The 230,686-nt window shown below is 43.0% G+C and carries 185 protein-coding genes and 3 tRNA genes; 107 read left to right on the forward strand and 81 right to left on the reverse strand.

The window, feature by feature from the left end; translation table 11 throughout:
- Nucleotides 1-447: 447 nt before the first annotated feature.
- The gene (locus tag AC1DXF_RS00635) at nt 448-1,038 is read right to left on the reverse strand and encodes a class I SAM-dependent methyltransferase (protein ID WP_477445057.1); all 591 of its coding nucleotides are present in this window, start codon (nt 1,036-1,038) and stop codon (nt 448-450) included.
- A 249-nt stretch (nt 1,039-1,287) separates the two neighbouring features.
- Here AC1DXF_RS00635 and AC1DXF_RS00640 point away from each other — a divergent pair, with 249 nt between their 5' ends.
- Complete coding sequence (locus AC1DXF_RS00640; protein WP_477445059.1) at nt 1,288-2,712, forward strand: MATE family efflux transporter; 1,425 nt, start codon at nt 1,288-1,290, stop codon at nt 2,710-2,712.
- 129 nt (nt 2,713-2,841) lie between these two features.
- Here AC1DXF_RS00640 and AC1DXF_RS00645 read toward each other — a convergent pair whose 3' ends face one another.
- On the reverse strand, nt 2,842-3,231 hold the full coding sequence (locus AC1DXF_RS00645) for a VOC family protein (protein WP_477445061.1): 390 nt from the start codon (nt 3,229-3,231) through the stop codon (nt 2,842-2,844).
- A gap of 162 nt (nt 3,232-3,393) precedes the next feature.
- Nucleotides 3,394-3,984, reverse strand: a complete 591-nt coding sequence (locus AC1DXF_RS00650) for a DUF4202 domain-containing protein (RefSeq protein WP_477445063.1) — start codon at nt 3,982-3,984, stop codon at nt 3,394-3,396.
- A 167-nt stretch (nt 3,985-4,151) separates the two neighbouring features.
- Between AC1DXF_RS00650 and AC1DXF_RS00655 the strand changes: the two genes are divergently transcribed.
- A complete protein-coding gene (locus tag AC1DXF_RS00655; RefSeq protein WP_477445065.1) occupies nt 4,152-5,033 on the forward strand; it encodes an isocitrate lyase/PEP mutase family protein in 882 nt (293 codons plus the stop codon).
- 48 nt (nt 5,034-5,081) lie between these two features.
- Here AC1DXF_RS00655 and AC1DXF_RS00660 read toward each other — a convergent pair whose 3' ends face one another.
- Both AC1DXF_RS00660 and AC1DXF_RS00665 read right to left on the reverse strand, forming a co-directional pair.
- A complete protein-coding gene (locus tag AC1DXF_RS00660; protein ID WP_477445067.1) occupies nt 5,082-6,308 on the reverse strand; it encodes a pyridoxal phosphate-dependent aminotransferase in 1,227 nt (408 codons plus the stop codon).
- A gap of 170 nt (nt 6,309-6,478) precedes the next feature.
- Entirely contained in the window at nt 6,479-6,877 is a 399-nt protein-coding gene (locus AC1DXF_RS00665; RefSeq protein WP_477445069.1) for a DUF1573 domain-containing protein, read from the reverse strand.
- A gap of 136 nt (nt 6,878-7,013) precedes the next feature.
- On the opposite strand from AC1DXF_RS00665, the gene AC1DXF_RS00670 reads away from it, so the two are divergent.
- The 3 genes from AC1DXF_RS00670 (at nt 7,014) to AC1DXF_RS00680 (ending at nt 11,183) form a co-directional block, all read left to right on the forward strand.
- Nucleotides 7,014-9,446: an alpha-ketoacid dehydrogenase subunit alpha/beta gene (locus tag AC1DXF_RS00670; RefSeq protein ID WP_477445071.1), complete on the forward strand. Its 2,433-nt coding sequence runs from the start codon at nt 7,014-7,016 to the stop codon at nt 9,444-9,446.
- Nucleotides 9,447-9,599: 153 nt separating this feature from the next.
- Complete coding sequence (locus AC1DXF_RS00675) at nt 9,600-10,181, forward strand: nitroreductase family protein (protein WP_477445073.1); 582 nt, start codon at nt 9,600-9,602, stop codon at nt 10,179-10,181.
- A 216-nt stretch (nt 10,182-10,397) separates the two neighbouring features.
- Nucleotides 10,398-11,183 (forward strand): murein L,D-transpeptidase catalytic domain family protein, encoded by a 786-nt coding sequence (locus AC1DXF_RS00680; RefSeq protein WP_477445075.1) that lies wholly within the window; start codon nt 10,398-10,400, stop codon nt 11,181-11,183.
- Between the two features lie 58 nt (nt 11,184-11,241).
- Here AC1DXF_RS00680 and AC1DXF_RS00685 read toward each other — a convergent pair whose 3' ends face one another.
- Complete coding sequence (locus AC1DXF_RS00685; protein WP_477445077.1) at nt 11,242-12,783, reverse strand: L,D-transpeptidase family protein; 1,542 nt, start codon at nt 12,781-12,783, stop codon at nt 11,242-11,244.
- A gap of 132 nt (nt 12,784-12,915) precedes the next feature.
- Between AC1DXF_RS00685 and AC1DXF_RS00690 the strand changes: the two genes are divergently transcribed.
- The gene (locus AC1DXF_RS00690; protein ID WP_477445079.1) at nt 12,916-13,926 is read left to right on the forward strand and encodes a glycosyl hydrolase; all 1,011 of its coding nucleotides are present in this window, start codon (nt 12,916-12,918) and stop codon (nt 13,924-13,926) included.
- Complete coding sequence (locus tag AC1DXF_RS00695; protein ID WP_477445081.1) at nt 13,926-14,441, forward strand: DinB family protein; 516 nt, start codon at nt 13,926-13,928, stop codon at nt 14,439-14,441. Before AC1DXF_RS00690 ends, AC1DXF_RS00695 begins: the two co-directional genes overlap by 1 nt.
- A 19-nt stretch (nt 14,442-14,460) precedes the next feature.
- On the opposite strand, the gene AC1DXF_RS00700 is transcribed toward AC1DXF_RS00695, so the two are convergent.
- From AC1DXF_RS00700 to AC1DXF_RS00745, 10 genes are all read right to left on the reverse strand, one after another.
- Nucleotides 14,461-15,087 carry an HAD family hydrolase gene (locus AC1DXF_RS00700; RefSeq protein ID WP_477445083.1) on the reverse strand — a complete coding sequence of 209 codons (627 nt, stop codon included), beginning with the start codon at nt 15,085-15,087 and terminating at the stop codon, nt 14,461-14,463.
- On the reverse strand, nt 15,084-16,322 hold the full coding sequence (locus AC1DXF_RS00705; protein ID WP_477445085.1) for an MFS transporter: 1,239 nt from the start codon (nt 16,320-16,322) through the stop codon (nt 15,084-15,086). Before AC1DXF_RS00705 ends, AC1DXF_RS00700 begins: the two co-directional genes overlap by 4 nt.
- 101 nt (nt 16,323-16,423) lie before the next feature.
- Complete coding sequence (gene aroC / locus AC1DXF_RS00710; protein WP_477445087.1) at nt 16,424-17,518, reverse strand: chorismate synthase; 1,095 nt, start codon at nt 17,516-17,518, stop codon at nt 16,424-16,426.
- Nucleotides 17,519-17,718: 200 nt separating this feature from the next.
- On the reverse strand, nt 17,719-19,035 hold the full coding sequence (gene aroA, locus AC1DXF_RS00715) for a 3-phosphoshikimate 1-carboxyvinyltransferase (protein WP_477445089.1): 1,317 nt from the start codon (nt 19,033-19,035) through the stop codon (nt 17,719-17,721).
- Nucleotides 19,036-19,145: 110 nt separating this feature from the next.
- Nucleotides 19,146-20,273 (reverse strand): chorismate mutase, encoded by a 1,128-nt coding sequence (locus AC1DXF_RS00720; RefSeq protein ID WP_090650066.1) that lies wholly within the window; start codon nt 20,271-20,273, stop codon nt 19,146-19,148.
- A gap of 110 nt (nt 20,274-20,383) precedes the next feature.
- The gene (locus tag AC1DXF_RS00725; protein ID WP_477445091.1) at nt 20,384-21,289 is read right to left on the reverse strand and encodes a prephenate dehydratase; all 906 of its coding nucleotides are present in this window, start codon (nt 21,287-21,289) and stop codon (nt 20,384-20,386) included.
- A gap of 270 nt (nt 21,290-21,559) precedes the next feature.
- Nucleotides 21,560-22,411, reverse strand: coding sequence for a PH domain-containing protein (locus AC1DXF_RS00730; protein ID WP_477445093.1), 852 nt, complete (start codon nt 22,409-22,411; stop codon nt 21,560-21,562).
- Nucleotides 22,412-22,894: 483 nt separating this feature from the next.
- The gene (locus tag AC1DXF_RS00735) at nt 22,895-23,788 is read right to left on the reverse strand and encodes a sterol desaturase family protein (RefSeq protein WP_477445095.1); all 894 of its coding nucleotides are present in this window, start codon (nt 23,786-23,788) and stop codon (nt 22,895-22,897) included.
- Nucleotides 23,789-24,847: a 3-dehydroquinate synthase gene (gene aroB / locus AC1DXF_RS00740; protein ID WP_477445097.1), complete on the reverse strand. Its 1,059-nt coding sequence runs from the start codon at nt 24,845-24,847 to the stop codon at nt 23,789-23,791. It abuts the gene before it with no gap.
- Nucleotides 24,848-24,850: 3 nt separating this feature from the next.
- A complete protein-coding gene (locus AC1DXF_RS00745; RefSeq protein WP_477445453.1) occupies nt 24,851-25,057 on the reverse strand; it encodes an RNA-binding S4 domain-containing protein in 207 nt (68 codons plus the stop codon).
- A gap of 58 nt (nt 25,058-25,115) precedes the next feature.
- On the opposite strand from AC1DXF_RS00745, the gene AC1DXF_RS00750 reads away from it, so the two are divergent.
- The 12 genes from AC1DXF_RS00750 to mobC all read left to right on the forward strand — a co-directional run bounded on the left by AC1DXF_RS00750 (nt 25,116) and on the right by mobC (nt 35,638).
- Nucleotides 25,116-26,321, forward strand: a complete 1,206-nt coding sequence (locus tag AC1DXF_RS00750; protein WP_477445099.1) for a proline dehydrogenase family protein — start codon at nt 25,116-25,118, stop codon at nt 26,319-26,321.
- Between the two features lie 188 nt (nt 26,322-26,509).
- Nucleotides 26,510-26,917: a DUF4199 domain-containing protein gene (locus tag AC1DXF_RS00755; protein ID WP_477445101.1), complete on the forward strand. Its 408-nt coding sequence runs from the start codon at nt 26,510-26,512 to the stop codon at nt 26,915-26,917.
- 189 nt (nt 26,918-27,106) lie between these two features.
- Nucleotides 27,107-27,180: transfer RNA gene (locus AC1DXF_RS00760), tRNA-Pro, on the forward strand.
- Nucleotides 27,181-27,481: 301 nt separating this feature from the next.
- A complete protein-coding gene (locus AC1DXF_RS00765) occupies nt 27,482-28,765 on the forward strand; it encodes a site-specific integrase (protein WP_477445104.1) in 1,284 nt (427 codons plus the stop codon).
- The gene (locus AC1DXF_RS00770) at nt 28,765-29,781 is read left to right on the forward strand and encodes a PDDEXK nuclease domain-containing protein (protein WP_477445106.1); all 1,017 of its coding nucleotides are present in this window, start codon (nt 28,765-28,767) and stop codon (nt 29,779-29,781) included. The genes AC1DXF_RS00765 and AC1DXF_RS00770 overlap by 1 nt, the downstream gene beginning before the upstream one ends.
- Nucleotides 29,782-30,216: 435 nt before the next feature.
- A complete protein-coding gene (locus AC1DXF_RS00775) occupies nt 30,217-30,537 on the forward strand; it encodes a helix-turn-helix domain-containing protein (protein ID WP_477445108.1) in 321 nt (106 codons plus the stop codon).
- A 20-nt stretch (nt 30,538-30,557) separates the two neighbouring features.
- Nucleotides 30,558-30,878 carry a hypothetical protein gene (locus AC1DXF_RS00780; RefSeq protein WP_477445110.1) on the forward strand — a complete coding sequence of 107 codons (321 nt, stop codon included), beginning with the start codon at nt 30,558-30,560 and terminating at the stop codon, nt 30,876-30,878.
- 51 nt (nt 30,879-30,929) lie between these two features.
- Entirely contained in the window at nt 30,930-31,547 is a 618-nt protein-coding gene (locus tag AC1DXF_RS00785) for an AAA family ATPase (RefSeq protein WP_477445112.1), read from the forward strand.
- A gap of 149 nt (nt 31,548-31,696) precedes the next feature.
- The gene (locus AC1DXF_RS00790) at nt 31,697-31,975 is read left to right on the forward strand and encodes a hypothetical protein (RefSeq protein ID WP_477445113.1); all 279 of its coding nucleotides are present in this window, start codon (nt 31,697-31,699) and stop codon (nt 31,973-31,975) included.
- Between the two features lie 146 nt (nt 31,976-32,121).
- Complete coding sequence (locus AC1DXF_RS00795) at nt 32,122-32,532, forward strand: plasmid mobilization protein (protein WP_477445115.1); 411 nt, start codon at nt 32,122-32,124, stop codon at nt 32,530-32,532.
- Nucleotides 32,499-33,713: a relaxase/mobilization nuclease domain-containing protein gene (locus AC1DXF_RS00800; RefSeq protein WP_477445455.1), complete on the forward strand. Its 1,215-nt coding sequence runs from the start codon at nt 32,499-32,501 to the stop codon at nt 33,711-33,713. The genes AC1DXF_RS00795 and AC1DXF_RS00800 overlap by 34 nt, the downstream gene beginning before the upstream one ends.
- A gap of 2 nt (nt 33,714-33,715) precedes the next feature.
- Complete coding sequence (gene mobC / locus AC1DXF_RS00805; protein ID WP_477445117.1) at nt 33,716-35,638, forward strand: conjugal transfer protein MobC; 1,923 nt, start codon at nt 33,716-33,718, stop codon at nt 35,636-35,638.
- Nucleotides 35,639-35,672: 34 nt separating this feature from the next.
- Here mobC and AC1DXF_RS00810 read toward each other — a convergent pair whose 3' ends face one another.
- Together AC1DXF_RS00810 and AC1DXF_RS00815 are read right to left on the reverse strand one after the other, a co-directional pair.
- Entirely contained in the window at nt 35,673-36,446 is a 774-nt protein-coding gene (locus tag AC1DXF_RS00810; RefSeq protein ID WP_477445119.1) for a DNA-formamidopyrimidine glycosylase family protein, read from the reverse strand.
- Nucleotides 36,447-36,460: 14 nt separating this feature from the next.
- A complete protein-coding gene (locus AC1DXF_RS00815; RefSeq protein WP_477445121.1) occupies nt 36,461-36,691 on the reverse strand; it encodes a hypothetical protein in 231 nt (76 codons plus the stop codon).
- Between the two features lie 47 nt (nt 36,692-36,738).
- On the opposite strand from AC1DXF_RS00815, the gene AC1DXF_RS00820 reads away from it, so the two are divergent.
- Nucleotides 36,739-37,644, forward strand: coding sequence for a DUF72 domain-containing protein (locus tag AC1DXF_RS00820; protein ID WP_477445123.1), 906 nt, complete (start codon nt 36,739-36,741; stop codon nt 37,642-37,644).
- Here AC1DXF_RS00820 and AC1DXF_RS00825 read toward each other — a convergent pair.
- Both AC1DXF_RS00825 and AC1DXF_RS00830 read right to left on the reverse strand, forming a co-directional pair.
- Entirely contained in the window at nt 37,641-38,444 is an 804-nt protein-coding gene (locus AC1DXF_RS00825; RefSeq protein ID WP_477445125.1) for an SOS response-associated peptidase, read from the reverse strand. The genes AC1DXF_RS00820 and AC1DXF_RS00825 overlap by 4 nt on opposite strands.
- A gap of 3 nt (nt 38,445-38,447) precedes the next feature.
- Entirely contained in the window at nt 38,448-38,936 is a 489-nt protein-coding gene (locus AC1DXF_RS00830; RefSeq protein ID WP_477445127.1) for a hypothetical protein, read from the reverse strand.
- A 143-nt stretch (nt 38,937-39,079) separates the two neighbouring features.
- On the opposite strand from AC1DXF_RS00830, the gene dinB reads away from it, so the two are divergent.
- The 5 genes from dinB to AC1DXF_RS00855 all read left to right on the forward strand — a co-directional run bounded on the left by dinB (nt 39,080) and on the right by AC1DXF_RS00855 (nt 44,919).
- Nucleotides 39,080-40,237 carry a DNA polymerase IV gene (gene dinB, locus AC1DXF_RS00835; protein ID WP_477445129.1) on the forward strand — a complete coding sequence of 386 codons (1,158 nt, stop codon included), beginning with the start codon at nt 39,080-39,082 and terminating at the stop codon, nt 40,235-40,237.
- 6 nt (nt 40,238-40,243) lie between these two features.
- Nucleotides 40,244-43,186 carry a DNA polymerase III subunit alpha gene (gene dnaE, locus AC1DXF_RS00840; RefSeq protein ID WP_477445131.1) on the forward strand — a complete coding sequence of 981 codons (2,943 nt, stop codon included), beginning with the start codon at nt 40,244-40,246 and terminating at the stop codon, nt 43,184-43,186.
- 12 nt (nt 43,187-43,198) lie between these two features.
- Nucleotides 43,199-43,432 carry a hypothetical protein gene (locus AC1DXF_RS00845; protein ID WP_477445133.1) on the forward strand — a complete coding sequence of 78 codons (234 nt, stop codon included), beginning with the start codon at nt 43,199-43,201 and terminating at the stop codon, nt 43,430-43,432.
- Nucleotides 43,433-43,500: 68 nt separating this feature from the next.
- Nucleotides 43,501-43,725, forward strand: a complete 225-nt coding sequence (locus tag AC1DXF_RS00850) for a hypothetical protein (protein WP_477445135.1) — start codon at nt 43,501-43,503, stop codon at nt 43,723-43,725.
- Nucleotides 43,726-43,836: 111 nt separating this feature from the next.
- Complete coding sequence (locus AC1DXF_RS00855; RefSeq protein WP_477445137.1) at nt 43,837-44,919, forward strand: ComEC/Rec2 family competence protein; 1,083 nt, start codon at nt 43,837-43,839, stop codon at nt 44,917-44,919.
- A 55-nt stretch (nt 44,920-44,974) separates the two neighbouring features.
- Here AC1DXF_RS00855 and AC1DXF_RS00860 read toward each other — a convergent pair whose 3' ends face one another.
- The 15 genes from AC1DXF_RS00860 to AC1DXF_RS00930 form a co-directional block, all read right to left on the reverse strand.
- Nucleotides 44,975-46,213 carry a hypothetical protein gene (locus AC1DXF_RS00860; protein WP_477445138.1) on the reverse strand — a complete coding sequence of 413 codons (1,239 nt, stop codon included), beginning with the start codon at nt 46,211-46,213 and terminating at the stop codon, nt 44,975-44,977.
- Nucleotides 46,214-46,219: 6 nt separating this feature from the next.
- The gene (gene traM, locus AC1DXF_RS00865) at nt 46,220-47,245 is read right to left on the reverse strand and encodes a conjugative transposon protein TraM (protein ID WP_477445140.1); all 1,026 of its coding nucleotides are present in this window, start codon (nt 47,243-47,245) and stop codon (nt 46,220-46,222) included.
- 1 nt (nt 47,246) lies between these two features.
- Nucleotides 47,247-47,474, reverse strand: coding sequence for a hypothetical protein (locus AC1DXF_RS00870; protein ID WP_477445142.1), 228 nt, complete (start codon nt 47,472-47,474; stop codon nt 47,247-47,249).
- Complete coding sequence (traK, locus tag AC1DXF_RS00875; protein WP_477445144.1) at nt 47,471-48,088, reverse strand: conjugative transposon protein TraK; 618 nt, start codon at nt 48,086-48,088, stop codon at nt 47,471-47,473. Before traK ends, AC1DXF_RS00870 begins: the two co-directional genes overlap by 4 nt.
- 5 nt (nt 48,089-48,093) lie before the next feature.
- A complete protein-coding gene (traJ, locus tag AC1DXF_RS00880; RefSeq protein ID WP_477445146.1) occupies nt 48,094-49,296 on the reverse strand; it encodes a conjugative transposon protein TraJ in 1,203 nt (400 codons plus the stop codon).
- Nucleotides 49,297-49,355: 59 nt separating this feature from the next.
- On the reverse strand, nt 49,356-49,955 hold the full coding sequence (locus tag AC1DXF_RS00885; RefSeq protein WP_477445457.1) for a TerB family tellurite resistance protein: 600 nt from the start codon (nt 49,953-49,955) through the stop codon (nt 49,356-49,358).
- Nucleotides 49,956-49,989: 34 nt separating this feature from the next.
- Nucleotides 49,990-50,673, reverse strand: coding sequence for a hypothetical protein (locus tag AC1DXF_RS00890; protein ID WP_477445148.1), 684 nt, complete (start codon nt 50,671-50,673; stop codon nt 49,990-49,992).
- Complete coding sequence (locus AC1DXF_RS00895; protein ID WP_477445150.1) at nt 50,660-51,328, reverse strand: conjugal transfer protein TraI; 669 nt, start codon at nt 51,326-51,328, stop codon at nt 50,660-50,662. Before AC1DXF_RS00895 ends, AC1DXF_RS00890 begins: the two co-directional genes overlap by 14 nt.
- Nucleotides 51,325-51,627: a hypothetical protein gene (locus AC1DXF_RS00900; RefSeq protein WP_477445152.1), complete on the reverse strand. Its 303-nt coding sequence runs from the start codon at nt 51,625-51,627 to the stop codon at nt 51,325-51,327. Before AC1DXF_RS00900 ends, AC1DXF_RS00895 begins: the two co-directional genes overlap by 4 nt.
- Nucleotides 51,624-54,083 (reverse strand): TraG family conjugative transposon ATPase, encoded by a 2,460-nt coding sequence (locus AC1DXF_RS00905; protein WP_477445154.1) that lies wholly within the window; start codon nt 54,081-54,083, stop codon nt 51,624-51,626. The genes AC1DXF_RS00900 and AC1DXF_RS00905 overlap by 4 nt, the downstream gene beginning before the upstream one ends.
- Nucleotides 54,070-54,378, reverse strand: coding sequence for a DUF4133 domain-containing protein (locus AC1DXF_RS00910; protein ID WP_477445156.1), 309 nt, complete (start codon nt 54,376-54,378; stop codon nt 54,070-54,072). Before AC1DXF_RS00910 ends, AC1DXF_RS00905 begins: the two co-directional genes overlap by 14 nt.
- Complete coding sequence (locus AC1DXF_RS00915) at nt 54,375-54,671, reverse strand: DUF4134 domain-containing protein (protein WP_477445158.1); 297 nt, start codon at nt 54,669-54,671, stop codon at nt 54,375-54,377. Before AC1DXF_RS00915 ends, AC1DXF_RS00910 begins: the two co-directional genes overlap by 4 nt.
- Nucleotides 54,668-55,183, reverse strand: a complete 516-nt coding sequence (locus tag AC1DXF_RS00920) for a hypothetical protein (protein WP_477445160.1) — start codon at nt 55,181-55,183, stop codon at nt 54,668-54,670. The genes AC1DXF_RS00915 and AC1DXF_RS00920 overlap by 4 nt, the downstream gene beginning before the upstream one ends.
- Nucleotides 55,184-55,416: 233 nt before the next feature.
- The gene (locus AC1DXF_RS00925) at nt 55,417-56,262 is read right to left on the reverse strand and encodes an RteC domain-containing protein (RefSeq protein ID WP_477445162.1); all 846 of its coding nucleotides are present in this window, start codon (nt 56,260-56,262) and stop codon (nt 55,417-55,419) included.
- Complete coding sequence (locus AC1DXF_RS00930) at nt 56,259-57,518, reverse strand: aminotransferase class I/II-fold pyridoxal phosphate-dependent enzyme (protein ID WP_477445164.1); 1,260 nt, start codon at nt 57,516-57,518, stop codon at nt 56,259-56,261. The genes AC1DXF_RS00925 and AC1DXF_RS00930 overlap by 4 nt, the downstream gene beginning before the upstream one ends.
- Before the next feature lie 180 nt (nt 57,519-57,698).
- On the opposite strand from AC1DXF_RS00930, the gene AC1DXF_RS00935 reads away from it, so the two are divergent.
- From AC1DXF_RS00935 to AC1DXF_RS00945, 3 genes are all read left to right on the forward strand, one after another.
- Nucleotides 57,699-58,307: a Crp/Fnr family transcriptional regulator gene (locus AC1DXF_RS00935; protein ID WP_477445166.1), complete on the forward strand. Its 609-nt coding sequence runs from the start codon at nt 57,699-57,701 to the stop codon at nt 58,305-58,307.
- Between the two features lie 70 nt (nt 58,308-58,377).
- Nucleotides 58,378-58,863, forward strand: a complete 486-nt coding sequence (locus AC1DXF_RS00940) for a MauE/DoxX family redox-associated membrane protein (RefSeq protein WP_477445168.1) — start codon at nt 58,378-58,380, stop codon at nt 58,861-58,863.
- 138 nt (nt 58,864-59,001) lie between these two features.
- Nucleotides 59,002-59,325 carry a hypothetical protein gene (locus AC1DXF_RS00945; RefSeq protein ID WP_477445170.1) on the forward strand — a complete coding sequence of 108 codons (324 nt, stop codon included), beginning with the start codon at nt 59,002-59,004 and terminating at the stop codon, nt 59,323-59,325.
- 200 nt (nt 59,326-59,525) lie between these two features.
- On the opposite strand, the gene AC1DXF_RS00950 is transcribed toward AC1DXF_RS00945, so the two are convergent.
- The 7 genes from AC1DXF_RS00950 to AC1DXF_RS00980 all read right to left on the reverse strand — a co-directional run bounded on the left by AC1DXF_RS00950 (nt 59,526) and on the right by AC1DXF_RS00980 (nt 68,762).
- Entirely contained in the window at nt 59,526-60,464 is a 939-nt protein-coding gene (locus tag AC1DXF_RS00950; RefSeq protein WP_477445172.1) for a hypothetical protein, read from the reverse strand.
- A 9-nt stretch (nt 60,465-60,473) separates the two neighbouring features.
- Entirely contained in the window at nt 60,474-61,388 is a 915-nt protein-coding gene (locus AC1DXF_RS00955; RefSeq protein ID WP_477445174.1) for a glycosyltransferase family 2 protein, read from the reverse strand.
- Between the two features lie 23 nt (nt 61,389-61,411).
- On the reverse strand, nt 61,412-62,764 hold the full coding sequence (locus AC1DXF_RS00960) for a hypothetical protein (protein ID WP_477445176.1): 1,353 nt from the start codon (nt 62,762-62,764) through the stop codon (nt 61,412-61,414).
- A gap of 404 nt (nt 62,765-63,168) precedes the next feature.
- Nucleotides 63,169-64,545: a RagB/SusD family nutrient uptake outer membrane protein gene (locus AC1DXF_RS00965; RefSeq protein ID WP_477445178.1), complete on the reverse strand. Its 1,377-nt coding sequence runs from the start codon at nt 64,543-64,545 to the stop codon at nt 63,169-63,171.
- A 17-nt stretch (nt 64,546-64,562) separates the two neighbouring features.
- The gene (locus AC1DXF_RS00970) at nt 64,563-67,757 is read right to left on the reverse strand and encodes a SusC/RagA family TonB-linked outer membrane protein (protein WP_477445180.1); all 3,195 of its coding nucleotides are present in this window, start codon (nt 67,755-67,757) and stop codon (nt 64,563-64,565) included.
- Nucleotides 67,758-67,788: 31 nt separating this feature from the next.
- A complete protein-coding gene (locus AC1DXF_RS00975; RefSeq protein WP_477445182.1) occupies nt 67,789-68,346 on the reverse strand; it encodes a TlpA family protein disulfide reductase in 558 nt (185 codons plus the stop codon).
- A gap of 140 nt (nt 68,347-68,486) precedes the next feature.
- Entirely contained in the window at nt 68,487-68,762 is a 276-nt protein-coding gene (locus AC1DXF_RS00980; protein WP_477445184.1) for a hypothetical protein, read from the reverse strand.
- Between the two features lie 378 nt (nt 68,763-69,140).
- Between AC1DXF_RS00980 and AC1DXF_RS00985 the strand changes: the two genes are divergently transcribed.
- A complete protein-coding gene (locus AC1DXF_RS00985; RefSeq protein ID WP_477445186.1) occupies nt 69,141-69,422 on the forward strand; it encodes a helix-turn-helix domain-containing protein in 282 nt (93 codons plus the stop codon).
- Here the strand turns inward: AC1DXF_RS00985 and AC1DXF_RS00990 are convergent, their stop codons facing one another.
- From AC1DXF_RS00990 to AC1DXF_RS01000, 3 genes are all read right to left on the reverse strand, one after another.
- Nucleotides 69,423-70,046, reverse strand: a complete 624-nt coding sequence (locus AC1DXF_RS00990) for a TetR/AcrR family transcriptional regulator (RefSeq protein WP_477445188.1) — start codon at nt 70,044-70,046, stop codon at nt 69,423-69,425.
- A gap of 182 nt (nt 70,047-70,228) precedes the next feature.
- Nucleotides 70,229-71,842 carry a hypothetical protein gene (locus AC1DXF_RS00995; RefSeq protein ID WP_477445190.1) on the reverse strand — a complete coding sequence of 538 codons (1,614 nt, stop codon included), beginning with the start codon at nt 71,840-71,842 and terminating at the stop codon, nt 70,229-70,231.
- Nucleotides 71,839-73,293 carry an ImmA/IrrE family metallo-endopeptidase gene (locus AC1DXF_RS01000; protein WP_477445192.1) on the reverse strand — a complete coding sequence of 485 codons (1,455 nt, stop codon included), beginning with the start codon at nt 73,291-73,293 and terminating at the stop codon, nt 71,839-71,841. The genes AC1DXF_RS00995 and AC1DXF_RS01000 overlap by 4 nt, the downstream gene beginning before the upstream one ends.
- Before the next feature lie 432 nt (nt 73,294-73,725).
- On the opposite strand from AC1DXF_RS01000, the gene AC1DXF_RS01005 reads away from it, so the two are divergent.
- The 9 genes from AC1DXF_RS01005 to AC1DXF_RS01045 all read left to right on the forward strand — a co-directional run bounded on the left by AC1DXF_RS01005 (nt 73,726) and on the right by AC1DXF_RS01045 (nt 87,972).
- Nucleotides 73,726-74,325: a hypothetical protein gene (locus AC1DXF_RS01005; RefSeq protein ID WP_477445194.1), complete on the forward strand. Its 600-nt coding sequence runs from the start codon at nt 73,726-73,728 to the stop codon at nt 74,323-74,325.
- A gap of 65 nt (nt 74,326-74,390) precedes the next feature.
- Nucleotides 74,391-74,519, forward strand: coding sequence for a hypothetical protein (locus tag AC1DXF_RS01010; protein WP_477445196.1), 129 nt, complete (start codon nt 74,391-74,393; stop codon nt 74,517-74,519).
- A gap of 4 nt (nt 74,520-74,523) precedes the next feature.
- A complete protein-coding gene (locus AC1DXF_RS01015) occupies nt 74,524-74,700 on the forward strand; it encodes a hypothetical protein (protein WP_477445198.1) in 177 nt (58 codons plus the stop codon).
- A gap of 5 nt (nt 74,701-74,705) precedes the next feature.
- Nucleotides 74,706-75,767 (forward strand): DUF932 domain-containing protein, encoded by a 1,062-nt coding sequence (locus AC1DXF_RS01020; protein ID WP_477445200.1) that lies wholly within the window; start codon nt 74,706-74,708, stop codon nt 75,765-75,767.
- A gap of 544 nt (nt 75,768-76,311) precedes the next feature.
- Complete coding sequence (locus tag AC1DXF_RS01025; RefSeq protein ID WP_477445202.1) at nt 76,312-79,221, forward strand: hypothetical protein; 2,910 nt, start codon at nt 76,312-76,314, stop codon at nt 79,219-79,221.
- A complete protein-coding gene (locus tag AC1DXF_RS01030; protein ID WP_477445204.1) occupies nt 79,221-85,340 on the forward strand; it encodes a DEAD/DEAH box helicase in 6,120 nt (2,039 codons plus the stop codon). Before AC1DXF_RS01025 ends, AC1DXF_RS01030 begins: the two co-directional genes overlap by 1 nt.
- Nucleotides 85,337-86,419, forward strand: a complete 1,083-nt coding sequence (locus AC1DXF_RS01035; protein ID WP_477445206.1) for a PD-(D/E)XK nuclease family protein — start codon at nt 85,337-85,339, stop codon at nt 86,417-86,419. The genes AC1DXF_RS01030 and AC1DXF_RS01035 overlap by 4 nt, the downstream gene beginning before the upstream one ends.
- A complete protein-coding gene (locus AC1DXF_RS01040; RefSeq protein ID WP_477445208.1) occupies nt 86,412-87,542 on the forward strand; it encodes a DNA cytosine methyltransferase in 1,131 nt (376 codons plus the stop codon). Before AC1DXF_RS01035 ends, AC1DXF_RS01040 begins: the two co-directional genes overlap by 8 nt.
- A 4-nt stretch (nt 87,543-87,546) precedes the next feature.
- Nucleotides 87,547-87,972, forward strand: a complete 426-nt coding sequence (locus AC1DXF_RS01045) for a very short patch repair endonuclease (protein WP_477445210.1) — start codon at nt 87,547-87,549, stop codon at nt 87,970-87,972.
- On the opposite strand, the gene AC1DXF_RS01050 is transcribed toward AC1DXF_RS01045, so the two are convergent.
- The gene (locus AC1DXF_RS01050) at nt 87,950-88,714 is read right to left on the reverse strand and encodes a DUF6602 domain-containing protein (protein WP_477445212.1); all 765 of its coding nucleotides are present in this window, start codon (nt 88,712-88,714) and stop codon (nt 87,950-87,952) included. The genes AC1DXF_RS01045 and AC1DXF_RS01050 overlap by 23 nt on opposite strands.
- Nucleotides 88,715-88,807: 93 nt before the next feature.
- Here AC1DXF_RS01050 and AC1DXF_RS01055 point away from each other — a divergent pair, with 93 nt between their 5' ends.
- Nucleotides 88,808-89,647: a protein NO VEIN domain-containing protein gene (locus AC1DXF_RS01055; protein ID WP_477445214.1), complete on the forward strand. Its 840-nt coding sequence runs from the start codon at nt 88,808-88,810 to the stop codon at nt 89,645-89,647.
- A 335-nt stretch (nt 89,648-89,982) separates the two neighbouring features.
- Here AC1DXF_RS01055 and AC1DXF_RS01060 read toward each other — a convergent pair whose 3' ends face one another.
- A complete protein-coding gene (locus AC1DXF_RS01060; protein WP_477445216.1) occupies nt 89,983-91,401 on the reverse strand; it encodes a hypothetical protein in 1,419 nt (472 codons plus the stop codon).
- Nucleotides 91,402-91,473: 72 nt separating this feature from the next.
- Entirely contained in the window at nt 91,474-92,760 is a 1,287-nt protein-coding gene (locus tag AC1DXF_RS01065) for an AAA family ATPase (RefSeq protein WP_477445218.1), read from the reverse strand.
- 147 nt (nt 92,761-92,907) lie between these two features.
- Here AC1DXF_RS01065 and AC1DXF_RS01070 point away from each other — a divergent pair, with 147 nt between their 5' ends.
- Genes AC1DXF_RS01070 through AC1DXF_RS01090 form a run of 5 tightly spaced genes read left to right on the forward strand, consistent with a single transcriptional unit; the run spans nt 92,908 to nt 97,433 of the window.
- Nucleotides 92,908-93,864 carry a nucleotidyltransferase family protein gene (locus tag AC1DXF_RS01070; RefSeq protein WP_477445220.1) on the forward strand — a complete coding sequence of 319 codons (957 nt, stop codon included), beginning with the start codon at nt 92,908-92,910 and terminating at the stop codon, nt 93,862-93,864.
- A complete protein-coding gene (locus tag AC1DXF_RS01075) occupies nt 93,864-95,504 on the forward strand; it encodes a ThiF family adenylyltransferase (RefSeq protein WP_477445222.1) in 1,641 nt (546 codons plus the stop codon). Before AC1DXF_RS01070 ends, AC1DXF_RS01075 begins: the two co-directional genes overlap by 1 nt.
- The gene (locus tag AC1DXF_RS01080) at nt 95,501-95,983 is read left to right on the forward strand and encodes a Mov34/MPN/PAD-1 family protein (RefSeq protein WP_477445224.1); all 483 of its coding nucleotides are present in this window, start codon (nt 95,501-95,503) and stop codon (nt 95,981-95,983) included. The genes AC1DXF_RS01075 and AC1DXF_RS01080 overlap by 4 nt, the downstream gene beginning before the upstream one ends.
- On the forward strand, nt 95,958-96,731 hold the full coding sequence (locus AC1DXF_RS01085) for a DUF6602 domain-containing protein (RefSeq protein WP_477445226.1): 774 nt from the start codon (nt 95,958-95,960) through the stop codon (nt 96,729-96,731). The genes AC1DXF_RS01080 and AC1DXF_RS01085 overlap by 26 nt, the downstream gene beginning before the upstream one ends.
- A gap of 9 nt (nt 96,732-96,740) precedes the next feature.
- Nucleotides 96,741-97,433 (forward strand): hypothetical protein, encoded by a 693-nt coding sequence (locus tag AC1DXF_RS01090; RefSeq protein WP_477445228.1) that lies wholly within the window; start codon nt 96,741-96,743, stop codon nt 97,431-97,433.
- 558 nt (nt 97,434-97,991) lie between these two features.
- On the opposite strand, the gene AC1DXF_RS01095 is transcribed toward AC1DXF_RS01090, so the two are convergent.
- Nucleotides 97,992-98,525 (reverse strand): hypothetical protein, encoded by a 534-nt coding sequence (locus AC1DXF_RS01095; protein ID WP_477445230.1) that lies wholly within the window; start codon nt 98,523-98,525, stop codon nt 97,992-97,994.
- Nucleotides 98,526-98,988: 463 nt separating this feature from the next.
- On the opposite strand from AC1DXF_RS01095, the gene AC1DXF_RS01100 reads away from it, so the two are divergent.
- Nucleotides 98,989-99,062 (forward strand) — tRNA-Pro (locus tag AC1DXF_RS01100).
- 109 nt (nt 99,063-99,171) lie between these two features.
- On the opposite strand, the gene AC1DXF_RS01105 is transcribed toward AC1DXF_RS01100, so the two are convergent.
- Nucleotides 99,172-99,576, reverse strand: coding sequence for a winged helix-turn-helix transcriptional regulator (locus tag AC1DXF_RS01105; RefSeq protein WP_477445232.1), 405 nt, complete (start codon nt 99,574-99,576; stop codon nt 99,172-99,174).
- Nucleotides 99,577-99,771: 195 nt separating this feature from the next.
- Between AC1DXF_RS01105 and AC1DXF_RS01110 the strand changes: the two genes are divergently transcribed.
- The gene (locus tag AC1DXF_RS01110; protein ID WP_477445234.1) at nt 99,772-100,212 is read left to right on the forward strand and encodes a nuclear transport factor 2 family protein; all 441 of its coding nucleotides are present in this window, start codon (nt 99,772-99,774) and stop codon (nt 100,210-100,212) included.
- 164 nt (nt 100,213-100,376) lie between these two features.
- Entirely contained in the window at nt 100,377-100,949 is a 573-nt protein-coding gene (locus tag AC1DXF_RS01115) for a DapH/DapD/GlmU-related protein (RefSeq protein WP_477445236.1), read from the forward strand.
- A gap of 1,466 nt (nt 100,950-102,415) precedes the next feature.
- Here AC1DXF_RS01115 and AC1DXF_RS01120 read toward each other — a convergent pair.
- Together AC1DXF_RS01120 and AC1DXF_RS01125 are read right to left on the reverse strand one after the other, a co-directional pair.
- Nucleotides 102,416-102,643, reverse strand: a complete 228-nt coding sequence (locus tag AC1DXF_RS01120) for an SDR family NAD(P)-dependent oxidoreductase (RefSeq protein WP_477445238.1) — start codon at nt 102,641-102,643, stop codon at nt 102,416-102,418.
- A 44-nt stretch (nt 102,644-102,687) separates the two neighbouring features.
- Nucleotides 102,688-103,458, reverse strand: coding sequence for an NUDIX hydrolase (locus tag AC1DXF_RS01125; RefSeq protein WP_477445240.1), 771 nt, complete (start codon nt 103,456-103,458; stop codon nt 102,688-102,690).
- Nucleotides 103,459-103,751: 293 nt separating this feature from the next.
- Here AC1DXF_RS01125 and AC1DXF_RS01130 point away from each other — a divergent pair, with 293 nt between their 5' ends.
- Together AC1DXF_RS01130 and AC1DXF_RS01135 are read left to right on the forward strand one after the other, a co-directional pair.
- Nucleotides 103,752-105,968, forward strand: a complete 2,217-nt coding sequence (locus tag AC1DXF_RS01130; RefSeq protein WP_477445242.1) for a hypothetical protein — start codon at nt 103,752-103,754, stop codon at nt 105,966-105,968.
- 263 nt (nt 105,969-106,231) lie between these two features.
- Entirely contained in the window at nt 106,232-107,752 is a 1,521-nt protein-coding gene (locus AC1DXF_RS01135) for a family 43 glycosylhydrolase (protein ID WP_477445244.1), read from the forward strand.
- A 543-nt stretch (nt 107,753-108,295) separates the two neighbouring features.
- On the opposite strand, the gene AC1DXF_RS01140 is transcribed toward AC1DXF_RS01135, so the two are convergent.
- Complete coding sequence (locus AC1DXF_RS01140; RefSeq protein WP_477445246.1) at nt 108,296-109,189, reverse strand: helix-turn-helix domain-containing protein; 894 nt, start codon at nt 109,187-109,189, stop codon at nt 108,296-108,298.
- A gap of 57 nt (nt 109,190-109,246) precedes the next feature.
- Entirely contained in the window at nt 109,247-110,065 is an 819-nt protein-coding gene (locus tag AC1DXF_RS01145) for an SDR family NAD(P)-dependent oxidoreductase (RefSeq protein WP_477445248.1), read from the reverse strand.
- A gap of 718 nt (nt 110,066-110,783) precedes the next feature.
- Here AC1DXF_RS01145 and AC1DXF_RS01150 point away from each other — a divergent pair.
- The 14 genes from AC1DXF_RS01150 to AC1DXF_RS01215 all read left to right on the forward strand — a co-directional run bounded on the left by AC1DXF_RS01150 (nt 110,784) and on the right by AC1DXF_RS01215 (nt 130,788).
- Nucleotides 110,784-111,374 carry an RNA polymerase sigma factor gene (locus AC1DXF_RS01150; protein WP_477445250.1) on the forward strand — a complete coding sequence of 197 codons (591 nt, stop codon included), beginning with the start codon at nt 110,784-110,786 and terminating at the stop codon, nt 111,372-111,374.
- A gap of 84 nt (nt 111,375-111,458) precedes the next feature.
- Entirely contained in the window at nt 111,459-112,670 is a 1,212-nt protein-coding gene (locus AC1DXF_RS01155; protein ID WP_477445252.1) for a FecR family protein, read from the forward strand.
- 205 nt (nt 112,671-112,875) lie between these two features.
- Nucleotides 112,876-116,397, forward strand: coding sequence for a SusC/RagA family TonB-linked outer membrane protein (locus tag AC1DXF_RS01160; protein WP_477445254.1), 3,522 nt, complete (start codon nt 112,876-112,878; stop codon nt 116,395-116,397).
- Nucleotides 116,398-116,415: 18 nt separating this feature from the next.
- Nucleotides 116,416-117,786 (forward strand): RagB/SusD family nutrient uptake outer membrane protein, encoded by a 1,371-nt coding sequence (locus tag AC1DXF_RS01165; RefSeq protein WP_477445256.1) that lies wholly within the window; start codon nt 116,416-116,418, stop codon nt 117,784-117,786.
- Between the two features lie 82 nt (nt 117,787-117,868).
- On the forward strand, nt 117,869-118,807 hold the full coding sequence (locus AC1DXF_RS01170; RefSeq protein ID WP_477445258.1) for an ABC transporter ATP-binding protein: 939 nt from the start codon (nt 117,869-117,871) through the stop codon (nt 118,805-118,807).
- The gene (locus tag AC1DXF_RS01175) at nt 118,807-121,107 is read left to right on the forward strand and encodes a Gldg family protein (protein ID WP_477445260.1); all 2,301 of its coding nucleotides are present in this window, start codon (nt 118,807-118,809) and stop codon (nt 121,105-121,107) included. Before AC1DXF_RS01170 ends, AC1DXF_RS01175 begins: the two co-directional genes overlap by 1 nt.
- A gap of 1 nt (nt 121,108) precedes the next feature.
- A complete protein-coding gene (locus AC1DXF_RS01180; RefSeq protein WP_477445262.1) occupies nt 121,109-122,461 on the forward strand; it encodes a MutS-related protein in 1,353 nt (450 codons plus the stop codon).
- Entirely contained in the window at nt 122,458-123,783 is a 1,326-nt protein-coding gene (locus AC1DXF_RS01185; RefSeq protein ID WP_477445264.1) for a MutS-related protein, read from the forward strand. The genes AC1DXF_RS01180 and AC1DXF_RS01185 overlap by 4 nt, the downstream gene beginning before the upstream one ends.
- 1 nt (nt 123,784) lies before the next feature.
- Nucleotides 123,785-125,014, forward strand: a complete 1,230-nt coding sequence (locus AC1DXF_RS01190; RefSeq protein WP_477445266.1) for a hypothetical protein — start codon at nt 123,785-123,787, stop codon at nt 125,012-125,014.
- A 49-nt stretch (nt 125,015-125,063) separates the two neighbouring features.
- The gene (locus AC1DXF_RS01195) at nt 125,064-126,008 is read left to right on the forward strand and encodes a hypothetical protein (RefSeq protein WP_477445268.1); all 945 of its coding nucleotides are present in this window, start codon (nt 125,064-125,066) and stop codon (nt 126,006-126,008) included.
- 3 nt (nt 126,009-126,011) lie between these two features.
- Nucleotides 126,012-126,527, forward strand: a complete 516-nt coding sequence (locus AC1DXF_RS01200; RefSeq protein WP_477445270.1) for a hypothetical protein — start codon at nt 126,012-126,014, stop codon at nt 126,525-126,527.
- Between the two features lie 132 nt (nt 126,528-126,659).
- A complete protein-coding gene (locus tag AC1DXF_RS01205) occupies nt 126,660-129,518 on the forward strand; it encodes a M16 family metallopeptidase (protein ID WP_477445272.1) in 2,859 nt (952 codons plus the stop codon).
- A gap of 141 nt (nt 129,519-129,659) precedes the next feature.
- A complete protein-coding gene (locus AC1DXF_RS01210) occupies nt 129,660-130,169 on the forward strand; it encodes a DUF3347 domain-containing protein (protein ID WP_477445274.1) in 510 nt (169 codons plus the stop codon).
- A gap of 451 nt (nt 130,170-130,620) precedes the next feature.
- Nucleotides 130,621-130,788 carry a hypothetical protein gene (locus AC1DXF_RS01215; protein WP_477445277.1) on the forward strand — a complete coding sequence of 56 codons (168 nt, stop codon included), beginning with the start codon at nt 130,621-130,623 and terminating at the stop codon, nt 130,786-130,788.
- Nucleotides 130,789-131,115: 327 nt separating this feature from the next.
- Here AC1DXF_RS01215 and AC1DXF_RS01220 read toward each other — a convergent pair.
- Both AC1DXF_RS01220 and hscB read right to left on the reverse strand, forming a co-directional pair.
- Nucleotides 131,116-131,195: transfer RNA gene (locus AC1DXF_RS01220), tRNA-Leu, on the reverse strand.
- A gap of 29 nt (nt 131,196-131,224) precedes the next feature.
- A complete protein-coding gene (hscB, locus tag AC1DXF_RS01225; RefSeq protein WP_477445279.1) occupies nt 131,225-131,785 on the reverse strand; it encodes a Fe-S protein assembly co-chaperone HscB in 561 nt (186 codons plus the stop codon).
- Between the two features lie 165 nt (nt 131,786-131,950).
- Between hscB and kdsA the strand changes: the two genes are divergently transcribed.
- The 5 genes from kdsA to AC1DXF_RS01250 all read left to right on the forward strand — a co-directional run bounded on the left by kdsA (nt 131,951) and on the right by AC1DXF_RS01250 (nt 137,529).
- A complete protein-coding gene (gene kdsA / locus AC1DXF_RS01230; RefSeq protein WP_477445459.1) occupies nt 131,951-132,709 on the forward strand; it encodes a 3-deoxy-8-phosphooctulonate synthase in 759 nt (252 codons plus the stop codon).
- 86 nt (nt 132,710-132,795) lie between these two features.
- Entirely contained in the window at nt 132,796-133,731 is a 936-nt protein-coding gene (locus AC1DXF_RS01235; protein ID WP_477445281.1) for a KpsF/GutQ family sugar-phosphate isomerase, read from the forward strand.
- Between the two features lie 58 nt (nt 133,732-133,789).
- Nucleotides 133,790-135,121, forward strand: a complete 1,332-nt coding sequence (locus AC1DXF_RS01240; protein WP_477445283.1) for a nucleotide sugar dehydrogenase — start codon at nt 133,790-133,792, stop codon at nt 135,119-135,121.
- Between the two features lie 208 nt (nt 135,122-135,329).
- The gene (locus tag AC1DXF_RS01245; protein WP_477445285.1) at nt 135,330-136,733 is read left to right on the forward strand and encodes an undecaprenyl-phosphate glucose phosphotransferase; all 1,404 of its coding nucleotides are present in this window, start codon (nt 135,330-135,332) and stop codon (nt 136,731-136,733) included.
- A gap of 1 nt (nt 136,734) precedes the next feature.
- Nucleotides 136,735-137,529: a helical backbone metal receptor gene (locus tag AC1DXF_RS01250; protein ID WP_477445287.1), complete on the forward strand. Its 795-nt coding sequence runs from the start codon at nt 136,735-136,737 to the stop codon at nt 137,527-137,529.
- A 142-nt stretch (nt 137,530-137,671) separates the two neighbouring features.
- Here AC1DXF_RS01250 and AC1DXF_RS01255 read toward each other — a convergent pair whose 3' ends face one another.
- From AC1DXF_RS01255 to AC1DXF_RS01270, 4 genes are all read right to left on the reverse strand, one after another.
- Nucleotides 137,672-138,190: a DinB family protein gene (locus tag AC1DXF_RS01255; RefSeq protein WP_477445289.1), complete on the reverse strand. Its 519-nt coding sequence runs from the start codon at nt 138,188-138,190 to the stop codon at nt 137,672-137,674.
- Nucleotides 138,191-138,290: 100 nt separating this feature from the next.
- Nucleotides 138,291-140,186 carry an AAA domain-containing protein gene (locus AC1DXF_RS01260; RefSeq protein WP_477445291.1) on the reverse strand — a complete coding sequence of 632 codons (1,896 nt, stop codon included), beginning with the start codon at nt 140,184-140,186 and terminating at the stop codon, nt 138,291-138,293.
- Nucleotides 140,187-140,727: 541 nt separating this feature from the next.
- Nucleotides 140,728-141,315, reverse strand: coding sequence for a TetR/AcrR family transcriptional regulator (locus AC1DXF_RS01265; RefSeq protein ID WP_477445293.1), 588 nt, complete (start codon nt 141,313-141,315; stop codon nt 140,728-140,730).
- 79 nt (nt 141,316-141,394) lie between these two features.
- Nucleotides 141,395-142,150 (reverse strand): glucose 1-dehydrogenase, encoded by a 756-nt coding sequence (locus AC1DXF_RS01270; protein ID WP_477445295.1) that lies wholly within the window; start codon nt 142,148-142,150, stop codon nt 141,395-141,397.
- Between the two features lie 965 nt (nt 142,151-143,115).
- On the opposite strand from AC1DXF_RS01270, the gene AC1DXF_RS01275 reads away from it, so the two are divergent.
- Together AC1DXF_RS01275 and nagA are read left to right on the forward strand one after the other, a co-directional pair.
- Nucleotides 143,116-144,852, forward strand: a complete 1,737-nt coding sequence (locus tag AC1DXF_RS01275) for a phospho-sugar mutase (protein ID WP_477445297.1) — start codon at nt 143,116-143,118, stop codon at nt 144,850-144,852.
- Between the two features lie 241 nt (nt 144,853-145,093).
- On the forward strand, nt 145,094-146,275 hold the full coding sequence (nagA, locus tag AC1DXF_RS01280; protein WP_477445299.1) for an N-acetylglucosamine-6-phosphate deacetylase: 1,182 nt from the start codon (nt 145,094-145,096) through the stop codon (nt 146,273-146,275).
- A gap of 376 nt (nt 146,276-146,651) precedes the next feature.
- Here the strand turns inward: nagA and AC1DXF_RS01285 are convergent, their stop codons facing one another.
- Together AC1DXF_RS01285 and AC1DXF_RS01290 are read right to left on the reverse strand one after the other, a co-directional pair.
- Nucleotides 146,652-147,692, reverse strand: coding sequence for a LacI family DNA-binding transcriptional regulator (locus AC1DXF_RS01285; protein ID WP_477445301.1), 1,041 nt, complete (start codon nt 147,690-147,692; stop codon nt 146,652-146,654).
- A 90-nt stretch (nt 147,693-147,782) separates the two neighbouring features.
- A complete protein-coding gene (locus AC1DXF_RS01290; protein ID WP_477368607.1) occupies nt 147,783-148,001 on the reverse strand; it encodes a GDCCVxC domain-containing (seleno)protein in 219 nt (72 codons plus the stop codon).
- Between the two features lie 377 nt (nt 148,002-148,378).
- Between AC1DXF_RS01290 and AC1DXF_RS01295 the strand changes: the two genes are divergently transcribed.
- On the forward strand, nt 148,379-150,070 hold the full coding sequence (locus AC1DXF_RS01295) for a sodium:solute symporter family transporter (RefSeq protein WP_477445303.1): 1,692 nt from the start codon (nt 148,379-148,381) through the stop codon (nt 150,068-150,070).
- Nucleotides 150,071-150,178: 108 nt separating this feature from the next.
- Here AC1DXF_RS01295 and AC1DXF_RS01300 read toward each other — a convergent pair whose 3' ends face one another.
- The 6 genes from AC1DXF_RS01300 to AC1DXF_RS01325 form a co-directional block, all read right to left on the reverse strand.
- Nucleotides 150,179-150,382 (reverse strand): hypothetical protein, encoded by a 204-nt coding sequence (locus tag AC1DXF_RS01300; protein WP_477445305.1) that lies wholly within the window; start codon nt 150,380-150,382, stop codon nt 150,179-150,181.
- A gap of 101 nt (nt 150,383-150,483) precedes the next feature.
- Nucleotides 150,484-151,416: an Rpn family recombination-promoting nuclease/putative transposase gene (locus AC1DXF_RS01305; RefSeq protein WP_477445307.1), complete on the reverse strand. Its 933-nt coding sequence runs from the start codon at nt 151,414-151,416 to the stop codon at nt 150,484-150,486.
- A gap of 195 nt (nt 151,417-151,611) precedes the next feature.
- Nucleotides 151,612-152,949, reverse strand: coding sequence for a TldD/PmbA family protein (locus tag AC1DXF_RS01310; RefSeq protein WP_477445309.1), 1,338 nt, complete (start codon nt 152,947-152,949; stop codon nt 151,612-151,614).
- 3 nt (nt 152,950-152,952) lie between these two features.
- Nucleotides 152,953-154,587 (reverse strand): TldD/PmbA family protein, encoded by a 1,635-nt coding sequence (locus AC1DXF_RS01315; protein ID WP_477445311.1) that lies wholly within the window; start codon nt 154,585-154,587, stop codon nt 152,953-152,955.
- Nucleotides 154,588-154,677: 90 nt separating this feature from the next.
- Entirely contained in the window at nt 154,678-155,298 is a 621-nt protein-coding gene (locus AC1DXF_RS01320) for an RDD family protein (RefSeq protein ID WP_477445313.1), read from the reverse strand.
- Nucleotides 155,299-155,361: 63 nt separating this feature from the next.
- Nucleotides 155,362-155,988, reverse strand: coding sequence for a DUF4159 domain-containing protein (locus tag AC1DXF_RS01325; protein WP_477445315.1), 627 nt, complete (start codon nt 155,986-155,988; stop codon nt 155,362-155,364).
- A gap of 161 nt (nt 155,989-156,149) precedes the next feature.
- On the opposite strand from AC1DXF_RS01325, the gene AC1DXF_RS01330 reads away from it, so the two are divergent.
- From AC1DXF_RS01330 to AC1DXF_RS01370, 9 genes are all read left to right on the forward strand, one after another.
- Nucleotides 156,150-157,145 carry an AAA family ATPase gene (locus AC1DXF_RS01330; RefSeq protein ID WP_477445317.1) on the forward strand — a complete coding sequence of 332 codons (996 nt, stop codon included), beginning with the start codon at nt 156,150-156,152 and terminating at the stop codon, nt 157,143-157,145.
- Between the two features lie 144 nt (nt 157,146-157,289).
- Nucleotides 157,290-158,168 (forward strand): DUF58 domain-containing protein, encoded by an 879-nt coding sequence (locus AC1DXF_RS01335; protein ID WP_477445319.1) that lies wholly within the window; start codon nt 157,290-157,292, stop codon nt 158,166-158,168.
- Nucleotides 158,169-158,241: 73 nt separating this feature from the next.
- Nucleotides 158,242-159,756 carry a BatA domain-containing protein gene (locus tag AC1DXF_RS01340; protein ID WP_477445321.1) on the forward strand — a complete coding sequence of 505 codons (1,515 nt, stop codon included), beginning with the start codon at nt 158,242-158,244 and terminating at the stop codon, nt 159,754-159,756.
- A complete protein-coding gene (locus AC1DXF_RS01345) occupies nt 159,753-161,879 on the forward strand; it encodes a hypothetical protein (protein ID WP_477445323.1) in 2,127 nt (708 codons plus the stop codon). The genes AC1DXF_RS01340 and AC1DXF_RS01345 overlap by 4 nt, the downstream gene beginning before the upstream one ends.
- A gap of 6 nt (nt 161,880-161,885) precedes the next feature.
- A complete protein-coding gene (locus AC1DXF_RS01350) occupies nt 161,886-163,670 on the forward strand; it encodes a hypothetical protein (protein WP_477445325.1) in 1,785 nt (594 codons plus the stop codon).
- Nucleotides 163,671-163,701: 31 nt separating this feature from the next.
- On the forward strand, nt 163,702-165,339 hold the full coding sequence (locus AC1DXF_RS01355; RefSeq protein WP_477445327.1) for a TldD/PmbA family protein: 1,638 nt from the start codon (nt 163,702-163,704) through the stop codon (nt 165,337-165,339).
- 7 nt (nt 165,340-165,346) lie between these two features.
- Nucleotides 165,347-166,678: a TldD/PmbA family protein gene (locus AC1DXF_RS01360; RefSeq protein ID WP_477445329.1), complete on the forward strand. Its 1,332-nt coding sequence runs from the start codon at nt 165,347-165,349 to the stop codon at nt 166,676-166,678.
- A 298-nt stretch (nt 166,679-166,976) separates the two neighbouring features.
- Entirely contained in the window at nt 166,977-167,870 is an 894-nt protein-coding gene (locus tag AC1DXF_RS01365) for a glycoside hydrolase family 16 protein (RefSeq protein ID WP_477445331.1), read from the forward strand.
- Nucleotides 167,871-168,153: 283 nt separating this feature from the next.
- Entirely contained in the window at nt 168,154-173,463 is a 5,310-nt protein-coding gene (locus AC1DXF_RS01370) for an Ig-like domain-containing protein (protein ID WP_477445333.1), read from the forward strand.
- Between the two features lie 244 nt (nt 173,464-173,707).
- Here the strand turns inward: AC1DXF_RS01370 and AC1DXF_RS01375 are convergent, their stop codons facing one another.
- The gene (locus AC1DXF_RS01375) at nt 173,708-177,097 is read right to left on the reverse strand and encodes a DEAD/DEAH box helicase (RefSeq protein WP_477445335.1); all 3,390 of its coding nucleotides are present in this window, start codon (nt 177,095-177,097) and stop codon (nt 173,708-173,710) included.
- Nucleotides 177,098-177,282: 185 nt separating this feature from the next.
- Between AC1DXF_RS01375 and AC1DXF_RS01380 the strand changes: the two genes are divergently transcribed.
- Both AC1DXF_RS01380 and AC1DXF_RS01385 read left to right on the forward strand, forming a co-directional pair.
- A complete protein-coding gene (locus AC1DXF_RS01380; protein ID WP_477445337.1) occupies nt 177,283-177,897 on the forward strand; it encodes a fibrobacter succinogenes major paralogous domain-containing protein in 615 nt (204 codons plus the stop codon).
- A gap of 154 nt (nt 177,898-178,051) precedes the next feature.
- Nucleotides 178,052-178,693, forward strand: a complete 642-nt coding sequence (locus AC1DXF_RS01385; protein ID WP_477445339.1) for a hypothetical protein — start codon at nt 178,052-178,054, stop codon at nt 178,691-178,693.
- A 174-nt stretch (nt 178,694-178,867) separates the two neighbouring features.
- Here the strand turns inward: AC1DXF_RS01385 and AC1DXF_RS01390 are convergent, their stop codons facing one another.
- Together AC1DXF_RS01390 and AC1DXF_RS01395 are read right to left on the reverse strand one after the other, a co-directional pair.
- The gene (locus AC1DXF_RS01390) at nt 178,868-180,631 is read right to left on the reverse strand and encodes an SMP-30/gluconolactonase/LRE family protein (protein WP_477445341.1); all 1,764 of its coding nucleotides are present in this window, start codon (nt 180,629-180,631) and stop codon (nt 178,868-178,870) included.
- 397 nt (nt 180,632-181,028) lie between these two features.
- The gene (locus AC1DXF_RS01395; protein ID WP_477445343.1) at nt 181,029-181,151 is read right to left on the reverse strand and encodes a hypothetical protein; all 123 of its coding nucleotides are present in this window, start codon (nt 181,149-181,151) and stop codon (nt 181,029-181,031) included.
- Between the two features lie 58 nt (nt 181,152-181,209).
- On the opposite strand from AC1DXF_RS01395, the gene AC1DXF_RS01400 reads away from it, so the two are divergent.
- The 4 genes from AC1DXF_RS01400 (at nt 181,210) to AC1DXF_RS01415 (ending at nt 187,108) form a co-directional block, all read left to right on the forward strand.
- A complete protein-coding gene (locus AC1DXF_RS01400; protein ID WP_477445345.1) occupies nt 181,210-183,114 on the forward strand; it encodes an arylsulfatase in 1,905 nt (634 codons plus the stop codon).
- A 172-nt stretch (nt 183,115-183,286) separates the two neighbouring features.
- Nucleotides 183,287-184,450, forward strand: a complete 1,164-nt coding sequence (locus AC1DXF_RS01405; RefSeq protein ID WP_477445347.1) for a formylglycine-generating enzyme family protein — start codon at nt 183,287-183,289, stop codon at nt 184,448-184,450.
- A gap of 210 nt (nt 184,451-184,660) precedes the next feature.
- On the forward strand, nt 184,661-185,647 hold the full coding sequence (locus tag AC1DXF_RS01410; protein ID WP_477445349.1) for a 3-keto-disaccharide hydrolase: 987 nt from the start codon (nt 184,661-184,663) through the stop codon (nt 185,645-185,647).
- A 384-nt stretch (nt 185,648-186,031) separates the two neighbouring features.
- Entirely contained in the window at nt 186,032-187,108 is a 1,077-nt protein-coding gene (locus AC1DXF_RS01415) for a Vgb family protein (RefSeq protein ID WP_477445350.1), read from the forward strand.
- 60 nt (nt 187,109-187,168) lie between these two features.
- Here AC1DXF_RS01415 and AC1DXF_RS01420 read toward each other — a convergent pair whose 3' ends face one another.
- Entirely contained in the window at nt 187,169-187,519 is a 351-nt protein-coding gene (locus AC1DXF_RS01420; protein WP_477445352.1) for a winged helix-turn-helix transcriptional regulator, read from the reverse strand.
- A gap of 113 nt (nt 187,520-187,632) precedes the next feature.
- On the opposite strand from AC1DXF_RS01420, the gene AC1DXF_RS01425 reads away from it, so the two are divergent.
- Nucleotides 187,633-188,229 (forward strand): short chain dehydrogenase, encoded by a 597-nt coding sequence (locus AC1DXF_RS01425; protein WP_477445354.1) that lies wholly within the window; start codon nt 187,633-187,635, stop codon nt 188,227-188,229.
- Between the two features lie 226 nt (nt 188,230-188,455).
- Here the strand turns inward: AC1DXF_RS01425 and AC1DXF_RS01430 are convergent, their stop codons facing one another.
- The 6 genes from AC1DXF_RS01430 to AC1DXF_RS01455 form a co-directional block, all read right to left on the reverse strand.
- Nucleotides 188,456-189,457 carry an NADP-dependent oxidoreductase gene (locus AC1DXF_RS01430; protein WP_477445356.1) on the reverse strand — a complete coding sequence of 334 codons (1,002 nt, stop codon included), beginning with the start codon at nt 189,455-189,457 and terminating at the stop codon, nt 188,456-188,458.
- A gap of 51 nt (nt 189,458-189,508) precedes the next feature.
- Complete coding sequence (locus tag AC1DXF_RS01435; RefSeq protein WP_477445358.1) at nt 189,509-190,456, reverse strand: NADP-dependent oxidoreductase; 948 nt, start codon at nt 190,454-190,456, stop codon at nt 189,509-189,511.
- Between the two features lie 25 nt (nt 190,457-190,481).
- A complete protein-coding gene (locus AC1DXF_RS01440; protein ID WP_477445360.1) occupies nt 190,482-191,249 on the reverse strand; it encodes an SDR family oxidoreductase in 768 nt (255 codons plus the stop codon).
- Between the two features lie 22 nt (nt 191,250-191,271).
- The gene (locus tag AC1DXF_RS01445; RefSeq protein WP_477445362.1) at nt 191,272-192,084 is read right to left on the reverse strand and encodes an SDR family NAD(P)-dependent oxidoreductase; all 813 of its coding nucleotides are present in this window, start codon (nt 192,082-192,084) and stop codon (nt 191,272-191,274) included.
- 142 nt (nt 192,085-192,226) lie between these two features.
- The gene (locus tag AC1DXF_RS01450) at nt 192,227-192,817 is read right to left on the reverse strand and encodes a TetR/AcrR family transcriptional regulator (RefSeq protein WP_477445364.1); all 591 of its coding nucleotides are present in this window, start codon (nt 192,815-192,817) and stop codon (nt 192,227-192,229) included.
- A gap of 183 nt (nt 192,818-193,000) precedes the next feature.
- On the reverse strand, nt 193,001-193,894 hold the full coding sequence (locus tag AC1DXF_RS01455) for an AraC family transcriptional regulator (protein WP_477445366.1): 894 nt from the start codon (nt 193,892-193,894) through the stop codon (nt 193,001-193,003).
- A gap of 236 nt (nt 193,895-194,130) precedes the next feature.
- Here AC1DXF_RS01455 and AC1DXF_RS01460 point away from each other — a divergent pair, with 236 nt between their 5' ends.
- Both AC1DXF_RS01460 and AC1DXF_RS01465 read left to right on the forward strand, forming a co-directional pair.
- Nucleotides 194,131-194,376, forward strand: coding sequence for a hypothetical protein (locus tag AC1DXF_RS01460; RefSeq protein WP_477445368.1), 246 nt, complete (start codon nt 194,131-194,133; stop codon nt 194,374-194,376).
- 8 nt (nt 194,377-194,384) lie between these two features.
- Entirely contained in the window at nt 194,385-197,117 is a 2,733-nt protein-coding gene (locus tag AC1DXF_RS01465; RefSeq protein ID WP_477445370.1) for a sugar-binding domain-containing protein, read from the forward strand.
- A 169-nt stretch (nt 197,118-197,286) separates the two neighbouring features.
- Here AC1DXF_RS01465 and AC1DXF_RS01470 read toward each other — a convergent pair whose 3' ends face one another.
- On the reverse strand, nt 197,287-198,060 hold the full coding sequence (locus tag AC1DXF_RS01470; protein ID WP_477445372.1) for a C1 family peptidase: 774 nt from the start codon (nt 198,058-198,060) through the stop codon (nt 197,287-197,289).
- 434 nt (nt 198,061-198,494) lie between these two features.
- Between AC1DXF_RS01470 and AC1DXF_RS01475 the strand changes: the two genes are divergently transcribed.
- A complete protein-coding gene (locus tag AC1DXF_RS01475) occupies nt 198,495-200,123 on the forward strand; it encodes an acyl-CoA carboxylase subunit beta (RefSeq protein WP_477445374.1) in 1,629 nt (542 codons plus the stop codon).
- A gap of 309 nt (nt 200,124-200,432) precedes the next feature.
- On the opposite strand, the gene AC1DXF_RS01480 is transcribed toward AC1DXF_RS01475, so the two are convergent.
- Entirely contained in the window at nt 200,433-200,999 is a 567-nt protein-coding gene (locus AC1DXF_RS01480) for an OmpH/Skp family outer membrane protein (RefSeq protein ID WP_477445376.1), read from the reverse strand.
- A 435-nt stretch (nt 201,000-201,434) separates the two neighbouring features.
- Here AC1DXF_RS01480 and AC1DXF_RS01485 point away from each other — a divergent pair, with 435 nt between their 5' ends.
- From AC1DXF_RS01485 to AC1DXF_RS01500, 4 genes are all read left to right on the forward strand, one after another.
- Complete coding sequence (locus tag AC1DXF_RS01485; protein WP_477445378.1) at nt 201,435-202,607, forward strand: dipeptidase; 1,173 nt, start codon at nt 201,435-201,437, stop codon at nt 202,605-202,607.
- Between the two features lie 72 nt (nt 202,608-202,679).
- Entirely contained in the window at nt 202,680-203,636 is a 957-nt protein-coding gene (gene trxB, locus AC1DXF_RS01490) for a thioredoxin-disulfide reductase (RefSeq protein ID WP_477445380.1), read from the forward strand.
- A gap of 605 nt (nt 203,637-204,241) precedes the next feature.
- Nucleotides 204,242-206,542 carry a family 20 glycosylhydrolase gene (locus AC1DXF_RS01495; protein WP_477445382.1) on the forward strand — a complete coding sequence of 767 codons (2,301 nt, stop codon included), beginning with the start codon at nt 204,242-204,244 and terminating at the stop codon, nt 206,540-206,542.
- Nucleotides 206,543-206,558: 16 nt separating this feature from the next.
- Entirely contained in the window at nt 206,559-207,320 is a 762-nt protein-coding gene (locus AC1DXF_RS01500) for a hypothetical protein (RefSeq protein WP_477445384.1), read from the forward strand.
- Nucleotides 207,321-207,475: 155 nt separating this feature from the next.
- Here AC1DXF_RS01500 and AC1DXF_RS01505 read toward each other — a convergent pair whose 3' ends face one another.
- Complete coding sequence (locus tag AC1DXF_RS01505; RefSeq protein WP_477445386.1) at nt 207,476-208,378, reverse strand: AraC family transcriptional regulator; 903 nt, start codon at nt 208,376-208,378, stop codon at nt 207,476-207,478.
- Nucleotides 208,379-208,807: 429 nt separating this feature from the next.
- Between AC1DXF_RS01505 and AC1DXF_RS01510 the strand changes: the two genes are divergently transcribed.
- The 13 genes from AC1DXF_RS01510 to AC1DXF_RS01570 all read left to right on the forward strand — a co-directional run bounded on the left by AC1DXF_RS01510 (nt 208,808) and on the right by AC1DXF_RS01570 (nt 230,509).
- Complete coding sequence (locus tag AC1DXF_RS01510) at nt 208,808-209,590, forward strand: SDR family NAD(P)-dependent oxidoreductase (protein WP_477445388.1); 783 nt, start codon at nt 208,808-208,810, stop codon at nt 209,588-209,590.
- Between the two features lie 28 nt (nt 209,591-209,618).
- The gene (locus AC1DXF_RS01515) at nt 209,619-210,848 is read left to right on the forward strand and encodes an enolase C-terminal domain-like protein (RefSeq protein ID WP_477445390.1); all 1,230 of its coding nucleotides are present in this window, start codon (nt 209,619-209,621) and stop codon (nt 210,846-210,848) included.
- Nucleotides 210,849-210,982: 134 nt separating this feature from the next.
- Nucleotides 210,983-212,638, forward strand: a complete 1,656-nt coding sequence (locus AC1DXF_RS01520; RefSeq protein WP_477445392.1) for a sodium:solute symporter — start codon at nt 210,983-210,985, stop codon at nt 212,636-212,638.
- Between the two features lie 7 nt (nt 212,639-212,645).
- Nucleotides 212,646-213,128, forward strand: a complete 483-nt coding sequence (locus tag AC1DXF_RS01525) for an L-rhamnose mutarotase (RefSeq protein WP_477445394.1) — start codon at nt 212,646-212,648, stop codon at nt 213,126-213,128.
- A gap of 484 nt (nt 213,129-213,612) precedes the next feature.
- Nucleotides 213,613-214,200, forward strand: a complete 588-nt coding sequence (locus tag AC1DXF_RS01530) for a sigma-70 family RNA polymerase sigma factor (protein ID WP_477445396.1) — start codon at nt 213,613-213,615, stop codon at nt 214,198-214,200.
- A 108-nt stretch (nt 214,201-214,308) separates the two neighbouring features.
- A complete protein-coding gene (locus AC1DXF_RS01535) occupies nt 214,309-215,457 on the forward strand; it encodes a FecR family protein (RefSeq protein ID WP_477445398.1) in 1,149 nt (382 codons plus the stop codon).
- Between the two features lie 194 nt (nt 215,458-215,651).
- Nucleotides 215,652-219,176 carry a TonB-dependent receptor gene (locus AC1DXF_RS01540; protein ID WP_477445400.1) on the forward strand — a complete coding sequence of 1,175 codons (3,525 nt, stop codon included), beginning with the start codon at nt 215,652-215,654 and terminating at the stop codon, nt 219,174-219,176.
- A gap of 39 nt (nt 219,177-219,215) precedes the next feature.
- Nucleotides 219,216-221,105, forward strand: coding sequence for a RagB/SusD family nutrient uptake outer membrane protein (locus AC1DXF_RS01545; protein ID WP_477445403.1), 1,890 nt, complete (start codon nt 219,216-219,218; stop codon nt 221,103-221,105).
- Between the two features lie 39 nt (nt 221,106-221,144).
- Nucleotides 221,145-222,374 carry a DUF5000 domain-containing lipoprotein gene (locus AC1DXF_RS01550; protein WP_477445405.1) on the forward strand — a complete coding sequence of 410 codons (1,230 nt, stop codon included), beginning with the start codon at nt 221,145-221,147 and terminating at the stop codon, nt 222,372-222,374.
- 23 nt (nt 222,375-222,397) lie between these two features.
- Complete coding sequence (locus tag AC1DXF_RS01555; RefSeq protein ID WP_477445407.1) at nt 222,398-223,609, forward strand: DUF4998 domain-containing protein; 1,212 nt, start codon at nt 222,398-222,400, stop codon at nt 223,607-223,609.
- A 182-nt stretch (nt 223,610-223,791) separates the two neighbouring features.
- The gene (locus AC1DXF_RS01560) at nt 223,792-226,074 is read left to right on the forward strand and encodes a glycoside hydrolase family 95 protein (protein WP_477445409.1); all 2,283 of its coding nucleotides are present in this window, start codon (nt 223,792-223,794) and stop codon (nt 226,072-226,074) included.
- Nucleotides 226,075-226,078: 4 nt separating this feature from the next.
- Entirely contained in the window at nt 226,079-227,932 is a 1,854-nt protein-coding gene (locus AC1DXF_RS01565; RefSeq protein WP_477445411.1) for a right-handed parallel beta-helix repeat-containing protein, read from the forward strand.
- Between the two features lie 150 nt (nt 227,933-228,082).
- Nucleotides 228,083-230,509 carry an ABC transporter permease gene (locus AC1DXF_RS01570; RefSeq protein ID WP_477445413.1) on the forward strand — a complete coding sequence of 809 codons (2,427 nt, stop codon included), beginning with the start codon at nt 228,083-228,085 and terminating at the stop codon, nt 230,507-230,509.
- The last annotated feature ends 177 nt before the right edge of the window (nt 230,510-230,686 follow it).

The raw sequence follows: 230,686 nt of genomic DNA on the forward strand, positions 1-230,686 counted from the left end.
TCGTTTTTGAGTTTGGCCGGGTAAAGATATTCTGTTTTTCAGATTTATCAATTAGAGGGTAACTGCCTAATAGCCAAAATATAATGGAAATTCCGATGTCCATAAAATCAAATCGTCCATTGGCAATATGAAAGAGCTGAAGTATTTCTAAAGTAAAACAGAATATAAGGGGAATAAACATGCCGTCAATCCGCCGGTTATTCCACGTAATATAATACGGTTTTGAAGTAAGCGTAATGCAAAATACCCATAGCCCTTCAGGTAACGAATAGATGATGATGTTATTCAACGGCAATACTTTTACCATGTGCGCCTTTAACATGCTGTAGGTCCCGAATGAAATTGTCCTGATGACGATTTCGTTCACAACTGTCCTGTCTGTCCGGTAAAATAAATAGATAAATAGGCTGATGAATAACGATAGGCAAATTAGAATATATTTCCTGCTCACTTTTTCTGATAAATTAAAAGTTTGAAATAGGATGCTAAGCCAAAATGAACCTCTTTTAAAAGATTAAACTTTTTGATCGTAGCTATTTCATGAATGTAAAAAACCGATCTGAAGCGAAGGATCTTTGAAATTATTTCAAATACATGATCGATATGCCTAAGCCAGTTATTGGGTGTAAAATGATTAAGAATGAACACTTGTCCTTGCGGTTTTAATACCCTTAACACTTCTTCCAATAATTGCTCCGGATTATCTACCACGGCTATTACATGCGAGAGGACAACGTAATCAAATTCTTCATTATCAAACAAGAGCGCTTTGCCATCCATCTTGAAAACCTTGATGTCTCCGCAGCTTTTTTTGCGGGCGATTTCAAGCATGGCTGCAGATGTATCGATACCAATTATTTTATGCTTTTTATAGAGCTGGAAATGAGCGCCGTTGCCAACACCAATCTCAAGTAAACTGCCCTCGGGCAACGTATTGATCTCGTTAAACAAAACTTTCTTTTGTGGTTTGAGGAACACATCTACCAGTGGATATAATAAGGAGAACTTATTGTAAAAGGAATCGGTTTGTTTATTCATCTAAATTATGTTTAGGTAATCATGAGTGCATGTTTATAACTCATCACTTAATAACGTGGCGGTTACATTCCAGCTTGTAACTGTCGTCAGCGTGATATGGATACAAAAATAGTTATTTGCTTTTTATTTCAAAGTACTTTTGTTTTTATGTGGTCCTGATCACCGCTTGCCTAACCAAAGGTTTCATTATATTTGTAATTCAGGGCCTAAATAAAACACCGTTCCCTAAAACAAATACAAGCTTATAATATGTCACAATCGGTTACTAAACAGGGTAGGGTATCTTCTTTTTTCTCGGTTTTAAAACAAGCGATAAAGGGTCAGGAAGTTGATTTGACCTCTATCAGCATAAAAAGGGCAATTGTTTTACTGGCTATCCCCATGATGCTGGAAATGGCCATGGAATCTGTTTTTGCACTGGTTGACCTTTATTTTGTAGGTCATTTAAAAAACAGCAGTCACGCAATTCAAACAGTGGGTTTAACCGAATCTGTATTAACCGTAATATATTCGCTGGCCATAGGTTTAAGTATGGCTGCAACGGCAGTTGTTGCCCGCCGCATTGGCGAAAAAAATCCTGAAGCCGCGTCAAAAGCCGGAATGCAAACCATTATCATAGCGGTGGCCATCAACCTGGGTATAAGTATTTTTGGATTTTTACATGCCCGGGGACTGCTTTTGATCATGGGCGCTTCGGCAGAAACAGCAGATCATGGAACTCCATTCGTTCGCATTATGATGGGCGGCAGTATCATTATTGTATTGTTGTTTTTAATAAATGGCATTTTCAGAGGGGCCGGTAATGCCGCCATTGCCATGCGTAGCTTATGGATTGCCAATATGGCAAACATTATTTTATGCCCTATTTTTATCAGGGGGCTTGGGCCAATTCCTGCTTTTGGATTAACGGGAGCGGCCATAGCCACCAGCATTGGCCGTGGGTTGGGAGTTACTTACCAGGTTTACAATTTATTTAATGGCAAAAATGCCTTAAAAATCCGCATAAGCTATTTTATACCCGACTGGCAGCAGATTAAGGCGATTATTAAAGTTGCTGCGCCGGGTATTTTGCAATTTGTAATAGCCAGTTGCAGCTGGATATTTTTGGCACAATTGGTTGCCACAACAGGGGGCGATCATGGTTCTGCAGGTTATCAAACATCCCTCCGGCTGATGATGTTTTTCCTGTTGCCGGCTTGGGGTTTGAGCAACGCAGCCGCAACGCTGGTTGGCCAGAATTTAGGGGCCGGGCAGTTGGATAGGGCAGAGCAATCGGTATTTCAAACTATAAAATATACTGTTGTATTTTTGGGTATCGTGAGCATCCTGTTTTTAACGTGCGGACATTTGTTTGCCTCGTTTTTTACAGACGATGAGGAGGTTAAAAAAGTGGCCACCCGGTCGTTACAAATTTTAAGCGGCGGCTTTATTATTTACGGCGTGGGTATGGTTTTAACCAGCGCGTTTAATGGAGCCGGCGATACCTGGACTCCAACTAAAATTAACGTTTTTACATTTTGGTTATTTCAAATTCCTTTCGCTTATCTATTGGCTAAGTATTTTGAGATGGGGCCAACGGGCGTTTTTGTAACCATCCCCATTTCCGAAATAGGATTGACCATAGCCGCTTACATATTATTTAAGCGTGGAAAATGGAAGAAAACCATGGTGTAGGGCACGATCCTTCTTAAAGATTACTTAATTTTTTTGGTGGACTTGATGGATTTGAATCATGTTTGTATTGCATGGTAAGCTTTTTTATGCCACCTGGGCGGGGATAGCTATTGGTAAAGCAAATGGTCGTTATCCTTTTGGCCGTCCAAAAAATAAAACATAGCCATCGGCATCTGTCACTTCAAAACCACGCAGCCCGTCGCTATTGTTGTGGATGGGTTTCCGGAAGGTTATACCGGCCCGACTAAATTCTTCAAATAAGGTGTCAGGTTCTTCAGCGGAAATGTAGGCATCCCAGGCTGCCCATTCGTGCCGGGTAGGGTTGGGGATGGGCTGTATGTCGTCTGTGATTGCCTTCAGCATAAGGGAAACGGGGCCGCGGCCTACCATAGCAAAAAACGGATCACCTTCGGGGCCCATGTACCGTACTTCAAACCCAAGTTTAGATATATAGAAAGCCACCGAATCGTGTATATTGGAAACAATAAAAAAAGGCGAAATGAAGTTAAGCTTTGTCATGTTTTACGTTTTCATAATGAGAAAAACAGCCTTGTAATTAATTTCAATATGATAGTTCAAGAAAAGGTGAAATGCACAACTAAAAATCTATTCCATGTATTTATAAAACCTCGTTGGGGTGGTTTATAAACGCGCCTGCTCCATAAAAAATGCCGTACAAAATTACAACCTGCTTAACGCCTCATTAATCAGCTCTAACCCATTTTCCGAATAAGGCAGTTTTAATGCAAACTGGTGCCCGTGCCCATCCATTTTTAATAGTGATTTCCGAAGGATGTTAATTATTTTCTCTGGTTCCTGTTCATACTTTTTCCTGAATTCTTCATACTGTAATTGCAGGAATACCAGGCAAAGCGCGTTCTCCATGGTCTGCACATCAGCATCAACCTTAATTCGTTTCTTCAGGATGATTTGTTTAACACGATCCGATGTTTCGTCGTCATAACCAGCATCTTTCATTAAACGGTCTGCAATGGCGGCATGGTGCAGGGCCAGGTCTTTGCGCCATTTCAAATAGGGCTCACGTCCTTCCGGGTAATCTTCACGCGGGATTTCCCATCTGCCGATGTGCTGACTTCTGGATGCCAATAATAATTCTTCGGAAGCATCAGGATCTAATTTTAAAACCCATTCATATAATTTAATGGCAAAAAAATATTCCTGTGGCGCCGTTGTACCTTCCCAGGTAAAACTACGGGGATCTTGCTTATTATAGGCGTCAAATAGCTCAAATGCCTTATCTAATCTATTCATAGGTTTAAAATAGGATAATTATTTATAAAGCTATCATAGTTTTTTCAAATCACCATAAATTCCCGGATCTTACTAATCCCAAAATGAAACTGCCGGGCTTAAATAGTGTTGCCCGGTGTCACAAATATCCAATAGATTTGTTGCTATCTACCTAAAGCATCAATTTTATGGATACACCTACAGTAAGTTTATTTGAAGCCAGGGCCAATGAGTTTAAAATGCTGCATCAAAGGGCAGGTATTTTTGTAGTTCCTAATCCATGGGATGCAGGGTCGGCAATGATTTTAGAAACGTTGGGTTTTAAGGCGCTTGCTACAACAAGCGCCGGGCTTGCTTTCTCATTGGGTAAGCCTGATGGACATGCGTCAATTACACGGGAGGAAACCCTGCAGAATGTGAAAAATATTATTGCCGCCACCAGTTTGCCTGTATCTGCCGACCTGGAAAATTGTTATAGTGATGACCCCATCATTTGCGCCGAAACAATTATCATGGCGGCAAATGCCGGTTTAGCAGGTGGTTCTATTGAAGATGCCACCGGAAATCCAGCTGATCCCATTTATCCCTTTGAACTGGCTGTTGAACGGGTGAAAGCCGCCGTAAAGGCGGCCGGTGACAGGCCGTATCCGTTTACATTAACCGCAAGGGCCGAAAATTTGATATACGGCAGGCCCGACTTAAAAGATACCATTAAACGGCTTGTGGCTTTTGCCGATGCCGGAGCCGATGTGTTATTTGCACCCGGACTTAAAACTCGCGAGGAAATTGAGGCGGTAGTTAAGGCCGTAGCGCCGCGACCGGTTAATGTAGTTATGGGCCTTTCTGGTGGTGATTTTTCATTAAATATGCTCGAAGATATTGGCGTGAAGCGCGTAAGTATCGGCTCATCGCTAATACGGGCAGCTTACGGGGCGATCTTTAGCGCAGCAGAAGAGATACTTCAAAACGGCACTTTTAACTATGCCGACCATGCACCACCATATGGCAATTTGAATAAGTTATTCGGGGACGTTAAAAATAACCTCGTAATGCAACAAACCCAGCGGTAAGCCGGGTTTTGTTGTAAAGTATCATAAAATAAATGCGTGCTGAAAACACTAATTTTTAGCAACAAGCTGCTCTGGCGCTACTACCTTTCCGGGATACACCTTCAAAGCCTCCTCCAAGCAAATCATGGCGCTTTTTAAGTCATCATTATTAAGTACATAAGCCATGCGTACTTCATTTGTGCCGGCACCCGGTGTGCTGTAGAAACCTGTTGCGGGCGCCATCATTACAGTTTGATTGTTGTAACTGAAGGTCTCCAGCATCCATTGGCAAAACCTATCGGCATTGTCAATAGGGAGCTGTGCCACTACATAAAAAGCGCCGCCGGGGTTAGGGCAATAAACGCCATCTATGTTATTTAATGCGGTTACCAGGGTATTTCGCCTGCTGGTATATTCTTTATTTACGGCTTCAAAATATTCGTCGGGCGTATCAACGGCTGCCTCACCGGCAATTTGTTCAACCATGCCTGCGCTTAACCGGGCCTGGGCAAACTTTAATGCTGCTGTGCGTAATGCTGTATTTTTGGTAATCAGGCAACCCAAACGCGCGCCGCATGCGCTGTAACGTTTGCTTACGGTATCCATAACCACCACGTTATCATCCAGCCCGTCTAAATGCATCGGCGAAATAAATTTGCGGCCATCGTAACAAAATTCACGATAAGCTTCGTCCGAAAACAGGTAAAGGTCATATTTTAAACACAATGCCTTTAAAGCCTCCAATTCTTCTTGTGAATACAGGTAGCCTGTCGGGTTATTAGGGTTACATATGATGATAGCTTTGGTTTTATCGGTTATCAGCTTTTCAAATTCGCTGATAGGGGGCAGGGCAAATCCGTTATCGATGTAAGATAGAATAGGTTTTACCACAATATCGCTCTGGCTGGCAAAGCCGTTGTAATTGGCATAAAAAGGCTCGGGAATAATCACTTCATCGCCCGAATCTAAACAGGCCATCATGGCTATCGTGATAGCTTCAGATCCGCCGGTGGTAACAATGATGTTATCCGGGGTAATATTGTAACCCAGCTTGTTATAGTATTGAGTAAGTTTTTTACGGTAGCTTAAAGTGCCCTCGGATGGGGTATAGGCCCAAACTTTAAAATCAATGTTTTTGATGGCACTTAGCATACCTTCGGGTGTTTCAATATCCGGCTGGCCAATATTTAAATGGTACACTTTTTTGCCGTCCAGCTTAGCCTGATCAGCATAAGGCGTTAATTTACGAATGGGGGATGCGGGCATTCGCTGCCCTTTCTGAGATATTTTTGGCATGTGCAAAATTACTAAAAAAAAATCCGGCGCTGAAACCTGTCGCCTGCGCTAAAACCCGGATTCATTTTGATTATTTGTCAATTGAAATTCAAAATGCAAAAAAAAACACCGCATCGCGGTGTTCTATATCTTATACCGCCTTCGGTATAAAGAAGGTTTTACTGAGCGTTTTACTTGCTTGACGCTGGTTTGGCAACAACTTCGCCTATAATGTTTAAATACTTTTCGGGTGTAACCGCATTTGATTTAACCACAATAGTTTTGTTAAAAGGGGCAGCTACTGCAGCATTATAAGTGATTTTAATTAAACCTTTATCACCGCTTTTTACAGGCGTTTTGGTATAATCTGCAATAGTACAACCGCATGTCGGCCTTACTTCGGTAAGTATAAGTGGCTCTTTACCAATGTTTGTAAATTCAAAAACAGTAGTAACAGGTGTACCCTGGGGTACTTTGCCGAAGTCGTGCTTCTCTTCGTTGAATTTAAACTCGGCTTTTTGGTTATCTTGTGCCGATGCAGTGAAGGCAAAACCTAAAACAACTGCGCAGATCAGTAATATCTTTTTCATATGCTATATTTGATTAATACAAATATAAAAGGTTTAATGTAATAACAAAACTATTAGCAATACTTCATGTTTTAAGTGTTACTATACCAAATACAAAATAGAATTTTATAATTTTACCGTCTAAACGAAATTTTATATGCCTGGAACTGCAATTCGTGCCACCAGTAAATTTGATACCGCAGAGCTTAGTTTTGATGATTTTAAAAAGATCGTTATTGAAGATTATCGTATTGGTTATGAGAGCAGACAAGCCAGTATTATAGGCCGCAAAGAGGTATTAACGGGCAAGGCCAAGTTTGGTATTTTTGGCGATGGCAAAGAAGTTGCACAACTGGCTATGGCCAAAGCCTTCCGCGCCGGCGATTGGCGCGCGGGCTATTACCGCGACCAAACTTTTATGTTTGCAACAGGCATGAGCAACCTCAGGGAGTTTTTTGCGCAGCTTTATGCCCACCCCGATGTGGAGAAAGATCCCGCTTCGGCCGGCCGGCAAATGAACTGCCACTATGCAACCCGTTTTATTAATGCCGATGGTAGCTGGATAAACCAGGCCGAAACGATGAATTGCTCATCAGATATATCAACCACCGGCGGGCACATGCCGCGTTTGCTGGGTTTGGCTTACGCATCAAAACTATATCGTCAGAATACAGAATTAGAATACCTTAAACAGTTTTCGGTTAATGGTAACGAGGTTGCCTTTGGAACTATAGGCAATGGCGCCACATCCGAAGGCGTATTTTTTGAATGCTTTAACGCGGCAGGTGTGCTGCAGGTACCAATGGCAATTTCTATTTGGGACGATGCATACGCTATCTCGGTACCAGCTAAGCTGCAAACTACCAAAGAAGATATCTCCGAAATACTAAAAGGTTTTCAGCGCGAAAATGGCTCAAATGGCTTCGAGATTTTTAAAGTAAAGGGTTGGGATTATATAGCCCTTTGTGAAACCTATGCCCGTGCCATTACTTTATGCCGTGAAGAACATGTTCCGGTACTCATTCACGTTACCGAGATGACCCAGCCACAAGGCCATTCAACGTCGGGTTCACACGAGCGATATAAATCAAAAGACCGCCTGACCTGGGAGGATGAGCACGATTGCTTGCTGAAAATGCGCCAGTGGATGATTGCTTCGGCCATTTCAACCGAACAAGAGTTGGATGAGTTGGAAGCAGAGGCAAAAAAATATGTACGTGATTGCCAACGCGAAGCGGCAGGGGAGTTAGTCACTTTAATTAATGCTGAGCTTGAAGAAGCAGCAAAAATGATTGAACAATTTGCCGAAGGCGTTTCTGTTAAAGAAAAACTGACCGACATTGTTGACGAGCTGCGCAAGAGCTATGATGCAGGCCGTAAGGAAATTGTTTCGGCTGTAAGGAAAACCTTGAGGGCTACCGCTAAAGAGAACTCGACGGAAAGGCAAATACTTGTAAACTGGTTAAATGCAGAAAAGGTAAAAAATAACGAAAGATACAACACAAAATTATTTTCAAATACACCGCAATCGCCTCTTTATGTTCCTGTTGTGCCTGTGGCTTACAGCGATGATGCCCGTTCGGTAGATGGCCGCGAAGTTTTAAATGCCTGCTTTGATGCCAATTTTGCCAGGGATAAAACTATTGTGGCATTTGGTGAGGATGTTGGCGCTATTGGCGATGTAAACCAGGGATTTGCCGGCCTGCAAAGCAAATATGGCGATTTGCGGATAACTGATACCGGTATCCGTGAAACATCTATCATTGGCCAGGGCATGGGTTTGGCCATGCGTGGACTAAGGCCGATTGCCGAAATTCAATACCTTGATTACCTGATATATGCTATGACGGTTATCTGCGACGACATTGGTAGCCTGAGTTACCGCACTTTCGGCGGGCAAAAAGCACCGTTAATTATACGCACCAGGGGCCACCGCCTGGAAGGAATCTGGCATTCAGGATCGCCGCTGGGGATGATATTGGGTTCGATGCGTGGTTTTCACATTTGTGTGCCGCGTAACATGACCCAGGCTGCAGGTATGTACAACACTTTGCTGCGCGGCGATGAACCCGCGTTGGTTATAGAAAGCCTTAACGGCTACCGCCTGAAAGAAAAACTCCCGGCAAACGTTGGTGAGTTTACCGTTCCGTTGGGTAAGGCCGAGGTTATGAGGGAGGGTGCCGATGTTACCGTGGTATCATATGGCTCAACGTTGCGTATCGTTTTAGAGGCCGCCGAAGAATTGGAAAAGATGGGTATTAATATTGAAGTTATCGATCCGCAAACTTTATATCCGTTTGATAAAGAGAATCTTTGTGGTGCTTCATTAAAGAAAACAAATAAGCTGCTGGTTGTTGATGAGGATGTTCCGGGCGCGGCATCGGCCTATATTATTCAACAAATTGTTGAAGCCCAAAAAGGGTATTATTCGCTGGATAGCCAGCCGCGTACGCTCACCGCTAAAGAACACAGGCCACCATATGGTTCGGATGGTGATTACTTCAGCAAGCCATCCCTGGATGATATTATTGAAGCAGTTTACGCCATCGTAAGCGAAGCAAACCCGGCTAAATTTCCGCCGATCTTTTAAGAAGAATCAAGAGTTAAGAGTCAAGAATCAAGAAAAGCGCAAAAGTGGCTTACCTGTTTTTGACTCTTATTCAGATTTGCTTAATAAATAGAAATCAATTACTTTTTTATTCCAGTCTTAATTCTTGACTCTTAACTCTTGATTCTTTCGCCCATGGATTCAAATTCCTTTGCTACTGTTGCCAATATTATAAAAATCCGCCGTTCGGTTAAACCTAACATGATGAACGGGCACAAAGCTCCAAACGGCCATATCGCCGCCTTGCTTGAGCTTGCAGATTGGGCGCCAACCCACGGCTTTACCGAGCCATGGCGTTTTATCGTATATGAAAACCCTGCCGCGTTTTGCCAGCAGCATGCCGATGTTTACAAGCAAGGCATAAGCGCCGATGAATTTAACGAAACCGTTTATAGCAACCTGCAGCACCAGGGCGATAAAGCTTCTCATGTCATCATAGCCATTATGGAAAGGGGCAGCCTGCCCAAAATACTGCCGTTTGAAGAAGTAGCAGCCGTTTCAAGTGCAATTCAGAATATCCTGCTGGGTGCTACAGCATTAAATATGGCCTCATTCTGGAGTACCGGCGGAGCCATCTTAAAGCCAGGCTTTAAAGATTTTTTGCAGCTGCGGGAAGAAGATCAGGTTATGGGCGTATTATATCTTGGCTATACCGATCAAAACCCTGAAGGAAAACGAACAATTCCCCTCGATAACAAAGTGAAGTGGTTTAAATGATATAAACCCAACCTTTTCATTACTCACTTCGTATAACTCAGTAGTTTCGTTAATTGAAATAAAGTTTCATTTTAAATAAAAAAATATTGAAAATGCTTTTTTATTTGAAATGAAAACTATACATTTGTGATTGTCCGGTTCCTAATACCGGTCATTTATCAATTCTAAGCCTTTGTTAATTTAACTTATTGATTAAAAATTAAACTCAACACAAGTATGAGGAAATGTTTTTGGGGCTTTGTAGTGGCGATTTTTTTGTTTTCTGTAACTATTATAAGTTGGAGGTCGCCAGGTGCTAACAAATCAGACGGCGGTGTAAATTCAAAACTTGCCGCCAAAGAATTATTTAATCAGTACGTAAACAGCCTATATATGGCTGCCGATTTACAAGGATCGGGACTGGCTTTTGATGTATTTGAAAAGGCATTTACTGGTTATACCAATTTAAAACTATCGCACAGAATACCGGAAAACAGCGCGGTATTAACCATTGTCGATTTTAATAAATCGAGTCGCGAAAAGCGCATGTGGATCATTAACTTATTTAGTAAACAATTGTTGTTAAATACCTGGGTTGCCCACGGATCCGGAAGTGGTATGGAAATGGCCGAACATTTTTCGGATCGTAACGATTCGCACCAAAGCAGCTTAGGCTTTTATATTACTGATAATGTTTATATAGGTAAACATGGCCGGTCGTTGCATTTGGATGGGTTGGATTCGGGTTTTAATGCCAATGCGCGTTTTCGTGATATCGTTGTCCATGCGGCAAAATATGTAGGGCAAAGCGCCATTGACCAGCAGGGCCGGTTAGGCCGTAGCTTTGGGTGCCCCGCGGTTGCGCCTAATGTGGTGAATTTTGTAATAGATAACATCCAGGGCAAATCGGTGCTTTTTATCAATGGCAACGATGATACTTACACCTCAAAATACCTTGATGAAACAGCCCCTTTAAACCAGGTAGCGGCCGATTCTACGTCTTTTGATATAGCAAAACTGTAAAAATATAGCCTATCCAATTATAAATCTAAACGTCCGGCTGAACCAGTCGGACGTTTTTTTATTTGCTCAGAAATTTTTTCAGGTGTGCATATAGCACAATATCCAATCCATATACATCCTGCCGATGTTGTATTGCGCCGGTTTCATCGGTCCAGCAGGTAACGTATGTAATATATATAGGTGTTTTTTTAGGCAATGCGATGCTGGTAGGGTCGGGATTGTCAGTAGCCATATCCTCTACAATGGTATCAAAATCCTCGCCTTCTCCAAAAAGATTTTTAGCTAAGGCTTGTGGATCGCCAAGGCGTACGCAGCCATGGCTTACAGCACGCATAGATTGCCCAAAGGCCAATTTGGCGGGAGTATCGTGCAGGTAAACGCTGCTTTTGTTTTTAAACAGGAACTTGATCTTTCCTAAAGAGTTGTCTTCGCCGGGGCGTTGTTTAAAGTCATAGTCCAGGTTCTCTTTGGTAACAGTAGACCAATCAACATCTTCGGGGTTATCAATCAGTTTTCCATCTTTATATACATCAATGTTTTTGTTTGATAAGTAATACCTGTCTTTAGCGGCCTCTATAATAATTTCTTTGGTAGCTATGCTTCGTGGTATGTTCCATACGGGGTTTACATCAACACTGTGAATTAAACTACTTAACTGCGGCGTTTCACGCGCGAAAGGTTTATCAATTGCACAGGTATCATCATATTTTACCAGGCTGTTTTGCGCGTCCATGTTTCGGCCCTGGCCAACACAAACCTTCATGTTTAATACAGATTTGCCATTTTCAAAAACATCAAGCCTGTAATCCGGGATGTTTACATATACATATTTAGGCTCGTAAGGCTTATTTCGCCAGCGCAAGCGTTCCATATTAACCAACAGGTACCGTTGCGTTTCCTCTTTTGATAAGCCATCAAACGTATCGCCGTGCAGGTAAGCTTTTTGCAAGGCAATATACTGTGGGTCTTTAGGTTGAATGCTATCCAGGTATGCCTTTGTGTCTGTTGCCATCAGCGCGGCCTTCATCGATGTGCTGTCGGGCCGTTTCGTGGCAGTAAAATACCTCGAATAGATTTTTTTTGGATTAAGCAAGCCAAACTGCACGGCATTGGCATATTTTGTTAATGAGCTGGTTGCCAGTAACTCCAATTTTGCCAGTTCAGTATAAGCTTCATCTGTAGTTTTGATGCTGTTTGCATCATGAAACTTAGCAACCATCGCTTTTAGCTCCATGGTGCTAAATAGTTTAGGATCGATGCCATGGTCAGTCGCCTTATCGTAATAATCGGGTATGGCATCAAGGTCGCCGTTGGCCAGGTGGTCCATCACAAATACAGGCAGGTAATTATTTGCTTTGTAAAAAGCTTCGATCACCGGTTCGTTGGATAGTTTTAATTTTTCATTCTCCAGCTCTTTTTTAAACACAACAACATACGCATCGTCATCAAAATTTTTGAAGACTTTGTTTTTAGTTATTTTGAAAAGATTATTGGCTATTTTGTCATGCTTTTTTTTACAGCTTTCAAAAGTTAATAATAAAGCAAATAACGAAATAAGGATAGCGGAAATTGAAAGTTTGTTTTTCGTGACGGGGGGCATATCTATAAAAATCTGTTAAATATAGCTTATTAATAGCAATAGCCATACCACAAAGGCTGCAAGTTTTTAATTAAATTTGAAATCGGACAATTTATCAGGAATATTTGAATAATCGCCTCAACAGGCCATTTAATGAAAAGATACTTATTACTTATAGCAACAACTTTTCTGCCATTTCTGGCCTTTGCCCAGGGTTTTAAGCCGGTGAACAAAAATGCATCGCCCGAAGTGGTTAAATTACTATCCTTTTTATACCAAATAAAGGGCAGGCACATCCTATCGGGCCAGCAGAATTATAATAGTGACCTGAATACGTTTTCTGATAGCGCCTACGCCATTACCGGGAAATATCCTGCCTTATGGGGCTCTGATTTTATGTTGTGGGGCGATAAGGACCTGGGGCAAAAGCTTGTTTACGAAGCCCAAAAGAAATGGCACGATGGCTACCTGGTTACCATTATGTGGCACCAGGGCCGGCCAACCGACGATGCGCCGTACGATTGGAAAACAAGCATCCAGGGCAAGCTAACCGATGCGGAATGGACAGAATTAACTACGCCAAATACGCCCCTAAATAAAAGATGGCTGGCCGATATAGATAAAAAAGCGGTTTACTTAAAACAGTTGCGGGATTCGCATGTGCCCGTTTTGTGGCGGCCTTACCACGAAATGAATGGCGTGTGGTTTTGGTGGGGCGATAAAAAAGGAAAAAACGGGATCCAAAAGCTATGGAAAATGATGTACGACAGGTACACCAATTATCATCACCTGAATAACCTGATATGGGTATGGGGAGCAAACGGCTTGCGCGATATTCCTAAAGATGAAGCATATGATTATAAACTATATTATCCGGGTGCCCATTATGTTGATATCCTTGGATCGGATGTGTACCACTTTGATTACGAGCAAAAAGATTACGATGAGTTGTTAAAGCTGGCCAACGGCAAAATTACAGTGCTTGGCGAAACCGGCGAACTGCCCAGGCCGGAAGTATTGGCAGCCCAACCCGAGTGGGCCTGGTTTATGGTGTGGACAAGCTGGCTTTGGACCGATAACACCCATGAGCGGGTTAAGGAAATTTATAACCTGCCACAAACCCTTAACCACGATGAAGTTAAAGATATGCTACAAAAACAATAATGGCTGAAAGTAAACAACCTGAAGTTTGGCTGCGGGGCCCATTAAATGATATCCCGCCATTGCTGCAACCCGTTGCCCATGCTTTATTACAAGCCAGGGAGGAACTGAACGAGTTGATGACCGATTTTTCAGACTCATTACTTTGGGACAAGGTTGCGAGGATGGCATCGCCGGGGTTTCATTTACAGCATTTGACCGGCGTGCTCGACAGGCTTTTTACCTATGCAAAAGGAGAGGGGCTCTCCACGGAGCAATTGGCCTATTTAGCCGGGGAGGGTAAACCTCATGAAGACCTTTTTACTGCACTATTAGTTGAGCGATTTAATTTACAGGTTGACGCAGCTTTGAAGCAACTGGCCGAAACCGACCAGGTGATATTAACCGAGGTTAGGGGAGTGGGGCGCGCACAAGTTCCATCAACCGTTATTGGACTTTTTGTGCATGCTGCCGAACATACGATGCGCCATTTAGGGCAATTGCTGGTTACCGTTAAGGTTTTGAAACAATACTTATAGAAACTCGCAATTCCCCGATCTACATAAATGCGGCCACTGCATCCTTAAGGTTTTTTGATGAATGGGTTACCAATGCGCCTGCATGCCTGTCTTCCGGATCAAATAAAAATGTATCGATACCTAATGAACCGGCCGCTTTTATTTCAGACTCAGGGTCATCGCCAATGACCAGCAGCTCTTCGGGCTGATAGTTATTGTTGTTCATAATCATCGCGAAGATATCCTTTTTAGTTTCGGGCGATACTTGCGGATCAACAATATGAATCGCTTTAAAATCTCCCTCGATGCCTAATAACCTTATTTTGCTCCATTGCAGTTTGGTAAAACCTGTTGTAACCAGGTACTTATCTATCGGGGTTGCGCTGATGTATTTATACTCCTCGTAGGGTTGCATTGGCAGGGCATACTCCAGGTCTTTAAGCAAATCAAGGCCTTTGCTTTTTGCCGCTTGGCTAAAGTTGAATTTTTCGGCAACTTGCTGGTAAGGCCGGCGCTGCATTTCTGCCTTCACCTTCTCTATTTCTTCGGTACCAATTTCTTCCGCCAGGCTGTCTACAAATTCAAACACCACGCCAAAAAGATTTTCAGAAATTGAGCTAACCGGGTATATGGTGTTATCCAGGTCTAAAATAATGGCCTTTTTCATAATATATTTTCAACAGGGTTCAAGGTGATCGGTTTGTTTGTTGTGCTTTTTTTCATGATGTAATAACCTACAGATACAAACAGGCAAATGCCGGCAAATACCCACCATAAGCTATCAAAACCACCATAGGTAATAATTCGTGCGCCAACGGCTGGTGCGATGATCTGGGCGGTTGACCATGACATGCCATATATAGCCGCGTATGATCCGCGGTTGGTGTTGGTTGTGCGGCTTACCCAAAAGGAGTTCATGAATGGCATCGCAATGATTTCGCCAAAAGTTATCATCACTACAATTAAAACGGCTATCCAGGCGCTATGCGGGAGTATGTTCAAAAAAACAAATGTAATGCCCGTTAACAGCACCCCAGCGCTGATATAAGTTAAAGGGTGCCTTTTGCCATCGAGCTTATGAACAAGTACCATTTCGATAGCTACAATCAAAATCCCGTTCAGGGCCATTAAAAAGCCGATAAAACGCGGGCCGAGATGCCATTGTATAGTATAAAACACAGGCTGGGTTATAAAAAACTCAAAGAAACAGCAAGAGAACAGAGTGTTTAAAATGATGAATATTAAAAACACACTATCAGTATGGGCAGCTGCCGATTTTGCTTCTTTCAACACATCTTTTACTGATTTCCTGATTTGCGAGCGGGGCATTAGTTTCAGCAAAAGTATGGCAGCCAAAATATTGGTGCAGCCGTCAACCCAAAACAGCAGGTGGTAATTGATAGAAGCTAAAAATCCGCCTAAACCACCGCCAACCGCCCAGCCAAGGTTAACAGCCAGCCTGTTTAAGGAGTATGAGCGTGTTTTATTAGTTTCATCGGCATAATGCGCAATTGCCGCCGAGTTGGCCGGCCTGAACGACTCATTACATATGCTTAGCACAAACGTAAGGATGCTGATACTGATAAAAGAATGCTGATAGCCTAAAATAATAAACTGGATGCCGCCTAAAAACAAGGCCCCAACCTGTACATCGTAAAAACCTATTTTATCGGTTAGCTTACCGCCCAAAAAGGCTCCGAAAAATGCGCCAATGCCAAAAAACGCCATTACCCAACCCGACTGTATTACCGTAAAATGCAATTGCCTAATCATATAAACACTCATAAACGGAACTACCATAGTGCCGCTCCGGTTAATGAGCATTACCAGGCTCAGGTACCAGCTGTTTCTTGATAGTCCGTCGTAAGCGTTTTTGTAGGATTGTATAACAGGAGTTAGCATGGTTAAACAAAGATAGCTTTTAAGGCTAAAAGCAGAAAGCCTAAGGCCCAAAGCAATAAAAGCTTTCTGCCTTAGGCTTTCCGCTTTTAGCTTTTCTCCTTTTAGCTCAGTTTTGAATTACGGTTGCGTAACCAGTGATCGGCCAAAACGAGTGCGGCCATAGCCTCTACAATAGGTACAGCACGTGGCACTACACAAGGGTCATGACGACCTTTGCCTGATATTTCGGCGGCATTGCCTTCGCTATCGATAGTGGCCTGGTTTTTCATGATTGTGGCCACCGGTTTAAAGGCTACCTTAAATTCGATAGGCATACCATTGCTGATACCGCCTTGGATCCCGCCAGAATAGTTGGTAATAGTAGTTACATCGCCCAAATGCGATTTAACAAAAATATCGTTATGCTCAGAACCGCGCATTTCGCTGCCTGCAAAACCGGAACCAAATTCAAAGCCGTGTACCGCGTTGATGCTTAGCATAGCTTTACCTAAATCGGCGTGCAGTTTGTCAAATACCGGGTCGCCCAAGCCAACGGGACAATTTTTGATGTAGCAGCTTACTTTGCCGCCAACGGTATCGCCATCCTTACGCACGCCATCAATAAACGCTATCATTTCCTCGGCGGTTGCCGGGTCGGCGCACCTTACTATGTTTTTTTCGCGTTCGTCAATAAATTCCTGTACGTTCTTGATCTCCACATTTGGCGCGTCAATTTTGCCAACGCTGCTTACATGCGCTGCAATCTCAATTCCCTGGGTTTTGAGCAATAGTTTGGCCAGGGCGCCGGCAGCAACACGCGCCGCGGTTTCTCGGGCCGAGGAACGGCCACCACCGCGATGGTCGCGAATGCCGTATTTGGTTTGGTAAGTGTAATCTGCGTGCGAGGGACGGAACACGTCCACGTTGTGCGTATAATCCTTTGACCGCTGATCTTCGTTCGGGATCAGCATAGCAATAGGAGTGCCCGTGGTTTTGCCTTCAAACACACCGGATAAGATCCTTACCGTATCTGCCTCTTTACGCTGTGTGGTGATTTTTGACTGACCAGGCTTACGCTTATCCAGTTCGCCTTGTATATAATCGATATCAACCACCAACTGTGCCGGGCAGCCATCTATTATTACCCCAATGGCCTCGCCATGCGATTCGCCAAAAGTGGTTATCCTGAATACCTGCCCGAATGAATTGCCTGCCATTTTATTAGATGTGAGATGTTAGATATGAGATTTGAGACTTTAGAAAGGTCAAATTTCATGATTTATATTTAGTTATGTCATTGCGAGGTACGAAGCAATCGCAAGGATGCAATGCAACTGTGCACAGTTCGCGATTGCTTCGTACCTCGCAATGACATATTTGGGTGCATGGTTAACCTTTCACCCTTAACCTTTCGCCTTTAACCTTCCACTTCCTCCACTGTAAACCCTTGCTTCTCCAAATCATCCCAAAATGCCGGGTATGATTTTTCGACTACCGGGCCGTTTTCAAATTCCAGTTGAGGAACTATCAGCGCCAGTGGTGCAAAGGCCATGGCCATACGGTGATCGTGGTAGGTGTTGATGAACATACGCTCCGGGATAAACTTTTCGCTGCAATCCAGTTTATAAACCTGGCCTTTTTCGATGAGTTTAACGCCCATTTTGGCAAGCTCGGTTTGTAAAGCTAAAACCCTGTCGGTTTCTTTGATTTTCAAAGTTTCTAAACCGGTGAAAGTAGCCTCGTGACCTAATGCCGCGCACACTACAATTACGGTTTGTGCCAAATCGGGGCATTCCTTCATGTCGAAGATCTTGCGGCTCAGTGGTTTTGCTTCTTTTAGTAAATGTACGCCGCCATCTTTAAATTGCGATGTGATACCAAAGTTGGCCATTATCTCGGTTATCACGCTGTCGCCCTGCAGACTGTACGCGGTTAAGCCGGTCAGGAATATTTCTGCTTCATCGGCAAGGGCTGCTATCGCGTACCAGTACGATGCCGCGCTCCAGTCCGGTTCAATGTATAATGATGTTGTGGCAAAATCCTGGTGGGCTATGGCAATCACATTGTCGGTCCAGGTGTGCTGGATACCGGCTGTTTGTAACATAGCCAATGTCATTTCTACATAAGGGCGCGATGTTAGTTCGCCTTCAATATGTAATTCCAAACCAAGCGGTAAGCGGGCAGCTATTAGCAAAAGTGCAGTAATATACTGACTGCTGATGTTACCTTTTATACTGATTTGAGGTGTAAGCTGCTCAAAACCGCCTTTAAGTTTGATAGGAGGGTAGCCCTCTTTTTCTTCAAAACCTATATGGGCACCAAGTTCCGTCAACGCATCTACCAATACACCTATCGGCCTTTCCTTCATCCGTTGGCTACCGGTTAAAATCACCTCATCATCCTGTATGGCATAATAAGCAGTCAAAAAACGCATTGCCGTACCGGCCGGGCCGATATCTACAGTGGTGAGTGGTGAGTGGTGAGTAGTGAGTGGCGAATCGTGAGTAGTGAGTGCTTCCCCGCTGCTAACTGCCAACTGACCACTGCCAACTGACGACCTCAAGATGCCTGCCAACAACACCGAATCGGCCGAATCGGATACATTATCTACCTTAACCTTACCGTTGCTCAGCGCTTCGATAATGAGGGCACGGTTACATTCACTTTTTGAACCGGTGAGGTTTACCGTGCCTTTTATATACTTATTACTTTTACTCAGGATGATGTTTTGCATCACTTTATTTTGTTAGGTTGTACGTTTTACGTAATACGTTATACGTTAAAAAGGAATAACCCAGATCAAAATGTATAACGTATTACGTACCACGTATAACGTAAATTAAATTACGCGTGTGTTAGTTTTTCTGCTGCCTGGCCTGCTTCGCTGGCGTTCATGATAGCTGTTTGCCTGCTGATAGATTCGGCGTGTAAAAGCTCCAGTAATTTTTCGGTAAACTCGCTGCCTAATTTTAATGCTTTAGCGTAGTTAGTACGTTTTTGTAGAATTTCGTCCCAACGGCCAACCTGTAAAATGGTGATGCCGTTATCTTTTTTATGCTGACCGATTTTATCGGCAATAAGCATACGTTCAGCAATTTTCTGGATAACTAAATCGTCAATTTTATCAATCTGGTTGCGCAATTCGTGCAGTTTATCGTTAACCTCGGCATTGCGTACTTCTGGTTTACGTAAAGCCAAATGATCAATAATATCTGCAAGTGCAGCAGGGGTAACCTGTTGTTTAGCATCTGTCCAGGCTACGCTTGGGTCGATGTGCGATTCGATCATTAAACCTTGCATATCCAAATCCAAAGCTTTTTGTGAAATGTAACCAATAAGGTCGCGGTTACCAGATATGTGGCTTGGATCGTTAATGATAGGCAATTCAGGCGCTAAAGTTTTTAAGGCGATAGCGATATCCCACATTGGCTCGTTACGGAAAGCAGATTTTTCATAAGATGAAAAACCGCGGTGGATAGCTGCAAGTTTGGTAATACCGGCGTTGTTGATACGCTCCAAAGCGCCAATCCATAAAGAAAGATCGGGGTTTACCGGGTTTTTAACCATTACCGGTACATCAACACCGCGCAAAGCATCAGCAATTTCCTGTACAGTAAACGGGTTTACTGTTGAACGGGCACCAACCCAAAGGATATCGACACCGGCTTTTAAAGCTTCTTCAACGTGTTTACCTGTAGCAACTTCAATAGCGGTTGGCAAGCCGGTTTCGGCTTTAGCGCGCTTTAACCACTCCAAACCAATTGAGCCAATACCTTCAAACTCTCCCGGGCGGGTACGTGGTTTCCAGATACCTGCACGTAAGGCAGAAATTTTACCGGTTTGGGCTAATAAATGAGCGGTTGCTACCAGCTGATCTTCAGTTTCGGCACTGCAAGGGCCTGCAATTACCAATGGTTCTTTACCGGTTTTAATCCAGGTATGAAGCGGCTGTATGTTTAAATTTAGTTTCATTGTGTTTGTTATTTGTTCCGGCTGCTTGTTTTTTAAACCGGGGTTGTTTTATATTTTAATTTTTTGATTTCCTGTTCGGTTCGGTGATCTGCGAGATCGCCTTTATTTGTTTAAACGTTGCGGCGGATGTTAATATATCGCCTGCCGCGGTCAATTCTTTGGGGTTTGGGTGTTACTGATGGTTCGTCATCATGTCTTTCATATTCGCCAAGTATGTTAAAGTTTTGTGTGTATTTCAGTATCTGCCGTATGGCGCTATCGTAGTGTTTCTGCTCATCCCACTCCACATCTACATAAAAATTGTATTCGTTACGCTTACCAAGTATAGGCATTGATTGTATTTTGCTCATATTCAAGCCTTCTTCGGCAAAAATATTAAGCACTTTGGCCAAAGCCCCAACCTTATTACTCACCTGGAAACAAAGCGACGCTTTGTTGGCCGTTTTTTTATCCATGTTATCATGGTGGGTGAGAATTAAAAAGCGGGTAAAGTTCCTTTTGTTCGATTCGATGCGGCGCTCCAACACGTCCAGCCCATACAGTGTTGCGGCCAGCGAATTGGCAATAGCTACGGTATCAGTCAACTGCTCATCACGGATGCGTTTGGCGCAGGCGGCGGTATCGCTGCTTTCTACAATTTTAAGGTGTGGGTACTCGTCAAAAAAATCGACACACTGGCGCAGGGCAATGGGGTGCGAGGTTACGTATTTTACATCCTCAAACTTTACACCTGGCAAAGCCATCAGGTGTAATTGAATGGGCAGGTATATTTCGCCTACAACAGGGAAACCATAATCTAACAATAAAGTATAGTTAGGCAAAATGCTGCCGGCAATGCTGTTTTCAATAGCCATTACCACATAATCGGCTTCGCGGTTTTTTAAACTTTCAAAAGTTTGTTTAAAAGAGTTGCACTCGATCATTTGGGCGTTTTCGCCAAAATAACGCAGGCCGGCTTCTTCGTGGAAGGAGGCGCGGATCCCCTGTATGGCAACTCTTGGTTTTTCTATTTTCATGACCCCTGTTAATGCAAAAAGTCCCGGCATTTTGTGCCGGGACTTTTTAAATTTTTATGTGTGTTTAGTACATATTAGTCCCGGCTCTTACTGGTAAAGTAAAAGTAGTAACCATAAAAATATGCACTGTTAAATTTCATTTGTTTTTTATTACGTTGTAAATGTACGGTAAAAAATGATTCTGTCAATAGAAAATTTTATTTTTTGTTAAAAAAAGTAGTCGAACCAAATTTTATATTGTAAAAATTGATTTTACTTATCTTGTAATACTTAATCGTGTTCATAAACGACAGGAATATTTAATTTTTCGGGGAATTTACTCAAAAGGTCATATCTCGATATCAGCAGGTTTGAAAGTTTAAGGCATTGATTATTGTTAAACACAATCCCAGTATCTTCAACTAAACTCGATCGTTGCGAACTTCGGTCACGATAGATGGCTATCTTTTTAATGTCTTTTTTATAGTATACAACAATGCTATTTTTATCTCTCCCGAAAGAAAACCTATCATTACCACGCGAAATTTGAAGGTATTGTTTCCGCTTTTCGAAAACTTTATAAAACACCAATAAAATAATTACCCCAATTGCTAACATGGGCAGAACAGGACCCACGATATCTTTATTGCTTTGAGTGGCATCCAGCACAACTCCGGCAAACAATAGTAAATAAATAACCGGAATGCTCATAACCAAGGCAATCCGCCAGGGTTTCATCCCGTACTCAAAGTTATTGGTAATAAAATGTGGCTTGTTTCCGATATTAAAAAAGTGCTTCTCGAAAACACTTAGATCCAATTCTTTATTAAAAAAAACGGTGACAAGCTTTTCGGCGGCACTTATATCAGGCGTGTGGTATTCATATAAATGATTATGCTTATCCAGGTAATAAACACAAAATTTGCCACCGAAATATAACCCCAGCTTCAGGTAGTTTAACTCAGCGTCCTGTATAGTTACCGATGGGCCGGTTAGTTGAATATCGGTTAATGGGCGCTCTAAATCCCAGGGAAAATCTTTTATCAGTTGAATTGTTTCGTTCAGGTCCCTTGGCTGCTCGTCGGAGAATTCGCCTTTTTCGTAAGTGTTATGTTGTAGTTTGGATATTAATTGTGGCATCATATGAGGAATCGGTTAGGCCAAATATAGTATACTATTGGTACCCTTATATTGATAATTTAAGGAAATCGCATTGAAACATCTTTATCTCCTGTAATAACTTTTAATGCCGAGATGGGTAACCCCTACGGGGCATAAAAGGAATTTCGGATAGATTGCTACAAACGGGTAGCCTCTACGAGGCAAACGCCTTTATTTAYATGCCTTGTAGTAGTGTGGTATGATGCCTCGTAGAGGCTACCCGTTTGTAGAATAAATGTCAAATGTGTTTTATGCCCCGTAGGGGTTACCCTTCTTTCAACATCACTTCTTTCTATCGCAAATATTAAAACGCGATTTTMMTGCMGAGATRGGTAACCCCTACGGGGCATAAAATGAATTTAGATAATATTGCTACAAACGGGTAGCCTCTATGAGGCAAGCGCCTTAATTGTATGGCAAGGATGTTTACAAGAGACGACGAATCACCAAGCTCTTAAACAACTACTACGCTGCCTTCTCCTCATACTCCCGCTGCATCACCCTCGCAGTTTGCGTGCTGCCATCATGGCTCCAACCCGGTGGGTTAAATAAATAACCAAGCTTATTTTTAAAGCCCGGTGCATTTTTAACATCGTGTGCCAGCGCTTTCCACTCGTGAAATATAACATTTACCGGCCCCATATCATCGGGCTGCTTGGTTATACCGTATTTTACAGGTTCGGTTAAATCTTCGTCCTTGAAAGTGCCAAACATTCTGTCCCATAAAATTAATACCATGCCCATGTTTTTATCAAGATAGGGGATATTTGATGCATGGTGCACGCGGTGATGGGCAGGTGTTACAAAAATCCATCCATACCAATTAGGCAATGGTACTTTATATTGCGTGTGTACCAGGTTGCCGTAAAACTGGGTAACCAAATAGGCATACAAAATATCTAAGGCGCTAAACCCAAACAGCGCGAGCGGTAAGTAAAAAAATACCCTATACAATGGCTCAAACACGGTTGAACGGAAACCTGTGGTAAAATTGAAATGCTCTGAAGAGTGATGAGTTACGTGTATTGCCCAAAAAAAACGGCAGTAATGGCCAATGTAATGCAATAGCCAGTACAAAAAGTCCTGTGCTACAATCAGCACAAACCAATACAACCAAACATTATGGATTTGAAACAGCCTGTATTTATAAGTAAAACTCAGGATGATAAACGTACTGCCTTTTACTACCAGGTTGGCTACAACAGCAAGCGATGTAAGATAAATATTGGTAAATGTGTCGCGTGTTTCGTAATAATGCCTGTCCTCCCAATAGCTTAAACCCATTTCTACAAAGGTTAAAACAACTAACAGGCAAAGTATTACAATAGCGCTTATTTCCGCTTTATCTAAATGCTGCATTTACAAATTAATATAATACAATAAACTCTCACAAAGTTCGGCTTCTGTGCAGATATTATCAATATTACATTGACCAATGTTGGTCAGCAGGGTGCAATTTATATTCCCGCTCTGGTTCTTCTTATCCTTTTTCATGAACTCGAACAGCGTTTCGAAACTTGATTCGTTGATGGTATAACGCGGATACAGGTTATTCAGTGTATCGGTGATCTCCTTTAACTCTTCGGCAGGCAGGCCTGTTTTTTTATGGGCCAGGTACGATTCGCAAATCATCCCAATGGCAATGGCCTCGCCATGCGATAAATGATCTTTATCGTTGATCAATGAATAGGTTTCAACGGCGTGGCCAACGGTGTGCCCAAAGTTTAAAGCCTTGCGGATCCCTTTTTCATGGGGGTCCTCCACGGTGATCTTATTTTTTATGGCGACAGACCGGTGTACCAGTTCGGCAGATGGCTTGCTCAGGTCGCTGGTTTTTAACTGGTTCCAGTAAGCGGCATCCTGGATAAGCCCGTGTTTCAGCATTTCGGCCAGGCCCGATAGGATTTGTTTTGGAGGCAGGGTATCTAAAAAGCCCAATTCAATAAATACAGCTTTGGGTTGTGTAAAGGTACCTATGATGTTTTTAATGCTATCGATATCGATCCCGGTTTTACCGCCTACTGATGCATCTACCTGCGACAATAGGGTAGTAGGTACGTGTACAAAATCAATTCCCCGTTTAAAAGTAGATGCCGCAAAACCGCCTAAGTCACTGATAACGCCGCCGCCAAGGTTAATGAGCAGGCTTTTACGGTCGGCGCCAAAGTCAATCAGCATTTTCCAGATGCCGATGCAAAAATCAATATCCTTACTTTCTTCGCCGGCGTTTATTTCAATGATGTCAAAATTGTCCTGGTCTTCTATCTTGCTTTTTACAAGCGGCAGGCAATGCTCGGCGGTGTTTTCGTCGGTTAAAATAAAAAAACGTGAATAATGGCCTTGTTTTACAAAATTGGCCAGTTCATCAATACTATTTTCAAAAAAAATGGGGTAATTATCGCTCTGAATGGTGTCCATAATTTAAATAACCATGATTTTATTTCCTCTGAATTCAACCAGGTCGCCTTGTTTTACTTTAAGGCGTTTGCGGTAATCAACCTGTCCGTTATAGCTTACTTCGCCTTCTGTTACAGCTATTTGAGCTTCGCCGCCGGTTTGTACCAGGCCGGCTGCTTTTAGTAGTTGTATCATCGGGATAAAATCGCCGTTTAACTTAAATTCAATCATGGTGGGCAAAAATAAACTATTCATGGAATAAAGAGTTATCATTTTTATAATTTTGCGGATGCTTTCTAACGAAACTAATAATACTTCCAAACACGGTAAGCCCTCTTTTGAAAATACAGAAATCGCTTTTCGTCATTCATCTAATGCTGATCTTAGTCGGGCTTACTGGTTATTCAGGATCATTAATGTTAACTTTTTGGTAAAGATAGGGCCGCCGGTAACCAACTTTGCCATCAAAATAGGCCTGCCGATTAAGGGCATTATCAAGGCGACTATATTTAAACATTTTTGCGGCGGCGAAACCATTGCCGGGTGTGATAATACCATCAAAAACCTGTATAGCGGCGGCGTAGGTACTATTTTAGACTATTCGATAGAAGGTGAGGACGATGAAGCCGTTTTTGATAATACCAGGGACGAGATTATCCGCACCATAGTGCGGGCCTCAAAAGATAAAGCCATCCCTTTGACCGTATTTAAGATAACCGGAGTTGGCCGTTTTGCTTTGTTAGAGAAGCTGGACGCCCGCCTGCCACTTACGCCCGATGAGGAAAGTGAATGGCAAAGGGTGCAAAGCCGCGTATTAGCTATTTGCGATAAAGCCCATAAAAGCAATATACCGGTGATGATTGATGCCGAAGAAAGCTGGATACAGGAAACCATTGATCTGCTGGCATTAACCATGATGACGCAGTTTAACACTAAACAGCCCATTGTTTACAACACCTACCAAATGTACCGCCACGATAAACTGGCGTCGATATTAAACGACCACGAGATTGCAAAAGGCGAAGGTTTTATATTGGGAGCCAAAATTGTACGCGGCGCTTATATGGAAAAAGAGCGTAAGCGTGCTCTTGAAATGGGTTACGATTCGCCAATACAGCCCGACAAAAAATCAACCGACCTGGATTATGATTCGGCGTTGGATTACTGCACCAGCCACATCAACGAAATTGCCTTTATTGCCGGCACCCATAACGAAGAAAGCTGCCGCCTGCTGGCCGAGCTTTTGGATACCAAGGGTATCGATCATAAGCACCCGCACGTTTATTTCTCGCAGTTACTGGGCATGAGCGATAACCTGAGCTTTAACCTGGCCGATGCACAGTATAATGTGGCCAAATATGTGCCCTATGGGCCAATAAAAGCCGTGCTGCCATACTTGTTCCGTCGTGCACAGGAAAATACCGCTATTGCGGGCCAAATGAGCCGTGAATTGAGTTTGATAGTGAAAGAACGGGCGCGAAGAGGCAAGAATTAAGAGTCAGGAATCAAGACAGAAAAATATGGGCCGTAAAAATTTAGCGGCTTTTTTGTGGTTTAATTTTTTGTGGTGTTGTTCAATATGTTTTGGTTGTTGTTATCGCCAATAAAAAGACATGATGTGCTGATAAACAAGTGAAAATTTTGCATATTTATATCAGGCATTATCATATGCCACCCTAAATTATGAAGAATGCATTTGTAACAGGTTTAATCCTGGGTGTCCTTAGTGGTACCTGGTTGTTCATCATGCGGTCGTTTGGGTATAACAGCACCGGGAACCACGTAAGCCCGGTTGAATATCTGTCGCTACTGATACCTTTTTGCGGTGTTTATTTTGGGGTGAAACGCTACCGTGAGGATGATAAGCAAGGCGAGATTGGCTTTTTTGACGCCTTATTCCAAAGTTTCAGGATTTTGCTTATCGGTGGATTGTTTGCCTGTTTGGCAGGCATTGTTTACATTAACTATTTTGATATGGCAAGCAACCTTTTCGCCTTTTCGGGTAGGTTATTTGGCGGGTTGGTTATTGGTATTTTAATTTGCTTAGGGGTGTCTGCTGCATTGATGAATAAATCGAGCAAAGTAGACTAATGGGAGTGGGGTTGTAGCATGTCACTTATAGGCACAAACCATCATCGATAGCTGCGAATAGTATAAAGCAAAAGAATATTTAAGGTCAAATGTGCGCTAATGAAGGGGTTATAATTGAACTTGAAATTTAATTAAAAAAAAGTTTTGCAACTTGATTAAAAATCCTACTTTTGCCAACCCAATCGGGAACGGGATGTAGCGTAGCCCGGTATCGCGCCACATTTGGGATGTGGAGGCCGCAGGTTCGAATCCTGCCATCCCGACGAAATGCGATACCAACCAGTATCAAAACCCTGTAAATGTCTCATTTACAGGGTTTTTTGTTTTATTCAAATCCTTTTCAGTACATACTATTCCTTGCTTTATGCGAACAAAAAGGTGAACAAAATCCGTTTTTTAGATTTGTTCACCAGAAAGGGTCTAACGCATTGATGTACAGTTAATTACATCAATAAAATATAGACTAAAAAAGACGCATTCAGATCCCCTTTTTGCCTTTCCGGTTAACAGTTTTGGCCATAACAGTTCAAAACAATTTTTTATTAATCTAAAAATCTGGAAAAGATGAGGACAAGTAACACATTCGGAATTCACTTCGTGCTGAGGGAAAACCGTGGAAAGAATGGATTATCAGCTATTTACATGCGGATCGTAGTCAACAAAAGCCGCTCGGAAGTTGCCTTAAAGCGACAAGTAGCCGTAACCGACTGGAGCGAGGCCAAAGGTTTGGCCAAGCCGAAAAATGATGAATTGCGTAAATTAAATACGCACTTGGAACAGCTTCGCGGCATGATGGCTGGTCATTACCAGGAACTGCAATTGCAGAAAAAAGTGATCACCGCCGAGGTTTTGAAGAATCTTTTTGCCGGCGTCAAAGATTCCGAGCATACTTTGCATACTATTGTTGAGTATCACAACAACAACATGAAAGAGGTGCTGGCTCCTGGCACCATGAAAAATTATTATACCACCGCCGGGTATTTAAGGGAATTCGTACAGCAGCAATTCCGCCGTTCCGACATTTACCTTTCAGAACTTGATTACAGCTTCATCAGCAAACTGGAGCATTTTTTAAGAAAGCGCCAACCGGACGATCACCAAAAGAAGCTGGAAAACAATGGGCTGATGAAACACCTTGAACGTTTTCGTAAGATTATCCGCCTTGCAGTTAAAATGGCCTGGTTGGATAAAGATCCTTTCTCCATGTTCCAACTCAAGTTCAATAAAACAGAACGTGGTTTTCTTACCATCGCTGAGTTAAACAAGATCGAAAATAAAAAACTGACCATTGAGCGTATCGCTTATGTGCGCGACCTGTTCGTATTGAGTTGCTATACAGGCCTTGCCTATATAGATGTAATGGAATTAACCCGTGATAATTTAGTGCAGGGCATTGACGGCAATCAGTGGATCAAAACCACACGCGAGAAAACCAGGATTCCCGTAAATGTGCCCTTGCTCCCACAGGCGGCCAGGATAATTGAGCATTATAAAAAGCATCCAAAAGCTATTGCGGAAGGATCACTACTGCCGCATATCTCCAATCAAAAACTAAACAGCTATTTAAAGGAAGTTGCAGACCTGTGTGATATTAGCAAGACATTAACCTATCACGTAGCCCGCCACACATTCGCAACGGCTGTAACGCTCTCTAATGGCGTTCCTATTGAAACGGTAAGCAAGATGCTTGGCCATACCTCCATCAGGACAACACAGATCTATGCTAAAGTAGTTGAGCGCAAGGTGAGTGATGATATGAATGTACTTAGGGATAAACTTGCCCCCGCTCCTGTACGCCCGGCCAATCGTAAATCACATTCTAAAAACAACCTTAAAAAAGCAAGCTGATGAATTCTTTGCAAACCAATGACCTTTTTCTATCAGTCCAGGAACTGATAGAAAAAGCACAAAGTACTATCGTTAGGAACGTAAACTCCACAATGGTCTTGACCTACCTGCATATTGGAAGAATGATAGTGGAAGATGAGCAAAACGGGAAAACATTTGCTGCCTATGGTGCCGAAACAATTTCACAGTTGAGTCAGCACTTAACTAAACACTTTGGCCGTGGGTATTCTGTCGATAGCCTGGAGCGGATGCGATCTTTTTTTGTTGTCTATGGGAAATCCATGGATGTTTCAAATTCCGCAACAGCGTTGCGGAATTTGTCGGAACGGCTTATTCTAAGTTGGTCGCATTATCTTCAACTGCTGAAAATTAAAGACGCTGACGAACGTAGTTTTTATGAATTGGAAGCTACTACCAATAATTGGTCTGTCAGGGAGCTACAGCGGCAGGTTAACTCATCTTTATATGAACGTCTGGCATTAAGCAGGGATAAAGAAGCTATTCTGAAACTTGCACAGGAAGGACAGCTACTCGAAAAATCAACCGATGTGCTCAAAAGCCCGGTAATACTTGAGTTCCTTAATCTGAAGGAAGACCACCGGTATTCTGAAAATGATCTGGAAACTGCTATTATTAATAAACTGGAGCATTTTATGCTGGAATTAGGAAAAGGCTTTCTGTTCGAGGGGCGGCAACGCCGTATTACACTGGAAGGCGATCACTTTTGGGTGGATCTTGTTTTTTATAACCGGTTATTAAAATGCTTTGTCCTGATTGATCTGAAAATCGGTAAACTCACCCATCAGGATATCGGACAAATGCAGATGTACGTCAACTATTATGACCGCAAAATTAGGCAGGCTGATGAAAGGCCAACGTTAGGAATCGTTCTATGTAAGGAAGATAATAAGGCTGTAGTGGAATTTACCTTGCCGCTGAACAATGAACAGATATTCAGTCAAGAATATAAACTGTATCTTCCAAGTAAAGATGAACTGAAAAGACAATTGGAATAACGCGTTAATTCGTTTTCGCTTAAAATGTTAAGGGGGCACAAATTGTGGCCCCTTAACTCCGTCCCTGTTACAACAAATTAAAATTCCGCAACACTGTTGCGGAATTTGTACGCCTAAGATATTTCGTCCGGTCTGTATAAATCATATCATATTTGAATTCTGCAATCACCGTTTACACAATTTCAGGCAATCAAATGCAATCCCGGAACCAGCGATTCCGTTTTTCAAGACCTATTTTGGGGACGATAGATAAACTCTGCAAAAGTCAAGATTCAGCACCTGTTATCACCATAATAAGTGCAATAATATTAACGCGTAGCCAGTTCGATAAAGTTTTATTGGATGAAAAAATAAAAAATAACACAATGTGTACTTAAGTTGTCATTTCCTGATTTCTGCATTAGCCAATTTTGAAGCCCGATAAATCAGAATGTTATGGAAACAGCAACACATCAACGGGCAAAAATGTCCGGTATGGTACCCACCAGGGACCAGATCCTTACCCAAAGCGATCTTTTAGAGTTCAAGGAGGATATACTCCAGGAATTTAAACGCATTATCAAAGAATGTGTAAGCGGCCAACCCGGCAAAAAGTGGCTGAAATCTGCGGAGGTGAAAAAGCTTCTCGGTATCTCACATGGTTTTTTGCAGTCATTGAGAGATAGCGGCGTATTACCATTCACAAAAATAGGCGGTTCGATCTATTATGATTATGAAGATATCTCCTTTATGATGTCCTCTAACAAAAGTGCTTAATGAAATTTAATAGTACACCTATGCAATTCAAACGTAAAGCAAAACGATTCAAGGAAAAGATCAGGGCACATGCAGTTGCCCTGCTTCCTTCAAAAAAAGGGTTCGGATACGAAATGCCCCCTGAAAAAATGCTGGTGGAAATTTACTTTGATCAAAAAGGGTTTCCTGACCAGGCCCATTTATTTTTCAATTTCTACGAACAAGCGCACTGGAGCAGTCCTAAAGGAACTCCCTACCGGAATTGGAAACTGCTCGCCAGCGACTGGATATTCAATTATCAGCAAGAACTAAAACTGGAAAGACGATTACGAACCAATCATTTATTTCCCTGTGGCTTTTGATGTCGCAGGTATAGGAATCTATAACTATAAACATCTATAATTCTATAAATCATGGCAAAGATCATCACCATAGCCCACCAGAAAGGTGGCGTAGGCAAAAGCACTTTAGCGATCAACCTGGCTTTATGTTTCCAGGATCAATTATCAGTCGCCCTTGTAGACACCGATTTGCAGGGCAGTTTGTACCATATCCGTGAGGATTTTCCTGAACTGGCCGTTATAGGCGCTGATCAATTAGCGGATATCGAAAAACTGGCCTATGACCTTATCATCGTCGATACGCCGCCGTATCTGTCCGGCAAACTCCCGGAATTATTTCAGCATTCGGATTTTATCCTGATACCGACTAAAGCCGGGTTCTTTGATGTGATGGCCATTCGTTCCACGTTGGCGCTGATCAAGGAAGCGCAACGGAAAGTTCCGCACATTAAAGCAGGTATTGTATTGAATATGGTTAAACCAAGATCAGGGATTACCAAAGACGTGGCGGAGTTATTACAAAGCATGGATACGCCATTGTTAAAAACAAGGGTGCATGACCGGGTGAGTATTGCACGGTCGTCCATGACCGCAGGCATCTTAAAAGGCAATGACCCCAAAGCCAAAGAAGAACTCATGATGTTGGCAGAAGAAGTTGTCGAACAAATCAGCGCCGAAATAGCAATGTAGCATGATAGCTTTTTATTTCTATAGTAAGCTAGCATCATCGCAAAATACATTGATAGCAAGTTAGCAGGATAGCATCATAGCAAAGCTTGATAGCATTATAGTATGATAGCAATGCTGCATGGATTAATAGCAAACTATTTTGATAGCAAATGGAAAATTATAAAAACAAACTCGGCAACCTGGCAGATAAACTCAAACAGGAACGGCCTAACACACCCATCCAGGAAGTCATGCCGGTCAAAGCCGAACCCGTTCAGAATGAACCTGAAGTACAGTTCAATAACCGCATACCCAAAGGCCTTTTAAAGCGGCTCAAAACTTTTGGATTAGAGTATGATGAATCCCTTAAAGACATCAACATCCAGGCGCTTGAACTTTATCTCAGCCATAAGGCGAAGCCAGAACAAACAACAAAAAATGCCGAATAAAATACTGATAGCAGGATAAGACCGCCCGCTTCGCAGCAGTCAGCAAGATGTACAATTGTGTCACAATTGAATCTTGCCCCGGCCTCCGCTGTCGGCCACGGTCCAGGCAAAAATCCTCCGAAGTCGGATTTTTAAAGAATAACAATATGAGTGTACAGGAAGATAACAGATCAAGGTGGTATAATATCCGCCTCAAACCTGACGAGTACCGATTGCTGAACGGGAGGTTCCAAAAGACCCAGTTCAGGAAACTGAGCGAATACATGCGCAGCCTGCTTTTGGATAAGCCCATAACGGTCACCTATCGCGATAAAGCAATGGATGATGTGCTGGAAGAAATGATCCTGCTCAGGCAGGAACTCAACGCTATCGGCAACAATCTTAACCAGGCCATGCGCAGTATCAATAGCGCTCACGGGAATGCCGATACCAGGCTTTGGATGAATTTGCTGGGTGTCATCAATACCAAACTGGAGCCGTCCATCAACCAGATCAAAGAAAGAATGAACCAATACGCAGATATATGGTCGCAAAAATTAAGAGCGGCAAAAGCCTGATCGGCGCGCTCAACTATAATGAGAATAAAGTAAAGCAGGGAAAAGCTACATTGATAGCGGCAGTCAAATACTTGAAAGACAAAGAAGATCTGTCTTTTTATGATAAGCTTCTGAGATTGACCGATCTGGCAGCCATGAACCAGCGCGCTAAAACGAATACGGTACATATCTCCCTGAATTTCCCGAACGGTGAAAATTTGCCGGATGAAAAGTTAAGTGAAATTGTTAAAGACTACCTCCTTGGGGTCGGCTTTCAAACACAACCCTATTTGGTTTATCGCCATGAGGATGCCGGGCACCCGCATATCCATATCGTAACCACCAACATTAAACGTGACGGCGAACGGATAAGCCTGCACTACCTGGGCCAAAATGAATCGGAGAAAACGAGAAAAGCGATTGAGATCAAATATGGGTTAATGAAGGCTGAAGAACAGCAAAAGCAAAAGCCGGATCTAAAAGCCGGTGTTGAGGCTGCCGAATATGGCAAAACCGAAACCAAACGGGTGATCACCAATATTCTGGGTTATACGTTACGGGCTTACAAATTCACCAGCGTCCCCGAACTGAATGCGGTATTGCAGCAGTTTAATATCCAGGCCGACCGGGGTTCTAAGGATTCGCGCATGTATGCGCATGAGGGCCTCGTTTACTGGATATTGGATAAACAGAGTCATAAAACCGGGGTGCCTATAAAAGCCAGCACCCTGTACGGCAAGCCTACCTTAAAAACATTGGATGAAAAATTCCGGCTTAATGAGCAGTTGCGCAAGCCATTCAAAGCGGGCCTCATCAAAGCTATTGACGAAGTACTGGCCAAACCACAGACCAGACGAAGCTTTCAACAAGCACTCCGGGAAAAAGGCATACAAGTTATTCTTCGTCAAAATGAGGAAGGCCGCATTTATGGCGTGACTTTCATCGACCAGAAAAATAAAACGGTCTTTAATGGCAGCGATCTCGGCAAAGCCTATAGCGCCAATCAGCTGAGTGCGCAATTATTGCCAGATCCAATAAAAAAGGCTGCAAGCCAATACCAAAATACTTCAGACCCAAATACAACCGATCAGGGGTCAAATGCGGGCGATGAAATGCTTGATGTTTTATTCGCTGCTGAGCGTGAAGACCTGGTCGCCCTGAATAAATTCAAACGCAAAAAACGTAAAGGACTAAATCTATAATTATGCAAACCGGAGAAAACGAACAGGCATTGCGCAAAATCATTGATTTTACCAGGCTATTAAGTATCGCCATACTGATCATTCATTTTTATTTATCCTGCTATTCAGCATTTCAGGAACTGAAATTAACGCATAAGATCGTCGACCATATCCTTGTGCCGCTATCCGGTATGGCCGTATTCAAAACAGCTTTTATTGCCAAAGCCAGCGCGTTGTTATTGCTCATGGTATCACTCGTCGGTAGCAAGGGCAAACGTGATGAAAAGATCAGGCCGAAGACCATTGTCACTTATTGCTTTACTGGTTTACTATTGTATTTCATCAGCAGTTTATTTATAGCGCTACCCTATAGCGTGATAATCATAACGGTGCTTTATATAGCAACTACAGCCTTTGGTTATTTATTATTTATGACGGGCGGCGGTTTATTATTTAGAATGCTGAAACTCAAACTGGGCGCGGATATTTTCAATAAGGAAAATGAAACCTTTCCTCAGGAAGAACGACTTCTGGAAAATGAATACTCTATTAACTTGCCTGCTAAGTATCAACTAAAAGGTAAAGAGCGAAATAGCTGGATCAATATCATTAACCCGTTTCGTGGCACTTTAGTTGGTGGTAGTCCGGGTGCCGGTAAATCCTATTTCGTTATCCGGCATATTATTACGCAGCATATCCGTAAAGGATTTGCCATGTTGATCTATGATTTCAAATATGATGACCTCTCCAGGATCGCTTACAACGCTTTGCTGGAACACGGTGGCCGCTCATTTTACGTGATTAACTTTGAAAATATCATGCACCGTAGCAACCCGTTGGAACCGGATACGATGTTGGATATCACTGATGCGATGGAATCAGCTCGCACCATCATGATGGGTTTAAACCGGGAATGGATCAAAAAGCAGGGTGATTTCTTTGTCGAATCACCGATCAATTTTGTAACCGCGCTCATTTGGTTCCTTAAAAAACATGAATGCGGTAAGTACTGTACGCTACCCCATGTGATTGAATTGTCGCTGGTGGACTATAAAGATTTATTCGCGGTGCTTGGCAGCGAACCGGAAATAGAAGTATTGATCAATCCATTTATTTCGGCCTGGCGCAATGAAGCCTATGAGCAGTTGGAGGGACAGATAGCGAGCGCAAAGATCAGTTTAGCGCGTTTGAGTTCACAACAGCTTTATTATGTCTTGAGTGGCAATGACTTCTCTTTAGATATCAATAGCCCAAATGACCCGAAAATCGTGTGCCTGGCTAACAATCCGCAAAAATCACAGGTCTACGGGGCCGTACTTTCACTTTACGTTAACCGCATTAATAAACTGGTTAACCGGAAAAATCAGCAGAAATGCAGTTTGATCTTTGATGAGTTCCCGACTATTTATTTTAACGGTATTGATAATCTGATCGCTACCGCCCGTTCTAATAAAGTGGCGGTAACGTTGGCAGTACAAGACTACAGCCAATTGAAAAAGGACTATGGCCGGGAGCAGGCTGAAGTAATTATGAATATTGTCGGCAATATTATCTGCGGGCAGGTCACCGGGGACACCGCCAAACAGCTATCCGAGCGTTTTGGCAAGATCAACCAAGTCAAAGAAAGCGTTTCTATTAACGCGATGGATACTTCGGTCAGCAGGTCTACACAACTGGACTATGCTATACCCGCCTCGAAAATCGCCGGGTTATCCTCCGGTGAATTTGTCGGTATGGTTGCTGATGACCCCTCTAATAAAATAGAACTCAAAACTTTTCATTGCCAAATACAAAATGACCACGAGGCCATTTCGCTTGAAGAACGCAGTTACCTGGATATTCCACCTGTTCGCAAACTCAGTTCCGGCGAAATATTGATGAATTACCAACGTATCAAAGAAGACATTAAGGTGATGGTTGAACAGTTCGCCGAAGCCGGTGGTTAAGCCTGCTCGCTCAACATGGTCTACTTTCATAACCTTATTCAAATAACTCCTGACCTTCGGTGTAATACGTTTTTCGGGAGGCGATTTCTGTTACAAGGATCGCTTCGCCATTGGGGGTCAACTTCTGTTTGGGCAGGTGTACTTTTAAAAAGTCTCGTTCCTTTTCAGTAATCGTATCCGGAAAGTTTTTGAGAATCTGTGCTTCCGCCGCCGTTAACACTTGTTTGATAGCGTGGGTCAGGATACTGATTTTCTTTTCAGGAATTTTGGAGGCTATGGAGAAAGGTGACAGCTTCGATTCGTAGAGGATCTCGTCCACGTAGGCATTGCCGATACCCTGCACTACCTTTCCATCGGTTAAGACTGTTTTGATCGGGCGGCTAATTTTCTTCAGCGTTGTAATTAGGTAATTTTCAGGCAGCGCCATGGCGTCAGGTACCTTTGATATGTCCGGGTCGAGCGCCAGCATTACGGATTTCTGCCAGTCCGTAATGGCAAGGCCCGTACCATCCGAAAACAGCAATTCGGCGATAGTGAACTTGTTTTCGTTTTTACCCTCATACCAGTGCATCGACCCATATAGCATCAGATGAAGGCCCAAGACGTGCCGATCCCCGAAAGCGAAGTATAATTGCTTGCCGACCCGGTCGATCGCCGACAGTTGCTGTCCTTCCAGCGCTGCTTTAAAGGCAGCTTCCGGTTCTTTGAGTTTTCGAGGGACCAGTATGCTGATTGAGGTTAGCGTCTTGCCAACAAGCCGCTTGGCGAGGTTACTACTGAATATATTTAGATCGGGTATCTCAGGCATATGTTATTTGGTTGTTATTGATAATGACTTTCTATTCTTAAACCGATTTCGGCAATAGTCTCCTCGGGGAGGATTACTCCGGAGGCCTGCATCCAGTCCCAGTCATCGTTATGCGCGATAGACGCCACCCAATTACCGTCGAAGAGCACATCATATTCATTGTCCTTCATCACTGCTTCACAATAAATCAATTGGTTACCGTATGCTAATCCGAACCCGATCACCGGGTGTTCCATGTCATCCATCAGTACAAAATAAGGCAAATAAAACAAAATAAGCTTAATTTTACGAAATGGAATTTGGACATGTTGACGACACTATCGGGGATATAGACTTTTCACTACCGCCAGATTCGGCAGGGACAAAGCGCACATTGGCAGGAGTTGCTCCTGGTGGTGAACTGCAAGTCTTTGTAGGTGCCTCGAAGTGGGGTGAAAAAAGCTGGATCGGTAAAATCTATCCACCAAAAACGCCCGACAATGCTTTTCTTCCTTTCTATAGCAAGAATTTTAATGCGGTTGAATTCGGACCCACTTTTTACAATATCCCCAACTCTGATCAGATTACCAAATGGGTAAGTGATGTTGCTGATATGCCGGGTTTTAAGTTTTGCCCGAAGTTTCCGCAGAATATCACCCATATCCGGCGGCTGGCCAATGCGGACGAACAAACGGCCAGGTTTTATCAAAGCCTGGCAGGTTTCGGAAACCACCTGGGTCCGTTATTGCTTCAACTGGGAGAAAACTTCTCACCGAAGAGCTTTCCGCAGCTTAAAGCGTACCTGGGATCTTTACCTCCGTCCATTAAGGTTAATGTAGAGGTTCGTCATAAGGATTGGTTTGCCATTGAGTCAAACCGCGATGATTTTTTTCAATTACTTAATGAGTTAAATATAGGAACGGTCATTTCAGACACCGCAGGACGAAGGGATTGTGTACACATGGAAGTGACCACCAATGAAGTGATGATCCGTTTTGTCGGCAACAATCTTGCGCCAAGCGATTACATCAGGATGGACGAGTGGGTGGAAAGGCTGAAAATCTGGAAAGGTCTGGGCCTGAAAACGGTATGGTTCTTTATGCACCAGAACGACGAAAGATTTGTGCCTGAGGCCTGTGATTATTTGATCAAACAACTCAACGACAAGTTAGGAACAGCTATTGGCAGGCCAAGGTTCCTGAATGGAAATTTATTCTAAAAAAGACTGGCCTGCGGTGGCGGAAGTTCTTCCTGGCCGTAAACCGGCAGTTTTTTGCCCCAGTCATAATAAGCATCCGGTATGATACCTTCAGGCCGTGGTTTACGGCTGCGAATGGAATATACCGGGTAATGCACGATAGCGTCCGATGGCATCTCAAAATGAAAAAACTCATCCATGTCATCATCGCTAAGGTCATCCAGTACCCACGCATGTTCCATTTCCGGCGTCAGGAAGAGTGGCATACGATGCTTATTGTCGCCGGAATTATGTATCCATCTCATTTTATCATTGGCATGCCCGGTGATCATAGTAAATGAGGCAAAATTAAATATCTCGCCGGTGTCCTGGTCCACTTCCTGGCTGACCTGGTAGAGTGCCGGAACATAAAAACCCTTACGGCCCTCAAGGCTAATATGATACGGGATCTTATTCCTAAAGCCTTTTACTTCCCTGTGTTCATAGATACCGGTAGCAGGAATCAAGCAACGATTGTTGCGCAACCTATACCAATAAGATTTTTTATCACCGATGATCCTTTCCGAACGCGCGTTGACCATATTGGATCGCTGTAACTGCCGTTCTCGCGGGTCATCGATATAAGTAGGAACTACCCCCCAGCTCATATTGGCGAGTACTAATGCTTTCCTGTTAACGACAATCGGGTGTGTAGGCAATATCTCACAGGTTACATGCACCATGTCATTTGGATAATGCGCCAGATTCGGGGCAAGCTGAATACCCTTAAAGTCTTGGGTGACTATCTGTATTTCTGAATGAAAGCTGATATCTCTGCACATAAGCTATTTAATCATATCATAAAAAAGGGCGGTATGGCTTTTTTCACCCGAGGTGATTTCTGCTTTTAAACGCCCATGCTCCACAAATATACGTACGTCATAGTGATCTTCCTTTTTCATCCGGATATAGTGAATATAGGCAGAAACGCTTTTTACATAGGCTTTTTGAAGCCTTTTTTCGTGACGGGCATCTATTGTTCCATTAAAGAACATAGTTATACCGGATTCGTTTTTTAAGAGTTTAACAACCGCTTGGTACTGGTTCAGATCAAGCAGGTTCTGCGCTTTACCCTCGTTAGGCCGTAATTCCTGTTCATGGTGACGTGCTTCCTGTTCATCAGCATAAGCAGATAGTAAAAAGGTTTTTTGCAATGGTTGGCCCGGCCATTGAAACCGCTGGATAACCACAAAAGGCTTGCTTACCCCCATGAGTTTTTTCAGGGTATCTTCCTTAATGCGCAGAAATGGATTATAAAACAAACTATCAGTCATTTAGCCCAGCTCCAAAATTATTTTCAAATATAAACAAAATGCTAATATTTTTAGTATTAGTTTTGTTATCCGTTTTCTGAACGAATAAAATTAAAATTATGATATGATTTAAAATTATTCACAATTAACATAAAGTAGCCACCATGAGCGCAGACCGCCAGATCATCCACATGGACCAGGACGCATTTTTTGTATCCGTTGAGGTTCGTAAAAATCCACAACTAACAGGCAAACCGGTGATCATCGGCAGCCTGTCGGACCGTGGTGTGGTGGCCTCTTGCAGTTATGAAGCTCGTAAATTTGGCATACACTCTGCTATGCCCGCCCGGATGGCGCGTATGCTTTGCCCGCACGGTATCTGGATCAAAGGCAACATGGATGAATATTCCAAAGCTTCCCATGAGATTACCGATATTTTGAAGGAAAATGTGCCCCTCATCGAGAAAGCAAGCATCGATGAACATTATATCGATATGACCGGTATGGATAAACATTTCGGCTCATTAAAATACGCCAAGGAACTGCGTGCTAAGGTAATTAAAGAAACTGCTTTGCCCATCTCATTCGGGCTGTCGGTCAATAAAACCGTGTCCAAAATGGCGACCAATGAGTGTAAGCCGAATGGCGAACTAAATATCGAAAAGGCGGTTGTGCGGCCATTCCTGAACCCCTTATCTATCCGCAAAATACCGGGCTTAGGCGACAAAACTTTTATCAAGCTGAGCGATATGGGCATTAAGCGAATATATGAACTTTCTCAGGTGCATCCTGAGTATATGAGTGCCATTTTGGGAAAAAATGGCATCTGGCTTTTACAGAAAGCGAAGGGCATCGATGATTCGCCGATTATCCCTTACCAGGAGCAAAAGTCTATTGGCACGCAAACCACATTTAAAAATGATAGCATCGACTTGGTAGCCATTAATTACCTGCTGACCTCGATGGTGATGGAACTGGCATTTGAACTGCGCCAAAAAAAGAAACAAACGGCCTGTATTACCGTGACAGTCCGCTATTCCACGCGGGAAGACGTCACCAAACAAGCTACTATTCCCTATACAGCATTGGACGGGTTGCTGATCAAAAAGGTGAAGGAACTTTTCAAGGCAGCTTATCAAAAAAGATTACTGATTCGGTTGGTGGGCGTTCGCTTATCCAACTTGGTGAATGGTTTTGAGCAGATCGATCTTTATTCGGAATCCGAAGAGCAATACAGCCTTTGCCAGGCGATGGATAAGATCCGCCGCCGCTTTGGCCCTGATTCGATCAAACTGGCTTCTGGTATCAACCTTAATCTTTAGGCAACCATGTATTTGAACGTCCACTCTCAATACAGCCTCCGTTATGGCACCATGTCGATCCCGGCACTGGTGGAGGAAGCGATTGCGCGCGGTGTGACCCAAATGGTACTAACGGATATCAACAATTCGACCGGTATCATGGAATTTATGCGGGCGTGCGACGAGAAAGGCATCAAACCCATTGCCGGCCTGGAGTTCAGGAGAAACAAACGGTTACTTTATTTCGGTATCGCCCGCAATAAGGAGGGCATGAAGGAACTGAATGATTTCCTGACCGAGCATAATCTGGAGCAAAAGCCCTTGCCGGATATAGCGCCGCAACTGCAACAGGCCTATATCGTTTATCCTTATGGCCACCAGGAGCCGCTCAAAGCAAATGAATACCTCGGTGTCCGCTATGACCAGTTGAATAGTTTATTTAACAAAGATATCAGTCGCATCAAAGAAAAACTACTGGCTTTGCAGCCGGTTTTTATCGCTGATAAAATTGAATATCGCTTACATGAGTACCTGCGTGGCATCGACCTGAATGTGGTACTGACCGAAGTCACACCTGAAGATAAATGCAAGCCTACCGATATGTTTCTGGCACCCGGCCAGTTGGAAGCTAAATTCTCCCGGTATGCCTTTATCCTCGATAACACCCGCAACCTGATGAATAGCTGTGTCATGGACTATCCAAAAGGAAGGGTGAATCTGAATCGAAGGACTTTTACCGGCAATAAAAAAAATGACCGCGAGTTGCTCGAAAAACTGGCATTAAGCGGTATGGAATACCGTTATGGCAAATCCAATAAGGAAGCTTTAAAAAGAGTTAAACACGAACTGAAAGTTATTTACGAACTTGACTTTTGTGCTTATTTTCTGATCACCTGGGATATTATCCGATACTCCAGTTCGCAGGGCTATTATCACGTAGGCCGGGGTTCCGGTGCGAATAGTATTGTGGCCTATTGTTTAAAAATAACGGATGTTGACCCTATTGAACTGGACCTTTATTTTGAGCGGTTCCTGAATGCGCAGCGCACTTCGCCGCCTGACTTCGATATCGATTATTCCTGGGATGAGCGGGAAGATGTGCAGGATTATATATTTAAGCGCTATGGCAGCCAGCATACCGCCTTACTGGGTACGATGTCCACCTTTAAAGACCGAAGTATTATCCGCGAGATCGGTAAGGTCATGGGTCTACCAAAATCAGAGATCGATGGGTTCACCGATCTTACGCGCTTAGCCTTTAACCGCAATAATGAGGCCTTTAGAAAGATAACCGCCATTTACGAGCGAATGGCCAATATGCCCAACCAGCGTTCCATTCACGCCGGCGGGGTGCTGATCACCGAGGAGCCGATCACTTACTATACCGCGCTTGACCTGCCGCCCAAAGGCATGGCGACCGTACAATGGGATATGTATGAAGCGGAAAAGATCGGCTTCGATAAATATGATATCCTGAGCCAACGCGGTATCGGGCACATCAAGATGGCCGTAAAGCTCGTTGAAGAAAATCAGCAACGCAAGATCGATATCCACCAGGTCAAAAACTTCATGAAGGACCCCAAAGTGAACGCCAACCTACGGATCGGCAACACCAAAGGTTGCTTTTATATCGAATCTCCCGCAATGATCCAACTCAACCGGAAATTGGGTTGCGATAATTACCTCATCCTGGTCGCCGCCAGTTCCATCATCCGGCCGGGTGTGGCCAGTTCGGGGATGATGGGCACTTATATCAAATACCACCATGCCCCTGATACCGTGCAGTATCTGCACCCGGTCATGGAAGAGATCTTAAAAGAAACCTACGGGGTGATGGTTTACCAGGAAGATGTGATCAAGGTCTGTATCCATTTCGCAGGCATGGATGGTACCGATGCCGATATTTTAAGGCGGGGCATGAGTGGTAAATACCGCTCTAAAAAAGAATTTGACAGATTGGTGGAAAGGTTTCACCAGGAAGCAATGGCTTTAGGGCGCCCTGAGGATATCGTGAAGGAAGTTTGGCGGCAGGTGTCATCCTTTGCCGGTTACAGTTTCTCAAAAGCGCATTCTGCCAGCTTCGCCGTGGAAAGCTATCAAAGCCTTTACCTGAAAACCTATTTTCCACGTGAATTTATGGTGGCGGTGTTAAACAATTACGGGGGCTTTTATGACCGGGCCCTGTATGTGCAGGAATTGCAGCGCTCCGGCGGGATCGTTCACCTGCCCTGCGTAAATAATAGCGATAGCATTGTGAACATTATTGGTGTGGATGTTTACCTGGGTTTTGTAGGTATTCACGGTTTAAATGAGACGTTTATTGAGCTGATCCCGGAAGAACGCGGGCGAAACGGGTTGTACCAAAGCCTGGAGGACTTTATCAAAAGAACAGGTATCGGTTTGGAGCAGGCGATCACACTGATTCGCGTAGGCGCACTGCGGTTTACCGCAAAAAGCAAAAAAGAACTATTGTGGGCAATACATCTTCTATTGGGAGCCAAAGCAAAGCCCAATAATAACGCCGAGTTGTTCCAATTGGAAGCCAAGAACTATTCCCTGCCCGTACTGGTCAATACCTGCTTGGAGGATGCCTATCATGAATTGGAACTGCTCGGCTTTCCATTGAGCATGACCATGTTCGATATATTGCAAACCGATTACCGCGGCGAGATCGGGGCCAATGACCTGATCAACCATGTGGGGCAAGCCGTTAGGATGGTCGGCCAGTACGTATGTGAGAAAACGGTGCTTACCAAAAACAATCAAAAGATGTGGTTCGGCAATTTTCTCGATATTGAAGGGAACACCTTTGATACGGTACATTTTCCAAACCGAACACCCATGTATCCTTTTCGGGGAGCGGGCTGCTATTTGATCCTGGGCAAAGTTGTCGCTGAATTTGGTTTTGCCAGTCTGGAAGTACTCAAGTTTGCCAAGTTACCGATCTTACCTAATCCCGTCATCTCTTAAACCCGATAAAAAATGGATAGAATCAATATTAAATGCCTGATAGCGGGCCAGGAATCAGAATTACAGTTAGATAAAAAAGCAATGCCGGGAGAAGCCGGCCCTTGTTTTATGATCACCGCTGGCGGCTGCTTCAAAGGCTATATTTCCCGGCAAAAGAACGGGAACTACCAACAGATCGGCACCCCTTATTATACCGCACAGGACTTGCAGGTGATCGGCGAACATTTAAGGATGCAGGTTAGGTGAAAAGTTGCGCCCACAAGCATGAGCCGAGGATGATTGGTATTGTCCTTTCAACAATTTATCTTAGCCTCATGAACCTTTATGAATTCAACGCACTGGATATCGAGGAAAGAGTCGCAGTGGCGGCGCAGGGCAACTTTGTTGACGTCCGTTTTGAAGAAGGCCTGAGGGTCGCACTCTATAGCCATCCTGAATTCTATGCTGAGGTGTTTTACGATAGCGAAGCAAATCAGATCGTACGTAGCCGGGCATTTACTTCTGCCGTGCATCTTGCAGCTTATATTCATTTGGATTAGATACCTAATATTGCAACTCTCGTGGCTGGCTATTTTTTATAACTATTTGAATATTAAAGGATTTAATTAATTTTGATTAGCCTATAATCCTTCACTATTATGCACCTTACTTTGTACAAAATCCAAAAGTTGTTTTTTACGCTGACTATTGCCTTAAGCCCATTTAAAGGCTTTTGTCAGCAAGCAGGACCAGCACCAGCGGCCGGCCTCGATTCGGTTAGCGTCCGCATTATTGACGTGGATAATGGTTTATGCACCATCATTCGGCTACCAGGAAATAAATATGTGATCTATGATGCTGGCGGATTGAATACCGCCGACGGTAGCCAGACCTGGGCTGCTATGCAACAATTTTTACCTGCCGGTTCCAATGTGGAGTTGATGATATTAAGCCACATGGATGGTGACCATATCGTTGCTGCCTCTCAAGCTATTCGCGGTTATCTTATCAAAAAAGTGATCTGGGGAGGTTATGACCGAAAAATAGACGGCTCTGATCCCACGGAGACAGGTGCCTTTAGCAGACTAAAAATTGCGCTGCATGACAGGCAAGCTGTCACTGAAAGCATTAATCTGAATGAGCGGGACAGTGTGATCTATCCCGGTGGCGATATCGATATTTCAGGGGCTCATTTCAAATTACTATGTGGTTTCGGCAAACCTTTACCCGAATGGCATTTGACAGCTCCGGCGGAGCGGCTTAATGGTGTAAGCATCGTGATGAAAATGGAATACGCGGGTAATTCCGTTTTGTTCACTGGCGATGCCGTTGGGCGCCGCAAGGATGATCCGGAAACTACCTGCATAGCTACAGAAAAGTTCCTGGTGGACCATGTGGGGGACGGCTTACAGTCCACCGTCATGTTTGCACCGCATCATGGGGCCGAAAATGGCAGTTCAAAAAAGTTTCTTGATAAGGTAAAACCTCGATACATCGTCATCCCTGCGGGGCATGTTGCCAGATTCTTACATCCCAGGAAAATCACCTGCCTTCGCTATTTAAACTACTTAGCGGCAGACCATATTTTCCGTACGGATCGTGGCGATGACCAGGGCGATGATGAATGGGATTATCTCCGTATTCCGGGCTGTAAAGATAAAGCCGGCGATGATGATATTCAAGTTGACTTGCGTTCTGACCACAAGATTCATGTCTATTATCTTAATCCGCTTAATGTTTGCACAACCCCATAACGAGGTGTTTGAATTGAATATATAAGCCCTCCTTTAAAAGGGAGGGCTTACTGACTTAAACTTTCATTTTAGCGCCTTTACTTTTGCCTTGCTTTTTTGCCGGCGCATCCTCCTGGCCCTGCGCTTGCTTTTGATCCTTTTTCTGTTCATTTTTAAATTCCGGCTTTTTATAATGTTCCAGTTGCTGCGCTTCGCCTTTCCAGTTCGTCAGGTTAACGCGGTGTTCGGCGGGATTGGCCTCTATAAATAATTTGACCTCCTTGCCATCCTTGATCGCGGTAACCTGGTGGCGGTTGCCTTTTTCGAGCGACTTCATCAGTTTTTCACGGGCACCGTCCTCGTTGATACCAACAATATCCAGTTTATCGATGGCGCGTTCGGGTTTATAGTTCCAACCGTCTGTAAACGGCCTGAGCTTATAATTGCCGTTCTCGGTCTTGTTCTCCTTGTCAATGACGATCCAGGCATTGTATTTTTCTCCTTCCAGGTTTTCAAGCTGTTTGTGCACCGCCCGGCCCTCCATAAGGTTATAGGCTTCTTTGGCGGTAATGCCGCCGCTTTTATTGATATAAAAGGTTTGCTGCATTTCTTTATCTCGTAAGGCGGCATCGTATTTATTGAAAAAATACATTTCGTTCTGGTCGCCTGCTTTATAGTGCAGGGTATAATCAACGTTTTGCTTATTGTACGTTTGTTCACTGTTTAAGGTAAATTCCTTTTCGCCTGACTTGATGTTTTTTTCCAGTTCGTCATTGAGTTTCTCGCCAAACCCCAGGTTCAGCAGTTGCTTTTGCAGGTAACTTAAATTTTCTGTATTCATAACTTTTTGTGTTTTAAGTGATTTATCATTTGGAGCAGCGAGATAGGCCGCCATTGCCTTGCGTGTCATCGGTTGCTGTACCGCCCATATATCGTGTTCCTGGTTTTGATCTTTATAAAGGACCGCCAGCGCCTCTACGCGTTTTATATCTGGTTCAAAGAGCCGGTTGATATCCTGATTTTCAATGGACAAAAGGGTTTCGTAATGTTTTAATTGATAATCGCCCCCGGCGTTTTGTTCATATTCAAACCAGGTGCGCAGTTCATTGCCCTTTTCTTGCTCCCGGCAATTGGCCGTGAAAATTGGGCATTCAGCGGCCATAATGTTTTTGCGCAAAGTGTTGACCAACACCGGATCACTAAAGCCCAGGTCAGCAAGTTGCTTGGTGAGTTCAAAAAAATTCATTGCCCTGTCCATATCATAATCATCCATGTAATCCGTTTCACGCGGGTCCATATTTAATTCGTCTTCCATGTTCGTTTATTTATTGATCTTTAACAGTACAGGATATTCATCCTTCAATTTGACCTTGACCTTTTTAACTTTTTTGCTGAACAACCCTTTAGCCGCATTGACGCCGCCCGCTGCGGCTTGTGCGCCGATGCTTTGGTCCATCGTCAGAAACTGCATGCTTTGGAGCGCATTGTCGGCACCTGATCCCGCCGCGTCACCGAGTTCGGCTTCGGGCGCGGGTATGCCGGGCATACCGTCCAGGCTGAATACGGTGAGGTTGACCGGGATGATCTGCTTATCCAGCCGGATATTTTGAATGGTCAGGAGCAAACGCTGGTTGGTGACCTGGCAAACGCCGAAGATTTCCTGTCCCTTGGCTAAAAACTGGTTTTTCAGGGTTACGGTATCGGTCAGTTTCAGCTTGACAGCGCCGCCATCCATCACCTTTTGTTTGCCATCGATGATAGCAGGTATCGCCCGGAAGGGTTTGGCTGGTTCTGGTATTGCTGTCTTTTGTTTTACCGACGCTGGGTTTTGTATCGCCTGTATCTTATCCAGCATGCTGTTCAGTTGCTGCATTTCAGGATCAGGCGCATTGCCGCCGCTATTCATATGCCGCATCATTTTTTTGAGCTGCTTCATTTGCTGCGACTCCGGTTCTTCATCATTGCCGGCTTGCTGCCGTACTTGCTGCGGCTGGCTTAATTGCTTATTCAATTGTGCCAGTTTCGCCTGTATCTTTTGCGCCTGATCGTCCGGCGTGGCAGTGGAATCGGCCTTTGGTGGTGCACCTTTATCCAGGCCCATCGACTTTAAAAAGGCCGGGCTTACGCCGTCTTGTGTCGAATCATGCTGGGCAGCCTGGTATACCGCCATTTTATCGGTTTTGCCTTTATCCTTGAATTGTGCCTCAGGCAGGTCAGTGTCCAGGCCCTTATGGTTTGTTATGGGCTGGCTGCCGGCTTTGCCGCCGCCTAATGCCCAGAAGGCCATGGTCAGGAAAGGGATCACCAATAGCGGTAATACCAAAAGGAATTTTCGTTGCTTTTCCATATCAGTGTTTTTTAAAGGTTAATGAATCTTTGAATTGCGGCCCGGATGGCTGGCCGATATGCTGCGGCACCGGGATCGGCTTTATTTGCGCATCGAAATGACTGTAGCGGATACTCAGCGCCAGCAGACACAGAAACACCGCGCAAAACCCGAAATACAAGAGGGTTTGTGTCCATTCGCCGCGCGTGTTGAACCAGTCATTAAGCCGGTAGATGTAGCTGCGTATCATGGGGTATTGATGGTGGTGTCACGGTTAGCGATGGTTTCCCAATGCTCGATCAGGAATCCGTGCGGGTTATTATCCGAACGGCCGACATTGCGCAGGTAACCCTGCGTAACCAGTAGCTTATTGATGGTGGATGTGGCGCGGATCAGCTTTTCAGTAGCGAAGCATTTGAAAGCATACGGATAACTGTTCATGTTCAGTTGGATACTGTCGACCGTCAAGGTCTGGCTGATGTTCCCGGAAATGAGGTTATTGTAATAGCTCTTTTCTTTCAGGTCGTTATACTGGTTACGTGCGCTTTCATCAGCAAGGTATAGGGCCTTGCTGATATTGCTTTCAATCACTTTTTCATCGGGATCGAGCGTGAAAAAATAGTGATGGAACATCCTGATATGGTCGCGTGCTTCGACGGGGATATTGTCTTTTCTGTCGGCGGCGATGGCTTCCAGCGCCTTACCGTTTGCCAGTACATAGATATGTGCCGACGCTTTTTGGTAAGCGGCAAAGGCAAAATAAATAGCCGCAACGGAAATCAGGGCACTGGTCAATATCACCAGGGCGACAATGCGTTTATTCTGCTGGAAAGCGGTTTCGATATTTCTGAGGTGGGTGAACATGATGCTTATTTTTTAGGGTTGCCATTTAGTTTTTCTGCCTGCACATCATCGGAACCGGCCGAGCGGTAGCCGTCGGCGATATGCCCCGGCATATTGACGACGTTTTTAGCGCCTTCGGCCATTCTTGAACCGGCGGCCATCCCAGCGGCATAGGAAGTGGATTTTACTGAGCTCAAGCTGATCGATGTCAGGTTGGTGACTTTATTTAGTAAACCGTTACCGCCACCGGGATTGATGATATAGCCCGCAACGGCAGGTACCGTAAAATAGCCGACCGTACCGATCAAAAGAAAGATCAGGTAAGCCGTATCCGTGGAACTGAAGAAGGTATCGCCCGCGCTTTGAACTTGCTGGATATCCAGTTTGAGCATGTTTTCCTGTACTTTCCCGATGATACTGCCGAAAATATTGGCGATCGGTAACCATAGAAATACGTTCAGGTATTTCGCCAGCCAGGTCGTCAGCGTATGCTGGAAACCGTCAAAAACAGAAAGACCGAATACCATCGGGCCGAGAATGGCCAACACGACCAGGTAAAAGGTTCGGATCGTGTTGATACAAAGTGCAGCCGCTTCATAAACCACCTGCAAAATCTCAGACATCCATTGTTTTACACTGTTGCGGAATTTGTAACTTGCCTTATCCATGGCGAATTTCACATCATTGCCTAAGCCGGACAAGACACCTTCGTTTTCGCGGTTGGGGTCATCCGGATGTGTGTACTTATACCATTTGTCTTTATCGCCCTCGCCGTTGTCACCTACGTACATTTGCCAGGTATTCGTTTGTTCTATAGCCGCCTCTTTCTGCGCGAGCAATTTGGCGATAGCGGCATCTGAATTCTTGACCATACCGCCCGTAGCGGTGACAACCGGATTCATCACACCGTTGATCACCGCGATCACTGTTGGAAATAACAGAATGGCCATACCTAACGCGAATGGCCGCATCAAAGGATAAAAGTCAACAGGTTCGGCACTGGCCAAATGCCGCCACACACGGGCTGCGATATACCAGAGCGCGCCGAACCCGGCGATACCACGGGCTACACCGATCAATTGGCTGCACATGGGGAGCATTTCGGAATAGACATTATCCAATACGCCTTGCAGGCCATGAATATCATCCGCCAGCCCTTCCGCCCTGGAAAATAAGGGAATGAGCATCCCCGTCAGCACCAGTACGGCGCTTATTAATTGCTTTTTCATAAAATTGACTTTAGTTTTTTCGCACTGTTAATGTTTTTTCAAATGCGCTCAAGAGCGTTTCACTGAGTTATGCCATACAGCCGCTTGAGCGTTTGCGTATCATTGAGGTCCTTGCTTCGCTGCAAACTCAGCATCACCGCTTGCCGGTTAAAAAACCGCAGGAATTGTAATTGGTCAGAACTGCTGTTATAAATGCGGTCAATGGCCCGAAGACGGTCATCATCAGACATCCGTAACTGCCCGGCAGTCGTGACACTGGCCAGGTCATCAATATTGGCATCGCTTTGCCTTGCCAACTGGCTGAACACATTATTAATATAAATGAGTTCACTGTTGTTGAATGTTCCGCTTTGCCGGAACAGGCTGGTATAGCGCTTATACTCGCTGAGAATATCGTTTTGCTGGCTCATGATCTGGCCGACCCTGGGATTATTACGCACAGCGGGGTTAACCGCCATTAAGCCGGTCAGGTAAACATTATGCAGGTCAAAATTGCCTTTCGATAAATTAGAAATAGTACCGTAGCCTTGCTGGTATATCTGGTAACCCTTTTTCATATCGGACAGAATTGCTTTAAATTGGGTTAGCTTTTCGATGTTCAGCAACAATTGCTGCAATTCATCGCTTTGGGCATGGGCCTTGATGTTAAAAATCAGCATCAAAATCAATACAGCGCCACAGCGCTTGAGTTTGTTAATCCTTTTCATATAGACGATTTAAAGTGATTACTTCATTTTTACTCTGCTGCTTTTGCAGCACATAGACTTTAACCTGGCTGCCAAAGGCAGCTGCAAAGCGGTAATTATCCTGCATTGCAGCGTAAAGGCGGGCGATCTGCCGGATACGTTCCTCGTCGCTCATTTCGGTTTTTTGATCCATTAGTACCGTTTGCAGGTCGTTTAAGCGGGCATCACAGTCGTTTAATAAAGCGGCACAAACTTTACTGAGGTAGCTGCTTTCGGTAACTGTAAGGCCCTGCTGACTTTTGATGGCCGACGTTTGCTTTAAAATATCCTGTTGCCAGCGAAGGATGTCCTTGACCTGTGGGTTATTGCTGACCGGAACACTGACTGTTTTCAGGTGAGTATAATAACTGCTGTGTAAGCCATATTCATTACCGATATAGCCACCAATGGAACCCAGACCGCCTTTAGCGATACCGTAGCCTTTTTGCAGATAGCCGCTGTAAATCTGTAAGGCAGCGATCTGCTGCAATAAATATTTTTTTTGCGTTTTCTTTTGGCTGAACCACTCCGCAAAGGTTTGGGCCTGAGCGCAATGGCTCATTGCCGCCGTTACCAAAATAAAAGCGATTAATGTCTTCGCTTTTTGGCGAAGGCCGGTTGCTTGTTTCAAAAGCTGTTCAACGGATGCCATAATAGTTTTTAATGGTTTGCACTTCGTTTAAATCCTTGCTGCGGTGCAGGCTGAGGATCATATTCTGATTGTTATATTGTTTCAGGTCACTGTAGTTTTCATCCAGTCGGTCACCGGCCTGGTTAATGGCTTCAAGTCTCTGCTGGTCGGTCATCTGGGTTTTACCGGGATTGACGACCACCATGATCTGGTCGAGGTTCTTGGCGGAGGCATCCAAAATGCCCAGGTAAACCCGCTGCATTTCATTGATCTCTTCGATACGGAAATGTTTATCCGATTGAAAAAGCTTCCAGGCCCGTTGATATTCGCCGACCAGGGCCACTTGTTGTAAGGTAAGGGTCTTAATGCGCTGGTAATAGGCGATGGTGGATTTTACCTGCCATAATTCCTGGTAGTATTCATCGTACAGTGAACGCTGCTTTTCGGACCAATTGGAGATCTCGTTCAACCTGAACCTGGACAGTTCGTTCTCCAATGTTTTTTGTGCGTTTTGCAGCCAGATGGTCTGGTTCTGCATACGCTGTACCTTCAGGTCGATGGCTTTAATCACTTTTTTAACGACCAGTTTGACTGCTTCGACCACAGGTATTTGTGCCGAGCTTCGGGAACTATATGCCAAAAGCATTACTATTATGAAAATTCGAATTGTTTTCATGGCAGTGGTGTGTAAAGGGTAGTACCTAATTGTACTGTGTTATCCTTAAACTGAATTAGTGGTGCATCAGGGCTGTTCATGGTCCAAATGCGCGTTTTGAATTCTTTTGGCAACAATTTTCCACTAATTATTTTTTTATACCCGGTTTTTTTGGTGATCACAGTATCTCTAATAATAAGGGTATCATCGGCGATGGAAAATTTGCCTTCCGTATGGTTTACATAGATGCCGTCATGGGACTTTGTTTGGCAGGCTGCAAAGAGCAGAGTAGCCAATCCGAGTTTGATTGTTGTTTTCATGCTGCGTTATTTTTAGTTTGTTCTTCTTCCCGGACAATAACCGCGATGGCTTTGCGGATATCGCCGTATTTCTTTTTGTAAGCTTTGACTTTGGCTTTTTCCGCTGATTCCGTGGTATAGGTCCAGTATTCTTCGCGGCTTACCTCGGTACGGTAAACCCGTGATAACTGACCGTTCAGGCTGATGAATACTTCCTTGTACTTATATCGCTCATCATTGGCCCGGTTCATACTCATAATGAGCGCGGTTTCCTTATCGGTGATACCCAGGAGTTGCTGGATTTTCGGGAAATCGTTCTGGTACTTGCGCTGATCCAGTAATATCTTGCAATCGCTGTTATTAATAATGGCTTGTTTAACGACCGGTGAACTGATGATATCTTCAATGTCCTGGGTAACCACCAATGCTTCGCCGAAATACTTCCTTACCGTTTTGAATAAATACTTAATGTATTCGGCCATACCTTCACGGGCAATGGCTTTCCAGGCTTCCTCGATGAGGATCATTTTACGGGTTTCTTTGGATAGTTTTCGCATTTTAGACACGAAGGTTTCCATGATGATGAGTGTCACCACCGGGAACAGGATCGGGTGGTCTTTAATATTATCCAGCTCAAATACGATGAAGCGGCGATGCAGCAGATCGAGGTTTTCGGTCGCGTTGAGCAGGTAATCATATTCACCGCCTTGATAGTAGGGCCGCAACACAAACAACAAATTGTCGATATCGAAATGTTCATCTTTCACTTTACTCGCTTTCATGGTTTGGTAAAAAGGTCCTTGTAAAAACTCGTAGAAAGAATTGAAGCAGGCAAACTCCGGGTCAGACTGGTAGTAATGAAACAGCGCATCGGAGATCGCGATGTATTCGGAGCGCTGTACGCCTTCATCTTCTTTTTTCCAGAGCGCCAGGATCATGGCCTTGATGCTTTCCCTTTTTTCGGTATCCAGCAGGTCGCCTTCACCCACGTAAAATGGATTGAAACTGATCGGGCTGTCTTCACTATAGGTGAAATAATAGCCGTCCACAAATTCGCAAAGGCCTTCATAGCTATGGCCGACATCGACCAGCACGATATGCGCGTCCTGCTCATAATAGCTGCGCAGCAGATGATTGGTAAAAAACGATTTGCCGCTGCCGGACGGCCCTAAAATAAACTTGTTACGATTGGTCGTGATACCGTTTTTCATTGGTTCATCACTCAGGTCAACGTGCAATGGGTTGCCGCTCAACCGGTCGCCAAGCCGGATACCGCAGGGTGAAAGACTGCTTCGATAATTGGTTTCCAGGTTAAAAAAACAGGCCGCCTGTTCGGCGAAAGTGTCAAATGTGTCATTCATCGGGAAGTTGCCAGCGTTGCCGGGCAGGCCCGCCCACCAGATCTGCGGTGCGCCGTCCGTTTCCTGTTTGGGCTGCGCGTCCAGTTGGGACAGCGCCGAGCTGACTTTGTTTTTGACATTTTTTAGTTCTGCTTTATCGTCCGTCCAGGCCAGGATGTTGAAATGTGCCTTAACCGGAAGCCGTTGCTGGCTGATCGCTTCGTTCAAAAACTCCTGGGTGGCATCACGGCCGATTGCGTTTTCGCGGGAGTAGGCCGAGAGCGATTGCAGGCGCAGCTTTTTGGCTTCCAGTTTTTTGAGGGTCTTGGCACTGTCTTCAATAAATAGATACTGGTTGTAAATATGGTTGCAGTTCAGCAGTGCCCCAACCGGGGTGGCAAAACCGGTGCTGAACTTCGTTTTATCGGTACTGTACTGGTCGTAAGTAATGCGCGGCCCGCATAGGGCAGGCAGGTTTTCGGCTTCGGCCAATGTATAGAGCTGGCAGCGGTTATCGCCGATCCGGATCTCGTCGTGCAGGTGAATGTCTTTCAGTTCCGGTTCATCATCCTGGCTGAGCAGGAAACAATATTGCTCCAGAATACCTGGCGTGACCAGTGTACCGGCAAGATCGTTATCGCCCAACCGGCTTAAGGCCACCAGACCGCTGTCTTCCATCACCCGTTTGAACTGACCCGCGCTATCCAGGAAATCACGGAATAGTTCCGCGTCGGTACTCTGGGCCGGGGCGAGGCGTTTGCGCAGCAAACTGCTGGCCGCACTGCTCACTTGCTTGTAGTTGTCCGGCCTTTTGGTCAGGATGATATGGCAATGGTGCGCGAGGTAAGGACGTTCGTTAAAAAAGCGTTCGCTGGCATGGCTCAGAAAGGTTTTGTCTCCGAATGTGGCCTGATATGTGGTTTCCACGAACCAATCCTGTTTATGAAAAATACTGTTCTTTGGAAGTAGTTTAATCGCTTTTACCCAGGTCTGGTGAAAGGCCATATACTCATCATTGGACAGCGTAAACAGTTCGGGCAGGCGTACCTCGAAAGCGATGCTTAACTCACCCTGCACCGATAATAAGGTATCATGTTCGACCTTATAGATCGGGAACACTTGTTCAGCGTTTTTCATAAAACAGCCTCCTGGTTTTAAATTTTAAATAAGTGGGCAAATATTTTCGGGCATTTTTTTTCATCAGCCCGTACTCGCCATACTTGTGACTTAAATGAAATACCTGATGAAAGAGCAGACCACCCAAACCCACAATGACGGTCATACACAGGTAGACGGGCGTGCCGCCCAGGTACAGGAGCGCGAACAGGACCAGTAAAACGACCAGGCCGCCGCCTAAATAGCCGATGTATTGCCCCCGGAGTCCTTTAAATTCAATGGGACGGTTAATGCCTTTGTTAATCTGGTAGCTCATATGCCAAAGAATGATTTGATGACCGTGGCGACAACAACGAGGAAAATCATACTGCCAAACCAACTGGAGGCCACCTTACCGGTATCTCCCTCACCATCGTTCCATTTTTTATAGACTTTGATTGCTCCGACCAGCCCGACGATAGCCCCGATAGCATACATCAGATTGGTTCCGGTCGCGAAATAACTTTTTACCTGGCTCGTCGCTTCGTTAATGCCCGCGTTTCCGTCCTGGGCTGCTGCACTTCCTACTGCCAGCAGCAGGAAGCAAAGGATTTGAATTGATTTTTTCATGATGTAAATGTTAAGGGCCATTCACCGGCCTGGATATTAAATGGAAGTTTACCGGCCGCGAAAGTTTTGAGCGAGGTGATGACTGCAGGCAGGCTGATCTCGTCGGCAAAGACTTCGTATTTGTCCAGTAAGAGTTTAAAAAGGGAAAGGAACTCTGTTTTATTATCATTGTCTCCGTAGGCGTCAACGAGTACCATAGCTTCGGCCAGCAGGTCGTCAGCAGGCCCTTTGGGAAGCGTCTGATCACTGATATCGTCGGGTTCGGCGGCTACAAATAGCAGCTCTTCTGCCGGGTAAAGTCCGGTATCGGCTTCGGCTTTAGCCGTGCCCATAACAACATTCAGTTTATTGGCCACCGGCGGTACCGCGCTTTGAACCGCTGGCTTAATCTTTAACCAGGCAGCCAGTTCTGTGCGGTAATAGCGCAGGGCGATATAAGCATACCAGGCAATGCTCAGGAGGAGGATGGCAGTCAGATATTGCTGCCAGGAGATCGCGTTTAACATACTCATTTATTTAAACCCGGCGGCACCATGCCGAAGGGCAAAACAAAAGTGGGGATGTTACATTTTTTTATTTCACAACATCACCGCAGGTTGTATTATTTGGACGGAATGAAGGTTTAATGTAGACGCATATAGACTGAAATAAAGGTAAGAAGAATATTATCTTAGCCCGGTCCATCACATCTCCGGTACGCACAAAAACAAATCTTTTGATCAGGCTGAACGACCTTGTTCAGGGTTCAGGCGCTCAATTTATCATTGAGCATCCGAAGCAGGCCATCTGTTAACTTATTCAGAAATATCGGTATGGCTTTCTTTCGACGGCCTATGTCGATGATCTTGTGATAAGATTCCTTGATCTCCATCTGGAAAACGAATTCGAAAATGCTGACCAGTTCACTCACATCAATATTGCCGTTGTTCACCGAACCAGATGCTTTCAGCGAATAAATGAGTTCAATGGCATCGGTAGGGCTTGCCGTCCAGTTCGGATGCTGATAAGGGAATACCTTCTGGCCGTTTAAGGGCACCATACCCTCGTTACCGACCCTGGCCAGTTCCAGGTTCAGATAGTCCCTGAACTTTTCATGGGCCATGATCTTGGATAATTTATAGTCATGAGAAGTGCTGTACTGTTCGTCTTCTTCAAAATCTTCCAGTTCCATCAGCACATCGAAACCGCCTCGGGTGTAGTAGATGTGGTCCATATGCGCACTGCCGGAACGGTAATACTGGTAAAATGCCTTGTTGTTGTCAAAAAAGCGCTGGAGATCGGAAAGGTAAAAATTAATATAGGCACGTATAGCCTCTTCCCCGCCGGGAGGCAACTGCATTAAAAAATTGTAAATATTGATGAAATAGATGTACTTGCTGTAAAAGAGCGGTTTTATTTCTTTAAAGAAGTAAATCTCTTCCGCCGTATTTTCAAAAGAATAGCTGGATATATAGCGCTTCAGCTTGGTCATGGCTTTCTTACAGATCAGTACGGAAACCCGGTACTGCCCGGTCAATGTCGATTCATTTAAGGTAGCCTCGGCCAACTGGTTTTCCAGGGCGGCGTGATACCGTTCAGCTATTGTTTTCATAGTTTGCCTGATAAATGTAGATGGTGGTCAATATCACTAAAAGCGTTCAGCACTTTATCCAATTGTTCCCGCGTATGGGTGGCCATAACATTCATCCGGATACGGGCGTTCTTTTTGGAAACGGCGGGATACATAATGGGGTTGGCATAAACGCCTGCATTAAGCAGCAGCTTTCCGGCTTCTAACGTTTTGGGGATATCGCCGATCTTAACGGGGATAATGGCTGAACCTGTAGTGCCGACATCGAAACCCAGGCTGATTAATCCATTTTTCAAGTAGTTAATGTTTTCCCATAGCCGCTCACGCCAGATAGGTTCCTCATCGATCAGTTCGATGGCTTTGACGATCCCCAATAATGCCGGTGTTGCCGTCGTGGAAAATAAGTGCTGTTTCGACTGGAATTTGAGGTAATTGACCAGTTCGGGCCTAGCGATCACGTAGCCGCCGATATTGCCCAGCGCTTTGCTGAAGGTCCCGGTGATGATATCTACCTGTGCAAACAAATCAAACAGTTCGATCACGCCTCTGCCGCTATCGCCGACGACACCGATCCCGTGTGCGTCGTCTACAACCAGGTAAGCACCATAATGATGGGTCAGTTCCGCGATCCGGTCGAGGTAAGCGATATCGCCATCCTGACTGTACACGCCGTCGACCACCACGAATTTATTGCGGTAAGCATACTGCGCCTTGGAGAGGATCTGTTCCAGGTGCTCCAGGTTGTTATGCAGGAACTGCTTGGTATTGGTGGTGATGATGCCTTCATAAACACTGGCATGAACCGCCATGTCTACAATGGCAATATCTTCCTGGTGGAGAAGGCATTGCAGCGTCGCGCTGTTGGCCGTATAACCGGTCGTATATAAAATGGCATCCGTTTTTTTATAGAACCCTGCGATTTTCTGCTCCAGCAGTTCATGGTAAACAAAATGGCCCCCGATGGCCGGTGAAGCCCCTGAGCCGGTGCCGAAGCGGCTAATCCCATCGATGACGGCCGCTTTGATCACGGGATGCTGGCTGAACCCGAGGTAGTCGTTTGAAACCAGGCACACGGCTTTGCTTGGCGTGCTGTTTCCCGGCAACAGGAGTTCCATTTCCGGGCCGACCGGGCTCAGGGATTCGATCCGGTAATTCAGATGTCCGTTTTCTTTTAAAAAATCCAGGTATTCCTGGAATGCGGCGGCAGTTTGAAAAGCATCCAGCCCGGCGATGTTTTCAAAATCTTTAAAACTCGCCTTGTTAAAATCTATTTTCATACAGGTAAATGTTTGAGTACGTTGAAGATAAGTATCCGAATTGGAGCGTTCGGTTACATGGAAATAATTATTCATATTATATTAACAATTAGGAAACATTAGGCTTGATGTAACCACTTAGCCCAAATCGGACTGTTAATTTTGAATCGCCGGTCCGTTACAGGTTAATATAGCTTGTTCATGGACGAACCTTTTTTAAGATTTAATAGACCGCTTATGCTCACAGCGCAATTGCTTCAACATTTGTCCGGGTTAACCGACCTGTCCGGCCCTTTTAAAGAAGAGCTGTTATCTTCCATGCATCCGGAGTATTATAAGCCGCATCAGATCATTGTCGGCGAAGGGCAGATAGAAAACCGGCTTTGGTATATGGGCAGCGGATTTGCCAGGTGTTATTTCCATGACGGCGATGGAAATGAACAGACGATCAGGTTCTGGGCACCGGAAGATATTATCTTTTCATATCAGGGTTATTTGAAAGCACCGTCTGACGTTTATATAGAAATACTGGAAACTGCCGAACTGTTATCCCTGACCTATAAAAAACTTGACGCCTTGTTAAACAGCTACCCGGAAACAAAAGTGTGCATGCGGGCCTATCTCTTAAGGCAATTGCGAACCGATTTCCGGCGCACGGTCCTTAATGCCATGAACTCAGAAGACCGGTACCGCGCATTGCGAAAGGAAAACCCGATTGTATTCAAATATGCCCCTTTAAGAATGATCGCTTCTTACCTGGAAATGAGCAGGGAGAGCCTGAGTCGCCTCATTTCCAGGGATAACATTTAGTTGTTCGTCATGCCGTATGGTGAAAAACAAAGCGGTAAGCCGTGATTTATCAGGTATCAATTCGTGCCGTATGACCTTTACCTGGCCGGTTGGGGGATCTACTTTTGATGATCGATCCTATCTTATGAAAACCAGTGTCCTGCTTGATGTCATTATTTTTCTTCTGATCCTGCTCTTTGCCTACACGGCTTTCAGCAAGTTGATGGATTTTACGGAATTCAGCGGCCAGATGCAGCGCCAACAGCTGCCTTCATGGACCGCAACGATACTCATCTATACTTTACCTGGCATAGAATTGCTGACTGCGGCTTTACTCTTTCATCCCGCCTACCGAAGGGCGGGATTAGTTTTAGCCGGTATCCTGATGCTGCTGTTTACCCTTTATATCGGGGCCGCATTAGCCAATATTTTTCCCCAAAAGCCCTGTTCCTGCGGCGGCGTATTCACACACATGGGATGGAAAAGTCATTTTTTGTTCAATATCTTCTTTTTGCTGTTAACGCTTACCGGAATATATATCACGTACAGGGAAAGGAGGCTACGACAAAAGCATTAAGCCCTTATTGCTGATCCCAACGAACGACTGTCGTTGATCATGCACAGGATAAGCCGAAAACCTGGCACAGAGTAGGCGTTATTGTTTAACATCCATTTAAAGTTTTCGCACCTTTTGATGTAAAAGGTGTTTACAACCATGAAAAGACAATTTTTAGGCCTGGCGGCCATCGCGATCGCTGTAAGTGCAAGCGCATTTACCACCGCAAACAAATTCAGCACTTATTTTTACCGCTATACTTCCAGCTCTCATGCCCAGACTGATATTCAGAATATCAGCAATTACGTGCGTCAGGACCTGACATGCGGTGATGGTGCCAATGTATGCGGCGTATACCTCCAAACCAATAAACCTACCGGTCAGCAGCCGGTAACCAGCGAATTCAATGCGGAACAGTCCGCCTTGTGGTCTTCACAGCAAAACGGCAGCCCGAGTGATGGCAATATTGATATGAAGGAATAATTCAGTTATAAGCAGCGGGTTCGGTATAGCGAACCCGCTACCAAGAGGCTGTACCAAATCACGGTGCGGCCTCTTTTTAAGTAATCTTCGGTATGCCGAACTATTCCACTCCCGACGGTGGCTTATTTTCGAGCTATTTTATCGAAAAATTGCTAAAAATGGGAAATTTGGGTGATGATATTAAGATAATTTAACTATAATCATAAAAACGATTGATAATACTCGGTTAGTAATTTTACAATCTTGGATTTTGATGGCTCTTGCTCGATCCATTGAGGAAAGGCAGGGTGAGGATTAACCTCCCAAATAATAATTTCTCCGTTTTTATCGTATGAATAATCGATAGCTCCAAAATCTAAATCTAAAGCCATGATCGCTTTTGAAAAGAATTCCTTTTCTGTTGCACTATATATCCCTTGCATAAATTGCCGCTGTTCATTTTCCGTTTCCTGATTTCTGATGGCATTGTCTCCATGTAAGTACCAATCTCTTGAAATATGCAAATTGCCGGTCACTGCATCAGTTCTTGTACTGAAGGCTCTGTAGCGTCGATATAAACCATCTGAAAATTTTGTATCAATCCATTGTATAGCCACCTTACCACAAAAATGTTCTCTATCTACAAACCATTTATTTGAAAAAGCTCTTTTTAGAGCAATAAAATTGCCAAAAGGTCCCTGCATCGACTCTCCATAACTATCGTGTCCTGCATCATATCTGACAAATAATGGGTATATTGACTTATCAATACTTGTTAATTCATCTAAAGAAATAAAAGGAAAACATTCGGCAACATTGAAACCTTTGTTTTTTAATATTTTCAATTGAATTGATTTAACCGAATTTGAAAGCGCATCAGGTTTATTAATAAATGGAATGTTGTTTATAATGCAATATTCTTCTATATACTTAGCAGATAAGTATTCTCTCTGATATAATATTTTAAGTGGGTCTCTGTGAAAAAAAGCGACTGCACGATAATTTTTTAAAAATGAGATTTCAGTATCTAAATTACTTTGATAAAGGAAATCGATTTTTTTTTCAAAAGGGTGCTTCAGCTCTTTTAAAACAATTTTGAATTTATTGTAATATTGCCAAGGCGTATCGTTGGTAATTATTGCGCAAATCTTGTCTATCATATTTATTTGCTATGGTATTGTGCCTAATTTTCTATTGCTATCTAAAAAATAATCGCGCTCTGTAATCATTTTGATTGCTAAATCAATGTTATGTTGGGCAACATACAACAGGTCTAACATTTTACTTGGTTTACTTTGGTGAACAGTAATAGCAATACTCTCATCAGTGTAATTTGGATAATAAGTTCGAAATATTTCAGGGTATAATTTAACTGTATTATACACCATTTGCTTTTCATCAATTTCATGTTCTGAAATACGCAAGGTCGAATTATGTATGCGATACAAATGATATGGCCCCTCAAAAAATGAAATATCGTTTTTCTTATTTCTTAAAAATCGAGAATTAAGTAATCCAACGGCGAATGACCAATCTTGCCATTTCAAAATTGATTTATCATATCCTCCTGAAGCAATGGCATCCGATTTCCGAAAAATTATAGAGGTAGGACAATGATGCTTTTTTAGAATAAGTAATTCATTTACAGKGTAAGATGATATAGTTAGGCCATGAAATTCCCCAAACATTAATGACATAGAATGAACAAAAGCAACATGGTTATTAAGTTCCAATAAATCAATAGACCTATCCATATAGCTCCCCAATTTTAAGACAATCGGATCGATGTTTAGTTTATCGTCTGCATCCAATGGTAAAATATATCGAAATTTTGCCGCTTGCAACCCTGCATTTCGAGATTGTTGAACACCTTTATTATTGACGAAATTAATTATTGTTATTTCAGGTAATAAACTGAGCCTCTTTAAAATGTTATTGGTAATTGCATCCGTTGAAGCATCGTTTATTATTATTATTTCAAAAGAATATTTGAACGACTGAAATCTTATAGATTCGACAGCCTCTTCTAAAAAATAGCCAGAATTAAAGCAAGGTATTATTATACTTAGTCCTAATTTCGCCATGAACATTTGTTTTAAAATAGGATTTATAAGCTAAAACTTACGGGATAGCCTTGGTCTTTAATCGATTCAATTAGTGTTTGAATTATTTGCATTGGGCCTAAATGAGATTCCAGCCGGCTAAGATTTTCCTTTCCGTCAATCCATGCGTTAAATAGTTCCAAATTACTCTCTGTATTTGTAAAATTATCGAATATCTTTTTCGAATTATACATTTCTTCTTTTAATAATCCAGCATTACTCCTTGTTGCAACTTCTGCATAATTTGTTATTTTGTTTATCTGCCCGTCAACAACATTTGGAATTTTGAGTACTCTAATAAATGTGGAGAATATAGTAGAAAGTTGAATTTCTATCGTTGTCGCTGCAATTCTTCCATTTTTATTATAAAACTGTTTAGGCAGTTTTTTCCATGTTCGAATACTTGGAGTTGTTTGTTCAAAGCAAAGCGTTCCAACCGTTAGTACTTTACCTCTTGTTAGATTGTCAAGTCGAAAGGTTGTTGTTATATCTGTTTCACCATATTTATCTACTTGGTCACCAATATTACCAAAATCTTCCAATTGATAACTCATAGTTTTAGGTATTCTGGAATCCTGATCTATCGGAAAGGCAGCAAATGAACTTAATGTAACTAAAAACTCATCTTGGGGATACACAAGCCTATTCAATGACAAAAATTGATATATAAGGTCAATGTAATGGTAAGCGCCATGCATTAACATTCCATATCCATATTTATATGGATGGTCTTCTCTGCTTTTAAATTCTTCATTTAAGTTCCAGACGCCAGAATTTGTGCTTAAATGGAACGATGTGATTGGGGCCTGATATTTTAAAACCTTGTCTAAAACTAACTCATACAAGTATTTATTATAAACTTTATGATAACGGCTGAAACACATCACTGAATGATTGCCATTTCTTACCTTTATTGCATCGGCCAAATGTTTCATTCTGATGTTTATTTCAGATGGGCAGAATTTGCTATTTTTGAATGGTGCAATGATTGGCTTCTCTACAAGAGAATCTATATCGTCCCAAATACATTGTTTCAAGTAAAGTTCGTGAGCTTTTACCTCAGTAGCTATAAAAACTTTTATCCGGGTATATGAATGCTTTAAAACGCGAAAGACATTCTGAACTTCTTGTTGACTTCCCCAATTGTCATTGATCTCATTAATCCCCAAAAAATAACAGTTTTCAGGTTTGAAAATGGAGCGCTCAACGCGATCTAAAACTTCAGACCGAGCGGATTCCAAATCAACAATTGAATAAGAACTTATCTTTCCATTATTAATAGCCTGGCCTATAGTTGATAAATACTTTTGAAGTTGCACTTCTCCAAATCCAATTATTACCAAATGAAAACTTTCCATATTCTTTCATCAATTGGTTTTTGAATAAGATGCAGTTAAAAGTAGTTATATGAGAGATAAAAATAACAAAAAAACCCATTATTATTAGTAATGGGTTTCAAACTTTGTGGTAAATCTTCGGTAGTGCATAAATTTCTTTGCTCCTAAGGTTGGGCTCGAAACAGTTTCTATATTCAAATTAAAATGATCTTTTTTGACCCTTGTAACTTCTGTTGTAAACTCTTTCCTTCTTGCAGAACATTCATAGTTTATCTCGAGTACTGATACTGGATTTTGGAGATTGTAAAATCCAGTATCCTTTGCAGCTGTTCAAAGTTAGCGGTTCTCAAACTATTATAACGCAAGTTGCCGCAAGTTTTCTATAAAAGGGTTCTATATTTTTGCCTTAACCGCTGGTAAATTGATCAGGGGTTTTGTGTGAGCCCGCTGATATTAACGGCATTCCTGTCCAGCTGAAAGGTATAGCGTAAACCACCCGGTTGCAGCGCATACCGGGTTCCGCTTAGGTTACGGTAAAGCATTTGCGCTGTAACCGTCTCCTTATTCAGCCGCCGCAGATCGGTCCAGCGCAGCGTCCGGTATAAAAGTTCCTTCCGCCTTTCCTGTAAGATCAAAGTCAGCAGCTGACCGGTATTGGTCGTTGTGGCAGGTATAAAGGTTCCGGTTTTGTAACGGGAAACCAATAGCGTATTCAGATCATTGAGGGCAGGCTGTGCATTGCCGTTCCTCACCGCCGCTTCCGCCCGGACCAGCAAAACTTCATCGGTCGCGCAGCCTGTAAAAAGCGAAGCGTTACTCAAACCCGTGTAGTTCCCTTTAAATGCTTTGCTTCCATTCGAATTAGATTTAAAGAAGACCGTCTTTCGCAGGTCATTGGCAGCATAAGATTGGAAGAGCAGCGTATCGATGCGGGCCCTGGCTGCGGACAAAGCCGCGGGCGGCGATGTCCGGGCGTCATAGATCACTTCATCATTAAACTGTTTAAACGGGATCGATGAACCGGCGCTGACCGTATTATAATCGATGAGCGTATGATACAATTGCAAACAGGAATCCGCATAGCGGCCCGCCTGGTCATATTTCCGCATGGAAAGGTAAACACGGGCCAGCACCGCGTAAGCGGCGGGTTTGGACGGCCGGTATTTTAACAAAGGTGATGCGGGCAGTAGGGGAACGGCAGCTTTAAGGTCAGTGATGATGGCCGTATAGGTAGCCGCGATCGTTGAGCGTACCGGCAGATCGGCGATGTCGGATTTCAGGCGCAGCGGAATGCCCAAATCAGTACCAGCCGTTTGCTCATCATAGGACGCCGCGAATAACTGGGCCAGCGCATAATGATAAGACCCTCTTAAAAACAGGGCGCTTCCCCGTATTTCGTTCATTTTCGCCGGGTCGCTGCCCGGCAGCTTATCCAAAGTTTCCAGCATGATGTTCGCGTAGAAAATGCTGTTATAGGGTGCCGTATAGTCACCGCCGATGTCATCGTACTTTTGCCACAGATAGAAATTCCGCTGCCGTTCAACCAGGCTGGCATAATCCGCGTCCGTAAGGTAAAAATTATCGGCGCTCACCTCCGAAGCTGAAGGATAATGCGTGTTCAGCGCCGCATAGTTATCCAGCATGCCTTCGAGGTCATCGATGGTCGATGGCGTGGTTATTTTCTGGTCCGGCTTTGCTTCCAGGTATTTCTTACAAGACGGCATGGTCAATACCGTGACCATTAGCAGGGCTGACAGGTGACGGATGTTCTTCGATTTATAAATAAGGGTTAAGACTTTCATATCAAAAAATTTAGCGGTTAAAAATTAACTTTCAGGCCTACGGAATAAGTACACGGGGGCCTAATACCATACAGGATATCAGGGTCAATGCCGGATTTATTCGCTTTCCAGAGCAGCAGGTTCAACTGGCTGGCATAACCATAGATCTGTACAGACTTCAGGCCCATAAAGGGATGTGGCGGTACGAAATCATAACCCAGGTAAACATCATTCAGCTTGATATTGTCCGCGCGCTCCACGTTGATCGCGGCATAGTGATAGAAATTATCCCGCAAGGCGTTAGCCGGGTAGACCATCGATGGAACATTCGTTGACTTTTCGTCACCGGGCTTCATCCAGCGCTGGTCATATTCCGAATATCCGGTGCCGTAGGTAAATAAGGTCGTATAATTCAGCGTCGGCCGCCGGAAGTAATAACCCAACTTATAGGTGATATTGACCGCCAGAGAAAAATGATGCCAGTCAACGGTATTCCTGAACGTGCCGAACAGCGGCGGCAGGGCCGGTCCGCTGACCACCTGCTGCTGTACCGGGTTTTTGGCGATGGCCTGGTAATCCTTGCTGGGTTGGCCATTGACATAACCCATCGGGTCACCCGTCTGCGGATCGAGCCCGGCCCATTGATAGCTTACAATTTCGTAAGGATTATAGCCCACAACAGGGAAGATATAGTTCCCGTCGCTGACCAAACCGTCCGCCGAAGGCGGGTTGAGGTTTTTGGAAACTTTATAGGATACATAATTTAACAAAAGCGTCGTCCGCCATTTCACCTCGCGGTTCAGGTTTAGCGTATTCAGCACCACATCAAAGCCCTTGGAATCGATCGCTGCCGAATTTTGCAAAGCCCCGGTCATCCCGACCGTCGGGTCAAGGATCACATTGTTGATCAGGTCGGTGGAATTCTTCTGATACAGGTCTATCGAGCCGGTTATGCGGTTGTTTTTCGTGCCGAAATCAAGTCCGGCGTTCCAGGTCCTGACCTGTTCCCAGCGCAGGTAGGGATTCGGCGGCGACAGGATATCTACGGAAGGCAGATTGATAGGTGAACGCGAAGGATCATTGTACTGGATCTTCGTCAGCGCCGAAGCGGTCAGGGACAGGTTGCCGCTCACGCCGTAAGTTAAGCGCATGTTCAGTTGCGGTAACCAGCCGATCTTGTAGAACGCTTCCTGGTCGATCCGCCATAAAAACCCGGCAGACCACAACGGCACCCACTTCTGATTGGTATTCACACCGAAGATATTCGAGGCATCCCGCCGGGCACTTCCGGACAGCGTGTATTTCCTGTTGTAGGTATAAGCGGCATTGGCATAAACCGAAACAAAGCGGTTCGTTAACTGATCGACACTGCTGCCATAGGGAATATAGCTGTTACCGTAAATGCCGTCGAAAGTAGGATAAGAATTGGCATAATCCACACCGGCGGTTGTGGCAGTGTTGGCATCATAGCCATATAGCGTACCCGTAGTGATATGGCTTTGAGTTTCCCTGACCTCGGTACCGGCAATGGCGGAAAGTTCATGTTTGTCCCCCCAGGTATTGTTGACATTAAGTTGTCCCCGTATGGACTGCGCCTTGTTCACCAGGTCGCGCGTGTTCAGTATGCTGCCTTTGGGTACGATATAAGTTACCCCGGTCGGCGTTACTTGGCTGAACCGGTTGATCAGGTCACGCGTGGAAAAGATAGCCAGGCTATTATCATTGGTCGTATTGTTCCAGGATTGCTGATATTGGTATTTCAGGTCCGCACTGAGCCAGGGAAGCACTTTGTAAGAGGTTCCCGCATTTAATAACAGGTCATTCACGGTTGTCGTATTGTCATTGTTAGCTAACTCCTGTAAGGGTCGGTATTTCCAGTCCAGCAATTGACCATGGCCTGCCGTGTCGGTGTATTGCCCCCGGTAAAAGACATCAACGGCAGCCGGGGTACCGTCGGGGTTGACCAGCCGGGCATAAGGAGAAATATTGCCCGTAAAGCTATAACTGCCATACCCGCCCGGACTGTTGGTAGTCGCATCGGTATGCGTAAAAATGATATCCGTTTGCAGCTGCCACTTTTTGGTCAGATCAATGCTATTGTTGGAGCGCACCGTAATCCGCTGGTTGCCGTTCCCTTTAAGGTTACTCAGGTTTTTGTCATAGCCTGCCGACATAAGGTACCGGATATGGCTGCCAGAGCCGGTCAGGTTCAGCGCATATTGCTGAACGGTTGCCGGGCGATATAAATATTGTGTCATATCATTCCGCACATCCTGTCCGGCAAGTCGGTTGATCTGCGCATCGGCCTGGGCCTGGGTGAGCGTGCCATCCTTTTGTTGTTGGAGGATCTCCACCACCTGGGATATCGGCGGGTGCGTCGGATCATTGAATAAGTTAGCATAGTTGCCCTGCGCGAACAGGTATTTTTCCAATCCGATAAAACTGCCGACGGATAGCTGGTTGGCGGAAAACAGGTTGAGCTTGGGCGATAAGGTGATATTCGAATTGACCGTAACTTTAAGCGGCTGGTTAAGCCTGGCTTTTTTGGTGGTAATGACAATGACACCGTTACCGGCACGCGCTCCCCAAATCGACGAAGCAGCGGCATCTTTCAGCACGGTTATGCTCTCAATATCATTGGGGTTGATGTTGTTGATATCACCGGCATAAGGGAAATTATCCAGTACAATGAGCGGCGAAGCGGCATCGTAATTCAATGTGCTGAGGCCCCGGATCTGTAGAGTGCTTTGGTTCGGATTACGTTTATCGATCAGGAGGCTGCTGGTCAAGCCATCAAGCCGGCTGATGATATCGCCGCTGACGCGCTGATTCAGGACCTGGTTATCCAGCTTATAAAAGGAGCCGGTCGCTCTTTCTTTGGGAATATCCTGGTAGCCGGTACTGACGACCACTTCGTTCAGTTCGCTGATCAGCGGTTCCATTTGGATACGGAGCGGCAAAACCGTGGCCGCACTAACGGGTAATCGTATGCGTTGATAACCGATGTAAGTGATCACCAGGGTATCGGGCGAATGCCGGATGGCGATACTGAAACGGCCACCGGTGTCCGACGCGGACGAAGTTCGGCTGACCGCAAAGGTCAGCGTCACCCCGGTAAGTGGCAGGCCTGCCGCGGTGCTGACCTGTCCCTGGACCAGTTTAACCTGGGCAAAAGCGATCCGGGGCAAAAAGAATGGGATGAGCAATAGAAAAGGGTAATATTTAAATTTCATGGATGAATGATAATGGTTAAAAAAATCTGTGTTAACGTACCCTGTCTGTCTTTACAGGGAGATCGATCCGGCCGTATTTGATCAGGTGCTCCACGTTTTGCCCGGTCACCTCTTTTTTACCGGTAATGGCGACTATCATACCCTGTTGGTTGATCCAGACATAATGCGGCAGCGCCGTAAAACGGAAATAATTGCTGCACACGGTATCCTGTACGGCTACCGGCAGGTTTGGCCTGGTGCCGGTCCTTTTGAACAGGGCATTGATCTTATCCGGATCATCACCCGTCTTTTTACAGTTGATCAGAAAGACTTGCAATCTGCCGCCGAATTGCCTTTGCAGGGAAGCCATATGCGGCAACCCGTTAATGCAGTTACTGCACCAGATTGCCCAGAAATCCAGCAGGATGACTTTGCCTTTGAAGGCAGCCAGTTTGGCGGTGGCGGTCTTGTAGTAGAGCAAGTTGCTGAGCGTGATATCCGGTACCTGATCACCGATTTGAAGCGGGATTATGGGTTTGGGTTGCTGTGCAGCTACCCGGAAATTCAGGCATAGCAAAGCCAGTACGATGTAAATCGTTATTTTTTTCATGAGTGTTGAATTTGAATAATAGAACAGGAAGGGAACTCTATGTAATAGCAACCCGGTCAATATTAACTATTAACTGAAACCGGGTTGCCATTATCCCTGGTCATTCGGGAGGACAAATGACCAGCAGCCAGATACTTGATTTACTTGTCTTCATGATCGGTTTTAATTTGATTTTCAAACAAGGTTTGCAATACCTCTGCACGATGATAGATTGAACTGATTAAGTTGGGCATGCCGGGGAAACCATTTTGTTGCAGGGTATTCAAATCCATTCCTTTTTCCCGCAGGTTACCGGTGAACCAATCGTCTAATTCCCTTTGAAACTGCTCATAGGGTACATGATAAAACCGTTCCATTATCCCGGTTAGGGTACTGAAATCGGGTTGTTCACTAAGTGGCGTCAAATCTTCCATCATCAACGATTTTAGGTCATAGTCATGGAGTCTGCAGGAAGGGATTGGCTTTAAAATACTACAGGCATGGTCCCAACTTATTACATCGGAAGGGTTGACACGCCCGTGAACGTAAATAAGAAGGGATACCCATACCTGTAGCATGGGCATTCCAGCTTCTCACCTTGCGTTCATTTGAAAGTGTCAATTTTCCGATGCAAGACTCAAAGCGAATGCTTCAATTTTTTTCGTGAAGTATTCGCAAAATTAATATAAGCTTTTAAAAAGGCTTATTCATTTTACATTTATTAATTATTTATTAAATCAAATATAAGAAATAAAAATAAAATTAGGTAAAATTTTACCTAATTTTTAATCAGAATTCGATCTCTCTTTGACTACATGGGAAGTCAATATCGGGATCAAGAATTTATTAAGAAGGTTTGTCAAAAGATCATTGAAATCCGAAATAAAAAAGGAATCGTTCAAGAAGACTTAGTTGATCGAACAGGCTTTGGGATAAAGCAGATAGGTAACATAGAAAGAGGTGTAAGTAATACCTCTATAAGTAACATCGCTGCAATCGCAAGGGCATTGGAAGTTCATCCGAGAGAATTATTAGATTTTGATTTCGAAATCCCACAATATTCACCATTAAGAAAGACCCGAAAGAAAACTACATAGCTAAATTACTTTGGTTTCTTCATGATTAAAAGCCCAACCGACGGTCTGCTCAATAGCTTTTAATATTTCGTTTTGCCCGTAAGTAGAACTGACGTCAATATCGCAAAACATCCCGCCATTAAAACGGCTGTGTAGAATTGTATAATAAATGCCGCCAACCAACAAAGCTGCTACGGCCCTGAAATTTACTTTGTTATTTTGAAAATGAACATCTGTCATCTCCAGAATTTTCTGGCCGTTAGTTTCACGGGCATTATGGATACTCGTCATTAAAGGGCTTTCACCTGAAAGTTCCCAATGGATCAAGCGCTGCATGTCCGGCTCTGAAAGGAAGAATTTAAATTGGTTTTGAAGAATCTGGCTGATTAATAACTGTAGGCTCTCCGGCTGGCTTTCCTGGACTAACTGGTTGGTCTGTTTGAAAAACTCCAGCCAATAATCGTTTTCAACAACATAAGTTTCGACCAGGTAGTCTAACTTTCCGAAGTAACGGTAGATCAATCCTTTATTTACCCCTGATTTTCTGGCAATATTATTTACACCGAGTGCACTGTATCCCTCGTTTTTTAATATCTCGCCTACGGCATTGATTAAACGCTTTTTGGTTTCCTCCTTATTTTTCATAACGGTTATGATATATAATTAGGAGGAAAATTCACCACCAAAACTGTACCAATATTCTCAATAGGAGTATTAGCGAGTTATGAAAAATATTTCGGCACCATCCTCTGACTCTTATTTATGCAAGTCTGTTTATTTGTACAACAATATCAAACCTTGAACTTAAGATCATTAGTGATGTATTATCAGGAATAGGTGATGCTCGTGTCCGATTCTATGGAATAACATTCATAGCTGAGCTTTAAACCGATCTTTTCATTCAGGAAATTCAAATATCTGAGTTCGCGTTCATCCGGAGGTTGAGTACCGACCACAACCAAATGTTTTTCCAATAATGTTTTCTTACTGAAGGCGTAATCTGTCAATTGTCCTAAAGCTTCACGAATGCAGGCGAAAGCGGAATTGTACGGTTTGACCTCGTAAATAAAAAAAGTGACGTCGTTACGCCGCCAAATATCGATACGCTTTCTTTCGGTACCCACTTTATCATCCGGAAAAGTCTTTTTTAAATATTGGGCAAACCCGTTTTGGATTTGGTTATGAACCTGTCTTACAAGTTGGGCTGTGCCGAGATTTCGTGTAAAAGATGAGGTGTCTTTGGTTCGGATATCATCATCCATCGGTTCTTCATCCGTAATATCTTCTTCGGTCGGTTCTTCTAACGAAAACTCATCGCTGACACCGGTAATGGCATAACTGCCGAATATTTTCTCAAAATGGCCCTCTTTTTCGCCGGGTATAATTTTATGTATCGTCAGGGCATAATTGAGACCGGTATCAATACGCAAGCCCATTTCCAAAAAATTAACGTGAATCAGATGTCCGAGTTCGGGGTCACCGAACTGATAAACCGACCCGTTTACTTCCGTTACTTCAGCATAAGCGATGATAGTCAGGTTATTAAACCGGCCGTGCGATTTTACAGCTACCAGATCACCCTTTTTGAGGTTCAGTAAATATTTGAGAGTTCGGGAAGAAGTGTCAAATTTAGGTTCATCATGCGAAACGTTCTCGTTAATCCATTTGCCGATAGTGGCAAAATCCTGACCGACCAATCCGGAGAAATCGGTATTCCAGAAAAAACCGGTGGCAATTGCGCTTTTCTCCAGCATATCGGGAAAGACGTTGACAACATCATTGCCGTTATCATCTCCGTATTTGGAACCGATGATATAATAATTGCGTTCAGGAATGTCGGTCGCGATCTGATAATACTTACTCGCAAAATCAAAAAAGTCTTCGTCAGTTTCCTTTTTGGTCAGAATAACCTGATGTAAAACCGAAAGCGGCGCGGTTGCATAATCATCATATTCGAAATGTTTAGCTAATTTCCGGATAATCTCTTTTTTATATATTGGGAGCAGCCTGTAATTTGAATAAATGAAAGCGATTTTCCATTTAGTCATGCTATCGATATCAATGGCATCAATCGCAGAGAAATTGCCAGCCTCTGCGTTTCTAATAATGGCGACAATATTGGCTTTAACCCGTTGAAAAGCTGTTTCCGGTAGCTGCCCGTACTTTTTGAACCACTTGTATTCAGGAGTAAAAAGGTAGGCTGGCGACGAACCTTCTTTGTCCGAAGCCCGGTTCCAAATCCCGAATTTGGAAGACGTGCCGCCACCCAAAATACCGATGGCCTCCGAACCGTGTTCCAGCAAATAAGTAAAGGTATCGGGGTTCCCCACCTGGGTATAATCCGTAAGTGTCATGGCTTCAACTGCAGGCAAAGGCCAGCGCGTCAGAAATTCGTTTAGTTTGTCGTAAGAAACTTGCGGGTCGGAGGTAACAACGTTCATGAATTAAGATTAGGGTTCGGAATCTTGGCTAAGATAATCGTTTGCCCGATTAACGGCGCATGTTCCGTTTGCAAATTAACTATACGTTCACTGATCATGCCGACGTTTTCGGCATCGGAAAGCGAGCAGTATTTGTTAAGGCCGCGTGCGATCCGGTTGCCGTAGCCGTGAGTCCGGGCAAATGCGTCCGCAAATTGTTCGGTATTCAGTGCATTCTCATATTTAATGCGCTTGACTTCTTCGGGATCAATCGGCGTTCCGCTTTGCCAGTGTGCTAAAATATTAGGTTCGGGCTTTTTTTCATAAATATTAAACAGGTGCCCTAACTCATGCGCGATAGCGCCTTCTATTTCAGAAGCGGTAAAATTCAGTCGGTCGCAAAGACTCGGGTTGATAACGACTAGGTGTACATATCGGTTGTATGCAGCATGGTAATAATTGCCCTTAGTACCGCCGATCCCCTTTGAAAGTGCTTGAAGCAGTTGGGTATCGAGCAGATGCAAATCATCTGTAGATACGTAACAAATATGTTGAAACAGCGCTTCATAAGCGCCTCCCCGGACATTTAAGCTCCGATGCACATTGACGGCACAATCCTGAAGCCAGCGGTTAGCCGGGGTTAACGGTGTTGCCAATTGTACTGAGTTTGCGTTTTCGTCGGGTTTTCCATTGATGTTTTTTAACTTCTCGGATATGTAAGCAGCACCTATCGCACCTTGTTCACCGATCAGCATACCCACGGTGTTCTCTTCGGATAAAATTGGGCCGCCGCTGTAACCGTGCGGTTCCGCCACGGGCAACTGCATGGTAAAACCGTTACTATAGCGAGATTGCTGTATATACTTATCGATGTGTTCGAATCCTTGCTTGCTGTACTTAGCTGTGATGCGGCCAAACCTCAGTCGGTTGATTCTTTCTTCATCAGCGCTTAAATCTGGCGCTTCATCGTCACTTAACAGATCATCATGTATGTCATAAAGGTCAACGGGGGGACCGTAATTTTGAAAATTGTATCCGACCGCAACAAGTTCCGAACTTTCGCTTAAAAGGAGATTCTCATTGAGCGGATGAAAATTCGGCGTCTGTAAGCCTGATATCTTACCGATGAAAAGATCATAATAGATGTCCGGTTGCTGATCTTCATGATCTTTATACTCCCAATAAAGTTTCTCTATATCATAAGCGTGGCCGTTGATGATTGCTTTGTTGGTTCGTGTAGGGTTTTTAAAATTGTGGCCGGCCGTCACAAAAACACCTTCCGCATTGATAAAAAATGCGCTTCCGTGAGATACAAAGACTTCCTGATCTCTTTTATAGGAAATTATCGAAAATACGGCTGATATAGGTGTATGCATACTTGTTGAATAAGGTCGCAAAATTACGCTTTTAAGCCGGCGCACCGAAGTGAAGAACGATAACTCTTTGATGCCGTTGCCTGCGGCCCGGGCCATTCGTTGTATCTGCTGCGCAGGATGCCGCTGCTGTCCCTAACAGGGCGCACTTAATTTTCACTATCGTTCAAAACAAGCGCTCCTTTAGCGCAAAAGCATCGCCATTCAGGCCGGTAGCCCTGAATGTCTCCGCACTTGCGAAACACTGGTAACAGTTTGTTATTGGGATCACTGTTTCCAAAAGAAGGAGAAAAAGGATGCTAAATTGGGCACTGTTGCCTGATGATTGCCGATAGTATGCAAAAAGACTACGGCATAAACGGCTGCCTCCCCAAAGGGTCCCCTCCAATTATTCCGTTTCCTTTTTGCTGCGTGTCGTGCCCGGCCATTTGCTTTCTTTTTCTCCTTTTTCTTTTGGAAAAAGCTTTTACGGGAAAGGGGCGAAAGAGAAGAATTAACGAACAAATTTTTTAACTCTTAATGCTTAACAAAATGAAAACAGCAGAAAAAAATGCAAAGCAGGTACAAGGTACTAACGCAAAAAACACCAATGCACCAAGGACAGAGAACCGCCCAAACTTAACAGGAAAGGAAGCCAAACAAGATGAACCCGCAAAAGATGAAAAACCCGCCGAGGTTGCGAAAGTTGAGGCAACCCAAGCCGGTGAAACAAAGGCCGGTGATACCGTTGCAGTGGATAACCAACCCGCTAACGCTGCACCCGAACAACAAGAGCAGCCAATAGCCGGGGACGCGCAAAAGGCAGAAATTAAATATATCAAACCTGCTTTGAATTTGGAACAGACCCTAAAATCGGTGGGTAACCTGCACCGCCTAACCATCCAGCGTTTGGCGTTGATCGGTCGCATCAAAACATTGGAAGATTTTGAAGTGAAACTGGTAGAAGAAAACGACGAGTTGGAAAGCAACCCATATCAAGGTTGCAAATTGATCATCAAAGATGATAAAGGCCGGGAGTTTATCACCAACACGCCAAACCTGATCCGTATGGTTACGCAATTCATTTTTGATGCCTGCCATGAAAAATTAGGCGAGATAGAAGCAAATATCGTTTTCCCGCAACAGGGTTAGTTAACTATGCTCCCGGCTTTTTGTCGGGAGCATTTTTTATGGTTTTACAAAAAACAGGAATTAAGATGTACGAGCAATTTATAGAGTTGACCAACCAAATATTTTGGGAGGGCTACGCCGAACAGTTAGCCAAAGAGAACCCCGAACGGTTTCAGTTTGAGTATAACGACTTTCTAAGTACCTATCAAAACTGACGTTATGGAAGACCGGATTTTTTTACTGGTGAAATGCACCATAAACACCACGCACAAGCACATACACGAAGCGATGCAGGAATTTCGGGAAGATACCATACTGCAATTAACGGATACCGAAAATGTGCAGGTGCTGCAAACGGAGATAATGAAAATGAACACCAAATCATCTAAAAATTAAACATCATGGCACATCAAATAAATTTCAACGAAAAAACAGGCAAGCACAGCTTTATGAGCGTTAAGGAAAAAGCCTGGCATAATTTAGGTCAAATTATTGACCGTTACCCGACCAGTAGCGAAGCGATACAATTTGCAGGGCTGGATTACATTGTAGAAAAACGTGCGCTGTTTACCCTCGACACCAACAATCATGTTTGGAACAACCAACAAGCAATCCCCGATATCGAAGTGCCGAATTACTTTGCTACCGTCAGGGCGGATACCGAGCAGGTTTTGGGTGTTGTAGGTAATGATTACGAAGTCATCCAAAACTGGGAAGCGTTCAGCTTTTTCGATGCCATTGTTGGCGGTGGTGATGGGGTATTATATGAAACCTGTGGGGCATTAGGTAATGGTGAGCGGATATTTATTACCGCTAAATTGCCGGGTTATATCCGTGTAGGTAATGATGACCTGATCGAAAAATACCTTTTTTTAACAACGTCCCACGATGGTTACGGCAGTATTACCGCAGCGTTTACACCTACCCGTATCGTGTGTAACAATACGCTACACGCCGCTTTAGGTAACATGACTAACAGCGTGAAGATACGGCACACGCAAAGCGCACAGGAACGTTTAAAACAAGCCCACAAGGTGATGGGCATATCCAATGTCATGAGCGAACAATTAAACGGAATATTCAACCGCTGGGCACATATCCGTATAACAGATAAACAGGTGCTAAAGTTAGTGCAACAAGCGATGGCCCCAAGTAAGGAAGTGTTACAAAATGTACTGGATGAAAACATTGACGAGTATTCAAGCCAGTTTTTGAACACCGTGGAAAAGGTTTGTGATTTCGCTTTTAGTCACCCTACCCAACAAATGGATACTACACGGGGAACGTTGTTTGGAGCATATAATGCAATCAGCGGGTATATGCAAAATGTGAAGCAATACAAAAATGAAGAAGTAAAATTGAAAACCATCTTATTTGGTAACGGTTTTACCAAAACACAAACCGCCTTTCAGCTTTGTAAAGAGTTTGAAAAAACAAGTGAAACCCAATTAATGCTTAACTAAATAAAGGGGCGAAAGCCCCTTTGTTACTTAAAATCACCATTATGAAAACGTTAATAGCATATCCCGACCGCATAACCATTTACGTCATTGTATTGTTAACTATCGGCTTACTACTTCGTTACATTATAGGCAAACGCAGGTTTAACCGCCGTGGAATTGGAGGAGCACAATATTTTAAATCATATGGAAGAAGCTTGATCACTACTACTTTTGAACGAGTGCTAAATATTATAGCTACTTTAATGATAATAGGGGCAATCATTTTGTACTTGATTAGATAGTAGGAATTAAGGATTTTTGAAATTGCCCGGCGGCTCCGCGATGCGGAGCCCTTACGCCCCCTGTTTACAAGCATATTTATTTTAGCGGTGAAAACAGGGGGCGCCCTAAAATATTCATTGCGAATTGCCAGACTTATTTTTTTATCTTTCCATATTCTTTTAAAGAATGATTTTTAAAATATCGACTAAGCCAGTTATCATGCCTGCTTTTAATTTCTCTTTTTATATCCGTTCACCGTTTTCAAGCTTTTCTGTCAGTTAATATGGAGTACCTGCAATGGAATGCTGTTATTTCGGCCTATTTTTTCAATGCCGATAAAGCAGGAAAAGAAGTATTACTCTACATCACAAAAAAAGAGGTTTCTAGGTTGGGAATCGCCAATTTTGGTTTTAACTCTGAACAGGAAAGCTGGGAAGATTACTGCAATAATGTAAGAAAAGGGTTAAAGTTTACCGGAAAGAGAACATTTTCAGAAAACGTAAAAACGGCTATCGAAGAATGGCTTAAATACAGTCGGTTTATATTTGATCAGAAGAATACTCATCCTTTTCAATTTGAAGGTATTCCAGTTACAAATCCGGATAGCCGGATTACTTATCCTTTTTTTGTTGCGTTTATTCCTTTGTTGATTATCCCCCTTACTCAAAGCAATAATGGTGTTCGCTCTAATTCCTATTACGGGCCGCTTTCAGATTTTTTGAATAATAACAATATATCCGCTCAAAAAGAAGGCACCTCATCTTTCGCCCAAATAGATCTGTTGTGGTCCCAATTGGAAAAATGGACAAAAGTTCATTGTAAAACAGATCTTGGAATTTTTACGGAAAGGCAATTTGGAAATCCTAATTGGCGGTATGTAGGCAAACCTTTTTCGCAATGCATATTAACGCCAAAAAACATCCGTGACATTCCAAAAATGTTCTGGGTCGCCAATATCGCCCCTTTTTCCTTTATCTCGGATCTGCAGTTGGAAAGGATAATTTTTCGCTATGGTCATAAATCATCCGGATTCAGCCAGCGGGTGGTCGATATTTTCAATGACCCAGACAACCCGCTGAAAAAAATAATTATTGACATTGTAAGGGTGGAATTTGAGAATTGGCAAGGTGATGTTATTGAATATGATGAAGATGACAATAATGACAGACCAAAGTCCGGCTGGTCATATGGAATTTTACTCTCTGCGTTTACTTTGACTGCCAAAAATGAGACCTTTCATCATTTTTATCACCTGTTTTCAAAAAGTGATTTTCCAGAAGATTTAATTCTTAATAACGAGCCCGTTATTCATATGGCTAACGGTTTTTCCGAAAAGATCATTGAACCATTCAAGCAAACACTCGAATGGACTGATGTGGAAAATAAGTGGAGGGCAACACCTTCAAAGAGTGAAATAATCCTGTACATATCTGGTTCTTACTTTGGTTTGCCAAGCGATACCTACGTTGAAACTGACAAAATCAGTTTGGTTTCCAGATTGTACCTGCTTTGCCCAGCCGACAAAAAGAAATCGATTGGCGATTGGGGGAAAACTTTTGCACCGGGAAACTTTAAAGAAATTGATTACCTGCACATTCCCGAAGGATATAGTCTATACAGGTTTCAAAATCCAACCGTCGAACACCCTTCAGAACAGTTGTTGAAATTCAAGAATGAAAAGAAGATTGAAATTAAAGGGGGCATAAAAATTAGCAACAGGGAGTTCCTGCCCGTAATGCTACCCACCGTTTGGCTGCCTGGCACGATGGGAATTGAGAAATTATACCTGGAATATGTTTCGGACCAGCAAAAAGTTTACTTGTATAGAAACGACGCAATTCCCGAGGAATTTTTTCTTCCCGAAACTATTAAGACCGGCAACTATTTTACAATCAAAATGGAAGCTGAATCTCTGGCAGGTGATGATATTCCCTATTGCGTAATCGAAAGTTCCTTTAGTCCATTAGATATTATTGAAGATAACCTGGCCAAACGCAACTGCCGTGGTGAATTGTGTTTGCCAAACGAAACAGAATTTGTCAGGGGTAGCAATGCCATTTATAACAATTGGCTCAGGCAACAGGCCTGTTCGACAGAATTCATACCGGTTGATTATGATCCTGTTGATTTTTATTTATTCCAGGAGCCATATTTATTGACGAACGGGAATTTGATCTTGGAATACCTCACGCTAAAAAGAAATGCAAATTTCGAGGAATTCTCTGCGGTGATGGAATCCTTGGCTGCCATTACCCTGGCTTGGGACGATAAATACTATAAGATTAACCCCAAATATGTAAAAAAGCAGGCTATAAATTATTATGATTTTGCAGGGTTTCTTGACTACGATTATTCGCTCGACAAAATCACCATCAACAAACCCCAAATTCTTATAGTGCCATCAACAAAAAGTGTTGAGGCGATATTAATTGGCGGGCGCACCGGTAAATTTGTGGAAGTCTTGATCGCAGCATGTGCGGAATGCAGGATTAATATCAGGATCATTCCCCAACAAAAGCAGCTTGACCAATATTTGTTACCAGACACCATTAAACTCATTCCCGCAGGATGCCCAAATAGTACACAGGCATGGATGTCACTCCGGAAGTTGGCAGAGAAACTAAGCATTGAATTTTATGTACTAAACAAGCCTTATGCAACCCCGCAAATTGTCCAATTTGGGTTGCAGGATTTCAGCGCAAACCTTAAGGAATACAAATCTTATATATTGGAAAACAATGTGGCCAATATTAAAGATTTTGCCTGGGCCAGGAAAACTTTCAATTCAGAAACACTGGCCTTTGAAAAAGACATGTCGAATACGATAGACAAAAACCTGTCGTTGCAAGAATATTTTTTGCAATACCGTTACCGGTACATTTTATGGCTTGATGGAACCAGTTATGAAGTAGACCGGAACTGGGGGCGTTTTTTACTGCTTGCAGAACTGAAGAAACACGTCATATTTTATTCCAACGAGAAGAAAATACTCGCCATACCTAAATTAATTGAGTTGCCAAGGCTAATTGCAGAATCTATTACCCTCTTAAGCGGTTCGACGCCGTATTTCAAAAAATTGGAGACAGGTGGAAAAAATCAAATTTTCCAGCTTTACATGAACGTCCCTAAACTTTTTGCAGAGAACCTGTTTAAAAAGTTTAACCAAAATATCCAACCAAACCTTCATATATAATGAGAAATCCTATTCATTCGTTTGATACGATTAAAGATAATTACATCCGTTATGTGGAAACGGCATTTGATACAAAATTTGATAGTGTTGATGATGAACGCAATGAGCTTTTAAATACCGATAAAGTACTTTACCGGGAACCCTGGATTGAGCCATTACCTGACTACAAACCCAGCCATGTTAAAATACCTTCTTTGGCAAGGGCTGATGTAGCAAATGCTCTAACTGAACATGAACTGGCTATTTTTCAAGGGCTCGTGACTACAGGTTTGTTTCCTGGGACTTTCCCCCTCCACAGCCATCAGGCTGAAATGCTGCGAAAAGTCATGGAAGGGAAAAATTGCATCATTACTTCCGGCACTGGTTCTGGAAAAACAGAATCGTTTTTATTACCGCTTTTTGCCCAGTTAAGCAAGGAGCTTGCAAGTTGGGGGCATTCTGCCGGCTGCAATAAAACGCAATGGTGGAATGACAAAAACCTTAAGGACCACCAAATTGTGGATGGCAATTACGAACTATCAACCCTTGCCAGGCAGAGGCCCAGCGACGGCAGGCCACAGGCTGTAAGAGCGTTGATCTTATATCCCATGAATGCGTTAGTGGAAGATCAATTGACCAGGCTTAGAAGGGCACTTGATTCTGATGAAACCAGGAATTGGCTTGATAAAAACGCTAAAAACAATCGCCTATACTTTGGCCGTTACACCGGCGCTACACCTTCTTCGGGTGAATTGCACTCCTTTAAAGGTGATGGCAACCGGGTGATAAACAGCTATAAGATCGAAGAGCTAAGAAAAGAATTGAAGACAATCCACAATGCATCTTCCGACATACAGGAATACATTGCTGATGGAAACGAAAACGACCGCCAAAACCTCACGTCATTTTTTCCAAGGCTCGATGGCGCGGAAATGCGCACCCGGTTTGATATGCAAGTTGCTCCACCTGATATTATGATCACCAATTATTCCATGTTGAGCATCATGTTGATGCGTGATATTGACAATGGAGTATTTGAAAAAACCCGTAAGTGGCTAAATTGTGAGGATGAGTTTACTGTCCATTTAACACCATCGCAAAAAGAGGAAGCAAAAAAATCAAGGGTTTTCCATTTGATCATAGACGAGCTCCATCTTTACAGGGGTACACAAGGGACAGAGGTAGCTTACCTGTTAAAGGTCATATTAAACAGGTTGGACTTACATCCTGAACATCCACAATTGCGGATACTGGCATCGTCAGCATCCCTGGATCCTGGCGATACCAGCAGCGCGGCTTTCATCCAAGACTTTTTCGGCGTAAAGGATGCCAGGGCGTCCTTCGAAATCATAACCGGAATTAACAACCCTGTTAAACAGCTCCCGGATGATATTAAGTTGTTACCGGTTTCGCCATTTATAGCAGTCAACAACGCGTTTTATGAAGACGGCGAAGACCTGGAAGCTGAAGATTTTAAAAATAAATGCCAAATTGCAGCTGAAGAGCTTATAAAATTTGCAAGCATTGATGCTATCACCTCGCCGGCGGACGATCCGGTTTTTCGTTTACTGAAAGTTTTACTTGACGGAAAACTGAAGCTTCGCGAAAGGCTGTATCAGGCCTGCACTATTGAGGGAAAAGAAAGAGCGGTATGTTCGTTACGGGCAAGGGGGGACCAGGAGACCGGGAAAATCTTTGTTGAAGCAATATTTGAAAATCATTCCGACCAAAAGCAAGTCAGAAAAGCACTGGGTGGGCTTTTAATCTTACGTTCGTTGTATGACCTTAAGAAGTATGATAAAATTGAAAAGGACAATGAGAGTTGCAAATTGCCCCGTTTCAGGTTTCACTATTTTTTCCGAAACATCGAGGGGCTTTGGGCCTCGCTGAATCCCAAAGAAAATAAAGCAGAATACCTGGACGAAGAAAGGACCGTAGGGAAATTATATCCGCAGGCCCAGATTAAATCTGAATCGGGCCACCGCGTATTGGAAGTCCTTTATTGCGACAATTGCGGGACTACCTTATTTGGGGGCAGCCGGCTGAAGATCGGGGATGATGCTTTTGAACTATTGCCGCTAAGCCCAAACATTGAAGGCATTCCCGAGAAAACACCACACAGGTTACTGGAAAGAAGAAGTTATCAGGAATTCGCCGTCTTTTGGCCTATAGGTAAACAGGAATTTGAACCTCACGAAAGGCCTAATGGCTATTGGCGGCAAGCGACATTAAACAGCACTATTGATCAATCATTGTTCAGGTCAAGCTGGAAACCAGCTTGCTTAAATATTTATTCAGGTGATATTAAGGAACAATTTTCTAAAGTCAACGAAGAGCCCGAAAGCTGGATAAAAGGGTATTATTTCAAAATTGTACGGGAAGGCCAGGGTAATCATGATATCGCATCCTACCGGGATCCAGATGGAAATATCGAGGAAACCCACAAGGCTACACCTTGTGTATGCCCGGGATGCGGTATAAATCATAGCAAATACGATAAGAATTCTTCTAAAGCAAAGATTTCTTCCATAAGAGGTTTCAGGACGGGTTTTGCGAAATCCAGTCAAATGTTTGCAAAAGAGTTACTATACCAGTTACCGCCAAATCCCATCGAACGCAAACTCGTGGTATTTTCCGACAGCAGGGAGGATTCTGCCCAGGTTGCTAACGGGATTGAGCGGAACCACTTTAGTGATTTACTCCGCGAGCTACTGATAAGGGAGCTCAATTGCCGGTTGATTATCAAACTGGATATATTAAATATATTTAAATCAGGTGCCATGGATCGCCTTGAAAGTTTCCGGGACGAATATCCCCAGTTGATCGACGAAATAGATGACATTTGGGATGCCGCAACACGGGAAAGGGTAAGGCCGACACCAAAAGCACTGGCTGACAAAAATGCTGCCTTACGAAGAATAAAAGAGATCGAAACAAGGGTAATTAAAGTAAGGGACCTGGTAGAATACACAAATACTCAAAATCTTGCACCTTTGGTGCAAAAGTTAGCCGCCCTTGGAATAAATCCAGGTGGCAATGATATTAAGCTCCAAAAAGTCCAACACAACAACAGTACTATCAAATGGTATGATATTATTGACTTCGAGACAATGGAATGGCGCGATGGCGCTGATGGCGATTTTATCAAGAAGATCAAAAACGGAACGGTAAACAAATTGGCATCTATGTTTTTTGCTTCTTTATTTTATTCCTTTGAAAGTTCCGCATTAGGTTATCTCACAATTAACCCGGAAGACGAAAAACTCGCTACATACGCCCTGAAAACAGGCTTGTCAAAAAGCGATTTTTTAGACATTGTAAATGCTGTTATCCGCATCCTGGGTGATAAGTATAAACACAATCAAGTGGATCCCGACTATTTCCCTTTTAGAATCATTGAATATAAGGAATGGCCCGCCCTCCTAAGGGACTACCTTAAAATCGTTGCGGAAAGGAAAAGCATTGATCCGTTAACGCTTGGTGGAAACATTTTTGACCTGTTGGCAGATTTGGATATTTTCAGAAGTGACACCGGGCTTCAATTCGAGGATTTATACATCAAGGCATCCATTTCCACTGACAAGGTTTGGACAAGCCCAAAAGGAAGCCGTCCGCACCTGCATTTTTCCGGAGGTGTTTGTACGCAGTCAAAAAGCTTGCTGAATACCGTTGCAGATACTACTTGTGAAGATATCTGGCTGAAAAATTACATTTCCTATTCTGCCATAAAATTGAACAGGGACCCCATACGGATACATTGCGAGGAGCTAACCGGGCAAACCGATAATCAATTTGAAAGGCAAAGGCATTTCAGAAACGTCATTTTAAAAAAAGATGGCAATTCCTTGGTGAGGCAAATTGACCTTCTGAGTGTAACGACAACCTTGGAAGTTGGAGTGGACATTGGTGCTTTACAAGCCGTGATGCTGGCCAATATGCCACCCCAACGCTTTAACTACCAGCAACGGGTAGGACGTGCTGGACGCAGGGGGCAAGCGTACTCTGCCATCTTGACTTTTTGCCGTGGCCGCAGCCACGATGAGTTTTATTTCGCGAACCCGCAAAAAATAACCGGGGACAGCCCTCCAACACCGTTTTTAACGATGAAGCAGGAGCGGATTTGCCTCAGGTTATTATCTAAAGAAATATTGAGGCAGGCCTATCGGTCAATCGCAGTAAACGAAAATAATGACGAAGATAAATCGAGTATCCACGGCGTTTTCGGAAAAATTACAAATTGGGGTTCCTACAAACGTGATTTGACTGCATGGCTTTCCGGCAATAAATTAATGATCGGCAGGATTATTGAAGCATTAACACCTGTTCAATTGATAGACAGTAAGCCAACATTTTTGGAGTATTTTACAGCAATTGATTCGGCAAAAGGGTTTATTTCCCGCATGCAGAACCTGATAGATAATCATGAAATCCCAACCGACGATATTTCACAAAAATTTGCAGAGGGCGGGATACTGCCGATGTTCGGTATGCCTACTGACGTCAAAAACCTTTATCATGGAACTGGTAAAAATAATTCAATATTAAAAATCGACCGTGCGCAGTCCATGGCTATCTATGAGTTTGCCCCGGCAGCGCAGAAGACAAAAGACAAGGGAATATACCAATCCATAGGTTTTACCAGTGACATCATGAAAACCCGTGACAGGACTGGTCGCGAAACTATCACTAATAAAAGCGATAGTCAATCCGGGAATTCCCCGTTTTACTTAAGCCGCTGGATGGAAAGGTGCAAGAAATGCGGATACAATCAGACATACCAGGAAGGAAGCGAACCAGACAACAGCCAATGCCCAGTATGCAGTAATTTTGATCCTTTTTCATTTAGCAAGTTCATCATCAAATCCCCCAAGGCCTACAGGACTAATTTCCTGTTAGGGCTGGATTCAAAGGACGAAGCTGATTTAGTAACGAACAGGCCCCCCATTTATGCAGATCATTCCATGGAAGAAGATGCCGAACGGATTAATGAGGTAACGGGCAATTGCAGAATCCTTATTTCAGATAAGGACGTTACTTGGCGTGTTAATACTAATGGCGATAAATTTTATCAAGGCAGCTATTATACCATTGATAATACCGAAAAGGAGACCAAGCAATCTTTCAGGTTTTTAAACCAATGGGTGATGGACGGGCTAACTAGCCCACTTGTGTTACCAGATGATAACCTGGTAAACTTTTCCAACGCAAAAGTTGAAGCGCCTTTGGCCATCGCCATTAATAAAAAAACCGAGATATTTAAACTTTTTCCTGTTTCCGTCCCTCCGGAACTAAATATGAACATGTTTAAATTGATGAATAATCCCAACTTGGTGGAACGGCAAAGCCTGGGTGTCAGGGCGGGTTATTATTCAGCGGCTTTTATTTTGCAAAGAGTGTTAGCGGATACGTTGGACATTGATCCGACTGAAATTGAGATTGCGGATATTACAAAGATTGAGATTAATGATCCGGTACCCAAAGATGTAGGTGCAATCATATTGACAGATGAACTACCTAACGGCTCTGGCTTCGTAAGGCATTTATACGACCATTTTGACACCATACTTGATGAAGCATTGGATCCCCAAAAACAAGGCTCCTATATGGCAAAAATCCATGATAGTGAACACAAAGACAAATGCGCAGATGCCTGTTACGACTGCTTGAAAGTTTACAGGAATATGAATTGGCACAGTTTGTTGGATTGGCGTCTAGGTATAGGTATTCTCCGGTTATTGAGGGATAACAGTTATAAGTCTGGTGCGGATGGGTTATTTGATTCATTTATTGAAATTAATGGTTGGTTGGAATCAGCAATTAAGCTTCGCGACCAGTTTGTCGACAGCTTTTTTGCTGATAAACACGAGACACGGGATGAGTTTATGACTAGCTTCAATGGCATTCCTGCAATAAGGCACGGCAACCCAGAACGGGGAAGAAGGAAAATAATTTTGCTGGTACATCCTTTTTGGAATCTTGAACATTTGGAGGAGGATGCTTGGTACACCCTTGCAATAAGTGCGGCTCACGCCTATATCGCAGACAGGAATGGTGACATAGATGAGGATTTTGAGTGTTTGGACACATTCAACCTGCAAAGGCGGATTGGTTGGTGTTATCAAAAAATCATGAATCAATGATAAAGCGACTCGAACTGCCCTTGATAAAGGAAATTGAAAAGCTTTCGGTAAGCCAATATTACGCCGCAACTCATTGTCCATACAAGCTCGCCTTGGCCTGCGCCTTCAACTTTCAACAGTTGATGCCAATTAGTCCCAATGCCTATCTGGGAAGCATTTTGCATAAAATGCTTGAACTGATAGCAAAAAGAGTTATCCAGAATGAGGTGCATTTTGAAGATTATTGGAGAAGGCTAATCGACGAAAAGGAAGCTAGCTTGCGGAATGCAGGGTCGTCAGCAATGGTTCCATTAAAATACTTTTGTGACGACTTTGCCCTCAAAAAACTGAAGGTCAGAGGGCTGTTGAAAAGACAAGGCACGCCATCAAAATCCGCAGGCTCACAGTTAAAAAACCGGTATGCAGAAGAAAAACTCACAAATCCTGAAAATACGGTCACCGGCATTGTTGACCTTATTATAAAGAATGAGAACGGAATCATCTTTTTGGATTTTAAGACTGGGGCAATTTACGACGGCACCTTGAATGAAAACGGTGAGGCTGCTGTTAAAAAAGATTATGAATATCAACTGAAGCTCTATGCTTACCTTTATTATTTAAAGACAGGTATTCTTCCAGACCGGTTGTTTATAGTCACATTGGAAAACTCCTATGTCGAAGTTGCATTTACTTTTGAAGAATGTAAAGTCCTTTACCAGGACGCTATTGTGTTCCTCAACAACATTAATCAAACTTTGGCAAAGAAAAATTATGCTTCCCTGGCAAATTGCAGTTTAGACAATTGCAAGTTCTGTGCTTACCGCCCAGCCTGCGCGTTTTATGACACTTGGTTTGAAACAAATTTTGAAGACACAAAGGATTTGAAAGGAAAACTTTTAAAAGTAAATACCTTTGGCAACAATACTGTTGGATTGGAAATCGAATTATCCGGTCAAAAGGCCTTAGTGAACGGCTTTGATATGGCCACAAAAGAAAAATTAGAAATGAACATTGGGCATCAATTAAAGATATATAACCTTAGGAAAAGTAAAAATTCCATAAACGCAACTGCAAACCACTATACTACTATTTATGCCTAATCAAAAAAAAATACCTCTTCTTTCTTTTTTTGCGGGTGGTGGTTTTATGGACATGGGGTTTATTAAAGCAGGTTTTGATATTGTCTGGACAAATGAATTCGACCCTGTATTTGCTGAATTGTACAAACAAGGTATAACATCGTGGCTGAAAAACAGGAATGGCAATGCTACCGGGGCTGTTCATGAGATAAGCAATCAGAAATCATTAAAGGAAATAGACAGCCCACAGATAATGAAGGAGGCATTTAAGCAAAAAGTGCCTAAAATATTCGGAATGACGGGAGGGCCACCATGTCAAGATTTTAGCATTAATGGAAATCTTGAGGGATTTAAAGGTGAAAAAGGTTCCTTAACTGATACGTTCCTTTGCAAAATCCTGGATTTGCAACCTGCATTTTTCATAATGGAAAATGTAACGGGGTTGTTAAAAGTTAAGCAAAATGCCAAACACTTTTTGCACCTGCTTGATATATTAAAAGAGATATACTTGATAGATTTTTCAGTATTGAACAGCCTGGACTTTGGAGTACCTCAATCCCGTGAAAGGGTGTTTGTGGTGGGCGTAAACAAAAACATATATGACCTTTCAAAAATAAAACCGGGTTTAAATGGTCAATGGTTCCCATTTCCCAAAGGCTCAGAACATAGTCAGCACCTGGAAACACATCCGTGGCCAATTGCCGCCAATTTTGGAGCTGACGCAAGCCGACCTGAAACTATCCCTCTCAACTTATGTGTTGAATCTTGCTTGGTTCCCCAGGCACAAGAAAAAGTTGTAGCTAATGGGAGCGAATATTTCAACCTATACGTCACAGAGGAAAAACTGAGTAATATAAAAGAGGGTGAGACTAACAGGCCCTCTTTTAAAAGATTACACCGTTACAAGTACAGCCCGACCACTTGTTACGGTAACAACGAAGTACACCTGCATCCTTACCTTCACCGCCGCCTATCTGTAAGGGAGGCACTAAGGATACAAAGCGTAGAGGATAGCTATGTATTGTCCCCCAAGTTGCCATTAAGCAAAAAATTTAAAATGATAGGAAACGGGGTTCCGGTACTACTTGCTGAAGCGGTCGGAAACGCATTATGCCAATTTTTAAAATCATTACCCGTAATTTAGTTTAATGGATATATGGTCAAAAGAGAAACGCAGTAAAGTCATGTCCAAAATCCGGTCAAAGAACACCAAGCCGGAGATGCAGCTACGTTCATTTCTTCACAAAAAAGGTTTTCGTTTCAGAATTCACCGGAAGGATTTACCGGGTAAACCCGATCTCGTTTTACCTAAATATAATGTTGCAGTGTTTGTACATGGCTGTTTTTGGCACTACCATAGTGATTGCAGGGAGGGGCGGGTGCCCGACACTAATTCTAAATTTTGGCATGATAAGCTGTCTAAAAATATTTTCCGCGATGTTGCGCATCAGCAAAAATTAACTGAAATGAACTGGCGGGTAATTGTTATATGGGAATGTGAGCTTGAATCGGCTTTCAAAAACAATGAAATGGATAGCTTGGTCGAAAAAATTACGGGCGCTTCATGTTCTTAACATTCAGCAAATAATTGCCTAATTTCGGCGTACCGCGGCTTGCCTCTGTATTAGACAAGTCGCCGACGGCAGTACATAAATAACCAATAACCTCTTCATGAATACCATTTTCTTCATCAAAGGGCAAATGCCACCAACCGCTCGCAGAGTTCATTACCCACCCTTTTCCCATAATACAAATACTACAGATCAATGGGTCGGTTTCCCAATGCGGGTCTATCTTTTTATACAAATCTAAAATGGTTTTAGATGTATATTTTCTGCCTGAAAAATCGAATGCAAACACCTCATATTTGTGCTTTACAATAAAATGCTCGAAGGGACGCCCATGTTCATCATGATAACCAGACGTCGGTAACAAATTACCTTCCAGAAATTTAAAATTATCATAAGCACTCCTTAGAGTACCCAAATCAAGATTCGACTTTACCTCAGTGCATTTTAGTACAGATTCAATTGGAAACGTTCCAAATCCGTCTTTTTCAAGAAAAAAGAACGCAGGCAAGAGGTTTTTACTGTAAATACAAAGGTCAATTTCTTTCGATAAACTACCATTGGCATCTACCACCTTCCCCGTGCCGATGCCGAAGTTGGAATTAAGTAATGGAGATATAAGAGTATTGAGAATAATTTCCCGGAGTTTACCGGTAAGGTAAGCATGGCCTAAGCCCTTTGCCGCTAAAGAATCACTTTTCGCCTTATTAATTTGGTTGATTATTAAATCGCGTATTAGCTTATTCATAAGTCCAGGTTAAATCAAATATTACATTTTTAATTAATATATTCATCTTTATTTTTAGCGGTATCAGGCAAAAGTGAATCACCGACAGATTTAATGGACTTTATCGACTGGACAGATGCAGAAGTAGAACTAATTGTAGCAGATTACATAAGTATGCTAAAGGATGAATTGCGTGGCGTGACGGTTAATAAAACAAATCACCGTAAAGCGATAATGCCTTTATTGAACAATAGATCGCATGGTTCAGTCGAATTTAAGCATCAAAATATCAGTGCTGTTTTAAGTGAAATGGGTTACCCCTTTATCAAAGGGTATAAACCACGGTTTAATTTTCAACGCTCTAAACTGACAGCGGCAGTCGACTGCCATATCCGAGCGGATAAGACTGTAGAACCCCTTTTTCTTGAATTTTCAGACGCTGTGCCTGCCATAACACGGCCGGTGGAGTTTGCGACTTGGGTTGTCAGCCCACCTGAAATAAAGGAGGTTAACTATAAGCAGAAAACAGCCCGGCGTCCTATTAAAATCAATTTCCTGGAGCGTGAGCAAGAAAATAGAATTCTTGGGTTGAACGGTGAGCAATTAGTGTTGGAATATGAGCGCTATAATTTAATAATCGCTGGCAAAGATTCCCTTGCAGACAAAGTGGAGTGGGTTTCTAAAGATTTAGGGGATGGTTTGGGCTTTGATATATTATCAAAAAACTTGAATGGGACGGACAAATACGTAGAAGTGAAGACGACAAAATTGAGCAAGGAAACGCCCTTTTACTTTTCTGTAAACGAATATAATTTTTCTATAGAAAATGAACCAAACTTTCATTTGTACCGTGTTTTTAATTTCAACAAAAACCCACAGCTTTTTAAACTGCATGGTCGTTATGATAGTTTTTGCAAAATAGAAGCCCAGCAGTTCATAGGTAAGTTTAGTTAATCATGGAAGAATATTTAGAGCATAATTATTTCAATACTTACTATTACAGTAATATTATTGACAACATTCTTACCGACGACATTGAAACAGTAGGTTTTATCTCAGACTTCTTTAATGATAATTATGCCACTAATTACTATGATAATCGAACGCGTGATTAACATCGTCGGCACCCTGATGATTATAGCAGCGATTATTTTATACATGATCAGATAGTAGGAACTAAGGATTTCTGAAATTGCCCGGCGGTTCCGCGATGCGGAGCCCTTGCGCACCCAGTTTACGTTGCAGATTATTTTAGCGGTGTAAACAGGGTGCATTTAAGAACAGTAAAATTAAGCGCAGTTAAACATAATTAATTCCAGTTTGACTTCTTTATCAGCATCTTCCGGATGTTTGAAAATAAATGAAGCGCTACTGTCATTGGTTTTTCCATTGTAGGTTTTAAAAAGGGGATGTTTTTTTATACTTTCAATAGCTTTATCAATTATGCCGCTAAATCCCTGGACTGTTTTATTGAATATTATAAATGCCAATTTCTCATCCCGCCAGGTAACGTATCGCTCAAAAAGCTGATCTAAAGCCGGATGAATCTGGCCTTCGCCACCCCATACTTTACATTCAGCAATAAAGACATTTTCCCCTTTTTGATTTTGTATTAAGATATCTGTTTTACCAATTTTATTGAATGTCTCCCCGGTTGCTGAATGTGAGGGTGACATAGAGTTGAGGTAAGGGAGGAAAAATTCCCGAAAACCTTCTTCGTCAAATTTTGAGTGCAAACTTTTATATTTTTCCAGGTTTTTACCAAAATAGTAAATCAGGTTTAATATTTTTTGATAGGCATTTTGGCTGATATCTGACAACGCATCAGCCAATATCACCGGGTCAGCGGCTTTGGTCTCAAAAATTATTTTTAATGTGCTTTTAACTTCCTTTTCAACTTCTTCACCTGAATAAACTTTATTGGGATAAACTGTTAAATCGGTTTCCTTATTTTCTGTAATATTTACTGACCTTACAGATGGTAAATCTCTCAAAACGATACAGGTTTCCTGTAGACGGGTCTTATCTTTTAAAAACACCTTAACATATTCTTTACCGTAGGTCTCTCTAATTTCTGTTTGGAATTCTGGCATGATAGTAATTGCTTTATGTGTTAAACCGACTCCTGAATTTATATCAGGAACGACTACTCGTTCGATAAATCGCTCAAAGGTAGTCCGTGGAATTTTTTTATTTAATATTTTCTCAAATGTTTTTCGATAATTTTCTTTTACGATTTTAATGTTTGTCCAATTATGAATTTGTTGAGTGGTTTCCATTTTTAAATCGCTTTTTTCATTTGCCGTTAACCACTCAAATTTGCTGACCTCTATGATATTTGGGTTTTCATTTAGCTGATTTAATGTTTTATCAGTATAAAAATCCCACAACTCCGGGCTGGGCTTGTGTGTTACTGGATCGGATTTTTTTATTCCTACTTTGTTTTTAAACATTTCATTTATAGTCAAAATCACGGTTTTGTCTTCTTTATTGACAGATTCATAGGTAATCCATATATGTTTTACCGTTTGAAATAAATCTTCAATTACATAAAAAAGCATTGTTGCGTACCGTAAATTTTCAAAGGTTGGCTGTATGTCTGCCATTTCAGCTACATCGGCAATTACATCCCAAGCTGGAAAAACGCTATTTTCCTTTTTATATATCGCAAATAACTCCTGGTTTAACTCTTTGTGAATAATGTGCATTACTTTATAATAAACTTTTGCCGCAGTTTGATCAGTGCGATATTCAAAAAAGGCAGCCGGTTTCGTTAATGTTTATTCCTTGTTTGTTAAATCATTAAAAAGATCTAACTGGTCTAGTTTGGGAATTGCGCCATACTTTCCACTGCTATAATCCTTGTCAAAAGAAGCATCGTTCCGAATTGTCGGGTCTTTAAAATAAAGACTGTTAATTGTTGTAGCACCGACATCGTTCTTTTCAGCAAATATCATCTGGTCCCGTCTCAGCATTTTTTTTAAAAGCGAAGTATTGTGACAAGTACAAATTAGTTGCGCGCCGTTGGGATTGTTCTCATTAGAATTAAATAGCCCTATTATCATTTTTAATAGGTGTTCATGAAAACGTGAATCAAGTTCATCAATCCATAAAATTTTTCTCTCAACTAGCGCTTCTAAAATTATTCCGAGCAACGCAATATACTTCTGTGTGCCTAATGACTCATTTCGAATCAGGTCAAAAAGTGTAGTATCGGTTTGTTTTTTTTCATCATTGTAAACTTTGTGGGCGGTCTTGACCTGGTAACTGTCCTGCGCGCCAAACATTAGTGAAATAAAACTTTCGCTTAGATTGCTGCGAAGAGCTTTTTCCTTAATGGCAACATCTATACTGGAAAAGCCAAGGTCAGATTTAGCAATGATTTCGTGAATTTTTTCACGATAAACAGGTTGTTTTAACAGGCTTGCTGTATGGTCTATAAGTTCTTCGGTATTGGTCTCAAACACAACCATGGTACTGTTGAACCATTGGGAAATGGTCGTCCCAATTGGTACATTAAACTGTGCCAGTACAGAAATAAAAAGCGAATTATTACGGGTGAGCTCTTTTAATATCTCAATCTTATTTTTTGGTTCATTTAGCAACTTAGGGTTTATTGTAAAATGGTTATCACGTCGCAGGTACAACTCTTCATCCTTTCTTTTATCAGCAAAAGAAAGCCATTCTGCTAAAATCTCTTTTTTTGTCACGGTAAACCCGTATCGATACTTCACTTTTTCCACCAAAAATATCACTTCAAAAGTGCTTGGGTAATTCAGTTTTGCATTATTAAGTCGAAAGGGTTCCACCTTAATTTCTTCTGATGCCTGGCTTTCTTTTGACGAATTCAATACAAACTGCTGCATAAATCGAAATGCTTTTAGCAAATTGCTTTTGCCACTGGCATTTGGACCATAAATTACAGTAGATTTTACCAGTTTTAAATCCTTGAAAAAGTAGGGGTAATAGATATTTCCGGCATGCTCTTTTATGGTGCCCGCATCCATTCGAAGTTTGCCGTTATTCTTAAAAGACAGATAGTTATCAACTGAAAATTCAATTAGCATACTCAAGTTATTAACACGTTTTGTGATATTTTCACAGTGAAATCAAATATAAGTATTTGTATGTGGATAAATAACATCTTATTTTGAGAGATATTCTCAAAATTCCATTTTTTTGTTGTATATATTTGAAATATTAAAATCAACGACATGGCAACAGATAGGAATAAACATCTTAATGACGTGCTCACTTCTCATAAAGTAAGCAAAGAACAAGTACTGCTGGATAAACATAAAATAAAACGTGATGAGATTTGTGACGCCCTCGTTGCAAAATTTGGTGTTGATATATATTCACCTTTTAATTCAGGGTCATTTGCGAAAAATACTGCGGTAAATAAAAAATTTGATTTCGATTTAATGGCTCCTTTTAAAAGGAATGCCTTTACGACCTTGGAAAAAATGTTTAATGATGTATACGATTTCTTGCTAGAAAAATACAGCGCTGTTGCTCATGTTCGTAAACAAAAAGTTTCAGTGGGCATCGAATTTTTCGCAGACGACATTGGTGACGTTGTAAAAATTGATGTTGTACCTGGTAGGGAATTAAATCAGGACCAGTATAAAGATGATAACAAGCTGAACCTTTATGTTTATTCGCAGTTTGGCAAACTACAAGGGGGGAGCGATTATATCCGTAGTAATATTAAAGCCCAAGTTCAAAATATCCGTGACAATGCCGATAAAGTTAATTTAAGGCAGAACATCAGGCTGCTAAAAGTTTGGAAAATACATAACAATAAAACGCCCAAATCTTTCTTTTTAGAATTGATTACGATAAAGGCTTTTGACAAATTGGAAATTAGCGGGGGGATGTGGGATAGGCTTAAAAGCGTAATGGAATACATAAGGGACAATGTAAAGACGGTAACACTGCCTGATCCAGGTAACAGCAATAACGAAGTCGCTGATTCAATGACGGATTATGATAAATCGACATTAAGTGACGATATGCGCAATATGATTACACGTATCGAAGAAAATTCTGATTATATAAAAATATATTTTCCCTTAAATGATAAGTTTCCTATCGAGGAGACGACTGATAACAAATACGACGAGCGTAAACTGGCCCCTTCCATTCCGCCTCCAACACGTTTCGGCTAATGGAAACCAGGTTAAACACTATTGTAGAAGTAATTGAAAAGGTTGAGTACGTCAAAGTTACTCAGCCTTTTGTTCTTGATGATCTTATTGTCAAGGGTGGTATCACTATGACCGTCGAGGATGCTACCTTGAATTTTGAAGTCGAAATATACCCTCCTTATCCTTTTCAATATCACGATTTTGAAACGATAAGGTTTATTAATAAAGATTTGTTGCCATACGATCATGTTGGAAGCGATGGGGCTATATGTGTACATACTTTACATAGCCCCTATCTTGATGCAAAACTCGGCCTGGATATAAATTCACTTAAACATTGGGTTTTAAAATATTTTCTTAATCGGGAAAGCGATTCGCATTACGAGCATATCATGATTGCGCCGTCCGGCACCGGAAAAACTCAAGCGCTTTGGTTCACTAACGTAGATTATGAATTTAAAAACGGAGAATTTGGACAATTTCACTTTTCGTTGTTAGGTACCGGAAATATTAAACAGGTAGCGTATCAGACTTATATCCTCCAGGAATTTCATGTAAAAGGAAAAGTAGTGCAATGCGCCTGGAGTAAGAGTTACAAGTCATTCACTCATTATGCAGGAATTTTTGTTTTTCTTGAAAAGCCACCCGTTCAAAATAAACGATTCGGCATAAAAAACTGGCAAGAACTGGAACCGCTTGTATCACAGCCTTTCTTTAAATATTTGTACGATTTTGATATCAACTTAAAAAAACATCAATCAAAAAATACAGAACTGAAATTATTGATCGGGTATAAAATATCCGATAACGATATACATTGGCAATGTATAAATTTTCTAAGCGAGGATTTCCCCAATGTTGTTGAAAAAGTAGGTCCAAAATCCTATCAGGGACGCTTTGAAGACAAAGCGATGGATTGGATGCAGACGCGAAACTGTTCAACCAAGTATTTTTTCGGACGTGGAGCGTTGTCACCTAAAATTACCGAAAGCAAAATTCTGATAATTGGTATAGGGGCGATTGGCAGTATGCTCGCTACCACGCTCGTGAGAGGCGGTTGCACCAATCTTTTTATAAACGATCATGATGTCAAAGAGCCAGATAATGTATGCCGGTCTGAATTTCAATTCTCCAACGGGATGGTTTCGAAAGTTTACGAACTTCAAAACCATCTGATATTTATATCGCCCTTTGTAAATATAAACGGTGACGAAGAGCTAACCGATGTCATTAAGCGTTATCGTTCAGATGCCAGCTGGAAAGAAACACTTGAAAAAGCTTTAAATGAATTTGACTACATATTTGACTGTTCTACCGACAACGATTTAGCTCACATTTTTAGCCAACTATCTATAAAATCCGAAATCATCAATTTATCAATTACAAATCATGCTAAAGAACTAGTTTGCGTTTTTAAACATGATCAATACGCCTGGCTGATGGAGATATTCAAAAGTCTTAACAATGATACGGTTGACCTTTACAATCCTACAGGTTGCTGGAGCCCTACTTTTAAAGCCGGGTACAATGACATCGCCGTATTGGTGCAATTTGCGATTAAACAAATTAATTCATCGTTGGTGAGAGATCGTCCATTTAGGAATTTTTATCTTTCAACCTCTGATGAACAAAGCTTTGAAGTAAAATTAAACGAATTTTGAAATTTAAAAACGATAAGATTGGATTGTATTTGACTATTGATGATAGGCTAATCGCCAATATTCAAAATATTGGATTAAAACACTTTCCAAATGAGTTTGGCGGTGTATTGATCGGCCGTTATTCTGACGATAAAAAAACTGTAATTATAGAAGATATTATATTGCCAAAATCTTATAAATCATCAAAATATAGTTTCGAAAGGGGGGCGGAAGGATTGAAGGAACAATTGCTTTCTTTGTATCATTCTCCTATTTCTCAAATTTACCTTGGTGAATGGCATACACATCCCGATGCACCGCCGTTGCCGAGTGGAACTGACATTATTGCACTAAACCAAATTGTTAAGCATGTAGATGTCAATATAAACAGCCCCGTCTTGCTTATAGTTGGCCTTAGCCCCAAAAAGATGGAATTAGGTTTTTACGTGTACTTTAAAGATAAGATTTATAAATATGACGAAGAAGAGAGCAGATCATAAAATCAACATGCGGCAAATGTTTTTGGATTTGCAAAAAACAATGGAATCCAAGATGCAAACTATCCGGAAAAACATAAAGCACGAGCCGACGAAAGGTGAAGGATCGGAGACTGTTTGGATTAAGTTTTTTCAGGATTATTTACCTAAACGCTATTCAGTTGCAAAGGCCATAATAATAGATTATGAAGGCAACACAAGTGATGCTATAGATGTGGTGATATACGATAGTCAGTATACGCCCTTTATTTTGAATGAGCATGGTATAAAATATATACCAGCTGAAAGTGTATACGCAATTTTTGAAGCGAAACAAGAGGTTAGTAAAAAGTTCTTGGAGTATGCCAGCGCTAAGATTTTAAGTGTAAGGAATTTATTGCGAACCACCGCGCCGGTTGTAGACAAAGGTTTAATTAAGCCAGCACCGCAATTATTTAATATTTTGGGCGGTTTTTTGTGTCTTGAAAACACATGGAAGTCAAGCATCGAGAATACAAAGGCTTTTAAAGATGCAATTACAGTTTCCACTGAACTTGAAATTATTGATATTGGATGCGTTTTAAACGACAGGTCGTTCAAGACCGTTGTTGACCTAACGGACCATCTTAACCCATTGGTAGACATATCTTTCAGTACGTCTGAAGAAACCTTAATTTATTTCTTTTTAAAATTAGTCGCCGAACTTCAAAAGTTAGGTACCGTTCGGCCGATTGATTTAAACAAGTATATTGATCAACTAGACTCACAATAAAATTAAACAATGGCGGACGAAAATTTGGATGAAATTTATCATAGATACTCTGAGAAAATGGATTCTCTGATCGCATTCGATGGCGACAGCAAAAGCGCGCTAATCTCTTTTGAGTGGGACGTAAAGAAAATGGTTTCCTATATCGAAACAATCGCTGACGACGAAGAGCGAGAAGCAGGGTTAAAACTATTTGGAAAAAAACATCTATTACTTCCCTTTTACACCTCATTAATATTAGAAATGACAATTGTATACGCTGTTGTATTGTTAGAGGCGTATCTCGTAGATGTTACTAAATGGCTTTTTAAAAAAAATACAAATGCTCTAAAATCATCCAAAAAGTTATCTTATGAGGAAGTCGTCGAAAACTACGACCAGTTACTTGAATATATTTTAGAAAAAGAAATTGTCGAATTCTCTTATAATTCTTTTGAAAACCAACTTAAATTTTGGAGTACAAAATTTGGCGTGCCCGAGATCAAGCTGGCAATACCGTACATGGACATAATAGAAATTTTCTCTACCAGGAATATTTTATTACATAATAACGGGGTAATAAATTCTGTATATTTAGATATAAACAGAACCTCAAATTTAAAATTAGGTGAAAAAAGGCTTGTCGATCAACCCTATGTTATTCACGTAGAATCTGTGATTTTTCATCTTATCGACAAGATTTATAATACTATTAACAACGGTTAGCTCAATGGAGGTTAAAACAAAATAATCTCCTTGAGTGTGCGTTACAATAAACACAAAATGTGTTTAAATAGACTTTTCCGAACAACAGAGATAGGTATATAGCCCAGGTAGGAGTTCTTTGCACTTAGTTTGTGATGTTCGGTGTGTTTACCCTTGAACCTGTCATCATAAAAAAAATGGAGATTTTGATGAGAATTTTTCATCTGTTTAACGAAAGTCGTATCTTTATATCGTCAAACAGTTCCCGCGAACAAAAAGGTGAACAGCTTGGAATAGTTTTCGTAATTTACTGATAATAAGATATATACAGCGTTGGGTTGTCTTCCTGCCATCCCGACAGAAAGCGATACCAAAATCAAATCAAAACCCTCTGAATTAAAAGTTTGGAGGGTTTTTTTGTTTAAAAAAACGTCGCAAAGCAAAGATTACCTTTTTAACCATGTTGGCTGTCGCTTTCGGTGGTTTGCTGTTATTAACTCTTAATAGAATATTAAAAATAAAAAACGGGATTGTTGATTGCAACAATCCCGCTTTTGTCACCCGCAAGTGGTGGCACCTTTACTCGGTTTTTTTCACCGTAGTGGTCGTAGTAGTTTTTGTTGCCGCCACCGGTGTTTTTTTGTAAACACGATGATAAACATGTGCAGGCTTTTTTGAAGCAGTTGCCTTATGTGCAACAACATGAGTAGTTGAACTGGTTGTAACAACCGGCTTTACTTCTGTTGTAGTTGTAGTAACTTCAGTTGTTTTTGGTGTTGGTGCCGGAGCAACTACAGGCGCTGGTACCTGCGTTTTGACTGTATCATGCACTATAACCACGGATGGTGGCGGCGGTGCCGGTGCTGGTGCTGGTGTTTGTTTTGCCGGCTCAGGTAAGTGACCTGTTACAGCGCCATCGGCTGCGCCGCTTATTGCGCCGGCTGTGCCGGTGCCCTCCATCTTAATTTTCGTTACAGTACGGCCGTGGGCGCCCTTTTTAACTTTCTTTTTTATCTCCACTTTGTTGTTTGTGGTATCCTGGGTTTGAGCCCCGGCAGTTTGAATGCACCATGCAATGCTGGTTACAAACAATATTAAACAAATCTTTTTCATATAAAATATATTAGTTAGATGATGTTATTGTAACGTATTTATTACATTTTTGTTTGTGATTTTTAAATTGCTATGACAATGTTGAGTTAACAACTTTAAAAACCAATGCTTAAATGTGATTTTTTAATACAGTACAAATGGCAATGAGTTTGTTTTGCCGTTATAAACTACCACAAACATCAGAGTACAGCTTAGTATTGCTGCTGCTGTATAATTAAGAGTTGACGCACTCAGGAATTGTAACTTATTGTTTTACTATAAAAAATTAATCTGTGTTGATTTATAGATAAGTCAAGCCTTAATATTTGAGTTTGCCTTTAAGATGACGGCAAGCAGGCTTGGTATTAACTTGTATGTTCATCTTTAGATTGGGAGATAGACTATTGTTATATCATTACAGACGATTTTTCCAGAAGTTTTGATTAATTGAATTATAATATTACCTTTGCAACCCCAACGGGAACGGGATGTAGCGTAGCCCGGTATCGCGCCACATTTGGGATGTGGAGGCCGCAGGTTCGAATCCTGCCATCCCGACAAAAAGCGATACCAACTCAAATCAAGGCCCTGTAAATCAACAGATTTACAGGGCCTTGTGTTTTCAGGGATTTATCCCGGAATATCATCAGCTTTGTAAAGGTCGCATTTAATCCTCGGAGGATGGTCCGCTCGAAGATCGTTCACTTTTGATTTTCTGCCTGTGCTGAATACCCCATTTGGTCATAGCGCCAACAAGTTCCTCAAGCGTATGGCTGTAAGGTAACAATTGATATTCAATCGTTACAGGGTATCCTACCGTAACCTTTTTTTCAATAAAGCCATTCATCTCCAGTTCTTTAAGCTCACTGGAGAGTACCCTTGCTGAAATTCCCTTAACCTGCCTTTGAAGTTCAGTAAACCTGTTATTGCCCCTGGCCATAGCAATAATGATCATCAGTTTCCATTTGCCCCCAATAACATATAAAGCATCACTTACTGCTGTTAAAACCTTTGTACATTCTTCAGTAAACTCTTTATTGACTGCCGGCTTCTCGTTTTCTTTTTCCATCATTTTGGTCTTAAATTGTTAGTTACTAACCTTTAGGTAACAACTAATAAATTGTAAGTAAATATAGTATAGTTTTGGATTTCGCAAAACAAACGTTCATTAACAACATGAATTTAAGCGAATTATGACCATGGTGATCACCGTATTAGCGGTGGCAATGACCGCCCTCGGCGCTATTCAAACATTAAAAACAATAAGATGACAGCAGAAATTTTAAAAACGAAGGAAGATTTAAGGAACTTAATTGATGATTACGCCTATTTGGGTGATGAGAAAAGGATCTCGGAAGTGATGAGTTTGTTTACGCCGGATTGTAGCTATAAAGTTTATATGAACGGAGCTTTAGTAGCCAATGTTTTCGGAACGGAGACTATGGAAAAGGAATTTAATGGCCACGCTGCTGCGGTTAAAACCTATTTCACAATGAACGGCCAGCATACAGTAAAAATAAATGGAGAAACTGCGACAGGCGTTTCCTTTACGCAGATCAAAATGATAAGAGAATCTGAAGGGAGGGATGTTCTTACAGATTACAGTGTTAAATATGATGACTTATATGTGCGTCTCGACGGTAAATGGTTCATCAAAGAGCGTATAGGCTATTTCATTATGATAGAGGTTCGGCCCCTGAGCAATTAGAATAATCAATAAAGAAGAAACGGTAATCATCTATATACTCAAGTTTATTTGCATAAAGCAGGGGTAATAACGATTGATAAAAGGGGGCGTAAAAAAGCAAAAAAACAATATCGATAAAAATTGCAGCGAACTACTATCTTTAAAGATTTGTTTAAAAGAAATGAATGGGTAACACTATTATGAAAGATATTTTCGAAAGATTGAAAGCGGGAGAACTCATCAGGCTGGATGACCCGGAATTTTTCAGGGTAAATGAGGTGGTCAGCCGCACACTGGCTTTATCACCGGCACTCAATGCAGCAACCAATGTAGATGAGGTCCGGACGAAACTTAGCGAGATTATTGGTACTTCGCTGGACGGGAGTACTACCATATTTGCGCCGTTCTACACCAATTTTGGCCGCTTCATAAACCTTGGCAAACATGTTTTTATCAATCATGCCTGTTCCTTCCTGGATATGGGCGGCATCACTTTAGAAGACCATGTGCTCATTGGCCCGAAAGTGAATCTCATCACAGAGAATCATCCGCTTGATCCGGCAGACCGGCGGGCGATGCTATGCAAACCCATTTTGATAAAACGAAATGCCTGGATAGGTGCGGCTGCAACCATTTTACCCGGTGTGACCATTGGCGAAAACGCTGTTGTTGCAGCCGGTGCAGTCGTCAGCAGAGATGTTCCGGACAATACAGTTGTCGGAGGCGTTCCTGCAAAGGAGATCAGGAAAATTTTTTAAGCAAAAAGGTACATTAAAGATGAAGCAGCTAATCAGTATTACGGTAATGACCTGATGATCCTGGGGCGAGTTTATATGTGCAATAAAAAACCCTCTCTACATCGTCGTAAAGAGGGTTTTTAATTTTTACAGTAAAGTTGCGTAGTACCTAAACTTTTCCTGTACCCCTGAGCGGGAATACTTTGAACACTTAGAGGGCTTTTTACGGCTTATTGAGCCCATAATACAAGATTTAAAAGTTAAAGGCTTTATAAAATAGGCGAGGAGATCTGAACTTTTTAAGTTTTAATATGCCTTGGCCGGATTACTTTTGAACCGTTTTTCTTGGATATATTGAAAAAATTACAGATACAGACGAAAGAAATAGCGCATTTTTTAATGCACCTTTTTTAGGAGAGCTAGGTTCAGAACCATCGCTCTTATGTGTTTATTATCAGTAATTTACATTTTAAAAAGTTCCTTACTCTACGAATGACGCAAATAGCAAGTTTACTCTAATTGTTAAGCCAAATATAGCATTTTTTTACTTTTCAAACTTTTTCGATTCTAATTTTCATTACGTTGAAGTTGACTGAAATTTTCAAAAAGGTTCGGGATCCTACAGTCCCTTTTTATAGTTGCTACGAAGAGTTTAACATTGGAATATAAATTTAAATCATGCACTTCGTAAGATAGACAAGTTGCCGGCAAAAGGCGGCTGGGAGGAAGGGGACCCACCATTACCTCCTTTAGCGGAGCTTTACGTGCTACTGCTGCTCGACTGGTTGCCCGGTGAGGCTATAGACCGCCAAATGAGTCTTTTGATCACGGCCGGTTTCCCAAAATATGTAGCCATTAATGCCTTTGTAATGATGCGGAACCCTGACGACTGCTAAGCAGGGTAAAAAGTTTAAAGTCTTCAACTACCTGAACTTTTTTATGGGTGAGGGGAATGACCTTTGCCCTATGGAAAACAACGAAAAAATTGAAGAGACCATTCTCGTGTACACCAGTGCTTGGAATGAAACGGAACGCGGTTCGATAATTGCAATTATTGATCAATGAATTAATATGATCAAAGTGTTGCAGAACTAACGGTTCGCTATTTCCGAACTTGGTGATCAATGGTTCCGGAATGTTCACCTTCACATGCAGGCTGGGAATGCCTCAAGCTCTTTTAGAGATTTTTAAAAAACTATTTATAAACGTTTTAAAAACAAGAAGTTCTTACCGCGACATGATGGATTTCTTTTAACTCATCGGTTGAATTGTTATTATATATTATCATGCCCTTAAATCCCCATTCCTTCGCGAAACATCGGTCAATGTTTGAGATGTGTTGCGCGTTTGACCCGGCTTAATGATAAATAAATTTAGATGAAAAATAATAAGATCATTAGGAGATGCATTCAAGAAAACAAGAGGCTACTCTTGCAAATATGGCTATTTTCGACAGAGAATTTGTTAAACTGATATCTGACCGCCATCTACCACAAGTTCCGTCCCAGTTCGTATTCGGAAGTTACATCTTGTTTGACTGCCAATGCTTTGCCTCCGGAAGCCGAGATCTCTTCGGCAACCAGGTTCAATCCGGGCTCGTTGATATCGGTTATCACAACTGCTGCCCCTTCGGCAGCGAACAATCGGGCTGTAACTTTTCCAATGCCACTAACTCCACCTATAATAATTGCTACCTTATTTTTTAATCTTTCCATTCTTTTGTGATTGAGTAATCCTAAAGGGCTTTGTTAATAATCAGCTAAAAAGCTAAAACAATGCCGCTTTGTAAGCCTTCATTGTATTTTTCCTGGTCGAACTTATAAAGGTAGGGAGCCCGGTGCGGGCCGATTGGTCTTGTTTCTGTCAGTTTCAAAACAATGCCTGATGCAAGTAACTTTCTTTGAAAATTTCTTTCATCAAGAGATCTCCCAAGTATCGTTTGATATAAAGCATGAATTTCGGGTAATGTAAATTTTTCAGGGAGCAACTCATAACCAATCGGATAAAATGCAATATGCATTCGAAGGGTCCGTAAAGCTTCAGAAATAACAAGCTTATGATCAAACATTAAAGGGGGAAGGTCGCTCACCGGCCACCATTGGCATGCTGCATCAAGTGACCATTTCTTTATTTCAACTGTCGAGAATTCTGTCAATGTATAGAAACCTACAGATACAAATCTGTCAAAAATCCAAAGGTCTTTAGGAACTTCAATTCCAGACAGTTTGCGAAGATTTTCCGGATTTTTTTCAGCGTCTGTTGCACGATCCGGGTTACCGAAACAGTGAAACTGTTGCAGGAAAAGATTTTTTAATCCAGTCCTTGATGAAGAAATGCGGGCGGCAGCCTCTTCGATGGACTCATCCCGGCCGACATAGCCACCTGTAATTGTCCATTTACTGGTCGCAATGGTCTGCTGCAATAGTACTTTCAGCTCTTTATCATGATAGCCGAAAATAACATTGTCGACTTGTATATGGTGCAGGTACCTGTCCGGATGCGTGATAATTTCTATTTCAGAATATTCCATAATGAATCAAAATATCATTTGAAAATACAAAGCTACATACTATTCTGTTAAATAGACAGAATAAATTTTAACATACCATGTAACAATTATATCTTTATTCTGTCGAATAAACAGAATAGAATTCTATTCTTCAAAAACCAATTAAAATGAAAAAGCTAAACATGATTTTTTTTCGTAGTCGCGGGACTATTCCTGGTATTTTCCAATGATGAAATCCTGAGAAAATGCGCTGTCAACGCAATTTGATTACCAGTTTGTAACTTAAATTATAAGTATCGTAAATAAGTATAAATATGAAAAGTATGACGTCCATCCAAAATAACAGGCGGTCTATTAAACTTAAGATAGGGCTGCTTGTGCTGCTTGCTTTGAGTTTTGTAGCTTCCCATGCCCAAAACAATTTAACCCAGGGAAATGACAGCCTGGCTCAAAAATTTAAGACAACCGACACGTTGTTTAAGCAACCTTATGTGGATGTCGATGAATGGCGGGACAAGCCGGTAAGGCATCGGTACATTCATGGTGGATTCAAGGGCACCAGTTCAAAATTTTCCTTTTATTTTCCTCAGAAGGAAAAATATCAGGGCCACTTTTTTCAATACATTACACCATTCCCGGATAGCGAAAATGGATCGCAGGGAAGAACCGGCGAGGAAGACAAAATAGGGTTTAGCCTTACCCACGGAGCTTATTTTGTTGAGACCAATGAAGGCGGCAATTTCAGTTTCAGCAATCCGTCCAAATCTGACCCATCACTAGCGGCGTATCGGGTAAATGCGGCTTCGGCCGAATTTTCACGCATTGTAGCCGCACAAATTTATCACGGTAAACGTCCGTACGGATACGCTTTTGGCGGTAGCGGGGGCGCATATCGCACAGTTGGAGGTTTTGAAAGCACAAGTGGCGTTTGGGACGGAGTCGTTCCTTACGTGTTAGGGTCTGACCAGGCTATCCCCAATGTGTTTACCGCGCGTATGTTTGCCATGAGTGTTTTAAATAATAAGTTCCCGCAAATTATTGATGCACTGGAACCGGGCGGAAGCGGCGACATGTATGCTGGTTTAAATCAGGAAGAAAGAGCCGTGCTCCAGGAAGCTACCAAAATGGGATTTCCGGTAAAAAGCTGGTTTGGTTACAAAACAATGGGTACGCAGGGTTTTCCGGTTTTATACCAGTCTATTGTTGGTATTGACAGCAAATATTTTGAACATGACTTTTGGACCCTGCCCGGCTATCTCGGACACGATTCACCAGGGTTATTTCTAAAAGGGCGAATTCAGCAGCGCAATGTTATCAAGGCGCTCATTAACAGTGACCGGGCGGCCACTTTGGGGCTTAAAAAGCCGGTATCAGCAGAGGATCGCGGAACAGCCGGAGCTGCGTCTAAAAATATTGGCGGCGTTCAGGATGGGATGCCGGTTGCATTTCAATTGCAGGATAAACTTAAGGATGTTTATTTCCTCGGTGGCGATCTGATCATCAAAAGCGGAGCGGCTACCGGAAAAGTTCTGATGATAAGTAAAATAGAAGATGACAAAGTGGTGTTGGGGCCTGTTGATTCAACTGTGGTTGCCAAACTAAAAACCGGGGATTCGGTACAGGTCGATAACTCTAACTTCCTCGCCATACAAACCTACCACCGCCACCAGGTACCGGGAAAGGAATATTATGTATGGGATCAGTTTCGCAATGCCGATGGCACACCTAAATATCCGCAACGTCAGTTATTACTGGGGCCGCTGTTTACAAAAGGAGCGGCCGGTGTCATTCCCACGGGCAAATTTAAAGGTAAAATGATCCTGCTCGAATCGCTTTGGGATCGGGAGGCTTTTCCGTGGCAGGCAGATTGGTATCGCACAAAGGTCAAAACGAACCTCGGGGACAGTCTTGACAACCATTTCAGGGTATGGTTCACAGATCGTGCTTTACATGGAGATGTATCGATTGAAGATGATCCAACAGAAACCATTAGCTATCTCGGGGTTTTACAACAAGCGCTCCTTGATTTGAGCGACTGGGTAGAAAAGGGCATTGCTCCCGCGGCCAGTACTAATTATAAAGTTGTGGATGGACAGGTAGTAGTTCCACCAACCGCAAATGAACGAAAAGGTATACAGCCCGTAGTATTGGTGAAAGCGAATGGCAGCAAACGTGCTGTAGTTAAAATCGGCGAAACGGTTACATTTACCGCAATTGTCGATGTGCCGGAACATATGGGAAAGCTAGTAACTGCCGTTTGGAACTTTGACGGCCTATCGCCGGACTTTGAAAAAAACATCGGTGATTTGCATGGATGGAATTTTGTAACGTCAGGTGTTTTTCCAGTTTCTACGAAATGGACTGCCGTTAATAAAGCTGGTTCACGCTTTAAACTGGCTACAACCTACAAATTCGCTAAAGCCGGTACTTATTTCCCCGCATTAAGAATTGCATCACAACGGCGGGGAGATGCCCGTACGCCGTTTACACATATTCAAAATCTGGATCGGGTCAGGGTAATAGTGAAGTAATTTTATTTATTATAAATTGGCGTCCTAATGACTTGCTACAACGCTGAAATTGGCCGTGAACTCGTGATGAGCTTAATACTTACTGACAATATTCTATTAGCGACACGGCGGGAATAACAGAAATCAAACGGATGCTTAAGAAAATCAAAGATTTTCTCTTGATTTGATGGAAAGCTTGTTCAGTCTTTTTATTTTCACCCATCCTGGAGGATGATAGTTTGTGGCCTGGCATAGGCAGATAGAGAAAAAATTGTTTAGCAATTATGAATAATGTCAAAAGTATCACTTTAGCTGCGGCCCTTTTTTTGTCGGCTTTTTTAGCGCAGGCGCAGAAGCCAGCTCAAAGCAAAACAAAGGGCGATGCTTATTTTGTCAATCCTATTTTTGCAGGTGATTACCCTGATCCAACCATCATGCGGGAGGGTGACGATTATTACATTGTACATTCATCCTTTGAATATTATCCTGGCCTGTTAATCTGGCATTCAAAAGACCTGGTTAACTGGGCTCCGGTTACACACGCACTGACTAAATATGTGGGCTCGGTATGGGCGCCAAATTTGGTTAAGTATAAAAACAAGTATTACATCTACTTCCCCGCAAGTAACAGCAATTTTGTGGTTACCGCCAATTCTATAAATGGTCCATGGAGTGAGCCGGTTGAACTGAAGGTCAATTTTATTGATCCCGGGCATTTTACCGACAAGACTGGTAAACGTTATCTTTATTTCAGCAATGGCGGCTATTTGCCATTGTCGGATGATGGATTATCTATAACCGGTGAATTAAAGCCGGCTTACAGCGGCTGGAAGATTCCACGTGAATGGTCGATAGAGTGTTTTTGTTTGGAAGGGCCTACAATAGCTAAACGGGGTGATTACTATTATCTGACCGTAGCGCAAGGGGGGACCGCCGGCCCTGCAACAAGCCACATGGTAATCTCCGCACGCTCTAAAACACCGTTTGGCCCATGGGAAAATTCGCCTTATGATCCGATCATCCGCACAAAAAACAATTCAGAAAAATGGTGGTCAAAAGGTCACGGCAGTTTAGTGGAAGGCCCCAATGGTAAATGGTGGATGGTTTTTCATGCCTACGAGAACGGTTTTTATGGTATGGGGCGTCAAACTTTGCTTGAACCTGTGGAATGGACAAAGGACGGTTGGTTTAAGGTACCCGGCACCATTAAAACTGATGCGCCGATATTAAAACCAAAACAAAGCTCTTTAACAAGTTCATTTACCCTAAGCGATGACTTCAGCGGCCATAGCTTAAAACCCCAGTGGCAATTTTTTGGAGAATACGATACAACAAGATTTCACCTGGATGATAACAGTTTAACAATAAAAGGCAAGGGTAAATCTGTAGCTGATTGTGCTCCTTTAACTTGTATTCCTTCAAACCACTCTTATACGGCACAGGTTGAGTTATTTATAGAGGGAAATGCTACGGGTGGACTGACACTTTTTTACGACAACAGGTATTATTCGGGAATATTGGCTGATAAGCAAAATATTTTGGCGAACCTGAGGGGATGGCAGTTCCCAACCGAAAAAAATGCGATAAATAAACATGTGTTTCTAAAGATCAGGAACATAAAAAGTACTGTTGATATGTATTACAGCACCGACGGACGAAACTGGATTAAAATAGAAAATTCTGTCGAGGTATCCGGTTACAATCATAATGTACTGGGTGGTTTCCTCAGTTTGCGAATAGGATTGTGTGCTGTAGGTGAGGGCACAGTTAAATTCAAAAATTTTATTTATCAACCAATAAATTAATTATTTAAAGTATTGGTAAATTTAGTTAACAGTCAAATATTTCGATTGGCAATTGATTTTCCGATTACCCATTTTCTTGCCAAATTAGGATAAAGTTGATATACCAATTTTAATTGACCCTATCGCCAACCGTTAGTGCCCCTATAAGTTAAGGATTTAAAAGAGCAAGAAGTTATTGTATAGACAAGCTGCTGGAGCGGATGCTTTTATCCGGTTTAACAACTATTATCTAAAAATACATTTTCTGATTTAGAGTTTCTTCTCCTTAGTGATTCGCCGTAAAGTTCGACCTTAAAGAGTGGTGTGAACAATACGATCAAGAATGGCATCGGCGATTGTTTTTTCGCCGATTACATCATACGAATCCTTAACCGATATCTTTTATTTCGGATAGAGATATTGAATTAGGTTTGTTAGTGCAGGAATTGGCCAGTTACATAGTCTCAAATTATGCAACCAGGCCAAAGCGAAGAGGTATAAAGTTGCAGGCCTCAACAGATGGCTTATATAAGTTCATCAGCATAATAAGCCCTGGTAGGGTCGCTAATTCAAATACTGATCTCTGAAAACGTTAGGTGGTACGCCGACCTCTTTTTTAAATAACCTGGAAAAGTAGGTAGGATTGTCAAATCCAAGCGAAAAGGATATCTCTGCAATATTCATCACTCCTTCTTTAAGTAAATTCTTTGCCTCTGTGATCAGATAGAGATGTATAAGTTCCAGAGCGGTTTTTCCGGTTTCTTGTTTAAGCATGTCGCTTAGATAGCGGGATGAAAAATTTAACCTTTCTGCCATGAAAGTCACCGTAGGAAGGCCTGATTCTTGAGTCTTTTTTGTTTCAAAATAAGAATGGAGCAGCGCATGAAACTTTGTCGCTACGGTACCAGTTATTTCGGCCCGATGTGTAAATTGCCGTTTGTAAAAGCGGTGCGCGTACTTAAGCAGGGTATCCAAATGGCTAAGCAGGATAGTTTTGGTAAAATCATCGGTATTATTGCGATATTCTTTATCCATAATCTTGACCAGGTTCCAGATTATCTCTTCCTCGCTGGGGGACAAGTATAAGGCCTCATTGGTCTCATAGTCAAAATAGCCATACTTTTTAATTTGATGATGCAACGTAGCTCCCGCCAGGAAATCTTCATGGATTAATATCAGAAAGCATTCATCCCTTAACTTGATATTTTTAAAAGTGACGGGCTGGTGTGGTTTAATGAACAACAACTTGCCCCGGTCATGGTCAAATTTTGTTCTGCCATGGGTAATGTTACCTGATTCCAGCTGCTGGAAAGAAATAATGTAAAAATTTGCAGAGAATTCAATGTCATCACCTGCGCACTCATCTTTATTTCCGAAGGAAATGCTGAACAGCGGATGCTCCGGCGCTTTAATGCCGATGGCATTGCTGAAACTGCTTATTTTATCGAAATGGTTCATAATTTGTTTTAATAGGAAAAGCAGTATCCGTAAAACAGATACTGCTAATATACAATCTTAATTCCCTTGGGCAGCAACGGAAACGTCCTGCCACTCTTCCCAGGTTTTCATCCGTTGATCATAAACGTGTTTTATCCAATGGATACCCACCCTGCCCAGGATCAGTCTTAACGGAGGGTTTTCCGCATCAACCAGTTTCAGTACTGCCTCGGCCGTTGCTTCGGGTACGCCCCAGTCTTCTGCCCGGTTACCGGCAGCAAGTCCAGCTCTAACTTCATCATAAAAAGCTAACGGTTTGCTTTGCATCCCGGAGGTTGTAGCAAATTCGGTCATGAAACCGTTAGGTTCCAGTATACTGACCTTGATACCGAAGCCGCTAACTTCGGCAGCCAGGGCTTCACTAATACCTTCAACAGCAAACTTGGAAGCACTGTATAGCCCCAAAGTAGGGAAAGCGAGCAGGCCTAATGCACTTGACACCTGAATGATATGACCGGCTTTTTGCTCGCGCATAATCGGGATAACGGCTTGCGTTACCCAAAGTAAACCATAAACATTGGTTTCAAATTGTGTAAGGATCTCTTGTTCTTCCAACTCTTCTATCGTACCCGAATGACCATAACCTGCGTTATTAATCAATACGTCGATTTTGCCAAAATGGTCTTTGGCTTTTGCGATAGCCTCAAAGGATGCAGCCTTGTCGGTGACATCCAGCTTTAAAGCCAGCAATGTTGAAGCATATTTTTTTGAAAGTTCAGTTAAAGTATCCGGGTTTCTTACCGCAACCACTACCTGATCGCCACGTTTTAAAAATGCTTCTGCCCAAATACGGCCCAGGCCGCGGGATGCCCCGGTTATAAAAATTGTTTTTGCCATTGTTATTTGTTTAATATCATATAAATTCAATGACAAATCTCAGCTAATTATCAGCTGATACAGTGATACAAAAGTTGGTAATCATAGAACGATTTTACGTATTTAAGCGAATCAAACAATTGCGATTTATACAAATCTCCGTATAACCGATGACGCCCTTGTCTGCTATGGTCTGATAGGAGCGGGGCAGAATTGTTTCCGGGATGAAGATTACTTTCACTTAGCTGAAATTTGTTGGAAAGCCAGGTTTTGACAGGATCAACAAGTGTTGCTGTCCAGGCGCTTAAGAGATTTTATCTAAACTCTTTTACAATATCCTATACGTTAATAATTGCTTATTACGGACCCGTCAAAATTTATTCTACGCGTTTGGGATCATTCTTGTGAAATAGCAGTTTTGGACGCATTTTTTTTCACAAATTAGTCTGCAAGCGTAAATTTTATCTTAACTTATTGCTAAGTTTACGCTAATGTCATAAATGTGTGATGGATTGCCGCTGCAAGCGCTTTTAAAGGTGTCAATTTACGACATTGATCGAAATTCAAGATCAATTGCACCCGGAAAAGACGTTCGTTGTCTTTAAAGTGCTTGAATGTTGTAGATGTTAAGTTGTTATTTCGCGTTTCTGAAAATTAACAGGCGGAATTATATCTGTAAACACATTGAAATGGCCCTATGTGTGGTTGAAAAATGACAAAGATTATTACGCCCCTTTAAATGTTTGTACGGTCGCTAAATAATGAGAGCCAATTACTCCGCAAAATAGCGGAAGGTGATCAGCACGCCTTCAAAATAATTTATGATTACCATCGGCGGGCGGTTTATGCGAGAGCGATTTTTTTCCTGAAATCGGAGGTGTTAGCTGAAGAAGTACTTCAGGAAGTAATGCTGAAACTTTGGCAGAGTGCGGGGAAACTTACAGAGGAAACTAATCTGGGTGCTTATCTAACCACATTAACACGTAACCGAAGCTTTCAGATACTGCGGCGAAGAGTCCTGGAAGCTAAGACAGAAATTGAACTGCGAAAAGATTGGACAGAAAGCCATAACGAAACAGAGGAAGGAATCTTGCTGGCGGATACTCAAAAAATACTTGCCGACGGCATTGCACTGTTACCCCCGCAACAAAAAATGGTTTATGAACTTTGCCGCGTTGATGGGCTTAAATATGAACAAGCGGCTCAGAGTATGAATTTAAGTGTTGAAACGGTTAAAAGTTATATGAAACTGGCGCTTCGCTCGCTTAGATCTTACATGAAATCGCATACCGATCTGGCCGCGATTTTAATTATTCTAAAAATTATTTAATTTTTTTCTTCTTCGATACCCCCTTATCAACTTTTCATGGATTAATACAGGAAAGGGACAATTATTATTCCCTGAACATTAATCATGTCGAATACAGAAGACAACAGGCTCCTTTTATTATATAAGAAATTTCAGTCTAAAACGGCGTCCGTTGAAGAGTTAACGGAATTGAACAACTTCTTAGCCAGTGAGGGTGCCGAGCAGCACCTGTTTGAACTCGTTGAAAAAGAATATCAATCATCCGAAATTAAGCAACCCGAGCTCTCCGAGTTTCGTGCCGGGCAAATATTTCAGCAGATAACGAGCCAACCTCAGACTCATCGTAAGGTTAGGAAATTATGGCCCCGCATTGCCGGAGTGGCTGCAATCGCGGCGTTGTTGGCTATTGCAATTTTATTCAAAGACCAAATCTTATCTATAGGCAACCAATCGCAAGTTGTTTCGTCAAACCAGGATATTGCGCCAGGCAAAAGCGTTGCCACATTAACGCTGGCTAACGGGAGGAAAATTCTACTCTCGGCTATGCCCTCCGGCGAACTGGCCAACGAATCCGGGGTTACAATCTCTAAAACCTCAGATGGAGAAATCCTTTATGAAATCAAAGAACACAGCGCCGCTGAATCGGGGCAGCATAATTTATTATCCACAGCAATGGGAGAAACCTACCAGGTAAAATTACCCGATGGTTCCAGAGTGTGGTTAAATGCAGCCTCCTCCCTAAAATACCCTGTCTCTTTTTCATCTTTAAAAGATAGACGGGTTGAACTTCACGGCGAAGCATATTTTGAGATAGCAAAGGATAAGCTACATCCATTTTTAGTGGAAACAGATGGACAGGAAGTGACAGTTTTAGGGACACACTTTAACATTAAAGCTTACCAGCAAGACAAAAATATTGTTACAACACTTGCCGAGGGCAGCGTGAGGGTTGGCTATCAGGCCTCCGCCTGGAGCGATCACGGAAAAATTGTTTATAAGGATGAAGTCATTCTAAGTCCCGGGCAACAGTCGCTTTTGAAGGGGGAAACGATAAGCGTTTCAAAGGCAGTGTTGGAAGAGTCGCTTGCCTGGAAGGACGGCAACTTTGTTTTTAACGACGCGAATATTGAAAAAATAATGCAGGACATCGCCCGCTGGTATAATATCCAGGTGGTTTACGAGGGAAGTGTGCCCGCAGGCAAATTTTCAGGCAATGTTTCAAGAACTAAAAATATAAGCCAGATCCTACGGGCTTTAGAATCAACAAAATTAGTTCACTTTAAAATCGAAGGGAGGAAAGTATACGTCAGTAAATAATTACCTGTCAAAATTACCAGGTTCCGGAAACCGGAACCTGGTTTAAGTTTCGTTTAGCTCTAAATTAATTAAAAACTATTTGCAGCGAACCTTCGCCCTGGAAAGTTGAGGTCTGCCGCATTAAACTAAACTCAGATAAATGTATAGAAAATATACCACAAAACAGGGTATACAAAATCTTGTATGCCATAAAATTTTCCTCATCATGCGATTAACCTGCTTGTTTTTGTTTGCATCGCTAATGCAAGTTGCCGCTGCCGGATTTGCACAGAAAATTTCCTTGTCAGAAAAAAATACACCTTTGGTTAAGCTGTTTGCCAATATTAAAGTGCAAACCGGGGTAGATTTTGTGGCAGACGGAGATATCCTTAAGGCAGCAAGGCCCGTGAACATCCGGGTGGTTAATATGGAGCTAAAAGATGTCCTGGAAATATTATTCAAAGATCAGCCGTTGGCCTACGAAATTCAGGATAAAATAGTGGTAGTGTCCCGCAAGGAACCATCACTATTAGACAGGATCAGCGCGGTTTTTACCAACATAGATGTAAATGGCTTAGTAGTTAATGAGAACGGAGAACCTATGCCGGGAGCAAGTGTATCAATTCAAGGTGCAGGAAAGTTATATATTACCGATGCCAAAGGTACATTCCAATTGCTTGACGTTTCCGGGAAAGAGACCATCATTACCCGATTTATCGGCTATAAACCGGATACAACGGTACTTAAATCGAAAACGAGCGTTGTTATTGCTTTAAAGCCCTTAGCGGCACAGTTATCAACGGTCACCGTTGTAAATACAGGTTACCAAAACTTAAACAAAGAACGGGCGACAGGTTCGTTTGGAGTTATAACCGCCAAAGAACTTGCCCAATTTCCGACGATCAGTGTGCTTGAACGTATCCAGGGAATGGTTCCGGGTGTTAATGTTTCCACAAAAACAACAGCCGGCCAAAGCCGTAATGGAACAATTAACATTCGCGGTATCTCTACGATAGTTGGCCAGTACACGCAGGTGAGTGTGGAACCTTTGCTTGTTATTGACGGATTTCCATCCCAGATTTCCATTGCGCGGGGCGCGTTAGACTTTCTCAACCCGGATGACATTCAACAGATAACTTTTCTTAAAGATGCGGCTGCTGCCTCCATATGGGGAATCCAGGCTGCCAACGGGGTGATTGTAGTCACCACAAAAAAGGGTAAGCAAAATGCTGCCCCTACCTTTAACTTCTCGACAACTTACAGTACAAGTGCAAAACCAGGCACAAAGTATGGGCCGAGGCTTTCAGTCCCCGAATATATAGACCTGGAAAAAGATATGATCAACGCCAATCTGTTAACTGACCCCGTGCCATCAAGTTATCTTCCGGCCAATAACAGCCAGGCTCAAGCCATCATCTTTAGGAACAAGCGGGGAGAAATCAGCGAAGCCCAGATGAATGCGGATATAGCGGCACTTGGGCAGAATGATAACCGGGGCCAGATTTCTAAGTATTTACTGCAAAGGCCTGTCACAAAACAATATAACCTGTCGGTGTCAGGCGGAGGGGTCAATAGCTCTTATTATATGTCCGGCTACTACTATACGGATGACCGGGTATACAAAAGCAACCGGAACAAAGGATATTCCTTCAACCTTGGTACAAGCTCCGGGCTCTTTAAAAATCGCATAACCATAAATACATCTCTGAATTATGCCAACACCACAGATAAAACTAATCCTACGTCGGCACAGGCCATGAGCATGTCAACCGGAGGCCTGCGTCCGTATGATATGCTAAAAAATCCTGACGGGAGCACCAAATACTATGATGTTTTTATGGTGCCTGAACGCGCCAGGGCTTTTGAAAGCCAGGGATATCTTCCGTTTCGATATTCACCAATTGATGAATTAAATTATAACAATACCGTAAATACCGGGAATAACCTGGGCCTTATCCTTGATGTTAATGGTAAGATTACACCATGGCTGAGTTTGTCAGTTTCTGGCAACCTGGCCAGGAATTTTAATGAGCGGGAAAATTACCAGGAGCCTGACAGCTATGCATCCAGAATCATGATCAATAGGGCAACGAGTGTTAACACCGCCGGGAAATTGGTTTATGGTATTCCGATGGGTGGGAAATTGGCTCTTAATAATTCATTGGCTAGAAGTTACAATATCAGGGGGCAGCTTAACGTAAATAAAAACTGGAACGATAAGCATGAACTGAATGCGGTTCTGGGCAATGAAATCCGTGAGGTTTTTAACAAAACCAGTGGAGAGAACCGTTACGGCTACAATAAAGAGATTAATTCATTTAGTACTGTAAACCCAACAGTTAGATACACGGATATCTATGGCCAGCGCCCCAATATAGGTAGCACAACCGGGGCGGTAGTGGAGAAAACGACAAGGGCCCTTTCCTATTACGCAAACGCCGCTTACACTTACGACAAAAAATACACCATATCGGGTAGCGCGCGTTTTGATGATTTTAACCTTTTAGGCGTTGAACGCAGAAAAAGGGCCATCCCGCTTTGGTCTGGCGGGGTCAGCTGGAATCTGAAACAGGAAAGCTTCCTGAAAGACGTCGAATGGTTAAGCACCTTATCCGGCCGCTTTACTTATGGTTTCACCGGAAACGCGCCACAAGGCTATGCGCCGGTGACCGTTATTGATTTGTTGGGGACGGATTTTTATTCAGGACTTCCTTATGCTAACATAAATCGTCCTGCAAGGGAAAACCTGGCGTGGGAGAAAACGAGAATGTTAAATTACGGACTCGAATTTTCATTATTTAATGGCCGCATTTCCGGTACATTAGAATACTACAAGAAACACACCACAGACATATTCTACACCTTACCGATCAATGCGACCTACGGGTTTAGTGAAACCTTATTCAACGCGGCAAGATTGGATGGGCAAGGTGTTGACCTTGGGCTATCCTTCGCCCTGGTGCGGTCTAATGCTGTAACCTGGAACAATACCATCAACTTGTCATACAATACCAACATTATTCATGACGAGCGCTTTAAGTTGCCTATCGGCAATGAAGATGTCACACAAGGACAAATTATTCACGACGGTTACCCAACCGACTTCCTGTTCTCCTACAAGTTTAAGGGTTTGGATGCTAAGGGCGAAACACTTATTGAAGATCCCAAAGAACCCGGTAAAATTTATACGACTGCCGACTATCCCTATTATGATATAAAAGCCTACTCCGGCAGAACAGCTTCTCCCTGGTTTGGCGCCTATTTTACAAATGTCACTTATAAGCACTTTGACCTGGGTTTACAATTCCAGTATCAGTTGGGTGGAGTTTTTCGGAAACCATCCATCAACATGCTTACTGATTTTGTAAGCAGTGCAGGAGATCTGGCAAAACGCTGGAAAAATCCCGGTGACGAGTTGACCACAACAGTTCCCGGAATTAATACTGATTATAACCTTGGTTACTATTATGGCACCAGTGTGGAAAGGTATTCAAATTCTGATTTATTGGTCAGAAGCAGAAGTAATGTAAAGTTGCAACAAGTACGCTTAGCGTATTCGGTACCTCAGCAGGTAGTGGCTAAATTCGGAATTAAGGCTTTAAGCTTATCGGCGGTTTGCCGCAACCTGGGTATGATCTGGGCCGCGAATAAGGAGAAAATTGATCCCGACTACCTTTATAGCGAAAGTAGCACTTATCAATTGGCTCCCGTACGGACTTATTCGTTCCAAGTTAACCTGAGTTTATAACCTTACAAAGACATGATCATGAATATTGTAAAAATATTTTTAATAGCCATACTAACGTTTGCCTTGGCATCTTGCCGTAAGTACGTCGAAAATGTTCCGGTTCAGGGACAAAGAGTTTTGGTTTACACGCAGGATTACCGCTTACTGATCAATAGCCAAACCAGTGCTGAATTCGGTTCAGGGAATCCGGCCATTTTGGGCTGTGATGACATTGATTTAAAAGATCCAAATATTCAGGATCAAATCTCGACAGACAATTCAAACCTTGCAATGTATACCTGGGACAAGCCCTTTTATTTGGAAAAAGTTGACGATTTTGACTGGAATGGAATGTATAAAGCGATGTACACTTATAACACCGTGATAACAGGCGTTCCGGATAGTAAAGGCGGTTCGCCGGCGGAACGGAATGAAATTTACGCTGAGGCGCTTGTACAGCGGGCCTTTACCTATTTTACCCTGGTCAACTCTTACGCTAAACAGTATGACGCGGGTACGGCCAATACCGACCTGGGGGTACCGCTCTTGCTTGAAGCGAAGTTGTTTGTACCCTTACCACGGGCAACCGTGGCAAAGGTTTATGCCCAGGTGCTTAAAGACCTGGAAATAGCTATCCCCCTGATATCGGTTACCAGGGAAAATGCGGTAAGGCCGAGCAGGGCGGCAGCTTATGCCTTACTGGCCAAAGTACATTTAAACATGCGGAATTTTGGGGCGGCACGCCAGGCAGCAGAACAATCGCTGGCGCTTTCAGGACAGCTTTATGATTACAACCAATCAGCCGATCCTTTGAACGCTCCCTTTCCTACTCTTTTGGAAAATAAGCAAATCCTTCTGCGTAAAATACCCCGGACTACTTACTCGGCATTACAGTTAAGTGATGACTTGCTGAATTTATTAGGGACCAAAGATTTGAGGTATGTGCTGTTTACCAGGTTTGGTGATCAGTTTTATCCAAGTTTTAACGGCAGAGGTTTTTGGGCCGGAGGCGGTTCCGATCCGGCATGCGTTGGCTTAACAGTTAACGAAACATGGCTGATCCGGGCGGAATGCCTGGCAAGGGCCGGACAACGTAATGAAGCAGTACAAATGCTGAACGACCTGCGTAAATTCAGGTTTACCCCGGGCGATTATGTAGCCCTGGCCGCCACGAGTGACCAACAGGCTTTGCAAATGGTCATTGATGAACGCAGGAGGGAATTTTTCGGAACGGGCCTACGCTGGTTTGACCAAAAACGCTTAAATAAAGAGCCTTCACTGGCCAAAACAGTCACACGTACTTTTAAGAATGTTACTTACACGCTGGCCCCTAACAGCAACGGGTACGTTTTCCCGTTTTCTTCCATAATCGTAAACCAAAATCCGGAACTAATACAGAATCCAAAATAAATCCATCTACTCATTTTCCGTATTGATTTACCCTCGCCGGGTTCATCAATACGGAATTGAATTGCCTAAAAAAAAGTCTGTAATGCAGAAAAGTATTGTTAAAATAGAAAATTTGTCACATAAGTATAGCGCCAACTGGGCTATTCGTGACATTAACCTCGAGATCAACAGCTACGGGATCGTCGGCCTGCTTGGATCAAATGGTGCCGGTAAATCTACCACCATGAATATTCTTTGCGGGTCGTTAAACCAAACTGAAGGCAACGTTTACATTAACGGTATAAACTTCAGGGATGATCCTATGCGGGCAAAAAGGGAAATTGGCTTTTTGCCCCAAAGCCCGCCGCTGTATATGGATCTTACCGTTGATGAGTATCTTATGTATTGCGCCGGATTAAGACATATGTCGGGTAACGAGCGAAAAGAAGCGGTTAAAGAGGCCAAAGAGCGTTGCGGAATAGCACACTTTAGCAACCGGCTGATAAAAAACCTTTCCGGTGGGTACAGGCAACGCGTGGGGATAGCACAAGCTATCGTACACCGGCCCAAAGTGCTTGTCCTGGATGAACCAACAAACGGGCTGGATCCAAACCAGATCATCGAAGTAAGGGCGTTGATCAAAGACATTGCAAAGGACAGGGTTGTTATATTTTCTTCTCATATACTTTCTGAAGTACAACTGCTATGTAGGGATATCATGATGATAGAGAACGGCAGGATTGTTTTTGAAGATAGCATGGATGCATTCAATAATTACATAGCGCCGCATAGCATGCTCGTTCACCTGAACAATATGCCGGCGATCATGGAGCTTGAAGCCATTCAAGGGGTGATGAAGGCAGATCTGCTTACCGAGAAGCTCGTTCGGCTGTTCTTTAGCGGCGATTCCGGAATCGCCGAGACCATAGTAAACGAAAGCGTTAACAAAGGCTGGCGGCTTCAGGAGATCACACTTGAGAAGAACTCAGTAGAGGAAATATTTAAACAACTATCACAACACCAGTCCAATAAAACATCTTAATGAAAACTATTTTTAGAATTGCGAAGACAGAGTTAAAATTACTTTTTTATTCTCCAATAGCCTGGTTTCTCATTATCATCTTTGCGGTTCAATGCGGCATCGTGTATTCAAAAATGCTGGAATCCTCTGCCGAAATTCAGGAAGGCGGCTTTAAAAATACTTTCAGCATAATTGCAGGGATATTTTCAGGAGCAAACGGTCTTTTGTCGACTGTAATGGGAAACCTGTATCTCTATCTACCTTTACTTACGATGGGCCTTATCAGCCGCGAAACCAGCAGTGGCACCATAAAGCTGCTCTATTCCTCGCCCATTCGTGTACGCGAAATAGTATTGGGAAAATTTACAGCGATGGTAGCATTGAGTTCTTTACTGGTCGGCATCGTCGCTTTTTTTATCGGCTTAAGCTATTTCACCGTTAAATCACCCGATACCGGTTTGCTTTTAAGCTGTTTGCTTGGCTTGTTTTGCCTGCTTTGCGCTTATTCAGCTATCGGGTTATTTATGTCCTCGCTGACTACTTATCAGATCGTAGCAGCGGTCTGCACCTTTGTAACGTTTGGGGTCTTGTATAACATATCAGGCTTGTGGCGCGGGGTGCCATTTTTAAGAGATGTAACTTACTTCCTTTCCGTGGCTGGTCGTACGGACTGGATGCTTGCCGGGCTAATCACCAGTAATGGTATCGTCTACTTCCTGTCTATTGTGTTTCTTTTTCTCGGGCTAACTATCTATAAGTTGAAGTCCGGCATGGAATCGACATCGTTGCTTGTAAAAGTTTCCCGTTATGGCATCATTGTCATTTGCACGCTGGCCGTCGGTTGTATCAGTGCAATTCCTCAACTCATCGTGTATTTCGATGTTACGGAAAACCAAACCAACACCATTAGCCCCGAGACCCAAAAGATCATCAGGGAACTTGGTGACGAGCCGCTGGAAGTTACCGGTTATGCTAATTTGTTCGGCGGATTTTTGGAAGACGGAAATCCGGAATCCTACCAGAAAAACATCAACGAATGGGCGCCCTACGTTCGGTTTAAACATAACATCATCCTGAAAAATGTTATGTATTACGATACGCTGGGTCTGGGGAAAGAGATTAGCAGAAGAAATCCGGGAAAATCCTTAGCGCAGGTTGCCGAAAAGGTAGCTAAAAATGGTGATATGAGCCTGGATCAGTTTAAGCGGCCCGAAGAGATCAGAAAAATGATCGACCTTTCACACGAGCCCAATTATTACATCATGGAGTTGAAATATAAGGGACGAAAAACATTCCTGCGCGTGTTTCCTGATAACGAGCACTGGCCTTCTGAAACGGAGGTATCGGCTGCGTTAAAAAGGCTTCTGAATACTAAAATGCCCAAAATTCTTTTTGCAACGGGTAACCTGGAACGTAACATCAACAAAATCGGCGATCGCGACTATCGTGCGCTGACAAACTTGAAGAATTTCAGGAATTCGCTGTTAAATCAGGGCTTTGACGTTGACACCGTTTCATTAGAGTCCGGTGTTATTCCCTCCGATATTTCCGCCCTCGTATTGGCAGATCCGAAGATCGTACTTAGTTCTTCAGCAACGGCAAAACTACAAAAATATATAGATGCCGGTGGTAACCTGTTGATCTCTGGCGAACCCGGAAAGCAGGCTGTTTTGAATCCCTTGCTCAAACAATTTGGGGTTCAATTGATGAACGGGGCTATTGTACAACAAAGTAAGGACCTGCAGCCCGACCTGGCCGCACCCTTCCTGACCAGCGCGGCAGGAAACCTTTTCCTGCCGCTTAAGCAAGTTCATCATGATAGCATCGTTGTGTCCATGCCGACGGCGGCGGCCCTTTCAATCGAAGGTTCAACGGTATACGATATTAAACCATTGCTGATCACCAATGCGACAAAAAGCTGGTTAAAAAAAGACAAATTCTTAAGTGACTCTGCAACCGTTCAGTTTGAACCGGAGAAAGGCGACCTGAAAAAGCCCTTTCCGCTCGCGGCAAGTGTTACAAGAAATTTAAACGGTAAAGAGCAGCGCATCATCGTTGCCGGGGATGCTGATTTAATGTCTAATTCGGAATTGAACCGCTATAACATGAGAACTGCAAACTTTGCCTTTAATACCGGCCTTTTCAGCTGGCTGAGTTATGGTCAGTTTCCTATCAGCAGTTTCCGGCCCATGCCAAAGGATATCCTGGTACTGGTTACCAAAGACCAGGTTAAGAATTTAAGAATCGTGCTGATCTGGGTGCTTCCGGGCATATTACTGGCCATAGGAAGCGTAATACTAATCAGGAGAAAAAGAAAATAAGATGCCATTTTTAACAGATCAACAAACAATTAATGACCTGAATATTTTCGGCAAACAGGGCGTTGATTCCATCTATCAGCTATTTAACAAGACGAGTACCCGTGGCGGAGCGGCCATACTGGAAGAGATGTTCCGGTTCCCGCTGTCCGATTATGCACAGATTACTGAAAGAAGTGAAACTATTCAATATTTTGCTAAAGCAGGATTACAGTTTCCCTTTCCTGCCCATCAGTTTGATACGGTGGAATCCTATTTACGGAATGTTGATCATCGGACCAAGCTTTCAGCACAAGATGATTCGGTTGTCAAAAAGCTAAGCAACATGGTTATGCCAGACGGAGATACCTCTTCTATGTATAATGGGGTTGCCGTTTTATTAGAGCTCATGAAAAACCTGAGTCAGTTTCTAAACAGCTTAGAACCGCACGCGTTGAAATCTTATGGGGCGGAGAGAACTGAAATCCTGGGTATCCTGAATAGTTCTGCATTTTTACATGGCTTAGCAACAAAGCCGGGAAAAAAACTTTCGACCGCGGAATTTGCAGAATATGATGAGTTTTTCAGGTTCCGCTTCCGTGATATGGTCGTCAAATTACTGAACTATATCTATAAATTGGATGTATATATCACTGTTGCAAAGGTCGCTGCAGATCGTGGCTTCATTTTCCCCAAAGCTATGCCTGAAGATCAGAATGAAGTAAGGCTTGAAGGCGTTTATCATCCGCAGCTGGAAAAGGCGGTGCCCAACTCCATAAGCATTACAGCAGACAGTAACGTGGTTTTTCTGACCGGGGCAAACATGGCGGGCAAATCAACCTTTATGAAGTCGCTGAGCATTGCGCTTTATATGGCACATATGGGTTTCCCGGTTGCGGCAAAAAACATGCAATTTTCCGTTCTGGACGGCATGTTTACAACCATCAACCTGCCGGATAACCTGGGTATGGGCGCCAGCCACTTTTATGTTGAGGTTTTAAGGATTAAAAAAATAGCGTTAGAGCTTAAGCAGGGGAAGAACTTGTTTGTACTGTTTGATGAAATGTTCAGGGGGACGAATGTCAAGGATGCCTGCGAAGCAACTATTGCTTTTACAGAAGCCTTTGCAGGTAAACGGAATAGCCAATTTGTGATTTCCACACACATCATCGAGGCAGGAGAAGTGCTTCAAAAAAAATGCGGCAATATCAACTTCGTGTATTTACCAACACTTATGGATGGGAACCAACCGGTATATACCTATTCGTTAAAACAGGGGTTAACCGCAGATCGCCATGGTATGGTGATTGTAAAAAATGAAGGTATCCTGGAAATCTTAAAATCCGGCCTGGAGCGGATATCGAATCGAGGATTATGAGCTTTAAAGTCGACAAACAAACTCAGGAAGATCTGAACCTACTGGGTAAATACACGCCAGGTTCTGTTTTTAATTTATTCAATAAAGTGCAAACCAGCGGCGGAGAGCAGCTGCTGCAGCAAATGTTCCAGCAACCACTTACCGATCCGCAAGCGATCAATACACGAAGCGGTTTATTTAACTATTTCGGAGAAAAGAAATTGCAATTCCCATTTAGCAGGCAGGATTTCCAGGAAGTGGAAAATTATTTTCGCATAGGCACCAGCAGCAGTTATCCGGGCGCCTTATTACATGTTGTTTCTGCCAGGGTTCAAAACTATCTCCTAAAGGATGAACGCTATGTGAAATTACAGGAGGGCCTTTCGGTAACGATTAAAATGTTGAGTGATTTGCGCAGGTTTCTGAACTTGTTAAATGATGGCGGAACGACGCCCTTTGATCATGAAAAAAACCTACTCTTAGGTATCCTGGCTCATCCCCGTCTCCTGAATTTATTGGAACAAATAAATTCGGCAAAATTTTCCATCGTGCAGCTGGCAGCTTATGATTATCTGATCAAAAAAACGCTGCAGGCCGACATGGAAACCCTGCTGGAGAATATCTATAAATTGGATATCTACATTGCCGTAAGCGCAGTTGGCAGAGATCGTGGATTTACCTACGCGGAAGCGGTGCCAAAAGCAGAGCATCTGGTCAGGATCAGCGAAGTATGGCATCCGGCGTTAATTAATGGGGTTGCCAATCCTGTAAATTTTGACGAACGCAGTAATATGATGTTTCTGACCGGAGCCAATATGGCTGGTAAATCTACATTCATGAAAGCTTTTGGCATTGCAGTTTACCTGGCCCATATGGGGTTTCCCGTTGCTGCCAAATTCATGCAGTTTTCCGTTCGCGATGGTATTTATTCTTCCATCAACGTCTCCGATAACCTGAATATGGGGTATAGTCATTTTTATGCAGAAGTTTTGCGGGTAAAAAAGGCGGCGGAGGAAGTAGCTACCGGAAATAGTTTCATCGTCTTATTTGACGAATTGTTCAAAGGCACCAATGTAAAGGATGCGTATGACGCTACGCTGGCCGTTACAGCGGCTTTTGCGCAATATCACCAGTCCTTTTTTATCATCTCTACACATATTATTGAGGTTGGCGAAGCTTTGCAGAAAACCTCCGAAAATGTACAGTTCGCTTTTTTACCAACGGTTATGCAGGGTAACGTACCAAAGTATACTTATAAGCTGCAAACGGGCATAACCACTGATCGTCAGGGGATGCTCATTATCGAAAATGAAGGAATTCTGGCCTTATTAACTGAAAAATAACATGAAAAACTATATAACTAAAACTTTTTCTCCGGGAAAAAGTCTTTTCTTTTCTCATTGGATAAAGTTGGTTCCGCTGATCTGTTTCCTGTTCATCTTAGCTATTCCTTCCTTTGCTCAAAAAGGGTTAAGCCGTGTGGAAGCGGAAAAGCTTGGAAGAAAAGAATGGACGATAGAGAAAAACAAGTTACGTCCGGCGGCAGAGAAGGTCTGGTCAGAAGGCGTTATCCGCTTTGGACAATATGCCATGCCTATTGCCTATCGGGCATTCGGCGATAAACCTGCTGGCGGGCGTAGCCTCTACATATCGCTTCACGGGGGTGGAAATGCACCTCCGAAGGTCAACGATCAGCAGTGGGAAAACCAGCGGACGCTATATCCGATAAAAGAAGGATTTTGTATTGTGCCAAGGGCACCTACTAACACCTGGAATTTATGGCACGAAGATCATATCGACAATTTGCTGGATTCCTTAATCCGATATGCTGTCATCTTAGAAGATGTCAATCCAAATAAAGTCTACATCCTGGGATACTCTGCGGGTGGTGACGGGGTATTTCAACTCGCCCCGCGTATGGCCGACCGTTGGGCAGCAGCTTCCATGATGGCAGGGCATCCCGGTGATGCCAACGCGCTTAATCTACGAAACCTGCCATTTGCCATTTATATGGGTGGCAGAGACACGGCTTATAGCCGGAATACCCTCGCCATCGCCTTCAACCAAAAATTGGACAGCCTGCAGAGGCTCGACCCCAAAGGATTTATCCACGATTTTCATCTGTATGCAGATAAGGCACACTGGATGGACCGGCGGGATACGATCGCGATACCCTGGATGGCCGCTCATGAAAGAAATCCATTTCCGGACAAGGTAATTTGGGTAGAGGATAATAGGGTTCAGCACCGCTTTTACTGGCTGTCTGCGCCAAACGACGCTCAGGTCAAGGGTGCCACTGCCGAGGTCAGTATAGTTGGTAACGAAATACATGTCAGCAAAAATACTTTTAACGAACTCAACATCAACCTTAATGACCATCTTCTTAATCTGGATAAACCAGTTTCATTGACTATGGACGGTGTGGTTCTGTTTCGAAAAAAGCTGGAAAGAAGTTTGGGCACGATCAAAAAGACAATCCGGGAGTATCAGGATCCTACGATGGTATTTGCCGTAAAGCTTATCCTGAAAGGAAATAGCGTCAAGGCTGCCAGGTTTAAAGGTAGCGCGTTGTAGCAGGTACATAAAGAGGCTTAAAAATATTTAACCCCTAAAAATTAATCACATGAAAACATCAGGTAAAATAATGCTGCTTCTACTCTGCTGTTCAGCTTTAATAGTTGGCTGCAAAAGAAAAGATAAAACTATCAATGTGGATAAAACGATAAAGCGTAACGGCATTAGTACAACATTGACCAAGGAAGAACATTTAAAATTGACTGCGTTTCTTATGAGTAGTGCTATAATTGATTCAGCTAGTTTTGCAAATAAGATCAGTGAAATAAAAAGCGAAAGCAGTCAGAAAAATAAATCTTCGATTGCAAATAACTCATCAAGCGCGGACGCTAGTGGTACTGGCTATGAAGAGCAAAACTTTGGCAGTTTTACAACTTTATTTGCCTCCAACATAAACCAAGGTGACGCAGATTACGCTACTGTTACAGATGCTTCACCCGCTGCCACAACTTTACGAAAGGGCATCCGGGCAGTTAATGAAAATTATTTGACATTTACGGTTAGGGGAAACAGGTTAAAAACGGTCATTCCATTTGTTGCTGTAATTGATAAAAATGCATTGAATGACCGAGGCCATTTAGTTAAAATTGCTGAACAGGTTGGGGCACCGCCCCATTTAGACCCTGATGGAACTCATTGGGGTACCTTTTCTTCAGTCGGACCAGCATACCTGCAGTCAGTTCATACAAAGGGAAATACGAACATGGTAGATATTGTCGCTATGGGAAGTGAAATACGCAAAAGCGTCATTTCTACTACCGGCCAAGTAAAAATTATTACCGACGCTGATGTAATTAGGTATAAAGCCGGAAAAGCAATAGAACCGGGCTTTAACGTATCAACATTCGGCAACGTTTACAATAGTTATACGCTTTCGGGAACCATGAGAATCACTTACAATGGTGCCGGCTTTTCGGGAAGTTCAGATGATACACCGGGCTTTACCTGTTTCAGCACTGTAAAATGTAAACAAGATGGTCTGTTAAAAAACTAATATATGAACAATTTGAAAAAATATATCAGTCTAATTGGTACAATCTCATTTATCTTCTCAGCATGTGCATCGAAGAAAAAGGTCGACAGTGATGGATATCGTTATGTATCGATGGAAGAAGTTCCCAGAGGGGAAACAGGTAAACTTACAGGAAAAGCATTTTGGAATATACATAATCATCTTTCTGGTTCGGTAACGGATTCATTTTCTGTGTATGGAAATTTTGATAGTATCCGCTTCCGAGTGCCAAATTCGACACCGAAGATGTTCAGAAAAACAGATATCCGGGCAGAGTCCTGGAAGGCCAAGCCCAGCTACGGAAACCTGAATTTTGTTGGCAATTTTACAGCAGAACACCTTCCCGGAGTATATGTAAGTTATTATTTTTCAAAAGATAGACGCTATATATTGCAGGCACTCTATACTAACCCTGGAATGTTGTTTGACGCGATACTATTTCATAAAGACAGTGTGAACATTTTGAAAATGAAAGGTATTATTATTGAGCCTGAGTATTGAGAGAGGGAAGCCTAAGAGGTAACATTCTGGTGAGAAGTTGCCACCGCCTAATTTGATTATTTCAGTTAATTGTCAGGTACAATAACCCATACCTATTTCATATAAAAACAAATCTTCAATATACCCTAATAAATGAAACAACTATTTAATAACCGTCAACGGCTGGTTGCAGTCGCTTGCCTGATGATTTTTTGCCTCTGCACTGACAAGGGTTACAGTCAGTTAGTTACCCACGTCACCAAAACCCATCCAAAAGATGGAGCCCTGCCACTCGATCCCAGGGTGAGAAGTGGTAAATTGGCCAATGGCCTGACTTATTACATCCGTCATAACGAAGAACCTAAGAACAGGGTAGTATTCTACCTGGCCAACAAAGCCGGGTCTATTCTTGAAGGCGATGAACAGCAGGGGCTGGCGCATTTTCTCGAACATATGAACTTTAATGGCACCAGGCATTTTCCAAAAAGTGATTTGGTTAACTACCTTCAAAAAACAGGTGTACGATTTGGCGCCGATCTGAATGCCTATACCTCATTTGATGAAACAGTATACCAGCTGCCCTTGCCGTCTGATGATCCTGAGATTCTGTCTCAAGGTATACAGATTATGCGGGATTGGGCACAGGACGCCACGCTTGACTCGGACGAGATCAATAAAGAACGAGGGGTGATTCTGGAAGAGAAACGTTTGGGTAAAGGAGCCCAGGACAGGATGCAGCGGCAATATTGGCCGGTTGTACTTAATCAGTCGCGGTACGCATCCCGCCTCCCAATCGGGACGGACTCGGTACTTACACGGTTTAAGCCCGAAACCATCAGGTCGTTCTACAGGGACTGGTACCGCCCTAATCTGCAGGCGCTAATTGTAGTGGGCGATGTTGATGTGAACGAGATGGAAAAGAGCATCCTGAAAAAGTTCAGCGATCTGAAAAACCCAAAAAACGAAAGAACAAGAATCGGGTACAACATTCCGCTTACCTGTAAAAATCAGTTTTTAACGGTCACAGATAAAGAAATGACATCAACCGTGATGCAAATAATAATTAAGCATCCGGGCCTTGCACTGAAATCAGCAGGTGATTTTCGGCAATCCACAATCAGGCAACTGTTCAACTTTATGATGAATGAGCGTATTACTGATTTGCAGCGCCAGGCTAATCCACCATTTATAAGCGGTGGCATGGGTATTGGTGAACTTTTAGGGGGGCTTGACCAGTTTTCTGTTTTTGTAAATGCGAACCCGGGGCAATTGGAAAAAGGCCTTAAAGCTATCTGGAGGGAAACAGACCGGATAAAGAAATTAGGTTTTACGCAAGGAGAACTCAACCGGGCGAAACAAAATTACCTGAGTAAAATGGAAGCCGCCGTCAGGGAAAGTAAAAAAACAAACTCGGACAGCTACGTTAATGAATACCTTCAACATTTTTTAAAAGAAACCGCATCCCCGGGTATACAATATGAATATACGCTGCTCAAAAAATCTTTGCCAGGAATAAATTTAAGTGACCTGAACAACCTGGCTAAGACGCAGATTAAAACAAACGATAGGGATATATTAATAATGGCTCCGGATAAGGATAAAGCCATTCTGCCTGATGAAAAAACGGTGCTGATCTGGATGAGCCAGGTTGAGCAGGAAAAGCAATCGCAGTACCAAAACATTGTAATTGAACAACCTTTACTTACAACTAAACCAAAGAGTGGCCGTATCATCAGTTTGATCACCGATAGTTTATTAAACGTTACCACTATTCAATTTGCTAACCATGTAAAAGTTATTCTCAAACCAACCGATTTCAAAGACAATCAGATTCTGTTTAATGGTTTTACTCCCGGTGGATCCTCCTTGTATAGCGACAGCGATTATGAATCAGCTGCTAATGCGGCCGGCATAATTTCATCTTTCGGCACAGGTAATTATAATCCTATACAATTGAATAACTACTTGTCGAGCAAACAATTTGGGGTACAGATGCAAATGTCAGAACGCACGACAGGCGTTAGCGGATCCGCAGTTTCAGCTGAATTAGAAAACGCACTGGAGCTATTGTATGCATACTATACACAACCAAGAAAGGACAAAGACCTGTTTGCCGGATTGATTGCCAAGTCGAAAGCAAGCCTCGAAAACCGGGCTAACTCGCCGGTCAGTGTTTTTCAGGATACGGTTTATGCAGTATTAGGTAACAACAATATCCGGAGAAGCGGTCCAAGTATCTCAAAAATTGATCAGATAAGTTTGGATAGAGCTTTCGATATATATAAAGAGCGCTTTGGAAATGCCTCCGGCAGTACATTTACTTTTGTCGGCAATTTTGATGTAAATGCGATACAACCATTGCTGTTAAAATATATCGGCGGCTTACCGGCGTTGGATTCTGTAATGCCTGCTAAGGATTTGAACATCAACATTCCGGAAGGGAATTACGAAAAAAAGGTTTTTAAAGGCACGGAAGATAAAGCAACTGTGTTATTGGTTTGGTCCGGTAAATTCAAATACAACCAGTCGAACCGGTATACCATGGACGCCCTGAAGGAAGTGCTTACCATACGCTTGCTGGAACGCTTACGCGAGGAAGAAAGCGGCGTATACACACCGAGCGCATCTGTAAATGTTACCAAATTACCACAGGAACGCTTCTCCCTGATGGTGAATTTCGGCTGTGCACCGTCAAATGTTGACAAGTTAATTCACTCGACATTGGATGAAGTGACTAAACTGATCACTGACGGGCCACAACAGGTCAACATCAATAAATGGCGTTCCGAGATGCTCCGCTTGCGGGAAACTGAGGTTCGCACTAACGAATGGTGGCTCGGATATATTTCCGGACAAATTCAAAATGAAGAGAAATTAACAAAACCCGATGTTAACACAGGTTTAATAAACGCCATAACACCGAGTGATGTAAAGCAAATCGCCGGAAGGTACTTAGATGGCCATAATCTTATCAAATTGATCCTGCTACCTGAGCATGTTATATCTCAATAGTAATTAACTGAGTTAAACGATGAGCACTCAACATTGAATCTAATCTGCCCTATTTACAAATTTAAAAGTACGCAATACAATTTAATTTATCTTTTCATCAACAACATTGCGTTTGCAATGAACTTAACAAATATCAAAATCATGAAAGCCTTAAAACCTGTTTTGTTTTCTATTCTCTTACTTCTCTTAAACTATGCTACTGCCTACAGCGCAACAAAAAATGAAACGAGCAGTATTCTGAATGCCTATTATGAAGTAAAGAATGCGCTGGTGAGCGGAACGGCAACTGCCGTTAATGCCAAAGCGAAAGAGTTGATAACTGCTTTAACAACCTTTCCGGCAACACAATTAACCGCTAAAGAAAAGGCCGTCTGGTCAAAGTATGCGGACAAATTAAAATTTGACGCCAGGCATATCTCCGAAAGTGCAGATATCACGCACCAAAGGGAACACTTCGCCAGCTTATCGGTCAACATGTTTGAGGTTGTGAAAGGCCTTAAATTGAACACAGCTGTTGTTTACAGACAATATTGTCCGATGAAAAAAAGCTATTGGCTAAGTGAATCACCGGCTATTGAAAATCCATACTATGGAAATCAAATGCTGACCTGCGGAGAAGTGAAAGAAACGCTCAATCCGTCGGGGAAGTAATCGAACCGCTGCGTATCAGCCACAATCAATGCTTTGCAGTTGTGGTTGGGAGAAATTAAGCTGTGAGATTATAAATTCAGTCAGAGACAAGGCTAAGTATTGATTAGCTAATCAGAGATAGCATCTTTAGATGCTTAACCATACCGCATGCAGCTACCTAAAGACTTTGAAACTCTGATTATCGCCGGTAACGTTTGGTTCTTTCATAGCTGCGTTCAGACTACCACAAAACAAATTGGTTATCAGAAAGTAATCAAATGTTTATTTTTGATAAAGAGAAGACAAGAGGTTATGGTTTTTACAGGTCATTACCCGATACATCGCTGATATAATCCAAGTTAAACGTAATAACTCTGCCTGTGCTATCAAACTTATATGTATAGTTCAGGTTTATGTCTTTACTGTCAAAATGATTTGGATGTAATTATAGTTTAAGTAAATACCTGTTACTATGGAAAAGCCGATATTGCGACGAGCCAGGCGTTTAGGAGGTCGTCCTATAAAAGGGATGCCTGTTTCTGATCAAGAGAAACAGTTCTTAACTATTGCTGCTGAGATAGTTGCGCAAATTATACTTCAAGAATTAGAACGGGAAGAGGAGGAAAGCCTTAGAAGTTAAAAATTTCCTGTATGGCTGATTAGTAAATAGTCTTATGAATGAGTTTATTGTGGTTCAATTTTACGATTGAATGACCTTAATTTCTTTGTAGACTAAAATGATGCAATGTGTAACTTGCTGTAAATTAGTTTATTGTAAATTCATGGTTGCCAATGCCCCTAAGCGGAGTCGAATCTATTGTATTTTTAACCTATTGATTATCAGTAATTTGTATTTTACCAAAAAATACTATATTGATACAAATACAGAATTTAGTTGAATTTAACGAAAAAGACCTATTTAACTATCTGATTTACAGTTCGTTAAATAGGTCTATTTTTCTATCCGTACCCAGCGCCGGAGTCGAACCGGCACGGTTTCCCACAGGTGTTTGAGACCAGCGCGTCTACCAATTCCGCCAGCTGGGCATGCTCTGTTATTATTGATCTGCGATCTTTTACAGGCGGGCTGCAAATGTATCTAAACTCTCTTTAATTCGCAACAGATATTTTTGCCGATAGTAAATATTTGCAATTTTTATGCGCCGTTCTTCCTGCGCGGTATGGTCAAGTTGGCTATAACCGGCTGTTAGTTCATTCAGGCTTTCGTTAATATCGGCCTCAAAAGCAAGTACTTCCGATGTTATTGAGGCTAATTCTGTGGCATTGTCAACTTCCATCAGGCGTTCGTTAATATCCATCATTTCCATTAAAAAATCTGCCGGTAATTGCGGTTTTGCCCCCTCAGATACCAGGTCATGTAACTTTAAAATGTATTCCATTCTGCGCGCCGGATCGCTTAACACCTGGTAAGCTTTATTATTTAGGGTAGATAGTTCCAGTATTTCCTGCTGTTTTGTCTCATCTTCGCCCGCATAAAAATCGGGGTGATACAGTTTACTTAGCTCGTAAAACTTCTTTTTAAGCTTTGCCGGTTCAATGTTAAATGATTCGGGTATGCCATAAAATTCAAAATAATTCATATAAACACGAATTTCACCAATTATGTCGAATTTCACGAATGTTAATTGATACTAATTTCATATTAGGATACCCAACAGATTCAAGATTATAAACAATTGATATATTCCTGCCGGCATATTTGTGCCTGTCAGTTTCATTCGTGAAGTTCGCGCTTATCATTATCTTTGCCGCATAACCTACATAATATGTTATTTGAGCAGATGCGGCAGAAGCCGTTTTTTATATTAGGCCCCTGTGTAATGGAAAACCAGGAACTGTTATACACTGTTGCCGAAAAGGTTGCCGAAGTTGGCCAAAAGTATAACGTCCCTGTGATTTTCAAATCATCGTTTGATAAAGCCAACCGGACATCCATTCACTCGTACCGTGGCCCGGGCATAGGGAAGGGGATGGAAATGCTTCAGCATGTTAAAGAGAAATTCGGGCTGCCTGTTATTACCGATATTCACGAGCCTTTCCAGGCAGCTATAGCCGCTGAGGTGGTTGACGTGTTGCAAATTCCGGCGTTTTTATGCCGTCAAACCGACCTTTTGGTAGCAGCAGCCGAGACCGGTAAAATAGTAAATGTAAAAAAAGCGCAGTTTCTGTCGGGGGCTGATATGTTTTATCCCGCCCAGAAGGTGTTGGAGGCCGGTAATACCAAAGTAATACTCACCGAGCGCGGTAACATGTATGGTTACAATAACCTCGCTGTTGATTTCAGGAACATATATGACATGAAGGCTTTTGGCCACCCGGTTTGTATGGATTGTACGCATTCGGTACAACGGCCAGGTGGCGCAGGCGGTAAAACCGGCGGCGACCGTACTTTTGTGCCCATGATGGCCTTGGCGGCAAAAGCTTTTGGCGCCGACGGCTATTTTATCGAAACCCACCCTGATCCGGATAACGCACTTAGTGATGGCCCTAATATGCTGAAGCTTCATGAGTTGGATGCCTTGATAGGTTCGCTTGTATAGTGTCGGGGTTTTACGTATTACGTTGTAAGTAGTACGTGAACTATCATTAAAAACGTAAAACTTAATACGTAAAACGTATAACATTAATGAAGGATATTGCCAAAAGAGTTTTTGATATCGAGATAGAATCGCTGCAACATGTGGTGAAGTTAATTGATGACGAATTTACCAAAACCGTTGAGGCTGTATTAAATTGTACGGGTAAGGTAGTAGTTATCGGTATCGGTAAATCCGGCCTTATAGGGAAAAAAATTGCTGCCACACTTGCCAGTACCGGCACACCAAGCTTTTTCCTGCACCCTGGTGAGGCTTTCCATGGCGATCTGGGGATGGTTGGCCCTAATGATGCAGTTATGCTGATTTCCTATTCGGGCGAAACCGACGAAGTACTACGTATAATCCCCTTTTTAAAATGGAATAATAACCTGGTAATTGGGGTTACAGGTAATGTGAATTCTACTGTTGCTAAAAACAGCCATCATCATTTAAATATAAAAATCGCGCGCGAGGCATGCCCGCTCGAATTGGCGCCAACATCATCAACTACGGCGGCATTGGTTATGGGAGATGCGCTTGCCATTGCGTTGATGGAGTCGCGCGGATTTAAACAGCATGATTTTGCCCGCTTTCACCCCGGCGGCAGCCTTGGCCGCAAATTGTTGGTTAAGGTAAAAGATATAATGCGTACCGATAAATTACCTTTTATACATGAAGGCGCGTCGTTTACAGAGTTGTTGCTTAACATGTCGGCCGGGCGCCTTGGTATGGTTATAGTTGGCGAGGCAGATAATATTAAAGGTATTATTACCGATGGTGATTTGCGACGTGCTTTATTAAAACATCCCGATACCTCGACCTTAGGTGTTTCAGAAATAATGACAGTTAATCCCCTTATTATTGATGGTGAGGAGTTTGCGGGTTATGCCGAGCAATTGATGATCGACAAGAAAATTACCACCTTGCTGGTGGGGTCGGCGGCTAACAGGTCTGTTACGGGAGTGTACCAGATATACAGTCAATAATATGGTTTATCAACACAAAAAATAATATATATTTGCAAGTATCTACCCTCGCTTAAACATGTTTGATCATCTGTCAAGTCAAATCCAGCAACAATTTAACGCTCCGGAAACTATTCGCATTGCGATAATAGGGTTGGGGTATGTGGGATTGCCGTTGGCCGTTGAGTTTGCAAAAAAATTCCCCGTAAAAGGATTTGATATTAAAAAAAGCAGGGTTAATGAGTTAAATAATGCCTTTGACCGTACGCTGGAAACTGATGCCGGGGTATTAGGATCGGTTTTAGGAAACAGCGATGGCAACGGATTGGTATTTACCTCCAGTATTCAGGATATAGCAGATTGTAACGTATATATAATTTCGGTACCTACACCCACAGATCAGCATAACCGGCCCGATCTTGACCTAATCAAGAAAGCAAGTGAATCGGTTGCTTCGGTACTTAACGCTGGCGACGTGGTGATCTATGAATCGACGGTTTATCCTGGAGTAACTGAAGATATATGCGTGCCCATACTTGAACGGGTATCAAACCTTAAGTTTAATGCTGATTTTTTTGCCGGATATTCCCCGGAGCGGATCAATCCTGGTGATAAGGTACATACGCTTACCAATATTTTGAAGGTTACATCCGGCTCAACACCCGAATCTGCCGATTTTATTGACAATCTTTATCAAACTATAGTTACCGCAGGGACCCATAAAGCCCCAAGTATAAAAGTTGCCGAAGCCTGTAAAGTAATTGAAAATTCGCAGCGCGATATTAACATTGCTTTTGTAAATGAACTGGCCAAAATATTTCAGATCATGGGTGTTGATACTCATGCTGTTTTGGAAGCGGCCGGTACTAAATGGAATTTTCTTAATTTTAAGCCCGGGCTTGTTGGCGGCCATTGTACCGGGGTTGATCCGTACTATCTTGCCCAAAAAGCGCAGGAGATAGGGTACCATCCCGAGATTATACTGGCCGGCCGCCGGCTCAATGATGGCATGGGGACATATGTTGCCCTTGAAGTTATTAAGCTGATGATAAAAAAAGAAATTCCGGTTAAAAACTCAAATGTGCTGGTGCTCGGTTTTACTTTTAAAGAAAACTGCCCCGATGTACGCAATACCCGGGTAATTGATATTGTAAAAGTTTTAAGCGAGTTTGAAGCATGTTACGAGATTTATGACCCATGGGCAGATCCATCTGAGGTTGAATTAGAGTACCGGGTTAAAACTGCTAAGACAGTTGATGAACTGACGGGTGGGTACGATGCTATTATAGTAGCTGTATCACATAGGGAATTTTTCAGTCTGGATTATAGCCGGTTGAAAAAAAAGCCATCATCAGTTATTTATGATATAAAAGGAATACTGGATAAAAGTATAGTCGATGGCCGTTTATAATTTAATCGGGGTTTGTTTTTGTGATATAATAGTTGTAAAAACTTACGGTAACCTTATATTTGATTTGATATGAATTTCTTAATTTTTAATTTTGTCGCGCATGCAATAGCACATTTGTAATTGATTGTCCGTTCAATTATCACATTGTTATTTATAAATAAATATGCTAATTTTAGCAGGTGTTATATACTTCAACAAGCTCTAATACATGATTCACAGATACGCTACTTTTATTAAAGCAGTGAACCTTACCATTGATTATATTATACTCAATATGAGCATGGTAATCTCTTACTTTATCGAAGACAGGTCATACATTTTTTGGATAAATAACCGGAAATATTTGCCCATTGTTTTGGTTTTTAATTTGATCTGGTTGTTATCTGCCAATATCACAGGGTTGTATGAACATGTTTTAAATAAAGATTCCATTAAAACTTATCGGGGTGTTATAAAAACTTACCTGCTGTTTGTAAGCTTTATTTGTTTTACCATAATTATACTGATAGGCACAAAGGCGTATTTTATTACACGCGAATACCTTTTTTATTCACTCGCGTTATTTGGGTTTTTGCTTGGCTTGTGGAAACTTATATTCCTTACAATACGCAAAAGCGACAGGGCATCATTGATAGACACCAGGGCGGTGATAATCATTGGAGGTGGGAGAATAGGGACCGATTTATACGGTTTCTTTAAACAAAATCCAGAGCGCGGTTACAACCTGGTGGGTTTTTTTGATGATAATCCCGAAATGGTAAATGATAAACATCTTTATTTGGGTGGAACTAATGATTGTATCAGCTACGTATTGAATAACAAAGTAGACGAAATTTTTTGTACGCTGCCCAATTCCGAAGCATCGACAATTGAAAGGCTGATGCTTGATGCCGACAAAAACCTCATCAGGTTTAAGTTTATCCCGGAGTATTATGACTATGCAAAAAAGCCAACTTTTATTCAAAGCTTTGGGCATATCCCGGTAATATCTGTCCGGCCGGAACCATTGGAAAATATGCTTAACCGGTTTATAAAACGGTTATTTGATGTTTTGTTTTCGCTATTTATCATTCTCTTTGTGTTCAGCTGGCTTTTTCCAATTCTGGCTATTCTCATCAAACTTGAGTCAAGGGGCCCGGTGTTTTTTGTGCAGGAACGCTCAGGAAGGGATAATAAACCATTTAAGTGTTATAAGTTTCGCAGTATGCGGGTAAATAAGGATTCTGACAAGAAACAAGCAACCCGGGGCGATGCCCGTATTACCAAAACGGGTGCTTTCATCCGCAAAACAAGTCTTGATGAACTCCCTCAGTTTTTTAATGTGATATTGGGTAATATGTCTGTAGTGGGCCCAAGGCCGCATATGATTAGCCACACACAACAATATTCGCAGCTTATAGACACCTTTATGGTAAGGCACTTTTTAAAGCCTGGAATTACCGGCTGGGCACAAATAAATGGCTTACGGGGCGAAACCCAAACAACCCAGGCAATGCTTGAACGCGTTGAAGCTGATGTTTGGTACCTGGAAAACTGGTCGTTCCTGTTGGATATGAAGATCGTTTTCTTAACGTTCTGGAATGCTTTAAGAGGAGAGAAGAACGCGTTTTAAGATGACTGAGTTTCGCGACCAGTTAAACCGCGTAATTAATCTGCCTGCTATACCAAAACGTATAGTTTCTGTAGTACCCTCGCAAACCGAACTTTTGTTTTATTTAGGCTTGGATGCCGAAATTGTAGGTGTTACTAAATTCTGTATCCATCCAAAACAAAAAGTTAAGGTGGTAACAAAGGTAGGGGGTACTAAGCAACTGGATATCGGGCTTATCAAATCCCTGCAGCCGGAACTGATCATAGCTAATAAAGAGGAGAACGAACGAAGCCAGATTGAGGCACTGATGGACGTTTGCCCTGTTTGGATAAGTGATATTCATAACCTGCAAACAGCTTTCGACATGATCCAAAGCGTTGGCCAAATTGTTGGCAAAAAGCTGGAGGCAGACGCCTTAAGCAACGAAATCAGGAATCGTTTTAATACACTTGTTTGTCACCCGTTAAATATCAAAATAGCCTATTTAATATGGAGAAAACCATACATGGTTGCAGGCAGGCAAACCTATATTGATAGCCTGATGCAAATGTGCGGTCTAAATAACGTTTTTGAAGCAGAACGATACCCCGAAGTATCTGCTAATGATTTGGTTACAGCAAACCCCGATGTGGTATTTTTATCATCCGAGCCATACCCATTTAAGCAAAAGCATATTGATGAGTTTAAACGGTTGCTGCCAAAAGCCAAAGTTGTTTTAGTTGATGGCGAAATGTTTTCCTGGTATGGCAGCCGATTGCTGGAGGTTCCCTGCTATTTTAATAAATTGCAGAGCGAACTTGGTTTGCTCTTTACATAATCGCTATTTTATTAAAGCAGCAAAAATATCATTATGGAGATCATCATCATAGGCGCCGGCTAAAGCCAACAATAGCTCCACAAGTAAAGACGTAATCCCCTTTTTTAGGCGACAACAGGTATTCGCATTACATAAGTTTTTGCTATTTTAAATATCTCTCCCTCAAAATATTACAATGGTGAACATTGTGCCCCACTACCATCCAGCCCACACTTCTTGCAGTATAAACCGGCAACTTGTCAAATCTGAAATCCAGCATGGCATCGGTCATGTGTTTATAAAGGCTGATGGTGGCTTCCCTGATGGTTATCAGTTCGTCGGCTATATCTGTTAAGGTGCGGTTTTGCGCGCTAAAATCCTTATTATAATCATCGCCCTGCGGCATTTCCAGTATTGCATCAATCTGCCGCGAGCAGCAAAAAGCTTTGTAGGCATAATAACGCTCGTCATCAGCAAGATGAATGAAAACCTGTTTTATGGTCCATTTACCTTCGGCATAGCTATAATCTTCCGCAGATGCCGGGATCGACTTAGCCAAGTCAATTGTTTGCCTTTTGTTAACCTCCAAAGCGTCTATGAGTTCATCGCCTTTGGCTAAATCAAAAAAATAAGGATACCAGGAAGGTGCATCTTTAATATCGGGGCGGCCTATTTTTATCATCGTTTATCAATCGTTTTTTCTGTTGCGATAAAGATACCCGTAGTAATTAATTTCGATGATATGCATAACCGACTATTTAAGGGCGATATGCGACAACCACTTAATCGCCCGCGTACTCCCAGGCGCTTTGGTAGCCGCCCAGTTTTTCGGCATATTCCACAAAATCAGCATAAAATTTTAAACGGGTCAGGGTGGCGCTATCGCCAATAACCACCAGCTTTTTGCGGGCGCGGGTCATGGCTACGTTCATTCGGCGGATATCCGCAAGGAAACCTATTTCGCCATTGGCATTGCTGCGTACCAGGCTGATGTAAACCACATCCCGTTCCTGCCCCTGGAAGCTATCAATGGTGTTGACCGCAATATAGTCGATATAAGGCATCAAATCCGGGTTGGTCTGCAACTGTTCGGTTAATACCCTGATCTGTTCTTTATAAGGCGATATGATGGCTATCGTCGGAAATTTATCGGTGGGGTCTATCTCGCTTACCAGCCGGTTTAAATGTTTAAATAGCAGTACCGCTTCATCTGGGTTATAGGTACTTGTTCCGGCTTGTTGCTCTTCAAAACCTGCACCGGCAGTATCAATAAAGGTAACCGGCGTGTCTCCATTAAACAATAATCGTGTTGCTACCGAAGCATGAGCCTTTAACTGATTGCCATAAAACTCCCGGGACGAAAAGCTCATAATGGCCTCGTTCATGCGGTATTGCTCATCCAACAAAACAACAGCTTCGGGATGCAGGGCAACGCATTTTTCGAGGAGGGTGGTGCTAAGGCCTGCGCGGGCGGCATCATTTGATTTAATGGTAGGAGGGAGCTGCAAATGATCGCCGGCTAAAATTACCTTCTGCGCTTTCAGGATGGGGATCCAGCAGGCGGGTTCAAGGGCCTGGCCGGCTTCGTCAATTACCACCGTTTCGAATTTTACTTCGCGGATGGTGTAATGGTTGGAGCCAACGAGGGTGGCGGTAATTACCTGGGCTTTGTTCACCAGGTCGTCAATAATGTGCTGCTCGGTAAGGGCCACATCCTTCATGATCTTGTGAGCCTCGTTAAACAAGGCCTTGCGCTGGTCGCGTTCCGATTTGCCGAAGCTCCGTTTGTACTTGTGCGCCATATCCTTATAGGTACTGGCCTGTTTTTTCAGCGTGCGGATGAGTTTATTATCCGCATGTTCGGCCATCTTGCTATCCAGCGTAAGCGAAACCAATTTATCAGATACCCGGTTAGGGTTGCCTATTCTTAATACGTTTAAACCTTCGTCGGCCAGTTTTTCGCTCAACAGGTCGACCGCGGTATTACTCGGTGCCACTACTAAAATTTGCTTGTGCGTTTGCCTGGCCAATAAACAGATAGCCTGCACCAGCGTAGTGGTTTTCCCCGTTCCAGGCGGGCCGTGAACTATGGCCAGGTCCTGGGCAGTAATAATTTTATTTACCGCCGTTAACTGTGAAGTATTTAATCGTGAGCTATTTAAAGGCTGCAACTGTTCGGCAAATACTGGTGAGGTACTGCCGGTGAGGATGTTTACCAACCGGCCTTCCTTTTTTTCGCTTAATGCCGATGCCTGTTTAATGGCCTTCAGCATTTCGTCGTAGCTGTTGTTATCAAACAGCAGGTCGATGCCCAGTTTGCCGTCGCGGGCCCAATCGGGCAGTTCCTCGGCATATAAAGTTATTTTGAGCCTGTTACCGCCCTGGTAGGTAATGGTGCCTTCTACGCGGTCCTTTTGAGGGTCGTGATTGCTGAATAACGCGGCCGGTACCCCGAAACGTAGCTGGTGCGATAGATCCTGGTGTGTGGTGCGTTCAACTTCTACGCTAATGTAATCGCCACGACCGGGTTCGGTATTCCTGATGGCGATAGGGTACCAGGTAAGGCCTTGCGCGCGGCGATCGGCGGCAGATGTGTTTTCGGTAAGTTTGAGGTAGGCGCTGCGATCTTCTTCTTTTTCCTTATTCAGCAGATCGAGCAGCTTTTTAAAGTAGTCCATTGAGGGCAAAGGTAGTAATAAAGCTAAAGGTGGTGAGTGGTGAATTGTGAGTGGTGAGTGAGTAGTGAGTGGTGAGTAGTTGTGAGATTCGAATTCAGGAGAATAAATTTTTGTACTGCGTACCATTCTCTACCGACATCTGCACTTTCTCCCTGTCGTCTTGATACAGACTACTTGATACCAAAAAGCGTTCCACCGGAACGCATGGATCGCATGGAACGCTATGGAACGCATTGGTGTTGATAATCAGCGTTTTATGTTTTTGGTAAAACGGGGTGCGGAACACTATTTGTACTAATAATCAATTACTTACGGTTTTTGATAAACCGATAGATGAGTAAACTTTTTTTAGGACGAGACAATATTTTCAGCCTATGACCCGGGCTTCGGCGAGAAAAAGGCCTTTTTTCTCGCCGGGCAATTAAAACAGGATTATACAGTGATATGGATCAAAAACGGATTAAAAATCGCTGGTAATTGCGCAAAAAACTTACAAAAAAGCACAAAAATGAATAAAAAATAAGCACTCCTTTTAACGTTTTTATCTTCCGCGCAAAGCGAATAAAGCCACCCGTACAACATCCTCCAACACGCTCATGTCAGCGCCGCTGCGGGCAGATACCCTGAGGCCGGCAATGGTGCTGAAAATAAACCGCGCGGCCGCTTTGGGATGTAAATAGGTGCTAAACTGACATTCGCGCTGGCCCTTCTCCATAATCCTGGTCAGGGCATCTTCCACGCTTTGGTTGTTTTTAGCAACCAGTTCTGCTATATCTTTGTCGTGACTGGATAGTTCGACTGCCGTATTCACCATAAAGCAGCCTTTAGCCAGGGTATCTTCCTCGCTCTCGCGGATAACGCCATAAAGTATTTGTTTAATGGCTTCTTCCGGGTCGCCGGCATTGTTGAGCAGGGTAAGTACGGCGCCCGTATTTTGGGCCTGGTACTGCTGCAAAGCCTTGGTAAACAGTGTTTTTTTATCGGTGTAGGTATTGTAAATACTCGACCGGGCAATGCCAAGGCCGGTTACCAAATCCTGCGCCGATGTGGCGTAATAGCCTTTATCCCAAAACAAATTCACCGCTTTGTTTAATAGTTCGTCTTCATCAAAATCTTTATTCCTTGGCATAATGATATCCTCCCGCAGGCAAAAATACCTATATGGAACGATCGTTCCATAATAGGTGCAAAAAATTGAAATCTGTTGATTAATACATAATGGCATTAACGGTTAATCCGCCATCAACGGTAAGTTCGGTACCGGTAATAAAAGAGGCATCGTCAGAAGCCAGGAACCTCACCGCGTTTGCAATTTCTTCCGGTTTGCCAAAACGGTTAAGCAAAATCCTTTGGCTTAAAACAGAACCAAAACCGCTAACCTGTTCTTCGGTTAAGCCCAGTTTACCATAAAGCGGGGTTTCAACCGGACCTGGCGATACGGAGTTAACCCGGATTTTACGTGAGGCCAGTTCGCGGGCAAATACCTTAGTGAATGATAACAAGGCTGCTTTGCTTGCTGCGTATATACTGCTATCGGGAGCGCCTAAAGCTGCATTTACCGATGCATTGAATATGATAGAACCGCCATCGTTTAAAATAGGCAGGAATTTTTGAACGGTAAAGTAAACGCCTTTTACATTCAGGTTCATCATGGTATCATAATGCTCTTCGGTCGCGGTTTCCATCGGGCTAAACAGGGCCACACCTGCGTTAAGGAAAAGGATATCTACCTTGCCGAATTGTGCCTTAACCTGGGCTACCAGGCTATCTATCTGGCTCAACCTGGCCTGGTCGGATACAATCCCCGTTACACCAAGTTCTCCGGCTGCTTTGCTTACCGTATCAGCATTACGGCCGGTGATAATTACCTGTGCACCTTTAGCGGCCAATTCTTTGGCGGTGGCATATCCTATACCGCTGTTACCGCCAGTAACAACGGCTACTTTGTTTGTTAAATTGCTCATGACTTTTATTTTTAATGTTGTTGTTTTTATTTGATAACTCAAAGATAATCGTTTTGGAACGATCGTTCCAAAATAAAAATTACAATTTAATTGATGATTACATTTGGATTACAAAGTATGGGAGAGGCGAGTTTTCCGGTACCGGTAAAACGTTTTAAAATGTCGTTAAGCAAATGGTGCTGATAGCTTATTGCCTGGTGTTGGCCGTGGTAAGTAAAAGGAAAAATGTGTTTAAATTAATAGATTATATAAACTTTATAAATATGGTGAATATAAGCTATATAAATATCTATTACTTTGTTTAAAAGCTCACGTTATTTGGGCGATTTATTTATATGTCAACCCTCAAAAAGTCCGGGGCCGGGCCTTGGGTAATTGAGGGTTGACTAATTTTACGGGTCTCTTATGTTTTGTTTTTCCTCTCGGGAGCTATTGTGTGTCACGTTTCAAATAAAAGAAAAATGTCATTTCGATAGAGCTTGAATGGGAAAGAGCGGGGCGCGAAAGAGAAATCTTAAACGCAGTGCATCGGGACGGGTTTATCGGAATGCAGGGTGTTCGGCATTTTTCGCTACGCTCAAGAGATAGTTTTTCGTCACCCCAACATCCCTTCCCACCTCTGATTCGTTTGTTTCGACAAGCATTATTGTTTGGTGATACGCCTCTAAAAACTGTGCTGTTTTTTCCAGTTGAGCGGCGCCTTCAGGCAATGATGCGTGGATACGCGCTTCACACATCAGTACACCAACATCGATTTAAACAGCCCTTATAGACTTTAATCCACAAGCGGCGTGAATTAATATTTTTAAAACGAAGGATAATTGAGGAAAATATTACATTTATCCACTTAAATGTAACAGGCAGTTTTAATCTGCATTTTTTTTGATATCGATTTGAAAACACATTTTATTACCATATTTGTTACAATCACTGGTTAACCCAATCATCTTTTAAAATATATACCAATGCAGGACTTAGACCCATCCATCCTAAAAAAAGTAAACACCTGGCTCGAAGGAAATTATGACGCCGGTGTTAAACAGGAAATTCAATCTTTATTAGACAGTAAAGCTTATACCGAGTTAACCGACTCGTTTTACCGCGACCTGGAATTTGGTACCGGCGGCTTGCGTGGTACCATGGGCCCCGGCTCAAACCGTATTAATAAGTACACCATTGGCGCCGCTACCCAGGGCCTGGCAAACTACCTTAAAAAAACATACCCCGGCGAAAAAATTAAAGTTGCCATAGCTCACGACAGCCGCAACAATGCCGACCTGTTTTCGAACATTACCGCCGAGGTATTTTCGGCCAATGATATTCATGTTTATTTTTTTAAGGCGCTGCGCCCAACACCCGAGCTTTCCTTTGCCGTACGCCATTTTGGTTGCAAAAGCGGGGTGATGCTTACCGCATCGCATAACCCTAAAGAGTATAACGGTTACAAAGCATACGGTGCCGATGGCGGCCAGTTTGTATCGCCGCATGATAAGGCGGTTATGGACGAAGTAGCTAAAATAGCCAGTATCGACGAAATTAAATTCAACCGCGTTGATGCAAACATTGAGGAGATAGGCGAGGAAGTTGACGAACTTTATTTAGAAGGGATCACTAAATTATCCATCTCGCCCGAGGCCATCAAGCGCCAAAAAGATTTAAAAATTGTTTATTCGCCAATCCACGGCACAGGTATTACCCTGGTGCCACAAGCATTGAAACGCTTTGGTTTTGAGAATGTGATCCTGGTAGATGAACAAACCACGCCCGACGGAAATTTCCCAACGGTGGTATATCCAAACCCCGAAGAAAAAGAAGCTTTAACCCTGGCTTTAAAAAAAGCCCAGGAAACCGATGCCGACCTGGTTTTAGCTACCGACCCAGATGCCGACCGTGTAGGCATTGCCGTAAAAAATACAGCTAATGAGTTTATACTGCTTAACGGTAACCAAACCGGCTGTATGCTCATCAACTACCTGTTAACAGCATGGGAAGAAAAAGGTAAGCTTACCGGTAATGAATACATTGTTAAAACCATTGTAACATCAAACCTTATTGATACCATAGCCAAAGCCAAAAATGTAACCTGCTATAATACGTTAACCGGCTTTAAATACATTGGCGAGCTAATGACCCATTTTGAAGGCAAACAAACCTTTATTGGCGGCGGCGAGGAAAGCTATGGTTATTTAATAGGCGAATTGGTGCGCGACAAAGACGCGGTAGTATCAAGCGCCTTTATAGCCGAAATGACGGCCTATTACAAAGACAAAGGCAGCAGCTTGTTTGAGGCCCTGATTGATACTTATGTGCAATACGGCTTCTACAAAGAGAAACTGATATCGATTACCAAAAAAGGAAAAACCGGTGCCGAAGAAATTAAAGCCATGATGGAAACATTCAGGAAAAACCCGCCGGCAACTTTAGGCGGATCGAAGGTGGTTACTTTAAAGGATTACGAGTTCCAGGTAGAAACCGACCTGAATACCAACACCACCAAAGCTATAGAACTGCCTACCTCGGATGTATTGCAATTTATTACCGAAGACGGCAGCATTATATCTGCCCGCCCATCAGGTACCGAGCCTAAGATCAAATTTTATTGCAGTGTTAACGGCAAACTGGCCAGCAAAGAAGCTTACGCCGATACCGACAAGCAACTGGAAGCCAAAATTGATGCCATTATGCAGGATTTGGGTGTGTAACCCGTCCGGCTTTGGGCGCGTTACAAATTGTAAATACCAGACTTACGAAGTTTTAAAAACTTCGTAAGTCTTTCGTCGGTTTGTAATCCCCCCTTTAGAGTTTTCCGAAATTTTGCTACTCAGGAACACCTGACAGTTTTTAAAAGCTGTAAGTATAACCGCTTAATTACTCACCGTTACTTTTTTAATGCTGATACTTTAAGTTTCGCCAAATCAGCTTAACTTGTAGGCCTATCAGCAAATGAACAAGCAATTAAAGATCACAAATAGCCGTATCATCACGCCCAAGGGCGTCGTTAACGGCACTATCCTCATCAACCAAACAAAAATAACGGCTATATCCCAACGCGATATCGACGCACCGGATGCCCTGGTAATTGATGCCCATGGTAGCTATGTTTCGCCGGGGTTTATTGATATCCATGTGCATGGCGGCGGTGGCCACGATTTTATGGATGGCAACGAGGACGCTTTCCTGGAGATAGCCCGCACGCATGCCCGCTATGGCACCACAGCCATGGTGCCCACAACATTAACTGCCGAGAAGGCCGACCTGCTTAAAACACTGGATTTGTACGCCACAGCCGACGTTAAAAATACCATGGGCGCCCAATTTTTAGGTATGCACCTGGAAGGCCCATACTTTGCCATGAACCAGCGCGGTGCACAGGACCCGCGCTATATTCGCAATCCTGACGAGGAGGAGTATAAAGAGATTATTGCTTACTCCAAAGCGATCAAACGCTGGAGCGCCGCGCCGGAGCTGCCAGGTGCAATTAAATTTGCCAAATACCTTCAGGCCAATGGTATCATGCCAGCTTTGGCCCATACCGATGCTATTTACGAGGAAGTTGCCGTAGCTTTTGAAAACGGTTACACGCTTGCAACGCATTTATACTCTGGCATGTCGGGTGTAACCAGGCGCAATGCTTACCGTTACGCCGGGGTTATTGAAGCCGCTTTTTTAATAGATGCGATGGATGTGGAGGTTATTGCCGATGGTATTCATTTGCCAGCGCCCTTATTAAAATTGGTTTACAAAATTAAAGGGCCTGATAGGATAGCGCTCATCACCGATGCCATGCGGGCGGCGGGTATGCCGGAGGGCGATAGTGTACTGGGTAATAAGGATACCGGTTTAAAAGTGATTGTGGAAAACGGCGTAGCCAAACTGCCCGACCGCAGCTCATTTGCCGGCAGTGTGGCCACTTGCGACAGGCTGGTACGTACGATGATGACAATGGCCGATGTGCCGCTGCCCGAAGCCATAAAAATGATGACCAAAAACCCTGCGACCATTATGGGGGTAGATGACCGGAAAGGCGCTTTGGTAGAGGGCCTTGATGCCGACATTGCCATATTTGATGAGCAGATAAATATCCAGGCAACTATAGTGAACGGGAAGCTGGTGTATGGTGGGTAGTAGTGAGTTGTGAGTTGTGAGTTGTGAGTTGTGAGTTGTGAGTAGTGAGTAGTGAGTTGTGAGTTGTGAGTAGTGAGTAGTGAGTTGTGAGTGGGATTATGTTAAATAGTTAAAACAATCTTCATCAATGTCAACTTTGTTTCGTCCTTAAATGTAAAAGGTCCGGCAATCTGATTAATCTGATGGAATCCAGGTTCAGATAGATTTGCGATAGGGATGGGCGTGGATACCGGCCCGTGTGTAATGCCCTGAAGGCGTATGAACAGACAGCCCGGGGCCGCAGGCATCGCCCGTTTTACGAGAAGGTTTATTGAATTTAAATCGTATAGCTTGTTTTTTTGATTCGATCTTTCGCAATCCGAAAATCAATAAATCACTAATTCACTAAATCACTAATTGAAGAGCCCCTTACCACCAGGGTTGAGGGTAAAACTATCTCCTTGTTGTTTTCAACGGCTTTGCCGGCCAAATGGTCAAATAATAATTGCGCGGCTTTTTTGCCCATATCAAAAGCTGGTTGCAAAATGGTTGTGAGCGGCGGGTTTAGGATGGGGGCCGTTATCTGGTTGGTAAAGCAAACCACTTTAACATCCTGTGGGATATTTAGTTTTAGTTCATTGCAGGCAAGGTAGGTTGATGTTGCCAGGTGCTCAACCGTTGCAATAATGCCGTCGGGCTTTTGAAGCCTGAGGTGTTCTTTTATTACTTCAACATTTTCGTTGTTGTACTTATTTGAACAGGTAACAATGCCCGTTTCCTTTAGCTGGATTCCCCGTTCGGCCAGCGCCTTTTTATAGCCTTGTTCCCTGGCCGATAGGATGGAGGGATAACCTTTGATGGTAACGAGCGAGATGTTTTTACAACCTGCATCCAGCAAATGGTTGGTAGCTATGTAGGCGCTGTGCATGTCGTCGGTGGTGATCTTTACCGAATTCAGGTCGTCAAAAACCCGGTCGAAAAATACGATGGGCACGCCCGCCTGCTGCAGGGTTTTAATGTGGCTGGTATCTTCGGTATTGCTGGCTACTGACATAATTACCCCATCAACCCGGCCGCTGGCCAGCTCAGTAAACATGTAGGCTTCGCGTTCGTAGCTGTCATGGGTAAGGTAAATCAGCGTATGGTATTTTTTTATGGCTACTATACTTTCTATCCCATTAATGGCCTGGCTAAAAAAGCTGTCGGCAATTTCGGGGATAATAATAGCGATGGTGTTGCTGGCTTTTTTACGGAGACTGCTGGCATAGGGGTTGGGCACGTAATTAAGTTTACGGGCGGCTTCAATCACTTTCAGCTTTGTTTCGGGGCCGATGTCATGACTATCCCTAAGGGCTTTTGATACAGTGGCGATAGATACATTGAGCACTTTGGCCAGTGTCTTCATGTCTATTTTATCGCTTTTGGGTTCGCTGGCCATGGATATTCAATTATATATAAATTTGTTAAAATTATTCTTAGGGTAGGTAGATTGCGCTTAGCTACAACCATATGCTGCAAATGTTGTAGTTTAATGGCCACAGCATGAAGTTCCCTGCTGTATAGGTGGGCACTTAACCGAACCATAACTGCAAAAAACACAACAATCTCCAGGAAGGGGTTTTAAATAGGCTTCGCAATGTTTACAGGAATAAAAATACTGGCAGGAATCCACCGGCATCAGTTCTTCTTGTTGAAAACCACAATTCGGGCAGGTTATTGTTGAATTTAAAATCGGTTCTGTCGCCATATCTTCACGGAAGTTTATCCCCGGGTATCAAATGTAAAACTCAGGGCCAGATAAAAAAATAAATTTCGAAGATGTTAAACGTTTAAGCAAATAAATAATATGATTTTGCTAAATGTATAGCAGTAATTAAGCATGTTTGGATTTTATAGCCATAAGGAACTGTTTACCAATTGCATTTCCTTTAATAAAATTATAAACTTATGAGCAAGTTAAAAGAAATACCCCGAGAGGATGTATTGGTGGATATTATAACGTTAAACAGCTTACTAAAGCTGTGTTATTGACATTTGATAAGCGTAAACCATTGCCAGTCCATTTTATTTTATAGATTTGAGAATTGAACCGGGTATAACCTAATTCCCATTGCAAAAACAATCATGCTGAAGCACATTTCCATAGGCGATCTGATCGTATTTTTCACTTATTTTATTTTGGTTTCCGTGTATGGCTACATGGTTTATCGCCGTAAGAAAGCAGAAACTAATTCCAGTTCGCACAGCTTTTTCCTGGCCGAAGGTTCACTCACCTGGTGGGCTATCGGCGCATCTATTATAGCGTCCAATATTTCGGCCGAGCAATTTATAGGCATGAGCGGCGATGGTTTTTTTGCCGGCATCGCCGTAGCCGTTTACGAATGGCTGGGCGCAGCCACGCTGATCATCGTAGCGGTGTTTTTTATGCCGGTGTATATCAAAAACAAAATTTACACCATGCCGCAGTTCCTGAAAGACAGGTATAACAGCGGCGTGGCGCTGGTAATGTCGATATTCTGGCTGGCGTTGTACATATTTATTAACCTTACCGCCATTTTATACCTTGGCGCATTGGCCATTAACGGCCTGCTTGGTGGGGGGTATTTACATGAAATTATGATTGGCCTGGCCATATTTGGAGTAATCATTGCGCTTGGCGGTATGCAGGTAGTTGGTTATACCGATGTGGTGCAGGTTGCGGTGCTCATTATTGGCGGGCTTGCCATAACGTATTTATCGTTAACTATTGTGAGTGATAAATTTGGTTTCGGCCAAAACGCGCTTACCGGTTTAAAACTGATCCTGAAAGACTCGCCCGATCATTTTCACCTCATCTTTAAAAAGCCTGCCCATGGCGCATCGATAGAAACCATAAGTAAATACTTAATACTCCCCGGCTTTGCCATGTATGCGGGTGGCCAGTGGATAAGCAACCTTAACTATTGGGGCTGTAACCAATATATAACGCAGCGCGCACTGGGAGCCAATTTGCATACTGCCCGTACGGGCATCCTGTTTGCCAGTTTGCTTAAAATCCTGATGCCGGTTATTGTAATGCTGCCGGGCATTGTAGCCTTTGTGCTATACAAACATGGCGATTTGCCAATGCTTGTTGGCGGCAAAAAAGACGGCGCTTACTCGGCCATATTATCCTTTTTGCCTTCGGGCTTAAAAGGTTTATCACTTGCAGTTTTAACGGCGGCTATTGTGGCATCCATTGCGGGTAAAGTAAACAGTATATCTACCATTTTTACGCTGGATGTTTATAAAAACTACATGAGCATCAAAGCTACCGAGCGCAATATGGTTTGGGTAGGCAGGATAGCGATTGTGTGCAGCCTTGTAATTGCCGTAGCCTTTACCTGGAACGATATGCTGGGCATCAGTGGCGAAGGTGGTTACACCTTTGTTCAAAAATACAGCAGCTTTGTGAGCCCCGGTGTGTTAGCTACATTTCTATTAGGCATGTTTTGGAAACGTACCACAGGCGAGGCCGCTATTGTTGGTATCCTGACAGGATTTGCAGCATCTGTATTTTTCAACCAGTTTGCGGTTGGGGTATTCGGCCCCGAAACCTTGTTATATTCAGCCTTTAAAAACGCTGCTGGTGTTTATGAAATTCCTTTTTTCATATGCCTCGGCTGGTCCTTCCTGACAACTTTTTTAGTGATGGTTTTGGTAAGCTTAACAGGGCCGGCGGTTAATGCCAAATCTATCGAGGTTGATAAAGGGATGTTTAAATTGAAATCGTCGTCGATAGTGCTTATCGCAGTAATATTGCTGTTTCTGTCTGCTATTTACGTGCGTTTCTGGTAGTTATAGATATAAGCAAGGGACGCGAAAGCTTGTAAGTAATAGTGGAGGAAATAGACGGTAAAAAAGCTCGGCGGCTTCCTAAGATGATTATAACTTTAGAGCGCGTTGCTATAGCTTTTCTATTTTTCGAACCGAAAGCTGAGTGTATTTTTCGATCTGGGCAACAGGGAAGCCTTCTTTTTTTAATTCACGGGCAACAGCAATAGCCATTGCTTTTTCACCTTCGCGCTGTCCTTTTTTTTCACCTTCGCGCCGTCCTTTTTTTTCACCTCTTTTTTCAGCCAATTCTAATAAAAGTTCTTCGAGACCCATGGTGGTAATTATTCTATTAAATTTATCGTGATGAATTCAAGCTAATTATAATTAACCGGCGTACAATAGGAGTGGTGTTTTTGAATGTTTACGGCGGTTTCTTATAGTTTTTCTATTTCCTCAACAGAAAGCTTTGTGGTTTTAGATATAAATGCTGAAGTTAAGCCTTCTTTTTTGAGTTCGCGGGCTATTTCAAGAGCCTTTTGATATTCACCTTTTTTCTCACCCTTTATTTCGCCTCTTTTTTCACCTTTTCTTTCACCTTTCTTCTCGGCCCTGTCCAATAAAAGTTCTTCTAAGCCCATGGTGTTGTTCCTTTCTGTTAAAATTTCTACCTGTTGTTCAAATTTAGTGTTTATATCCTGATTTTCAAAGCGTATGTAATACCTTAAAAAATTCATCAGTACCCTTATCTTTTCCTTCGCTATCTGTTTGGCCAGCAATAGCCTGGTCAGGTTAAGCTTTAAATTCAGGAGCAGTTCGTCACGTTCCATGCTGCTTTTTAGGTCTTTGCCTGCAAGCGCCGCCTTTGCCGTAAGCACTACCAGGGCGAAAGGGTTATCGCTGGCTTGCAATGCTTCATCGCTTTGGCTGGCTATTTTGTAGGTGTTAAACGTATAACGTAAGCTGGTACCCATAAAGTCTATGGCAAAATGGTTTGGTCTTTCTTTGGTATTGGCTTCGGTAAATATGGCGTAGGCTACTATGGGCTTTTGATATTTATCCAGTATCCGGTAAAAGTAAGTATACATGCGGTTGGCAAAATCTTTTTGATATTGGCCCTGCACTTCCACGTGCACCAAAATCCATTCCTCTTTGCCGGATTTGGTAAAAACCTTAACCAGCTTATCAATCACCTTTGGTGAGTACTCGTCGTTTTCGGGCGGGAAAACCTGCTCCAACTCTTTATCCAAGAATTCGAAGCCCTTGTCCAGGTCAAATACAGCACTGGCGTCTGGATTTACAAACCGCAAAAAATCGTCAAAAACATCTTCAAGAATCCCTTTCCAAAGAATGTCGTCTTTTCTTCTCATTTAAGTAAAACAGAAATTGAGTATAGTTAAAGTCTTTAACATAAGTCACCTAAATAACCAAGCCCGACATTTAATAGTGCCGGGCTTGGTCGGTCGATAGTTGATTAAGCGAGTAGCTGATAAGATTAAAGATGCGAGGTGTTCAAAAACCACTCACTTAATAAACCCAATCAACCACTCACTACTATCCTATCTCTACACCGCATCTGATAGCGAAGTAAACGTAAAATCACGGATCCGCATAGGGGGGATCAACGCGTTTTGGCCCGATTCGCCACTTACGGTACGCTCCGATTTACCTAAGGCATCCAGGTTATTAAGCATAATTACCGGGCTTTCATTAAATCGCAGGTTCTTGATCGGGAATTTGATTTGTCCGTTCTCGATGTAAAACGTACCATCGCGGGTAAGGCCGGTAAACAATAGCGTTTGCGGGTCAACCGGGCGGATATACCACAGGCGGGTAACCAAAATTCCTTTTTCGGTACCTTTTATCAATTCTTCCAAAGTAGCATTGCCGCCCTCCATAATGATACCATCGGGATTAGGTATAGATTTAACACCTTGCTTTTGGGCCCAGTAACGCGAATAGGTAAAGTTTTTTACCACACCTTTTTCAATCCAGCTTCTTTTTATCTGTGGCTGTCCATCGCCGGCCCAGCTGCCGGTTGGCAAATCCGGGTGCGACGGATCAGAGTAAATATTCACCCTTTCATCTACCATTTTTTCGCCAAGTTTGGTTTTGCCTCCTGGTTTGCTCAAAAAGCTGCGGCCTTCATCCGCGCTGCGGGCATCCAGTCCGCCGTATAATTGCTCAAGCAATACAATACCGGCTGCAGGTTCTAATATCACTGTATATTTTCCTGGTTCAATAGCTTTGGCGCCTTTGGAGCCGGTGGCTTTTTTGGCAGCAATTTTGGTAAGCGCCAGTGTATCCAGTTTGCTCAGTTCGTTATAACCTTTGCTTGAGTAACCCGACCCGGTGCCATCCTCGGAGCGTAAGGTTACCGAGAAGTTAACATCTGTGGATGTATTATAAGCAAATAACCCGTGCGAATTCATCATCGAGCTAAAGCCCGCGCTGTTTTGCAAAAAGCCCGCTGCTATCAGCTTGTTTTCTTTTGCGGTATCCAGGCTTTTGCCCACCATATCTGTACGCAGGGCAGGGGTAATAGCCGCTGTTTCGGGTACAAAGGTTTTTGACCGGGGGGCGTAAGTTTGCGGGCCTAAAAAGGATACAAATTCCGGGTTTTCGGGCGCCAGCTGTGCCAGCTCTTCGGATAAGCGAACAGCTTTTTCAACTGAAGCATCATCATATTCGTTGGTGGTTACCACACCCAGTTTTTTGCCAAATGCTGATGAAATAACCATACTGGTTTGGCTTAACGAACCACTGGTAGATACTGTATTGCGGGCATACCTGATATTACCCGAGTCTGATCCGCCAAAGTTGATCTCGCATTCATCGGCTTTTGAATAGCCCAGCGCCTTTTTTAATATCGCGCGGCATTCATCTTCTGTTAAAATTGCCATATATTAAATTTTTCTTGCTGTATTAATTACGTTAACTCCTTTAAATAATGCCGTAGACGATCCGTGTGATACGGCGCTGGCCTGCATAGGCTGGCCTTTACCGTCAAAGAACGAGCCACCCAAACGATAATCATTGGCATCGCATACCGCGGCACATGAGTTCCAAAACTCCTGCGTGTTTGATTGGTAAGCCACATCATTCAGCATACCCACGATTTTGCCATTTTTGATCTCATAATACAGCTGACCACTAAACTGGAAGTTATACCGCTGCTGATCTATCGAGAACGAACTATCGCCAATGATATAAATGCCTTTTTCTACGTTTTTGATCATATCATTTACGCCCATAGGCACTTTACCCGGCTGTAACGATATGTTGGCCATACGCTGGAATTGCACATCCTGCCAGCTTTGCGAATAACAGCAGCCCTGCGATTCTTTTAAACCGATAATATGTGCCTGGTCGCGGATAGCCTGGTAGTTAACCAAAACGCCGTCTTTAATAATATCCCATTTTTTTGCCTCAACACCTTCATCATCATAACCCACGGCGCCAAGCGAACCAACCTGGGTTTTATCGGCCACAATGTTTACATTTTTGCTGCCGAAGTTGAATTTTTTTGATTCCCATTTATCCAGCGTAAGGAAGCTGGTACCTGCAAAGTTGGCTTCGTAACCTAATACGCGGTCAAGCTCGGTGGGGTGGCCAACAGATTCGTGGATGGTTAACCAAAGGTGGCTTGGATCTAAAACCAAATCGTATTTACCGGCTTCAACAGATTTTGCTTTCAGCTTTTGATCGGCCTGGGTAGCTGCCGCGCGGGCATCTTCCAGCATATCATACCTGTCTTTATAAAGGGTTGTTACACCTTTTATCTTATCGCTTTCGCGTGGGGTCATGTATTCATAACCCATGCCGCGTGGTGCGCTTAACGACTGGCGTGTTTCAAATTTGCCGGTTTTAGCATCAATTTTAGTAACGGCGAATAACGGCCAGATGCGGTGGATATCCTGGTCGATATATGAACCATCGGTCGATGCAAAGTATTTTTGCTCGTTTACTAAAAACAGGATAGAGTTTACATAATTGGCGCCGCCTTTCATGGCTGCATCATTTACAGATAGCAGTAAATCTGTTTTTTCTTTCATCGGCACTTCAAACGCGTTGCGCTCAATCGGCGTTTTCCAGCTTACTTCGCCATGGCCCTTTTGAGGCACCAACTGCACCGGGTCGGTTTGGATGCGGGCGTTTTCTTTGGCGATAGCTACGGCAAGCTCGGCTGCTTTGGCTATGCTGTCGTTATCCAGCTTATCTGTAGCGGCAAAACCCCAGCAACCGTTGGCAATAACGCGGATACCCATACCGTACGATTGGGTATCAACTATATTTTCAACCTTGTTTTCGCGGGTTACCACAAACTGGTTAAGGTAGCGGCCTATGCGCACATCGGTATAAGTGGCGCCTTTTGACCGGGCGGCATTTAAAACCACATCGGCCATTCGTTTTTTAAGGGCCACGTCAACCGGGCTCATATCATGGCCGGGCAAAACGGGCGAACCGAAAACGGGGATCCTGCTAAGCATGGATGCACTAATGCCCATTCCGGTTAGGTAAAGGAAATCTTTTCTTTTCAAGGTCAGTCAGTTTTAAGTCCTAAATATAATGAGCGAAGTTTGAATATTTAAGTGTTTGAAGCAAGATCGTGTGATTTGTTACGGATTATCTTAAGATTTTCTTATTACATACGTCTTTGCTATCTGGTCATGCCAGGCCTGGCGCATGGGGTTCCATAAAACGGTTAAAAAGCCGATGCAGCAAAGCAGGCTTGAAAGGATTTTGCTGAAATTACGGGATAAGGCTTTGCCAAAAGTCAATCGTTCGCCGTCCGCGTCAACAACAATAAGCTTACAAATTAATTTTCCGATGCTGCCCTGCATCGTGGTAGCTTCAAATATTGAATTATACGCGATAAGCGCCAGGATAATTACAAATCTCAATAAAAGGTCAACTTCCTGCGATTCAAAATCAACAGGACTATGAAGCAACTCGCTTAAAGCACCGGATGCTGTTGCTAATAACATCAGGCCAAGCATCACAATTATATAATCAATAACATAAGCAAGTAACCTCCACCAAAAACTCGCGACATTGTATTGATTAGGCAGATATATGCCGTTCGCTATAAAGTATTCCTGGAATTCGGGTAAATCACCCGCGCGTTGCAAGCCTTCAGCTAATGGCGATAACAGAAAATCATCAGCTTCGACATTCATATCCATCAACTGGGTATGTGTATAAGGACCGTCCTGTTGGCCATGCTTTAAAATGTAGTATTCGTTTATCATTAATTATCCGTGTTTAGGTTTCGGGAAATTAACGAAAAATTCAAATCCAATCAAATAAAATGATCAATTATTTAACGCGTACATTATAATATTTACCCCAAACTTGGTATTATCTTCGGCCAGGAAACGCTTGTTCCTATAATCATAGTCCCATTCGCAACCATAATCCTTACTGCTGTACAAAACAGCAATGCGGCCATTAATTTCAATGGCCTTCAGGTAATCATGCACCAGGTCGTCGCCCCAGCCGTTTAACTCAAAACTGGTGGTAGGGGGGCCTTTGTCAAAAGAGAAAAAGGAGTGGTATATTTTATGGTTGTTGGGGATCTTCTTTAACGCGTTTGGGCCAAACAAAGCAGTCATTTGTGCTTCGAATGATTTGGCAAAAAGACCGTCTATATCATGGTTACAATCGTCCACAAAAATAAAACCGCCATTCTCTGCGTATTTTTTAAAATTCGCCCGTTCTTTGGTATCAAACTGCACAAGCTTGTGGCCGCTCAGGTAGCAAAAGGGATATAAGAAAATATCGTCGCTGCTCAGGGGGATCACTTTTTCCTGCAGATCGATGGGGATGGTGGTATACTCCAACAGGGAATTAAGCAGGTTTGATGGCATGCGCTGATCGGTATCCCAATCGCCCGAGTGGTAACTTAACCTGGTGAACGTAAATTTTCCGCTGAAAGACATCCTGTTTTAAAACCTTAAAAGTAGTACAATATTTTATGCTGATGCTACATTTGTTTGCATTGCTTGTAAAGTTTTGGATACTTTATTTAATTTTTAATAAAAAATAGTGAAAGTTACTCAAAAGGGTAATATATTGTGAGAGTACATTAAAACGTATTAAGTTGGAACTGACCGAAAATAATATAAAAGCGCTGCTTGCCAAATTGCCTGCTTTAAAAGGCGAAATTCAAAAGGTAATAGTAGGGCAGGATGCTATACTGGACGAGTTGCTGGTGGCATTTTTAGCCGGAGGCCACTGCCTGTTGGAAGGCGTGCCCGGCCTGGCCAAAACACTCATCGTGAAAACCATGTCGCAAGCCCTGCACCTGGCCTTCAGGCGCATCCAGTTTACCCCCGATTTGATGCCGACAGATATCATAGGCACCGAAATACTGGAAGAAGACCATGCTACAGGTAAGCGTTTCTTTAAATTTAATAAAGGACCATTGTTTGCCAATATCATCCTGGCCGATGAAATTAACCGTACACCGCCCAAAACGCAATCGGCATTGCTGGAAGCGATGCAGGAGTTTGAGGTAACCTACGGTGGCCAAACCTATCCATTGGATAAGCCTTTTTTTATCCTTGCTACGCAAAACCCCATTGAACAGGCCGGCACTTACCCATTGCCTGAAGCCCAGTTAGACCGTTTTTTATTGCTGATAAAAATTGGATACCCAACCGAGCAGGAAGAATTTGAAGTACTGAACCGAACTACCGGCACCAAAAAAGCCGATGTTAAAGCAGTAATAACCGCCGAAGAGATTATTCAGGCCCAGGCCCTGGTAAGGCAGGTTACTATAAGCGAAGACCTGGTAAAATACGTGAGCCAGGTAATCCGCTCCACCCGCCCTGATACCACTACCGTAAGCTATGTAAAAGAATGGGTGCGCTGGGGAGCAGGCCCGCGGGCAGGGCAGGCGCTAATTTTAACTGCCAAAGCACGGGCATTATTAAAAGGACGTTACTCCGTTTTGATGGAAGATATCCACGCTATGGCCCCGGCTGTGTTGAGGCACCGCATTTTGATGAACTTTAAAGCCGAGGCGGAGGGTATTACATCTGATAAAGTGACGGCGGAGTTGTTAAAAACAATAACAAGGCCTAAAACGATTTAATACCCGTTATTGCGAGTGACCATCAGGATGATCCTGAAAAAAACGGGCATGACATGCAACGAAATATAGTTAAACCAATGTCCAAAACTACCGTCATTGCTTCGTTCCTCGCAATGACGCTTTTAAGAAAAATCCGAAATCAACATGCAGCTTGATCCAAAAGTATTAATGAGCATTAAGGATTTGCCATTACTGGCGAAAACGGTTATTGATGGCTTTATGAATGGGTTTAACAAAAGCAAGGTGAAGGGGCCAGGGCTTGAGTTTAGCCAGTACCGCAGCTATCAGCCGGGCGATGACCTGCGCTGGCTGGACTGGCGGATGTTTGCCCGGAGTGACCGTTATTACATTCGCGAATCGGAGGTGGAAACCAGTATTTCGGTGAAGTTTTTGGTTGATGCCAGTGCTTCGATGGATCATGATGATAACGGGATAAAAAAGATAGACTATGCCCGTTTCCTGGTGGCATCGCTGGCCTGGCTATCCAATTTGCAGGGCGATTCGGTAGGGTTGTACGTTTTCCAGGATGGCGGTCTGTTTTCACTGGCATCCAAACCCGATCCGCAACATTTACAGCGGTTGTTTTATCACCTGCAACAGGTTAAACCCAATGGTAAGTTTACACAGCCTGTTCATTACAAAGAGTTGTTTGCCGGCGACGGCCGTAAGGAGCTATTGGTATTTGTTACCGATATGTACCAGGCTGATGGCGAGATAAATAAACTGCTGGATTCACTAACAGCTTTAAAACACGAGGTAGTAGTATTTCACCTGATGGGCAAAAATGAGCTTGATTTTGATTTTGGCGGATATGCTTCTTTAGAAGACCTGGAAACCGGGGACACCATCGAAATAAATACCCAACAGGCAGCCGACTACCAGCAAAAGCTGAAAAGCCATTTAGAGGCAATCCGGATGCAATTACTGGGCAAACACATCTATTACAGGATGCTCAGCACAGCCCAGCCGCTGGATGAAGCCCTGCGCGATTTTTTAACACAACGACATAAAAGCAAATTTTGAATGTGCTGTTTAAATTTATTTATTCTTCAAATCAATAATTCACTAATTCACTAATTCACTAACTAAAATAAAGGTGCAGTTTTTAAATCCCATATGGTTGTTTGCCATTGCCGCGATAAGCATCCCGGTAGTGATACACCTATGGAACATCAGGCCGGGCAAAACCCTAAAGGTTGGCAGCATCGCCCTGGTAACCGCGGCGGCCCAAAAAAGCAGCCGGAGCTTTAAACTGAACGATGTGTTGCTATTTATTTTACGATGCCTGTTTTTATTGACGCTTGCTTTTTTATTAGCGGCTCCTTTTTGGCAGCGCAACCACGCAACAGCCAAAACAAAAGGGTGGGTGCTTATCCCTAAAGCCAACCTGAAAGAAACCTGTAAAAATTTGAAATTTATTGTAGATTCTTTGGCTAAAATTGGCTATGAGTTTCATTTTCTTGATGAAAGTTTTAAGAGTTTTGAATTAAATAAAACGCTGAATGATAGTTTATTAAAAGATAAACCTGAAGTAAAAAATTACTGGAGCCTGGTGGCAAAATTAAACGAAAAGCTACCGCCAACCCTGCCGGTTTATTTACTTACCCCAAACCAGGCAAAGTATTTTACCGGCAACAAACCATCAGTGTCGCTCAACCTGCACTGGCAAACCTATACCCCAGCCGATTCGGTAAGCACATGGGTCGAAAATGCATGGTTCACCAGTAATAATTCAATAAAAGTTATCGAAGGAAATAGCAGGCCGTCGGGTACTTATTTTACAAACTATATTATTCAATCCGCGGGCGATCCAAAATCGCCATTCATAGTAAATGTTAACCATGGCAGCCCCGTTATCAACTTGAAAACGGCCCCGGAAAAACACACGCCGATTGATACGGGCACTTTACGGGTGGCCATCTATAGCGATAAATACGATGTTGATGAAAAGTATTTAGGTGCTGCCTTACAGACGATTATCGATTTTACCCAACATAAGATTATAGTCAAAAAATATGCTGATACGACGCAAATACCGGCAAAACAGGACTGGTTATTTTGGCTCTCCGATAAACCTGTTGGTGCCAATGTCCTGGGTAAAGCTGCCCATGTGTTAAGCTATCAGCAGGGGAAGATCGGGGCGGAATCATCATCAATAAAAACCAACAGCGCTTTTGCTTTAGCCGAAAGGGAAGAGCCCACAGCAATTTATAAACTGGTTAGAAATGAAATTTCGGACGGTAAACCTATTTGGGTTGATGGCTATGGCAACCCTGTTTTAACGCAGGAGCAAAGCCCACAAACTACACAGTACCACTTTTATTCCCGTTTCAATCCCGCATGGAATGACCTGGTTTGGAGTAATAATTTCCCAAAGTTATTATTGAAGTTGATTTTATATAATCCTGATTATGAAGTATTAAGCAGTCGTGATCTAACTAAAATTGACCACCAGCAAATGATGCCAAATATAATTTGGTCGGCAAAAAACATAGATAATAGTAAAATAATTGTGCAAACAGATTTGTCGCGCTATTTCTGGCTGATACTGGTTGTTGTGTTCATTGTCGAAAGATGGGTTGCCCATAAAAATAAGCCTGTATTAAAATGATTGAACCTACAGGAATAGATAAAATAAACGCGATACGCAGGTGGTATATCAGTTATCAGCTGCTTGCCGATTTGCTTTTTGCCGCCGCAATATCGCTGCTTTCAATTGCTTTGCTAAGGCATTTATTTAAAGTGCCGGTGCTTTGGGCGTTACCGTTATTTGTATTATGCCTGGTAATTTTTCTGTTCAATCATCGGGCCTGGAAAACCAGCGACGTTTTAATAGCTAATTTCCTTGATCGACAATATCCCGAACTGGAAGAAAGCAGCGGGTTGGTATTAAAACCAGTATCAGAATTAAACCTGCTGGAAACATTGCAGTTACAAAAGGTGGAAACTCAGTTGCAGGCTGTCCCGCAGTGGCATAATTCGTTTTTAAAGCGTGCTAAACTTGCGCTATTATTGCTCTTGTTTTCATTTGGATTGACCTGGGTACTAAACAAGCCGTCGGCAACAAATCAATCTTTGGCAGGAAAGGCCTCATCAACTGAAAATAATGCCAATCCCGAAAAGGTATTGCCTCAAATATCCTCGATTGACGTTGTAGTACATCCGCCCGTTTACACAGGTAAACAGCCTCGTAGCCAGGATAAGTTTACTTTAAATGTAGAGGATGGCGCGACTGTGAGCTGGAAAATCGCCACCAATATAGCTGTTAAACAGGTGGCATTGCTGTTTAATGATAAGGAAATTATCAACCTTAAAAATATCAGCCCGGACAAAACCGGTTGGCAAATTCAAAAACTGATTAACAAGCCTGGTTTTTACCAGGTTAATGTAGACGGGAAGCTATCGGATTTATACCAGGTGCAGGTAATAACAGATCAGCCGCCTGTTATCCATATCAAATCGCCCAAACAATACACCTATATTGATGCAGGCGAGGCGCAAAAGGTAAATATTGATGCAACTGTCGATGATGATTACGGCGTAGCAAATGCGCTTGTTTTGGCGACGGTAGCTAAAGGAAGCGGCGAAGCTGTAAAGTTTAAAGAGTATAAACTCGATTTTTCTACCTCGTTCAGTTCGCACCAGCCACAGTATAGCCTACAAAAATTAATTAGTTTGCCGGCCTTAAATATGGAGCCAGGCGATGAACTTTACTTTTATATACAGGCTACTGATACCCACCAGCAGCAAAGCCGGACGGACGTCTATACCGTATCTATCCAGGATACTGCACAGTTGTTGAGTATGGATGGTATGCTGAGCGGGGTAAACCAGAAGCCGGAATTTTTCCGTAGTGAACGGCAGATCATCCTTGACACCGAAAAGTTATTAAAAGACAAGGATAGTATCAGTACAACAAAATTTAATGACCGGAGCAATGACCTGGGGGTTGATCAAAAGTTGCTCCGGCTGCGCTATGGTAAGTTTTTGGGCGAAGAATCAGAATCGGACATCAATCCCGCGGATGTGAAAGATGATCCGGTTGGGGATATCAAAAATTATGGTAATGCTGCGGTAATATTAGATAAATACACCGACAAGCACGATAACGCCGAAGATGCCCAGTTTTTTGCCCCCGAACTTAAAAAACAACTCAAAGCCACGTTGACAGAAATGTGGAAGGCCGAATTGCAATTAAGGCTTTACAAACCACAAGACGCATTGCCATTTGAGTATAAAGCACTACGATTGTTAAAAGATTTGCAGCAAAAATCAAGAATGTATGTAGCTAAAACTTCCTATAATCCACCGGCGTTAAAATTAGAAAAACGCTTAAGCGGCGATCTGTCGAAGATCAATCAACCCATCAATAAGTCGGATGTTAAACCCGGTACCGATCAATATGAAAATTTAAAAAAGGCGGTGCAGGTTTTAGCGCAGCTTAAGGTTGTGCCAAAAATGAGCGATGCAGATGAACATGTGCTTGCTTTAGCCAATCAGCAGCTCAGTTCAAAGGCCACGGCTCAACCAGGTGCTTATTTGCCGGCTTTAAGTGCCATGCGCAGGATATTATCGAAACCAGATAAAATTAAGCCGGGCGATATCCCGTTGGTAGAAAGGGCTATTCAAAAAACACTAATTCCAGCTGATAAATTGCCGGTTGCAGCGCAAAACCCTGCTGATTTGGGTTTATCGCAGCAGTATTATAAAAACCTTAACCGCTTAAACCGCTAAATACAAATGAACTGGAACGCCATTGTTATCATCATTTGCATTTTAATTGCTGCTTTCGCGGTTTGGAAGGAATATGTTCGGGCGAATCAATCGCGTTTGGTTTTACGACTGCTTGCAACTATAACGACCATAATAGCATTAGCCTGTATTGCTTTACCTTTAACTTACAGGGTTGATGTAAACAGGCAGGATAAAAGGGAAGTACTATTACTAACCGAAGGCTTTAGTGCCGACAGCGTGAGCAGGTACAATACCAAAAAAATATTCACCCTGAATAGCGCAATCAGCAAAAAGATTCCAAAAGCAACACTGATCTATGATTTAGTAGATTTGAAATCCGATTCGACAATTACACAAATACGGATCTTGGGTGACGGTTTGGACAAGGAGGAACTGCAGCGATTGGATCACGTACCCGTAATATTCCACCCTGCGGCTTTTAAACAAGGGATAAGCGCTATCAGTTGGAATGAACGCCTGAAAGCAGGAGATGAGATTAACATTGTGGGTACTTATAAAAACAGTTTGCCTCAAAAAATAAAACTGGTACTAAAAGGCTTAAGTACGGGGCTGGATTCGGTAATCATACCACCAGGCGTGGCTGGGCCGTTTAATTTAAGGAGTACGCCAAAAAATCCGGGTAAAAACGTTTATAAGTTATTGGTCATAGCCGGAATAGATACGCTCGAGAACCAAAATATCCCCGTTCAAATTGAACCGGCCAAACCTTTGAATATTTTAATGCTAACCGCATCGCCCGATTTTGAGAGCCGGTTTTTAAAGAACTGGCTTTCCGGGAATGGATTCGCGGTGGCTGTGCGCTCGGCAATCAGTAAAGATAAGTTCAATAAAGAATTCATCAACCTGGATCAATTTCCGCTTGATCATTTATCGGCGTCGGTTTTTGGCAAATTCGATGTTTTAATTGCCGACCTCTCCGTTTTGAAAACACTAAACGGAGCCGAGGCTACCGCTTTACAACAGGAAGTGACCCAAAAAGGCCTGGGGGTAGTTATCCGGGCTGATAGTAGCTTAAGATCAAATTCCTGGCTGCAACGTGATTTTCCTGCTGACCGGCTGGCGGTGAAAGATCCTGTACCGGTATCGCTCAGCGTACAAGGCAAAACTAATAATACAGCCAAATTGAATGCCGGAATGGTTTACCTGGCAAACCAGGCTAATACCCAATCATTGATTAATGACGAGCACGGACATGTTTTAGCAGCCAATGCGTTAGCCGGTGCCGGTAAATTGGTATTTACACCCTTGAATAATACATTCAGCTGGATATTGAGCGGTGATAAGGCCGACTATTCAGCCTTATGGTCGTTATTGATTGCCAAGGCAGCACGAAAGGTTGCCACACCAGAATCCTGGACAGTAAAATCGGCTATACCAACAGTATCAAATCCGGTTGAATTGCAGTTGGAGAGCGCAGTAGTGCCATCGGTAATCCAAATTGACAACGCAGTTATCGCCCCAATACAAAGTAGTAAGCTCCCTTTTCAATGGAAGGTTAACTATTGGCCGCAGACGGTTGGCTGGCAAGCTGTAAAACAAAGCAACGGGGCTTTAAACTGGTTTTACGTTTATAGTTACGATGATTGGAAAAAGGTAAGGGCGCTAAAAAAGCAAGCCGACACCAAGGCCTACATCGCGAATAACGTTATTAATAGCAATGTAACGAAACAGATACACGAAAAAGCCACGATTGCTGTAAGTAAAATATATTTTTATGTTTTGCTGCTGATGGCTTGCGCTTTTTTGTGGTTAGAGGCTAAGTTTCGGTAGTTATATAAGTAATAAAAGGAGGAAATAAACTTTGAGAAGACGTGACTTTATCTATTTAACGGGTATGGGTGCCGGGGCTTTAATGCTGCCCGGTATGAATGCCCTCGGTAAAACAATCGATCCTGTACAGGCGCTGGAAGGCGTTGATGTAAAGATCAAAAAAGAACTGGCCGATGTGGCTTTAAACGCCGCCAAATCAAACGGCGCTACCTATGCCGATGTTAGGATTGGCCGCTACCTTAACCAGTTTGTGGTTACCCGCGAAAATAAGGTGCTTAATGTAGCTAATACCGAATCGTACGGTATCGGTATCCGGGTTATCGCCAATGGTTGCTGGGGATTTGCCGCAACTAATGATGTAACCAAAGAGGGCATGGCTAAAACTGCCCTGAAAGCAGTTGCAGTTGCCAAAGCCAATGCAAAAATTGGAGGTGCACCCGTAGAGCTTGCCCCTCAAAAAGGTTACGGCGAAGTAAGCTGGAAAACGCCGCTTACCAAAAACGCATTTGAAGTGCCTATCAAAGAAAAGGTTGACCTGTTGCTGAATGCCAATGGCGTGGCTATGGCAGGCGGCGCCAACTTTGTAAACTCGATTATGTTTGCTGTAAACGAGCAAAAATACTTTGCATCAACCGATGGTTCGTATATCGACCAGGATGTACACCGCTTATTCCCGAGTTTTACTGTAACCAAAATAGATCCTGCTGCAGGTTCATTTGAAACCCGCAGATCGCTAAGCTCGCCGGTTGGCATGGGATACGAGTATCTTGATCCGCTGGATAGCGAGAAAGTGGCTGGTATAACTACCCGCTACAAAAAGCGTTATGACATGATTGAAGATATGAAGTTTGCTACCCAACAGGCTGCCGATAAAATAAAAGCAAAATCGGTTGAGCCGGGCAAATATGACCTGGTGCTTGACCCTTCGCATTTATGGTTAACCATTCACGAGTCTGTTGGTCACCCTACCGAGCTTGACCGCGTGCTGGGCTACGAGGCTAATTTTGCCGGTACCAGCTTCCTTACGCTGGATAAATGGAAATCGGGCAAGTTTAACTTTGGCAGCAAGGCCGTAAATATTGTGGCCGATAAAACCCAGGTGGGTTCATTAGGCGCTGTAGGTTATGATGATGAAGGCGTTAAGTGCAAAAAATGGGATATCATAAAAGAAGGTACTTTGGTTAACTACCAGGCCATCCGCGACCAGGCACATATTATCGGGCTTACCGAGTCTCAAGGCTGCTGTTACTCCCAAAGCTGGCAGGATGTGCAATTTCAGCGTATGCCAAATATATCTTTGCAACCTGGCAAAACCCCATTGAGTGTTGATGAGATGATTAAGAACGTCGAGAAAGGTGTTTACATTATTGGCGATGGCTCGTTCTCTATCGATCAGCAGCGTTATAACTTCCAATTTGGCGGGCAGCTGTTTTATGAGATTAAGAATGGCAAGATAGCCGGGATGCTTAACGACGTTGCCTACCAGGCTAACACACAGGAGTTCTGGAATTCCTGTAACCAGGTTTGCGACGAGCGCGACTACCGTTTAGGCGGAGCCTTTAATGACGGCAAAGGCCAGCCGGGCCAGTCAAGTGCGGTATCGCATGGGTCAGCAACCGCGTTATTTAAGGGAGTTAATGTAATCAACACTAAAAGAAAGATCGGATAATTGAATTATGCCTATATTAAATAAAGAAGAAGCCCAGGCTTTACTAAAAAAGGTACTTGCCTATTCAAAAGCCGAGGAGTGTGAGGTAAGTTTAAACGGCAGCGAAGGCGGTAATATCCGCACCGCTTTAAATGCGGTTTCAACCGCCGGCGATATCAGTACCATTGGATTAGCCGTAACATCGGTATTTGGCAAAAAGGCCGGTACCGCCACCATTGATGAATTTGACGATGCCGCCCTGGAGAGGGTAGTGCGCCGGTCGGAGGAACTGGCGCAGTTAGCACCGGCCAACCCAGAATATATGCCGATGTTAGGCCCGCAAACTTTTGCCGAGTCTATCACCTTTAATGCCAATACAGCAGCTATAACCCCGGATACGCGCGCCGAAATGGTAGCCAAAAGCCTGGCGGTTACCAAAGAAGCAAAATTGACGGCAGCCGGGTTCCTCGAGAATTCTACCAGTTTTAACGCTATTATGAATTCTAAAGGTTTGTTTGCTTACAACAAGGGTAGCGATGTTACTTTCTCGGTTACCACCCGTAACCAGGAAGGCACAGCATCTGGCTACGCTGCCAGGGGATTTACGGATGTAAGTAAGATGGATACCTATTCGGCAACCAAATACGCCGCAGGCAAATGTTTAAGCTCATCAGGCGCAAAAGCCATAGAGCCGGGTAAATATACCGTGATACTGGAGCCCGTTGCGGCCACCTACCTGCTGGAAAACATGTTCCGCTTTGACGCCCGGAGCGCCGAGGAGGGCCGTAGCTTTTTGAGTAAAAAGGGCGGCGGTACCCGCCTGGGCGAACAGTTGATGGACCCAAAAGTAAATATCTACTCTGATCCCTTTAACCCCGACCTGCCATCAACTACCTGGAGTGGCGATGGTTTGCCACGCGAGAAGACCAGCTGGATTGAAAAAGGCGTAGTTAAAAACTTAAGCTACAGTCGTTATTGGGCTGATAAAAAGGGTGTTAAGCCTTTACCAGGCCCGGCGAATATTATTATGGATGGCGGTGATGCCAGCCTGGAAGACCTGATCAAGAGCACTGAGCGGGGCATCCTGGTATCACGCTTATGGTATATTCGCATGGTCGATCCGCAATCGTTGTTGCTAACAGGGCTTACCCGGGATGGTACATTTTATATCGAGAACGGTAAGATTAAGTTCCCGGTAAAAAACTTCAGGTTTAACGAGAGCCCGGTTATTATGCTCAACAACCTGGAAACCCTGGGCAAGCAGGAGCGGAGCATCAGTGTAGAAAGTTACCGGAGTTACCTGATACCCGCTTTAAAGGTCAGGGACTTTACGTTTAGCTCATTATCGGATGCTGTTTAAACACAACTAATACAAAAAAGGAGCGACGGGAAGTTGCTCCTTTTTGTAATAACCCTACAGTAAGCCGGCTATAGTATTCCATCAGAATCAGTAATCCTTACATTTAAAAAGTACAGCCTTAATTTGCGGTGTGGTTAATCCGGCGTTTAGCGGCGCGCTAATGGAAGTGGATTATATCAGGCTTTATTGACAAGTGAGTGTCATTCAATACATTTGGCCCGAGTAACGCCAGGGTAAATGATATTGCTTAACTTTAATGCGGGCAAAGCCGGCACCACCTGTCAATCATCATTAAAACATGAATTGGAAAAAGTACTGTTACAGTTTTATATTTTCCCTTTGCGGCGTGTTCGTTGTATCGGCGGTATGTTTGGCTCAAAATAAAAAAGCCGGTGCTAAAATAAAAGAGAGAGTCATTTTTTTTGATGATTTCGCGGGCAAAAAACTCGATCGTAATAAATGGAACGCCGAAGTAACAGGCATGCATGTGAATAATGAACTACAGGCTTATGTTGACACCAACTCGACCACGTTTTTGGTTAGTGGTGCAGCGGCTGAAGGGGCTAAAAACGGCGCTTTGGTAATAAGGCCGCAGTGGATGCCTGGCTTTAAAACAAAAGACGGACAGGATTTCGATTTCATATCAGGTAGAATAAACACCAAAGATAAATTTGAATTCAACTATGGAAAAGCTGAGGCGCGGATTAAATTAACCGAAGGCGCCGGCCTTTGGCCGGCCTGGTGGATGTTGGGAAACGGCATGTGGCCAGCCTGCGGCGAAATTGACATTATGGAATATGTAGGCGAAAAGGATTGGGCCAGCGCCGCCGTGCATGGCCCCGGCTACAGCGGCGAAACACCATTTGTAAACCGCCAGTATTTTGGCGTAGGTAATGATGTTACCCAATGGCACATTTATGCTGTAGAATGGACGCCCGACGCCCTTTGTTTTAAATATGATGGTAAACTCATGTTCAGGTTAAATAAAAAGATGACCGCGCATTATGGGAAGTGGGCGTTTGATAATAAAAAATACCTCATCCTTAATTATGCATTGGGCGGTGCTTACCCGGTAAAAGTAAACGGTGTAACCGCGCCTTACAATGGCATGCCTGCATCAACAGTGGGGCTTATTAAGAAAAATAAAGCAAAAATGCTTGTTGATTGGGTTAGGGTAACACAAGAAAAATAGGGGGATAATTAAAATGTATTTCAACCCTGATCATTAGACCCTGATTTTTACGCTATTTTTAACTTAAAGATAATTTAGCTATAAAAAAGAGAAAATCAAGCCGAAAATATTACCATATATCAAACAATTTTGCTTGTTTTACGTATAAAGGTCGAGATTTGATTTCGTTTGTGAACGGTGCGTTATGTTATATTATTGGTTGTAAATCATTTATCCCGTTTTGGAAGTTTATTAACCCTGCCTTATTATCAAAAAAGCTGAAAACTAAAAGATATCGAGGTAAATGAAGAGCCGTCTACTTATTTTTATTTTTTTACTTATTTCGCTGCGTGGCTTTGGTCAGTCATGCTCATTAACTGTCGCTATATCTTCTTCCGAACCGGGCATATGCGCAGGCAACACTATTGATTTAACAGCTACACCTTCTGGCGGGACCGGCAATTATGATTATGCATGGAGCACCGGCGAAACTGTTAATGTTATTCACGTTAATAAAGCAGGCAATTATACCGTTACTGTTACCGACAAAGCTTCGGGTTGTACGGCTAATAAAACAATTGCTGTAAGTATTACCCCAACACCCACGGCGCCTGTAGTTACCGGCGGCGGTACGGTTTGCCAGGGCACAAGCGCCCACCTTCAGGTTACTTCACCTGGTGATAGTTTTCAATGGTATACACAGGCAGCAGGCGGCACCCCGTTTCATACCGGTGTTAGCTATGATACGCCTCCGGTTACCGGTTTTACGGCCTATTATGTTGAAGCAACTACCGCTGGTTGTACAAGTGCGCGGATAGGTGTTTCTGTTAACGTTTTAGGCAAACCTGTAGCCCATAGCGTTAAAGCTTGCGCAGGCAGCGCGGTTACACTATCGGTAAGTAACGGCGATAATTATAGCTGGTATACCACCAGTACCTCCACAAACGTGGTTAATACCGGGCCAACGCTTACAATCCAGTCGTTGCAGCAAACGGTGTATTACTTTGTCACTTCTACTGTTAATGGATGTACAAGCGAGCGCACGGCTGTATCTGCAACAGTAACTTCGGCACCGCAATCGCCCACGGTTACCAGTAACAACACAGTATGTTCCGGCTCTGTAATCACATTACACGCTGATGCCCCATCTGGCGTTGCTGATTGGTTTGATACACCTACCGGCGGCACCCCATTAATATCAAGTCCCGATTATACAACCCCACCGCTTACTGCAAACACAACCTATTATGTGCAAAATACGGTAAACGATTGCCAAAGCCCGCGTGTTCCGGTTACTGTTACTGTAACGCCAATACCTGCCGCACCTGCGCAACAAACTGTAAACAGTTGTTATAATAGCAGCGCGCACCTCACTGCCGGCACATCCGGTACCTACCAGTGGTATGCAGATGCGGATGGTAAGCACTTTTTAAAACAAGGGCTTACTTATGATACGCCGCCATTGACCCAGGACGTTACTTACTATATTATGGCTGTTAATTCGGGTTGTAATAGCGCGCTCAGTCCTGTAAATGTTATTGTTGCGCCACCAGTTCAGGCGCCATCAGTATTAACCCCACCCATTACCTGTAACGGATCGACGGCAGTACTTACGGCAACTGCGCCAGGAGGCGATTACCAATGGTTTGCAACAGCTACAGATAATAACCCTTTACCGGTTACAGAGAATGGAAAGTTTACCACGCCCGCTTTAACTACAACTACTACCTATTATGTGCAAACAACCATAGGGCAGTGTACAAGCGGTCGCACTGCAGTTAAGGTAGTTGTTTCAAGCCCGGTGGCGTCGCCTGTGGCGCACGATACCAGCACCTGTTCAGGAAACCAGGCAACATTATCCGCAACCGGTCCAGCCGGCGATTATGCCTGGTATGACAGCAGCAATAACCTTGTCCAGGTAGGGCAAACATTTACTACCCCGGCGTTAACGGCAACTACAACATACACCGTACAAGTTACCGTTAATGGTTGCACCAGTGCCCCTGTGCCTGTAAAAGTGGTTGTTACGCCATTGCCGCAGTCACCCGTAGCGGGGCCATCGCCTGCAATCTGTCCCGGCAGTACGGCCAATCTTTCGGCAAGCGCGGCCGCGGGCGAGAGTATTGACTGGTATGCTGCACCCACGGGTGGTGTGTCGCTGCACACAGGAAACACTTATACTACACCGCCTTTATCTGCTGATAAAACCTACTACGTGCAAAGTACTTCAGGTTCCTGCACCAGCACGCGTACCCCAATCAACGTTACCGTTGATAATAGTGGCACTTCATTTAAGTATTCGTCGGCAACGTATGCAACAACGGGCGAAAACCCAACTCCTGCAATTATTAACCCTTCGGGTAGCGGCACATTCAGCGCGCCAGCAGGTCTTGTATTTATAAGTACGTCTACAGGGCAAATTAACGCTGGCGCAAGCACTCCCGGAACTTATAAAATTGCGTTTACCAGTAGTGGCACTTGTTCGGGTACCTATTCAAGTACCATAACTATCAGTGTTAATCCCCTTACTGCTTTTACATATAATACCCCCGTTTGTAAAACCGGGGCCAATCCTAAACCGGTATTTGCGCCGGGCGCAAGCGCAGGGGTTTTCTCGGCATCGCCCGCCGGACTAACTTTTGTAGATGATAATACAGGGGAGATTAATTTGGCAAATACCGCCAAAGGCACATATACCGTTACCAATACCATACCGCCAAGCGGCTCGTTTTCAGGTAGTTCATCATCTTTTCAAATTACTATTGACGATGCCGTGATAGTAAGTGCAGGCGCTAATCAGAATGTCCCGCTAAATACGCCGGTAACTTTAAATGGCAGTATAACCGGTGCCTCGGGTGGTACATGGTCTGGCGGCGCCGGTAATTTTTCAGATGTAAATGATCTCCACGCCGTTTATACTCCTGCAAATAATGAGAGTAAGGCTGTGCTCTCTTTACTGTCAAACAAGCCGGCCGGCTCGTGTAACGCGGCATCTGCCACGGTAACCATTTTTTTTAATACGGTACCGCCGGCGCCCACTGCCCAGGATGCCCAAATTTGCAAAGGCAGCAGCACTACGCTAACGGCGACAGGTCCGGGTGGTACCTATAATTGGTTTACGGTAGCAAACGGCGGTTCATCAATAAAACAAGGGGCAAGTTACGCTACGCCAACCCTTACCGCTACCACAACCTATTATGTTCAAACCACGGTAAACGGACTTACGAGCCCGCGCACAGCTGTAACGGTAAGTGTTTACGATGCGCCGCCACCGCCAAAAACTTCGGCAGATACCGTTGTTATTTGTGCAGGTGGTACAGCAAAATTCATTGCAAGCGGCTCGCCGGGAACTTACCAGTGGTTAAACGAAAGCGGGCAGACCGTATTTATAGGCGATACCTTTACGACATCAACATTAAATGCTAGTACATTTTATAATGTACAAACTACTGTTGGGCAATGCGTAAGCGCCATGAAAAAGGTTTTTGTTGTAGTTAACCCAATACCATATGTTACAAGTAGTTCAAGTGGTTTTACTTGTAGTGGCAATGCTTTAAATTATACCATAACCGCCAACCTGCCAACGGCAACCTTCAGTTGGAGGCGCGCGGCTGTAGCCGGTATTAGCAACCCGGCAGTGTCAAATCAAACCAACGCTTTAATTTCAGATACGTTAATAAATACTACTACCAATCCTATTAATGTCACTTATGCAATTACCCCAATTAATGGCACCTGCCCGGGTACGCCTATCAATTATGTTGTTACAGTTTACCCTACACCGGTGATAATCAGCTCAGCAAAAGATTCAATTTGTAATGGTACTTCTGCCAACTACAATATAAAGTTTAGCACAGCCAATACTTCGTTTAGATGGAGCAGGGCAGCTGTGGCGGGTATTACCAATAACGCGGTAAGTGGTCAGGCCTCTAATGTTATCAGGGAGGTTTTATACAATACCAATACCACCCCGGTTGATGTTGTTTATACCATTAATTATAAAACCAATGACTGTGATGGCCCGCCCTTTAACAGGGTTGTTACCGTTAACCCTGCGCTTAATATTACCAGCGATACAGCTTCATTGGCCTGTAGTAAAACGCCTCAAAATTACACCATTACATCTAATGTGCCTGTTGCAACCTTTACCTGGACCCGCGCGGCGGTGCCTGGCATCAGCAACCCGGCAGCTACCGGGACCGGCCCCCTTATTGATGAGGCTTTAACAAACACCACAACAGCCGCTGTCAGCGTTAATTATATTATCACCCCATCGGCCTATGGCTGCGATGGGGTACCATTTACACATACCGTAAATGTTAACACCAAACCCGATGTGCCACAGGCAAACAGCAATTCGCCGGTGTGCCTGGGTAATACTATTAATTTGCGCACCCCTTCGTTAGCAGGCGCTACTTATATGTGGACCGGTCCTAATAATTTTTCTTCAACATCACAAAATCCGGATATTCCGGCTACCGTTGAAAGCGCCGGCACCTATAATTTATTTGTCACCGTGGCGGGTTGTACAAGCGATGCCGGCGTTACTACAGTGCAGGTGAACCAGCCACCGGTTGCCACGGTTACGGGCCCGCAGCTGGTATGTGTTAATGTAACATCTATCGCTCTTAAAGGTTCCGTAACAGGTGGTACTACAACGGGTATCTGGTCGTCAAGTAATCCCAAAGGAAGGTTTTTACCATCGTCAACCACTGTTGATAATGTGCAATACATCCCATCGCCCGAAGAAAAAGCTGCGGGTAATGTCACCATAACCCTGTCATCTACCAGTAAAGATGATTGCACCATTTCTACTTCAACCCTCAATATCAGGTACGGACAGGAGCCTGGCGCTGATGCCGGTAAAGACCAAAATGTTTGTTCACAGGACCCGCTTGTGCACCTGGCCGGCAAAGTCCTTGTGCCGGGAAGCGCCGGTTTTTGGAGTACTGCCACGGGCGATGGTCAGTTTCATTCTGGTAATCAACCCAATGCTACATACTCGCCCGGGGCTAACGATTTGAAAAATGGATCGGTTGTGTTAACGTTTAATGTTGATAATGCGGGGCAATGTTATACGCCTTCCGATTCAGTTAAAATAACATTCTTTGGCCCGCCGGAGTTGACCACTGAAAAAATAAGATACGTTTTAAAAGATAAGACGATTACCTTACACCCGTCTGTTAATGATGAATCTATGGGTTACCTATGGTCGCCAAATTATAATATCAGCGATATTCACGTAAAAGAACCAGTAATAACCGGAAGTGTAGATACTACCTATACCTTGACTATAACTGATAGTTTGGGTTGCGTTACTCTCGGTACAACCCATATTGTTGTATCGCCTTTTTTATCAGTATCTAATGCATTTTCGCCCAACGGTGATGGTACGAATGATACCTGGGAGATAACGGGGCTGGTAGCCTATGAAAACTCAACGGTTGACGTATTTAACCGCTATGGCACACTGATATTCCATTCCAAAGGCTATGGCGTACCATGGGACGGCAAATCGAACGGGCAACCCGTGCCGGTTGGCGTTTATTACTTTATTGTAGATACCAAACTTAACGGGCAACGGTTTACTGGATACGTAACGGTTTTGAGATAGTTGGTTGTGAGTTGTGAGTTGTGAGTTGTGAGTTGTGAGTTGTGAGTTGTGAGTTGTGAGTTGTGAGTTGTGAGTTGTGAGTTGTGAGTTGTGAGTTGTGAGTTGTGAGTTGTGAGTTGTGAGTTGTGAGTTGGATTATGTTAAATTGAAATAATTAAAACAAACATTGCTGGGGTTGGTTCAACACTGCCCACTGCCCACTGCCCACTGCCCACTGCCCACTGCCCACTGCCCATTCGCCATTTCACCCTAAAATCTCCAGCAAATCTGTTTTCGACATGGATTGTAAAAATGAGCTATCTGTATTAACCAGATTATCGGCCAGGCTTCGTTTAAAGTCCTGCATCTGCATAATTTTTTCTTCTACGGTATCGGGACAAATCATCCTTACAGCTACTACATGTTTGCTTTGACCTATCCTGTGCGATCTGTCGATGGCCTGGTTTTCAACGGCGGGGTTCCACCAGGGGTCTACAATATATACGTAATCGGCTTCGGTTAAATTAAGGCCGGTACCGCCGGCTTTCATGCTGATAAGAAATACGCTGACTTTTGGGTTGTTTTGAAATTCATTTACAACAGCCTCCCGGTTCCGGGTGCTGCCGGTGAGCCAGCAAAACTCAATTTTACGGGCTTGCAATTCTTTTTTAATTAATTCAAGCATCGATACAAATTGCGAGAACACCAGTATTTTATGCTGATGCTGTTTGCTTTCAATTTGCTCAATCAGCATTTCTATTTTGGCCGATTCTGAGCCGGGCGGTTTTTCTCCGTCGATCAATAGCGGCGAATCACATATCTGCCTTAACTTGGTTAAGCCTTTAAGTACATTCATAGGCGTTTTCCGCAACTCGTCGCTGGTAGTGGCCGAGATATACTCGCGGAACTCTTTTTCATACGCATCGTAAATTTTGCGTTGTTGCTCCTTCATTTCGCAATACAGTACCATCTCGGTTTTTTCGGGCAGTTCGGCTGCGACCTGTTGTTTTGTACGGCGCAAAACAAAGGGTTTTATTTTATGCTGCAATTCGGCCGCGCGCTTATGGCTCTTAAATTTATCAATAGGTACAGCGTAAATATCTTTAAAGTACTGCTTGGTGCCCAACAAACCGGGGCAGGCAAATGAAAGCTGACCGTAAATATCAAAAGTGTTGTTTTCGATAGGAGTACCCGTAATGGTGATCCGGTTGCGTGATTTTAACAGGCGCGCCGCTTTGTACCGTTGTGAATCGGGGTTTTTGATCTGTTGCGATTCGTCAAGAAAAACGTAGTTAAACTGGTAATGTTTTAAAAAGTTAATATCGGCCAGCAGGGTGCCGTACGATGTCAGGATAATTTCATAGCCATCAAAATCGGCCGTGCTTTTTATCCTGTCGGCACCGTAAATGGTGTGCATCCTGATGGATGGGGCAAACTTTTTAACCTCGGCTTGCCAGTTAAAAATGATAGACGTAGGCACCACCAACAAATTGGTATTGCGGTCTCTTTTTTTGCGTTGCGATAATATAAAAGCGATGATCTGCATGGTTTTACCCAAGCCCATATCATCAGCAAGGCATCCGCCAAAATTAAAATCATCTAAAAAGTTAAGCCAGTTTAAACCTTGTTGCTGGTAAGGGCGAAGCGTTGCCTTCAAATCTGCCGAAACCTCTACATGCGCTATCTTATCAAAATCAGCTAACCTTTCGCGGTAGGTATATAACTCGGCCTTAACTTCTTCATCCATTACCTGCTGATCAAATAGCTCACTTATCGCGGTATAATTGATTTTGTGGATACTTAAAATATCCTCATCGGTAACCTCGCCGGCGTTAAAGTATTTTGTGAATTTTTCTATCCAGTCTAATGGCAAAATCCCCAGGGTGCCGTCATCCAGCTGTATGTATTTGCTTTTGTTGCGTACCGCTTTTTGTACCCGTTTTAGGCTGGTTTTGGTTTTGCCAAAGCGGATGCCTATTTCGGTATTAAACCAGTTAATGCCGCTTAGCACCCTGATGGTGATGTTTACCTTGTTTGGGTTTAGCTTATTGCCCTCCAGTTCGTTAAAACCTAATACGGTAATCCCATGCTGCCGCCAATCCTCAAATACGTTTAAAAACCATTCTTCCTGCAAAAAATGTCTTTTGTGCAGGTAAAAATAATGCAGGTCGTTATCCAGTTGCTCGTCAAAGTAGGGGTGTTGTCTTACCAATAAGGCGGTAAGCGCTATTTCGGCTTCGTCGTCGCGTTTTACAATAAACTCATTGCCCTTGTGGTCAACCCCATGAATGGTGCGTTTGGTACGTACAGGAATTTCAGCCTCGCCATAACGCATCACCGGAATAATCATCACATGGCTTCCAAAATCCGACAGGTAGATGATCTGTTCTGTTTCGGCATCAAAGCCCTGTTGTTTTAGCTGGGCCTGCGTGGCCGGTTTTATATGCTGATAGGCAATCGTTATCCTGTCTTCCAGTTTGGTGAGCAATTGCGCTTTAAATTCCTTGTACTTGGAGTGGTGGATAAGCAGGTTTTCGGGGCGTTTACGCATCAGGTCGATAATACCCAGTAGCTGAATGTTATCGGCCAGGTAAAGCTTGTCCTTTACTAAAATAAAATAGCTGAACCGGATGCCCAGGTCTTTAAGCAGGTGCACCTCGCCATCAATTGTAAGCTGGCCCGAAAATTCATAAAACGGCCCCTGCGGTTTAATATCCAGATTTACGTTTTGCGGCAGCAAACCCACTTTAACCGGCACAATGGATGATGCCGTAATATTATCAGACGCCTCGTTGTTGTGGTAATAAAAATCGTATTGCAGCGGATTTTTGATAATAGCCTTTAAAGCCAGTATATCGGCTGCCGACCGTTTACTGTTAATATGGTTTTGAAACTTATTTATCCCCGTAAAAAATTTAATCTGCTCATGGTCGTCCGTACTCCATATCTGGTCTAAAGGGTTTATCAGTGTAAGCGGGTTTTTAATTTTACCCTCTTTGGTAATTTGCGCGCTGTACAGCTCCACAAACAGGTATTTATAATATTTGTGCTGTTTTAAAACAATACACATTGATTGACCTGTATTGCCATCGGCCTTATCAGTAATTGCCGCATCGGGGGGCAGCAGCATTTCGCCGTACTGGGCCAGGCTATCTTTGGTAACCGGGATAAGCGAGGGCAGGCGCGGAACAATCACCGCCTGTTTATCGGTATACATCACCTTCAAAAAAGCATCCAGGTCGGGCTCATTTTCCAGTCCGTAATCAAGGGCAACCTTTCGTAGCTTTTCGTCGCGCAGGCGGGCATCAAAGTATATGCGCAGGTCGTTCTTTTTAACAAGCGCGGTAAGTACCAGTGTTTGATGTTCGCAAAGCCTGCCGTGGCTGGCATGGCAACCGCAGGTTAATGAAATTTGCAGATCGTTTTGAACCACGGTAACCTGCGGAAAGTTAACGGCGTCAAATTCGTGGTAAAATACCCCGTTGTTAATTTCAATAAATTCGGGAATGATGTGCTTATAGTAGGATGGATGATTATCAAAACCACCGCCCGACCGCTGGAGTATAGCGGTATCGGTAATGGCCGCAAAAGGCAAATCTAAAATATAAGTATGGCCCTCATGCTCATCATCCTCATAAATAGCTACGGTATCCAATATAATTCCCCCGGTGTGTTTTGGGTAAATATCTTAAGAATTGCGGAAAGTAGGGGTATGCCAGCGATGAATTTTTAATAGCTATATTCTGCACATAACCGAAGCTTATACATATTATAATCCTATCTTTAACATAATCAAATCTTATCATGAAGCATTGCTTTTTTATATCCGCACTAATTTTGATGGCTGCGCTATCATGTAAAAAGTCGGCTGCACCGGTTGTTGTTCTACAGCCTAATTATGGCAAGGTGAAAATTGGGCGTAACGACTACAGGACTGTAGTGATAGGAAAACAAACCTGGACAGAGCAAAGCTTTCATTACTGGTACGATCCTGTAGATGGCCCGTATGGGAGTAATTCTGATGGTTACTACGTAACACTATTAAATAGACCCGATACTTTGCCAACCGGGTGGCGGGTAGCCACCGTTGCCGATTTTAATAAGCTAACCGCTAATTTTAAATATACAACAGATTTTAGAGGAAATAATGTAGCTGTTGCCGGCGGTGGTATCGAAAAAATTTGTGGCAACTTTCAATGGACCATTACAGAAGGCACAAATACCTTGTTTTTTAACGGTCAGCCTTCTGGCTACGTTATGAGGCCTCAGACCGCCGATGGCGGTTTGCACGACAAAACCAGCGGCTATTATCTTGCCGCCAAATACGAGGGCGACCGCGATTATCATAACGTATTGTTGTACAAGCTAAACCCCAAATATGCCCCTATTGTTAGTGTAAATGATGGCACCGATAGTATAGCGACCGCGCTTATGCGTTTTGTAAAGGATAATTAATGATTGGTTAGGTAAAATAGTTTTAGGCCGAAGTTCTGTTGATTAAAAATCAGTTCGGAACAAGGGGTTGGCAAGCGATCTCATTCCTAATTTTAAAGAGATACGCGATTTTCAAGGAAACGCTGTGTTTAAAAAAACAGGATATTAAAGATCTATGTCGATAGAAATCAAATATTTTAACTTGATGGGAAACAGCATTACCCAACAGGAAGCTCAAGAAGAGGGTGGAGATTACCGTGCAGCACAATACATCAACAATCAACTAAAGAAGGTAGATTGTTTTGAGTATGGCATTCTTGATAATGGTGAATATTATTTGTCGCCTGATGAAGAGTTAATAACGGTGTTAAATGACTTTAGCTCTGTCTGGAAATGGGGTATTTTTTATGTCAATAAGCAGATATTCGGACAGTATTCCGTCTGGAATTGGGAGATTTATAAAGGATTGACGAAAATTGATATGGGAAGAACTGTGTTTGACAATCAAGGGCGGGAAATCGCTTATGAAATTGTAGATATGATTAGTTTAAGTGTTAAGTATACCATCAAAAAGTACTATTTGCCAAGTGTTGGAGCATTTGTTGATTCTGGAGATGTAATGGATTTCGGTGTTTTGGAATTTCGTTACAATTATGGGTCCGGATCTATAACAGTCGATGTTAATCTCCCTGGTTTTGATAATAAAAGACATATAATTAAAGGTCAGCAAAATATTTTGAAACACGCCCTAATCACCCCGTTATTCTCTTGGGATGAACAAAGCTATTATCACACTTCGCAATTGATTCCAACATAGAATGTCCTTTTATGGTAGTTAAGTTAAGTAGTAATGGGTTGAAAACCCCTGTTGTCCGATTTCTATTCGGACGACTATGCCTGTAGTCTCCAGACTACAGGATAATAAATTTTACGAATGGGTGTACCTGTTTTTGCATACACACCTGACAAACAAATAAAAGGGGATTTAAAATTAAATTTTAGGCGTAATGGCCTTAAATGGCTTATCAAAAGAGTTAGCCCCAATTACACCCACTTTACGGCGGTAAACCTTGTCGTGGCAAGTTACATATAGCTCATCAAAATTTGGCCCGCCAAAGCAAATATTGGCGGGGCTATTTCCAAGCGGTACAGGTATTATTGAAATTACACGGCCTAACTGGTCCATAACCTGGATGCCCATATTGGTTACCGCATAAATGCGGTTGTTTCGGTCGCATTTTAAGCCATCGGCCCATGCATTTTCGGCATTATCGGGTACGTGCAGCCAACCAAAACGCTGCTTAGCAGTTAGTGTACCATCGGCTTTAACCTGGTAAGCATATATCCAATGGCTTGCACTTTCGGCTACATATAATTCCGTTTGATCGGGGCTAAGGGCCAGCCCGTTAGGGAATTTGAGGCCCTCATCAACAACCAACTTTTCGCCATTGGGTTTCACCAGGTAAATTTTGCCTGGCTTTTCGGCTCCATTGGGGGCGGTAACATAAATATTGCCATTATTAGCTACCGTAAGGTCGTTTACATTGATGCCATCGGCAACCACGCTTTCATTATTATTGCTATCGTACTTTAAAATTTGATTGGTAGCAGTTGCTGTGTTATAACGTAGTCCATCGGCACCAAAGGCAGTACCGCTGGCTTTTTTGGGATCAATTTTAAGCTGGGTCAAGTGTCCCTGCAGGTCTACTTTGTATGTTTTGGAGTTCGGGATATCCTGGTAAAATACCTCCCCGGCTGCATTAACACCGGTTCCTTCGGCAAAGCCATAGCCTTCCCCAACCAGCTCCCAATCTTCGCCGGGAATAATGATAGTATTGGTGAAAGCATTTTTTGATTGGCCTTTTGCAACCGGTTTTGGATAATCTTTCCAAAGAAAACGCATGGCTTGCGGAAATATAGCCGTTGCATGGATCCCATTGTGGCCGCCATCGCCCCAGATATGCTCAACCTCGTAACCGGCAAACTGCAGGGCTCGTTCCATCATTTGGGCGGTTATCCACCAGTCGCCCACATAGTTATTCAAATCGTTGGTTCCATCTTGTAAAAACACCCTGAGCGGCTTTGGTTCGTATTTGCGAATTAATGTGGGAAACCGTTCAGCGCCCCTGAAACCAACATAAGTGCCTATCGAACTAAATACACGGCTAAACTGATCTGGCCGTTCCCAGGCAGCGTTAAAGGCGGCAATCGCACCGCTGCTTGATCCGCCTATAGCCCGGTCATTTGCGTTTTTTGAGAGTAGGATAGGGTTGCCGTCTTTAGTTTTTTGCTTCTCAACATCGGGGAGTAGTTCCTGCAACAAAAACTTGATATAATTATCGCCTAATCCATCATATTCGTAGCTGCGGTTGTTACGGTTTAAGGCGCTGCTGTTATCGTTGGCTTGCACGCTGCCTGGTTGTATAAACACCGCGATAGTCACCGGCATTTCTTTTTTATAAATAAGATTATCAAAAACAACGGGAGCTTTAAATTGGATGCCGTCCTGGTTAACATACAAGCAGGCCGGTTTTTTGCCGTCATACGCGGCGGGCACATAAACCCAATATTTACGCGTGGTGCCTGGGAATATCTTCGAACTGTCGAATTTAAATTCCATCATATCGCCCTTGGGTACGCCAGTTTGATCAATAGATGCAGGATCAACCGGGTAATTTTCGGCAGGCGACTGGGCAGACACATCGAGGTTGAATATAAAACACACAAAAAGAAGCAATACTTTTATTGGGTTCATAGCGGGCTTATTTCAGGTTTATGTAATTGGTTTTCAAATATATAAAATTGATAGTAAATGATGGGTGGCTGATTGAAGAGACTTTTCGCAAAGAGTTTAAATAAAAAATATAATTCCTATAGAATTAGTAGTTTATAAAAAATATTTTATATTTGTGGTGTAAAAATACCACCATGATCACTTTTTTTAATCCTGAAACAGGGTTCATTAAATTTTCTTCTGCTATTCTGCAACAGCCCATGTGCTGTTATTGCTGTTGTTGTTAACCCGGCATAATACCTTGTTTTTTTTGATGCCTAATTTTTGCCTTTGGGAAGAGGTATGCGGCATTCAAAATTATACCAAACATTTATTTACAACATTCTTTAAGCCCCTTAAAAAGATGAAATAAGATTTACTAACTATCCTTAAATGACACCGGCAAGGGAGCCTTGCCCACAACAGCATATTCCGGCATTACAGGATGCGTTAAAGGCACCAACAATGCGATGGCTATCGACTCCGGTAACCGTTGGTTCAATTTTGTTATTGTTAAAATCCCTTTATTCCTTAGTAAGCTTTTAGTTAAACTACAATATATGAAAACACAAATTAAATCTATTTACCGGTCATCAAAGGCCATTTTGCTTTCAGGCGCTTTTGTTGTAATAGCCGCTGCATCAGCATCAGCTCAAAACAGCCAAACGCCGGCTTACCAGGGAAAAGTTGGCAAAACACTTGCCGATTCAAAAGAATGGTGGCCCACCCCGGTTAAAGCCCCCAAAGGCGCGCCAAACGTAATCTGGATTTTGCTGGATGATGTTGGCTTTGGGGCTACAAGCGCCTTTGGTGGCATTATTAATACCCCAACTTATGACAGCCTGGCCAACAATGGCCTGCGCTATACCAATTTTCATACGGCGGCTATTTGTGCGCCAACAAGGGCTGCCTTACTTACCGGCCGCAACCATCATTATGTGCATATGGGTGGCTTTGCGCACACCGCATTATCGGCAGGTTTCCCGGGTTATGACGGGCGCATCCCGGCAGATAAAGGTACCATTGCCGAAATACTGCGCGAGAATGGTTACAACACTTTTGCAGTTGGCAAATACGGTTTAACGCCGGATGAGGACGCTACTGATGCCGGTCCGTTTGACAGGTGGCCAAGTGGTAAGGGGTTTGATCATTTTTTTGGCTTTCTTGGGTCGCAAACAGACCAGTACAAGCCCGACCTGGTTGAAGATAACGCCCATGTAAAGCCAGATGGAAGACACCTGAGCGAACAGATAACCGATAAAGCGATTAGTTATATTGCCCGCCAGCAAAAAGCGGCGCCTGATAAGCCATTTTTCCTGTATTACGCGCCGGGTGCTACGCATGCACCACACCAGGTAGCCAGGGAGTGGAGCGACCAGTATAAAGGGAAGTTTGACGAAGGATGGGATGTTTTCAGGGAAAAGGTATTTGCCGAACAAAAGCGCAAAGGTATTATTCCTGCAAACGCCGTATTGCCTCCGCGAAATCCGGGAATAAAAGCCTGGAACACTTTGCCGGCAGATGAAAAAAGGCTGTATGCCCGCTTTATGGAAGTTTATGCAGGCTATCTTACCTATACCGATCATGAAACGGAGCGTTTAATAAGTTATCTGAAACAAAGTAACCAGTTGGACAATACGCTGATATTTGTAGTAATTGGCGACAACGGCGCCAGTAAAGAAGGCTCGCAAAATGGGGATATCGACCGTTCTATATTAGCTAACGGTCGTTCGGAAGAGGAAACTATTAAATACAATCTCAGTAAAATAGACGATATTGGTACACCTCAAGGCACCGAAGTAAATTATCCGTTAGGCTGGGCACAGGCCGCCAACACACCATTTAAATACTGGAAACAAGATGCCAACTCTGAAGGAGGCACACGTAACCCGCTAATTGTTTTTTATCCTAAAGGCATTCAAGATAAAGGCGGCATCCGCACCCAATATAGCCATGTCAACGATTTACTGCCTACAACACTCGAATACCTGGGCATTAAAGCCCCTGAGTATATTAAAGGCATAAAGCAGGATACCTTACAGGGAACGTCGCTGGTTTACTCGTTTGCAAATGTGGCTGCACCAACCAGGCACAATTTGCAATACTACTATATTTTCGGCTCCCGATCTATTTATAAAGACGGATGGAAGGCCGAAGCTTTGCACCATACCGCTTTTTTTAATACATCGCGTAACCCTGCCGATACGGTTAGGGATTTTAATAAGGATAAATGGGAACTTTATAACTTAGATAAGGATTTTAATGAGCGTATAGATCTCGCCGCAAAATATCCCGAAAAACTGAAAGAATTACAGGCATTGTTTGATGAGCAGGCGCAGAAGAACAATATCTACCCTTTTATTGATTGGGATGATGTATTTAAGCAAAGGATCCATAAAAAAACAGGTGTGGCCCAGGCAGATCAAAAGTCGATGATAAATACAGCTTCTCCAAAAAGTAAATAAAAAATATGCTTAAACGCAGGCCTCCAAAGGTCGGCGTTTATCAAGGCAGAGGGTATGAAGTTGTGAATCATAACTTCCCATATCGGCATTAACAAAACCAATCCATTGGCTGGCAGAGGTTTGCCGATTTGTTTTTTGGCGAGGTACTTTATCATGGAATAATGAATTAAAAATGAAAACCAGGCAAATATATAGCGTTACGCTACGCTTAATAATTTTAGGAATTGGCTTGTCGGCGCCATCCTGCAAACCAAAACCGGTTGCAGCAAGCGTTATTGTAAAACCAGTATTGCCGGCCAAAAAGAAAGCTATTTGTTGCGAGTCAAATATTCCGGCTCGTTTTCCGTCGCTGGCCGGGCGCCAGGCCGCATTGTTGGATAAACCTGGTGTGGGGCCCAATCACGAAGGTATGGTTTTTATTAAGGCAGGCACATTTCAAATGGGCGGCGATAATAAACAGGCATCGCCCGACGAATACCCAAAACACCAGGTAAGCGTAAATGGTTTCTGGATAGATGTAACAGAAGTTACCAATGCCCAGTTTAGCGTTTTTGTAAACGCCACTCATTACGTTACCACTGCCGAGAAAAAGCCCGATTGGAACGAATTGAAAAAGCAATTGCCTCCCGGAACCCCAAAGCCGGCCGATAGCCTGCTGGTAGCGGCATCATTGGTGTTTAGCGCGCCAAACCATGCGGTAGATCTTAATGATTACAGCCAGTGGTGGGTTTGGAAGACTGGGGCAAATTGGAAACACCCACATGGCCCCAAAAGCAATATAAAGGGGAAAGATAATTATCCTGTGGTACACATTTCCTGGTACGATGCCGTTGCTTATTGCAAGTGGGCAGGCAAACGTTTACCTACCGAAGCGGAGTGGGAGTGGGCAGCCCGTGGCGGTTTACAAAACAAGGTTTATCCCTGGGGTAACGAACCTGTTGATGCCGGTAAAGCAAAAGCCAATACATGGCAAGGCCACTTTCCCGACAATAACACCGTTAAGGACAAGTTTTATAACGTGGCTCCTGTATCCAGCTTTGCGCCTAATGGTTATGGGTTATATGATATGGCGGGTAATGTTTGGGAGTGGTGTGCCGACTACTATAACAACGACTATTACAAAACCATCAATAAGCTGGGGGGAGTTAAAAACCCGGCCGGAGCCGTAAAAAGTTTTGACCCGGACGAACCTTATGCTATTAAAAGAGTAATAAGGGGCGGCTCGTTCCTGTGTAATGATAGTTATTGTTCAGGTTACCGCGTTGCCCGCCGGATGAAAAGCACCGAAGATAGCGGGATGGAGCACCTGGGCTTTCGATGTGTGGCCGATAAATAAATATAAGCCGCAGGTAACACAATAATCTGTTTGCTAAAAACAGGATGCCTGAATGGAAATTTTAGTTTTCATTCAGGCTTTTTTGTTTACCAGGATGTTACATTTATAATAGTATCAATCAAATAATTTAGAAAAATAAAAATAAAAACTAACTTTCAACCATCATTGCAGGTATGCGAAAATTTTAAACCTATATAGAAAAAGTAAAATATGAAAAACGTTACAATGTTAGGCACTAAGTTAATTTACCATTTTTTTCAGGTGCAAATTATCCTGTTGGTATTTGTTTTTTCGGCATTTAAAGTATCAGCAGGTGAAACAGAACCGACGAAAGATCCGGATGTAATAGGCAGGTGGGATATTACTATTACTAAAGGAGGGAAAAGTTTGCCATCCTGGCTGGAAGTACAGAAATCAGGTACCCATACACTGATCGGTAGGTTTGTGTATGCTTTTGGAAGCGCGCGTCCTATTTCGGAAGTTAAACCAGATAATGGTAAATACAGCTTTTCTATTCCTCCGCAATGGGAAGAGGGAACCCGAAACATGGATTTTCAGTTTGAAGTTAGCGGCGATAAACTAAAAGGTTCCATGGTATATACCGACGGTGTTAGTTATGAATTTACCGGCGTTCGTGCCCCATTGCTTATCAGGGCTAAAAAAACGGTATGGGGTACGCCCGTGAAATTATTTAATGGAAAAAATGTTAAGGGCTGGCACACAGATGGCAAGAATCAATGGATAGCTGAGGGTGGTATTTTGAGAAGCCCGCATTCGGGAGCTAACCTGATAACTGATAAAACTTTTACCGATTTTAAACTCCATATTGAATTCAGGTATCCACAGGGAAGCAACAGTGGTGTTTACCTGAGGGGCAGGTATGAATTGCAGGTGATTGATACTAAAAGCGGCGACCCTGAGCCTATCAACAACCAGTTCAGCTCAATTTATGGTTTCCTGCCACCGAATAAAATGATGGCGAAAAACCCCGGTGATTGGCAATCATATGATGTTACGCTGGTTGGCAGAATGGTAACTATTGTGGCCAATGGGAAAACAGTAATATGCGACCAGGTAATCCCTGGTATAACCGGTGGCGCTATAAACAGCCAGGAAGGCGAACCAGGCCCGATATTGATCCAGGGAGATCATGGACCTATTGACTATAGGAATATTATAATAACTCCAGCTAAATAAGGATATTGACGAACGACAAAGCCTTCCTGAGTTGGGAAATTCGCGGATTCTGAAGGTGAAATAACAACGATTTAATCCCGATGTCGTGGCGTCCGTTAGCTAACGGATCGGCATCCCACATGCTAAGTGTACTTCATGCGGGTCACCTGTCCTGTGGGATCCCGATCCGTTAGCTAACGGACGGGATGACTTCTGTTTTTAACTTGTCATGGGTAGCAACCAGGGAGGCTTTGTTGTGTAAACAGACAACGACTCGTCGTAGATTCATTTGCAGCGCATCCAAAAGCTGGCCGGGTTCAGTATATTTGTTTTGAGAAAGATCATTCGAATGATCAACCTTGATACCAGGTAACCAAATGTACAGTTTCTTAAATCCATCGTCGTATGAACAGGTCCACGTACATCCCAATTATTAAAGCAATCAAATTTAACCCTGCCAGAATAGTAGTTGTAAGCTTTTTATGCACACTGTTAATTTTTGTGGCAACAGGGTGCGCCGCGCAGGGCATACCACAGCGTTCGCTGCTTGCGCTTTCAAAAACAGATCATATTCTTGCAATTATTGACCCTGCTACATTGAAGGTTATCGCACGTGTACCCGTTGGCGCCGATCCTCATGAAGTTATTGCATCGGCTGATGGAAAAACTGCTTATGTTTCAATTTACGGCGGTGGCAGCCTGAATGAGCTTAGTGTTGTCGACCTGGTAACGCAAAAGCCCTTACCTGCTATTGACACCAGGCCACTAATAGGTCCACACGGATTAACCTTTGCCGACGGCAAGGTATGGTTTACGGCGGAAGGAGCAAAGGCCGTTGGCCGGTATGACCCGGTCACTGCCAAATTAGATTGGGCAATGGGAACAGGGCAGAACCGTACACATATGATTTATGTAACCGGCAACGGAAAAAAGGTTTACACCACAAATGTATCTGCAGCAACAGTAAGTATTTTAGTGGATAGCCTGCTCAAACCTGTTACATCTCCAACAGGGTTCGCTCCGCCGGCACATAAGGATTGGGTACAAACGGTTATTCCCGTGGCTAAAGGGTCTGAAGGGTTTGATGTATCTCCCGATGGCAGCCAATTGTGGACTGCCGGTGCCGACGACGGGACTATTTCTATCATTGATGTCGCCGCTAAAAAGATAACAGGCAACATCGACGCAAAGGCGGTTGGCGCCAACCGGCTCAAGTTTACACCGGATGGCAAGCGGGTATTAATTACAAGCCTCAAGACCGGTGATCTGTTCATTTATGATGTGGCGTCGCGCCGGGAACTGAAACGCATCAGTACCGGCCATGGAGCAGCCGGCATCCTGGTAGACGATGACGGATCCCGGGTTTTTATCGGTTGTACGGGCGACAATTATGTGGCAGTGGTCGACCTTAAAACGCTGGAAGTGACCGGTCATATTGATATCCGGGGTGCCGACGGCCTGGCATGGGCGGTAAGGCATTAGTGTTGCGGCGGGAATTAAACAACAAAATCAACAGTTGCGGCCCGGTGGTTTAGCGCCTGATTATTGCTCATAAACCTCAGTCATGATAAATTTACGGCTCCAGTCAGACATAAGTGTCATGATTTGTCGCAGGGACTCGCCCTTTTGGCTTAGCGAGTATTCAACCCTTGGAGGTATTTCGGGATAGGCTTTACGGATGACAATTCCATCTACTTCCAGTTCCTTCAACGTACGCGATAATACTTTTAGCGCCATAGTGGGGATGGTTTTGTGCAATTCTCCAAAACGCATGGGGCCTTTCAGCAGCAACCAGATAATGGGCGGTTTCCACTTACCGCCTACTACATCAATAGTAGCGGTAATAGGGCACTCGTCGGCGCTGTGATATTTTTGAATTATTTTTTCTTCCATTACAGATAATAAGCCCAATTATAACTTTTTTGTCATTAGTTGACAAAAAGGTAACTACTTGACAAAAGTAAAGTATTGGTCTAATTTCGTCAAAATAAAAAAGAAAACAAACTATGAAAATTATCATTATCGGCGCCACCGGCACCATCGGGAAACACGTAGTAAAAGCATTGGAAACTGGCAATGAAATCATAAAAGTGGGATCAAAAAGCGGTGATTACCAGGTGGACATAACAAACCCGGCATCGATCAAAGACCTTTTTGAAAAAATTGGCCCATTCGATGCCCTTATCAGCGCTGCAGGCGACGGTCACTTTGGTCCGCTGAAAGCCATGACAGATACCGATTTCAGGGTGGGTATTAACAGCAAACTAATGGGGCAGGTTAACCTTGTGCTTATCGGGCAGCATTATATCAATGCCAAAGGGTCATTTACGTTAACTTCGGGCAGCTTGAGCGGAGATCCTATTGTGTTGGGCGCAGCGGTAAGTGCCATCAATGGCGCGTTAGATTCATTTGTAAAAGCCGCGGCAATTGAACTGGATAACGGCATAAGGATAAACGTTGTTGGGCCGGATGTTGTGGAGGAATCGCCTGAGTATTTTCCGTTCTTCCCGGGCCACATCCCGGTATCTATGCACCGTGTAGCAATGGCGTATGTAAAAAGCGTGCTCGGCGCACAAACCGGGCAGGTATATAAAGTACTTTAAGCCTTAAGTGAAGTTTCGCGATATTAATTTTATAAGATCTGGATTTAAAGCAATAAGGCTTTACTGAAATATCAGTAAAGCTTTGTTGCTTTTGCCTTGTGTGTATCATTAGTTAGCGTTTCGGCGATGCCGAATGTTAAATCAACTCTTTAATAAGAATAAGGTAATAACACATAGCACAATTAAGACATCGGTTATCTTATTTTTTTTAATCGTAAAAATTAGACTATTTAACTTTTATTACAACTTTTCCTTTTGCACGGCCGCTTTCCACATAGGTCATTGCTTCTTTAATTGATTCGAACGGGAAGACTTTATCTATCACCGGAACTATTGCACCTGCGTTTATAAGAGCGGTAATTTCTTTTAACTGAGAACCGTTTGCTTTCATGAATAGAAAAGAAAAGTGCACATTAAGCTTTTTTGCATTTTTTCTGACTCCAAAGCTTAAAAGATGCGTGATTAACTTCACGAACCAGGGAACTCCGATTTCTTTCGCAAAATCCGGATCAGGTGGGCCGGATATCGAGATGAGTTTCCCACCTGGTTTTAACACACGTAATGATTTTTCGAGCGTCTTTCCGTCCTGGCTATTTAAAACCAGGTCGTAACCATGCAGCACTTTCTCAAAGTCATCTTTTTTGTAATCAATAGCCACGTCTGCGCCGAGGCCTTTAACTAACCCGATGTTGGCTGCACTTGTAGTGGTGGCCACAGCTGCGCCAAGGTATTTCGCCAGCTGAATGGCAAATGTGCCTACACCGCCCGAGCCCGCCTGGATGAAAACTTTTTGTCCTTTTTCAAGGTTTCCTTTTTCAATTAGCGCCTGCCAGGCAGTAAGGCCCACCAGGGGAATGGATGCAGCCTCTTCCATACTCAGCTTTTTCGGCTTAAGCGCAACATCGGCTTCCTTAATTGCAATAAATTCTGCAAATGTTCCAATCCGGTGGTCTGCCGGGCGCGAATAAACCTCGTCGCCAACTTTAAATTGTTGCACACGGGCTCCAACTTTGGTTACAACGCCTGCCACATCATGGCCTAAAACAAACGGTGTTTTATACGGCAAAATGAGTTTAAAATCGCCGTTGCGGATTTTCGAATCAAGGAGATTGATACCGGCAGCGTGTACCTCTACCAATACCTCATCTGGTTTTAGTTCCGGAACAGGTATTTGCCCGATTCGACCGCCGTCCTTGCTTTTATATCTGTCTATAACGAATGCTTTCATTATTAAAATTTTATTTAAGGTTTTTATGATTTAGATCTGCGTTAGGCATACTTAAATATTTACTGCAATTTTGCCAACAGTTCGGCCTTTTTCTAAATACAAATGGGCTTCACCCATCTCGTCGAAAGAAAATGTTTTAGAAACATGCGATTTCAATATGCCTTTTTCCATTAACTGTGCAATTTGCAACATATCATCTCCTGATGATGATACAAGTACAAATGATAAATCCACTCCTTTTTGTTTTGCTTTATCATTATCTTCATTAGCAACGTTCCCGGTAATTGTAACAATCATTCCACCCGTTTTTGTTACATCAATTGACCTGGAAGTAATATCACCTCCTGTAACTGTATTTAACACAAAATCAACGCCAGAAACTATATCTGAAAAATTTTCTGTAACGTAATCTATGTGTTTATCTGCCCCATTTTGTAAAACAAACTCCTTGTTTTTTGCTGATGAAGTGCCATATACATAAGCTCCAAAATGTTTGGCTATTTGTGTAGCATAGTGCCCTACACCGCCAGAAGCGCCGTGAATTAATACTTTGTCCCCTTTTTTGATGTTTCCTTTTTTTACTAAAGTTTGCCAGGCCGTAAGCGCGGCAAGGGTAGCCGATGCCGCTTCCTGATATGAAATATTTGCGGGCTTTAAGGTTAAATGTGCTGATGGAACTGCTACAAATTCTGCATAAACATTTCCTTTTCCGGGGAAATTTGCCATTCCAAAAACAGCATCACCGATTTTGAAATCCGTCACGTTTTCTCCAATTTCAACTATTATTCCCGACAAATCCCAACCTAAAATAACAGGTCGTTCTTCTCCAAAAAGCCAGGATAATGCACCACTATTTGACCTTGCTTTATAGTCGACAGGATTAATGCTTAATGAAATTGTTTTTACCAACACTTCATTATTTTTAATTACTGGCTTTGGCATGTCTATATATTTTAGATTATCAACGTTGCCTGCTTCATTTAAAATTATTGCTTTCATTTTTATTTTTTGTGGTTAAGTGGTTTTATGAGGCTATTACTTGATAGCTTTTCTTAGGATTAGCCAAATTAAAAGTCAGTTTCGGAAAAAGCCGGTTCAGTATATACACTACTTTGGTATCGCCTATACGGATAGTAAGCTGATCCTTCTGAAGGCCTGCAATAAAGGCTTTCACCATATCCGCCGTGGTCATTTTTTTGCCGTTCATATCAGTTGTCATTTCTGTGGCAACAAGTGGAGGTAAAAGTTCAAAAACCTTTACGCTGCTGTTTATAATTTGCAGGTGCTTTCTAAGCGCTTTGGTGTAAAACTGCAAAGCTACTTTGGATGCAGCGTAGGTGGCTTCCAGCAATGACGGAACATAACTCAATAGTGATGTGGTGTTGATGATCGCGCTCTCTTTTCTTGATTTAAGCATATCGATAAACAAGTTGTTAAGCCGGATCACGCCCAGGTAATTGACGTTCATTTCATATGCCGCATCCTCAAAATGCTGATCGTTTGCTGTACCGAGGTTGATCGGGTCAGTTAACACCCCTGCGTTATTGTATAAAATATCTATCCCGCCCAGTTGCTGTACCTGTTTTAAAAGCTTTTGCGCATCGCCCGCGTCTGATACATCGCTTCTGATAGCTGTAATTGCCGGATACAACTTCCTGGCTTCATCTAATTTCCCTTGGTTTCTGCCGGTGATGATCACACTGGCGCCATTGGTTAAAAATTGTTTTGCTGCTTCCAGCCCGATACCTGATGCACCACCGGTGATCAATACCGTTTTTCCTTTTAATTGCATGATTTTATTTCTTTTGTTGTTTCTATTTTGAAGCGTTAATCGATTTCAGAATGGATTTCTCGAAAAACTTATAGGCAAAATGTTGAAGCAGGAGTATGATTGATGATCCTTTGCCGACTGGGTAACTAAACCTTGGGTTTTTTTCCTTCACCGTTTGCAATAAGGTATCGATGACGGGCGTAGGTTCGGGTGCCTTATCCAATGTATCTTTGGTATACGCGGTTACCTTTTGGCGGAACGGATCATAGTCTGAGATCGTTCCTGTTGCAACAGTTCCACTTTCGCCGATACTGGTTTTAAAACTCATCGGCTCAACCATAACCACTTTGATGTTAAACTGATTCAATTCAAACCGAAGGGCTTTGAAATAACCTTCGAGTGCATGTTTAGAGGCCGCGTAGTAGGCCGCATTTGGAAGACTCACCAAGCCCAGCAGGGAACCAAGCGTGATTATTTTTCCATGTTTTTGCTTCCTGAAGTAAGGCAGTAACTCGTTAGTTAATTTGATGGTGCCCCAAAAGTTGGTTTCAAACTGCTGCCTGCCTAACTCAATAGGAGTTTCTTCGGCAAGTCCGTTTACTAAGAAACCTGCGTTGTTAATCAGCACATCTAAAGTTTTAATCTGGCTGAACAGTTGCCCGCCAAAAGATGCTATAGAATGGTCATCATTCAGGTCCAATGGCAGTAACTTAAATGGTAATTTTGCCTGGTGTTTTTTGGGATCACGGCTTGTACCGATTACCTGGTAGCCATTTTCGTGTAGCTTGCTGGCGACAAGCAGCCCGATGCCCGATGAGGCACCTGTGACTAAAACTGTTTTTCCTTTTAATTTCATGATTTTTATTTTAGACTTTTTAGTATATTTTGTTTCGGCTTTTATCTATTGTATTTATTAATTATTGTAAGATGTTACGCTTGACCCTTACATGGTGTTAGTTTAAAAAAAGACTTTTTAGTATATTTTATATAAAAAAAAATTATCTCGCGTAACTCTCCAATTCGGCTTTCAGGCTTTTGAGCAAACTTGCCATTGGTTTTGCGGTATTCATCGCCTTGCACATAACAACGGCTCCTTCAACAGCAGCAAACGCTTTGAAAGCATAAACGGCTGGGTCAAGCTGGTCAGAAAACTCTCCATCCTTAATGCCCTGATTTAAAACACTAACAAATAGTTCCTGCCCGCGCCGGATGACACCTGCTATTTTTTCCTTAATGGCCGGAAAATTATCATCAGATTCCACCGCTATATTAAATACAGGGCAGCCGCCTTTCAAGTAAGTATTCAACGGATCTTTATAAAAGTCAAGAAACGCAAACACTTTTGCCTTTGCTGTTTTGCCCTGGCTAATGGTTAGCAGCATTTTTTCACCGTTAGTATTCAGCATGAAATCAACAACTTGCAGGGCCAGGTCTTCCTTGCTTTCAAAATGGCCGTAAAGACATCCTTTAGTCAATTTGGCAGCAGCCAGTACGTCGTCTATATTAGCGCCGGATATCCCTTTTTGATTAAAAATAGGGGCCGCTGTTTCCAGGATAAATTGTTTTGTTCTTTCTGCCTTTGTAAGCATCTTATTTAAATTGACAGCACAAAAATATACTAAAAAGTTTATTTTATATAACTTACATCGCCTTTTGATTCTTTATGATCTGAAGATGACAATATTTAACGGTTGAAACAACGGAGCCTTTCAATTTAAGTTCGTTATTGAATGCCGAAGCTGAAAAAGGAACAATTTTATGATATTCCTTGCTTATTGCTTTACCGGATATCTTGTTTCGCGATACTCTTTGGGGCCATACCCCATAGTTTTTGTAAACAACCTCGAGAAATAAAAAGGGTCTTCTATGCCAATTTTAAAGGCTATTTCCCGAATCCTTAATTTGGTAAACTGTAAATACTGGCAGGCCTTTTGAATTTTCAGGTGGTTAAAGTATTCAATAGGGGCAAACCCGGTCTTTTTTCGGAAAATAGCGGAATAATGGCTGTTAGACAAATTTACCGATGCCGCTAATTCAGATAATGTCAATGATTTATCGAGGTTATTCTGCATAAAAAAAATAGATTTTTCAAGCATATCAGTGTTTTTTTCTGACAGCTTTGTTTTGTATTTGTCGCTATAAATAAACGAACTCAAAAATTGCAGTAGCAGCAAATTGATGTAGGTTAAGTTCTCCACATTGTAGCCCTGTTCAAAATAAGTGTAAAGTTGTTCAAAAAGTGTAATGCGCTCTTCAACAAATTCAACGCAATATTTATAGCTCTCTCTTTTTACATAGAGCCATTTAACCAATGCGTCTGCCTGGTCTCCCTTAAAATGGCACCAATAAATGGTCCAGGGATTTTTTTCATTGGTTTCATACGAATGCGGGATGCCATGCGGAATAATAATAAAGTCTCCCGGGACTATTGTATGCCTTACAGATTTTATGGTTACTACTCCGTTTCCTTCTACGCAATAAATGAGAATATTTTGTTCTGCCCCTTGTGCGCGTTTACGCAGATGAAATTTCGCTTTGGGATAATAGCCAATGTCTGTGATATAGGCTCCTTTAATAATATCATTAGATAGGCAGAACTTGTTTAAGACAGACCTGGGAATAACTATGGCCTTTTGCCCGTCAAATCCTTCTTTTTTATAATTCATATTAATTTATGCCGGTTATTACAGCTGTCTTTTTAAAGAAGCACAATAGGCAATTGAATAAGTTTTTGCACTTATTGGTAAACCTAAAAATTAAAAATATGATTTGGAAGTAATAGCAATGTGATAATAATATCGTCCATATAAAACCTGATTGTGTCCATTTTACCAGGTTGTTTTATTGCCGAAAATTACAAAACCAATCATTAGTCAACAAAAAATATACTTAAGGCTCTTAAATGATTTCTGCTTGCCAAAACCCCGAAACCAAACAGTTTGTTATTGCCGCTATCGTTACAAGAGGTAGCAACAAAAGATACACACCTGGCACTAACGCCATTAAGCCTGCTAATACAAATATTGATATTTTTACAACAAGCGCATCCCGGAACTTGCAGAAATTAACTGTCGCTACCAAGAAGCCAATCTTTGAAGCGCTTTCAGCCACGGTTTTAACAGGTATTATCGATAATAATGCAGGATGAATTTTAAAATGAGAAAGACATTGTTTTTGTTTTCTATACTATTTTCTGGTATAACGGCTTTTTCACAGGGCATAAAGATACCTGTAAATGGCAAATGGCACTTTAAATTAGATTCTCTTGACATGGGGATGCCGGAAAAGTGGTATTCCCTGAATTTGCCGGGTAATATTACTTTGCCAGGAACACTGGATGACGCCGGTATCGGTAAACCGGTTCGTGCCGACACATCGAAACTTAACAAGCCGGTCATGATGCACCTGTCCAGAAAGCATGAGTATATCGGCGCGGTTTGGTACCAGCGTACTATTTCGATTCCGCGTCCTATGATGGCAGCCCGCCTGATGCTGGAACGCGTGATTTGGAAAACCGATTGCTGGATTGATGGCCGCCAGGTTGGAACCCAGGAGAGCCTTATTGCTCCGCAATTTTTTGATTTAGGCAAACTTAAAGCGGGGGTGCATCAAATTACTTTGCGGGTAGATAACAGGAAGCAGCGTGATATTAGCATCAACGACTTTGCCCATGCCTATACCGATGGCACACAAATTATTTGGAATGGCGTAATCGGACAAATGGAAATCGCCGAACGGCCTCCTTTAACGATCGATAATGTGCAGATATTTGCAGGCTTAAATACCAGGACGGTAGAAGCACATATTGATTTTGTACCCGGGGTTACAAATAAAAAGCTTTTTATCAGAGCAAGAGTGATTTCAGGATCTCGCGTTGTTGAAGACGTACGTAATAGCACGATCACTGATATTAGTGCAGGAACCAAAAAGATCATCATTCACATGAAGGAAGCGCGAAGCTGGGATGAATTCCATCCCCGGCTTTATCAACTGAAAATAGATGTGAGTGATAGGTTCGGTAAGATCATCGCCAGCAAAACAGACCAATTTGGTTTCCGCGATGTATCTTCAGAAAAAGGTGAATTCCGGATCAACGGCAGGCGGCTTTTTTTAAGGGGAACGTTGGAATGTAATATTTTTCCGCTGGAAGGCCACCCCCCAATGAACACGGCAGGATGGTTAAAGGTGTTTAAAACCGCAAAACAATATGGACTCAACCATATTCGGTTTCACTCCTGGTGTCCTCCTGAAGCGGCCTTTAAGGTGGCCGACTCAATTGGGTTTTACCTGCATGTCGAGCTGCCTTTATGGAGCCTGACAGTTGGAAAAGATGCCGGAACTTTAGCTTACCTTAAAGAAGAAGCCGCCCGGATAATACAAAATTATGGTAACCACCCCTCGTTTTGTTTCTGGAGTATGGGTAATGAGCTTGAAGGCGATTTTAACTGGCTGCAGAATTTGGTAAAGGAATTAAAAGCTAAGGATAACAGGCGTCTTTATGCGACAACTACTTTCAGCTTTCAAAACGGACATGGTAAGTATCCGGAGCCGGCAGACGACTATTTTATCACCCAATATACCGACAAAGGCTGGGTGCGGGGGCAGGGGATTTTCAATACAAACGTTCCGGACTTTAAAACGGATTACAGCAAAGCTGTAAAAGGAATTCCTGTGCCGCTGGTAATCCATGAAGTTGGTCAATATTCTGTTTATCCTGACCTGGATGAAATTTCTAAATATAAAGGTGTACTGGAACCCATGAATTTTAAGGCTATCAGGAATGATCTCCGGAATAAAGGCATGCTTAATCTCGCAGGTCCTTATTTGAAGGCAAGTGGCATGTTGGCCCAAAATCTTTACAAAGAAGAAATTGAACGGGCGCTTAAAACACCGGGTGTAGGTGGTTTTCAGCTACTGGACCTTCATGACTTCCCGGGGCAGGGAACTGCGCTGGTAGGTTTGTTGAATGCCTTTTGGGATAGTAAAGGAATTATCACTCCGGCTGAGTTTCGTAGATTTTGCGGGCCTGTTGTTCCATTGCTTAGATTCGAAAAGGCCACTTATACCAATAATGAAATATTTTCAGCTTCGGCAGAAATGGCGAATTTTTCCGATAAAACGATAACGGATCAGCTTACCTGGTCAGTAGCAGGTACCGACAAAAAAGTGCTCTTTAGCGGCAAGTTGAGTGAAAAGTCAATCCCGGTTGGTAACGGATATCAGGTTGGTAAGTTCAGCTTCAACCTTAATTCAATAACCCATGCCCAGCAGCTGGATATAACGCTGAGTCTTGCTCATTCTCCTATCAGTAATCACTGGAAGATATGGGTTTACCCATCAACCATACCGAAAGTGCCAAAGAACGTGATCTTTACAACGTCAGCAGATAGTGCTTTGAGTTGGTTAAAAAAAGGGGCAAACGTTGTCCTGAACCCGGATACGGCACAAATAAATGGTGTTAACGGCCGCTTTGCACCGGTTTTCTGGAGCCCTGTTCATTTTCCGGATCAGCCAGGTACTATGGGGCTGCTGATTAACCCGGCCCATCCATCCCTTGCCGATTTTCCTACAGATTATCACAGCGATTGGCAGTGGTGGGACCTTGCAACCAGTTCAAAAACGATGATTACAGATATGCTCCCGTTTCAGCCCCATCCTATAGTGCGGGTGATAGATAATTTTTTCAAAAACAGGAATATGGCGAATATATTAGAGTTTAAAGTGGATGGTGGAAAACTTATCATTTGCTCAATGGATATACAACATAACCTGGCTGACCGGCCGGTGGCCCGGCAACTCAGATATAGCTTGATGAATTATGCCGGAGGTAAACATTTTGCACCCAATGACAATCTAAACAGTACCGATTTAAAAAAGCTTTTTAAATAGATTTCCTGGATGAGCATCTTAAAAATGAAATTCAACGTTTCAATCAATGCCATGCTTTTTTCAGCTTCACTGTTCAAAATAGAAAATAATTTTTGGCTATTGGCCAATTCGGGCATTCCAGGCTAAAATTAGTTCCTGGTTTTTAATATTACAATCTGCGCCTCAAAAATTATCCTTCCACTTGTGTTATTGTCCAAAAGTCATCTGCAAGATCGGTACTGGTAATGTATTCATAAGGCATAAAAAAATAGCCCTTTTGTCCCCACGTTGGGCCCCAACTGTTGCGGATAATGAAGGCTTTTTTGCTATCGTCGTAACCGGCGGCCATAACTGCATGGCCACCCAAAACACTTTCGGTTTTTGCCGGCATATTAAGTATGCCTGTTTGGGCAACCGCAGCACTTTCAAAGTTTTGGTACACGGTGAAGCCAAAAACAAAAGGGTTGCCGGTAGCAAGGCACGATTTTAACTCGCTCATGTTCATGTTGTTTAAGCGGGTGTATTGCAGGGCCTGGTTTTTTTTAGCCTTTGTAAATGACGTTTTTGTTGGCTTTTTGGCGAATTTTTTGATATTATATGGCCAAAGTTTTTCGTCGCAAACACCAAGGGCGACTACAGATTTTATGCCGTCGCGCAGCTGGGCTCCACTATCCTGGTTTACGGTTCCTTCCATTACACGTTCGTTATAATAAATAAACAGGCGCGATGGATTAAATACCGGCAGCTTTTGCCTCATTAGCTCAAACTGAAAAACGCCGCCTATGGCATTGGCTGTGCACGACCCCAACTGCCCCTGATCATAAACAGGGGGGCACTGCAGGCGCAGGTCTACCATTGGCGGCAACGGCTTTGCTAAAGCTTCGGGCCGAACAATGGCATATCTTAAATCGCGGTGGTCTGGCAGGTCGGGTTTCCAACCGTAGCATTGAGTTTTCTGTGTCATGATAGGTGAGAGCTAAGTGAACGATAAGTAAAGCTATATGGTTCCGGCTAAACAAGCATACGTGTTTTTACGCTATTTTAAACGTAATGCTACTGTTTGTCATTAGTCATTTCGCTGCGCTTGTCATTAGTCATTGTCGCTTCGCTTGTCATTAGTCATTTCGCTTCGCTGTCATTAGTCATTTCGCTTCGCTTGTCATTGGTCATTGTCGCTGCGCTGTTATTAGTCATTGGTGGATTATTTGAAATTTTTTAAAACAACGACTACCCAATCAAGCTTGCCGCTAAATGACCCAATGACCCAATGACCCAATGACCCAATGACCCAATGACCCAATGACCCAATGACCCAATGACCCAATGACCAATTGAAAACTAAAAATTATCTTTGCCAAAGTAATTTTCTCTAAATTACCATCCCTATAAAAACCAATTATGGATATTGCTTTCAATATAAATGAAGATATAAACAAACAGCTTGTTTATGAGCTTAAAACGCGGTTAAAAACAGTTTACCTGGGTGGCGGCGAAAAGGCTGCTTTGAAACAAAAAGAAAAAGGCAAAATGCTGGCTCGCGAGCGGGTGGCCTATTTGATAGATAAAGATAAACCCTGGCTGGAGGTTGGCGCTTTTACGGCCGATGGTATGTATGCCGAACATGGCGGCTGCCCATCGGGTGGGGTTATTTGCGGCATTGGCTATGTATCGGGCAGGCAATGCGTAATTGTAGCCAATGATGCCACGGTTAAGGCCGGCGCCTGGTTCCCGATTACTGCCAAGAAGAATTTACGCGCCCAGGAAATAGCCATGGAAAACCGGCTGCCTATTATTTACCTGGTAGATTCGGCAGGGGTTTATTTGCCTTTGCAGGATGAGATATTCCCGGATAAGGAACACTTTGGCCGCATTTTCAGGAACAATGCCATGATGAGCAGTATGGGCATCGTCCAAATTTCGGCCATCATGGGTTCATGTGTAGCCGGCGGGGCTTATTTACCTATCATGAGCGATGAGGCCATGATTGTAGAGGGTACTGGTTCGGTTTTCCTGGCGGGATCATACCTGGTAAAATCGGCCATTGGCGAGGATGTGGATAACGAAACGCTGGGCGGCGCAACCACGCATTGCGAAATTTCGGGCGTTACCGATTATAAACAACCCAACGACCAGGCTTGCCTCGATTCTATCCGCAACATCATGAGCATGGTGGGCGATTATAACAAAGCCGGGTTCGACAGGATAAAGCCGGTTGCCCCCAAATTAGATCCCAAGGATATTTATGGCATTTTGCCCGATAACCGTGAGAAAGCTTACGACATGCGCGAGATCATATTACGGTTACTGGACGATTCGGCTTTTGAAGAATATAAGGAAGGTTATGGCCAATCTATCATTTGCGGTCTGGGCCGGGTTGATGGCTGGGCAGTAGGCATTGTGGCTAACCAGCGCAAGGTGATCAAATCAAAAAAAGGGGAAATGCAATTTGGCGGCGTCATCTATTCCGACTCGGCCGACAAGGCAACCCGCTTTATTATGAACTGTAACCAAAAGAAAATTCCGTTGGTGTTTTTGCAGGATGTTACCGGTTTTATGGTAGGCAGCCGCAGTGAGCAGGGAGGCATTATAAAAGATGGCGCCAAAATGGTAAATGCGGTAGCCAATTCGGTAGTGCCCAAGTTTACCATAGTTATAGGCAACTCCTACGGCGCGGGTAACTATGCCATGTGCGGCAAGGCCTATGATCCAAGGCTGATATACGCCTGGCCATCGGCAAAAATAGCCGTTATGGGCGGTGCGCAGGCAGCTAAAGTACTGGTGCAAATGCAATCGGCAGGGCTAAAAGCAAAAGGGGAGCTGGTAGATGAGGTGAAGGAGCAGGAACTGTTAAAACAAACCACTGACAGGTATAACAGCCAAACTACGCCGTACTACGCCGCCGCAAGACTTTGGGTTGATGGCATTATCGACCCATTGGAAACCCGTAAGGTAATATCCATGGGGATAGAGGCGGCTAACCACGCGCCGATTGAGAAGGCGTTTAATGTGGGGGTGATACAGACGTAGTTTGAGTAGTGAGTGTCATACTAAAATAAAAGACTGTCATGCTGAGTTATAAAATCCGCGGATTCTGAAGGAGAAATGACATCCAAAAATAAACTACTGTCATCCTGAGGTACGAAGGATCTATTGGCGAACTTTTCTATCGGTCATGCATAGCTGATAGATCCTTCGTACCTCAGGATGACAGGAAAATTGGATATGTCATCCTGAGGTACGAAGGGTCTATTCGCGAACTTTTCCACCGGTCATGCAAGGCGGCAAATAGATCCTTCGTACCTCAGGATTACAGTAACATGGCTATGACATGGGTAGTTACTTCACCGCGGCAGGCGCTGTTTCCTTTTTATATTCCTCATTTAGGCCGGAAAGTACTTCTTTGGTCACATCAAGGCTTTCGTCACCATAAAGCATGGATGGGTTTGCTTTTGAGTAGGTAAGCACAATTTTATAGCCTTTTGTTTTAGTATAAGTTTTTAAGTATGTCGCTATATGGTCATACAGCTTTGAATTTTGCTCTGCTTCTTCATCCTGTAATTGCTTGGCTGTGTTTTGAGAAAGGGCCTGCAATGTCTGCTGTTTTGTTGCCAGGCGTTTTTCTGTAGCGGTACGCTGTGCCAGGTTAAGTGACGACGCGCTTTTCTGGTAAGCGGCTACTTCCTTTTGAAACGCTGTGCCTTTTGCTGTAATTTCGGCCTGAGCTTTCTGCGAAAGGTCCTGCAACTTAAATCTTACTGCTTTATAATAGTCATAATTATTAATAAGCGAATCTGAATTAACAAAAACAATAGTATTGGCAGCGCTGGTGGCGGCGGGCGCAGTTTGCGCACTTGCGGCAAGCGAGGTCAATATAATAAATACGGCGATGATAGTATACTTCATAATTTACAATTTAAAAACCGCCAAGTTACAGGTTAAAAGTAAAAGGGCCCGCCCATTCAGGAAAAAATAAAAATATCTTGTCATTATTGTTCTGATTTTGTGTTTTTTATGGGATAATTATAATTCCATTTTTGATAATTTGCAAAAGAAGTAAAGGGCTATCTGAAAGCGACAACCTGTGCTACCAGTGCAGGAAAATCGATTTTAAACTTTTCATTTACAAACGGTTAACCTTTAAAAGATAAGACACTTTTAAGCTGCCTCGTAGAGGCTACCTGTTTGTAGAAAACCAATAGTTAGCCATTTTTTGCTCCTTAGGAGCTACCTTTCTTCAGGATCAACTTTTAAAAGCGATTTTCCTGCTCTTATAGTGACAATAGCTGCATTTATATAAAAAAAAGCATATAATATCCCTGAAATTTTTATCTTGACGCTATGAAAAAACTGCTGTTGCCTTTACTTTTCTTTTCTTTAAAGCTTTGCGCGCAGGATGCCGCTAAAATTCATCAGAAAGCAATTTTAATAGATACCCATAACGATGTATTATCTAACCAACTGATCACGAAGTTTGATTTGGGTATACGGCAAACCGAGGGTGATTTTGATTTGGTACGCGCCAAAGAGGGAGGGTTGGATGCGCAGATTTTCTCGATTTGGTGTGGCGAAAATTATGGTAAAGGTACCGCCTTCGCTTTTGCCAACCGCGAAATTGATTCTTTGTACGCGCTTATTAAACGTTGTCCTGATAAAATTACGCTGGTACACAACAGCGCCGAACTGAAAAAAGCGGTAGATCAAAAAAAGCTGGCTGCACTGATAGGAGTTGAAGGCGGACACATGATTGAAGACCGGATGGATTATATTGATAGCCTGGCCAAACGGGGCATGAATTATTTAACCCTCACCTGGAACAACAGCACCTCCTGGGCGACTTCGGCCCGCGATGAGGTGACAAAAAAAGACAGTTTGAAATTTATTGGCTTAACTGATTATGGTAAACAGATTGTAAAGCACCTGAACCAGTTGGGTGTAATGGTTGATGTATCGCACGTAGGCGAACGCACCTTTTACGATGTGCTTGCTACTACTACCAAACCGGTTATTGCATCGCATAGCTGTGCCTGGAGTATTGACCCCAGTAGGCGCAACATGAAAGACGATCAGCTGAAAGCCCTGGCCAAAAACGGGGGCGTTATCTGTCTTAATTTTTACAGCGGGTTTGTGGATAGTACCTATTCGCCAAAAGTGGCGGTGTTTTTACACCAGCATAAGGCCGAGCTGGATTCGCTCATCAAAATTTACCATGATGGCGACCTGGCCAACATCAGGCTGAACGCCATGTACAAAACCGAATCGGACAAGATCCGTCCGTCGCTGAGTTTGCTCATTCATCATATTGATTACATTGTAAAACTGATAGGGGTAGATCATGTAGGCATCGGCTCTGATTTTGACGGCGCCGAATCCTATCCGCTGGGGCTGGATAGCGTGAGCGATTATCCAAAGATCACCGAAGAACTACTGAAATTAAACTACACCGAAAAAGATATCGACAAAATTTTAGGCGGTAATGTGATGCGGGTTCTGAAGACTAATACTGGTAAATGATGGCAAAGAACTGACTATACGCGCTTGCCAAATAAGCTTTTAAACCGTAAATTTGTGCCTCATTTATAACAAATGTCTGAAGAATTAGAACACGTAAAATGCCTGATCATTGGATCGGGTCCGGCAGGATATACTGCTGCCATATATGCCTCAAGGGCCGATCTTAAACCGGTAATGTATACTGGTTTATTAGCCGGCGGGCAACTAACACAAACAACCGACGTAGAAAACTTCCCTGGTTATCCGGAAGGCATCATGGGCCCCGAAATGATGGAAGATTTCAGGAAACAGGCCGAACGCCTGGGTACCGATATCCGTTTTGGCTACGTAAGCTCGGTTGACTTTACCAGCCTGCCGCATAAAGTGGTGGTTGACGAGGTGAAAACTATCCTGGCCGATACCGTTATTGTTTCAACAGGCGCATCGGCCAAATGGCTGGGCCTGCCATCTGAACAAAAGTATAGCGGCTTTGGCGTTTCGGCCTGTGCTGTATGCGACGGCTTCTTTTTTAAAGGCCAGGATGTGGCCATTGTAGGTGCCGGTGATACTGCTGCCGAAGAAGCTACTTATCTGGCCAAATTATGCCGTAAGGTATATATGATTGTTCGTCGCGATGAGTTCCGTGCCTCAAAAGCCATGGTTCACCGTGTTTTGAACACACCAAACATCGAGATACTTTATAATACCGAAACAAAAGAGATCCTTGGAGATGGTCAAAGTGTAAACGCGGTTAAGGTAATTAATAATGTTACCAACATGGAAACCGACCTTGCTGTTTCCGGCTTTTTTGTGGCGATAGGGCATCATCCTAATACCGATATTTTTAAAGGCTGGTTAAACATGGATGAAACCGGTTATATTATCACCCGTCCCGGATCAACAGAAACTAATGTAGAGGGCGTATTTTGCTGTGGCGATGCACAAGATCATATTTACCGCCAGGCTGTAACAGCCGCCGGCACCGGTTGTATGGCCGCCATTGATGCTGAGCGCTACCTTGCCGGTAAAGAGCACGTGGTAACAGCGTAGCCCCACCCAACCCTCCCCCGAAGGGGAGGACTTAAAAATAAATATTTGAAAGCTGCACGGAAACGGGCGGCTTTTTTATTGGGCATTTTTTGTATCGGTTGTTAAAAAAATCGGTTCCATGCCGGATTGTATGGGTAACCATTTTATCGGCCTGGTTCAATTTATCCCTCAGCCCCGCAACAAATCAGTGGCAAATTCGGCCGATCTTTCAGCCTGCTTTTTCTGAATTTTTGCACCAAAAACCGCCTTTTATTTTTTTGAAATTTTTTGTATTTTTTTTGAAATAAATAGTCGGTTTTTTGTGTAAAATTTGAAATTAATTACCTTATTTTTAACTATTTATGAATAAAAAACGAGCTGTTTTGAAATATAAAAAGATGCAGGTAAATTTGTACTGGTTACCAATAAAGTATAACAGTTTCCGCGTTGTTTTGCACAGTATTGGAGTTGTTGAATTCGTTTAATTTAACTGAAGTCGTGTCTGTTAATTTTAACCACCATCCTACACATCGTAGTTTCAAAACATACTTTTGTTACAATACAAAACTTCTTATAATTTTTTAAAAAGTTATATATTCACGGCTCAATATCAACCTCATATTACCATGCTAAAAAAATCTGCCCTGATGCTAAGTGCATTGTTAACTGTGTTTACTATTGTAAAGGCCCAGGATACCGATCCGTATGCGGGGATTATCCCGGCGCCGGTGTCGCTCACAAAAGCACCCGGTACTTTCCTGTTCAGCAAGGAAACAAAGATCCAGGCGGATTCGCCTTCAAATAAGGCTGTGCTGTTCTTTAAAGATTACCTGGCCGGCAACCAGGCGTACAATACGACTATAGTCGTGAAAAACGCTGGCGCAGCTCCCAATACTATCACATTAACATCTGCCGGTACCGATAATTTGCCAGCCGAAGGGTACCGCCTAACCATTACACCACAACAAATTACCGTTGCAGGTAAGGGAGCCGGTTTGTTTTATGGTATCCAGACGCTCATTCAGTTGTTCCCTGCCGAAAGAGCGGCTACTGCTAAACTTCCCTGCGTGCAGGTTGAGGATTATCCCCGCTTTGGCTACCGCGGCGCCATGTTGGATGTGGGCAGGCATTTTTTTTCGGTGCAAATGGTAAAAAAATACATCGACCTGCTGGCGGCTTACAAACTGAACAACTTTCACTGGCACCTTACCGAAGACCAGGGCTGGCGCATCGAGATAAAAAAATATCCAAAGCTTACCCAAATCAGCAGCATGCGTGCGCAAACGCTGATTGGCGGCTACCGCGACAAAACACCACAGCAGTTTGATGGTACCCCTTACGGAGGCTTTTACACCCAGGATCAAATTCGTGATGTAGTAAAATATGCGGCCGAACGTTATATCAACATAGTACCCGAAATTGAAATGCCGGGCCACTCGCAGGCTGCCCTGGCCGCCTACCCGGAACTAAGCTGCGACCCAACAAAAACGTATAAACCCGCCGAAACGTGGGGGGTATTTAAAGATATCTACTGCCCATCCGATAAAACATTCGCTTTTATACAGGATGTTTTAACCGAGGTGATGGAATTGTTCCCAAGCAAATACATCCACATTGGTGGCGATGAAGCACCAAAAGATGCATGGAAACAATCGGCATTTTGCCAGCAGCTTATCAAAAAATTAAAGCTGAAGGATGAAAACGAGCTGCAAAGCTATTTTATCCAAAGGGTAGAGAAGTTTGTTAACTCCAAAGGTCGCGGCATTATTGGCTGGGACGAAATTTTAGAAGGGGGACTTGCCCCAAATGCTGCTGTAATGAGCTGGCGCGGCGAAGAGGGTGGCATTGCAGCCGCGCAACAAAAACACAACGTGATTATGACACCGGGCAGCCACGGCTTGTATATAGATCATGGCCAGGGCAAACCAAGCCAGGAACCGTTAAGCATCGGCGGTAACGAACCGCTCTCGAAAATTTACAGCTATGATCCAACTCCCGAAGCTTTAACGCCCGAACAAAAAACTTACATTATGGGCGTTCAGGCCAACCTTTGGACCGAATATGTAGCGACTGACGCCAAAGTAGAATTTATGCTGCTGCCGCGATTGATGGCATTGTCGGAAATAGCCTGGTCGCCATTGGCTAACAAAAACTTTAAAGATTTTAGCGAAACCCGTTTACCATCGCACCTGGCCTGGCTGGATAAAAACAACCTGGATTACCACGTTCCGGTAGCTATTGGTGCCAAAGATACTGTAATGATAGGCACACAGATGAGCGTAAATTTAAAATCGCCGGTTGATGGTGCCAAGGTTTACTATACCATCGACGGCTATACCCCGCGTGAAACCGACCTGGAATACCAGGTACCTATGACCTACAGTGTACCGGCTGATCAATACCGCGAGTTGCAAACTATCGTAATAACCCCATCAGGTAAGCGCAGTAACGTTACCCGCACATTAGTTTACAATAAAGCACCTTTTGCAGCCGTTAATTATACAGCAAACATAAGCGGTGTTAATTACCAATTATTTACCGGTACCTTTGGCAGTACCAGCCAGCTGATTGGCTTGCCAAGTGATAGCGGAGCAGTAAAAACCTTTAATACAACAGAATTCAGGAAAAGTAAAGGTAAGTTTGGTGTAATTTACAACGGATTTATTAATATTGACGCTGATGGCAATTACGGCTTCTCCACACTATCGGCCAATGGTTCGGTTTTATTGATAGATGACCAGGTTGTGGTTGATAACGATGGAAAGCATACGGCCAACGAGCAATTTGGCGCAGCGCCGTTATTGAAAGGTTACCACAAGTTCACACTAAAATATGTGGATGCAGGTGGCAACAACACATTAAAAGTGTTTATAACCGCGCCGGGCAAAGCCAAAGCCGAATTGACTGCCGATGTACTGAAAAATTAAAAAAGGATAACATATAATGATCAGGAGGTTTGGTTATATACTTGTTTTAATGGCCGCTGCTATAATAGCCGGCTGTGGCAGCAACGAACCTAAAATATCGGGCACATCTGCAAAGCCAAAAGCCCCCGAGCTTATGAAGCCCTTCAGGTTTCATAAGATGATAGAGGTTTCGCCGGGGCAAACTTATGATGTGCTTAGCTGGGGCAGGGGATCGCAGGAGGCCGGGGCATTTATGATCCTGCATTCAGATTCATCGGCTATAAAATATACCACCACAACCGGCGACCTTGAAGGCCAGATCATTGATGTTTATAACTCTGATATGGACGTAGATGGTAACCCCGAAATATTGGTAGCGGTTAAATCAAAAGATACCATTAATCGTACCGGTATTTACGCCTATGAGTTTAATAACGAAAGTAAAGCCAACAAACTCGATTTTCCAAAACTGAACAGTTCGCAGCGCAAAGGTTACCGGGGCGATGACAATTTTTACATTCGTGATGGTAAACTGATCCGCGAATTTCTAATTTATAAAGGCAGCGGTAAAGATGCTGTTTCAACCGGTGCAAAACGCCAGCTGGAGTATGGGTTAAGCCGTAACGAATTCACGGTAAAGCAACTAAGTAAAGATTCTGTTGATGTGGCCCCAAAGGCGGCTACGGCAAATGTCGCATCAAAGAAACAAGACGATAAGCCAACCACCAAAAAATCTGAAAAGAAAAGCTCATCAAAATCTGCTAAAAAGAAGAAACGCAAAAGACATCGCAACGATTAAGGTTCTGTTTAATTCTTATAGTTTTTACAAAGGCGCATTAATGCGCCTTTGTTGTTCAAAATGGGTTAGCTAAGCAGTTTGTGCTGAAAAATATGCCATAACTATGCTATGAAGTTCATTGTTGCAAGATCGTCGCCTAAATGGTAGTATCTGCATCACCCCGTATTCTTCGCTGTAATGCGGTATTGCTCGGGCGATGAGCCGATATATTTTTTGAAAATGCGTGAAAAGTAATATGGGTCTTCATAGCCCAGGTTGGCCGCTACTGTCTTTATTTTATCGCCATTGGCATATAATAACTGGCAGGCCTTTTGCATTTTTAAGTGAATAAAATAATCAATGGGGGGCATGCCGGTAGCTTTGCGAAATAGGTTGGAGAAATGCGACACCGATAAACTATGCTTGCCGGCCATATCTTCCACGCTCAGTTTTTTGCTCAGGTTATTACGCATGTTGTGGATGGTTTTGGTGATCATATCGCCTTCATCGTTCTTATCATGCTGGATATGCCGCTCGGGCATTAAAAAGGTGGCTATAATATGGTACAGGCAAAAGCAAGCGCTGTTAATGTTCTCCAGGCTGTAGCCCATCTCCAGGGTTTGGTAAATATTATGCCATATGGATATTGCGCTTTCGTTAAATGGGATATGTACGGGGCCACGCGTAATGCTTAAATTAAGCGATTTGTTGAAGCTGTCTATTTTATCGCCGGTAAAATGCACCCAGTAAATGGTCCATGGGTCATCAATATCAGCCCAATATCTCATGTATTTATCGGTAGCCGGGATCAGGATAAATTGGTTGCTGCGTACTTCAAAACGTTTGTTATCTACAATATAATGGCCCTTTCCCTGTAGGCAGTAAATGAGTATGTTGTCTTCGCAACCTTTGCGGCGTTCGCGATAATGGAACGAAGCCTTGGGAAAGTAGCCAATATGTGTTATATAAATATGAAATAGCTCAGGATCACGTTCTTTGGCCTCGCGCAATACTTTTTGAGGGATGCTGATGAACTTTTCACCGTCAAAACCTTGCCGCCTTTTTAAGCTGTTACTCATCAAAAATAATATTAAGGAATAATTGGTATTATAGTTGGATATTACATCAGCAGGAACATAGCACCCGGCATACAGGTTGCTATTATAGATAAAACAATCTGCAAATACAATCATTTACACAGTATTGCAAACCCGCCACAGCATTATGCCAATAAACCATAATTTTGACATTTTTTTTAGTGGAATAATCCATTAAAAAAAATGTTTTGGCTATTATAAACTCACAAACATCGGTTTACTTTTGGTCTGTTCGTAACAACCAATATAACCAGCGCTGTCGATCTTGCTTTTAAAGTTACCCTATTGCCGGTTAGCGGCGGTAACCCACAAATAGCCTGCTTCAAGCCTTTTATAAGGTAAAAACATTACTGTTTAAATATTAAACCTGTGCATGCCGGTTTTACGCTTCGGCCACACTATAACATTTATATGCTATTAAAAAATAAGGTAATTTTTTTAACGGGCGGCACCGAAGGCATAGGCTTTGAGTGCGCCAAAATATACCATGGGGCAGGGGCAAAGCTTTGTATTGTTTCCAATTCGGAGCGGAGCATTGATGAGGCCAGGTCAAAGCTGCAGTCACTGGATATCCTGTACCTTAAAGCCGATGTTTCAGTAGCTGCCGCTATAAGGCAGGCTATTGCCAAAGTTGTAGATTATTTTGGCAAAATAGATGTGATCCATAATAATGCAGGTATCAGCAACCCATCAAAAGCTGTTCATGAAACCACCGTGGACGAGTGGGATGCCCTTTTTGATGTAAATGTAAAAGGCATATTTAACACTACCCGGTATGGAATTGATGAGCTTAAAAAAACGCGCGGTAATATCCTGAATACTAGTAGCCTCGTTGGCGATATGGGCCAGGAAATACATGCCGCATACAGTGCAACTAAAGGCGCTGTAAATGCTTTAACCAAATCAATGGCGCTTGATTATGCCCCTTACGGTATCCGCGTTAACGCGGTAGCCCCGGCGGGTGTTTGGACACCCATGCTGCGGGCCTGGAGTCAGCAACAGCCCGATATTAATTCAATCGAAAATTACCTGGATAACATTCATGCCCTGGGATATTGCCCCGAAGGCGACGTGGTGGCAGATGCCTGCTTGTTCCTGGTATCCGACCAGGCCCGGTTTGTAACCGGCTGTATTTTACCTGTTTCCGGTGGTGCCGAATTAGGCTATCGCCGTGTGTTAAACCAAACCATTTAATCAATCCCCCAAGAAACTTTATATAATAATGATTAAAAATATACAGGTTGATGATATCCGTTATAAGCTTGATGGAGCGGCCGGCAGCGATGCTATACATACCGATCCTGTTTACTCCTACGCGGTAACCCGTTTATTTGACGATTGCGGCCACACAGGAGTTGGCTTTGCATTTACCTTGGGCGAGGGCAATGATTTGGTTTGTAAAGCTGCCCAATATTATGCCGATAAAATTAAAGGGAGGGATATTGAGGATACCATGGCCAATTTTGGCGATTTGTTCAAAAAACTCTCTAACGATCAGCAATTTCGCTGGTTGGGGCCGCACAAGGGCGTGGTGCATTTGGCGCTTGCTTCGGTTACCAATGCCTGTTACGACCTTTGGGCCAAAAAAAGAGGCCTGCCACTTTGGAAACTGTTAACAGACCTAAGCCCCGAACAAATTGTAGCTACTTTAGATCTGTCGTACCTTGAAGATGAGTTGACTCACGAACAGGCTATCAGCATGCTCAAAGAGCAACAGTCCACTAAAACAATCCGCGAAGGCATTTTACAAAAAGGCTATCCTGGCTATGACACATCCATAGGCTGGTTTAACTACTCCGATGAAAAAGTACGCGAAAACTGCAGAATTGCATTGGCCGAAGGTTTTACTGCGATGAAGCTTAAAGTAGGCTCAACCGATCCGGAAAGGGATATCCGCCGTGCGCATATTGTGCGGGAGGTTGCCGGCGATAGTGTAAAAGTAATGCTTGATGCCAACCAGCAATGGAACCTGCCGCAGGCGATATCGATATGCAACAAGTTAAAGAGCATGAACCCCTACTGGATAGAGGAGCCCACCCATCCAGATGACGTATTGGCCCATAGAACTCTGGCCGATGCCATTTCGCCGTTAAAATTGGCTTTAGGCGAGCATGTGCCCAATAAAATCATTTTTAAAAACTACCTGCAAACCCGCTCGGCTTCATTTATCCAGGTTGATGCTGTAAGGGTAGGGGGCGTAAGCGAATTTATAACCGTGAGCCTGCTATGCAAAAAATACGGGGTACCTGTAGTGCCGCACGTGGGCGATATGGGCCAACTCCACCAGCACCTGGTTTTGTTTAACCACATAGCAATTGGTCACGAGGCTTTATTTTTAGAACATATCCCACACCTGAAAAAGCATTTTGTAAACCCCGTGAACATAACCGGCGGCGTATACCAAACACCGCAGGTGCCTGGGAGTAGCTGCGATTTGAAAATATTAGGTTAGTGAGTTGTGAGTGAGTTGTGAGTTGTGAGTTGTGAGTTGTGAGTTGTGAGTGAAAATGGGCTTGGCAAATTAGCGATTTGGAGTTTAGAATTTACCAATTAGAGTTTAGAGTTTAAAAATTAGGATTTTTCCAGATGATACACACACCAGATTTGATCATTAGTGGCTTGTACATAGCGGTGATATTTATTATCGGTCTGTGGTCGGGTATTCGTCATCAGCAAAAAACAAAAAATAACAATAACGAGGCCGGCGAATATTTTCTGGCGGGTAAAAAACTGCGCTGGCCAATGATTGGCCTGGCCTTATTTGCCACCAATATTTCATGCGTGCACCTGGTGAGCCTTGCACAAAGTGGTTTTGATACTGGTTTGCTCAATGGCGACTTTGAGTGGATGGCTGCTTTTACACTAATACTACTGGCTTTGTTTTTTGCACCTTTTTATATCAAATCAGGTGTATCAACATTGCCCGATTTTTTAGAAAAACGTTACGACAGGGCCAGCCGCGATTGGCTGGCCATCATATCGGTGGTATCCGCCGTGTTAATTCATATCGCTTTTTCGTTATTGGCCGGCGGTATAGTATTGCACACGCTGTTTGGGGTTGATATGTATACCAGTGTTATCATCATCTCCATTATTACTACTATATACACCGTAGTTGGCGGTTTAACCGCCGTAGTAGTTACCGAATCTATCCAAACTGTGGTGCTTTTAGGCGGCGCTATCATCATGAGTATCGCCGCTTATACCAAAATGGGCGGTTGGGAGCCAATGGTTGAAGTACTAAAACATACCGGCCAGCTTAATAAACTATCTATGCTTCGCCCTCATGGCGATGCCAGCGGTATGCCCTGGTATGCGGTGTTTTTAGGATACCCGGTATTGGGCATCTGGTACTGGTGCGCCGATCAAACCATTGTGCAGCGCGTTTTAGGTGCCAAAGATGAAAACCATGCCAGGGTTGGTCCGCTGTTTTGCGGCTTTATCAAAATATTACCTGTTTTTATTTTTGTGATGCCGGGCCTGTTTGCCTACACGCTGGCGCAAAGCGGGTACCTGGATATTTCGGCCTTAAAAAGTGTGGTTGATGGGAAAGAAGTGGTGAACAGTAAAGGGATTTATACCTTGATGATTACCCAGTTAATTCCTCCGGGGCTGATAGGCGTACTTGTTGCCGCGTTATTATCCGGTTTAATGAGCCAGATTTCGGGGGCATTAAATTCAATATCAACCATTGTAAGCTATGATATTTATAAAAGGTATAAACCCGATGCAACAGACAAAAAACTGGTGAGCATTGGTAAAATAGCAGCCGGGGTAGCGCTCGTTCTGTCGTTAATGTTATTGCCACTACTCAATAATTACGAAAGCATATTTAATGGTTTAAATGACATTATAGCCCACATAGCGCCGCCAATAACCTGTGTGTTTTTGTTAGGTGTGTTCTGGGAAAAAGCATCGGCTGTTTCGGCTAAATATACTTTATGGATAGGGTCTGCAATAGGGGTGGCGGTGTTTGTCATTGGCAAGGTTTACCCTGCAAGCGCAATTGGCTCCATTCCATTTATGATGATGGCTTTTTATCTTTTTGTAGTTTGCCTGTGTTTACAGGTTGTATTATCGTATATGTACCCCGTTCAACATACCAAAGAAAGCGCTACCCTGTATTGGAAATCGCCCTGGGAACCTTTGCGTGGTGTTGCCTGGAGTGGTTTAGGCAACTATAAAGTACTTTCGGTTTTGTTAATTGGCATAATGGCCATATTGTTTTACATTTTCAGGTAGTAACATCATGAATACAGTTATCCATCAAATTAAACATTTTACACTTATACTTTTCACTTGCGTTATTGGCTTTTCGGCATGTAAAAGTGGCGATAATAAAACAGGTCTACAGCAGGATACTGCATCAACAAAAGCCGTGCAGCCGAAAAATGTGCAGCGTTTTGGTATGGTAACCGGCTTAAGGCCCGAAAAGATGGCCTACTATAAACGATTGCACGCGCATGCCTGGCCCGGTGTTTTGAAAAAGATAAAAGAGTGTAACATTCACAATTACTCCATCTATATTCAAAAAATAGAGGGTAAGTATTTTTTGTTTAGTTACTTTGAATACGTGGGTGTTGATTTTAAGGCCGACATGGCCAAAATGGCGGCCGATACCACCACCCAAAGCTGGTGGAAGGAAACCGATCCTACCCAAATACCCCTCCCCGGGGCCGCTGCCAGCAAGCAGCAATGGCAAGCCATGGAAGAGGTATTTCATACAGAATAAATCCCTTTGCCTAATTTAAATCGTAAAAAAACAGGCGTTGTTTTTAAATTGACTAAAATTAAAGTGATGTAGTGAAAATAAGAGTTATTTTAACGGCGAATATTCCATTGTTCATGAACAATGGAATATTTAACTTTAATGGATTTTATTTAGTTTTGATTTTTAAACTGTCGGGCAACCATGAGCGACAGTGGCGTTATAAACCTAACGTAGTTTTTTAGGCTTTAATTGTTTACTTATCATATTCTTCTTAACAGGGAAGAATTTGTTATATATCATAAGCGGATTTTGGGGTTTAAAATTGATGAATAAAATTTAAATGAATTGATAATTAGCCGGTTAATTTAACATATGAGTAAAACTTTACCCTTTAACAAAAGTGTCATTTTTCTTGAACTATGCCCGTTTAATGCGTTGGTAATAAATGGGATGTGTGCTGCTAATTATACAAACCGGGCCCGCTAAATGAAAAAGGTGGGCGGTTATGTTTAATTATGGCACATACACAGATGAGCAGCTTACCGCCCTGTTAAAAGAGGGGGACCATGCTGCCTATACCGAAATTTACCGCCGGTATTGGAAAAAACTGCTGTTAATAGCCTGGAACCACAGTAAAGATGAACTTGCCTCAAAGGATATTGTACACGATGTATTTATATCGTTATGGGAAAGGTATACCGAAGTTGAAATTAATAATCTTCCCGCCTTCCTGGCAACATCGGTAAAATTTACCGTTTACAAGTATTACCAAAAAGAGCAGCGCAGGAACGACCTGGCTTTGCAAAATTACGAGTATGAAACTACTGTGAACGATGAAGATAAGCTGGATGCCATTTTTTTGCAGGAATATGTAAACGGCATTGTTGAAAAAATGCCCGAGAAATGCCGCCTGGTATTTGGCTACAGCCGCAACCTGGGGATGAAAAATTCGGAGATAGCTACCAAAATACAAATTACCGAAAAAGGGGTGGAGGCCAATCTTACCCGGGCGCTTCGTATTATCAGGGGCGAACTTAAAAATCATGGCTGGATACTTATAGTGGCCATCCATATCCACCGGCTTTTCAAATAAAAAGAGAAGTGCACTCCTGCCTTCTTTAATTAAATAAATTTTTTTTTAATAACCATGTAGGGTACCGTTGTTGTCGCGGTACATACCTATACTAAAGCGCAATACCAATTGAACCGCCAAACCATTTATAAGTTAATACGCAAGTATAAAGATAATACTGCGACCGAGTCGGAAAAGGAAACTTTAACCGAATGGTACCGGAATGTAGCCAACCAGGACGGCGAATTTCCGGACGACGAAGAAAGCGTGGAAAAAGAAATGCTTTTACGTTTAAATAAACAAACCCAACCACTGAAGCCGCATAGCCGTTTTTTAAAAAACTGGACAATTGCTGCATCAATACTTTTTTTGCTTTCGTTTGGTGCCATTTTTTTTATCAGGAAAACCGGCAATACACAAAAAGTGGATTTGGCTCATAACACGATCATAACACCGGGCGGCAACAAAGCCATTTTAACACTGGCCAACGGTCAAAAAATATCGCTCACAGATGCGCAAAAAGGACAAATTGTTCAACAGAAAGGCGTTCAGATATCGAAAACTGCCGATGGACAACTGGTTTATACAGCAGCGGATGACAGTAATGATGGTTCAAATGCTATTGCAACGGCACAATACAACACCATGGAAACCCCAAGGGGCGGGCAATTTCAATTGTTTTTGCCCGATGGCACCAGGGTATGGCTTAACGCGGCGTCGTTGTTAAAATACCCGGTGAATTTTGGGGTAGCCGGCGAACGCAGGGTTGAACTAACCGGCGAAGCCTATTTTGAAGTAGCTCATAATAAAGATCGCCCGTTCAGGGTAGTTACCAACCGCCAGGTTGTTGAGGTTTTGGGTACCCATTTCAATGTTAGCGCTTATAACGACGAACCAAATACCAAAACCACACTGCTTGAAGGTTCGGTGAAAGTTACCGGCGGCGATAAAAATGCCATGTTAAAACCGGGCCAGGAAGCAAGCCTTACAGATCATCTTAAGGTATCTGATGTGGACACCGAAGAAGCCGTAGCCTGGAAGAACGGCTATTTCAGGTTTGATGATGAGCGTTTGGAAACAGTTATGCGCAAAGTTTCCCGCTGGTACAACGTAGATGTTGTTTACCGGGACAATGATGTTAAGGACGATTTATTTGCCGCTGTAACCACCCGTTTTGCCAATATATCAACCCTGCTTAAAATAATGGAACAAACCAGCGATGTTAATTTCAGCATTGAAGGATCAAAGATTATTATAAGCAAAAAGGTAAAAAAGTAAACACCCAAAACCAATATATAACCAATTATCAACCCTAAATTAAAACCATCAATATGAAGAAAAATACTACCTGAAGAGTAAAAGATGGCTTATAATATAAGTAAGATCAGGAACACTCGCGATGTTCCCGATCTAAAAGCTTATAAGCTAAAATGCTAATGTGACTCCACTTTTAACTTTAACAGCCTTAACAAATGTATAAAAATTTTACTACAAACATTTGTATGCCTTCGGGCTACATCAAGAAATTTCTGCTCATAATGAAGATGACAAGCTTTATGCTCATGCTTGCTTTTATGCAGGTGAGCGCAGCGGTTTTTTCACAAAAAATCACTTATGTAAATAAGGATGCTACGCTAAAGCAAGTATTTAAACAAATTAACAAGCAAACCGGGTATAATATATTTTGGTCGCCTAAAAGCATTAACAGCAATCATAAAATAGCTGCCGCTTTTAAAGACGCGTCTATTGACCAGGTGCTTTCCGCTTGTTTAAAAGATTTTCAGCTAACTTATTTAATTGAAGGTAAATCGGTTATTATTAAAGATGCGCCGGTTGTAAACACCAACACACCGGTTGAAGCCATGGCTGATATCACCATAACAGGTACGGTGAAAAATGAAAAAGGCGAAGCCCTGGTTGGGGTTACCATTGCAGCTACCGGCGACAAAAAGTCTGGTACCCTAACTGATAACAACGGTAAGTTTGTTTTGGATGTAAAAGATGGTACGGAAGTAAAAATTTCTTACATCGGCTACAAAACGCAAACAATTACAGTTACGCAAGGCAAAAAGGTTTACAACGTTATAATGGTTGAAGATGTTACTGCAGCCGAAACGGTAGTTGTAACCGCCTATGGGCGTAAGCAGCTAAAGGAAGCCATTGTAGGTTCTGTTACCACGGTAAAGCCTGGCAATTTAAAAATACCGGCAAGTAACTTAACCAATGCGTTGGCAGGGCAGGTTGCCGGCGTAATAGCGTTTACCCCAAGCGGCCAGCCGGGGCAGGATAACGCTAAATTCTTTATCAGGGGTGTAACTACATTTGGGTACAAGCAAGATCCGCTGATTTTGATAGATAACGTTGAGCTAACAACCAACGACCTTGCCCGCTTAAATGTGGATGATATCGAAAGCTTTTCGGTACTGAAAGACGCAAGCGCCACCGCGCTTTATGGGGCAAGGGGTGGCAACGGCGTAATTTTGGTAAAAACTAAAGAAGGTAAAGCAGGCAAAGCCCAGATTAATGTAAGGGTTGAAAACTCGCAATCACAATCAGCAAAAACCATTGCGCTTGCAGATCCTATTACCTATATGCGGCTTTTTAACGAGGCCACCCGCACACGTTACCCCTTAGATCCGCTGCCGTATGATGAAAACAAGATCATTAACACACAGGCAACTATTAATCATGCTCCCGGCAGTAACCAGTACGTTTACCCGGCTACCGATTGGTTGGGCATGTTATTTAAAAAACGCGCCAATACACAGCGCGCTAATTTAAGTTTACAAGGCGGCGGTGGCGTTGCCCGTTACTATGTTGCCGGCGCATTCACCAATGATAACGGTATTTTACGTACCGATATCAGGAACAATAATAACAACAACGTTAATTACAAAACCTACCAGTTACGATCGAACGTAAACATTAACGTAACCAGTAAAACCGAATTGATTATTCGCTTATCCGGTACTTTTGGCGAATATAATGGCCCGCTTACCAGCGACGGCACTCAGCAAACCCAGCTTTATAACCTGGCATCGCACACCAGCCCGGTTGATTTTCCGGCTTATTACCCGGCAGATTCTGCCAACCTGCGTACACAGCATATTTTATTTGGTAACTCACCTGCGGAATCCGATCAGGACGGTGGAAGTAAATACATCAACCCTTATGCTGAATTGTTAAAAGGACACCAGAACTCGTCAGAATCAAGGATGCTTGCGCAACTGGAATTAAACCAGAACCTGGATTTTTTGACATCGGGTTTAAATTTTCACGCCATTATGAGTACCAATAGGCGCTCATTCTTCCAGTCGTATTTAAGTTATAGCCCTTTTTATTATAATGCTATCAACTACGATAAAACAACCAATACTTACCAGTTAAACTGGATAAATAACCTGGCTACCGGCAATAATGTGGCGCGGGAGTATTTACAATATAATTCATTCGGTAATAGCGCAAGTTCATTCCTGTATTTACAAGGCGTATTGGATTATGCCCATACTTTTGCTGCAGATCACAGTGTAAGCGCAGCTTTAATTGGTACCGAGCAACAAACACTTAACGGGCCTGCAAATTCACTGTTCAATTCATTGCCTTTCCGTAACCAAACGTTGGCGGGTAGGGCAACCTATTCATACAAAGGGAGATATTATCTTGAATTTAACTTTGGTTTAAACGGATCAGAGCGTTTTTCGGCAGCTCATCGTTATGGATTTTTTCCAACTATCGGCGCATCATGGATTGTATCGGACGAAAAATTCTGGGGCGATTTGTATAATGTATTTGATAGGTTTAAACTACGTGGCAGCTATGGCTTAGTAGGTAACGACGCCATTAGCGACAGGAGGTTTTTCTATTTATCTGACGTAAACCTCAATGGAGGTAACTTTGCCAGTTTTGGTCAAAATAACGGCTACTACCGCAATGGAGTAAGCATCAACAATTACGAAAATGACGATGTAACATGGGAAACTTCAAAACAAACCAACCTGGGCGTTGAATTTACTTTGCTTAAAAAAATCAATGTAATAGCCGAGGTTTACAAAAACAACAAATACAATATCCTCCAGGACCGTTCTTCTATACCATCAACAATGGGGCTTGAATCGGGTATCTCAGCCAATATTGGTAAGGCCGAATCAAAGGGAATCGATATATCTGTAGATGGTAAAGAAAACATAGGCAGGGATTTTTCTTTGCAGTTGCGGGGTAACTTTACCTACTCAACCAACAAATACACTCAATTCGAAGAGCCTGATTATCCCGAATCTTACCGTCATCGCGAAGGCCAGCCAATTAACAGGTCTTTTGGTTACGTGGCCGAGCGTTTATTTGTCGACGATAACGAAGCCCGGAACTCACCTTCGCAGGTTTTCAGTACCAACGGTTTCCCACCTTTGGGCGGTGACATCAAATACCGCGATTTGAATGGCGACGGTAAGATTGATGGCGCCGATCAGACTTTTATTGGTAATCCAACTATACCCCAAATTGTTTATGGGTTTGGTATATCTGCCAGCTATAAAAACTTCGATCTTTCCGGTTTTTTCCAGGGACAGGCAAAAGTATCCTTCTTTATTAACCCGGCTACAACAGCGCCTTTTATAAAAAGCCCCGAATCGTACTACACCGGTAATACACAGGTGTTGCAAGCCTATGCTGATGACCATTGGAGCGAAGACAACCAAAATCTGTACGCATTGTACCCAAGACTTGGCCCCGATGGTGCATCTATTGAAAATAACAGGCAAAACAGCACCTGGTGGCTGCGCGATGGTAGTTTCCTGAGGCTTAAATCTGTTGAGGTTGGCTACACTTTGCCACAAAAAATAGCAAAAGCCTTATTGGTAAAAAATGCACGCATCTATTTTAACGGCTTAAACATGCTTACCTGGAGCCCTTTCAGGTTATGGGACCCGGAACTGGGAGGCAACGGATTTGCATACCCTATTCAAAAGGTGTTTAACATAGGTTTAAATGTCAATTTATAACATTAAGTAAATATGAAATCATATTATAAATATTTGTTTATGGCAATCTTCGCAATCTCTTGCGTGTCATGTAAAAAGTACCTGGATGTTACGCCGGATAATGTTGGTACTATAGATTATGCCTTCAGGAACCGGAATGAAGCAGAAAACTACCTGTTTACCTGCTATGCTACTATTCAGCAATTAACCTATGTGCAAAATAACCCTGGTTTTACCACTTCGGGCGAGATTATATTCCCAAACAACCTGACAGATTTCCAGGGAATTGATCCAACCGGGTTTAACCTGATCAGGGGTACACAAAACGCTGCTAATCCCGGCCTTAACTATTGGGATGGTTATAACGGCGGCCAGGCAACCTGGAAAGCTATCAGAAGGTGCAACACCATGCTGGAGAATATAGACAAACCTATTGACCTGGGCGCCGACGAAAAGAAAAGATGGATAGCCGAAGTGAAGTTTTTGAAAGCCTACTATCATTTTGTGCTCTTCAGGTTATATGGCCCTATCCCGATTGTTGATGTAAACCTGCCTATTAATAGCTCGACCGACGAAGTAAGGGTAAAAAGAGCGCCGGTTGATTCAGTGGTAAATTATATGGTAAGGCTTCTTGACCAGGCTGCACCCAACTTGCCGCCGGTGATATTTAATCCAACAAAAGAGCTTGGCCGTATTACCCAGCCTATTGCACTTGCTGTTAAGGCTCAGATATTAGCTACTGCAGCAAGCCCGCTTTTTAATGGTAACCCGGATTATATCAGCATAAAAAATAAAGATGGCAAGGCGCTTTTCCCTGCGGCCTATGATGCTACAAAGTGGGATAAAGCAGCCGCAGCTTGTTTGGCTGCAATTACCAGTGCCGAAGCAAACGGCGCGGCACTCCACAAGTTTATCGCTACAGCCAGCGTTAACGGGCTTAATGATTCGGTGAAGACAGTTTTAGACCTTCAAACAACAATCACCGAAAAATGGGAACTTAATACCGAAACAATATGGGCTTTAAATCCTGCATTCCCTTGTCAAAGCTATTGTATGCCAAGGCTCACAGCCAAAGCTGCTGCCAGCCCGTCATTCCAGGGTACTTTTGCTGTGCCGATACAGGAACAGGAACTATTTTATACCCACAATGGTGTACCCATTAACGAGGATAAAACCTGGGATTACGCCAACCGGTATGACACCCGCACCGGCGATGATGCCAACCGGTTTTATATAGGCAATGGTTATACTACGGTTAAAGCACATTTTGACCGTGAACCAAGGTTTTATGCCGATATAGCTTTTGACGGCGGTACGTGGTTTGGTAACGGCCAATTGGATCAAAATTCGCAATACTATGTTCAGGCACGCGGTAGCGGCGCATTGGCCGGGCCAACAGATAGGGTGAGGCTAAACATTACCGGTTACTGGCCTAAAAAACTGGTAAACTATTTAACTGTATATGACGATGGTTATACCATTGCCGACTATCGCCTGCCGGTAATAAGGCTGGCAGGCATGTACCTGCTTTATGCCGAGGCATTGAACGAGCAGGGGAAAACCGCTGCGGAAGTGCTGCCATGGATTGATAAAGTAAGGGCAAGGGCCGGATTAAAAGGCGTTGCCGAATCATGGACAACCTACTCAAAAGACCCTTCAAAATATACCACCCAAACTGGCCTTCGCCAGATTATTCACCAGGAATCGCGTATCGAACTCGCGTTTGAATGCACACCAGGCTGGGACCTTCGCCGTTGGAAAGAGCTGTCGGCCGCCTTAAGTAAGCCGCTGCAATGCTGGAGTATATATGAGTCATCAGCAACAAATTACTACCGTCCAAGCGCTACCAACACGGTAACACCAATATTTAATGTCAGGAATTATTTGTGGCCCATACTAAATGACGACCTGGTGATTAATAATAACCTGGTACAGAATTTAAACTGGTAAGTTAAGTGTTTAATAATCATATCATTAAATATGAAAAAAATGAAAAATATTAAAAATTATTTAATCCTTCTTTTTGCAGGGTTAGTGGTTTCAGGCATAGTATCGTGCAAAAGGAACGATGGGGAAAGGGTGCCAATCTCGACGGATAAAACAAAGCCCGGCATAATTACAAATGTCAAGATTGATAACTATCCGGGAGGTGCCTATATTACCTACACGCTGCCAAACTCCGATAATATACTTTACGTACAAGCCAAATACCAGATAGGGAACGGCGTATCACGGGAAACCAAATCAAGCTACTACACCGATACTGTAAATGTTGAGGGTTTTGCAAAAGAAGCCGACTACGAGGTTACGTTGTATACCGTAACCAGGGCAAATGTGCAGTCAGATCCGGTTAAGGTTACTGTACACCCGCAAACTCCGCCCTACATCTCCATTAAAGCCACAACAAGTATTGGCGCCGATTTTGGCGGTGTTAACGTTAAAGCGTTAAACCCTTTGAAGAAGGAAATTGGTGTTATTGTAACTGCCTTTGATAAATCGACTAATGCCATGGAAATCCAGGACCAGCATTATACAAAATCAGATACCATTGATTACTCCGTGCGTGGTTTTAATACCGATAACCGGAGTTTTGGGGTTTACATAACCGATAAATTCGGCAATATATCAGATACCATTAAGCAAGCCATCTCGCCATTGTTTGAGCAATTGCTGGATAAAAGCAAATTCAGCCCTTACAATTTAACATCAGATACCGAAATAGGATATGGTTGGGTGCTTCCCAATTTATGGGATGGTAAAACAGATGGCAACAGTGCCGGCTGGCATACCAACCCGGGGCATAACCCGCCATTTGTTTGCACATTTAATGTTGGCTTAAGCTACAAATTAAGTCGCTTTATTTTATGGGAACGGCCAGATCAATACGCCTATGGCCATGGTAACCCAAGAATTTTCTCTTTATGGGGCTCCAATGTTTCCTCGCCTAAGGATTCGCAGTTACCGGTATCAGCCGCAGTTGGCACTGTTATAGGTGATTGGACAAATCTTGGTAACTATCATTATCCGGATCCACCTTCTGGCTTACCATCAACGGCTGTTAACTCGGCCGATAATGCTTTTGTAAAGGCTGGCGTAAACTTTAATATATCATTAGCGGCGCCGCCGGTTCACTTTATCAGGCTTGCTGTCGCGCAAACATGGTCGGGCGGTAACTTTGCACACGCGATGGAAATTTCACTATACGGTAAACCAGAGTAGTTAATTTTTATAAAAAAATAAACATGAAAAAACTGATATATATACTGCTTGCCTGTTTTGTAGCAGCAGCATGGTACGGTTGTAAGAAAGATGGCCTTGCAAACGATTATAAAAAATTCTACGATGGTCATGAACTAACATACACAGGTGCGGTAGCACAGGCTATTGTACAGCCCGGTAATTTAGAGATAGGCCTGAAGTGGAAAGCAAGCTCCGATCCGAGTATCGTAAAATACGTTGTATACTATAACAATGGCGCCGATTCGCAGGTTGTTAACGTTACCACTAAAACGGATACCATAAGAACTATAATTAAAAACTTGCAGGAGTATACTTATTCATTTACCATCTACTCCTATGATGCCAAAGGGAATAAATCTATTCCGTATGAGTTAAATAACGCGAAGGTTTACGGACCGGTTTATGCTTCCAACTTATTAAACCGGGGTTATAACGCCACTACGCCTTACGTTGTCAATAGCGATGGATCGGTACAGTTAAACTTTATTACACCCGATACCATCAACATTAAAACAGTTATAAATTATACCAATGCCGCCGGTGTGGCTTCGCAGCTCACGCTTGCTCCAAACGTAAATTCAATAACGTTGCCTACGTATAAAACGGGTACGCCTATTACATACAAATCGTACTATATACCCGAGCGCACGGCAATTGACACATTTGCCGTTGCTCAGTTTGATATGTTTCCAACTATCTATATTTACGTAAAATGCGATAAATCTAAATTTTCGGAAGTTCACCTGCCACAGGATGTGCAAACATACTCAGGCGAAACCACTATAAGTAGACTGTGGGATAACAGCGATGGTCCGCAGGGGTACCCCAATATTTTCCATAGCGATGGATCGTATATTCCGCATGTACTTACCTTTGATATGGGCCAGTCATACAGCAATTTAGGGCAGATGGAAGAAGTTGGAAGAAACTGTTGTAACAACCCCGATCAGTTTGAAGTTTGGGGAATAAATAGCCTTGCAGGTGCTACCACAACCTTAAGGGCTGATAACAGCGGCTGGAAAGCGGAAGCTATTGCCAAAGGATGGATATTACTTAAATCTGTTACCAGGACAGATGACGGACAAGCTGCGCTGAAGGTTGATTTATTAAGTAACCCTCCACCTGTCAGGTATATACGCATCAGGGTGCTGCATACTGTAACAGGATCGGGCTATAGCAATATGAGCGAAATAACCTTCTGGAACAAGGAATAATATTTCTCCTGGTAAAAAAAAGAACCTCCCGGCCGCATGTGTCCAGGAGGTTCTTTTTTTACAAATTTTTGCCACCCGTAACAATACTCTTGATGTTCTAAAAACGCAATCATTTGCTAATATTGCTGTTTATATACGATTGTTTTATATAGATATTTAGCTCATCCTACTTTAAACCCAATATGACCAAAAAGATAATTTGCATTGCCCTTGTAGCTATTGGCGCGGTAGCCTTTAACCCGGTATGCGCTCAAAAGAAAGCCGTAGAAAAATCAAGCCCTTTAGTTATTTGGGACAATAAACCAGCCAAAACCTGGATGACTGAAGCTTACCCCATGGGAAATGGCCGCTTTGGCGGAATGGTTTTTGGCGGCCTGGCGCAAGAGCATATCCAGTTTAATGAAATAAGCCTCTGGACAGGCGATGAAGACGAGACGGGCGCCTACCAGGCCTTTGGCGATTTGTTCATCAGTTTTAAAAATAAGGATACAACACAGGCAATACCTGCTAATTATCGCAGGCAACTGGATATAGGTAAAGCTGTACAGCAGGCAACTTATACTGATAATGGTATAGCTTTTAAACGCGAGTATTTTTGCAGTTTCCCCGATAAGGCGATGGTTTTACATTATACCGCCGACAAAAAGGGGGCTTACTCGGCTATCATCAGTCTCAAAGATGCGCATGGCTCAAAAATAACCGGCAGTGGCAATACATTGGAGTTTGAAGGTAGGCTTGATAATGGTCTAACATATAGTGCAAGTATTAAAATAAAGCTAACTGGTGGCACAGCTGTGATTTTGGATGATGATAAAGGTGGTTCGCAATTGAGCATCAGCAATGCGGATAGCTTTACAATCTTACTTTCGGCTGCTACAAATTACAGCAACAAGCGCGAGCAACACTGGCGTGGCGAAGCACCAGGTGTAAAGGTGAAACAAAGCCTGGATGCGGCATCTGCCAAAACCTACCTGCAATTATTGGATAACCATGTAGCTGATTATTCGGCGCTTTTCGGCCGGGTTGCCATAAACCTGGGTACAACACCACCAACGGATGCCGCCGGGCCAACCTATAAACGTTTGATTGGCTATAAAAAACAGGCCGATCCGCAACTGGAGGCTTTGCTTTATCAATACGGGCGCTATTTATTAATCAATTCATCTCGCAAAGGTGGCTTGCCCGCAAACCTGCAGGGGCTTTGGAACGAGAGCAATAATCCGCCATGGCGAAGTGATTATCACTCCAATATCAATATCCAGATGAATTATTGGCTGGCCGAACCAACCAATCTTTCGGAATGCCACATACCATACCTTGATTATATCAATAGCATGCGCGAGGTTAAAAAGGTAAGTACGCAAAAAGAGTATCCCGGTGTACGCGGCTGGACAGTGAAAACCGAAAATGGTGTATATGGCGGCGGGAGCTTTTTGTGGAACACTCCCGGCAGTGCCTGGTATGCCCAGGGTATTTGGGAACATTATGCGTTTACTAAAGACAAAAGCTATTTGCAAACTTTTGCCTATCCTATACTGAAAGAGATTGTAGAGTTTTGGGACGATCATTTAAAACGCCGCCCGGATGGCACCCTGGTTTCGCCACTGGGCTGGTCGCCCGAGCATGGGCCAACCGAAGATGGGGTAACTTATGACCAGGAAATAGTTTACGACCTGTTTAGCAATTATATATCGGCGGCAGATGTTTTAGGCGCCGATAAAACCTATCGCGATCATGTTGCCGATATGCGGGAGCACTTGCTAAAACCTAAGATTGGTAAATGGGGTCAGTTACAGGAATGGGAAACTGATCGTGATGACCCGAAAGATACGCACCGCCACTCATCAAATTTGTTTGGCCTGCATCCGGGTAAGCGCATAAGTACTATAAAAACGCCCGAACTGGCGCAGGCCGCCAAAATAAGCCTATTGGCACGCGGCGATGTTTCAACCGGGTGGTCAATGGCCTGGAAAATGAATTTTTGGGCACGCCTGCAGGATGGCGATCATGCTTACAAAATCCTGAATAATTTTATTACCCTGGCAGGTGGATCGGGTGTTGATTATAATAATGGCGGCGGAGTTTACGCCAATTTGCTATGCGCGCATCCGCCGTTCCAGATAGACGGTAATTTTGGTTATACCGCCGGCGTTACCGAAATGTTGCTCCAGAGCCAGACCGACGAAATTCAGCTATTACCCGCTTTGCCAAAAAACTGGTTAAACGGAAGCGTACAGGGCCTTAAAGCACGCGGTGATTTCGAGATTACAGATATGGAGTGGAAAGATGGTAAAGTTACCAGCATTGTAATAAAGTCGTTGGCAGGCGGGATGTGTAATTTAAGATCGCCCAATAAACTGCTGGCCAAAGGGTTAAAAATTCCGGGAACGATGGTTGATAAGGAATTTAAATATCAGTTTAAGTCAGTTGCAGGTAAAACGTATGTTTTTAATGCAGGTAATTAATAGCATGCAGTCCGGGTTTCGGTTTTTAACTTTTCTCTTAGCTTTTGCAACTATTCATATTGGTTTGTCCTCGTATGCCGTAGTAAAGTATCCTGATATCAGTAATCGTAAAGTATCGCCGGGCAATACGATGTATTATGTTGATGCCGAAAAAGGGAATGACGATGATTCGGGAGTTGATAAAAAACATCCCTGGAAAACCTTTAACCCGGTTAACCGGCGGATTTTTTCGGCAGGAGACAGGATAACGATTACTGGCCCAGGCGATTTCAGGGAATCGCTTTTCCTGGTGGCGCGTGGCAGCAGCAAAAGACACGTTAAGCTGATATTTAAAAAAGGTACGTATAATTTTTACCCGGAAACAAGCTTTAAAAGGCAGTTCTTTATATCGAACACTAATGATGATGCTTACATTCCCAAGGCCATTGCTATCTATATTGATAGTTCAAATTATGTAGATATAGAGGCATTGGGCGCCAAAATGCTGATGCGTGGGAAGATGATAGAAACCTGTATTGATCATAGCCATGACATTAAAATACATGGCGCCACGTATGATTATTACAGGCCAACCGTATCGGAGTTAGAAGTGATGAAAACCGCTGATAATTTCGCCGACCTGAAAATTCATCCCGATTCAAAATATAGCATTAAAGATAGTCTGCTTACCTGGGAAGGGGAAGGTTGGAGGTATAACCCGATGTCCTTATGGCAGGTGCTAAATCCTGCAACAGGCCATTTGCAACGCGTTGATATCAATATGGACGGGTTAAAATATGCGGCAACAGGCATAAATAAGGTAAGTGTTTATTTTAAAAGCAATCCTGGATTTAAAAGCGGCCTAATTTATCAAAACCGGGATATTACGCGAGATTGTGCAGGGATTTTTTTGGTGCGAAGCAATAGCCTGGCGTTAAAAAACATCCATATCAACTTTATGCATGGCATGGGAGTGGTAAGCCAGTTTTGCCGGAATATCGCCATCGATTCTGTTTTTGTAAAGCCGGCCGAAAACTCCGGTCGTACCTGTGCCGCCTGGGCCGACATTTTACATTTTTCGGGCTGCGGGGGCAAAATATCGATCATTAATTCCTGGCTATCGGGAGCCAATGACGATGCTGTTAATGTGCATGGCACCTATTTGCGCATTATAAATCAACCCCGCCCCAACCAGTTACTTGTAAGGTTTATGCACAACCAAACTTTTGGTTTTGAAGCTTTTGTTAAGGAGGATAGTATCGCTTTTGTACATTCAAACAGCCTTTTGCAATATGGAGTAAGCATCGTATCCAATGCCGTAAAGGTAAATGATAAAGATATATTGTTAACCCTTAAAACGCCTTTAACCGATACTATCGCACCAAATGATGTTGTAGAAAATATTACCTGGACCCCCAGAGTTTATATTGCTCACAATACTATTGAACGCATCCCAACAAGGGGTGTTTTGGTTACCACGCGTGGCGGGGGGGTAATAGAAAACAACGTTTTTCAAGGTACCAACAACAGCGCAATAGCCGTGGCCGACGATGCCGCAAGTTGGTACGAATCGGGTATGGTTAAGGGTTTAGTAATCAGGAACAATAAATTTAATTTATGTGGCGGTCCGGTTATTTTGATCTCACCCGAAAATACCCAAAACAATATAATAAAGGTCCACAACAATATTGAGGTGATAGGTAATGCATTCATTTTACCACCCACTGCCGACGCGGTTTATGCAAAAAGCACTGCCAATATCAGGATAGTAAATAATAACTTCAAAGTTACCGGCGCAGTCGTTACTGAAGCCGGCCTGGTAAAGTTCCGGGATTGTACAAATACGCTGGTATCGCATAATAAAATTGATATCCGATAAAAGCAGATCGGGTCATCGTGTATCATAATCGTACACCTACTGTTACGCCTGCGTACACTCTTAAATTGAATCGTAAATTAACTACTTGATTTTCAGATGTTTTTGTAATTGGTATGTATTTTAAACTGCATTGCTGGTAATTACATCACAATGCTTAGAAATTATATTAAAACCGCCTGGCGTAGTTTAAAACGCAATAAAATATTTTCATTTATTAATGTGTTTGGCCTTTCGGTTGGGCTGGCTTGCTGCATGCTGATAACCGCCTATGTATACAGTGAACTAAGTTACGACAGATACCCTAAGGATGCCGGCCAGATTTATCGTGTTGGTATTAAAACTATTGAAAACGCGGGCACAAGCGAGTACCCCAACGTAGATGTTGCCGTGGCCAAAGGCATTAAAGATCAATATCCGCAGGTAAGCGATGTAACCAGGCTTACCGGCCATAAACCATCATTTATTGAATATCACGGCAAAAAATTTAAAGAAGAACACCTGTTTATGGTGGATGCAAATTTCCTGCAGCTATTTTCTATCCCCTTAATTGATGGCGAAGGCAAAACCTGCCTAAAAGATCCCAACAGTACCGTAATCACCGCAGCATTTGCAAAAAAATATTTTGGTAGCGGGGTGGCTGTAGGTCAATCGTTACTGGTAGATGGGGAGCCTTATAAGGTTACCGGGGTTATTGAAAAAGTACCCGACAATTCCCACTTTCATGGCGACGCGTTTTTTAGCATGAATAATTATGTAAGAACGGCGCAGCAAACCTGGAGCAACATTGGTTATTTTACCTACATAAAACTAAACAAGAACGCTGACCCGAAAAAGCTGGAGTCGGCGTTTCCGAATGACCTGGTCAAAAAGTTTGTAGTACCCGAAATTGCCCATGACATGAATGTAAGCGTGGCCGAGGCAAGCAAATCTGTAAATACCTTCCTGTTTTATTTACAGCCTTTAACTGATATTCACCTGCACTCGGCAACCAAATACGAGCTGGAAGCCAATGGCGATATCCATTACGTTTACATATTTGGTGTTTTGGCTATATTTATTTTGATGCTGGCCTGCATTAACTTTACCAATTTATCAACCGCCAGTTCGGCAAAACGGAGCAAGGAAGTTGGCATCCGTAAAGTATTAGGGTCAGAAAAGAGCGGGCTTATTTCACAGTTCCTTACCGAATCAGTATTGCTTACTTTAGGGGCCATGGTGCTGGCCATCGTATTCGTGTACCTGCTGTTGCCGGTTTTTAATGATCTTTCGGGTAAGCACATCGATATTGGTTTTTTTATAAATTTTCAAGCTATAGTTACCGAGTTGTTGCTTGTGTTTGTGGTTGGTATTATAGCCGGTATTTATCCTGCATTTGTATTGTCGGGCTTCCAGATCATTGCCGTATTAAAGGGCGGTACCGGTACTACCAAACAGGCCAGTAAAAACTATTTACGCAGCGGCCTTATCGTTTTCCAGTTTGCAGTATCTACCGCGCTCATTATAGCCACATTTGTAGTTTATCAGCAATTGCACTACATGCAAAACAAAAAGCTGGGTTATGATAAAGACCAGGTACTGGTAATAAATGAAACTTATTCGTTACGCAATAATATAGACGCCTTTAAACAGGAGTTGCTGCGTAATCCGCAGGTGGTTAATGCAACAATATCCAGTAGCGTTCCCGGTACAAGAGGTGGTATTGACGGTACCCAAATAGATGCCAAAGAATTTAATGACAAAGGCGGTCATGCCGAAATCCATACTGATATTTTTCATGTGGATGAAAACTATATCCCCACTTTAGGGATACAGATAGTAAAAGGGCGTAATTTTTATCCGTCGTACCCAGGCGATTCAATGGCAGTAGTTGTTAACGAGGCACTGGTGCGTGATCTGGGCTGGGGTAAAAGCGACCCGATAGGTAAAACCATTGTCCGCTCGGCAAGGGCACAGTATACAGTTGTAGGGGTGGTTAAGGATTTTCATTATGTATCGGCCAAACAAAAAATTGCGCCACTAATGTTATTGCCCGGCCACAGCATCAGTTCAATTATGGTTAAGGTGAAAACAAAAGATATTAAAAACCTTATTGCCGATATGCGTACGCAATGGGATAGCTTTAAAACTGATTTACCTTTCAGCTACTCTTTCCTCGACGAAAAATTTGCATCGCTTTACGCATCCGAACAACAAACCGGCAAGATATTTACGGTGTTTGCGGTTGTCGCCCTGATAATAGCCAGCCTGGGCTTGTTTGGCCTGGCAGCATTCATGATCAGGCTTAGGGTTAAAGAAATAGGCATCCGTAAAGTTTTGGGGGCATCAACAGGCAGTATTACTACCTTACTATCAAAAGAGTTTTTAAAACTTATTGTGATAGCATCGCTCATATCATTCCCCATAACCTGGTACGCCATGAGCAAATGGCTGCAGGATTTTGCCTACCGCATAAGCATCCAGTGGTGGGTGTTTTTATTAGCAGGCTGTATTGCATTACTGGTGGCCGCAATAACTATCAGCTTTCAATCGGTAAAAGCGGCCCTGGCCAACCCGGTGAAGAGCCTACGTAGTGAGTAGTTGTGAGTTGTGAGTTGTGAGTTGTGAGTWGTGAGTTGTGAGTTGTGAGTAGGTGAGTAGGTGAGTTGTGAGTTGTGAGTAGGTGAGTTGTGAGTTGTGAGTTGTGAGTTGTGAGTTGTGAGTTGTGAGTTGTGAGTTGTGAGTTGTGAGTTGTGAGTTGTGAGTTGTGAGTTGTGA

This window comes from Mucilaginibacter sp. P2_A5 (genome assembly GCF_056404995.1).

What these genes read in the sequence shown, in the direction of transcription:
- AC1DXF_RS00945 (WP_477445170.1), top strand. Translation starts at nt 59,002, where the DNA reads ATGAAAAGACAATTTTTAGGCCTGGCGGCCATCGCGATCGCTGTAAGT.
- AC1DXF_RS01390 (WP_477445341.1), bottom strand. Translation starts at nt 180,631, where the DNA reads ATGAACCCAATAAAAGTATTGCTTCTTTTTGTGTGTTTTATATTCAAC.
- AC1DXF_RS01035 (WP_477445206.1), top strand. Translation starts at nt 85,337, where the DNA reads ATGATAAAGCGACTCGAACTGCCCTTGATAAAGGAAATTGAAAAGCTT.
- AC1DXF_RS01325 (WP_477445315.1), bottom strand. Translation starts at nt 155,988, where the DNA reads ATGTCTTTCAGCGGAAAATTTACGTTCACCAGGTTAAGTTACCACTCG.
- AC1DXF_RS01530 (WP_477445396.1), top strand. Translation starts at nt 213,613, where the DNA reads ATGTTTAATTATGGCACATACACAGATGAGCAGCTTACCGCCCTGTTA.
- AC1DXF_RS00925 (WP_477445162.1), bottom strand. Translation starts at nt 56,262, where the DNA reads ATGAAAACAATAGCTGAACGGTATCACGCCGCCCTGGAAAACCAGTTG.
- AC1DXF_RS01475 (WP_477445374.1), top strand. Translation starts at nt 198,495, where the DNA reads ATGGATATTGCTTTCAATATAAATGAAGATATAAACAAACAGCTTGTT.
- AC1DXF_RS01310 (WP_477445309.1), bottom strand. Translation starts at nt 152,949, where the DNA reads ATGGCAATTTTAACAGAAGATGAATGCCGCGCGATATTAAAAAAGGCG.
- AC1DXF_RS00860 (WP_477445138.1), bottom strand. Translation starts at nt 46,213, where the DNA reads ATGGAAGACGAATTAAATATGGACCCGCGTGAAACGGATTACATGGAT.
- AC1DXF_RS01300 (WP_477445305.1), bottom strand. Translation starts at nt 150,382, where the DNA reads ATGGGTCTCGAAGAACTTTTATTAGAATTGGCTGAAAAAAGAGGTGAA.
- aroA (WP_477445089.1), bottom strand. Translation starts at nt 19,035, where the DNA reads ATGCAAAACATCATCCTGAGTAAAAGTAATAAGTATATAAAAGGCACG.
- AC1DXF_RS00770 (WP_477445106.1), top strand. Translation starts at nt 28,765, where the DNA reads ATGAATTCTTTGCAAACCAATGACCTTTTTCTATCAGTCCAGGAACTG.
- AC1DXF_RS01215 (WP_477445277.1), top strand. Translation starts at nt 130,621, where the DNA reads ATGGAAAAGCCGATATTGCGACGAGCCAGGCGTTTAGGAGGTCGTCCT.
- AC1DXF_RS01500 (WP_477445384.1), top strand. Translation starts at nt 206,559, where the DNA reads ATGATCAGGAGGTTTGGTTATATACTTGTTTTAATGGCCGCTGCTATA.
- AC1DXF_RS00665 (WP_477445069.1), bottom strand. Translation starts at nt 6,877, where the DNA reads ATGAAAAAGATATTACTGATCTGCGCAGTTGTTTTAGGTTTTGCCTTC.
- AC1DXF_RS00960 (WP_477445176.1), bottom strand. Translation starts at nt 62,764, where the DNA reads ATGGAAAGTTTTCATTTGGTAATAATTGGATTTGGAGAAGTGCAACTT.
- AC1DXF_RS01245 (WP_477445285.1), top strand. Translation starts at nt 135,330, where the DNA reads ATGATTCACAGATACGCTACTTTTATTAAAGCAGTGAACCTTACCATT.
- AC1DXF_RS01175 (WP_477445260.1), top strand. Translation starts at nt 118,807, where the DNA reads ATGAAAACTATTTTTAGAATTGCGAAGACAGAGTTAAAATTACTTTTT.
- AC1DXF_RS01165 (WP_477445256.1), top strand. Translation starts at nt 116,416, where the DNA reads ATGAATATTGTAAAAATATTTTTAATAGCCATACTAACGTTTGCCTTG.
- AC1DXF_RS01085 (WP_477445226.1), top strand. Translation starts at nt 95,958, where the DNA reads ATGACGAAGAAGAGAGCAGATCATAAAATCAACATGCGGCAAATGTTT.
- AC1DXF_RS00815 (WP_477445121.1), bottom strand. Translation starts at nt 36,691, where the DNA reads ATGGATGACATGGAACACCCGGTGATCGGGTTCGGATTAGCATACGGT.
- AC1DXF_RS01095 (WP_477445230.1), bottom strand. Translation starts at nt 98,525, where the DNA reads ATGAAAAAGATTTGTTTAATATTGTTTGTAACCAGCATTGCATGGTGC.
- AC1DXF_RS01135 (WP_477445244.1), top strand. Translation starts at nt 106,232, where the DNA reads ATGAATAATGTCAAAAGTATCACTTTAGCTGCGGCCCTTTTTTTGTCG.
- AC1DXF_RS01465 (WP_477445370.1), top strand. Translation starts at nt 194,385, where the DNA reads ATGAGAAAGACATTGTTTTTGTTTTCTATACTATTTTCTGGTATAACG.
- AC1DXF_RS01570 (WP_477445413.1), top strand. Translation starts at nt 228,083, where the DNA reads ATGCTTAGAAATTATATTAAAACCGCCTGGCGTAGTTTAAAACGCAAT.
- AC1DXF_RS00810 (WP_477445119.1), bottom strand. Translation starts at nt 36,446, where the DNA reads ATGCCTGAGATACCCGATCTAAATATATTCAGTAGTAACCTCGCCAAG.
- AC1DXF_RS01065 (WP_477445218.1), bottom strand. Translation starts at nt 92,760, where the DNA reads ATGCTAATTGAATTTTCAGTTGATAACTATCTGTCTTTTAAGAATAAC.
- AC1DXF_RS00995 (WP_477445190.1), bottom strand. Translation starts at nt 71,842, where the DNA reads ATGAACGTTGTTACCTCCGACCCGCAAGTTTCTTACGACAAACTAAAC.
- AC1DXF_RS00790 (WP_477445113.1), top strand. Translation starts at nt 31,697, where the DNA reads ATGGAAAATTATAAAAACAAACTCGGCAACCTGGCAGATAAACTCAAA.
- AC1DXF_RS00765 (WP_477445104.1), top strand. Translation starts at nt 27,482, where the DNA reads ATGAGGACAAGTAACACATTCGGAATTCACTTCGTGCTGAGGGAAAAC.
- AC1DXF_RS01370 (WP_477445333.1), top strand. Translation starts at nt 168,154, where the DNA reads ATGAAGAGCCGTCTACTTATTTTTATTTTTTTACTTATTTCGCTGCGT.
- AC1DXF_RS00870 (WP_477445142.1), bottom strand. Translation starts at nt 47,474, where the DNA reads ATGATACGCAGCTACATCTACCGGCTTAATGACTGGTTCAACACGCGC.
- AC1DXF_RS00935 (WP_477445166.1), top strand. Translation starts at nt 57,699, where the DNA reads ATGGACGAACCTTTTTTAAGATTTAATAGACCGCTTATGCTCACAGCG.
- AC1DXF_RS01290 (WP_477368607.1), bottom strand. Translation starts at nt 148,001, where the DNA reads ATGGCGACAGAACCGATTTTAAATTCAACAATAACCTGCCCGAATTGT.
- AC1DXF_RS00660 (WP_477445067.1), bottom strand. Translation starts at nt 6,308, where the DNA reads ATGCCAAAAATATCTCAGAAAGGGCAGCGAATGCCCGCATCCCCCATT.
- AC1DXF_RS01385 (WP_477445339.1), top strand. Translation starts at nt 178,052, where the DNA reads ATGTCGATAGAAATCAAATATTTTAACTTGATGGGAAACAGCATTACC.
- AC1DXF_RS01265 (WP_477445293.1), bottom strand. Translation starts at nt 141,315, where the DNA reads ATGCCAAGGAATAAAGATTTTGATGAAGACGAACTATTAAACAAAGCG.
- AC1DXF_RS00640 (WP_477445059.1), top strand. Translation starts at nt 1,288, where the DNA reads ATGTCACAATCGGTTACTAAACAGGGTAGGGTATCTTCTTTTTTCTCG.
- AC1DXF_RS01420 (WP_477445352.1), bottom strand. Translation starts at nt 187,519, where the DNA reads ATGGAAGAAAAAATAATTCAAAAATATCACAGCGCCGACGAGTGCCCT.
- AC1DXF_RS01380 (WP_477445337.1), top strand. Translation starts at nt 177,283, where the DNA reads ATGGCTGCGCTATCATGTAAAAAGTCGGCTGCACCGGTTGTTGTTCTA.
- dnaE (WP_477445131.1), top strand. Translation starts at nt 40,244, where the DNA reads ATGTATTTGAACGTCCACTCTCAATACAGCCTCCGTTATGGCACCATG.
- AC1DXF_RS00890 (WP_477445148.1), bottom strand. Translation starts at nt 50,673, where the DNA reads ATGGCATCCGTTGAACAGCTTTTGAAACAAGCAACCGGCCTTCGCCAA.
- AC1DXF_RS01150 (WP_477445250.1), top strand. Translation starts at nt 110,784, where the DNA reads ATGTTTGTACGGTCGCTAAATAATGAGAGCCAATTACTCCGCAAAATA.
- AC1DXF_RS01440 (WP_477445360.1), bottom strand. Translation starts at nt 191,249, where the DNA reads ATGCAATTAAAAGGAAAAACGGTATTGATCACCGGTGGTGCATCAGGT.
- AC1DXF_RS01545 (WP_477445403.1), top strand. Translation starts at nt 219,216, where the DNA reads ATGGCAATCTTCGCAATCTCTTGCGTGTCATGTAAAAAGTACCTGGAT.
- AC1DXF_RS00985 (WP_477445186.1), top strand. Translation starts at nt 69,141, where the DNA reads ATGGGAAGTCAATATCGGGATCAAGAATTTATTAAGAAGGTTTGTCAA.
- AC1DXF_RS01040 (WP_477445208.1), top strand. Translation starts at nt 86,412, where the DNA reads ATGCCTAATCAAAAAAAAATACCTCTTCTTTCTTTTTTTGCGGGTGGT.
- aroB (WP_477445097.1), bottom strand. Translation starts at nt 24,847, where the DNA reads ATGGACACCATTCAGAGCGATAATTACCCCATTTTTTTTGAAAATAGT.
- AC1DXF_RS00800 (WP_477445455.1), top strand. Translation starts at nt 32,499, where the DNA reads ATGGTCGCAAAAATTAAGAGCGGCAAAAGCCTGATCGGCGCGCTCAAC.
- AC1DXF_RS01170 (WP_477445258.1), top strand. Translation starts at nt 117,869, where the DNA reads ATGCAGAAAAGTATTGTTAAAATAGAAAATTTGTCACATAAGTATAGC.
- AC1DXF_RS00645 (WP_477445061.1), bottom strand. Translation starts at nt 3,231, where the DNA reads ATGACAAAGCTTAACTTCATTTCGCCTTTTTTTATTGTTTCCAATATA.
- AC1DXF_RS01160 (WP_477445254.1), top strand. Translation starts at nt 112,876, where the DNA reads ATGCGATTAACCTGCTTGTTTTTGTTTGCATCGCTAATGCAAGTTGCC.
- AC1DXF_RS01285 (WP_477445301.1), bottom strand. Translation starts at nt 147,692, where the DNA reads ATGGCCAGCGAACCCAAAAGCGATAAAATAGACATGAAGACACTGGCC.
- AC1DXF_RS01425 (WP_477445354.1), top strand. Translation starts at nt 187,633, where the DNA reads ATGAAAATTATCATTATCGGCGCCACCGGCACCATCGGGAAACACGTA.
- AC1DXF_RS00965 (WP_477445178.1), bottom strand. Translation starts at nt 64,545, where the DNA reads ATGAAAGTCTTAACCCTTATTTATAAATCGAAGAACATCCGTCACCTG.
- AC1DXF_RS00980 (WP_477445184.1), bottom strand. Translation starts at nt 68,762, where the DNA reads ATGATGGAAGATTTGACGCCACTTAGTGAACAACCCGATTTCAGTACC.
- AC1DXF_RS00885 (WP_477445457.1), bottom strand. Translation starts at nt 49,955, where the DNA reads ATGCTGATTTTTAACATCAAGGCCCATGCCCAAAGCGATGAATTGCAG.
- AC1DXF_RS00730 (WP_477445093.1), bottom strand. Translation starts at nt 22,411, where the DNA reads ATGATGCCACAATTAATATCCAAACTACAACATAACACTTACGAAAAA.
- AC1DXF_RS00695 (WP_477445081.1), top strand. Translation starts at nt 13,926, where the DNA reads ATGGCTGAAAGTAAACAACCTGAAGTTTGGCTGCGGGGCCCATTAAAT.
- AC1DXF_RS01070 (WP_477445220.1), top strand. Translation starts at nt 92,908, where the DNA reads ATGGCAACAGATAGGAATAAACATCTTAATGACGTGCTCACTTCTCAT.
- AC1DXF_RS00735 (WP_477445095.1), bottom strand. Translation starts at nt 23,788, where the DNA reads ATGCAGCATTTAGATAAAGCGGAAATAAGCGCTATTGTAATACTTTGC.
- AC1DXF_RS01495 (WP_477445382.1), top strand. Translation starts at nt 204,242, where the DNA reads ATGCTAAAAAAATCTGCCCTGATGCTAAGTGCATTGTTAACTGTGTTT.
- AC1DXF_RS00795 (WP_477445115.1), top strand. Translation starts at nt 32,122, where the DNA reads ATGAGTGTACAGGAAGATAACAGATCAAGGTGGTATAATATCCGCCTC.
- AC1DXF_RS01335 (WP_477445319.1), top strand. Translation starts at nt 157,290, where the DNA reads ATGCAGCTTGATCCAAAAGTATTAATGAGCATTAAGGATTTGCCATTA.
- AC1DXF_RS01130 (WP_477445242.1), top strand. Translation starts at nt 103,752, where the DNA reads ATGAAAAGTATGACGTCCATCCAAAATAACAGGCGGTCTATTAAACTT.
- AC1DXF_RS00780 (WP_477445110.1), top strand. Translation starts at nt 30,558, where the DNA reads ATGCAATTCAAACGTAAAGCAAAACGATTCAAGGAAAAGATCAGGGCA.
- trxB (WP_477445380.1), top strand. Translation starts at nt 202,680, where the DNA reads ATGTCTGAAGAATTAGAACACGTAAAATGCCTGATCATTGGATCGGGT.
- AC1DXF_RS00850 (WP_477445135.1), top strand. Translation starts at nt 43,501, where the DNA reads ATGAACCTTTATGAATTCAACGCACTGGATATCGAGGAAAGAGTCGCA.
- AC1DXF_RS01510 (WP_477445388.1), top strand. Translation starts at nt 208,808, where the DNA reads ATGCTATTAAAAAATAAGGTAATTTTTTTAACGGGCGGCACCGAAGGC.
- AC1DXF_RS01430 (WP_477445356.1), bottom strand. Translation starts at nt 189,457, where the DNA reads ATGAAAGCATTCGTTATAGACAGATATAAAAGCAAGGACGGCGGTCGA.
- nagA (WP_477445299.1), top strand. Translation starts at nt 145,094, where the DNA reads ATGAACAAGCAATTAAAGATCACAAATAGCCGTATCATCACGCCCAAG.
- AC1DXF_RS00910 (WP_477445156.1), bottom strand. Translation starts at nt 54,378, where the DNA reads ATGAGCTACCAGATTAACAAAGGCATTAACCGTCCCATTGAATTTAAA.
- AC1DXF_RS00675 (WP_477445073.1), top strand. Translation starts at nt 9,600, where the DNA reads ATGGATTCAAATTCCTTTGCTACTGTTGCCAATATTATAAAAATCCGC.
- mobC (WP_477445117.1), top strand. Translation starts at nt 33,716, where the DNA reads ATGCAAACCGGAGAAAACGAACAGGCATTGCGCAAAATCATTGATTTT.
- AC1DXF_RS01525 (WP_477445394.1), top strand. Translation starts at nt 212,646, where the DNA reads ATGAATACAGTTATCCATCAAATTAAACATTTTACACTTATACTTTTC.
- AC1DXF_RS01295 (WP_477445303.1), top strand. Translation starts at nt 148,379, where the DNA reads ATGCTGAAGCACATTTCCATAGGCGATCTGATCGTATTTTTCACTTAT.
- AC1DXF_RS00975 (WP_477445182.1), bottom strand. Translation starts at nt 68,346, where the DNA reads ATGAAAAAAATAACGATTTACATCGTACTGGCTTTGCTATGCCTGAAT.
- AC1DXF_RS01345 (WP_477445323.1), top strand. Translation starts at nt 159,753, where the DNA reads ATGATTGAACCTACAGGAATAGATAAAATAAACGCGATACGCAGGTGG.
- AC1DXF_RS00670 (WP_477445071.1), top strand. Translation starts at nt 7,014, where the DNA reads ATGCCTGGAACTGCAATTCGTGCCACCAGTAAATTTGATACCGCAGAG.
- AC1DXF_RS01240 (WP_477445283.1), top strand. Translation starts at nt 133,790, where the DNA reads ATGTTTGATCATCTGTCAAGTCAAATCCAGCAACAATTTAACGCTCCG.
- AC1DXF_RS01565 (WP_477445411.1), top strand. Translation starts at nt 226,079, where the DNA reads ATGCAGTCCGGGTTTCGGTTTTTAACTTTTCTCTTAGCTTTTGCAACT.
- AC1DXF_RS01470 (WP_477445372.1), bottom strand. Translation starts at nt 198,060, where the DNA reads ATGACACAGAAAACTCAATGCTACGGTTGGAAACCCGACCTGCCAGAC.
- AC1DXF_RS01205 (WP_477445272.1), top strand. Translation starts at nt 126,660, where the DNA reads ATGAAACAACTATTTAATAACCGTCAACGGCTGGTTGCAGTCGCTTGC.
- AC1DXF_RS01550 (WP_477445405.1), top strand. Translation starts at nt 221,145, where the DNA reads ATGAAAAATATTAAAAATTATTTAATCCTTCTTTTTGCAGGGTTAGTG.
- AC1DXF_RS01450 (WP_477445364.1), bottom strand. Translation starts at nt 192,817, where the DNA reads ATGCTTACAAAGGCAGAAAGAACAAAACAATTTATCCTGGAAACAGCG.
- AC1DXF_RS00655 (WP_477445065.1), top strand. Translation starts at nt 4,152, where the DNA reads ATGGATACACCTACAGTAAGTTTATTTGAAGCCAGGGCCAATGAGTTT.
- AC1DXF_RS01365 (WP_477445331.1), top strand. Translation starts at nt 166,977, where the DNA reads ATGAATTGGAAAAAGTACTGTTACAGTTTTATATTTTCCCTTTGCGGC.
- AC1DXF_RS01090 (WP_477445228.1), top strand. Translation starts at nt 96,741, where the DNA reads ATGGCGGACGAAAATTTGGATGAAATTTATCATAGATACTCTGAGAAA.
- traK (WP_477445144.1), bottom strand. Translation starts at nt 48,088, where the DNA reads ATGTTCACCCACCTCAGAAATATCGAAACCGCTTTCCAGCAGAATAAA.
- aroC (WP_477445087.1), bottom strand. Translation starts at nt 17,518, where the DNA reads ATGGCAGGCAATTCATTCGGGCAGGTATTCAGGATAACCACTTTTGGC.
- AC1DXF_RS01255 (WP_477445289.1), bottom strand. Translation starts at nt 138,190, where the DNA reads ATGATAAAAATAGGCCGCCCCGATATTAAAGATGCACCTTCCTGGTAT.
- AC1DXF_RS01105 (WP_477445232.1), bottom strand. Translation starts at nt 99,576, where the DNA reads ATGATGGAAAAAGAAAACGAGAAGCCGGCAGTCAATAAAGAGTTTACT.
- AC1DXF_RS01120 (WP_477445238.1), bottom strand. Translation starts at nt 102,643, where the DNA reads ATGGAAAGATTAAAAAATAAGGTAGCAATTATTATAGGTGGAGTTAGT.
- AC1DXF_RS00940 (WP_477445168.1), top strand. Translation starts at nt 58,378, where the DNA reads ATGACCTTTACCTGGCCGGTTGGGGGATCTACTTTTGATGATCGATCC.
- AC1DXF_RS01010 (WP_477445196.1), top strand. Translation starts at nt 74,391, where the DNA reads ATGTACGAGCAATTTATAGAGTTGACCAACCAAATATTTTGGGAGGGC.
- AC1DXF_RS00920 (WP_477445160.1), bottom strand. Translation starts at nt 55,183, where the DNA reads ATGAGTATGTTAAACGCGATCTCCTGGCAGCAATATCTGACTGCCATC.
- AC1DXF_RS01055 (WP_477445214.1), top strand. Translation starts at nt 88,808, where the DNA reads ATGGACTTTATCGACTGGACAGATGCAGAAGTAGAACTAATTGTAGCA.
- AC1DXF_RS00635 (WP_477445057.1), bottom strand. Translation starts at nt 1,038, where the DNA reads ATGAATAAACAAACCGATTCCTTTTACAATAAGTTCTCCTTATTATAT.
- AC1DXF_RS01555 (WP_477445407.1), top strand. Translation starts at nt 222,398, where the DNA reads ATGAAAAAACTGATATATATACTGCTTGCCTGTTTTGTAGCAGCAGCA.
- AC1DXF_RS00845 (WP_477445133.1), top strand. Translation starts at nt 43,199, where the DNA reads ATGGATAGAATCAATATTAAATGCCTGATAGCGGGCCAGGAATCAGAA.
- AC1DXF_RS01005 (WP_477445194.1), top strand. Translation starts at nt 73,726, where the DNA reads ATGAAAACAGCAGAAAAAAATGCAAAGCAGGTACAAGGTACTAACGCA.
- AC1DXF_RS01400 (WP_477445345.1), top strand. Translation starts at nt 181,210, where the DNA reads ATGAAAACACAAATTAAATCTATTTACCGGTCATCAAAGGCCATTTTG.
- AC1DXF_RS01185 (WP_477445264.1), top strand. Translation starts at nt 122,458, where the DNA reads ATGAGCTTTAAAGTCGACAAACAAACTCAGGAAGATCTGAACCTACTG.
- AC1DXF_RS01025 (WP_477445202.1), top strand. Translation starts at nt 76,312, where the DNA reads ATGGAGTACCTGCAATGGAATGCTGTTATTTCGGCCTATTTTTTCAAT.
- AC1DXF_RS01030 (WP_477445204.1), top strand. Translation starts at nt 79,221, where the DNA reads ATGAGAAATCCTATTCATTCGTTTGATACGATTAAAGATAATTACATC.
- AC1DXF_RS00900 (WP_477445152.1), bottom strand. Translation starts at nt 51,627, where the DNA reads ATGAAAACAACAATCAAACTCGGATTGGCTACTCTGCTCTTTGCAGCC.
- dinB (WP_477445129.1), top strand. Translation starts at nt 39,080, where the DNA reads ATGAGCGCAGACCGCCAGATCATCCACATGGACCAGGACGCATTTTTT.
- AC1DXF_RS01260 (WP_477445291.1), bottom strand. Translation starts at nt 140,186, where the DNA reads ATGGACTACTTTAAAAAGCTGCTCGATCTGCTGAATAAGGAAAAAGAA.
- AC1DXF_RS01445 (WP_477445362.1), bottom strand. Translation starts at nt 192,084, where the DNA reads ATGAAATTAAAAGGAAAAACAGTTTTAGTCACAGGTGCCTCATCGGGC.
- AC1DXF_RS01350 (WP_477445325.1), top strand. Translation starts at nt 161,886, where the DNA reads ATGAACTGGAACGCCATTGTTATCATCATTTGCATTTTAATTGCTGCT.
- AC1DXF_RS00685 (WP_477445077.1), bottom strand. Translation starts at nt 12,783, where the DNA reads ATGCCCCCCGTCACGAAAAACAAACTTTCAATTTCCGCTATCCTTATT.
- AC1DXF_RS01540 (WP_477445400.1), top strand. Translation starts at nt 215,652, where the DNA reads ATGTATAAAAATTTTACTACAAACATTTGTATGCCTTCGGGCTACATC.
- AC1DXF_RS01125 (WP_477445240.1), bottom strand. Translation starts at nt 103,458, where the DNA reads ATGGAATATTCTGAAATAGAAATTATCACGCATCCGGACAGGTACCTG.
- AC1DXF_RS01360 (WP_477445329.1), top strand. Translation starts at nt 165,347, where the DNA reads ATGCCTATATTAAATAAAGAAGAAGCCCAGGCTTTACTAAAAAAGGTA.
- AC1DXF_RS01140 (WP_477445246.1), bottom strand. Translation starts at nt 109,189, where the DNA reads ATGAACCATTTCGATAAAATAAGCAGTTTCAGCAATGCCATCGGCATT.
- traM (WP_477445140.1), bottom strand. Translation starts at nt 47,245, where the DNA reads ATGGAAAAGCAACGAAAATTCCTTTTGGTATTACCGCTATTGGTGATC.
- AC1DXF_RS01480 (WP_477445376.1), bottom strand. Translation starts at nt 200,999, where the DNA reads ATGAAGTATACTATCATCGCCGTATTTATTATATTGACCTCGCTTGCC.
- AC1DXF_RS01485 (WP_477445378.1), top strand. Translation starts at nt 201,435, where the DNA reads ATGAAAAAACTGCTGTTGCCTTTACTTTTCTTTTCTTTAAAGCTTTGC.
- AC1DXF_RS01455 (WP_477445366.1), bottom strand. Translation starts at nt 193,894, where the DNA reads ATGAATTATAAAAAAGAAGGATTTGACGGGCAAAAGGCCATAGTTATT.
- kdsA (WP_477445459.1), top strand. Translation starts at nt 131,951, where the DNA reads ATGCGGCAGAAGCCGTTTTTTATATTAGGCCCCTGTGTAATGGAAAAC.
- AC1DXF_RS01045 (WP_477445210.1), top strand. Translation starts at nt 87,547, where the DNA reads ATGGATATATGGTCAAAAGAGAAACGCAGTAAAGTCATGTCCAAAATC.
- AC1DXF_RS01270 (WP_477445295.1), bottom strand. Translation starts at nt 142,150, where the DNA reads ATGAGCAATTTAACAAACAAAGTAGCCGTTGTTACTGGCGGTAACAGC.
- AC1DXF_RS01050 (WP_477445212.1), bottom strand. Translation starts at nt 88,714, where the DNA reads ATGAATAAGCTAATACGCGATTTAATAATCAACCAAATTAATAAGGCG.
- AC1DXF_RS00905 (WP_477445154.1), bottom strand. Translation starts at nt 54,083, where the DNA reads ATGAAAAACGCTGAACAAGTGTTCCCGATCTATAAGGTCGAACATGAT.
- AC1DXF_RS00725 (WP_477445091.1), bottom strand. Translation starts at nt 21,289, where the DNA reads ATGAAAATAGAAAAACCAAGAGTTGCCATACAGGGGATCCGCGCCTCC.
- AC1DXF_RS00990 (WP_477445188.1), bottom strand. Translation starts at nt 70,046, where the DNA reads ATGAAAAATAAGGAGGAAACCAAAAAGCGTTTAATCAATGCCGTAGGC.
- AC1DXF_RS00705 (WP_477445085.1), bottom strand. Translation starts at nt 16,322, where the DNA reads ATGCTAACTCCTGTTATACAATCCTACAAAAACGCTTACGACGGACTA.
- AC1DXF_RS01305 (WP_477445307.1), bottom strand. Translation starts at nt 151,416, where the DNA reads ATGAGAAGAAAAGACGACATTCTTTGGAAAGGGATTCTTGAAGATGTT.
- AC1DXF_RS00970 (WP_477445180.1), bottom strand. Translation starts at nt 67,757, where the DNA reads ATGAAATTTAAATATTACCCTTTTCTATTGCTCATCCCATTCTTTTTG.
- AC1DXF_RS00820 (WP_477445123.1), top strand. Translation starts at nt 36,739, where the DNA reads ATGGAATTTGGACATGTTGACGACACTATCGGGGATATAGACTTTTCA.
- AC1DXF_RS01210 (WP_477445274.1), top strand. Translation starts at nt 129,660, where the DNA reads ATGAAAGCCTTAAAACCTGTTTTGTTTTCTATTCTCTTACTTCTCTTA.
- AC1DXF_RS01515 (WP_477445390.1), top strand. Translation starts at nt 209,619, where the DNA reads ATGATTAAAAATATACAGGTTGATGATATCCGTTATAAGCTTGATGGA.
- AC1DXF_RS01200 (WP_477445270.1), top strand. Translation starts at nt 126,012, where the DNA reads ATGAACAATTTGAAAAAATATATCAGTCTAATTGGTACAATCTCATTT.
- AC1DXF_RS01075 (WP_477445222.1), top strand. Translation starts at nt 93,864, where the DNA reads ATGGAAACCAGGTTAAACACTATTGTAGAAGTAATTGAAAAGGTTGAG.
- AC1DXF_RS01155 (WP_477445252.1), top strand. Translation starts at nt 111,459, where the DNA reads ATGTCGAATACAGAAGACAACAGGCTCCTTTTATTATATAAGAAATTT.
- AC1DXF_RS01020 (WP_477445200.1), top strand. Translation starts at nt 74,706, where the DNA reads ATGGCACATCAAATAAATTTCAACGAAAAAACAGGCAAGCACAGCTTT.
- AC1DXF_RS00775 (WP_477445108.1), top strand. Translation starts at nt 30,217, where the DNA reads ATGGAAACAGCAACACATCAACGGGCAAAAATGTCCGGTATGGTACCC.
- AC1DXF_RS00825 (WP_477445125.1), bottom strand. Translation starts at nt 38,444, where the DNA reads ATGTGCAGAGATATCAGCTTTCATTCAGAAATACAGATAGTCACCCAA.
- AC1DXF_RS01250 (WP_477445287.1), top strand. Translation starts at nt 136,735, where the DNA reads ATGACTGAGTTTCGCGACCAGTTAAACCGCGTAATTAATCTGCCTGCT.
- AC1DXF_RS00750 (WP_477445099.1), top strand. Translation starts at nt 25,116, where the DNA reads ATGCTTTCTAACGAAACTAATAATACTTCCAAACACGGTAAGCCCTCT.
- AC1DXF_RS01195 (WP_477445268.1), top strand. Translation starts at nt 125,064, where the DNA reads ATGAAAACATCAGGTAAAATAATGCTGCTTCTACTCTGCTGTTCAGCT.
- AC1DXF_RS01415 (WP_477445350.1), top strand. Translation starts at nt 186,032, where the DNA reads ATGAACAGGTCCACGTACATCCCAATTATTAAAGCAATCAAATTTAAC.
- AC1DXF_RS00745 (WP_477445453.1), bottom strand. Translation starts at nt 25,057, where the DNA reads ATGATTGAATTTAAGTTAAACGGCGATTTTATCCCGATGATACAACTA.
- AC1DXF_RS00720 (WP_090650066.1), bottom strand. Translation starts at nt 20,273, where the DNA reads ATGAAACTAAATTTAAACATACAGCCGCTTCATACCTGGATTAAAACC.
- AC1DXF_RS01115 (WP_477445236.1), top strand. Translation starts at nt 100,377, where the DNA reads ATGGGTAACACTATTATGAAAGATATTTTCGAAAGATTGAAAGCGGGA.
- AC1DXF_RS01015 (WP_477445198.1), top strand. Translation starts at nt 74,524, where the DNA reads ATGGAAGACCGGATTTTTTTACTGGTGAAATGCACCATAAACACCACG.
- AC1DXF_RS00915 (WP_477445158.1), bottom strand. Translation starts at nt 54,671, where the DNA reads ATGAAAAAATCAATTCAAATCCTTTGCTTCCTGCTGCTGGCAGTAGGA.
- AC1DXF_RS01000 (WP_477445192.1), bottom strand. Translation starts at nt 73,293, where the DNA reads ATGGCCCGGGCCGCAGGCAACGGCATCAAAGAGTTATCGTTCTTCACT.
- traJ (WP_477445146.1), bottom strand. Translation starts at nt 49,296, where the DNA reads ATGAAAAAGCAATTAATAAGCGCCGTACTGGTGCTGACGGGGATGCTC.
- AC1DXF_RS00755 (WP_477445101.1), top strand. Translation starts at nt 26,510, where the DNA reads ATGAAGAATGCATTTGTAACAGGTTTAATCCTGGGTGTCCTTAGTGGT.
- AC1DXF_RS01460 (WP_477445368.1), top strand. Translation starts at nt 194,131, where the DNA reads ATGATTTCTGCTTGCCAAAACCCCGAAACCAAACAGTTTGTTATTGCC.
- AC1DXF_RS00930 (WP_477445164.1), bottom strand. Translation starts at nt 57,518, where the DNA reads ATGAAAATAGATTTTAACAAGGCGAGTTTTAAAGATTTTGAAAACATC.
- AC1DXF_RS01275 (WP_477445297.1), top strand. Translation starts at nt 143,116, where the DNA reads ATGCAGGACTTAGACCCATCCATCCTAAAAAAAGTAAACACCTGGCTC.
- AC1DXF_RS00700 (WP_477445083.1), bottom strand. Translation starts at nt 15,087, where the DNA reads ATGAAAAAGGCCATTATTTTAGACCTGGATAACACCATATACCCGGTT.
- AC1DXF_RS01435 (WP_477445358.1), bottom strand. Translation starts at nt 190,456, where the DNA reads ATGAAAGCAATAATTTTAAATGAAGCAGGCAACGTTGATAATCTAAAA.
- AC1DXF_RS01060 (WP_477445216.1), bottom strand. Translation starts at nt 91,401, where the DNA reads ATGCACATTATTCACAAAGAGTTAAACCAGGAGTTATTTGCGATATAT.
- AC1DXF_RS01180 (WP_477445262.1), top strand. Translation starts at nt 121,109, where the DNA reads ATGCCATTTTTAACAGATCAACAAACAATTAATGACCTGAATATTTTC.
- AC1DXF_RS01190 (WP_477445266.1), top strand. Translation starts at nt 123,785, where the DNA reads ATGAAAAACTATATAACTAAAACTTTTTCTCCGGGAAAAAGTCTTTTC.
- AC1DXF_RS01410 (WP_477445349.1), top strand. Translation starts at nt 184,661, where the DNA reads ATGAAAAACGTTACAATGTTAGGCACTAAGTTAATTTACCATTTTTTT.
- AC1DXF_RS01145 (WP_477445248.1), bottom strand. Translation starts at nt 110,065, where the DNA reads ATGGCAAAAACAATTTTTATAACCGGGGCATCCCGCGGCCTGGGCCGT.
- AC1DXF_RS01505 (WP_477445386.1), bottom strand. Translation starts at nt 208,378, where the DNA reads ATGAGTAACAGCTTAAAAAGGCGGCAAGGTTTTGACGGTGAAAAGTTC.
- AC1DXF_RS00650 (WP_477445063.1), bottom strand. Translation starts at nt 3,984, where the DNA reads ATGAATAGATTAGATAAGGCATTTGAGCTATTTGACGCCTATAATAAG.
- AC1DXF_RS01560 (WP_477445409.1), top strand. Translation starts at nt 223,792, where the DNA reads ATGACCAAAAAGATAATTTGCATTGCCCTTGTAGCTATTGGCGCGGTA.
- AC1DXF_RS00895 (WP_477445150.1), bottom strand. Translation starts at nt 51,328, where the DNA reads ATGAAAACAATTCGAATTTTCATAATAGTAATGCTTTTGGCATATAGT.
- AC1DXF_RS01320 (WP_477445313.1), bottom strand. Translation starts at nt 155,298, where the DNA reads ATGATAAACGAATACTACATTTTAAAGCATGGCCAACAGGACGGTCCT.
- AC1DXF_RS01110 (WP_477445234.1), top strand. Translation starts at nt 99,772, where the DNA reads ATGACAGCAGAAATTTTAAAAACGAAGGAAGATTTAAGGAACTTAATT.
- AC1DXF_RS00680 (WP_477445075.1), top strand. Translation starts at nt 10,398, where the DNA reads ATGAGGAAATGTTTTTGGGGCTTTGTAGTGGCGATTTTTTTGTTTTCT.
- AC1DXF_RS01235 (WP_477445281.1), top strand. Translation starts at nt 132,796, where the DNA reads ATGAAGGATATTGCCAAAAGAGTTTTTGATATCGAGATAGAATCGCTG.
- AC1DXF_RS01520 (WP_477445392.1), top strand. Translation starts at nt 210,983, where the DNA reads ATGATACACACACCAGATTTGATCATTAGTGGCTTGTACATAGCGGTG.
- AC1DXF_RS00785 (WP_477445112.1), top strand. Translation starts at nt 30,930, where the DNA reads ATGGCAAAGATCATCACCATAGCCCACCAGAAAGGTGGCGTAGGCAAA.
- AC1DXF_RS00690 (WP_477445079.1), top strand. Translation starts at nt 12,916, where the DNA reads ATGAAAAGATACTTATTACTTATAGCAACAACTTTTCTGCCATTTCTG.
- AC1DXF_RS00830 (WP_477445127.1), bottom strand. Translation starts at nt 38,936, where the DNA reads ATGACTGATAGTTTGTTTTATAATCCATTTCTGCGCATTAAGGAAGAT.
- AC1DXF_RS01405 (WP_477445347.1), top strand. Translation starts at nt 183,287, where the DNA reads ATGAAAACCAGGCAAATATATAGCGTTACGCTACGCTTAATAATTTTA.
- AC1DXF_RS00950 (WP_477445172.1), bottom strand. Translation starts at nt 60,464, where the DNA reads ATGATAGACAAGATTTGCGCAATAATTACCAACGATACGCCTTGGCAA.